This window comes from Sphingopyxis panaciterrae (assembly GCF_011762125.1).
GTDB classification, from domain to species: Bacteria; Pseudomonadota; Alphaproteobacteria; order Sphingomonadales; family Sphingomonadaceae; genus Sphingopyxis; species Sphingopyxis panaciterrae.
In genome coordinates, this window is the sequence record NZ_JAASQN010000001.1 from 742,974 (window position 1) to 967,852 (window position 224,879).

At 65.8% G+C, this 224,879-nt stretch carries 215 protein-coding genes, 4 tRNA genes, 1 other RNA gene and 1 pseudogene (2 of these 221 cut by a window edge); 118 read left to right on the top strand and 103 right to left on the bottom strand.

What is annotated here, in order from left to right; translation table 11 throughout:
* From FHR22_RS03225 to FHR22_RS03245, 5 genes are all read right to left on the bottom strand, one after another.
* A protein-coding gene (locus tag FHR22_RS03225) for a restriction endonuclease subunit S (RefSeq protein WP_166938873.1) crosses the window boundary here: on the bottom strand, positions 1–659 show its 5' portion. Its footprint begins 556 nt before the window's first position; 659 of the gene's 1,215 nt are visible here — the first part of the coding sequence; the start codon lies at positions 657–659; its stop codon lies beyond the left edge, outside the window.
* On the bottom strand, positions 656–2,227 hold the full coding sequence (locus FHR22_RS03230) for a type I restriction-modification system subunit M (RefSeq protein WP_166938876.1): 1,572 nt from the start codon (positions 2,225–2,227) through the stop codon (positions 656–658). Before FHR22_RS03230 ends, FHR22_RS03225 begins: the two co-directional genes overlap by 4 nt.
* Before the next feature lie 194 nt (positions 2,228–2,421).
* A complete protein-coding gene (locus FHR22_RS03235; RefSeq protein WP_208417468.1) occupies positions 2,422–3,186 on the bottom strand; it encodes an ImmA/IrrE family metallo-endopeptidase in 765 nt (254 codons plus the stop codon).
* The gene (locus tag FHR22_RS03240) at positions 3,183–3,548 is read right to left on the bottom strand and encodes a hypothetical protein (RefSeq protein ID WP_166938878.1); all 366 of its coding nucleotides are present in this window, start codon (positions 3,546–3,548) and stop codon (positions 3,183–3,185) included. Before FHR22_RS03240 ends, FHR22_RS03235 begins: the two co-directional genes overlap by 4 nt.
* 62 nt (positions 3,549–3,610) lie before the next feature.
* On the bottom strand, positions 3,611–4,177 hold the full coding sequence (locus FHR22_RS03245) for a sigma-70 RNA polymerase sigma factor region 4 domain-containing protein (RefSeq protein WP_166938880.1): 567 nt from the start codon (positions 4,175–4,177) through the stop codon (positions 3,611–3,613).
* A 187-nt stretch (positions 4,178–4,364) separates the two neighbouring features.
* Between FHR22_RS03245 and FHR22_RS03250 the strand changes: the two genes are divergently transcribed.
* Entirely contained in the window at positions 4,365–4,589 is a 225-nt protein-coding gene (locus tag FHR22_RS03250; protein WP_166938883.1) for a DUF2188 domain-containing protein, read from the top strand.
* A 64-nt stretch (positions 4,590–4,653) separates the two neighbouring features.
* Positions 4,654–5,319, top strand: coding sequence for a hypothetical protein (locus FHR22_RS03255; protein WP_166938885.1), 666 nt, complete (start codon positions 4,654–4,656; stop codon positions 5,317–5,319).
* 113 nt (positions 5,320–5,432) lie between these two features.
* Here the strand turns inward: FHR22_RS03255 and FHR22_RS03260 are convergent.
* The 6 genes from FHR22_RS03260 to FHR22_RS03285 all read right to left on the bottom strand — a co-directional run bounded on the left by FHR22_RS03260 (position 5,433) and on the right by FHR22_RS03285 (position 11,152).
* Positions 5,433–5,508: transfer RNA gene (locus tag FHR22_RS03260), tRNA-Lys, on the bottom strand.
* A 123-nt stretch (positions 5,509–5,631) separates the two neighbouring features.
* A complete protein-coding gene (rodA, locus tag FHR22_RS03265) occupies positions 5,632–6,738 on the bottom strand; it encodes a rod shape-determining protein RodA (RefSeq protein ID WP_166938887.1) in 1,107 nt (368 codons plus the stop codon).
* A complete protein-coding gene (gene mrdA / locus FHR22_RS03270; RefSeq protein WP_166938890.1) occupies positions 6,735–8,660 on the bottom strand; it encodes a penicillin-binding protein 2 in 1,926 nt (641 codons plus the stop codon). Before mrdA ends, rodA begins: the two co-directional genes overlap by 4 nt.
* 10 nt (positions 8,661–8,670) lie before the next feature.
* Positions 8,671–9,192 (bottom strand): rod shape-determining protein MreD, encoded by a 522-nt coding sequence (locus FHR22_RS03275; RefSeq protein ID WP_166938892.1) that lies wholly within the window; start codon positions 9,190–9,192, stop codon positions 8,671–8,673.
* Positions 9,189–10,088, bottom strand: coding sequence for a rod shape-determining protein MreC (mreC, locus tag FHR22_RS03280; RefSeq protein WP_166938895.1), 900 nt, complete (start codon positions 10,086–10,088; stop codon positions 9,189–9,191). Before mreC ends, FHR22_RS03275 begins: the two co-directional genes overlap by 4 nt.
* 17 nt (positions 10,089–10,105) lie before the next feature.
* Positions 10,106–11,152, bottom strand: coding sequence for a rod shape-determining protein (locus tag FHR22_RS03285; RefSeq protein WP_166938898.1), 1,047 nt, complete (start codon positions 11,150–11,152; stop codon positions 10,106–10,108).
* A gap of 198 nt (positions 11,153–11,350) precedes the next feature.
* On the opposite strand from FHR22_RS03285, the gene mutL reads away from it, so the two are divergent.
* Positions 11,351–13,171 carry a DNA mismatch repair endonuclease MutL gene (gene mutL / locus FHR22_RS03290; protein WP_166938900.1) on the top strand — a complete coding sequence of 607 codons (1,821 nt, stop codon included), beginning with the start codon at positions 11,351–11,353 and terminating at the stop codon, positions 13,169–13,171.
* Positions 13,172–13,324: 153 nt separating this feature from the next.
* Complete coding sequence (locus tag FHR22_RS03295) at positions 13,325–13,837, top strand: YajG family lipoprotein (protein ID WP_166938902.1); 513 nt, start codon at positions 13,325–13,327, stop codon at positions 13,835–13,837.
* A gap of 22 nt (positions 13,838–13,859) precedes the next feature.
* Here the strand turns inward: FHR22_RS03295 and FHR22_RS03300 are convergent, their stop codons facing one another.
* From FHR22_RS03300 to FHR22_RS03315, 4 genes are all read right to left on the bottom strand, one after another.
* The gene (locus FHR22_RS03300) at positions 13,860–15,428 is read right to left on the bottom strand and encodes an alkaline phosphatase D family protein (RefSeq protein ID WP_166938905.1); all 1,569 of its coding nucleotides are present in this window, start codon (positions 15,426–15,428) and stop codon (positions 13,860–13,862) included.
* A 72-nt stretch (positions 15,429–15,500) separates the two neighbouring features.
* Complete coding sequence (locus tag FHR22_RS22495) at positions 15,501–16,550, bottom strand: copper resistance protein B (RefSeq protein ID WP_279588391.1); 1,050 nt, start codon at positions 16,548–16,550, stop codon at positions 15,501–15,503.
* Positions 16,547–18,226 carry a copper resistance system multicopper oxidase gene (locus tag FHR22_RS03310; RefSeq protein WP_166940710.1) on the bottom strand — a complete coding sequence of 560 codons (1,680 nt, stop codon included), beginning with the start codon at positions 18,224–18,226 and terminating at the stop codon, positions 16,547–16,549. The genes FHR22_RS22495 and FHR22_RS03310 overlap by 4 nt, the downstream gene beginning before the upstream one ends.
* Positions 18,227–18,228: 2 nt before the next feature.
* Positions 18,229–18,966 carry a glutaredoxin family protein gene (locus FHR22_RS03315; protein WP_166938907.1) on the bottom strand — a complete coding sequence of 246 codons (738 nt, stop codon included), beginning with the start codon at positions 18,964–18,966 and terminating at the stop codon, positions 18,229–18,231.
* Between the two features lie 41 nt (positions 18,967–19,007).
* Here FHR22_RS03315 and FHR22_RS03320 point away from each other — a divergent pair, with 41 nt between their 5' ends.
* Positions 19,008–19,409 (top strand): MerR family transcriptional regulator, encoded by a 402-nt coding sequence (locus FHR22_RS03320; RefSeq protein WP_166938909.1) that lies wholly within the window; start codon positions 19,008–19,010, stop codon positions 19,407–19,409.
* Between the two features lie 278 nt (positions 19,410–19,687).
* On the opposite strand, the gene ychF is transcribed toward FHR22_RS03320, so the two are convergent.
* The gene (ychF, locus tag FHR22_RS03325; protein WP_166938912.1) at positions 19,688–20,785 is read right to left on the bottom strand and encodes a redox-regulated ATPase YchF; all 1,098 of its coding nucleotides are present in this window, start codon (positions 20,783–20,785) and stop codon (positions 19,688–19,690) included.
* Between the two features lie 131 nt (positions 20,786–20,916).
* Between ychF and FHR22_RS03330 the strand changes: the two genes are divergently transcribed.
* Positions 20,917–21,582 (top strand): CAP domain-containing protein, encoded by a 666-nt coding sequence (locus tag FHR22_RS03330; protein ID WP_166938914.1) that lies wholly within the window; start codon positions 20,917–20,919, stop codon positions 21,580–21,582.
* Positions 21,583–21,637: 55 nt separating this feature from the next.
* Here the strand turns inward: FHR22_RS03330 and FHR22_RS03335 are convergent, their stop codons facing one another.
* The 9 genes from FHR22_RS03335 to FHR22_RS03375 form a co-directional block, all read right to left on the bottom strand.
* The gene (locus FHR22_RS03335; protein ID WP_166938916.1) at positions 21,638–23,512 is read right to left on the bottom strand and encodes a PhoX family protein; all 1,875 of its coding nucleotides are present in this window, start codon (positions 23,510–23,512) and stop codon (positions 21,638–21,640) included.
* A 164-nt stretch (positions 23,513–23,676) separates the two neighbouring features.
* Positions 23,677–24,087 carry a GNAT family acetyltransferase gene (locus tag FHR22_RS03340; RefSeq protein ID WP_166938919.1) on the bottom strand — a complete coding sequence of 137 codons (411 nt, stop codon included), beginning with the start codon at positions 24,085–24,087 and terminating at the stop codon, positions 23,677–23,679.
* Positions 24,084–24,653, bottom strand: coding sequence for an aminoacyl-tRNA hydrolase (pth, locus tag FHR22_RS03345; RefSeq protein WP_166938921.1), 570 nt, complete (start codon positions 24,651–24,653; stop codon positions 24,084–24,086). Before pth ends, FHR22_RS03340 begins: the two co-directional genes overlap by 4 nt.
* 148 nt (positions 24,654–24,801) lie before the next feature.
* A complete protein-coding gene (locus FHR22_RS03350; protein WP_166938923.1) occupies positions 24,802–25,437 on the bottom strand; it encodes a 50S ribosomal protein L25/general stress protein Ctc in 636 nt (211 codons plus the stop codon).
* A gap of 328 nt (positions 25,438–25,765) precedes the next feature.
* The gene (locus tag FHR22_RS03355) at positions 25,766–26,665 is read right to left on the bottom strand and encodes a TraB/GumN family protein (RefSeq protein WP_243853440.1); all 900 of its coding nucleotides are present in this window, start codon (positions 26,663–26,665) and stop codon (positions 25,766–25,768) included.
* Entirely contained in the window at positions 26,662–27,618 is a 957-nt protein-coding gene (locus tag FHR22_RS03360; RefSeq protein WP_166938926.1) for a TraB/GumN family protein, read from the bottom strand. The genes FHR22_RS03355 and FHR22_RS03360 overlap by 4 nt, the downstream gene beginning before the upstream one ends.
* A gap of 64 nt (positions 27,619–27,682) precedes the next feature.
* Complete coding sequence (locus tag FHR22_RS03365; protein ID WP_166938928.1) at positions 27,683–28,306, bottom strand: hypothetical protein; 624 nt, start codon at positions 28,304–28,306, stop codon at positions 27,683–27,685.
* Positions 28,296–28,511, bottom strand: a complete 216-nt coding sequence (locus FHR22_RS03370; protein ID WP_166938930.1) for a helix-turn-helix transcriptional regulator — start codon at positions 28,509–28,511, stop codon at positions 28,296–28,298. Before FHR22_RS03370 ends, FHR22_RS03365 begins: the two co-directional genes overlap by 11 nt.
* Positions 28,512–28,731: 220 nt before the next feature.
* Positions 28,732–29,043 (bottom strand): UrcA family protein, encoded by a 312-nt coding sequence (locus FHR22_RS03375; protein WP_166938933.1) that lies wholly within the window; start codon positions 29,041–29,043, stop codon positions 28,732–28,734.
* A 274-nt stretch (positions 29,044–29,317) separates the two neighbouring features.
* Here FHR22_RS03375 and FHR22_RS03380 point away from each other — a divergent pair, with 274 nt between their 5' ends.
* The 6 genes from FHR22_RS03380 to FHR22_RS03405 all read left to right on the top strand — a co-directional run bounded on the left by FHR22_RS03380 (position 29,318) and on the right by FHR22_RS03405 (position 36,549).
* The gene (locus FHR22_RS03380) at positions 29,318–30,199 is read left to right on the top strand and encodes a glycine--tRNA ligase subunit alpha (RefSeq protein ID WP_166940714.1); all 882 of its coding nucleotides are present in this window, start codon (positions 29,318–29,320) and stop codon (positions 30,197–30,199) included.
* Positions 30,200–30,279: 80 nt separating this feature from the next.
* A complete protein-coding gene (glyS, locus tag FHR22_RS03385) occupies positions 30,280–32,448 on the top strand; it encodes a glycine--tRNA ligase subunit beta (RefSeq protein WP_243853545.1) in 2,169 nt (722 codons plus the stop codon).
* A 104-nt stretch (positions 32,449–32,552) separates the two neighbouring features.
* Positions 32,553–35,213, top strand: coding sequence for a pyruvate, phosphate dikinase (gene ppdK / locus FHR22_RS03390; RefSeq protein ID WP_166938937.1), 2,661 nt, complete (start codon positions 32,553–32,555; stop codon positions 35,211–35,213).
* Positions 35,214–35,323: 110 nt separating this feature from the next.
* Positions 35,324–35,899 carry a DUF1214 domain-containing protein gene (locus tag FHR22_RS03395; RefSeq protein ID WP_166938940.1) on the top strand — a complete coding sequence of 192 codons (576 nt, stop codon included), beginning with the start codon at positions 35,324–35,326 and terminating at the stop codon, positions 35,897–35,899.
* 1 nt (position 35,900) lies between these two features.
* Positions 35,901–36,428 (top strand): DUF1254 domain-containing protein, encoded by a 528-nt coding sequence (locus FHR22_RS03400; protein WP_166938942.1) that lies wholly within the window; start codon positions 35,901–35,903, stop codon positions 36,426–36,428.
* A 44-nt stretch (positions 36,429–36,472) separates the two neighbouring features.
* A tRNA-Arg gene (locus tag FHR22_RS03405) sits at positions 36,473–36,549 on the top strand.
* A gap of 110 nt (positions 36,550–36,659) precedes the next feature.
* On the opposite strand, the gene FHR22_RS03410 is transcribed toward FHR22_RS03405, so the two are convergent.
* From FHR22_RS03410 to FHR22_RS03425, 4 genes are read right to left on the bottom strand one after another with little or no spacing between them, the layout of a single operon-like run.
* Positions 36,660–38,465 carry a diguanylate cyclase gene (locus tag FHR22_RS03410; RefSeq protein WP_166938945.1) on the bottom strand — a complete coding sequence of 602 codons (1,806 nt, stop codon included), beginning with the start codon at positions 38,463–38,465 and terminating at the stop codon, positions 36,660–36,662.
* Positions 38,466–38,518: 53 nt separating this feature from the next.
* Positions 38,519–38,740, bottom strand: a complete 222-nt coding sequence (locus FHR22_RS03415) for a hypothetical protein (RefSeq protein WP_166938947.1) — start codon at positions 38,738–38,740, stop codon at positions 38,519–38,521.
* Between the two features lie 48 nt (positions 38,741–38,788).
* Positions 38,789–39,301: an RNA polymerase sigma factor gene (locus tag FHR22_RS03420; RefSeq protein WP_166938950.1), complete on the bottom strand. Its 513-nt coding sequence runs from the start codon at positions 39,299–39,301 to the stop codon at positions 38,789–38,791.
* A gap of 1 nt (position 39,302) precedes the next feature.
* The gene (locus tag FHR22_RS03425) at positions 39,303–39,959 is read right to left on the bottom strand and encodes a M23 family metallopeptidase (RefSeq protein WP_166938952.1); all 657 of its coding nucleotides are present in this window, start codon (positions 39,957–39,959) and stop codon (positions 39,303–39,305) included.
* A 140-nt stretch (positions 39,960–40,099) separates the two neighbouring features.
* On the opposite strand from FHR22_RS03425, the gene FHR22_RS03430 reads away from it, so the two are divergent.
* The 9 genes from FHR22_RS03430 to FHR22_RS03470 are packed head-to-tail and all read left to right on the top strand — an operon-like array spanning position 40,100 to position 50,279.
* Positions 40,100–40,912 (top strand): aldolase/citrate lyase family protein, encoded by an 813-nt coding sequence (locus FHR22_RS03430; protein ID WP_243853441.1) that lies wholly within the window; start codon positions 40,100–40,102, stop codon positions 40,910–40,912.
* 3 nt (positions 40,913–40,915) lie between these two features.
* The gene (locus tag FHR22_RS03435; protein WP_243853442.1) at positions 40,916–41,743 is read left to right on the top strand and encodes an inositol monophosphatase family protein; all 828 of its coding nucleotides are present in this window, start codon (positions 40,916–40,918) and stop codon (positions 41,741–41,743) included.
* The gene (locus tag FHR22_RS03440) at positions 41,743–43,623 is read left to right on the top strand and encodes a polysaccharide biosynthesis/export family protein (RefSeq protein WP_166938954.1); all 1,881 of its coding nucleotides are present in this window, start codon (positions 41,743–41,745) and stop codon (positions 43,621–43,623) included. Before FHR22_RS03435 ends, FHR22_RS03440 begins: the two co-directional genes overlap by 1 nt.
* Positions 43,620–44,747: a capsule biosynthesis protein gene (locus tag FHR22_RS03445; protein WP_166938956.1), complete on the top strand. Its 1,128-nt coding sequence runs from the start codon at positions 43,620–43,622 to the stop codon at positions 44,745–44,747. The genes FHR22_RS03440 and FHR22_RS03445 overlap by 4 nt, the downstream gene beginning before the upstream one ends.
* Positions 44,744–45,727: a glycosyltransferase family 2 protein gene (locus FHR22_RS03450; RefSeq protein WP_166938958.1), complete on the top strand. Its 984-nt coding sequence runs from the start codon at positions 44,744–44,746 to the stop codon at positions 45,725–45,727. The genes FHR22_RS03445 and FHR22_RS03450 overlap by 4 nt, the downstream gene beginning before the upstream one ends.
* Positions 45,724–47,043: a hypothetical protein gene (locus tag FHR22_RS03455; protein WP_166938960.1), complete on the top strand. Its 1,320-nt coding sequence runs from the start codon at positions 45,724–45,726 to the stop codon at positions 47,041–47,043. Before FHR22_RS03450 ends, FHR22_RS03455 begins: the two co-directional genes overlap by 4 nt.
* Positions 47,040–48,053, top strand: a complete 1,014-nt coding sequence (locus FHR22_RS03460; protein ID WP_166938962.1) for an NAD-dependent epimerase/dehydratase family protein — start codon at positions 47,040–47,042, stop codon at positions 48,051–48,053. Before FHR22_RS03455 ends, FHR22_RS03460 begins: the two co-directional genes overlap by 4 nt.
* Complete coding sequence (locus tag FHR22_RS03465; protein WP_243853444.1) at positions 48,050–49,873, top strand: thiamine pyrophosphate-binding protein; 1,824 nt, start codon at positions 48,050–48,052, stop codon at positions 49,871–49,873. The genes FHR22_RS03460 and FHR22_RS03465 overlap by 4 nt, the downstream gene beginning before the upstream one ends.
* Positions 49,874–49,877: 4 nt before the next feature.
* Complete coding sequence (locus tag FHR22_RS03470) at positions 49,878–50,279, top strand: GtrA family protein (RefSeq protein WP_243853446.1); 402 nt, start codon at positions 49,878–49,880, stop codon at positions 50,277–50,279.
* A 257-nt stretch (positions 50,280–50,536) separates the two neighbouring features.
* Here FHR22_RS03470 and rfbG read toward each other — a convergent pair whose 3' ends face one another.
* Positions 50,537–51,610: a CDP-glucose 4,6-dehydratase gene (rfbG, locus tag FHR22_RS03475; protein ID WP_166938967.1), complete on the bottom strand. Its 1,074-nt coding sequence runs from the start codon at positions 51,608–51,610 to the stop codon at positions 50,537–50,539.
* Positions 51,595–52,368, bottom strand: coding sequence for a glucose-1-phosphate cytidylyltransferase (gene rfbF / locus FHR22_RS03480; protein WP_166938969.1), 774 nt, complete (start codon positions 52,366–52,368; stop codon positions 51,595–51,597). The genes rfbG and rfbF overlap by 16 nt, the downstream gene beginning before the upstream one ends.
* 28 nt (positions 52,369–52,396) lie before the next feature.
* Between rfbF and FHR22_RS03485 the strand changes: the two genes are divergently transcribed.
* A complete protein-coding gene (locus FHR22_RS03485) occupies positions 52,397–54,052 on the top strand; it encodes an ArnT family glycosyltransferase (RefSeq protein WP_166938972.1) in 1,656 nt (551 codons plus the stop codon).
* On the opposite strand, the gene FHR22_RS03490 is transcribed toward FHR22_RS03485, so the two are convergent.
* From FHR22_RS03490 to hutI, 5 genes are read right to left on the bottom strand one after another with little or no spacing between them, the layout of a single operon-like run.
* A complete protein-coding gene (locus FHR22_RS03490) occupies positions 54,032–54,583 on the bottom strand; it encodes a HutD family protein (protein ID WP_166938974.1) in 552 nt (183 codons plus the stop codon). The genes FHR22_RS03485 and FHR22_RS03490 overlap by 21 nt on opposite strands.
* Positions 54,580–56,265 carry a urocanate hydratase gene (gene hutU / locus FHR22_RS03495; protein ID WP_166938976.1) on the bottom strand — a complete coding sequence of 562 codons (1,686 nt, stop codon included), beginning with the start codon at positions 56,263–56,265 and terminating at the stop codon, positions 54,580–54,582. Before hutU ends, FHR22_RS03490 begins: the two co-directional genes overlap by 4 nt.
* The gene (hutG, locus tag FHR22_RS03500; RefSeq protein WP_166938979.1) at positions 56,262–57,065 is read right to left on the bottom strand and encodes an N-formylglutamate deformylase; all 804 of its coding nucleotides are present in this window, start codon (positions 57,063–57,065) and stop codon (positions 56,262–56,264) included. The genes hutU and hutG overlap by 4 nt, the downstream gene beginning before the upstream one ends.
* Positions 57,065–58,594: a histidine ammonia-lyase gene (hutH, locus tag FHR22_RS03505; RefSeq protein WP_208417469.1), complete on the bottom strand. Its 1,530-nt coding sequence runs from the start codon at positions 58,592–58,594 to the stop codon at positions 57,065–57,067. Before hutH ends, hutG begins: the two co-directional genes overlap by 1 nt.
* Positions 58,591–59,790 carry an imidazolonepropionase gene (gene hutI, locus FHR22_RS03510; protein ID WP_166938981.1) on the bottom strand — a complete coding sequence of 400 codons (1,200 nt, stop codon included), beginning with the start codon at positions 59,788–59,790 and terminating at the stop codon, positions 58,591–58,593. The genes hutH and hutI overlap by 4 nt, the downstream gene beginning before the upstream one ends.
* Before the next feature lie 366 nt (positions 59,791–60,156).
* Here hutI and FHR22_RS03515 point away from each other — a divergent pair, with 366 nt between their 5' ends.
* Both FHR22_RS03515 and hutC read left to right on the top strand, forming a co-directional pair.
* Positions 60,157–61,536: a formimidoylglutamate deiminase gene (locus tag FHR22_RS03515; protein ID WP_166938984.1), complete on the top strand. Its 1,380-nt coding sequence runs from the start codon at positions 60,157–60,159 to the stop codon at positions 61,534–61,536.
* A complete protein-coding gene (hutC, locus tag FHR22_RS03520) occupies positions 61,533–62,243 on the top strand; it encodes a histidine utilization repressor (protein ID WP_166938986.1) in 711 nt (236 codons plus the stop codon). The genes FHR22_RS03515 and hutC overlap by 4 nt, the downstream gene beginning before the upstream one ends.
* 128 nt (positions 62,244–62,371) lie before the next feature.
* Here the strand turns inward: hutC and FHR22_RS03525 are convergent, their stop codons facing one another.
* The 8 genes from FHR22_RS03525 to FHR22_RS03560 all read right to left on the bottom strand — a co-directional run bounded on the left by FHR22_RS03525 (position 62,372) and on the right by FHR22_RS03560 (position 70,699).
* Positions 62,372–63,157, bottom strand: coding sequence for a formate dehydrogenase accessory sulfurtransferase FdhD (locus FHR22_RS03525; RefSeq protein WP_208417470.1), 786 nt, complete (start codon positions 63,155–63,157; stop codon positions 62,372–62,374).
* A complete protein-coding gene (locus FHR22_RS03530) occupies positions 63,154–63,396 on the bottom strand; it encodes a formate dehydrogenase subunit delta (protein ID WP_166938988.1) in 243 nt (80 codons plus the stop codon). Before FHR22_RS03530 ends, FHR22_RS03525 begins: the two co-directional genes overlap by 4 nt.
* Positions 63,396–66,257 carry a formate dehydrogenase subunit alpha gene (gene fdhF, locus FHR22_RS03535; RefSeq protein ID WP_166938991.1) on the bottom strand — a complete coding sequence of 954 codons (2,862 nt, stop codon included), beginning with the start codon at positions 66,255–66,257 and terminating at the stop codon, positions 63,396–63,398. Before fdhF ends, FHR22_RS03530 begins: the two co-directional genes overlap by 1 nt.
* Positions 66,258–66,261: 4 nt before the next feature.
* Complete coding sequence (locus FHR22_RS03540; RefSeq protein ID WP_166938993.1) at positions 66,262–67,836, bottom strand: formate dehydrogenase beta subunit; 1,575 nt, start codon at positions 67,834–67,836, stop codon at positions 66,262–66,264.
* The gene (locus FHR22_RS03545) at positions 67,833–68,300 is read right to left on the bottom strand and encodes a formate dehydrogenase subunit gamma (protein ID WP_166938995.1); all 468 of its coding nucleotides are present in this window, start codon (positions 68,298–68,300) and stop codon (positions 67,833–67,835) included. The genes FHR22_RS03540 and FHR22_RS03545 overlap by 4 nt, the downstream gene beginning before the upstream one ends.
* A 174-nt stretch (positions 68,301–68,474) precedes the next feature.
* The gene (locus FHR22_RS03550; protein ID WP_166938998.1) at positions 68,475–69,377 is read right to left on the bottom strand and encodes a LysR family transcriptional regulator; all 903 of its coding nucleotides are present in this window, start codon (positions 69,375–69,377) and stop codon (positions 68,475–68,477) included.
* Between the two features lie 18 nt (positions 69,378–69,395).
* The gene (locus FHR22_RS03555; protein ID WP_166939000.1) at positions 69,396–69,647 is read right to left on the bottom strand and encodes a hypothetical protein; all 252 of its coding nucleotides are present in this window, start codon (positions 69,645–69,647) and stop codon (positions 69,396–69,398) included.
* Positions 69,647–70,699 carry a Glu/Leu/Phe/Val dehydrogenase family protein gene (locus tag FHR22_RS03560; protein WP_166939003.1) on the bottom strand — a complete coding sequence of 351 codons (1,053 nt, stop codon included), beginning with the start codon at positions 70,697–70,699 and terminating at the stop codon, positions 69,647–69,649. The genes FHR22_RS03555 and FHR22_RS03560 overlap by 1 nt, the downstream gene beginning before the upstream one ends.
* 125 nt (positions 70,700–70,824) lie before the next feature.
* Between FHR22_RS03560 and FHR22_RS03565 the strand changes: the two genes are divergently transcribed.
* On the top strand, positions 70,825–71,289 hold the full coding sequence (locus FHR22_RS03565; RefSeq protein WP_166940726.1) for an Lrp/AsnC family transcriptional regulator: 465 nt from the start codon (positions 70,825–70,827) through the stop codon (positions 71,287–71,289).
* Here the strand turns inward: FHR22_RS03565 and FHR22_RS03570 are convergent.
* Complete coding sequence (locus tag FHR22_RS03570; RefSeq protein ID WP_166939005.1) at positions 71,286–72,746, bottom strand: mannitol dehydrogenase family protein; 1,461 nt, start codon at positions 72,744–72,746, stop codon at positions 71,286–71,288. The two genes, FHR22_RS03565 and FHR22_RS03570, sit on opposite strands and share 4 nt — an antisense overlap.
* A gap of 151 nt (positions 72,747–72,897) precedes the next feature.
* Between FHR22_RS03570 and FHR22_RS03575 the strand changes: the two genes are divergently transcribed.
* The 8 genes from FHR22_RS03575 to leuC all read left to right on the top strand — a co-directional run bounded on the left by FHR22_RS03575 (position 72,898) and on the right by leuC (position 83,475).
* Positions 72,898–73,794: an ROK family protein gene (locus FHR22_RS03575; RefSeq protein WP_166939007.1), complete on the top strand. Its 897-nt coding sequence runs from the start codon at positions 72,898–72,900 to the stop codon at positions 73,792–73,794.
* Between the two features lie 87 nt (positions 73,795–73,881).
* Positions 73,882–75,372, top strand: coding sequence for a carboxylesterase/lipase family protein (locus FHR22_RS03580; protein WP_166939010.1), 1,491 nt, complete (start codon positions 73,882–73,884; stop codon positions 75,370–75,372).
* 189 nt (positions 75,373–75,561) lie between these two features.
* Positions 75,562–77,733, top strand: coding sequence for a TonB-dependent receptor (locus FHR22_RS03585; protein WP_166939013.1), 2,172 nt, complete (start codon positions 75,562–75,564; stop codon positions 77,731–77,733).
* 14 nt (positions 77,734–77,747) lie between these two features.
* Positions 77,748–79,139 (top strand): FAD-binding oxidoreductase, encoded by a 1,392-nt coding sequence (locus FHR22_RS03590; protein WP_425057413.1) that lies wholly within the window; start codon positions 77,748–77,750, stop codon positions 79,137–79,139.
* Positions 79,139–80,461, top strand: coding sequence for an MFS transporter (locus FHR22_RS03595; RefSeq protein WP_243853550.1), 1,323 nt, complete (start codon positions 79,139–79,141; stop codon positions 80,459–80,461). Before FHR22_RS03590 ends, FHR22_RS03595 begins: the two co-directional genes overlap by 1 nt.
* 55 nt (positions 80,462–80,516) lie before the next feature.
* On the top strand, positions 80,517–81,272 hold the full coding sequence (locus FHR22_RS03600) for a helix-turn-helix domain-containing protein (RefSeq protein WP_208417471.1): 756 nt from the start codon (positions 80,517–80,519) through the stop codon (positions 81,270–81,272).
* Positions 81,269–81,982, top strand: a complete 714-nt coding sequence (locus FHR22_RS03605) for a FadR/GntR family transcriptional regulator (protein ID WP_166939017.1) — start codon at positions 81,269–81,271, stop codon at positions 81,980–81,982. Before FHR22_RS03600 ends, FHR22_RS03605 begins: the two co-directional genes overlap by 4 nt.
* Before the next feature lie 68 nt (positions 81,983–82,050).
* Complete coding sequence (gene leuC, locus FHR22_RS03610; protein ID WP_166939019.1) at positions 82,051–83,475, top strand: 3-isopropylmalate dehydratase large subunit; 1,425 nt, start codon at positions 82,051–82,053, stop codon at positions 83,473–83,475.
* 115 nt (positions 83,476–83,590) lie between these two features.
* Here the strand turns inward: leuC and leuD are convergent, their stop codons facing one another.
* Positions 83,591–84,196, bottom strand: a complete 606-nt coding sequence (gene leuD / locus FHR22_RS03615; RefSeq protein ID WP_166939021.1) for a 3-isopropylmalate dehydratase small subunit — start codon at positions 84,194–84,196, stop codon at positions 83,591–83,593.
* Positions 84,197–84,387: 191 nt separating this feature from the next.
* On the opposite strand from leuD, the gene FHR22_RS03620 reads away from it, so the two are divergent.
* From FHR22_RS03620 to mreB, 8 genes are all read left to right on the top strand, one after another.
* Entirely contained in the window at positions 84,388–84,894 is a 507-nt protein-coding gene (locus FHR22_RS03620; protein ID WP_166939023.1) for a MarR family winged helix-turn-helix transcriptional regulator, read from the top strand.
* 276 nt (positions 84,895–85,170) lie between these two features.
* Positions 85,171–85,548: a BlaI/MecI/CopY family transcriptional regulator gene (locus FHR22_RS03625; RefSeq protein ID WP_166939026.1), complete on the top strand. Its 378-nt coding sequence runs from the start codon at positions 85,171–85,173 to the stop codon at positions 85,546–85,548.
* Positions 85,548–87,311 (top strand): M56 family metallopeptidase, encoded by a 1,764-nt coding sequence (locus FHR22_RS03630; protein WP_166939029.1) that lies wholly within the window; start codon positions 85,548–85,550, stop codon positions 87,309–87,311. The genes FHR22_RS03625 and FHR22_RS03630 overlap by 1 nt, the downstream gene beginning before the upstream one ends.
* A gap of 102 nt (positions 87,312–87,413) precedes the next feature.
* Positions 87,414–88,166, top strand: coding sequence for a hypothetical protein (locus tag FHR22_RS03635; RefSeq protein ID WP_166939032.1), 753 nt, complete (start codon positions 87,414–87,416; stop codon positions 88,164–88,166).
* Positions 88,163–90,265, top strand: a complete 2,103-nt coding sequence (locus FHR22_RS03640) for a TonB-dependent receptor plug domain-containing protein (RefSeq protein ID WP_166939034.1) — start codon at positions 88,163–88,165, stop codon at positions 90,263–90,265. The genes FHR22_RS03635 and FHR22_RS03640 overlap by 4 nt, the downstream gene beginning before the upstream one ends.
* A gap of 17 nt (positions 90,266–90,282) precedes the next feature.
* Complete coding sequence (locus FHR22_RS03645) at positions 90,283–90,687, top strand: reverse transcriptase-like protein (RefSeq protein WP_166939037.1); 405 nt, start codon at positions 90,283–90,285, stop codon at positions 90,685–90,687.
* 66 nt (positions 90,688–90,753) lie between these two features.
* On the top strand, positions 90,754–91,227 hold the full coding sequence (locus FHR22_RS03650; protein WP_166939039.1) for a hypothetical protein: 474 nt from the start codon (positions 90,754–90,756) through the stop codon (positions 91,225–91,227).
* A 221-nt stretch (positions 91,228–91,448) separates the two neighbouring features.
* Positions 91,449–92,489, top strand: coding sequence for a rod shape-determining protein (gene mreB / locus FHR22_RS03655; RefSeq protein WP_166939041.1), 1,041 nt, complete (start codon positions 91,449–91,451; stop codon positions 92,487–92,489).
* Positions 92,490–92,498: 9 nt separating this feature from the next.
* Here the strand turns inward: mreB and FHR22_RS03660 are convergent, their stop codons facing one another.
* The 3 genes from FHR22_RS03660 to FHR22_RS03670 are packed head-to-tail and all read right to left on the bottom strand — an operon-like array spanning position 92,499 to position 94,782.
* Positions 92,499–93,524, bottom strand: a complete 1,026-nt coding sequence (locus FHR22_RS03660) for an adenosine deaminase (protein WP_166939044.1) — start codon at positions 93,522–93,524, stop codon at positions 92,499–92,501.
* Positions 93,517–94,107, bottom strand: a complete 591-nt coding sequence (locus FHR22_RS03665) for a phosphoribosyltransferase (RefSeq protein ID WP_166939046.1) — start codon at positions 94,105–94,107, stop codon at positions 93,517–93,519. The genes FHR22_RS03660 and FHR22_RS03665 overlap by 8 nt, the downstream gene beginning before the upstream one ends.
* Positions 94,108–94,116: 9 nt before the next feature.
* Positions 94,117–94,782 (bottom strand): TetR/AcrR family transcriptional regulator, encoded by a 666-nt coding sequence (locus FHR22_RS03670; protein WP_166939048.1) that lies wholly within the window; start codon positions 94,780–94,782, stop codon positions 94,117–94,119.
* An 82-nt stretch (positions 94,783–94,864) separates the two neighbouring features.
* On the opposite strand from FHR22_RS03670, the gene FHR22_RS03675 reads away from it, so the two are divergent.
* Both FHR22_RS03675 and FHR22_RS03680 read left to right on the top strand, forming a co-directional pair.
* A complete protein-coding gene (locus FHR22_RS03675; RefSeq protein ID WP_166939051.1) occupies positions 94,865–95,605 on the top strand; it encodes an SDR family NAD(P)-dependent oxidoreductase in 741 nt (246 codons plus the stop codon).
* A gap of 199 nt (positions 95,606–95,804) precedes the next feature.
* Positions 95,805–96,380: an NADPH-dependent FMN reductase gene (locus FHR22_RS03680; RefSeq protein ID WP_166939053.1), complete on the top strand. Its 576-nt coding sequence runs from the start codon at positions 95,805–95,807 to the stop codon at positions 96,378–96,380.
* Here FHR22_RS03680 and FHR22_RS03685 read toward each other — a convergent pair.
* The gene (locus FHR22_RS03685) at positions 96,377–96,811 is read right to left on the bottom strand and encodes a MarR family winged helix-turn-helix transcriptional regulator (protein WP_166939055.1); all 435 of its coding nucleotides are present in this window, start codon (positions 96,809–96,811) and stop codon (positions 96,377–96,379) included. The genes FHR22_RS03680 and FHR22_RS03685 overlap by 4 nt on opposite strands.
* A gap of 132 nt (positions 96,812–96,943) precedes the next feature.
* On the opposite strand from FHR22_RS03685, the gene FHR22_RS03690 reads away from it, so the two are divergent.
* From FHR22_RS03690 to FHR22_RS03715, 6 genes are all read left to right on the top strand, one after another.
* Complete coding sequence (locus tag FHR22_RS03690; protein WP_243853448.1) at positions 96,944–98,599, top strand: long-chain-fatty-acid--CoA ligase; 1,656 nt, start codon at positions 96,944–96,946, stop codon at positions 98,597–98,599.
* Positions 98,600–98,678: 79 nt separating this feature from the next.
* Positions 98,679–99,809 carry an alpha/beta hydrolase gene (locus tag FHR22_RS03695; RefSeq protein WP_243853450.1) on the top strand — a complete coding sequence of 377 codons (1,131 nt, stop codon included), beginning with the start codon at positions 98,679–98,681 and terminating at the stop codon, positions 99,807–99,809.
* Positions 99,810–100,793 carry a phosphotransferase gene (locus FHR22_RS03700; RefSeq protein ID WP_166939058.1) on the top strand — a complete coding sequence of 328 codons (984 nt, stop codon included), beginning with the start codon at positions 99,810–99,812 and terminating at the stop codon, positions 100,791–100,793.
* Entirely contained in the window at positions 100,790–102,088 is a 1,299-nt protein-coding gene (gene eno / locus FHR22_RS03705) for a phosphopyruvate hydratase (protein ID WP_166939060.1), read from the top strand. Before FHR22_RS03700 ends, eno begins: the two co-directional genes overlap by 4 nt.
* Positions 102,085–103,005 (top strand): NAD(P)-dependent oxidoreductase, encoded by a 921-nt coding sequence (locus FHR22_RS03710; RefSeq protein ID WP_166939062.1) that lies wholly within the window; start codon positions 102,085–102,087, stop codon positions 103,003–103,005. The genes eno and FHR22_RS03710 overlap by 4 nt, the downstream gene beginning before the upstream one ends.
* On the top strand, positions 103,005–103,697 hold the full coding sequence (locus FHR22_RS03715; protein ID WP_166939064.1) for an alpha/beta fold hydrolase: 693 nt from the start codon (positions 103,005–103,007) through the stop codon (positions 103,695–103,697). Before FHR22_RS03710 ends, FHR22_RS03715 begins: the two co-directional genes overlap by 1 nt.
* 153 nt (positions 103,698–103,850) lie before the next feature.
* Here FHR22_RS03715 and FHR22_RS03720 read toward each other — a convergent pair whose 3' ends face one another.
* Positions 103,851–104,903, bottom strand: a complete 1,053-nt coding sequence (locus tag FHR22_RS03720) for a 5-methyltetrahydropteroyltriglutamate--homocysteine methyltransferase (RefSeq protein ID WP_166939067.1) — start codon at positions 104,901–104,903, stop codon at positions 103,851–103,853.
* 87 nt (positions 104,904–104,990) lie between these two features.
* Here FHR22_RS03720 and FHR22_RS03725 point away from each other — a divergent pair, with 87 nt between their 5' ends.
* Positions 104,991–106,556: a long-chain-fatty-acid--CoA ligase gene (locus FHR22_RS03725; RefSeq protein ID WP_166939069.1), complete on the top strand. Its 1,566-nt coding sequence runs from the start codon at positions 104,991–104,993 to the stop codon at positions 106,554–106,556.
* A gap of 291 nt (positions 106,557–106,847) precedes the next feature.
* On the opposite strand, the gene FHR22_RS03730 is transcribed toward FHR22_RS03725, so the two are convergent.
* Genes FHR22_RS03730 through FHR22_RS03760 form a run of 7 tightly spaced genes read right to left on the bottom strand, consistent with a single transcriptional unit; the run spans position 106,848 to position 112,296 of the window.
* Positions 106,848–107,441: a VOC family protein gene (locus FHR22_RS03730; RefSeq protein ID WP_166939071.1), complete on the bottom strand. Its 594-nt coding sequence runs from the start codon at positions 107,439–107,441 to the stop codon at positions 106,848–106,850.
* Between the two features lie 15 nt (positions 107,442–107,456).
* Entirely contained in the window at positions 107,457–108,071 is a 615-nt protein-coding gene (locus FHR22_RS03735; RefSeq protein WP_166939074.1) for a glutathione S-transferase family protein, read from the bottom strand.
* Positions 108,072–108,114: 43 nt separating this feature from the next.
* Entirely contained in the window at positions 108,115–109,056 is a 942-nt protein-coding gene (locus tag FHR22_RS03740) for an SMP-30/gluconolactonase/LRE family protein (RefSeq protein ID WP_166939076.1), read from the bottom strand.
* On the bottom strand, positions 109,053–109,700 hold the full coding sequence (locus FHR22_RS03745; RefSeq protein ID WP_166939079.1) for a carboxymuconolactone decarboxylase family protein: 648 nt from the start codon (positions 109,698–109,700) through the stop codon (positions 109,053–109,055). Before FHR22_RS03745 ends, FHR22_RS03740 begins: the two co-directional genes overlap by 4 nt.
* Before the next feature lie 10 nt (positions 109,701–109,710).
* Positions 109,711–110,106 (bottom strand): nuclear transport factor 2 family protein, encoded by a 396-nt coding sequence (locus tag FHR22_RS03750; RefSeq protein WP_166939081.1) that lies wholly within the window; start codon positions 110,104–110,106, stop codon positions 109,711–109,713.
* The gene (locus tag FHR22_RS03755; protein ID WP_166939083.1) at positions 110,090–111,004 is read right to left on the bottom strand and encodes an SDR family NAD(P)-dependent oxidoreductase; all 915 of its coding nucleotides are present in this window, start codon (positions 111,002–111,004) and stop codon (positions 110,090–110,092) included. The genes FHR22_RS03750 and FHR22_RS03755 overlap by 17 nt, the downstream gene beginning before the upstream one ends.
* Entirely contained in the window at positions 111,001–112,296 is a 1,296-nt protein-coding gene (locus FHR22_RS03760) for a spinster family MFS transporter (RefSeq protein WP_166939085.1), read from the bottom strand. Before FHR22_RS03760 ends, FHR22_RS03755 begins: the two co-directional genes overlap by 4 nt.
* Positions 112,297–112,404: 108 nt before the next feature.
* Between FHR22_RS03760 and FHR22_RS03765 the strand changes: the two genes are divergently transcribed.
* Positions 112,405–113,172, top strand: a complete 768-nt coding sequence (locus tag FHR22_RS03765; RefSeq protein ID WP_166939088.1) for an SDR family NAD(P)-dependent oxidoreductase — start codon at positions 112,405–112,407, stop codon at positions 113,170–113,172.
* A gap of 100 nt (positions 113,173–113,272) precedes the next feature.
* Here FHR22_RS03765 and FHR22_RS03770 read toward each other — a convergent pair whose 3' ends face one another.
* Together FHR22_RS03770 and FHR22_RS03775 are read right to left on the bottom strand one after the other, a co-directional pair.
* Positions 113,273–113,983, bottom strand: a complete 711-nt coding sequence (locus FHR22_RS03770) for a glutathione S-transferase N-terminal domain-containing protein (protein WP_166939090.1) — start codon at positions 113,981–113,983, stop codon at positions 113,273–113,275.
* 85 nt (positions 113,984–114,068) lie between these two features.
* A complete protein-coding gene (locus FHR22_RS03775) occupies positions 114,069–116,375 on the bottom strand; it encodes a TonB-dependent receptor (RefSeq protein ID WP_166939092.1) in 2,307 nt (768 codons plus the stop codon).
* Positions 116,376–116,500: 125 nt separating this feature from the next.
* On the opposite strand from FHR22_RS03775, the gene FHR22_RS03780 reads away from it, so the two are divergent.
* Positions 116,501–117,007: a DUF3237 domain-containing protein gene (locus FHR22_RS03780; RefSeq protein WP_166939094.1), complete on the top strand. Its 507-nt coding sequence runs from the start codon at positions 116,501–116,503 to the stop codon at positions 117,005–117,007.
* A gap of 1 nt (position 117,008) precedes the next feature.
* Positions 117,009–117,734 (top strand): glutathione binding-like protein, encoded by a 726-nt coding sequence (locus FHR22_RS03785; protein ID WP_166939097.1) that lies wholly within the window; start codon positions 117,009–117,011, stop codon positions 117,732–117,734.
* 325 nt (positions 117,735–118,059) lie between these two features.
* Here the strand turns inward: FHR22_RS03785 and FHR22_RS03790 are convergent, their stop codons facing one another.
* Both FHR22_RS03790 and FHR22_RS03795 read right to left on the bottom strand, forming a co-directional pair.
* On the bottom strand, positions 118,060–118,764 hold the full coding sequence (locus tag FHR22_RS03790) for a glutathione S-transferase family protein (RefSeq protein ID WP_166939099.1): 705 nt from the start codon (positions 118,762–118,764) through the stop codon (positions 118,060–118,062).
* On the bottom strand, positions 118,761–119,927 hold the full coding sequence (locus FHR22_RS03795; protein ID WP_166939102.1) for a CaiB/BaiF CoA transferase family protein: 1,167 nt from the start codon (positions 119,925–119,927) through the stop codon (positions 118,761–118,763). The genes FHR22_RS03790 and FHR22_RS03795 overlap by 4 nt, the downstream gene beginning before the upstream one ends.
* Positions 119,928–120,063: 136 nt before the next feature.
* Between FHR22_RS03795 and FHR22_RS03800 the strand changes: the two genes are divergently transcribed.
* Entirely contained in the window at positions 120,064–120,969 is a 906-nt protein-coding gene (locus tag FHR22_RS03800; RefSeq protein ID WP_166939104.1) for a hydroxymethylglutaryl-CoA lyase, read from the top strand.
* A gap of 9 nt (positions 120,970–120,978) precedes the next feature.
* Here FHR22_RS03800 and mobA read toward each other — a convergent pair whose 3' ends face one another.
* A complete protein-coding gene (gene mobA, locus FHR22_RS03805) occupies positions 120,979–121,527 on the bottom strand; it encodes a molybdenum cofactor guanylyltransferase (protein ID WP_166939107.1) in 549 nt (182 codons plus the stop codon).
* Positions 121,528–121,580: 53 nt separating this feature from the next.
* The gene (locus tag FHR22_RS03810; protein ID WP_166939110.1) at positions 121,581–123,005 is read right to left on the bottom strand and encodes an aldehyde dehydrogenase family protein; all 1,425 of its coding nucleotides are present in this window, start codon (positions 123,003–123,005) and stop codon (positions 121,581–121,583) included.
* A 102-nt stretch (positions 123,006–123,107) separates the two neighbouring features.
* Here FHR22_RS03810 and FHR22_RS03815 point away from each other — a divergent pair, with 102 nt between their 5' ends.
* The 3 genes from FHR22_RS03815 to FHR22_RS03825 are packed head-to-tail and all read left to right on the top strand — an operon-like array spanning position 123,108 to position 127,266.
* Complete coding sequence (locus tag FHR22_RS03815) at positions 123,108–125,456, top strand: enoyl-CoA hydratase-related protein (protein WP_166939112.1); 2,349 nt, start codon at positions 123,108–123,110, stop codon at positions 125,454–125,456.
* On the top strand, positions 125,453–126,649 hold the full coding sequence (locus FHR22_RS03820) for a CaiB/BaiF CoA transferase family protein (RefSeq protein ID WP_166939114.1): 1,197 nt from the start codon (positions 125,453–125,455) through the stop codon (positions 126,647–126,649). Before FHR22_RS03815 ends, FHR22_RS03820 begins: the two co-directional genes overlap by 4 nt.
* Positions 126,646–127,266, top strand: coding sequence for a TetR family transcriptional regulator (locus FHR22_RS03825; protein ID WP_166939117.1), 621 nt, complete (start codon positions 126,646–126,648; stop codon positions 127,264–127,266). The genes FHR22_RS03820 and FHR22_RS03825 overlap by 4 nt, the downstream gene beginning before the upstream one ends.
* Here the strand turns inward: FHR22_RS03825 and FHR22_RS03830 are convergent, their stop codons facing one another.
* The gene (locus FHR22_RS03830) at positions 127,267–128,055 is read right to left on the bottom strand and encodes an SDR family NAD(P)-dependent oxidoreductase (RefSeq protein WP_166939119.1); all 789 of its coding nucleotides are present in this window, start codon (positions 128,053–128,055) and stop codon (positions 127,267–127,269) included. It lies immediately after the preceding gene.
* A gap of 13 nt (positions 128,056–128,068) precedes the next feature.
* The gene (locus FHR22_RS03835) at positions 128,069–129,811 is read right to left on the bottom strand and encodes an N-acyl-D-amino-acid deacylase family protein (RefSeq protein WP_166939121.1); all 1,743 of its coding nucleotides are present in this window, start codon (positions 129,809–129,811) and stop codon (positions 128,069–128,071) included.
* An 88-nt stretch (positions 129,812–129,899) separates the two neighbouring features.
* Between FHR22_RS03835 and FHR22_RS03840 the strand changes: the two genes are divergently transcribed.
* A complete protein-coding gene (locus tag FHR22_RS03840; protein ID WP_166939124.1) occupies positions 129,900–130,505 on the top strand; it encodes a TetR/AcrR family transcriptional regulator in 606 nt (201 codons plus the stop codon).
* A gap of 162 nt (positions 130,506–130,667) precedes the next feature.
* Here the strand turns inward: FHR22_RS03840 and FHR22_RS03845 are convergent, their stop codons facing one another.
* Positions 130,668–132,824, bottom strand: a complete 2,157-nt coding sequence (locus FHR22_RS03845; RefSeq protein WP_166939126.1) for a molybdopterin-containing oxidoreductase family protein — start codon at positions 132,822–132,824, stop codon at positions 130,668–130,670.
* A 188-nt stretch (positions 132,825–133,012) separates the two neighbouring features.
* Between FHR22_RS03845 and FHR22_RS03850 the strand changes: the two genes are divergently transcribed.
* Genes FHR22_RS03850 through FHR22_RS03860 form a run of 3 tightly spaced genes read left to right on the top strand, consistent with a single transcriptional unit; the run spans position 133,013 to position 136,963 of the window.
* Positions 133,013–135,334 carry a TonB-dependent receptor gene (locus FHR22_RS03850; RefSeq protein WP_166939128.1) on the top strand — a complete coding sequence of 774 codons (2,322 nt, stop codon included), beginning with the start codon at positions 133,013–133,015 and terminating at the stop codon, positions 135,332–135,334.
* Positions 135,334–136,584, top strand: coding sequence for a cytochrome P450 (locus FHR22_RS03855; protein WP_166939131.1), 1,251 nt, complete (start codon positions 135,334–135,336; stop codon positions 136,582–136,584). The genes FHR22_RS03850 and FHR22_RS03855 overlap by 1 nt, the downstream gene beginning before the upstream one ends.
* Before the next feature lie 10 nt (positions 136,585–136,594).
* The gene (locus tag FHR22_RS03860; RefSeq protein WP_166939133.1) at positions 136,595–136,963 is read left to right on the top strand and encodes an EthD domain-containing protein; all 369 of its coding nucleotides are present in this window, start codon (positions 136,595–136,597) and stop codon (positions 136,961–136,963) included.
* A gap of 4 nt (positions 136,964–136,967) precedes the next feature.
* Here the strand turns inward: FHR22_RS03860 and FHR22_RS03865 are convergent, their stop codons facing one another.
* The 4 genes from FHR22_RS03865 to FHR22_RS03880 all read right to left on the bottom strand — a co-directional run bounded on the left by FHR22_RS03865 (position 136,968) and on the right by FHR22_RS03880 (position 141,456).
* Positions 136,968–137,972 (bottom strand): DUF7065 domain-containing protein, encoded by a 1,005-nt coding sequence (locus tag FHR22_RS03865; protein WP_166939135.1) that lies wholly within the window; start codon positions 137,970–137,972, stop codon positions 136,968–136,970.
* On the bottom strand, positions 137,969–139,093 hold the full coding sequence (locus tag FHR22_RS03870) for a phosphotransferase family protein (RefSeq protein WP_166939138.1): 1,125 nt from the start codon (positions 139,091–139,093) through the stop codon (positions 137,969–137,971). Before FHR22_RS03870 ends, FHR22_RS03865 begins: the two co-directional genes overlap by 4 nt.
* Positions 139,094–139,175: 82 nt before the next feature.
* Positions 139,176–140,414, bottom strand: a complete 1,239-nt coding sequence (locus tag FHR22_RS03875; RefSeq protein ID WP_166937678.1) for an MFS transporter — start codon at positions 140,412–140,414, stop codon at positions 139,176–139,178.
* Positions 140,415–140,424: 10 nt separating this feature from the next.
* Positions 140,425–141,456 carry an AraC family transcriptional regulator gene (locus FHR22_RS03880; protein ID WP_166939140.1) on the bottom strand — a complete coding sequence of 344 codons (1,032 nt, stop codon included), beginning with the start codon at positions 141,454–141,456 and terminating at the stop codon, positions 140,425–140,427.
* A 95-nt stretch (positions 141,457–141,551) separates the two neighbouring features.
* Here FHR22_RS03880 and FHR22_RS03885 point away from each other — a divergent pair, with 95 nt between their 5' ends.
* Genes FHR22_RS03885 through FHR22_RS03895 form a run of 3 tightly spaced genes read left to right on the top strand, consistent with a single transcriptional unit; the run spans position 141,552 to position 144,193 of the window.
* Entirely contained in the window at positions 141,552–143,057 is a 1,506-nt protein-coding gene (locus tag FHR22_RS03885) for a 4-hydroxyphenylacetate 3-hydroxylase family protein (RefSeq protein WP_166939143.1), read from the top strand.
* A 27-nt stretch (positions 143,058–143,084) separates the two neighbouring features.
* Positions 143,085–143,762, top strand: a complete 678-nt coding sequence (locus FHR22_RS03890; RefSeq protein WP_166939145.1) for an alpha/beta fold hydrolase — start codon at positions 143,085–143,087, stop codon at positions 143,760–143,762.
* Positions 143,759–144,193, top strand: coding sequence for a thioesterase family protein (locus FHR22_RS03895; RefSeq protein ID WP_166939148.1), 435 nt, complete (start codon positions 143,759–143,761; stop codon positions 144,191–144,193). Before FHR22_RS03890 ends, FHR22_RS03895 begins: the two co-directional genes overlap by 4 nt.
* Here FHR22_RS03895 and FHR22_RS03900 read toward each other — a convergent pair.
* The 7 genes from FHR22_RS03900 to FHR22_RS03930 all read right to left on the bottom strand — a co-directional run bounded on the left by FHR22_RS03900 (position 144,190) and on the right by FHR22_RS03930 (position 151,926).
* A complete protein-coding gene (locus FHR22_RS03900) occupies positions 144,190–144,942 on the bottom strand; it encodes an RES family NAD+ phosphorylase (protein ID WP_166939150.1) in 753 nt (250 codons plus the stop codon). The two genes, FHR22_RS03895 and FHR22_RS03900, sit on opposite strands and share 4 nt — an antisense overlap.
* Positions 144,914–145,288 (bottom strand): MbcA/ParS/Xre antitoxin family protein, encoded by a 375-nt coding sequence (locus FHR22_RS03905; protein ID WP_166939152.1) that lies wholly within the window; start codon positions 145,286–145,288, stop codon positions 144,914–144,916. The genes FHR22_RS03900 and FHR22_RS03905 overlap by 29 nt, the downstream gene beginning before the upstream one ends.
* A gap of 72 nt (positions 145,289–145,360) precedes the next feature.
* Positions 145,361–146,530: an acetyl-CoA C-acyltransferase gene (locus FHR22_RS03910; protein WP_166939154.1), complete on the bottom strand. Its 1,170-nt coding sequence runs from the start codon at positions 146,528–146,530 to the stop codon at positions 145,361–145,363.
* Between the two features lie 4 nt (positions 146,531–146,534).
* Complete coding sequence (locus FHR22_RS03915) at positions 146,535–147,764, bottom strand: acetyl-CoA acetyltransferase (RefSeq protein ID WP_166939155.1); 1,230 nt, start codon at positions 147,762–147,764, stop codon at positions 146,535–146,537.
* A gap of 1 nt (position 147,765) precedes the next feature.
* On the bottom strand, positions 147,766–149,457 hold the full coding sequence (locus FHR22_RS03920) for a class I adenylate-forming enzyme family protein (protein ID WP_166939156.1): 1,692 nt from the start codon (positions 149,455–149,457) through the stop codon (positions 147,766–147,768).
* Position 149,458: 1 nt separating this feature from the next.
* On the bottom strand, positions 149,459–150,955 hold the full coding sequence (locus FHR22_RS03925; protein ID WP_166939157.1) for a carotenoid oxygenase family protein: 1,497 nt from the start codon (positions 150,953–150,955) through the stop codon (positions 149,459–149,461).
* Positions 150,952–151,926, bottom strand: a complete 975-nt coding sequence (locus FHR22_RS03930) for an NAD(P)H-dependent flavin oxidoreductase (RefSeq protein WP_166939158.1) — start codon at positions 151,924–151,926, stop codon at positions 150,952–150,954. The genes FHR22_RS03925 and FHR22_RS03930 overlap by 4 nt, the downstream gene beginning before the upstream one ends.
* 110 nt (positions 151,927–152,036) lie before the next feature.
* Here FHR22_RS03930 and FHR22_RS03935 point away from each other — a divergent pair, with 110 nt between their 5' ends.
* The 5 genes from FHR22_RS03935 (at position 152,037) to FHR22_RS03955 (ending at position 158,723) form a co-directional block, all read left to right on the top strand.
* On the top strand, positions 152,037–154,325 hold the full coding sequence (locus FHR22_RS03935; protein ID WP_243853452.1) for a TonB-dependent receptor: 2,289 nt from the start codon (positions 152,037–152,039) through the stop codon (positions 154,323–154,325).
* Between the two features lie 107 nt (positions 154,326–154,432).
* Entirely contained in the window at positions 154,433–155,380 is a 948-nt protein-coding gene (locus FHR22_RS03940; protein WP_166939159.1) for a winged helix-turn-helix transcriptional regulator, read from the top strand.
* Positions 155,381–155,511: 131 nt separating this feature from the next.
* Entirely contained in the window at positions 155,512–156,969 is a 1,458-nt protein-coding gene (gene guaB, locus FHR22_RS03945; RefSeq protein WP_166939160.1) for an IMP dehydrogenase, read from the top strand.
* Positions 156,970–156,978: 9 nt separating this feature from the next.
* A complete protein-coding gene (locus FHR22_RS03950) occupies positions 156,979–158,166 on the top strand; it encodes an RsmB/NOP family class I SAM-dependent RNA methyltransferase (RefSeq protein WP_166939162.1) in 1,188 nt (395 codons plus the stop codon).
* A 32-nt stretch (positions 158,167–158,198) separates the two neighbouring features.
* Complete coding sequence (locus FHR22_RS03955) at positions 158,199–158,723, top strand: tetratricopeptide repeat protein (RefSeq protein WP_166939164.1); 525 nt, start codon at positions 158,199–158,201, stop codon at positions 158,721–158,723.
* A gap of 233 nt (positions 158,724–158,956) precedes the next feature.
* Here FHR22_RS03955 and mtgA read toward each other — a convergent pair whose 3' ends face one another.
* From mtgA to FHR22_RS03970, 3 genes are all read right to left on the bottom strand, one after another.
* Positions 158,957–159,664, bottom strand: a complete 708-nt coding sequence (gene mtgA / locus FHR22_RS03960) for a monofunctional biosynthetic peptidoglycan transglycosylase (RefSeq protein ID WP_166939167.1) — start codon at positions 159,662–159,664, stop codon at positions 158,957–158,959.
* 93 nt (positions 159,665–159,757) lie between these two features.
* A complete protein-coding gene (rpoH, locus tag FHR22_RS03965) occupies positions 159,758–160,660 on the bottom strand; it encodes an RNA polymerase sigma factor RpoH (protein WP_166939169.1) in 903 nt (300 codons plus the stop codon).
* An 80-nt stretch (positions 160,661–160,740) separates the two neighbouring features.
* Complete coding sequence (locus tag FHR22_RS03970) at positions 160,741–161,697, bottom strand: RluA family pseudouridine synthase (protein WP_166939172.1); 957 nt, start codon at positions 161,695–161,697, stop codon at positions 160,741–160,743.
* A gap of 154 nt (positions 161,698–161,851) precedes the next feature.
* On the opposite strand from FHR22_RS03970, the gene FHR22_RS03975 reads away from it, so the two are divergent.
* The 10 genes from FHR22_RS03975 to FHR22_RS04020 all read left to right on the top strand — a co-directional run bounded on the left by FHR22_RS03975 (position 161,852) and on the right by FHR22_RS04020 (position 170,271).
* A complete protein-coding gene (locus FHR22_RS03975) occupies positions 161,852–162,505 on the top strand; it encodes a histidine phosphotransferase family protein (RefSeq protein WP_166939174.1) in 654 nt (217 codons plus the stop codon).
* Between the two features lie 276 nt (positions 162,506–162,781).
* On the top strand, positions 162,782–163,237 hold the full coding sequence (locus tag FHR22_RS03980) for a hypothetical protein (RefSeq protein ID WP_166939177.1): 456 nt from the start codon (positions 162,782–162,784) through the stop codon (positions 163,235–163,237).
* 309 nt (positions 163,238–163,546) lie between these two features.
* Positions 163,547–165,922: a chemotaxis protein CheA gene (locus FHR22_RS03985; RefSeq protein ID WP_166939179.1), complete on the top strand. Its 2,376-nt coding sequence runs from the start codon at positions 163,547–163,549 to the stop codon at positions 165,920–165,922.
* The gene (locus tag FHR22_RS03990) at positions 165,919–166,356 is read left to right on the top strand and encodes a chemotaxis protein CheW (protein WP_166939181.1); all 438 of its coding nucleotides are present in this window, start codon (positions 165,919–165,921) and stop codon (positions 166,354–166,356) included. Before FHR22_RS03985 ends, FHR22_RS03990 begins: the two co-directional genes overlap by 4 nt.
* Before the next feature lie 91 nt (positions 166,357–166,447).
* Positions 166,448–166,819, top strand: a complete 372-nt coding sequence (locus FHR22_RS03995) for a response regulator (RefSeq protein WP_166940738.1) — start codon at positions 166,448–166,450, stop codon at positions 166,817–166,819.
* 12 nt (positions 166,820–166,831) lie between these two features.
* Positions 166,832–167,944 (top strand): chemotaxis-specific protein-glutamate methyltransferase CheB, encoded by a 1,113-nt coding sequence (gene cheB, locus FHR22_RS04000; RefSeq protein WP_166939184.1) that lies wholly within the window; start codon positions 166,832–166,834, stop codon positions 167,942–167,944.
* A complete protein-coding gene (locus FHR22_RS04005) occupies positions 167,941–168,801 on the top strand; it encodes a CheR family methyltransferase (RefSeq protein ID WP_243853453.1) in 861 nt (286 codons plus the stop codon). Before cheB ends, FHR22_RS04005 begins: the two co-directional genes overlap by 4 nt.
* A 78-nt stretch (positions 168,802–168,879) precedes the next feature.
* Positions 168,880–169,569, top strand: a complete 690-nt coding sequence (locus FHR22_RS04010; protein ID WP_166939186.1) for an N-acetylmuramoyl-L-alanine amidase — start codon at positions 168,880–168,882, stop codon at positions 169,567–169,569.
* Between the two features lie 77 nt (positions 169,570–169,646).
* Positions 169,647–170,041: RNase P RNA component class A (rnpB, locus tag FHR22_RS04015), an RNA gene on the top strand.
* 74 nt (positions 170,042–170,115) lie between these two features.
* The gene (locus FHR22_RS04020) at positions 170,116–170,271 is read left to right on the top strand and encodes a hypothetical protein (protein ID WP_156344038.1); all 156 of its coding nucleotides are present in this window, start codon (positions 170,116–170,118) and stop codon (positions 170,269–170,271) included.
* Between the two features lie 143 nt (positions 170,272–170,414).
* Here FHR22_RS04020 and FHR22_RS04025 read toward each other — a convergent pair whose 3' ends face one another.
* The 3 genes from FHR22_RS04025 to FHR22_RS04035 form a co-directional block, all read right to left on the bottom strand.
* Positions 170,415–171,068 (bottom strand): hypothetical protein, encoded by a 654-nt coding sequence (locus tag FHR22_RS04025; RefSeq protein WP_166939188.1) that lies wholly within the window; start codon positions 171,066–171,068, stop codon positions 170,415–170,417.
* A gap of 312 nt (positions 171,069–171,380) precedes the next feature.
* Complete coding sequence (gene greB / locus FHR22_RS04030; protein WP_166939191.1) at positions 171,381–171,869, bottom strand: transcription elongation factor GreB; 489 nt, start codon at positions 171,867–171,869, stop codon at positions 171,381–171,383.
* Positions 171,870–171,877: 8 nt separating this feature from the next.
* On the bottom strand, positions 171,878–173,908 hold the full coding sequence (locus FHR22_RS04035; protein ID WP_166939193.1) for a lytic transglycosylase domain-containing protein: 2,031 nt from the start codon (positions 173,906–173,908) through the stop codon (positions 171,878–171,880).
* 101 nt (positions 173,909–174,009) lie between these two features.
* Between FHR22_RS04035 and dapA the strand changes: the two genes are divergently transcribed.
* The 13 genes from dapA to FHR22_RS04100 all read left to right on the top strand — a co-directional run bounded on the left by dapA (position 174,010) and on the right by FHR22_RS04100 (position 188,580).
* Entirely contained in the window at positions 174,010–174,885 is an 876-nt protein-coding gene (gene dapA / locus FHR22_RS04040) for a 4-hydroxy-tetrahydrodipicolinate synthase (protein WP_166939195.1), read from the top strand.
* Positions 174,886–174,893: 8 nt separating this feature from the next.
* Entirely contained in the window at positions 174,894–175,379 is a 486-nt protein-coding gene (gene smpB, locus FHR22_RS04045; protein WP_039575066.1) for an SsrA-binding protein SmpB, read from the top strand.
* Positions 175,376–176,017 (top strand): DUF2062 domain-containing protein, encoded by a 642-nt coding sequence (locus FHR22_RS04050; protein WP_243853455.1) that lies wholly within the window; start codon positions 175,376–175,378, stop codon positions 176,015–176,017. Before smpB ends, FHR22_RS04050 begins: the two co-directional genes overlap by 4 nt.
* Positions 176,018–176,113: 96 nt before the next feature.
* Positions 176,114–178,174, top strand: a complete 2,061-nt coding sequence (locus tag FHR22_RS04055; RefSeq protein WP_208417474.1) for a M13 family metallopeptidase — start codon at positions 176,114–176,116, stop codon at positions 178,172–178,174.
* A gap of 89 nt (positions 178,175–178,263) precedes the next feature.
* Complete coding sequence (locus tag FHR22_RS04060; protein WP_166939197.1) at positions 178,264–180,648, top strand: hybrid sensor histidine kinase/response regulator; 2,385 nt, start codon at positions 178,264–178,266, stop codon at positions 180,646–180,648.
* Positions 180,638–180,991, top strand: a complete 354-nt coding sequence (locus tag FHR22_RS04065; RefSeq protein WP_166939199.1) for a response regulator — start codon at positions 180,638–180,640, stop codon at positions 180,989–180,991. The genes FHR22_RS04060 and FHR22_RS04065 overlap by 11 nt, the downstream gene beginning before the upstream one ends.
* 121 nt (positions 180,992–181,112) lie before the next feature.
* On the top strand, positions 181,113–182,192 hold the full coding sequence (gene recA / locus FHR22_RS04070; RefSeq protein ID WP_166939201.1) for a recombinase RecA: 1,080 nt from the start codon (positions 181,113–181,115) through the stop codon (positions 182,190–182,192).
* Between the two features lie 238 nt (positions 182,193–182,430).
* A complete protein-coding gene (gene speB / locus FHR22_RS04075; protein WP_166939204.1) occupies positions 182,431–183,246 on the top strand; it encodes an agmatinase in 816 nt (271 codons plus the stop codon).
* 18 nt (positions 183,247–183,264) lie between these two features.
* Positions 183,265–183,915, top strand: a complete 651-nt coding sequence (locus tag FHR22_RS04080) for a glutathione S-transferase family protein (RefSeq protein WP_166939206.1) — start codon at positions 183,265–183,267, stop codon at positions 183,913–183,915.
* Entirely contained in the window at positions 183,905–184,504 is a 600-nt protein-coding gene (locus tag FHR22_RS04085) for a DUF4019 domain-containing protein (protein WP_166939209.1), read from the top strand. Before FHR22_RS04080 ends, FHR22_RS04085 begins: the two co-directional genes overlap by 11 nt.
* 114 nt (positions 184,505–184,618) lie before the next feature.
* Positions 184,619–185,359, top strand: coding sequence for a hypothetical protein (locus tag FHR22_RS04090; protein ID WP_166939211.1), 741 nt, complete (start codon positions 184,619–184,621; stop codon positions 185,357–185,359).
* A gap of 72 nt (positions 185,360–185,431) precedes the next feature.
* A complete protein-coding gene (gene alaS, locus FHR22_RS04095; RefSeq protein WP_166939213.1) occupies positions 185,432–188,092 on the top strand; it encodes an alanine--tRNA ligase in 2,661 nt (886 codons plus the stop codon).
* An 11-nt stretch (positions 188,093–188,103) separates the two neighbouring features.
* On the top strand, positions 188,104–188,580 hold the full coding sequence (locus FHR22_RS04100) for an SRPBCC family protein (RefSeq protein ID WP_166939216.1): 477 nt from the start codon (positions 188,104–188,106) through the stop codon (positions 188,578–188,580).
* Between the two features lie 80 nt (positions 188,581–188,660).
* On the opposite strand, the gene FHR22_RS04105 is transcribed toward FHR22_RS04100, so the two are convergent.
* The gene (locus tag FHR22_RS04105) at positions 188,661–189,074 is read right to left on the bottom strand and encodes a holin family protein (protein WP_166939217.1); all 414 of its coding nucleotides are present in this window, start codon (positions 189,072–189,074) and stop codon (positions 188,661–188,663) included.
* Between the two features lie 68 nt (positions 189,075–189,142).
* Complete coding sequence (locus tag FHR22_RS04110) at positions 189,143–189,712, bottom strand: glycoside hydrolase family 108 protein (protein WP_166939218.1); 570 nt, start codon at positions 189,710–189,712, stop codon at positions 189,143–189,145.
* Between the two features lie 72 nt (positions 189,713–189,784).
* Here FHR22_RS04110 and FHR22_RS04115 point away from each other — a divergent pair, with 72 nt between their 5' ends.
* Positions 189,785–190,762: an NADPH:quinone oxidoreductase family protein gene (locus FHR22_RS04115; RefSeq protein ID WP_166939220.1), complete on the top strand. Its 978-nt coding sequence runs from the start codon at positions 189,785–189,787 to the stop codon at positions 190,760–190,762.
* Between the two features lie 98 nt (positions 190,763–190,860).
* The gene (locus FHR22_RS04120; RefSeq protein ID WP_166939222.1) at positions 190,861–191,184 is read left to right on the top strand and encodes an EF-hand domain-containing protein; all 324 of its coding nucleotides are present in this window, start codon (positions 190,861–190,863) and stop codon (positions 191,182–191,184) included.
* Here FHR22_RS04120 and FHR22_RS04125 read toward each other — a convergent pair.
* From FHR22_RS04125 to FHR22_RS04135, 3 genes are all read right to left on the bottom strand, one after another.
* On the bottom strand, positions 191,181–191,957 hold the full coding sequence (locus FHR22_RS04125; RefSeq protein ID WP_243853456.1) for a TSUP family transporter: 777 nt from the start codon (positions 191,955–191,957) through the stop codon (positions 191,181–191,183). The genes FHR22_RS04120 and FHR22_RS04125 overlap by 4 nt on opposite strands.
* 39 nt (positions 191,958–191,996) lie before the next feature.
* Positions 191,997–192,740, bottom strand: coding sequence for a sulfite exporter TauE/SafE family protein (locus tag FHR22_RS04130; protein ID WP_166939224.1), 744 nt, complete (start codon positions 192,738–192,740; stop codon positions 191,997–191,999).
* A gap of 70 nt (positions 192,741–192,810) precedes the next feature.
* Positions 192,811–192,887, bottom strand: a tRNA-Pro gene (locus FHR22_RS04135).
* Positions 192,888–193,160: 273 nt separating this feature from the next.
* On the opposite strand from FHR22_RS04135, the gene yajC reads away from it, so the two are divergent.
* Genes yajC through secF form a run of 3 tightly spaced genes read left to right on the top strand, consistent with a single transcriptional unit; the run spans position 193,161 to position 196,150 of the window.
* Positions 193,161–193,490, top strand: coding sequence for a preprotein translocase subunit YajC (gene yajC / locus FHR22_RS04140; protein ID WP_166939227.1), 330 nt, complete (start codon positions 193,161–193,163; stop codon positions 193,488–193,490).
* Between the two features lie 52 nt (positions 193,491–193,542).
* Entirely contained in the window at positions 193,543–195,156 is a 1,614-nt protein-coding gene (gene secD, locus FHR22_RS04145; RefSeq protein ID WP_166939229.1) for a protein translocase subunit SecD, read from the top strand.
* Positions 195,157–195,169: 13 nt separating this feature from the next.
* A complete protein-coding gene (gene secF / locus FHR22_RS04150) occupies positions 195,170–196,150 on the top strand; it encodes a protein translocase subunit SecF (RefSeq protein WP_166939231.1) in 981 nt (326 codons plus the stop codon).
* A 76-nt stretch (positions 196,151–196,226) separates the two neighbouring features.
* On the opposite strand, the gene FHR22_RS04155 is transcribed toward secF, so the two are convergent.
* Together FHR22_RS04155 and FHR22_RS04160 are read right to left on the bottom strand one after the other, a co-directional pair.
* A complete protein-coding gene (locus FHR22_RS04155) occupies positions 196,227–197,393 on the bottom strand; it encodes a glycosyltransferase (protein WP_166939233.1) in 1,167 nt (388 codons plus the stop codon).
* A gap of 195 nt (positions 197,394–197,588) precedes the next feature.
* Positions 197,589–198,149, bottom strand: a complete 561-nt coding sequence (locus FHR22_RS04160) for a helix-turn-helix domain-containing protein (RefSeq protein ID WP_166939235.1) — start codon at positions 198,147–198,149, stop codon at positions 197,589–197,591.
* Between the two features lie 87 nt (positions 198,150–198,236).
* On the opposite strand from FHR22_RS04160, the gene FHR22_RS04165 reads away from it, so the two are divergent.
* Positions 198,237–198,719, top strand: a complete 483-nt coding sequence (locus tag FHR22_RS04165; protein ID WP_425057414.1) for a DUF6456 domain-containing protein — start codon at positions 198,237–198,239, stop codon at positions 198,717–198,719.
* Between the two features lie 354 nt (positions 198,720–199,073).
* Here the strand turns inward: FHR22_RS04165 and FHR22_RS04170 are convergent, their stop codons facing one another.
* Entirely contained in the window at positions 199,074–200,849 is a 1,776-nt protein-coding gene (locus tag FHR22_RS04170) for an ABC-F family ATP-binding cassette domain-containing protein (protein ID WP_166939237.1), read from the bottom strand.
* Between the two features lie 134 nt (positions 200,850–200,983).
* Between FHR22_RS04170 and FHR22_RS04175 the strand changes: the two genes are divergently transcribed.
* Positions 200,984–201,730: an SIMPL domain-containing protein gene (locus FHR22_RS04175; protein WP_208417475.1), complete on the top strand. Its 747-nt coding sequence runs from the start codon at positions 200,984–200,986 to the stop codon at positions 201,728–201,730.
* 184 nt (positions 201,731–201,914) lie between these two features.
* Here FHR22_RS04175 and FHR22_RS04180 read toward each other — a convergent pair whose 3' ends face one another.
* The gene (locus tag FHR22_RS04180; RefSeq protein ID WP_243853458.1) at positions 201,915–202,595 is read right to left on the bottom strand and encodes a prolyl hydroxylase family protein; all 681 of its coding nucleotides are present in this window, start codon (positions 202,593–202,595) and stop codon (positions 201,915–201,917) included.
* Between the two features lie 114 nt (positions 202,596–202,709).
* Here FHR22_RS04180 and FHR22_RS04185 point away from each other — a divergent pair.
* The 13 genes from FHR22_RS04185 to FHR22_RS04245 all read left to right on the top strand — a co-directional run bounded on the left by FHR22_RS04185 (position 202,710) and on the right by FHR22_RS04245 (position 213,259).
* Positions 202,710–202,786, top strand: a tRNA-His gene (locus tag FHR22_RS04185).
* A gap of 97 nt (positions 202,787–202,883) precedes the next feature.
* Positions 202,884–203,948, top strand: coding sequence for a Glu/Leu/Phe/Val family dehydrogenase (locus FHR22_RS04190; RefSeq protein ID WP_166939240.1), 1,065 nt, complete (start codon positions 202,884–202,886; stop codon positions 203,946–203,948).
* Positions 203,949–204,079: 131 nt separating this feature from the next.
* On the top strand, positions 204,080–204,433 hold the full coding sequence (locus FHR22_RS04195; protein WP_166939242.1) for a YbaN family protein: 354 nt from the start codon (positions 204,080–204,082) through the stop codon (positions 204,431–204,433).
* Between the two features lie 361 nt (positions 204,434–204,794).
* Entirely contained in the window at positions 204,795–205,529 is a 735-nt protein-coding gene (ccmC, locus tag FHR22_RS04200; protein WP_166939244.1) for a heme ABC transporter permease CcmC, read from the top strand.
* 3 nt (positions 205,530–205,532) lie between these two features.
* Positions 205,533–205,718, top strand: coding sequence for a hypothetical protein (locus tag FHR22_RS04205; protein WP_166939247.1), 186 nt, complete (start codon positions 205,533–205,535; stop codon positions 205,716–205,718).
* Complete coding sequence (gene ccmE, locus FHR22_RS04210; protein ID WP_166939249.1) at positions 205,715–206,152, top strand: cytochrome c maturation protein CcmE; 438 nt, start codon at positions 205,715–205,717, stop codon at positions 206,150–206,152. Before FHR22_RS04205 ends, ccmE begins: the two co-directional genes overlap by 4 nt.
* Complete coding sequence (locus FHR22_RS04215; protein ID WP_166939252.1) at positions 206,149–208,119, top strand: heme lyase CcmF/NrfE family subunit; 1,971 nt, start codon at positions 206,149–206,151, stop codon at positions 208,117–208,119. The genes ccmE and FHR22_RS04215 overlap by 4 nt, the downstream gene beginning before the upstream one ends.
* Positions 208,116–208,646, top strand: a complete 531-nt coding sequence (locus FHR22_RS04220) for a DsbE family thiol:disulfide interchange protein (protein WP_166939254.1) — start codon at positions 208,116–208,118, stop codon at positions 208,644–208,646. The genes FHR22_RS04215 and FHR22_RS04220 overlap by 4 nt, the downstream gene beginning before the upstream one ends.
* Positions 208,647–208,747: 101 nt before the next feature.
* Complete coding sequence (locus tag FHR22_RS04225) at positions 208,748–209,200, top strand: cytochrome c-type biogenesis protein (RefSeq protein ID WP_166939256.1); 453 nt, start codon at positions 208,748–208,750, stop codon at positions 209,198–209,200.
* Positions 209,197–209,847: a tetratricopeptide repeat protein gene (locus FHR22_RS04230; RefSeq protein WP_166939259.1), complete on the top strand. Its 651-nt coding sequence runs from the start codon at positions 209,197–209,199 to the stop codon at positions 209,845–209,847. The genes FHR22_RS04225 and FHR22_RS04230 overlap by 4 nt, the downstream gene beginning before the upstream one ends.
* Before the next feature lie 43 nt (positions 209,848–209,890).
* Positions 209,891–211,852, top strand: a complete 1,962-nt coding sequence (locus FHR22_RS04235) for a potassium transporter Kup (RefSeq protein WP_166939261.1) — start codon at positions 209,891–209,893, stop codon at positions 211,850–211,852.
* Between the two features lie 178 nt (positions 211,853–212,030).
* Positions 212,031–212,783 carry a hypothetical protein gene (locus FHR22_RS04240; protein WP_166939263.1) on the top strand — a complete coding sequence of 251 codons (753 nt, stop codon included), beginning with the start codon at positions 212,031–212,033 and terminating at the stop codon, positions 212,781–212,783.
* Positions 212,780–213,259 (top strand): AHH domain-containing protein, encoded by a 480-nt coding sequence (locus FHR22_RS04245; protein ID WP_166939265.1) that lies wholly within the window; start codon positions 212,780–212,782, stop codon positions 213,257–213,259. Before FHR22_RS04240 ends, FHR22_RS04245 begins: the two co-directional genes overlap by 4 nt.
* Positions 213,260–213,333: 74 nt before the next feature.
* Here FHR22_RS04245 and FHR22_RS04250 read toward each other — a convergent pair whose 3' ends face one another.
* On the bottom strand, positions 213,334–213,825 hold the full coding sequence (locus FHR22_RS04250) for a hypothetical protein (RefSeq protein WP_166939268.1): 492 nt from the start codon (positions 213,823–213,825) through the stop codon (positions 213,334–213,336).
* A gap of 54 nt (positions 213,826–213,879) precedes the next feature.
* The gene (locus tag FHR22_RS04255; RefSeq protein WP_166939270.1) at positions 213,880–214,707 is read right to left on the bottom strand and encodes an alpha/beta fold hydrolase; all 828 of its coding nucleotides are present in this window, start codon (positions 214,705–214,707) and stop codon (positions 213,880–213,882) included.
* Positions 214,708–214,843: 136 nt separating this feature from the next.
* Here FHR22_RS04255 and FHR22_RS04260 point away from each other — a divergent pair, with 136 nt between their 5' ends.
* The 5 genes and pseudogenes from FHR22_RS04260 (at position 214,844) to FHR22_RS04280 (ending at position 219,642) form a co-directional block, all read left to right on the top strand.
* A complete protein-coding gene (locus FHR22_RS04260; RefSeq protein WP_208417476.1) occupies positions 214,844–215,857 on the top strand; it encodes a GlxA family transcriptional regulator in 1,014 nt (337 codons plus the stop codon).
* A gap of 91 nt (positions 215,858–215,948) precedes the next feature.
* Positions 215,949–216,308: pseudogene (locus FHR22_RS04265) on the top strand (YciI family protein); the annotation flags it as partial.
* A gap of 75 nt (positions 216,309–216,383) precedes the next feature.
* The gene (locus tag FHR22_RS04270; RefSeq protein WP_243853459.1) at positions 216,384–217,709 is read left to right on the top strand and encodes an RNA polymerase sigma factor; all 1,326 of its coding nucleotides are present in this window, start codon (positions 216,384–216,386) and stop codon (positions 217,707–217,709) included.
* Positions 217,706–218,374 (top strand): DUF6445 family protein, encoded by a 669-nt coding sequence (locus tag FHR22_RS04275; RefSeq protein ID WP_166939278.1) that lies wholly within the window; start codon positions 217,706–217,708, stop codon positions 218,372–218,374. Before FHR22_RS04270 ends, FHR22_RS04275 begins: the two co-directional genes overlap by 4 nt.
* Positions 218,375–218,529: 155 nt before the next feature.
* A complete protein-coding gene (locus FHR22_RS04280) occupies positions 218,530–219,642 on the top strand; it encodes a choice-of-anchor A family protein (protein ID WP_166939280.1) in 1,113 nt (370 codons plus the stop codon).
* Between the two features lie 15 nt (positions 219,643–219,657).
* Here the strand turns inward: FHR22_RS04280 and FHR22_RS04285 are convergent, their stop codons facing one another.
* The 6 genes from FHR22_RS04285 to FHR22_RS04310 all read right to left on the bottom strand — a co-directional run bounded on the left by FHR22_RS04285 (position 219,658) and on the right by FHR22_RS04310 (position 222,802).
* On the bottom strand, positions 219,658–219,858 hold the full coding sequence (locus tag FHR22_RS04285; RefSeq protein ID WP_166939283.1) for a hypothetical protein: 201 nt from the start codon (positions 219,856–219,858) through the stop codon (positions 219,658–219,660).
* A 39-nt stretch (positions 219,859–219,897) separates the two neighbouring features.
* Positions 219,898–220,119, bottom strand: coding sequence for a hypothetical protein (locus tag FHR22_RS04290; RefSeq protein ID WP_341786545.1), 222 nt, complete (start codon positions 220,117–220,119; stop codon positions 219,898–219,900).
* Between the two features lie 8 nt (positions 220,120–220,127).
* Positions 220,128–220,415 carry an antitoxin Xre/MbcA/ParS toxin-binding domain-containing protein gene (locus tag FHR22_RS04295; protein WP_166939287.1) on the bottom strand — a complete coding sequence of 96 codons (288 nt, stop codon included), beginning with the start codon at positions 220,413–220,415 and terminating at the stop codon, positions 220,128–220,130.
* Positions 220,416–220,581: 166 nt separating this feature from the next.
* Positions 220,582–221,097, bottom strand: coding sequence for a hypothetical protein (locus tag FHR22_RS04300; RefSeq protein ID WP_166939289.1), 516 nt, complete (start codon positions 221,095–221,097; stop codon positions 220,582–220,584).
* A 127-nt stretch (positions 221,098–221,224) separates the two neighbouring features.
* The gene (locus tag FHR22_RS04305) at positions 221,225–221,764 is read right to left on the bottom strand and encodes a GNAT family N-acetyltransferase (protein WP_166939291.1); all 540 of its coding nucleotides are present in this window, start codon (positions 221,762–221,764) and stop codon (positions 221,225–221,227) included.
* Positions 221,765–221,839: 75 nt separating this feature from the next.
* Complete coding sequence (locus FHR22_RS04310; RefSeq protein ID WP_166939293.1) at positions 221,840–222,802, bottom strand: SDR family NAD(P)-dependent oxidoreductase; 963 nt, start codon at positions 222,800–222,802, stop codon at positions 221,840–221,842.
* 97 nt (positions 222,803–222,899) lie between these two features.
* On the opposite strand from FHR22_RS04310, the gene FHR22_RS04315 reads away from it, so the two are divergent.
* The gene (locus tag FHR22_RS04315) at positions 222,900–223,880 is read left to right on the top strand and encodes an AraC family transcriptional regulator (RefSeq protein ID WP_243853461.1); all 981 of its coding nucleotides are present in this window, start codon (positions 222,900–222,902) and stop codon (positions 223,878–223,880) included.
* Positions 223,881–224,021: 141 nt separating this feature from the next.
* Here FHR22_RS04315 and FHR22_RS04320 read toward each other — a convergent pair whose 3' ends face one another.
* Together FHR22_RS04320 and leuA are read right to left on the bottom strand one after the other, a co-directional pair.
* Positions 224,022–224,552: a DUF4189 domain-containing protein gene (locus FHR22_RS04320; protein WP_166939295.1), complete on the bottom strand. Its 531-nt coding sequence runs from the start codon at positions 224,550–224,552 to the stop codon at positions 224,022–224,024.
* Positions 224,553–224,710: 158 nt separating this feature from the next.
* On the bottom strand, positions 224,711–224,879 hold the 3' portion of the coding sequence (gene leuA, locus FHR22_RS04325; protein ID WP_166939298.1) for a 2-isopropylmalate synthase. 1,496 nt of this gene lie beyond the right edge of the window; only the last 169 of its 1,665 coding nucleotides appear in the window; the start codon falls outside the window, past its right edge; the stop codon is at positions 224,711–224,713.

Below are 224,879 nucleotides of genomic sequence, written 5' to 3' on the forward strand. Positions count from 1 at the left end.
TCAGGAAAGGCGGTTCCATCGTCGCGTTTGAAGCGGAGGGTCTGGGCAAAGATACGCTGCATGAGGCCCTTTTTATACCGTTCCAGCGCAACCCGCCGCCGCCGTAGCAAGTCGATCCGTGCATCTACCGCACTTAGAAACGCCGCGATCTTTCGTTGCTCGGCGAGATCGGGCGCAACGCAAACCGAAACGGCGTCGAGCGATTCTTGCCCGATATTATAACGGATGCTGCCACCGCTTCGACTGGTCATGTCCTTTCGGACCGGTGCAGTCTTCAGCAATGCGTCGAAATAATAAGGGTCTATTGCCTGTTTCGGGTGTCCACGGATTACAAAGCCGCCAAAAGTGGCGGGTTGTTGATCGATATAGATGTTGGATTGCCCAACCTCTTCGCGCGTTTCCGAACTGCGCTGAAAAAGGACGTCACCGTAAACGACTTTGTTCTTTGCGAACTCGTTGTCCGATATCTCGACCGATCCGATTATGGCGTCGTGCGTGATAGGTGTATCGGCGATCACGTCCATCACGTTGATAAACTTCCGTCCGCTCCCATACATCGATTTGTCAGCGTTGACGCCGTTTTTGAACGTAAAAAAATCGCCAAGCCGAGCGATTTTCCAGTCGCCGACAAACTCAGGAAAACGCAGCTTCGGAGTCACGAGGGCAGTTCCAGCCCAAGTTCGGCGCAATAGGTCGCAAATTTAGCATCCACATCTGTCAGCTCGACATCGACTGACTTTAACTCAGCAAGAACGGCTTCTAGGTCAATTTCATCTTCTACATGAAACGTATCAACATAACGTGGGATATTGAGGTTATAGTCGTTTGCAGAGATTTCGTTCATTGGCGCAACGTGACTGTAACGGTCCTCACCTGTCCGCGCGCGATAGGTCTCAACGATCTTTGCGATATCCTCGTCTCGTAGAATGTTCTGGTTCTTCACCTTTTCAAAATGCTCGCTGCCGCTTGCGTCGATGAACAGAATGTCGTCGGGATTTTCGCGGCACTTCTTGAATACCAGCACACAGGTCGGAATGCTGGTGCCGTAGAAGATGTTGGCGGGCAGGCCGATCACTGCATCGAGATAATTTCGCTCGGCGATCAGGATTTTGCGGATTTCGCCCTCCGCCCCTCCACGAAACAGCGCGCCATGCGGCAGGATGACGGCCATTGTACCATTGTCCGCCAGATGGTGGATCATATGCAGCACAAAAGCGAAATCGGCCTTCGACGACGGGGCAAGGCGACCATAGGTGCTAAACCGGTCGTCAGTCGAAAAATGTGGATTCGCGCTCCAGTTTGCACTGAATGGCGGGTTGGCGACGACTGCCTCGAATTTCCCATCATGCTGCGGGCGTTCTAGCGTGTCCTCCTGCTTCAAATCGAATTTGCGGTAATGCACACCGTGCAGAATCATGTTCATCCGCGCGAGGTTGTAGGTCGTGCGGTTGAGTTCCTGCCCGAAGAACCCGCCAACTTGCCGCATGCCGACTTCGCGCGCGACGCGAAGCAATAGCGATCCCGAACCGCATGTCGGATCGTAAACGCTTTGGAGGCGCGTCTTTCCGATCGTCACGATTCGCGCAAGGATCGTCGAGACCTGTTGCGGGGTATAAAATTCGCCCGCTTTCTTGCCCGCGCCGCTGGCAAATTTGCCGATCAGATATTCATAGGCGTCGCCCAGCAAATCGCTGTCTGCATCGTGCAGGTGGAAATCGAGCCGGTTGAGGTGGGTGAGGATTTTGGCAACGAGATCGTTGCGGTCGCTGACTTGCCGCCCGAGCTTGGTCGAGTTGAGGTCCATATCCTCGAACAGGTGGTTGAAATCCTCCTCGCTCGCGCTGCCCATCGTCGATTTCTGGATATTCTCCAGAATGCGGGCCAGGTCGTCGAGGATGAAGTTGTTGCCTTTGCGGCTCCCACGATCGGCGATCGACGCAAACAGCTCCGACGGCTTCAGAAAATAGCCCAGCTCATCAATCGCCTCAGACCTGACGGCTTCAAGAACCTCGTCACCTTCGGGGGTGCCTTCTTGGATGTCCGCAAAGCGGATATCGTCCGGTTCTAGAATGCCATCCGCATAGAGATTTATCCGCTCCGAAAGGTACTTATAGAAAATGAACCCCAGAATGTAGTCGCGGAATTCGTCGGCATCCATCTTGCCGCGCAGGTCGTTCGCAATCCCCCAAAGCGCTTTCTCCAGTTCCCTCTTTTGCGCTTCCGTCATCCGACCGTGATTCCCCGTTGCATCGATCGCCTTCCTAGAACGAGACGGGAACTGATGCACCGATTTTGTGACGGTCACGGCGCTGAGGCAACGGGGGCGGGCCGTTCAGATATGAATCGGTTTGGAAGCGCCGGGCGGGGAGGGACCGTTCAGCCACCACAGGACGAGTTCAGGCAATTAACCTGTGGGGGGCTTCATTCCAGCATTCGGGCATCAGTTAGAGTGAGCAGGGCCAGCACGTCGTTACCGAAGGCCTTGACGCACTCCTCTCGCAATTCAAACCGATCTGCATTCCACCGATCGAACCAAGCGTCTGCGCCAATGATGGTTGGCACTGCCCTCTCTATCCCCCCAAACAGGATGTCCATGGCGGCGGACTCAGGGTCCAAGTCGTTTTTTGGAAACCAATGGTCCGGTACGGCGCGATTGCGGCGAAACCAGCGTCGGCCGTTTGGGCCATGGCAAACGATGACACAGGGCCAAGGGCTGAGGTCGATAAAGCGGAGCGCGGTCGCCAATCGACTTGTAGAGAAGGTGGTCGCCAAGGCGTCGATTGCCTCGAATGTCGGCTTCGGAAATTGAGCGGAAAGAGGCCGAAAGAGGTATGCTGGCATGAGGAGGTCTGCTGCATAGTTATCAGCTTGGCGCTCGATCGACGCGCCAGCCTGCCCGGGGGTTCCAATTTCGCTCGCTCGGCAAATCGACGATCGGCCGCGGTGATGTTGCCAATGCCCGAGTTCGTGCGCGATCGAAAAGCGACGACGGCGCGGGTCTCCGTCGTCTTTCACCGTGATAATCGCACGATCCTTGAACCCTATTATCCGCGCTTCGCAGCTCTCTAGTGCGTCGTATCGAACCTTTGCGCCCAAAGCCCAGGCGATCGCCTCTATGTCTATTTCTTCCGGGTTAGTGACACCGAAAGACTGCAAAACATGCTCGGCTACACTCAGTCCTCTCAAATCGGATTCCCGTCCTCATCGATAGCTCCTAACTCTCTCAAGTCGGCCAAGATCGAATCCATCTCCTGCTCAGTGATTCCGTCGCCGTTTCGAGCTGCCATGGTCAGCCGACTTTTCAGTTTGGCATCGTCATTCGCGAAGCGCGCCAAGACAGCCGCCCGATCTCTCAATGGAAGCCGATGAATATTGGTCCGGGCCGACATGGCAGAGCGATCGATTTCGGCGCGCGCTGCAACAAGGCGCGTCTTTCCGCTCTGCGCCGTGGCGACCGCAACCATAGCGCGAAGTCGCACAGCTTCTTTTTGCGGGTCCAATCCCTCCGCCTCGATCTCCGCCAGCAACTCGGTGTCCGAGAGTCTCATCACGTCCGCAACGAGTTCGTCCGCTAAGCGATCAAGGCACGGACCTGTGCGATCCGACCCGCTCACGAAACCCAACCGTTCGGGAATGCGGCATTTATTTTACGACGCATACGCCGCCGAATGGTCGCATAGGCCGTGATGTCGAGATCGTTCATGACCATGATTTCCTCCTTCGACAATTCTTCTAAATCCGCCCACAGAAACAAGGTCGCCTGCTCGTCGTCGGCAAATAATACCTCCAGCGCATCGCGCCGCGCCGCTGCATCTTCCTTTGCCAAGGCCGTTTGCTCGGCGTGCGGCTCCGGCGTAGCTGGCTCGTAATATGCCTGTCCGCTATCAGTGGCCGTATGCATTGAGACCAATTCGGGCAAAAGGCTTGCTTTCTGCTTGCTCGCCCACGCACGGCTACGCATCACACCCACCAAAAACGGCATGATCGCCATTTCGCGCGGGCAGTTCCGGTTGCCTTCAATGGTTTGGCAGATGGCTTCGCTGAGCAGGTCGCTCGCGTCGCAACCTGCGGTCAATGCATAAATACGGCCTGCCCTCTCCAGCCTGAGAAGGTCAGCCGATGTTAGGCCTTCGATCGCCTGCCGCGCTTCCGCGAGATCAAGTGTCGGTCCGTTCACGTAGCTCCGCCGTGGCTTCCATTGAGTAGGCTAGCTTAGAACGCCGCTCAGACATTCGAACAATAATTATTTTCGATGTCCGAGGATGTTGGAAATCCTAGCCTACCCCGATGAGCGTCAATGAAGACGATCGGGAGCGGTGTCGCAAGCCGTCTTACCCTCTATTGCGAGAAAGGAGGAAATGATCATGGCAGGCAAGAACCAACATGTTGTCCCGCACGCAGATGGGTGGGCAGTCCGTGGCGCAGGCAATACCCGCGCGACTTCGGTCTTCGACACCCAGCGCGCGGCAATCGATGCGGCGCGCGGCATTGCGCAAAACCAGCATAGCGAGCTGCTAATCCATGGCCGCAATGGCCAAATTCGCGAGCGCGATAGCTTTGGTGGGGATCCTTTCCCTCCCCGAGGCTAAGTGAGCTGGGCCGCATCTTAGGGTGCGGCCCTTCTTCTATGATCGTATGTATTCGGAGAATGAGATGGCCTTGAATCGCATTCACCTGCGCAAGCTCTTGAAAATCCTTTTCTCGGAGCCGAACGCCCGCCGTTCCGCACTTCGCTCCGACATCCGTGAAGAGATCGCGCGTGAAGCGGGGCAGGATGAAGGCGGAGGCGATTTCTACGCTCCTTTCTGGGCTGACGCCAAGAGCCACGTTTTCGGGACAGCCGATTTACACACTATGGTCGATGACCGTGTGGGAGCGAACGGGCGGCGTGCAAACCTCTACCCCCAATTGCGCGCTGGATTCTTGACCTGGTGGAATGAACGGCGGCGTTGGACCAACGAACCGTTCCGTCTGGGGCGCTCGCTGAAAGCGCATTTTCCCTTTCCCGGCTTAGACGCCACGGTGAAGGTTGATAACGTTTTGACCGTGCGAGATGGGCTAGATGTCGAACACGTCGTCTATCCCTACTTTGCACCCGAGCCAGTTCTTTCAGAGAGCGCGGCACGTCTCGGGTTATGGCTTCTGTCTCGCGCATTGCCGACCGTTCCAGTCGAGGAAATTCGCATCCTTGATGTTATCAGAGGACGGACATTTTCGGTCGATCGGCATTCGCTCCTTGGCAGCGAGGAGCATGAATTCCACCAAAGATACGCGGCTGCGCTGGATGAACGCGCTATCCTCAGGCGCGAATACCCTTGAGCTTGCTGAGCAGTCCGCCGGTTTGCAGCGTCGTAACGCTAATTTGCTCTGATACCCCAGTGGGACCCCGCGCCGGATCACCGTCGCTGTCTTACCTCTAAGTCATTGAAAAATGGTGGACGCACTTGGGCTCGAACCAAGGACCCGCTGATTAAGAGTCAGCTGCTCTACCAACTGAGCTATGCGTCCACATGCCGTTTTCCGGCCAGCCTGGCAGCATCGAGAGAGCCTCTTTGCTGCGAAGCGAGCGGCCCGCTATCATGGCGTTGCGGGGATGGCAATGCCTTGGGCATGTTTTTCGAAAGTTTTTTGTCAGTGGAAGCGGCGGGTGCCCGTTTTGCTGTCGTTGTCGATCGCCAATATGATGCCGACGCACGTCATGATCGTCAGCATCGACGACCCGCCATAGGAAAACAGCGGCAGCGGAATGCCGACCACCGGCGCCATACCCATCACCATCGACAGATTGATCGCGATGTAGAAGAAGATCGTCATCGTCAGCCCCGCGGCGGTGAGCTGGCCGAAGCGCGTCCGGGCGCGCAGCGCGACGCGCGTCGACCAGCGCAGCAGCAGGAAAAAGCCGAGGAGCAGCGCCAGCCCGCCGATCAGCCCCCATTCCTCCGCCATCGTCGCGAAGATGAAGTCGGTGTGGCCTTCGGGCAGGTAATCGAGATGGCTTTGCGACCCGTTGAGGAAGCCCTTGCCGCCGATGCCGCCCGATCCGATCGCGATCTTCGACTGGCTGATATGGTATCCGGCGCCGAGCGGGTCGCTTTCGGGGTCGAGGAAGATCAGGATGCGCTTTTGCTGATAATCGTGCAGCATCGAGAAGATGACGGGCAGGGCCGCGGCACCCGCGAGCGCGGCGCTGCCGAACCACCAGAAGGGCAGGCCCGCGATGAACATCACGACCACGCCGCTGGCGCAGATCGCCAGCGCGGTGCCAAGGTCGGGCTGCAGCATGACGAGCGCCGCGGGCAGCCCGATCATGACCAGCGCCGGCCACAGTGCGGTCCAGCCGCGCGTTTCCCCGGGAGGAAGCTGGGTATAGAAGCGCGCGAGCGCGAGCACGATCGCGACCTTCATCAGTTCCGAGGGCTGGAGGTTCATGAAGCCGAGGTTGAGCCATCGCTGGCTGCCTCCGCCGACGAAACCGAGCAGTTCGACCGCGACGAGCAGGATCAGCACACCGATATAGCCCAGATAGGCGAAATCCTCGAAAATCCGCATCGGGAAGCGCCCGATGACGAGCGCGACGCTCAGGAAGACGAGGAAGCGGACGCCCTGATTGAGCGCCCATGGCGAGAAGTTGCCGCCCGCCGCCGAATAGAGGACGAGCAGCCCGAAACCGGTGATCGCCGACAGCAGCGCCATCAGCTTCCACGGGAAGCGCTGGATCGCGGGCGGGACGGGAATCATGGGGCGGGCTCCGGCGGGTCGGGCTTGGTTGTGGCGCCCGCTTTCCACGCGGCATAGTCGCGGTCCATGCGGTCCTTGATCGTGCCGCCCCAGCCGGCCTCGAAACCTTCCAGCGCTGCCATCGCCTTTTCGCGGTCGAACAGGAAGGTCATGAAGTCCTTGGCCACCGGCGCCGCCGCGCGCGATCCGCCCATGCCATGCTCGATCACCACCGCGGTCGCATAGCGCGGGTTGTCGACCGGGGCGAAGCCGATGAACAGGCCATGGTCGCGGAATTTCCACGTACCGCCCTTGCCGTTGCCCGTGCCGAGCCCGCGGACCTGCGCGGTGCCGGTCTTGCCCGCCATGGTGATGCCGTCGAGCGGCAGGCGGCTGCGCCCGGCGGTGCCGCCGGGGCCGTTGACGACCAGGTCCATCCCGTGGCGCGCAGTGGCGAGCGCTTCGGCCGAGAAGGGCAGCGGCTCATTCTTGAATTCGCGGTTGATCAGGCGGGGATAGAGGCGGCGCCCCGACGCGATCCGCGCCGCCATCACTGCGAGCTGGAGCGGGTTCACGCTGACATAGCCTTGGCCGATGACGGCATTGAGCGAGTCGGAAGCCGACCATTTCTGGTCGTATTTCCTGAGCTTCCACGCGCTGTCGGGAATGGTGCCGTAACGCTGGCTGCTGCCCGCGAGCTGGAATTCCTCGCCCAGCCCCATCAAACGCGCGGTCGGCGCGATCGCATCATAGCCCAGCCGGTCCGCGAGCCAGTAGAAATAGCTGTTGCAGCTTTTCATGATCGCCGACGGCATGTCGAGGCTGCCGTGCGTGCCGAGGCAGCGGAAGAAGCGGTTGCCGAGGCGATAGCCGCCGATGCAGGTATGGCGCTCGCTGGGGTCGACGCCATGTTCGATCGCGGCGATCGCGGCCATCGGCTTCAGCGTCGATCCGGGCGGATACAGGCCGCGCGTTGCCTTGTTGATCAGCGGCTGGTGATCGTCGGCGCGCAGCCAGCTATATTCGCTGTTGCTGATCCCGTCCGAAAAGCTGTTGGGATCGAAACTGGGCATCGAGCAGAAGGCGAGGATGTCGCCGTTCTGGCAATCGATGACGATCGCCGCGCCCGATTCGCGCCCCATGCGCCGCGCGACATATTCCTGCAGGTCGGCGTCGATCGTCAGATGGACGGTCTTGCCCTGCTGGTCGGCCTGGGTGCTGAGTTCGCGCACCACCTTGCCGCGCGCGGTGACCTCGACCCGCTTGGCGCCGGGCTTGCCGCGCAACATCGGCTGGAAATATTTCTCGAGCCCGTCCTTGCCGATCTTGAACCCCGGCGTGATGTAGAGCGGGTCCCTGACCTTCTCATATTCCTCGGCGTTGGGAGCGCCGACATAGCCGATCAGGTGGCCGACCGCGGCGCCGGTCGGGTAATTGCGCGCAAAGCCGCGCTGCGGCGCCATGCCCGGCAGGTCGGGCAGGCGGACGAGCACCGATGAATATTCGGCCTCGGTCATGTCCTCGGCTACCGCGACCGGCTGGAATCCCGATGCGGCCTTGAGGTCGCGTTCGATGCGCTCCATCGTGTCGCCGTCGAGCCGCAGCAGCGTCTTCAATTGCCCCAGCACCAGCTCCTTGTTGTGCAGCCGGTCGGGAATGATGTCGATGCGCAAGGACACGCGATTGTTCGCGAGCGCCTTGCCGTTGCGGTCGACGATCCAGCCGCGCCGCGGCGGCACCAGCGTCAGATTGACGCGGTTGCTTTCGGATTCAAGCACATAGCGGTCGTTGTCGATGACCGAGATATAGGCCATGCGCGCCGCGAGCGCGGTGCCGACCGCGACCTGCGCGCCGCCGACGACGAGCGCGCGGCGGGTGAAGGTGATCCCCCTCCATGCCTCGGTGATCGGGGGACTCTTGCGCGGGTTCTTGCGGCGGAACATCGTTATGCGTTTATCTGCGTTTCAGGCGGAAATTGTCAAACTTGCCGGTGAGGCGAAGGAACAGCGGGACGAGCAGGGCGGAGATGATGATCTGCGGCACGACGAGCCCCAGCACATGGCCGTGCGCGGCATGCGGGTGGGCGATCAGCGCCGCGAGCGCCTGGATGATCGCGACAAGCAGCGCTGCGATCGCCCAATCGTGGAAAAAGCCGCGCCAATAGATGCGCTGCGACGAATAAGCGATCGCGATGCTCGCCAGCGTCCACAGCCCGACCGCGGTGCCGATCGGCGCGCCGCTGAACAGATCGTCCCACAGGCCGAGCGGCAGCCCGACCCACACCGGCCACATTTCGGTGCGCAAAAGCTGCCAGCACAGGAAAAACAGCAGTCCGAGCGGTGGCAGCACCGGCGAATTGGCGATCAGCGGCAGCGTCAGCGGCAGCGCCGATGCGACCATCACGGTCGCGACCGGCACCACCCGCATCCGCCACAGCGACGCGGGTTCGCCGAGGCGAGGACCCTTCCGGTTCATGGCGTCCCGGCAGGCGGGGCGGTTGGGGCAGGGATAGCCTGCGCCTCGATATTGTCTGGCGTATAGGGGCGCAGCACCGACACCGCGTCGACCTTGCCGGGGTCGGCCAGCGGGCGTGCCAGCGCGCCGTCGTCCTGCCGCCGCACCACGATCGCGACCGGGATGTTCGGCGGATAGAGGCCGCCGGTGCCCGAGGTGACGAGGATATCGCCGGGCTTGAACGGGTTGTTGGCGATGTTGAGCGTCCGGATATCGAGGTCGCCATTGCCACGGCCGTTGGCGAGCGCGGGCAGGCCGTCGCTGGCGCGGCGTACCGGCACGATATTGTCGACGTCGGTGAGCAGCAGCACCTGCGAAACCGAGGGGCCGGAGGAGAGCACGCGGCCGATCAGCCCGTCGGCGCCGCGCACCGGCTGCCCCGCCATGACGCCGAGGTTGCGGCCGAGGCTGAGCAGCGCGAGCCGCTTGCTGCTCGTCGAGGTCGAGGTGAGGAGGTAGCCGTTGGCGAGCGCGCTTTTGTCGGTTTCCTGCAACTTCAGCAGCGCCTTCAGCTGGCGATTCTCTTCCTGCAGCGAACTCGTTGCGACGAGCTTGCGGCGCGTTTCGGTCAATTCCTTGCGCAGCCGCCGGTTTTGCGATCCGGCGCTGACATAGGCGCCGACGCTGTCGTCGATACCCGAAATCGACCCCGTCACCGATCGTGTCACGCGCGCGACGGGCGCGGTGATTTCCTGGCTCGCTACACGCAATTGGGCGAAGCCGACGGGATCAACGACCGACAGGATCGCCAGCAACAGCCCTGCCACCGCCCCGGTCACCGCAATGACATAGGCCGCGAACAGGCTGTACTGGGCCTTTCGGGATTGCCCCGGACGATGATGTGCCGGGCGAGCCATGGTGCAGCGTTATCCGATCAGGCTTGCTGGAGCACGCCGCGAAAGGCGGGGTCTTCCATCGCGCGGCCGGTGCCGATCGCGACGCAGGTCAGCGGATCCTCGGCGACCGTGACGGGCAGGCCGGTCGCGTCGCGCAGCAGTTCGTCGAGTTCGGCGATCAGAGCGCCGCCACCGGTCAGGACGATGCCCTGGTCGACGATGTCGGCGGCCAGTTCGGGGGCGGTGTTCTCAAGTGCGATCCGCACCCCCTCGACGATCGTGCCGATCGGTTCGGACAGGGCTTCGGCGATCTGCGCCTGGTTGATCGAGATTTCCTTGGGCACGCCGTTGACGAGGTCGCGGCCCTTGATGTGGATCGTCATCCCGACGCCGTCGGCCGGAATGCGGGCGATCCCGAAATCCTTCTTGATCCGTTCGGCAGTCGCTTCGCCGATCAGCAGATTATGGTGTCGGCGGACATAAGAGACGATCGCTTCGTCCATCTTGTCGCCGCCCGCGCGGACCGAGGTGGTGTAAGCGAGGCCGCGGAGCGAGAGCACCGCGACTTCGGTGGTGCCACCGCCGATGTCGACGACCATCGAGCCGATCGGTTCGGTCACGGGCATGTCGGCGCCGATCGCGGCCGCCATCGGTTCCTCGATCAGCCACACTTCGCTGGCGCCGGCGTTCGATGCGGCGTCGCGGATCGCGCGGCGTTCGACGCTGGTCGAGCCTGAGGGGACACAGATCACGATTTCGGGGCTGCGGAATGCGTTGGGCTTGCCGCCGTGGACCTTGGTGATGAAGTGCTTGATCATCTGTTCGGCGACGTCGATGTCGGCGATGACGCCGTCGCGCAGCGGACGGATCGCCTCGATGCTGTCGGGGGTCTTGCCCATCATCAGCTTCGCGTCATCGCCGACCGCCTTGACCCGCTTGATTCCGTTCAACGTCTCGACCGCGACGACCGAGGGTTCGTTCAGCACGATGCCCTTGCCGCGCACATAGACCACCGTGTTCGCGGTGCCGAGGTCGATCGCCATGTCTTGGGAATTGAATTTGAACCAGCGGGAAAAGAAGGACATCGATTACTGCTTCCTGTCATCGACAGCGCGGCGTTCGAACGGGCCGCACCACCGTCGTCAAAATTGCGCGTTCCCGTGCCGACTGCAGGACCAAATCTGGGGGAGATTCCGGCTCGGCCGAGGTCGGCTGGCTGGACAGGAAGATCAGGCTGTGCGGGTGGGTCGCGATTTGCGTTCGACTGCGCTAGGAGAGGCCCCATGTCAATACGTCGCCTGCCGGAAAAGCTCGTAAATCGGATCGCAGCCGGTGAAGTGGTCGAAAGACCCGCCGCAGCGCTCAAGGAACTGGTTGAAAACGCCATCGATGCCGGGGCGACTCGTATTTCGGTGCGAATCGTCGAAGGCGGAATTCTTCGGCTCGAGGTCGAGGATGACGGCTGCGGGATGACCGCCGCCGACATGGCGCTCGCGCTCGAACGGCACGCGACGTCGAAGCTGCCGACCGACGCGATCGAGGATGTCACGACGATGGGGTTTCGCGGCGAGGCGCTGCCGTCGATCGCCAGCGTCGCCAGGCTGACGCTCGAAAGCCGGGTGGCGGGCGGCGATGGCTGGAAACGCGTTGTCGATAATGGCACCGGGGCTGCCGAAGGACCGGCGGCGCTGGCAAAGGGCACGCGCGTCGTCGTCGAGGATCTGTTCGCGCGCGTTCCCGCGCGGCGCAAATTCCTGCGCAGCGGCCGCAGCGAATATGCCGCCTGCCTCGATGCGGTCCGGCGGCTGGCGATGGCGCGCCCCGATGTGGGTTTCACCGTCGAGCATGACGGGCGCCGCGTGCTCGATGTGCAGGGAGGGCAGGACCGGGTTACGCGCGTCGCCGCGCTGACCCAGCGCGAACTGGCCGCGAACAGCATCGGCGTCGATCTCGATCGCGGCGAGGTGCATATGGGCGGCGTGATCAGCCTGCCGACCTACAATCGCGGCATCGCCGATCATCAATATCTGTTCGTCAACGGCCGCCCGGTGAAGGACCGGCTGCTCGTCGGGGCCTTGCGCGGCGCCTATGCCGACCTGCTTGCGCGTGATCGCCATCCCGTCGTCGCGCTGTTCCTCGACGTGCCGACGAGCGAGGTCGACGTGAATGTCCATCCCGCAAAGACCGAAGTGCGCTTTCGCGATCCGCAGCTCATTCGCGGGATGATCGTCGGCGGCCTCCGCCGCGCGCTCGACGAACATGGCTTCCGCAGTGTCCAGCGTCCCGCCGAAGCGGCCGTCGCGGCATGGCAACAAGAACCGGTCGCGCCAGCGCCGGCGCCGACACTGTTCGCGGCGCATCTGCCCTATCCACACGCGCCGGCGACGCACCTGTTTGGCGCCGATGGCGATGCGGCGACGCAAGCGTTGCTGCGCGATCGGGTCATTGATTTTGCGCCCTCGCCCGACGCCTTGCCGATGGGCCGCGCTGAGACGGCGACCGCGCCGGTGCCGCAACTTGAAGCCCATCCGCTCGGCATCGCGCGCGGCCAGATCGCGCGCACCTATATCGTTGCCGAGGCCGAGGACGGCCTCGTCATCGTCGACCAGCATGCGGCACACGAGCGGCTGGTGCTCGAACAACTCCGCCGCGGCATGGGCGGGCAGGCAGTTCCCTCGCAGGGCCTGCTGCTTCCCGAAATCGTCGAACTCGACGAGCCCGCGTGCGACCGGATCGAGGCCGCGACGGCTGAACTTGCGGCGCTGGGGGTCGAGATCGAACGCTTCGGTCCCGCCGCGGTCATGGTGCGCGCCACCCCGGCGATGCTCGGCACGGTCGATTGCCATAAGCTCGTCACCGACATCGCCGACGACCTTGCGGGCTATGACGCCGCGCTCGGCCTCAACGAGAAACTCGAACTCGTCGCGGCGACGATGGCGTGCCACGGTTCGGTGCGCGCCGGGCGCACGCTGAATGTCGCCGAGATGAACGCGCTGCTGCGCCAGATGGAAGTCACCCCGCATTCGGGCCAGTGCAATCACGGCCGTCCGACCTGGGTGAAACTGGCGATGGACGATGTGGAGAAATTGTTCGGGCGGAAGTGACCGGCGGCTATGGGGATGGCAACTCGCAGCCGAAAATCGTCTCTCCTGATGGTATTGCGCGTCTTAACCTCGATCGTTAGTAGGCTCAGCGTCGTCGGGAACGAACGGGCGCCCCCTTGCTCGCAAGTCCGCCGGCCAAAGGAGAAAATGTCGATGAAATCCCCTCTTGCGGCGCCGCTTTGCGCCTTGTTTCTGCTCGCCGGCTGTTCGGGCGAACCCCAGTCGGAAGCCAAGACTCCCCCCGCCAAAACCGCAACCGCCGAGAAGAAACTGCCCGACACCGGCGGTGACGCGCCGATCGAACTGAACGCGATCGGCAAGGGCGAACTGCTGGCGCTCAAGGGCGAACTGGGCTGCAGCTTCACCGTCAAGGGCCAGGACGGCGCGGCGCTCGTCGCCAAGGCCGATGTCGGTGCCGACGCCCTGACCGAGGGTGCGGTGAAGATCGGCGATCGCGTTCAGCGTGTCGCCGGATCGGGCGGCTTCGCTGCGCTCGAAAAGGGAATGGCGCTGTCGGGCCCCGGCCTGAAGCTGGCCGTCGAGCGGACCTCGGAAACGTCGAAGAAGACGGGCAACGAGCAGACCGCCTATCCCGCGAAGCTGCTGGCCAGCCGCACCTTTGGCGGCGAGCAGAGCTTCGACGGCGAATGGATCTGCGGCGCCTGAGTGCCCGGGCCTCGCGCCGGGATCACGCCATCGTGATTCCGGCGCGGCCGTTTTCGACCACCCCCGTCGCGCGTTTTGACAATATGTTCACCGGCGTCGTCACCTTGTCGACGACCATGAAATGCGTCTGCCACGCCTCGCGGCCGACCTCGCACACCATATAACCGCGCTGGTCGTTCGCGAATTTGAGTTCGGGATTGAGCTTCAGCCATTCGTCGGTGCCGTTGCGCTGGTCGCTGCCGTCGCCGCCGCTCGAGATCGAGGTGCCGACGAATTCGGCGCCGACGACCTTGTCCTGCCGGATCAGGTCGCCGCAGAAATTCTGATGCTCGTCGCCGGTCAGCACGACGACATTCCTGAGGCCGCCCATGCGTGCCAGCATGCGGTCGCGCGGCGCTTCATAGCCCGCCCAGCTGTCGAGGTTCAGGATCTTCTCGGGCTCGTCGGGTTTGCGGCGGCGGTCGAGCGACATCATCGTCACCTGCTGCGCCAGCGTGTTCCATGTCGCGCCGCCTGCGCCCAGATTGCGGTTCAGCCACTCTTCCTGCGCCTTGCCCAGCACCTGCGCATTCTTGTCGTAAACCCCGGGACAGGCCGGCTTGAAACCGTCTTGGCACGGCTGATCGTCGCGATACTGGCGCGTATCGAGCAACTGCATCGACATCAGGTCGCCGTAGCGAAGCTCGCGGTTCAGCGCGACCATTCCCCCGCGCGGCAGCATCGACCGGCGCACCGGCATATGCTCGTACCACGCCTGCATCGCCGCCTGCTTCTTCAGCATGAAGACCTCGGGCGGCGGCGCGTCGGGATCGTTGGTATCGAGGCCGAGTTTCCAGTTGTCGATATCCGAAACCCAGTCGTTGCGGATTTCATGATCGTCGAAACTCGACAGGAATGCGTGAACCGACCGCGCCGCCTGCTGGTCGATGTCGAGCAACGTCTGGGCATAGGCATTGCGAAAATCGCTCAGGTCAATCAGCGCGCGCTGCGCATAGCGGCGGACCGGACGGATCGGCAGGCCGTCGTCATAGAGATAGTCCTGCTGATATTCATAGATGAAGTCGCCATAATGATAGACGAAGGCGAGTTCTTCGCGCGCCAGATGGCGATAGGCGCCATAGAAGCCGGATTCATAATGCTGGCACCCGGCGACGCCGAATTTGAGCGCGTCGACCTTGGCGCCGGGCATGGGCAGGGTTCGCGCGCGGCCGCGCAGGCTGCGCTCGCCGCCGGCGGTGAAGCGGTAATAATAGGGGCGGTCGGCCTGCAATCCGGCCACCTCGACATGGACGCTGTGGCCAAGTTCGGGGCGCGCGAGTTCGGTGCCTTTCGCGACGACGTCGCGAAAGCCGGTGTCGCTCGCGACCTCCCAGTCGACGGGGATCGAGGCGAGCGGCATGCCGCCATGCGGTGCCATCGGTTCGGGGGCGAGCCGCGTCCAGATGACGAAACCGTCGCTCGCCGGATCGCCCGCCGCAACGCCGAGGCTGAACGGGAAATCGCGAAAAATCCCGCCCTCGGCGCGCAGGATCGCCGGCGCGGCAAGGCCCGCGGCGGTCGCTCCGGCCAGGAAATGACGGCGGTTATACATAAATGGCTCCGTGCGCGAATCGATGACGTATCGATAGACGAGCCGCAAGTTACACTAATGCGTCCCGCCGCATCAGAACCAGAACCGCACCCCAGCGACAAAGGCCGGCCGTGACGCGCCGTCGCTTGTTGCGCGCGCCAGCCGTGCCGTCTTCCCCAGCTTGCGGTCCCAGACGAAGCCCACATAAGGCGCGAATTCGCGGGCGATTTCATAACGTAACCGCACGCCAAGCTCGACGCTCGAAACGCCGCTGCCGATGCCGCGTTCGGCGACGTCCTGAAACGCCGCTTCGACCTCGGCCATAGGCTGCACGATCAGCCACTGGGTGATGCGCTGGTCATAGCTGGCTTCGAGGCGCGCGGTGACGTCGCCTTTGGCCGACAGGAACAGCGCGCCCTCGACGTCGAACCAATAGGGCGCGAGGCCTTCGAAACCGATGACGGCATGCGTCGGCGATGCGCCCGGTCCGATGTCCTGCCTTACCCCGGCCTGCACGTCGAAATAGGGGCCGATCGCATGGCTCCACAGCGCCTGCACCTCGGCCTCGTCCAGTGAACCGCCGAAATCGCCTTCGCCTTCGGATTTGACTGCCAGCTTGTCGATATCGCCGCCGAAGCGCGCCTCGGCATCCCAGGCATAGCTGTCGCGGCCTTTGCCGATCCGCGCCTCGGCCATGTCGACCATGACCTGCGAGATCGCGCTGCCCCCATGTTCGGCATAGAGCCGCGCGCGCGCAGCCGCCATCGCGTCGGCGCCGAAGATCGCATCTGCGGCGCCGACGCGCGGCGCGGGCGGGGGAGGGGTGTTGCCCGCGCCGGGGGTGGGGGGGGTGGTGTCAGGGAGGGTGCAATGGCCCATCGCGGCATGCTCGGGCGCGCAGGCGGGCGGAGGCGGTGCTTTGGGTGCCGGCATCTCGCAATGCCCCATTGCGGCGTGTTCGGGTGAACAGGAGGGAGCGGGCGACGGTGGCGGCGCGGGCGGTGCGGGCGGCGCCTTCGCCTCGGGCATCGTGCAATGGCCCATCGCCGCATGCTCGGGCGAGCAGGCAGGCGCGGGTTCGGGCGCCGGCATCTCATGACCCTGATGCTGCGCGGTCACGAGGAGGAGCGCGAGCAGGCTCATGCCGCCTCTCCCGCCGGCCGCACCGTCACCACCTGCATCATCCCGGCGTGCATATGATAGAGGAGATGGCAGTGAAACGCCCAGTCGCCCGGCGCGTCGGCGGTCAGGTCGAACGTCGCCTTGCCGCCCGGCTGGACATTCACCGTATGCTTGCGCGGCGCATGGTCGCCCTTGCCGGTGACGAGCTCGAAGAAATGGCCGTGCAGATGGATGGGGTGCGTCATCATCGTGTCGTTGACCAATGTCACGCGCACGCGCTCGCCCTCCGTGAAGGGGATCGGTGCCTTGACCTCGTTCATCTTCACCCCGTCGAACGCCCACATATAACGTTCCATATTGCCGGTAAGGTGGATCTGCAGCTGCCGCGACGGCGTGCGCGTGTCGGGATTGCGGTCGAGCGCGACGAGGTCTTGATAGGATAGCACGTCGGGCTCGCCCTCCAGCCCTTGCCCCGGGTCGCCGGTGCGGTCGACGGGCATCGGCGATATGCTCTGGACGGTCGGCGTATCCTTGACCGTCGGCGCGGCGCGCATGTCGCGCATGCTATGCTTCATGGTCTCGCCGCCATGGCCCATCGCGCCATGATCCATGCCGCCCATCCCCATATCCTGCATCGTCGCAAGCGGGCGCGGGCGGAGCGGCGGAACCGCGGCTGTCATCCCGGCGCGCGGCGCCAGCGTCGCTCGCGCCAACCCCGACCGATCCGAACTTTCTGCGATCAGCGAATAGGCCTCGTCGCTGGGCGTGACGACGACGTCGTAGGTTTCGGCGACCGCGATCTGGAATTCACCGACGCGCACCGGCCGTACGTTCAGTCCGTCGGCCTGCACTACCTCCATCGTCAGCCCGGGGATGCGGACGTTGAAGGTCGTCATTGCCGATGCGTTGATGATGCGCAGCCGCACCCGTTCGCCGGCCCGGAACAGTCCGGTCCAATTGTCCGCAGGCCCCAGGCCGTTGATCAAATAGGTATAGGTCGATCCCGTGACGTCGCTGATATCGGTCGGGTCCATCCGCATCGCACCCCACGCCACCCGGTCTTTCAGCGCCTGGTCCTCGCCCGCGAGCAGCCCCGCCAGCGTCTGCTTGTTATAGTTGAAATAGCCGCCCATCTGCTTGAGCTTCTTGAAAATGACATGCGGATGAAGCGCGCTGTGGTCGGACAGCAGGATCACATGTTCGCGGTCATAGGCGACCGGATCGGCATCCGCGGGGTCGATGATCAGCGGGCCGTAATGCCCCATCTGCTCCTGCAATCCCGAATGGCTGTGATACCAATAGGTCCCCGACTGCCGCACCGGAAATTCATAGGTAAAGCTCTTGCCCGGCGCGATGCCGGGAAAGCTGATCCCCGGCACGCCGTCCATATGGAAGGGCAGGATCAGGCCGTGCCAGTGGATCGAACTATCCTCGCCCTGCAGCGCGTTGGCGACATGAATACGCGCCTTTGTCCCTTCCTTCAGCCGCACCAACGGGCCGGGGATGGTGCCGTTGATGCCGATCGCATGGCTCGTCTTGCCGTCCACGGTCAGCATTTGGTGCGCGATCTTCAGGTGAATGTCGGCGCCGCTGACGGTCGGCAGTCCCGGCGAAATCGGCTGCGCCCACGCGGGAAGCCATGGCACGAGCGCCGCCGCGCCGCCTGCGGTCAGCAGCGATCGCCGGTCGATCATCATGCTCACATCACCCTCCACAGCATCCACAGCGCCATCGCCACCATCATCACATTTTCGGTCAGCGATACGAAACCCAGCGGCACCTTGCTGCTGCCGCCGACGCAGGCGCATTTGATGTCGCGCTTGTCGATATAGACCGCCTTGAACACCGACACCGCGCCGATGCCGCCGATGAACAGCGCAACCGGGATCGACAGCCAGGGCAGCGCGTGCGCGGTCATCAGCACGCCGGCAAGCCCCTCGGCAAAGGGATAGATGCTCGCATAGGGCACCCAGCGCCGCGCGAGCAGGTCGTAATTGAGGAACATCGTCGCGAACTTGTCGACGTCCTGCAGCTTGAGCAGCGCGAGCACGACCATGCTGAACGAAATGAACCATTCGGCGGCACGCAGGGTGAAAACATTCCCCTCGACCGCGAAGCCGGCGGCGAGCGCCATCAATGCCGTCATCGCGAACAGCGCGATCACCGGCGTATAGCTCGTCGCATCGGGGTCGGCGACCTTCAGCCCGAAATGGCGGCGCAAATCGTCATGGCCGCCGATGCGAACGCCGTCGATGAAGGTCTGCGGCGTCGTCTTGACGCCATGCTCGGCCTTGAAGGCGTCGGTCTGTTCGCGGGTGGTCAGCCAGCGGTCGTCGACCGTGAAGCCCCGGCTTTCGAGCAAATGCTTCGATTTGAGCCCATAGGGGCAAGTGTGGCCGGGCATGACCATGCGATGGAGTATTGCCTGTTTCGTCATGCACCCCATATAGCTTCCGTACCATGGTACGGAGTCAAGCGATGCAATTCACCATCGGAAAATTGGCGCAGGCGGGGGCGGTCGGGGTCGAAACCATACGCTATTACCAGCGCCGCGGCCTGCTCGAAACGCCCGCGCGCAGCGGCGGCGACCGTTGGGGCGGCGGTATCCGCCGCTATGGCGCTGACGATCTCCGCCGGTTGAAGTTCATCCGCTCGGCGCAGGCGGCCGGTTTCACGCTCGACGAGGTTTCCGAACTGCTGGCGCTGGAAGCCAGCGATGACCGGGTCCAGGTACGCAGCCTCGCGCGCCAGCGGATCGACATGCTTGACGTGAAGATTGCCCAAATGACCGAAACCCGCGCCGCCCTCGCGCGCCTCGCCGACCAGTGCGCGGCGAGCGACAAGGGGCCATGCCCGATCTTGGCGGCATTCGAGCCGTGATGATTTGGAAACCGGCGCGGGAAGGGCCGGTTGCGGCCGGGAGTTGCCGTCCCGTCCATCGTCACCCCGGACTTGATCCGGGGTCCCGCTTGACCTCGAAAGCCGCCGGCGCCCAAAAAAAGCGGGATCCCGGGTCAAGTCCGGGGTGACGAAGCTGTAGAAAGCGATGCCCGCTCCCCACACCAATGCCGGCAATCGACCGGGGCTCGTGATCCGCTCGCCCTTGGTGCTCCTCGTCGCCACGCTCCTCGCGATGACGAAGTTGAATCGGGCGCCCGTCAGCTATGCAGGAAATGCATCACGTCGCCGTCGTGGACGATATAGGCCTTGCCTTCGGCGCGCAGCTTGCCGGCTTCGCGCGCCCGCGCTTCACCGCCCAGCGCGACATAATCGTCATAGGCGATCGTTTCGGCGCGGATGAAGCCCTTCTGGAAATCGCTGTGGATTTCGCCCGCCGCCTCGGGCGCGGTGGCGCCGGTGTGGACGGTCCACGCGCGCGCTTCCTGCGGACCGACGGTGAAGAAGGTGATCAGGTGGAGCAGTTCGTATCCGGCGCGGATGACGCGCGCGAGACCGGTTTCGGTCAGGCCCATTTCCGACAGGAATTCCATCCGGTCGGCCATGTCCATCGTGACGAGCTCGCTTTCGATCGCGGCCGAAACGACGACCGCCTGCGCGCCCTCGGCCGCCGCCTTGGCAAAGACTTTTTCCGAAAAGGCGTTGCCGGTCGCGGCGCTGCCCTCGTCGACGTTGCATACATAAAGCACGGGCTTCGACGTCAGCAGCTGCGCGGTGCGCAGCACCCGGGCCTCTTCCTCGTCCCGGGGCTGGGTCAGCCGCGCAGGCTTGCCTTCGCGCAGCAGGTCGAGCGTCTGGCCGAGCACCGAGGCGGCGATCTTCGCTTCCTTGTCACCCTGCGCCGCCTTCTTGGCAAAGGCGGGAACGCGCTTCTCGAGGCTTTCGAGGTCGGACAGCAGCAGCTCGGTTTCGACCGTTTCGGCGTCGGCGACCGGATCGACCTTGTTCTCGACATGCTGGATGTCGTCATCCTCGAAACAGCGCAGGACATGAACGATCGCGTCGACCTCGCGGATGTTGCCGAGGAACTGGTTGCCCAGCCCTTCGCCCTTCGACGCGCCGCGCACCAGCCCGGCGATATCGACGAAGGCGAGCTGCGTCGCGATGATCTTCTTGCTGCTGGCGATCGCCGCGAGCTTTTCCAGCCGCGCGTCGGGCACCGCGACATTGCCGATATTCGGCTCGATCGTGCAGAAAGGATAATTCGCCGCCTGCGCTGCCGCGGTTTCGGTCAGCGCGTTGAACAGGGTGGACTTGCCGACGTTGGGCAGGCCGACGATGCCGCATTTGAAACCCATAAAAACTCCGTAGATCGGCATGACGCCGCTGTTGCAGCGCCCCTAGCGCCAAGTCGGGCGCGATGCCAGCTTTTGCCGCGCGTTCGATTATGGTTGCGGCAAATTCAGCCTTGGCCTTTATCGCCGTTACGATGATGAAATCCACCCGATGGGCGGCCGCTGCCTTGCTGCTGGCGCTTGGCGCGGCCGGCGCCGCCGCTGCGCCCACCCGTTTCGAAGCGGGCGTCCTGGCCGAACTCAACCGCTTTCGCGGCGATCCTGCGGCCTATGCCGCCGTCCTTCGCGCCTATCGCCCTCGCTTCGAGGGCAAGCGGCTGATCGCCGAGGAAGGCGACGAGATCGATATATTGACGAATGAGGGCGTCGCGGCGGTCGATGAAGCGATCCGCGACCTGCGCTACCGAAAACCATTGCCGCGTCTTGCGCAAAGCGATTTGCTGGCGCGCGCCGCCGCCGACCATGTCGCCGACCAGTCGCGTTCGGGCGCCGTCGGCCATGATACCAAGGGGCGCGGCCCCGGTGAACGGATGAAGTCGCGCGGCGGCGGGCCCTATGTCAACGAGGTGATCACCTATGGCCACCACAGTCCGGCGGGGGTGATCCAGCAATTGCTGATCGACGACGGCGTGCCCGATCGCGGCCATCGCCACAGCCTGCTCCGCCCGGGGCATCGCTATGCGGGCGTCGCCTGTGGCCGCCACCCGGTGCACCGGACGATGTGCGTGATATTGATGTCGCAGACGCCCGACGGCTCGCCACCGCCGCCGAAGCGGGCGACGGTGAAGCGCGATCGATAAACGAAAGGGGCCGGCCTCGCGCTGCGAAGCCGGCCCCTTCCTTGACGCCGGAGCTTCAGTTGCCGACCGGCTGGGCGTCGGTGCGGCGGACGACGATGGTCGACGAACGCGGTTTCTCGCCCGCGACCGGCCAATTGCCCTCGGGATGCTGGATGTTGATGAAGAAGGTCGTGAGGTCGGGGGTGTAAGCGATACCCGTGATCTCGCAGCCCGTCGGGCCGACCAGGAAGCGCTTCGACTTCTTTGTCGTCTGGTCGAGGTAGAACATCGCATTATGCCCGAACACATCCTCGATCGTCTTGCCGTCGACGCCCGAATTGCCCGGAATGCTGTGATCGGTCTGCACCCACAGGCGGCCCTGCGGATCGATCCGGATGCCGTCGGGGCTGGAGAAGGTGTCGCCGTCGATATTGCCGACCAGGTTCGACCCGCCCGCCGACAGCGACGGATCGCCGGCAGTCAGGAAGATTTCCCATGCAAATTTGGTCGCCAGCGGCGAATCGCCTTCCTCGCGGAACTTGATGATGTGGCCGTGCAGGTTGGTGACCCGCGGGTTCGCCGCGTCGGTGACCTTGCGGCCGCTGTTGTTGGTCAGCGTGACGAAGATCGCCTTGTTGTCGGGCGCGACGGTCAGCCATTCGGGGCGGTCCATCACGGTGCCGCCCGCGACGCGAGCCGCCGCCTGGCAGTTGATCAGCACGTCGGCCTGGCTGTTGAAGTCGACCGTCGCCGGGGTCGGCGGGGTCGTGTTCTGGCTGACGTTGCCGGGGTCCGAGGCGCCCGCGGTCAGGCCGTTCTCGCCGACGACCAGCGCGCGCCATTCGCCCGACCCGTCGCCGTTGAAGCGCGCGACATAGAGCGTGCCATAATCGAGCAGGTCGGTGTTCGCGGCGCGGTTCGACGGGCTGAACGCGCGATCGGGAACGAATTTATAGATGCAGCCGGGGGTCGAATCATCGCCCATGTAGAATGCGACGCGATTGTCGCCGCTCGCCAGATGCGCGACATTTTCGTGGCTGAAACGGCCCATCGCGGTGCGCTTGGTCGGCGGCGCGAGTTCGCGCACCGGATCGATTTCGACCACCCAGCCATAGTTGCGCGCGGGCTGCGTCGGGTCGAGGTAATTGTTGGTCGTCTCTTCGCAGGTGAGATAGGTGCCCCAGGGCGTCCGGCCGCTCGAGCAATTGTTGAGCATGCCCTTGATCGTACCCGAAAGCAGGCCCGCCGCGGGCCCCCCGGCGCGATAGCTGCTGTTGCCGGTATAGCGCTTGTTATAGGTCGATCCCGACTTGACCGCCCATTTGCCGTCGCCGCCCTTGGCGATTTCGACGACGCTGATGCCGACGGCGGACAGCGCGAGCGCCTTCTGGTCCGCCGAGGCGGTGGCGGCGTTATAAGCTCCGTCGAAAAGGATGTTATAGTCGGCGACCTCATGGTTGATCGCCAGCAGGCCGCCGGTGTTCGGATCGACACCCGACAGCGTGAAATATTCCATGCCGTCGTGGTTGCCGCCGGCCCATTTCTCGGCGACCGCCGGGGTCGGATAGCTGCCCGAATAGGCGGTGCCGCTCTCGACCGAATCGCCTGCCTTCAGCAGAACGTCGACGGTATAGCCGGCGGGGACGGTGACCTTGTCGTCCTCATTCGCCGCAACCGACGCGAAGTTGATCGCATAGCTCGGGGCGGGCGTGGGGGTCGGCGTCGGAGTGGGCGTCGGAGTCGGGGTGGGCGTCGGCGTCGGCGTCTTGTCATCGTCGCTGCAGGCGGCGAGTGCTGCGGCGGGGAGCACCGACAGGCCGAACAAACCGTTTTTGAGAATCGAGCGGCGCGACGGATTTTCTGCGATCAGCACTTCAAGGCTGTTCGGCCCGTTCAGATCGTCGGTTTCGCGGCGATAGGGCGCGCGCGCGGCATCGGTGATATAGGACATGCAGTACCCCTGTTTTTCGGTTGGGTCCCGGGACCGGATTGTTCCGGCGGGTGTCCCCCGATTGCAGAGAGAGGTGTCAGCAGCATGGCTTCAACATGTCAGAACATGTTGAATTACATGACAGATTTTTTACAGTCCGGGCACCGAGGCGCGCCGCGCTGCGATCAGGCAAGCCACCGCGCATAGACGCGCACATCCTGCCGTTCCCAGCCGAGATGCGTATAGAGCCCCGCGGCGGCATTGCCTTCGCGAAGCATCAGTTCGACCTTCGGGCACCCGCGCTCGCGCAGCCAGTCGCACGCGGCGTCGAGCAATCGCCGCGAAACCCCGCGCCCGCGCTGGTCGGGCAGAACGCCGAGATAATAGATCCAGCCGCGATGCCCGTCGAAACCCGCCATCGCGGTTCCGGCGATCCGCGCGCCGTCTTCCGCCAACAGGATCGTCGCCGCCTCATGATCCAGGGCGCGCTGAAAATCGGCGCATGGATCGTTCCACGGGCGGGTGAGTTCGCACGCCGACCAGACCGCGACCACCGCATCGCGATCTGCCGCGGCTGCGGGGCGGATCGCGATCATCCCTGCAGGCGCAGCGCGAGGTCGCTTGCGAACCGCACATCGTCGCCCTGGGCGAGCCACGGCGCTTCGGCGGCGATCGCGCCGAGCAGGTCGATCAGCGGTTCCATCTCGCTCTTGTGATAATTGCCGAGCACATGGCCGGTCACGCGGTCCTTGTGCCCCGGGTGGCCGATACCGATGCGGACGCGGCGAAAATCTTCGCCGACATGGCTCATCATGCTGCGGATGCCGTTGTGGCCCGCCGCGCCGCCGCCGCGCTTGACCTTCACCTGCATCGGGATCAGGTCGAGTTCGTCGTAAAAGACGGTGACGTCCTCTGCCGTCAATTTATAGAAATCGAGCGCGGCGCGCACGCTGCGGCCGCTTTCGTTCATGAAGGTGCCGGGTTTCAGCAGCAGGATGCGCTGCGATCCGATACGTCCTTCCTGGATCCAGCCCTGGAATTTCTTCGCGGGCGCAGGAAAACCATGGACATCGGCGATGACATCGGCGGCCATGAAACCGACATTGTGGCGGTGCATCGCATATTGGGGCCCGGGATTGCCGAGGCCGACCCAAAGCTGCATCGTCTTCCCCTCCACTTCAGGGGAGGGGCAGCGAGACTTGCGAGCTTGCTCGCTAGTCGCAGCGGGGTGGGGCCATCACCCCTGCGCTGCCCCGCAAAACCCCACCCCAACCCCTCCCCTGAAGGGGAGGGGCCAAGATGGTTTAAGATCAGGCTTCTTCGCCGCCTTCGGCAGCTTCGCCGCCATCGACCGTCGTGTCGCCTTCGCTCGACTTGAGCGCCGACGGCGCAACGATCGTTGCGATGGTGAAGTCGCGGTCGGTGATCGCGCTTTCGCTGCCCTTGGGCAGGGTGACGGCGCTGATGTGGATCGAATCGCCGACGTCAAAACCGGTGACATCGATCTGGATGTCGTCGGGCATCTTGTCCGCGTCGCAGATCAGTTCCAGCTCGTGGCGAACGATGTTCAGCACGCCGCCGCGCTTCAGGCCCGGCGAGGCTTCTTCGTTGATGAACACGACCGGCACCGCGACCGTGACCTTGGCATCCTTGCTGATGCGCAGGAAGTCGGCGTGGATCGGACGATCCTTGACCGGGTGAAAAGCGACGTCCTTCGGCAGGGTCCGCACCTGCTTGCCATCGACTTCGATCATCACGATCGAATTCATGAAGTGACCCGTCATCAGCTGCTTCATCAGCAGCTTTTCTTCGACGTGGATCATCAGGGGTTCTTCTTTGCCGCCATAGACAACGGCGGGGACGCGGCCATTACGACGCAGGTCACGCGAGGCTCCCTTGCCTCCGCGTTCGCGCGTCTCGGCCGACAGCACCAGCTGGTCGCTCATCATTTTTCTCCGAGAAACAGTTACACAGTTCCGCCACGCCTCCAGGGATGACCATGGCCGGAAGCGGGCGCGCATAGCGGGGAAGGGGCAATATTGCAAGCGTTGGGGCCGGCGGCGGCATTGCCGACCCTGGAATTGTCGGCTTTCGCCCCGAAGTTGTCATTGCAAATATTGTCATCCCGGCGAAGGCCGGGATCTCTCCTTTTCGGATTCACGCACCGGATCGGATTCACGCATCGGCGAGATCCCGGCCTCCGCCGGGATGACGGCTATGGGTGGGTCGGGAATGTAACTCAAAATCGACAAGGACACCCCCGCCGAACCCAACTCACTGCACCCGCGTCACCTTGACCCCCTCGGCTTCCAGCATCGCCGGCACGCCGTCGGTCCCGACCAGATGCCCCGCACCGACCGCCATCAGCACCGTCCCGGGGCGCTCCATGCGCTGTTTCACCCATGCGCTCCACTGCCGGTTGCGATCGGTCAGGATCGCCTTGCGCGCGGCAGGAACGGCGTCGACGTCTTCGTTGATCACCTGTTCGAGCGCCGAGACATCGCCGCGGGCCCATGAGGCGACGAGCGCCTTGACGTCCCGAACCGACCGTCCCGTGTCCTCGACCGCGCGGGTCAGCAGCGCCCGCTGCGTTTCCGGGTCGAGCGTTTCGAACAGCGTCAATTGCATTTTTGCGGTTTCGAGGCCGTCGATCGGCTTGGCGGCCGCCGCGAATTTGGCGGTCAGTTCCGATTCGACGCCTTCGGACGGGTCGAGTTCGGCATTGCGCGTGACGCGCTGGCCCATCAGCACCATCACGGCCCAGTCATCGAGCGCGTCGCCGCCGAAGTTGTCACCGGTCGCCTCGAGCGCGCGATATTGTGCCAATGCATCCGCCGTCAGCCGCTTCTCCATCGCCATCGGTTCGGTGCGCGGCGCGAGCGTCTGGAAGACCCCGCCCGCCGCCGCCAGTTCGCGCGGCGACAATTCCATCACCAGTTCATCGGCGGCGTCGATCGCGCGTGCGACCTTGCCATGGGCCCAGTCGGTCCCTGCGGGCAGGGCGTGCATCGTGCCGAGGATATAGATATGCGTGTCGCTATCCTCGACCAGCCACATCGCCGGCCGCGCCTGCGCGCGCGGTTCGGGGGCGGCGCAACCGGCGAGCAGGAACGGCAGCAGGGCAGCCGCAAGACCGCGCGCCCGCGCCCGTGACCGGACGGGCTCCGGCTTCAATATTTTATCCGTTCGGCGGTCAGTCCGCGTTCCTTCAGATAATCCTGCACGCTATGCTCGCCTGCAAGGTGGCCCGCGCCGACCGCAACGAACACCGTGCCCGGCTGCGCCATCCGCGCCTGCAAGGCTTCGGCCCAGCGCGCGTTGCGATCGAACAGCAGGACCTTGGCGAGTTCGGGGGTTGCGGCCATGCTTTCGTTCATCGCGGCGGCGAGCGCTTCGGTATCGCCTTTGCCCCACAGCACGACCGTCTTGTCGAGCGTCGGGCCCAGCTTGTCGATATCCTTGACCACCGAATTGAGGAAGGCGAGCTGCTGTTCTTCGGGCAGACCGTCGAAAAAGCCCAATTGCTCCTCGATCGTCTCAAGCCCCGAAATCGGCTTTCCGGCGGTCTTGGCGGACGCCGTCAGCAACTTTTCGGCACCCTGCTCGGGATCATAGCCGAGCTTGGCGAGCGGCAGGATCGACAGCGTCATAGCCGCGAACCAGGGCTCGAAGGCGTCGAACTGCGCCGGCGCGATGCCAAGGCCGGTCAGTGCGGCCTGATAGGCCTTGAGCTCGTCGGGGCTGAGCCGCGACGACAAGGTCTTGCCGCTCTGGTCGATCGCAAGCGGGATCATCTTCTGCGCCATCGCGGCCTGGTCGTCGGGCAATATGATTTCGAGCATCAACTGGTCCGACTTGTCGAAGGCCTGGCGAACCGCTTCGTCGAACCAGCTGAGACCCGGCTTCAGCACATGCACCGTGCCGAACAGATAGATGGTCGTATCGTCGTCCTTCACCACCCACAGCGCCGGATCGGCGTCGGTCGCCGCCTTTGGGGCCGGCGCGGCGGCCGGTTCGGCAGCCGTCGCCATATTGTGGCCCGGCGCCATCGCGCATTGGGCAAAGGGGATCGCGGCGCAGGTGACCGCGAGCTTCTTGAACCAGCGCTTCTTGAACCAGATCTTCATGGAGAATTGCCTTTCGATTTCGGCTCTTATGGCCGGAGCGTTGAGGAGAGGGAACCCCGATCGTTCAGCGAAATTTCAGCCACAGATAGACGACCAGATTGACGAGGAACGCCAGCAGGAAAAGGAGCATGGCGTCGATCGGCGGCGCCAGTCCGGCGCGATGCAGGACCCACCAGGCGGGAATCGGGATGATGAAGACATAATAGCTTGCCAGTCCCGCGCGCAGATAGGCTTGCCGCTCATGATCGTCGATCACCCGCTCATAGAGCGGGATGAGGATCGTGAGCCCCAGCACCCACAATGCGGCGAGGATGACGGCGGCGGTGGGCGACAATGCGCCGCTGAGAATCGCATTGATCGAAAGGTCGTCGGTGCCGCTTCGCGCCACGATCACCGACAGCGCGCCGATCAGGACGGCGGCGAACAGGCAGCCCCAGTAAAGCCGTTTGCGCCGCGACCAGCCGCTCCAGAAGTTGCCGACCCGCCGCAGATAGAACAGCATCGCGGCGCCGCCGCCGAGTAGCACCGCGCCGCTGACGACCGGCGTCGGCGGTGCGTTGCCACCTGCCTCGCGCATGGCATCGAGATAGCCGGCGGCGACCCCCATCAGGAATATCGTCGCGAAGATGATCAGGATCGGCCAGACGATGCTCGGTCGCTGGCGCTTTTCGGCGGGGTCAGTTGTCATCGCTGCTTCCTTCGAAACCATCATCGAAAATCTCCTCGATCGGCATTGCGAACAATCGTGCCAGTTTGAACGCCAGCGGCAGCGAGGGGTCATATTTCCCCGTTTCGATGGCGTTCACCGCCTGCCGCGATACGTCGAGCCGGTCGGCCAGTTCGGCCTGGCTCCAGTTCCGCATCGCGCGCAGCACTTTCAACTTGTTGTTCATTCGGTGCCTCGCCAGCCTTTGCATCCGGACGGAGATGAATGTCGGGAGCCTCCCCGCATCATCAAAATCGGGCCGAGTGCAACGGAAAGTTTCGCGTGCATCCTGTCGGGCGGCAAGAGGCTGGAGCACACGCTGTGAGCGCGCCGCTCCAGCTCAAGTCGCGGGCCGTTACCGGGGAGTGCCGGCCCTGACGAAACCGCGAAACGCTCCATGCGGCAACTTATCGCGCGGCGATCCGCATGCCGCGATCGGCTGCGGCGACCGCCCGGTCGGCCTGCGGCTTCGCGCTGGCGTGCGCCGCGGCGATGCATTCGGTCTGCAACGCCAGTTCGGTCGTGCCGCGCAGGTCGCTGCGGCACAGGCGGCGCGCGGCGCGCTCCACCCGCGCCTCGAGCGTCTCGCGATCGCGCGCGACGGCCAGATTCAGGTCATCGATACGAACGATCTGGCTGATACCGTCGTCGGCCGGCGCCGCGAACGCCGGGGCGCTATATGCCAGCGAAACGGCGATTATCGTTGTGCGGATGATCATGGGACTATCTCCTCTCCGAAGGGTGTCGGTCATGTCGACATGACTTTATGTAAAGTATCCATGACAATATGTCGTGATTCGCTGACTATGTCAACAACACCTTACATTTGCCCCCGCGATGACGCGCTGCGTGGCACTTTCGCCAACTTCCGCACGCCACCCGCCCTTGACCCTGCGCCCCTGCTGCGCCAAGGGCGGCGTCAATTGTTGCACCTGCGAAAGAAGGCGGACAGTGGCCGACGCGGCGGAAAAGGAATCTCTGAGCTTTCAGGACATGATCCTGACGCTGCACGCCTATTGGGCGGCTCGCGGCTGCGCGATTCTCCAGCCCTATGACATGCGCGTGGGGGCAGGGACCTTCCATCCCGCAACGACGCTGCGCAGCCTCGGTCCCGAGCCGTGGAATGTCGCCTATGTCCAGCCGAGCCGCCGGCCGACCGACGGCCGCTATGGCGAGAATCCGAACCGGCTCCAGCATTATTACCAGTATCAGGTCATCCTGAAGCCATCGCCCGCCGACCTGCAGGATCAATATCTGGGCAGCCTCGCCGCGATCGGCATCGACCCGCTGCTCCACGATATCCGCTTCGTCGAGGACGACTGGGAATCGCCGACGCTCGGTGCGTGGGGGCTGGGCTGGGAAGTCTGGTGCGACGGCATGGAAGTCACCCAGTTCACCTATTTCCAGCAGATGGGCGGCTACGACTGCAAGCCCGTCGCGGGTGAACTTACCTACGGGCTCGAACGCCTCGCGATGTATATCCAGAACGTCGACAATGTGTACGATCTGCGCTTTTCCGACGCAGTCGGCGATGTTGCCGCAGTCAGCTACGGCGACGTCTTCCTCGAAAACGAACGCCAATTCTCGAAATGGAATTTCGAGGTCGCCGACACCGACGCATTGTTTGCGGGCTTCAAGGCCGCCGAGGCCGAGTGCCAGCGCGCGATCGCCGCGAACGTGCCCTTGGCCGCCTATGACCAGGCGATCGAGGCAAGCCACCTGTTCAACCTGCTCCAGGCGCGCGGCGTGATCAGCGTCCAGGAACGCGCCAATTACATGGGGCGCGTCCGCGACCTCGCGAAGGGCAGCTGCAAGGCATGGATCGACAGCCAGTCCGAACGCTGGACCGAAAAATATCCGGGGTGGACGCTGTGAGCGACCGGTTTGTTTCCGGCGCGGCCAACAAAGGCGCCGACTTCCTTCTCGAACTGCGCAGCGAGGAAATCCCGGCGCGAATGCAGGCCGGTGCGCGCGCCGAACTCGAAAAGCTGTTCCGTGCGCAACTGAGCGCCGCTGGCCTTGAAGCGGGCGATCTCACCATCTGGTCGACCCCGCGCCGCCTTGCGCTGGTCGCCAGGGGTTTGCCCGAAGCGACGGCGGCCGTGAGCGAAGAACTGAAAGGCCCGCGCAGCAGCGCGCCGCCGCAGGCACTCGAAGGTTTCCTGCGCAAGACGGGCTTGACGCAGGACCAGCTCGAAGACCGCGACGGCGTGTATTTCGCGGTGATCGACAAGCCCGGCCGCGCGACTGCCGAGGTGCTGGCCGAGGCGATCCCGGCGATCGTCCGCGGCTTTTCGTGGCCCAAGTCGATGCGCTGGGGCAAGGATAGCGCGAGCAGCGAAAGCCTGCGCTGGGTCCGCCCGCTGTCGGGCATCGTCGCGATCTTCGGCGAGGAGTTGATTCAGTGTGAAGTTAGCGGGATTTCTGCGGGCTATGCGACGCGCGGTCACCGCTTCCATTGCCCCGGCGAGATCACGATCGGTTCGGCCGCCGACTATGCCGAAAAGCTGCGCGCCTGCCATGTCATCGTCGATCATGAGGAGCGCCAGTCGATCATCCGCGACGGCGCTGCCAAGGCTGCCGCCGATGCCGGCCTGGCGCTCGTCGCGGATGAGGGGCTGGCGATCGAGAATGCCGGCCTCACCGAATGGCCGGTGCCGCTGCTCGGCCGCTTCGACGAGGCGTTTCTGGAAGTGCCGCCCGAGGTCATTCAGTTGACGGCGCGCGTGAACCAGAAATATTTCGTCGTGAACGGTGCCGACGGCAAGCTCGCCAACGGCTTCGTCTGTACCGCGAATATCGACGCGGTCGACGGCGGCGCGGAGATCGTCGCGGGCAACCGCAAGGTGCTGGCGGCGCGGCTTTCGGATGCACGCTTCTTCTGGGAAAAGGACCAGAAGAGGACGCTGGCGCAGCACGCCGAAAAGCTTGCGAACATCACCTTCCACGAAAAGCTGGGCACCGTCGCCGACAAGGTCGAGCGGGTGGCAAAGCTCGCGCGGTGGCTGGTCGAGGAAAATATCGTCACAGTCCAACCTCGTCATTCCCGCGAAGGCGAGAATCCCGCTTCAACGCCGTCAAGCGGGACCCCCGCCTTCGCGGGGGTGGCGAAAGAGGAATTGGCCGACCAAGCCGAACTCGCCGCGCGGTTGGCAAAGGCCGACCTCGTCACCGAAATGGTCGGCGAATTCCCCGAATTGCAGGGCCTGATGGGCGGCTATTACGCCCGCGCCGAAGGCTTGCCCGATGCAGTCGCCGACGCGATCCGCGATCATTACAAGCCGGTCGGGCAGGGCGATGATGTGCCCACGGCGCCGGTGACGGTGGCTGTGGCGCTGGCGGATAAGCTGGATACGATCATCGGCTTTTATTATTGGGGCGAAATGCCTACGGGATCGAAAGATCCCTACGCTCTTCGGCGAGCTGCAATAGGGATTTTGCGAACCGTATTGGATAATTCGATCCGGCTTCGGTTGCAGCCGGCATTTCATGGCGGATTTCAGCTGGTCCATGAGGCGATGCGGAAGCTTCCCCCAAGAGACGTGGAGCTGGGTTTCATGGGAAATGCTGCGGCCGGCGCGGTCCTATTGGTCATCGACCGCCTCAAGGTCCAGCAACGCGAAGCCGGCGTTCGCCACGACTTGATCGATGCCGTGTTCGCGCTTGGCGGCGAGGACGATCTCGTCCGCCTGCTCGCCCGCGTGAAGGCGCTGCAGGCGTTCATGGCGACCGAGGACGGAACCAACTTGCTCGCCGGCTACAAGCGCGCGGCGAATATTCTGAAACAGGCGGATATAGCCGTCGCCCCCGCGAAGGCGGGGGCCGCTGGGAATAGTGCGCCGAACACAACGGCCCCCGCCTTTGCGGGGGCGACCGATGTGGATCGGACGCTGCTCGCCGCGCTCGACGCCGCTGAACCTGCCGCGACCACCGCGGTCGCCGAAGAGCGCTTCACCGATGCGATGGCCGCGCTCGCGTCGCTCCGCGCGCCGATCGACGCCTTTTTCGACGGCGTGATGGTCAACGACCCCGACGACGCCATCCGCACCTATCGGCTTGGCCTTCTGGGCCGATTTACCGGCGCGGTGCATGGCGTCGCCGATTTCTCGAAGATCGAGGGCTGACGCTACGGCAGCTTTGCAGCGAACGAAGTAAAACTGAATCGACCACAAGCCTTCTCCACACTATTTCCCCGCCAACCTCCTCCCCGGGGCAGCAGGAGCATATGATGACGACGATGGTGCATTTGTTCGGCGGCGCGGCCACCACGGCCGAGCGCTCGAAAGAATTGCTGGGCGGCAAGGGTTCGAACCTTGCCGAAATGGCTTCGATCGGCCTGCCGGTCCCCCCGGGCTTTACAATCACCACCGACGTCTGCACCGCTTATTACACCAATGGCGAGCAATTCCCGGCTGGCCTCGTCGAGGAAGTCGCCGCCGGCATCGCGCATATCGAGGGCATCACGGGTAAGACATTCGGTGACGCCGCCGACCCGCTGCTCGTCTCGGTCCGCTCGGGCGCCCGCGTTTCGATGCCCGGGATGATGGACACCGTCCTCAACCTCGGGCTCAACGACCGCACGGTCGTTGGCCTGTCCGACGCGTCGGGCGACCCGCGCTTCGCATGGGACAGCTATCGCCGCTTCGTGCAGATGTACGCCGACGTCGTCATGGGGCTCGACCATGCCGAGTTCGAGGAAGCGTTGGAAGTCGCCAAGGAAGACAAGGGCTTCTATCTCGACACCGAAATGTCGGCTGAAGACTGGCAGGCGCTGGTCAAGGAGTATCAGGCGATCGTCGAGCGCGAGACCGGCGCGCCCTTCCCGCAGGAACCGAACGACCAGCTATGGGGCGCGGTCGGCGCCGTGTTCGCGAGCTGGGAAAGCGACCGCGCAAAAGTCTATCGCCGCCTGAACTCGATTCCCGCCGAATGGGGCACCGCGGTCAATATTCAGGCGATGGTGTTCGGCAATATGGGCGACACTTCGGCGACCGGCGTTGCCTTCACGCGCGACCCCGCGACCGGCGAGCGCGCTTGGTACGGCGAATGGCTGATCAACGCGCAGGGCGAAGATGTCGTCGCGGGCATCCGCACGCCGCAATATCTTACCAAGGTCGCACGCGAGAAGGCGGGCGCCAAGCCGGCGTCGATGGAAGAGGCGATGCCCGAGACCTTCACCGAGCTTGGCGGCGTCTTCGACACGCTCGAAACCCACTATCGCGACATGCAGGACATCGAGTTCACCGTCGAACGCGGGACGCTGTGGATGCTCCAGACGCGCTCGGGCAAGCGCACCGCCAAGGCGGCGCTCAAGATCGCGGTCGACATGGCGGCCGAGGGGCTGATTTCCGAAGAGGAAGCGGTGCAGCGCGTTGATCCCGGCGCGCTCGACCAGCTGCTCCACCCGACGCTCGATCCCAAGGCGCCGCGTGATGTGCTGACCAAGGGGCTCCCGGCGAGCCCCGGCGCCGCGTCGGGCAAGATCATGTTCGACGCCGACAGTGCCGAGAAGGCTGCGGCGATGGGCGAGGCGGTGATCCTCGTCCGCGTCGAAACCTCGCCCGAGGACATTCACGGCATGCACGCGGCAAAGGGCATCCTGACCGCACGCGGCGGCATGACCTCGCACGCCGCCGTCGTTGCGCGCGGCATGGGCCGCCCCTGCGTCTCGGGCGCCGGCGGGCTGGCGATCGACGGCAATGCTCGCGTGCTGCGCGTTGGCGGACGTGAACTGCGCGAAGGCGACATCCTGACCCTCGACGGTTCGACCGGCGAAGTGATGGCGGGCGAGGTTCCGACCCTGCTCCCCGAACTCGTCGGCGATTTCGGCGTGTTGATGAGCTGGGCCGACAAGGTGCGCCGCATGAAGGTGCGCACCAACGCGGAAACGCCGCAGGATGCCCAGGTCGCGCGCGATTTCGGCGCCGAGGGCATCGGGCTTTGCCGCACCGAGCATATGTTCTTCGACGCCGCGCGGATCACCGCAGTGCGCGAGATGATCCTCGCCGACAGCGAAGACGGCCGCCGCGCCGCGCTCGCCAAGCTGCTCCCGGAACAGCGCGGCGACTTTGCCGCGATCTTCGGGGTGATGGCGGGGCTGCCGGTCACGATCCGTCTGCTCGATCCGCCGCTGCACGAATTCCTGCCGACGCGCGAAGAGGATTTCGCTGATGTCGCCGCCGCTGCGGGCGTCGGGATCGAAGCCCTGAAGGCGCGCGCGAACGAACTGCATGAATTCAACCCGATGCTTGGCCACCGTGGCTGTCGTTTGGGCGTCACCTATCCCGAAATCTACGAGATGCAGGCGCGCGCGATCTTCGAAGCGGCGTGCGACGTCGCTGCCGAAACAGGCGCCGCACCGATCCCCGAGGTAATGATTCCTTTGGTCGCGACCCGCCGCGAATTCGACCTGATGAAGGCGGTCGTGGACAGTCAGGCCAAGGCGGTGTTCGCCGAAAAGGGCCGCGAGATTGCCTATCTCGTCGGCACGATGATCGAACTGCCGCGCGCCGCGCTGATGGCGGGTGAGATCGCGGCCAGCGCCGAATTCTTCAGCTTCGGCACCAATGATTTGACGCAGACGACGATCGGCATCAGCCGCGACGACGCCGGCCGCTTCCTGACGCAATATGTCGATAAGGGCATCTTCCTGACCGACCCGTTCGTCAGCCTCGACGTCGAGGGCGTGGGGCAGCTGATCGAGATTGCCGTGGATCGCGGTCGCAGCGCACGCGCGGGCATCAAGCTCGGCATCTGCGGCGAGCATGGCGGCGACGCGCCGAGCATCCATTTCTGCGAAAAGAGCGGTCTCGACTATGTCAGCGCCTCGCCCTACCGTGTGCCGATTGCACGTCTGGCGGCAGCGCAGGCGGCGTTGAAGGCGAAATAGCGCGTCCGCCCCCGCGCGCACAGGCGGGGCCGCTATCAGCTCTGCTCATCCGTCGCTGCCCCAAACGACAGCGGCCCTGCCCGCGCGGGGGCGACGGAAGGGGATGGGGCATGAAGAGCTGGCACCGCTATGCGATCATGTTGGTGGGCGGACTGGCGGTGGGGCTCGGCGCGGCGTGGGCGCTCACGGGTGGCGGAATGCGCGATGGCGGGGTCGAGAACGGTCCTTGGTCGACATCACTTGGTTACGGAACCAAGGCAACTGACGCTCTCACGCGCGCCGCCGTTGCGCGGGGAGGGTTGCTCGCGCTTCCCGCGAAGGAAACGATCTACTGGTCGGCAAAGACCGACGCGGCTGGCGCAAAGCTCGACGGCGATTGCCGCTATAGTTTGTCAGGCACTTCGCTTGATGCACGCTGGTGGAGCGTGACCATCTATGATGAGGCAGGCTACCTCGTCGCTAACCCGGCGAACATCTGGTCGGTCAATGGCGCGAACGTCGCGCTCGACGCGAAAGGCGCGTGGCGCGTTACCATTTCGCCGGAGAAACCCAAGCAGGGCGCCTGGCTTCCGGGAACGAAGGGACAGCCGTTTCACCTGACATTACGCATGTATAATCCGGGCGAAGCCTTCCGCGCCGATCCTGCAAGGGCGGCGCTGCCGCATATCGTGAAGGAGGGTTGCTGAGATGCGCCGCTGGCCCGGTCCGCTCCTCTTCGGTATCGTCGTTGCGGCCGCTACCGGCTATGCCGCGATCGCATATATCCCCTACGGCTTGATGAAGGTTGTGATCGAGCGGCTGGGGCAGGGCGGTGTCAACACCATGTCTTACGGCAATCTGGCGAATCCCGACCGTCAGCCGGTCGTCAGACCGAGTCCCGATCTCGCTTATTCGAGTTGCCCTTACGACCTGTCCGCCGGACCGGTCGCGATCGATGTGACGCCGGTCCCGGGGCGTTACAGCTCGCTCAGCATCTTCGATGCCAAGACCGACGTGATTTTCGTGCGCAACGATGTCGAGGCGGGCGGCAAGCCCTTTCGAATCATCGTCGCGCGGGACGGGCAGGCGGTTCCGGCAGGTGCCGAAACCGTGCGCACGAGCCATGATCGCGGGATCGCGCTGATCCGGCTTTTGCTGAAAGACCCGGCGGAAATCGGTGCGCTCGAGGCGCTGCGCCGCCAGTCGCGCTGCACTGCGGTCACAAAGCTGAAATAGGGGGTTGCGCCCCCGCGCTGTGCCCCTTAAAGGCGCCTCTCCACGCACCCGTAGCTCAGCTGGATAGAGCATCAGACTACGAATCTGAGGGTCGGGCGTTCGAATCGCTCCGGGTGCACCATTCCTCTTGCGGCTTCGGCAAGACCCCCGATATCGTTCGATTTTTACGCCTGTTCGTGCCTCCCGCTTGCGGGAGGGGAGAAGAACGGCGGCCACTGGCCGGCTTCGCACCTAACCCCCCGCCGAGTTCCGCAGCTTCGCCATTTCGATGCGGTCGCGGCCCAGCGTCTTGGCGCGCAGCAGGGCGGCGTCGGCGGTGCGGACGAGGCGGTCGTAGGCGCAATGGTCGGGCGCCACCGCAATCCCGACCGAAACCGTGACGGGCTCGAGGTCGTTGCCGCCGTGGCCGAGCTGAAGCGCCGATATCCGCGTTCGGATGTCCTCGGCGCGTTCCTCTGCCTGGACCGGCGACAGGGTGGGAAGCAGGATCAGGAATTCCTCGCCGCCATAGCGGAAGGCCAGCCCCGCCTCGCGCGTCACATTGGCGAGGACCAGTCCGACGGCGCGGAGGACGGTGTCGCCGGATTCGTGGCCGTGATTGTCGTTAAAGCGTTTGAAATGATCGACGTCGATCATCAGGCAGCCGAGCGGTTCGCCCAGGCGTTCGGCCTGGGAAATCTGGGTTTCGAGCACGTCGCCGAGCTGGCGGCGGTTGGCGAGGCCGGTGAGCGAGTCGGCCATCGCCATTTCGCGCAATGTGTCGCGAAGTTGCAGATTGGCGATCGCCAGACCGATATTTTCGGCAAGCATGTCGAAATAGATGAGCTGCGCCGCCGCCGGCGTGTCGCCGCCCACCGGCATTTCGAAATAGAGGAGGCCCAGTGTTTCGCGCTGCGCGGTGAGCGGCAGGCAAAGCGTGTCGACCGGATGGTCCGGGTTCCAGTCGATATGGTCGCAGGGCACGTCGACATTGCCGCCCGCCGGCCGATGGCGCAGGCCGCGGCGCAGCGCCCAGCAGGAGAGAGCGGAGAATTGCGCGCTCGACCGCACGGGACCCAGCCAGCCGCATGCTTCGACCACCAGATTGCGCTGCCGGTCGAGCAGGTAGAGGCGCCCGGGCATGTCGGGCACGATTTCGGGAACGAAGCGCTGGACGACTTCCTTGAGGTCATGGAGCGTGTCGCAGCCCTGCATCCGCTGCGTCATCCGCGACAGCAGGTCGCGCATCGTCCGGTCGGCGTCGCGTTCGGTTTCGAGCCGCTGCCGTTCGAGGCCGTTCTCGCGGAAGATGCGGATCGCCTGCGCCATGTCGCCAATCTCGTCGATATGGCTGATCTCGGGCGGCTCGGCGGCGAAATCCTGGACCGCGAGCCGGTTGACGACGTCGCTGAGCTTGACGACGGGGTGGAGCACGCGTTGCTTGAAGACGAAATAGAGCACGAACAGGACGAGCAGCGCGGTCAGCGCCAGCACGACTTCGGAAATGCGTTTCCACACGCGCGAAATATCGGTCGCGTCGCGGACCTGCGTTTCGATGCGGGTGTCGAGGCGATCCTGGAAGCGCTGAACCTCGAGTTCGGCGCGGTCGAGCTGGCGTTCATATTCGGCGCCGAACAGGATTTGCCGCGCGACGGCGGAATTTCCGCTTTCCTGCGCGGTTAGCGCCGATTGCTGTTCGTCGTGCAGGGTGTCGGCGAGCGTGACGGCTTTCTTCAGCGCGTCGAGTTCGCCGGCGGTGGCCCCGGCGTCGCCGATGTGCCGGATGCGATCTTCGACCGTTTCGAGCGCCGCGAATTCGCTGCGATAGGCGGCGAGATAGGTCGGATCGCCGGTGTTGACGAACTGCCGCGCCCGGTCGCTGAGGGCGTAGATATCGGTGCCGAGTTCGGCGGTTTCCTGATCGAGCAGGTAACGCTGTTCGACCGCAGAGCGTTCGCGGTCCTGGGCGTTCGACGCCAATATCATCGTCGTGCTCGACACGATGGTCAGCACGACGGTGGCTCCATAGGCCCAGTTGGTGATTGTCGCCAAGCGCATGATAGCGTCCTAACTAGCCAATCGTTGGAGCAAGGTTAACCCCGGCCGGATCGTCAATTCCGACGGCGGCGCGGATCCTTTTCCTCCCGGGTTTCCCCCGCAAGGATTTCCGCCGCCCATTGGTCTGCATCCGATGCGGCTTCATAGGCGGCGAGATGCGCGGGACTGGTTTCCAGCCACCGCGTCAGGCCGTCCCAATCGTCGAAGGACGGATCGGCGACGCGCATCGCCCACAGCCGGGCGGCTTCGGAGAATATCGATGGATGCGTCGTCATGCCCTTTCCCTCTTAACGGGATTCTATGGCATGACGAAATCCCGGCGCCTATTCCGTATGCAATTTTATCCTGAGCTCGGCGAGCGTCCGATAGGCTTTTTGTAGATCCTTTTCGACCGAGCTCAGGCTCATGCCGAGTTCGCTCGCGATATCGGCCTGCCCGACGCCGTCGAGGCGGTAGCGGCGAAAGACATGATCGACCCGCGATCCGAGGGCGGCGAGCGCGGCCTGCACCTGCTGAAGCTGTTCGCGCGCGATGAAGACGCGTTCGCCGACGGGCTCGTCTTCGGGGCTGCTGCCAAGGCCATGCCAGTCATGCTGCCGCTTTTCGCGGCTGATCCGGGCACGTCTCAAGTCGCGCATGTGATTTTCGGCGGCGCGGAAGAGATAGGACACCGGATCGGCGACCGGGCGTTCAGGGGCAACGGCGATCTTCTGCCACAAATCATGCAGGACATCTTCCGCCTCGTCCCCCGCGCCGCGGGCCGCAAGGAAGCGGAGGAGGCGGCCGCGTTCAGCGAGCAGCGTCGCGTGGAGGGCGCCGGATCCGGGGGTTTCCATCCTAGGGAGTGCCTTCCACGGGATCGGCGGGCGCGCGTCGCCGCGCGAAGTCCGATATATGGGGTGCGGTGTCCGCGATCGTCATCGGCCGGGCTGAACGCGGCGGCGGCGCGCCGCCGAGGAGCGGAAAGGGATCGGTCGCGCGACCGTTCACGCGCACCTCGAAATGCAGATGGCTGCCCGTCGAGCGGCCGGTCGACCCCATCAGCGCGATCTCCTGCTGCGGGGCGACCGGATCGCCGGCGCGGACGAGCAGGCGCGACAGATGGGCGTAACGGGTGCGCAGCCCGCTGCCATGATCGATCTCGACCATCCGGCCATAGCTGCCCGCCGCACCGGCAAAGGCGACGAAGCCCCCGCCCGATGCAAAGACGGGGGTGCCCAGTGGGCCGGGGATGTCGAGTCCATAATGCATGCGGCCACCGCCATGGAGGGGATCGGCGCGATAGCCATAGCCCGACGACAGACGCGGCATGACGGCAGGCACCGGGCTCTGCTGCGGCGGGGCGATGACGGGCTGGGGGGCTGGCGCCGACCAGTCGGTCATGCGCTGGCGAAAGGCGGTGCTGTCGCCGCCGGGCAGGGTGGTCTGCGCCGCCACCGGACCGGCGCCGGCACACAGCGCGAGGAGCGGATAGAGGGCGGGGCGTACAGGCATGCGCCCATAAGACGGAGCCCTTGGCACGCGCCCTTGGTACGGTGTGCAAAAAAATCATCACCGATAAATCCTTACGGAAACCGGCGCCTTCCTCCGTCTCTCCCCATAGCACGAGCCTTTTGCTTCGAAGGAGACGGATGATGAATTCCACCGAACGCCGCATGCTGGACATGCTCAAAAAAGGGCGCGACCATTATGGCGTGGTCGCGGTGAAGGCTGAGTTCGAGGCCGAGGGCACGCGCCCCGATGAACTGCTGCGCCTGCTCGAACTGACGTGGCGCGCCGACCTGAAATTCGCGCTCAAGATCGGCGGCTGCGAGGCGGTGTCGGACCTGCACGCGGCGAAGCTGTACGGTGCCGATTATATCATCGCACCGATGGTCGAGACGCCTTACGCGCTGTCCAAATTCATCGACGCGAGCGGCAAGGTCTATGGCGCCGAGCAGAGTGGCACGCGCATGCTGTTCAACCTCGAAACCGAAACGACGCTCGCCAATCTGGACGCGATGTTGCCGCTCGCCGCGGGCGAGGTCGACGGGATCGTCTTCGGCCGCGTCGATTTCACCCTGTCGCGGGGATTGCCGCGCGGCGCGATCAACGACCGCGCGATCACCGACGCGGTGCTGCGCGTTGCGGAGGCCTGCGCCGCCAAGGATCTGGAACTGGTCGTCGGCGGATCGGTCGCGGTCGAGGCGGCAGCGGCGCTGCGCGAAATCCGTGGCGTGCGGCTCGACCGGTTCGAGACGCGCAAGGTGATCTTCGACGGCGCGGCGGTGGAGGGGGAGGGTTTCGAGGCGGGGATAGCCAATGCTGTGGCCTTTGAGCTCGACTGGCTGAAAAACAAGCGCGATTATTATGCCCGCATCGCCGACGAGGATCTGGCGCGTATCCGGATGATCGAGGAGCGCAGCGGGGCCGCGAAGCGCAGCCATCTGGCGCGGGTGGCCGCCTGATCCATGACGCTGGGCGAGCAGGTTTCCCTTTTGATGCGCGACGTCGCGGCGAGCGTGGTGATGCCACGCTTCCGCGCGCTCGTCCCCGGGCAGATCGCGGAAAAAAGTCCCGGCGAAGTCGTGACGGTCGCCGATCGTGAAGCCGAAGCGCGGCTTCACGACCGCCTCGCCGCGCTCGGGCTCGGTGCGCGCATCGTCGGCGAGGAAGCGGCGGAGCAGGATCCCATGCTGCTCGAAGGGATCGGCAAGGGGCTGGTGTGGCTGATCGATCCGCTCGACGGCACCGCCAATTTCGCTGCCGGACGCGCCCCCTTTGGCATGATGATCGCGCTGGTCGACGGCGGCGAACCGCTCGAAAGCTGGATCCTCGATCCGCAGAGTGGCCGGCTTTGTCATGCGCGGCGCGGCGCGGGGGCAAGCTGCGACGGCAAGCCGGTGACCGCGCGCCGCAGCCACCGTTCGCCGCCGCGCGCGGCGCTCGGATCGCATTTCCTGCCGCCCGAACGGCGCGCGCAGTTGCACGATTTTGCCGCGCCCGGGCTCGACATCACACCGGTGCCGCGCTGCGCCGCCGAAAGCTATGTCCGCCTGGTGCTGGGGCAGGACGATATCGCGCTGTTCCAGCGCATCTTGCCGTGGGACCATGCGGCGGGCGCGCTGTTCCTGACCGAGGCGGGCGGGAAGATTACCCATTGGGATGGCACGCCGTATCGCATCGGCGGCCGCGGCCGGGGCGTGCTTGCCGCGGCGAATGCCGAGCTTTGGCAGACCGCGGCGGAACTGGTTCTTCACCCGGCGGCGGGCCTCACCGACGATAAGGATGATTTTTGATGGGTAAGGGCTGGAAGCTGCTGGCGGCGAGCTGGCTGGCGCTATCGCTCTGCGCGATGCCGTCCGCGGCGCAGCTGGTGTCGCCGGTCGAGCCCGGCGCGGCGCAGGCCGGCGGCGCGGGCGCACGCGCGGCGGAGCAGATCGCGATACCGTCCGTCGACCTGCCGCAGATCACGCCGGTCATGCTCGACGGCGATGCGCCGCCGCCGGCCGACAAATCGAGCGACAGGCCAGGCAGCGGCGATATCCGGCCAAAGCCAGCCGCTGCTGCCCTGCCACGGCCGAGCGAGTTTGAAACCTATGTCTCGACGCTGGCGGGCAAGCCGCTGCGCCGTTTCGGGAGCGAATTGCTGCTGCCCGCGGCGCGTGATTTCACCGCGCCGCCGACGACGGCGATCCCGCCCGATTACCGGATCAATCCGGGCGACGAACTGCTGCTCGGTATCACCGGGTCGGTACAGGCGTCGGGGCTGCGCCTCGTCGTCGATAGCGAGGGGCGCATCTTCGTGCCGCGCGTTGGCGCGATCGCGGTCGGCGGGGTGCGTTATGGCGACCTGCACGGCCTGATCGAACGGCAGGTGGCGCGCCAGTATCGCGGTTTCAACCTGGAGGTCGCGATCGGGCGCCAGCACGGCATTACCGTCTATGTCACCGGTTTTGCGGCGCGGCCCGGATCGTACACGGCGAGCAGCCTGTCGACCCTGGTCAACGCGGTGCTCGCGGCGGGCGGCCCGGCGGCAGGCGGCAGTTTTCGTTCGATCCAGCTACGCCGCGGTGGCCAGCTCGTTTCGGATTTCGACCTCTATGACCTGTTGCTGAAGGGCGACAAGCGCGGCGATGCAGCGCTTCAGAATGGCGATGTCATCTATATCTCTCCGGCCGGGGAGGAAGTTGCGGTGATCGGCAGCGTCAACCGCGAGGCGATCTTCGAACTGGCGCCCGACGAAACGCTGACCGATGCGATCCTTTATGCAGGCGGTGTCAACAGCGTCGCCGACAACAGCCGATTGATGGTGCTGAACGGCATGGGCGGGGGCGAGCCCGGCTGGCGCGAAGTGGCGGCGGCCGAAGCGGGGACGCGCAAGGCGCGGCGCGGCGACGTCGTGCGGGTGTTGTCGCAGGTCGGCATCGCACGGCCGCTACGCCAGCAGCCGGTGCTGGTCACGCTGAGCGGCGAAGTCGCGCACCCGGGCCAATATTATGTCCAGCCCGGAACCCGGATGGCCGATGTGCTGACCGAGGCGGGCGGGCTGACGGCGGAGGCCTTTCCCTATGCCAGCGTGATCACGCGCGAAAGCGTCAAGCATCAGCAAAGATTGAGTTACGATCGCGCGATCGACGATGTCGAACTGCTGCTCGCGTCGCAGCCGGTGACGTCGGTCAACCGCGCCCAGCTGGTCCAGCCGGGCAATCTGGCGCTGATCAAGAATATCGTCGACCAGCTTCGCCGCCGCGAGCCCGACGGGCGGTTGATTTTCGACCTGGCGGTCGATGCCACGTCGCTGCCCGGCGACCTGATCCTCGAGAATAATGACGTCGTGCATATTCCGGCGCGGCCGGTGACGGTCGGCGTGTTCGGCGCGGTGCCGAGCCCGGCCTCTTTTGCCTATCGCGACGGTGCGACGGTCGGCGACTTCGTCCAATCGGCGGGCGGGGTGCAGAAGATCGGCGACAAGAAGGAGATTTTCGTGGTCCGCGCCAACGGCACGGTGCTGGCGGATGGCAAGCGCGCGCTGCGCGCGCCCGCACTGCCCGGCGATCTGGTCTATGTGCCGATCGACGCCAATCGCGGCGAATTCTGGGCACGGCTGCGCGACATCACCGGCACCTTGTTCGGGGGACTGGTCGGCGCCGCGTCGATCAAGTCGATCCTCGAATGAGCCGGGACGGTAAGCTGCGGCAGCATATGGCCGATTTCGTCCGCAATGCCCGGATGCGGCGCCGCGTCTATGCGCTCGCCGCGCTGCTCCTCGCGCTGCTGACGGTGTTTCCGCAACCCTATGTCGCGCGCGCCAAGGTGTTGCCGCAGGACAATAGCAGCATCGGGCTGGGGTCGACGCTGAATGCGCTCGGCGGCCAGCTTCAGGGCTTTGCCGCGCTGTTCGGCGGCGCGAAGCAGCAGGTCGACATGTATCTGGCGATCAGCCGCAGCAGCGAAGTCACCGACGCGGTGATCCGCAAGCTCAAGCTGGTCGGTCCGGACGGCTATGCGTCGGCGACCAGCGCGCGCGTCGCGCTGGCGAAAAAGGCCGATGTCCATTCGCTGACCGGCGGCATCATCGAGGTCGAGGTGCGCACGCACGGCGCTGCGGAGGCCGAGGCGCTGGCCCGCGCCTATGTCGACGCGATCGGCGACCGCATCGTCGCGCTCGGCAAGGACCGGGTCGAGCGCAAGCGCGCGATCGTGTCGCAGCGCTTCCGGGAAGCCGCCGGCCGCGTCGCGACGAGCGAAAAGGCGCTCAATGATTTCCGCCGCCAGAACCGCCTCGCCGAACCGCAGGCCGAACTGGGGGCGGCGCTGTCGGTGCGCGCCGGGCTGGAGGCGCGGTTGCAGGCGAAGCAGGTCGAGTTGCAGACGCTGCAGAAATTCCAGGGGCCGGAAAATCCGCAGCTGGTCGCGGTGCAGACCGAAGTGGCGTCGCTACGCGCGCAGATCGGGCGCAGCGCGCAGGCCGACGTCGGGCCCGCCGGGCCGAATGTCGCCGGTCTGGGCGAAGTGTCGGGCGAATATCTCGACCGCTACCGCGACTATCGCTTCGCGCAGGCGCTGTACGAGGTGTATGCGCGCTCGTCCGAAGAGGTCGCGGTCGAAACGCTGGCGGGCGAGACGGCGGCGAATGTGCAGGTGCTGGAGGCGCCGCGGCTCGACGCCGACCGCAAATATAATATCGCGGCGGCGGCGCTGCTGGCGCTGGTCATCCTCGCGGCGCTGTTCACCGAAATCTATGCCCCGGCGACCGGGATCCGGCTGTTCGCGGCGCGGGGCGGGGACGCGGGGGCATGAGTGCGGCCGCCGATCGCCCCGAACTGTCGGTCGTCATTCCCTGCTTCAACGAGGCGCAGAATGTCGCGGCGATCTGTGCCGCGGTGACCGAAGCGGCGGAAGGGCACGCGGATAGCCATGAGATCATCCTGATCGACAATGGCTCGACCGACGGCACGCGCAGCATCATGCGCAACCTGTGTCTTGGTGATCCGCGGATCCGCGCGATCTTCAACAACCGCAACTATGGCCAGATGCGTTCGCCGACCTATGGCCTGTATCAGGCCGAGGGGCTGGCGGTGATCGGCATGGGCGCCGATTTTCAGGATCCGCCCGCGCTGATCGGTGAATTGCTGCGCAAATGGCGCGGCGGGGCACAGGTCGTGCTGGGGCAGCGGCGATCGGAGCGGGCGTCACTGCCGCTGCGCATCGTGCGCCACCTCGGTTACGCCTTTTTGCGGCGTTACGGCGATTATCCGGTGATCCCGGGGGCGACGGGGTTCGGCCTGTTCGATCGCGAGGTGATCGATACGCTCGCCGCGTGGAACGAGCCCGAGCCTTTTTTTCGCGGCATGGTGGTCGAAAGCGGCTTCCGCATCGCGCTCGTTCCCTTCGACCGTCCCGCGCGTGCGGCGGGGGAGAGCAAGAACGGCTTTGCGGCGCTGGCGTCCTTTGCCTTGTCGGCGCTGGCGGGGTCGGCGAAATCCTTGCTGCGCCTGCCGCTGTTCCTGGCGCTTTATACCGGGGGGCTGGCGTTCCTCTTGCTGCTCGCGGCGCCGGTGGCGCTTTTCCTCGACGGTCCCATCTGGTGGCTGCTCGGCTTTGGGTTCGGTTTCGCGCTGTTCGCCATTCTGCTGCTGTTCCTTGGGCTGATCGGCGAGCAGTTGCGGATGCTCGCCGAGCGCAGCCGGAACGTGCCGCTGGTGATCGAGGAAGAACGGATCAATTTTCCCGCGGGCCGAGCGCGCCCGGCGGCGCGTACGCTCATCCGCCGCCCATGACAGCTTTGCCGACAACCACGCCGCGTGCGCGCCTGCTGCCGCTCGCGGTCGAGGCGCTGCTCGCGCTCGGCGTGCTCGCCAGCCTTGGCTGGACGCTGCATTTCTTCCTTGAATATGGTTATCTGCCGCAGCCGTTCGTGTTCGACACCAACGACACCTATATGGACTGGTTCAACACCGCCTATTGGGCGAACAACCGCGGCGCCTATGACGTGTGGCGGAGCATCTACCCGCCGCTGTCGTTTGTTTTCCTCGACGCGACGAGCCTGCCGGGCTGCTATCTTCAGTCGCCCTTCTGGGCCCGCGATTGCGACTGGCTGGCGCGGGCGACGATCCATGGCTTTTATCTGATCGACGTGGCGCTGGCGTGGGTCTGTTTTCGCCGGCTCGACCGCCGCACCGCGCCGATGCGCACGATTGCGGTCGCGCTGGGCCTGCCGATGCTGTTCACGATCGAGCGCGGCAACCTGATCCTCGTCGCCTTCGCTTTTTTCATGGTCGCGCATGGCCCGGTCACCGCATCGAAGCCGTGGCGCTGGTTCGCGGCGGCGGTGACGATCAATTTCAAGCCCTATCTCGTCCTCCCGATGCTCGCGCATGCGGTGAAACGCGACTGGCGCCCGCTCGAAATCGCGGGGATCGCGACCGCCGCGCTTTATCTGGTCACGCTGGCGCTCGTCGGGTCGGGGACACCGGGGGAACTGGTGTCGAACACCGCCAACTGGGTCGTGTTCCAGGGCGCGCAGGTGTGGAACGAGGTCAATTATTCAACGAGTTACGCACCGTTCATGATGTTCCGTACGCTCGACATCCCGCTGTTGCAGTTCGTGCCGTCGCGGCTGGTCGAAACGATCGAATTCACCGTACCGATCGTCATCCGCTCGACGCAGCTAATGGCGCTGGCGGCGTTGGCCGCCGCTTGGCTTCAGCCGCGCGCATTGCCGCTTCACCGCATTTCGGCGATCCTGCTCGGTGCCTATCTCGTCACCCAGTCGCCCGGCGGTTACACGCAATTGTTCCTGCTGTTCCTCGTGCTGATGGAGCGCTGGCAGGGGGCGGGGCCGATCGCCGCGATCACCGCCGCCTATCTGCTCTGCCTCATCGGCGACTGGCCGCTGGCGACGGTGCTCGACGTGGCGAGCAACAGCTGGCTCGGCGAGCGGACGGTGACCGCGAGCTTCGGGCTGACCGCGGGGCATTTCATCCGGCCGGGGCTGGTGGCGTTGATCGTCTGGGCGCTGTCGCTCGACAGCATCGCCAGGGTCGTGCGGGCGCATCGGGACCAGCGTCCTTCGCTGGGGCTGGTGGCGGCATGATCCTCGATGAAGATCTTGCCGCGATCGATCGCCGGCTTGCGACGCATTGGCCGGAACTGGCTGGCGCGCGCATCTTCATGACCGGCGGCACCGGCTTTATCGGGCGCTGGATGCTCGAGGCGCTGGCGCGATCGGGGAGCGATGCCGAGGTCGTGGTGCTGAGCCGCGATCCCGCTGCCTTCGCGGTGCGGGCGCCGCATCTGGCGCAGCGTTTTCAGCTGGTTGCGGGCGATATTTCAGACTTTGTCGCGCCGCCGGGGCGGTACACGCATGTGATCCACGCCGCGACCGATGCGAGCGCGGCGCTTAACGCGGACGATCCGCGCCGGATGTTCGACACGATCGTCGCGGGCACGCGCCGCGCGCTCGATCTCGCGGTGGAACGCCAAGCGGGGCGGTTCCTGTTCCTGAGTTCGGGGGCGGTGTACGGTGCGCAGCCGTGGGAGCTGTCGCATGTCGGCGAGGACTGGCATGGCGGGCCCGACCCGCGCGATCCCAAATCGGCCTATGGCGAGGGCAAGCGGGCGGCCGAATTGCTGGGCGCGATTTACGGCAAGCAGTTCGGGCTCGACGTGGTGACGGCGCGCATCTTCGCGCTGCTCGGCCCGCTGCTGTCGCTCGACATCCATTTTGCCGCGGGCAATTTCATCCGCGACGCGATGGCGGGGCGGACGATCCGGATCGAGAGCGCGGGCACGGCGGTGCGCTCCTATCTTTACGCCGCCGACCTGACCGCGTGGCTGTGGCTGATGCTGCTGCGCGCGCCGCGCGGGGCGACCTGGAACATGGGGTCGGAGGAAGCGGTCTCGATCGCTGACCTCGCGCACCGCATCGCCGCGGTGCTCGGCGGGCCGGGGGTCGAGATACTCGGGCGCGCCGACGTCGGGTGGAACCCCGGCCGCTATGTTCCCTCGACCGCACAAATCCGCGGCGCGCTGGGGGTCACGCCGACGGTGGATCTCGACGAAGCGATCCGCCGCACCGCAAGTTTTCATGGATGGAAAAAATGAGCCAGATCAAACTTTCCGACTGGGTCGCCCAGACCCTTGCCGACCAGGGCATCGCCGATGTGTTCATGCTGACCGGCGGGGGGGCGATGCACCTCAACCATTCGCTCGGCATGCATCCGGCGCTGACGACGACCTTCACCCATCACGAGCAGGCGCTCGCGATGGCGGCAGAGGCCTATTACCGGCTGACCAATCGGCTGGCGGTGGTCAACGTCACCTCGGGGCCCGGGGGCACCAACGCGATTACCGGCGTTTATGGCGGTTTTGTCGATTCGATCGGCATGCTGGTGATTTCGGGGCAGGTGAAGACCGAGACGACGGTGCGCCACACCGCGCTGCCGCTGCGCCAATATGGCGATCAGGAACTCGATATCGAGGAACTGGTGCGCCCGATCACCAAATATGCGGCGATGGTCACCGACCCGCGCTCGATTCGCTATCATCTGGAAAAGGCGCTCTACCTGGCTACCAGCGGGCGGCCGGGGCCGGTATGGCTCGACATTCCGCTCGACGTCCAGGCGGCGAAGATCGATCCGGCGGACCTGCTGCCGGGGTTTGACCCGGCCGAGCTCGACGAGCCGTGGAAGCGGGAGGATCTGGCCGAGGTTGCGGCCGACATCCTCGCGCGCATCGCCAGCGCCGAGCGGCCGGTGGTCTTCGCGGGTAGCGGCGTCCGGCTCAGCGGCGCGCATGCGGGGTTCCTGACGCTGATCGAGCGGCTTGGCATCCCCGTGGTCACCGGCTGGAACGCGCATGATGCGTTATGGACCGATCACCCGCTCAATTGCGGCAAGCCGGGCACCGTCGGCGACCGCGGCGGCAATATGGTGACGCAGAGCGCCGACCTGCTGCTGATCCTCGGCAGCCGGCTCAACATCCGGCAGGTCAGCTATAATTGGCAGAGCTTTGCGCGCGGCGCGTACAAGATCTGGGTCGATATCGATCCGGTCGAACTGGCGAAGCCCAATGTCGTTCCCGACATGCCGGTGACCGCCGACCTGGCCGAGCTGATCCCGGCGTTGCTGCGCCAGCCCTATGCCGGCGCGACCGACGGCCATCGTGAATGGCTGGCATGGTCGCGCGAGCGGGTGCGGCGCTTTCCGGCCGTCCTCCCCGAATATCGCGACCATGACCAGCTGGTGCATCCCTATGTCGCGATGGACGAACTGTTCGCGCAGCTGGGCGACGAGGATGTCGTCGTCACCGGCAATGGCAGTGCGTGTGTCGTCGGTTTTCAGGCCGCACATCTGCGGCCGGGACAGCGCCTCTGGACCAATTCGGGCTGCGCGACGATGGGGTATGACCTGCCCGCCGCAATCGGCGTGTGCACGGCGACGAAGGGCAAGCGGCGCGTGATCGCGATCGCCGGTGACGGCAGCATCATGATGAACCTGCAGGAGATGCAGACGATCGCGGGGTATCGCCTGCCGGTGAAGGTCATTTTGATCAACAACAGCGGCTATGTCTCGATCTTCCAGACCCAGCGCAATTTCTTCAACGGCGCCGAAGTCGGCGGCGGTCCGAAGAGCAATGTCACTTTTCCCGATTTCGGCAAGATCGCGGCGGCGTTCGGCTTTGCCTACGCCCGCACCGACACGCATGCGGGGCTTGCCGACGCGATTGCCGCGACGCTGGCGGCCGATGGCCCGGCGCTGTGCGAGATCGTCGTCGACGAGCATGTCCCGTTCGCGCCCAAGCTGGGCGCGAAACAGCATCCCGACGGGCGGATCACTTCGCCGGCGCTCGAGGATCTGTCGCCCTTTCTGCCGCGCGAGATACTGGCGGAAAATATGCGCATCGCGCTGATGGACGAGGATTGAGGCGATGATGGGCCGGGTCGTCCCGCTGAACCGGCCGCTGCGTTTTCTGATCGCGGGCGGATTGAACACGGCGTTCGGGCTGGCCTTTTATCCGCTGCTGCTCTGGTCGCTGCCGTGGTTCCGGACACATTATATGATCGGGCTGGGGGTCGCGCAGGCGGTGTGCCTGTGCTTTGCCTTTACGACATACAAGCTTGGGGTGTTCCGCACGCGGGGTTCCATCCTGCGGGAGTTTGCCGCTTTCGCCAGTTTCTACCTGTTCAACTATGCCGCCAACTGGGCCGCGCTGCCACTGCTGGTCGAGCTGGGCGGGGTGTCGCCGATTATCGCGCAGCTGGGTTTTACGGTGGTTTTGGTGGCCGGGAGCTGGTTCTGGCACAATCGGGTGACGTTTCGGGAAGGCTAGGGTGGGGTGTTTGTGGGCCAAAACGTCGGCGTTGGGGTGGGGAGCGGGACATATAGCCCTCTCCCCTTCAGGGGAGAGGGTTGGGAGAGGGGGACGTGGCCAAACCCCTCTCAACTCCGGCTAGCCAGCAAGCTGGCAAGCCTGCGTATCTCTCCCCTAAAGGGGAGAGAGTAATCCGTGGAACGGCAACTACCGGCCGATAGCGGCCATTTGAAGCATGAGCGCACTCACGCCGCCGCCACGCGCACGGGCAAGCCTCATCCAGATCGCGCGCCGTACCGCGCGATCTGGTCGATCGTCACCGCGCGCGCGTTCGAACCGGCGGCGACCGCGCGATGCCAGTCGCTGATCCATTCGAGCGCGCTATCGAGCGGCAGGACGGGGCGCCAGCCGAGTGCGGTGCGGGCTTTCGAACTGTCGAGGCGCAGCAAGCTGGCCTCGTGCGGCCGCGGTCCGGTGTCGGGCCGCACCGCTTCGCAGTCGCCCCACGCCGCTTGCAGCCGCTCGACGATCCACGATACCGGCCGGGCATCCTCGTCGGACGGGCCGAAGTTCCAGCCGTCTGCAAAGGCGCGCTCGCCCGCGAACAGGCGTTCGGCGAGGAGCAGATAGCCGTGCAGGGCTTCGAGGACATGTTGCCATGGGCGCACCGATCCGGGCGAGCGGATCAGCGGCGCGGTGCCCGACGCCAGCGCGCGGATCAGGTCGGGGACCAGCCGGTCGTCGGCCCAGTCGCCGCCGCCGATCACATTGCCGGCGCGCGCCGAGGCGAGCAGCGGGCCTTCGCCGCTGAAAAAGCTGTTTCGCCATGCCGAAACCACCAGTTCGGCGCAGCCCTTGCTGCTGCTGTACGGATCATGGCCGCCCATCGCGTCGCTTTCGCGATAGGGCCAGATCCATTCGCGGTTTTCATAGCATTTGTCGCTGGTGATACAGACGATCGCCTGGACACCCGGCACCCGCCGCGCCGCGTCGAGCAGGTGGACCGTGCCCATGACGTTGGTGGCGTAGGTTTCGACCGGTTCGCGGTACGAGAGGCGGACGAGCGGCTGCGCCGCGAGATGGAAGATGACCTCGGGCCGGCAGGTCTCGACCGTGCGGTGGAGCGCCGCGGCGTCGCGCACATCGCCCTCGACATGGGTGAGGAGGCCATCGATGCCGGCCGCGGTGAACAGGCTGGGATCGGTCGGCGGGGGCAGGGCGAAGCCGGTGACCTTGGCGCCGAGCGCGTGCAGCCACAGGCTGAGCCAGCTGCCCTTGAAACCGGTGTGGCCGGTCACCAGCACGCGGCGTCCGGCCCAGATGTCGCGGCCGCTCACCAACGCTTCCACGGCGCCGCATCCTTGTTCCACAGGTCTTCGAGATATTGCTTGTCGCGCAGCGTATCCATCGGCTGCCAGAAACCTTCGTGGCGGTAGCCGACGAGTTCGCCGCCGCGGGCCAGACGTTCGAGCGGCCCGCTTTCCCAGACGGTGTCGGGGCCGTCGACGAGATCGAGGACCGACGGGTCGGCGACGAAAAAGCCGCCGTTGATCTGGCCGCCATCGCCCATCGGTTTTTCGCAGAAATCGGTGACGCGGTCGCCGTCGAAGGCGAGGGCGCCGAAGCGTCCCGGCGGCGTGACCGAGGTGACCGTCGCGCGCAGGCCGTGCGCGCGGTGGAAATCGACCAGTTCGGCGATGTCGATGTCGGCGACGCCATCGCCATAGGTAAAGCAAAAGGGCTCGCCGGGGTCGAGATAGGGACGGATCGCGGCGAGCCGGCCGCCGGTCATCGTCGCGGGGCCGGTTTCGACCAGCGTGATCCGCCACGGTTCGCTGCGCGCATGGTGGACTTCCATGCCGTTGCCGTTCCGCAAATCGATCGTGACGTCGGAGGTGTGCAGGAAATAATTGGCAAAAAATTCCTTGATCAAATAGCCCTTGTAACCAAGGCAGATCACGAAGTCGTTGAATCCGCTGGCGGAATATATCTTCATGATATGCCAGAGGATCGGCATGCCGCCGATTTCGACCATTGGTTTCGGCTTGATCGCGGTTTCTTCGCCCAATCGGCTGCCAAGGCCGCCTGCCAGGATTACGGTTTGCATCGTCGCTCCACGTCTAGGGTTCAACACCATGACGGACCCGATGCCCGAAGCCCGCAAATCGCCCTGGAGGCCCCTCGTCGGGCCGGCGCTGCTATGCCTCATCCTGATCGTCGCCGCGGTGCTGCGGATCGACGGCGTCGGGTTCGGCCTGCCGGCATTGAACGATGCCGACGAGCCCCTGTTCATGGCGAACGCCGTCGAGATGCTGTCCGGGCCGACGTTGAACCCCGGATGGTTCGGCCATCCGGGTACGATCACTTTCTATTCGCTGATGCTGGTGATCGCGCTGGTGGGGGGCATCGGTGTGGCCACCGGCCGTTTTGCCGACATCGATGCCTTTGTGGCCGCAGTTTACGCCGACCCCGGGATCATCTTCCTGCCCGCGCGGTTGCTGATGGTCGCGTTCGGCGTCGCCTGCGTGTGGATGACCTGGCGGCTCGGCAGGCGGCTGGGCGGGACGCGCGTCGGGCTTGCCGCTGCGGCGATCCTGGCGGTCAATGCGGTGCATATCGAATATTCGCAGATCATCCGCACCGATATGCAGGCGAGCCTGTTCATGCTGCTGTGCGCCCAGTCGGCGCTGATGATCGCGCAGGACGGGCGCCGCCGCGACTTCCTGCTGGCGGGACTGTTCACCGGGCTTGCCTGCGCAACGAAATGGCCCGCGGCGGTGATCGGCGTGACCGTGATCGGCGCCGGCCTCTACCAGTGGCGTCTTGGCTCGACGAAGCTGCGCGAACTGGCGCTGTTCGGCCTGACCGCCGTCGCCACCTTGTTCGTCGTTTCACCCTTCCTGCTGATCGATCACGCGACCGTGCTGCAGAATCTGTCGGGCGAAGCGCGGCCGTTGCACCCCGGCGCGACGGGGGGCGGGCTCTTTGCCAATCTTGGTTGGTATGTCGGGGGACCGCTGCTCGCCTCGCTGGGGTTTGGCGGGATTGTGCTTTCGGGGGTCGGCATGATCTGGGGGGCGGGGGACAGGCGACGCTGGGCGTTCGTGATCCTGCCTTTTTGCCTGACTTTCCTGCTCGTCATCGCGGCGCAGTCGCTGCGTTGGGAGCGATGGCTCGTTCCGTTGCTGCCTTTCGCCGCGCTCGCCGCCGCGCGCGCCTTGGGCGGGCTGGCCGACCTGTTGCCGGCGCGGCGGGCGCAATTCGCGTTTCCCGCGATCCTCCTCCTCCTGATCATACCCATGGCCGGAACCGCGCGGATCGAGGCGGCCGAGCGGCGGCACGACACGCGCCAGATCGCCTCGGCCTGGCTGCGCGAGCACGCGCCGCCGGGAAGCCGGATATTGATCGAGCATCCGGCCTTCGACCTGCTCGGCGAACCATGGCGGCTGCTGTTCCCGATGGGGTCGGCGGGCTGCGTCGACGTTCACGACCTGCTGGCCGGACGCGTCAGCCAGTCGGATGTCGAACGCCGGCGGCACGGCGGGGCGATCGTCGATGTGGGGCATATCGACATGGCGCGGCTGGAAAGTTGCCGCGCCGATTTCGCCGTGGTGACCAATCATCTGCGCTATCGCGGCGACGCTGCGCATTATGGGGCGGAATTGCAGCGCTACGACCGGTTGCTGGCGGGCGGGACGCTGCGTTTGATCGCGCGCGCCGAACGCGGGCGGAGTGCGGGACCCGAGGTTCAGGTCTTCGACTTGCGGCCCTTAAAGGGTGTTGCAGAATAGCGCGGCGATGACGGATGCGGCGGCGGTTGCATCGCCGGCTCCCAATAACAGGGCGTCGTGCGGCGCCAGATCGAAGCGCTCGCCGCCCAGGCAAACCGCGGTCTGTTCGGTCGCGAGCAGCAACATATGGTCGGCGCTGGCCCGAATTTGCGTGCCATGTTCGACCTGCGTCCGGACGAGACCGCGCCGCGCCATGATGTTCAGAACCGTGCAGGCGCCGCCGACCGGTGCGCCCGTCACCGCTGCTTCGCCCGGAAAGGCGAACGCGGGATCGCCGGGCTGAAGGCGCCGCGCGCTATCCCGGTCGATCGTCAGCGACAGCGCGCCGGCGAGCGGCAGCAGCAGGCGGTCGACGCCGGGAAAGGCCGAGAAGGGCCCCGCCGTGTCGATCGTCGCGATGCTGGCGCGCCAGACGAAGTCGCCATCGCCCGCGCCCGGGGGGAAGACGGCGACGTCGCGGGTCACGCCGCCGCCGTTTCGCCATGGACGGGCGATGCGTTCGGCCGCCGGCAGATGCTGAACAGCCGTCACCCCAGGATGCCGGGCAGGTCCAGTTGCTTGGCGCGCGCATGGTCGAGCGCGATGTCATAGCCTGCGTCGGCGTGGCGCATGACGCCGGTGGCGGGGTCGTTCCACAGCACGCGTTCGAGGCGCGCGGCGGCTTCGGGGGTGCCGTCGGCGACGATGACCATGCCGCTGTGCTGCGAAAAGCCCATGCCGACGCCGCCGCCATGGTGCAGCGACACCCAGGTCGCGCCGCTCGCGGTGTTGAGGAGGGCGTTGAGCAGCGGCCAGTCGCTGACCGCATCGCTGCCGTCGCGCATCGCTTCGGTCTCGCGGTTCGGCGAGGCGACCGAGCCCGAATCGAGATGGTCGCGGCCGATGACGACGGGGGCCTTGAGTTCGCCCTTCGCCACCATTTCGTTGAAGGCGAGGCCGAGCCGGTGGCGGTCGCCGAGTCCGACCCAGCAGATGCGCGCGGGCAGGCCCTGAAAATGGATGCGCTCTCGCGCCATGTCGAGCCAGCGGTGGAGATGGGCGTTGTCGGGCAGCAGTTCCTTCACCTTGGCGTCGGTCTTGAAAATATCCTCGGGATCGCCCGACAGCGCGGCCCAGCGGAACGGTCCGACGCCGCGGCAGAACAGCGGGCGGATATAGGCGGGGACGAAGCCGGGGAAGTCGAAGGCATTTTCGACGCCTTCGTCCTTGGCGACCTGGCGGATGTTGTTGCCATAGTCGGTCGTCGGGACGCCCGCGGCCTGGAAGTCGAGCATCGCGCGGACGTGCGTCGCCATCGACGCCTTGGCCGCCCTGGCGACCGCCTGCGGGTCGCTTTCGCGCTTGGCGAACCATTCGGCGACGCTCCAGCCTGCGGGGAGGTAGCCGTTCACCGGGTCGTGGGCGCTCGTCTGGTCGGTGAGGAGGTCGGGGCGGATGCCGCGGCGGTAGAGTTCGGGGAGGATTTCGGCGGCGTTGCCGAGCAGGCCGACCGAGACGGGTTTCCCGTCGGCATGGCCTTGTTCGATGATCGCCATCGCTTCCTCGATCGTCGCCGCCGAGGCGTCGAGATAGCCGGTGCGCAGGCGCATATCGATACGGCTCGGCTGGCATTCGATCGCGAGGCACGAAGCGCCCGCCATCACCGCGGCGAGCGGCTGCGCGCCGCCCATGCCGCCGAGGCCGGCGGTGAGCAGCCATTTGCCCGACAGATCGCCGCCATAATGCTGGCGGCCCATCTCGACGAAGGTTTCGTAGGTGCCCTGCACGATGCCCTGGGTGCCGATGTAGATCCACGAACCGGCGGTCATCTGGCCGTACATGGCAAGCCCGCGCTTATCGAGTTCGTTGAAATGGTCCCAGTTCGCCCAATGCGGCACGAGGTTGCTGTTCGCGATCAGCACGCGCGGCGCGTCGGCGTGGGTACGGAACACGCCGACGGGCTTGCCCGACTGGACGAGCAGCGTTTCATCCGCTTCGAGGCGCTTCAGCGTTTCGACGATCTTGTCATAGCTTTCCCAGTCGCGCGCGGCGCGGCCGATGCCGCCATAGACGACGAGTTCCTCGGGCCGCTCGGCGACGTCGGGGTGGAGGTTGTTCATCAGCATGCGCAGCGGTGCTTCGGTGAGCCAGCTTTTCGCGTTGAGTTCGGTGCCGGTCGGCGCCTTGACGATGCGGCTGTTGTCGAGTCTCGGATTGATGGGGCGGGTGGTCATTTTTGTCCTTTCGCAAAATCGAGGGTCGCGGCGATCACCTGCCGCAGCACGGGGAGGATCGCGGGATCGGGATCGAGGGGGGAGGGCCAGTTGGCCTCTGCCGGTTCAGCAGGCTCGGCCATGTAGCCGCGCTGCGCGAGTTCCATCTGGATGGCGTGGATGCCCTCGTCCGGGCGGCCGTAGTGGCGCGTCGTCCAGCCGCCCTTGAAGCGGCCGTTGACGACGTGGCTGCGGCCGCTGGCGGCGCAGATTGCCGCAACAGCCGCTTCAAGCACTTCGTCGCACGTCGTCCCGTCGTTGGAGCCGATATTGAACTGCGGCAATTCTCCGTCGAACAGGCGCGGGACGTGGCTGCGGATCGAATGGGCGTCGTAGAGGACGACGCGGCCGTGGTGCGCGCGCAGGCGGGCGAGTTCGGCGGCTAGCGCGTCGTGATAGGGGCGATGATAGAGGTGAAGCCGCTGCATGATCTCCGCCTCGTCGGGCTCGCCGAAACGGTAGAGCGGTTCGCCGTCGAAGGTGGTGGTCGGGCAAAGCTCGGTCGTCGCCTGTCCGGGATAGAGCGAAGCGCCCGACGGGTCGCGGTTCATGTCGATCACCGCGCGCGAGATATCGGTCGCCACGGTCGTTGCGCCCATCGCGCGCACGAAGGCGTAAAGATCGGCGATCCACCAGTCGGTGTCGAGCCGCGCCTGCCAGGGCGAGACGAACTGGTCATCAAGGCCGGCAAGACCGGTGCCGCCATGCGGGAAGGCGACGACGAGCGGGGCGTCGCCGCGATCGACGCGCAGCCAGTCCATCAGGCGACGCCGGGCAGCGGGGCGCCCACGGCTTCGATCAGCGCGCCGCCGCGGACGAGGCGGTTCGCCGCCTCCATGTCGGGGTGGAAATGCCGGTCATGGTCGAGCGTCGGGACGTCGGCGCGTAGCCGCGCACGGGCGCGTTCGAGTGTTTCCGACGAAGCGAGTCCGCTGTGGAAGTCGCAGCCCTGCGCCGCCGCGAGCAGTTCGATGCCGATGACCGCGGTCGCATTCGCCGCCATGTCGAGCAGGCGCCGCGCCCCATGCGCCGCCATCGACACATGATCTTCCTGATTGGCCGAGGTCGGGATCGAATCGACGCTGGCGGGATAGGCGCGCTGCTTGTTTTCGCTGACCAGCGCCGCGGCGGTGACCTGCGGGATCATGAAGCCCGAATTGAGCCCCGGCTGCGGCGTCAGGAAAGCGGGGAGGCCCGACAGCGCGGGGTCGACGAGCATCGCGACACGGCGTTCGGCGATCGAGCCGATCTCGCAGATCGCGAGCGCGATCATGTCGGCGGCAAAGGCGACGGGTTCGGCGTGGAAATTGCCGCCGGAGAGCGCTTCGTCGGTGTCAGGGAAGATCAGCGGATTGTCCGAAACACCGTTCGCCTCGATCTCCAGCGTCGTTCCCGCCTGGCGCAATATGTCGAGCGCGGCGCCCATCACCTGCGGCTGGCAGCGCAGACAATAAGGGTCTTGCACCCGCGCGTCGTTTTCGAGATGGCTGGCGCGGATCGGCGACCCGGCCATCAGGCCGCGCAGCGCCGCCGCGACCTCGATCTGGCCGCGATGGCGGCGCAGGTCGTGGATGCGCGGATCGAAGGGCGTGTCCGAACCCTTGGCGGCTTCGGTCGACAGCGCGCCGGTGACCAGTGCCGAACGGAACAGCAACTCGGTCTCGAACAGCCCGGCGAGCGCGTTGGCGGCTGAAAATTGCGTGCCGTTGAGCAGCGCGAGCCCTTCCTTGGCGGCGAGGGTGATCGGCGTGAGTCCGGCGCGGGCGAGCGCATCGGCGGCGGGCAAGCGTTCGTCGCCCGTGAAAATCTCGCCCATGCCGATCATCGTCACCGCCATATGCGACAAGGGCGCCAGGTCGCCGCTGGCCCCGACCGATCCCTGGGCGGGGATGACCGGGGTCAGGCCGTGGACGAGCATCGCTTCGAGCAAGGCGACGGTTTCGGGGCGGACGCCCGAGGCGCCCTGCGCAAGGCTGGCGAGTTTCAGCGCCATCATCAGCCGGATGACCGGCACCGGCGACGGATCGCCGACCCCCGCCGCGTGGCTGAGCACGATATTCCGTTGCAGCGCCGCGAGATCGGCGTCGTCGATGCGGACGCTCGCGAGCTTTCCGAAGCCGGTGTTGATGCCATAGACCGGCTCGCCATGCGCGAGGATGCGGCCGACCGCCGCCGCGCTTTCGGCGATGCGCGGGGCGGATGCGGGGTCGAGCCGGACCGCGGCGCCGCGATAGATGGCGCGCCAGTCGGCAAGCTTCACGGTGCCGGGAACAAGCAAGATGTCGGTCATTGACCACTCCAGATACGGGCATGGAGCGGGTTCAGCCCCATGCGATAGACGAGTTCGGCGGGATGTTCGATGTCCCAGATGGCGAGGTCGCAGCGCTTGCCGGCTTCGAGCGTGCCGATCTGGCCCTCCAGCCCGAGCGCGCGCGCGGCGTTGCGCGTGACCCCCGCGAGGCATTCGGCGACGGTCAGGCGGAACAAAGTCGCGCCCATGTTCATCACGAGCAGCAGCGAGGTGAGCGGCGAGGTGCCGGGATTGCAATCGGTCGCGAGCGCGATCGGCACGCCAGCCGCGCGCAACGCGTCGATCGGCGGCAGCTTCGTCTCGCGCATGAAATAATAGGCGCCGGGGAGCAATGTCGCGACGGTATTCGACGCCGCCATCGCGGCAACGCCCGCTTCGTCGAGATATTCGAGATGATCGGCCGACAGCGCGCCATATCGCGCCGCGAGCGCCGCGCCATGCTGGTTCGACAATTGTTCGGCGTGCAGCTTGACCGGCAGGCCGGCGCGCTTTGCGGCGTCGAAGACATTCTGCGTCTGCTCGGCGGTGAAGCCGATGCCTTCGCAAAAGGCGTCGACCGCGTCGGCGAGGCCAAGCCGGGCGATTTCGGGCAGCATGGTATCGGCGACGACCGCGATATAGGCGTCGGCATCACCGGCATATTCGGGCGGCAGTGCGTGCGCGCCGAGGAAGGTCGCCGCGATGCCGACCGGGCGTTCTTCGCCAAGCCGCCGTGCGGCGCGGAGCATGCGAAGCTCGCTGTCGAGATCGAGGCCATAGCCCGATTTGACTTCGACCGTCGTCGCGCCTTCGGCGATCAGCGCATCAAGGCGAGGGAGGGCCGATGCGACGAGCTCGTCCTCGCTCGCCGCGCGCGTCGCGCGCATCGTCGACACGATGCCGCCGCCGGCACGCGCGATGTCTTCATAGGAGGCGCCGTCGAGGCGCATTTCGAATTCGCGGGCGCGGTCGCCGGCATGGATCAGGTGGGTGTGGCAGTCGATCAGGCCCGGGGTAATCCAGCGGCCGGCGCAGGCGATGGTTTCGCGGGGGTCGAACGCCGGGGCGCCGGCTGCGGGGCCGGCATAGGCGATGATGCCGCCAGCGGCCGCGACGAGCCCGCGTTCGACGATGCCCAGACCGTCGCCGGTCATCGTCGCCAGTCTGGCCTCTCTCCACAAGGTGTCGCAGCGCATGCTCGTCGCCTTTTATCTGTTCCGAAAGCATGCCGCGAACGAACTGCCCGTATCGGACGAAGCCGAGGCTCCATCGGCCAAAGGGGGGGGGGGGGAGGCCGCGGTGCAACTCGACTTCGCCCGACGCAGATGGATCACGTGGGTCCATCTGCAATCGCCATGCCGGTCGCAATGATTTGCACGATATGGATAGTAATGTATAGACATAATTTGAGGTGCTGGTGATGCGGTTTGGAAATCGGGAGCGATTTTTGTTTTTTCGTCACCCCGGACTTGACCCGGGGCCCCCCTAAACGACGGTGAAATCTCCCGATAAGAACGACGTCGCCACCTTTCAAATTTGTACGGCATATGGAGAAACGGCCTATGGCAACGCTGCATCGGACGGGTGATCGCGTCCTCTTCTTCGACCGGGCGATGCTGGCGTCGGGCTGGGCCCGCGACGTCCGGCTGACGATCCGGTCGGGGATTATCGCCGCGATCGAAACCGGTGCGGCGCCGCGGCCCGACGACGACCGGCACGGCTGCGCGCTGCCGGGCATGGCCAATCTGCATAGCCACGCGTTCCAGCGCGGCATGGCGGGGCTGGCCGAGCGGCGCGGACCGTCGGACGACAGCTTCTGGACGTGGCGCGAGGTGATGTATCGCTTTGTCGGCCGCATGACGCCCGAAGACCTGCACGCGATCGCGGCGCTTGCTTATCTGGAGATGCTCGAAGGCGGCTTTACGCGCGTCGGCGAGTTTCATTATCTTCATCATGATATCGGCGGGGCAGCCTTTGGCGACCCGGCCGAAATGAGCTCCGCGATCGTCGCGGCCGCGCAGGAGAGCGGGATCGCGCTGACGCTGTTGCCGGTGCTCTATTCGCATTCGGGTTTCGGCGCGCAGCCGCCGCAAGCCGCGCAATTGCGCTTCGTCATGGACAGCGATCGTTATGCGCGGCTGATCGAGGCAGCGGACAAGGTGGCCGTCGCGCTGCCCGACGCCGTCGTCGGGATCGCCCCGCACAGCCTGCGCGCGGTGTCGGCCGAACAGCTCGATGCGCTGGCGGAGCTGGGCGCCGGCCGCCCGGTGCATATCCATATCGCCGAACAGGTGAAGGAGGTCGCCGATTGCGTCGCCTGGAGCGGGCAGCGACCGGTCGAATGGCTGCTCGACCACGCGGCCGTCGACAAGCGCTGGTGCCTCGTCCATGCGACGCATATGACCCCCGATGAAACAGAAAGACTGGCGAAGAGCGGCGCGGTCGCCGGGCTTTGTCCGATTACCGAAGCCAATCTGGGCGACGGCCTGTTTCCGGCCGAAGCCTTTGTGGCGGCGGGCGGGCGTTTCGGGGTGGGGAGCGATTCGAACGTGCTGATCGATGCGAGCGAAGAGCTTCGCCTGCTCGAATATGGCCAGCGGCTGCTGCATCGCGGCCGCAACATGCTGGCCGGCGGCGAAGGGCGGTCGACGGGGGCCGACATTTATGCGGCGGCAGTCGACGGCGGCGCGGCGGCGCTTGGCGCCGCGGGCGGGCTGCGCATCGGGGCGGCCGCGGATATCGTCGGGCTCGACCTTGGCCATCCCTCGCTTGCCGGAAAGGCCGATGATGCGCTGCTCGATGCCTATATCTTCGCAGCGGGTCGCAGCGCGATCGATGATGTCTGGCGCCGCGGCGAGCGGCTGGTGAGCGGCGGGCGGCATCGGGACCGCGCCGGGATCGTGCGCCGTTATATCGCGGCACTCGGCAGGCTGGCGGCGTGAAGCAGCCGCTCCACGACCGCATCCGTTCGGATTATGAAGCGCGCATCCTGTCGGGTGCGCTGCTCCCCGGCGCGCGGTTGCCGACCGAGCTGGAATTGATGCGCGACTATGCTTGTTCGCGGATGACCGTGAACAAGGCGCTGTCGGCGCTGACCGCGGCGGGGCTGATCGACCGGCGCAAGCGCGCGGGGACGTTCGTCGCCCGGCCGCGGGTGCATTCGATGGTGCTCGATGTCCCCGATCTGGAGCAGGAAGTCGCCCAGCGCGGGCAGCGCTATCGTTACGACCTGTTGCGGCGGGAGGTCCGGATGCCCGATCCCGGCACCGCCGAAGAGACATTATTGGCGGGCGCCGGTCCGTTGCTGGTTCTCGACGGCGTGCATCATGCCGACGATGTGCCGCTGGCCAGCGAGCAGCGGTTGATCAGCCTGTCGGCGGTGCCCGAGACCGAGGGCGTCGATTTTGCGGGCGCGTCGCCCGGCGCGTGGCTGCTCAAGCATGTGCCGTGGACGCAGGCCGAAACGCGCATCGCGGCGGTCGGTGCCGACCGGGCGGTTGCGGCGGGGCTTAACCTGCTGCCTGGATCGCCCTGTCTGCTGATCGAGCGGCGGACGTGGCGCGGCGATGACGGGATCACGCTGGTACGGCAGCATTTCGTCGGATCGGCTTATGACCTGATCGCGACCTTCGGACCGGCGAAGGGTTAGGTCGGCAGCGGACTTTTCTTTTCCATCGTCATCCCCGCGGAGGCGGGGATCCCGCTTGGCGGTCGCGGAAGAAAAAGCGGGATTCCCGCCTTCGCGGGAATGACGAGATAGGAAGTTTGCAGGCGCGCTCAGCGCGGGAGCGCGAGCATCGCGTCGGATCGGGCGAGCACGCGCAATTCCAGCCCGGCATCGGCCGCGCGCTCGACGGCGAGGCGGGTGGGCGCCGAAATCGTCACCAGCAGCGGGCAATCGGCGAGCACCGCCTTTTCGACGAGCTCGAACGAGCAGCGCGAGGAGAGCAGGGCAAAGCCGCCGTCCCACGTCGCATCGGCGCGCCGCATCGCGCCGATCAGCTTGTCGAAGGCGTTGTGGCGCCCGACATCCTCGCGCACCAGCTTGATCGCGCCGTCCGCATCGGCCCAGGCGGCGGCGTGGACGGCGCCGGTGCGGCGGTTGAGCGCCTGATGCGCCGCGAGGTCTGCGAGGGCGCGGAACACGGCCGCCTCATTTGCTGAACAAACCGCGGTGACGCGCGGTAGCGGGCGGATCGCCTGTTCGAGATTCTCGATCCCGCACAGCCCGCACGACGAATCGGTCGCGCGGTGGCGGACGCGGTCGAGCAGCGCCGCGGTCCGCTCGGCAGGGAGGTTGGCGCGCGCGACGATGCCGCGGTCAGTCTGGTGAAGCGCCACCTCGACCGCCACGTCGCCGGGCGATTGCAGGCGTTCGGCGATCAGGAAGCCGGCGACCAGATCGGCGATATCGGCGGGAGTCGCCATCAGCACCGCATAGCCGATGCCGTTGAATTCGAGCGCGATCGGGACTTCTTCGGCCAATTCGCGCGCGATGGCGCTTTCGCCGCCGTCGGGGGTCAGGCGCCGGAACGCCTGTTCGGTCACCGCGGGGTCGCTCAAGCGGCGGCAATCCGCTCGATTGCGGCGGCGGCGATCGGCGACAGGGCACCGGGGCGATCCAGGGCGAGCTGGACGATACGCTGGCGCATCAAGGGATCCCAGAACTGGCGAATATGGTCGGCCGTCATCTCGACCGCCCGCGCGTCGCCCTCGGCTTCCAGATTGCGGGCGATCTGGTTCGCCATATGGACCAGCCGGTCGGCGGTCGACATGACGTCGCTATCGTGCGCGCCGGCCATTATTCGGCAGCCTCGACGGTCATGATGCGGCGGCTCTGGCGGGCCTGTTCGGCATAATCTTCCTGCCAGTCGGATGGGCCGTTGGAGAGGCCGACCTGGACCGCCGTCACCTTATATTCGGGGCAATTGGTCGCCCAGTCCGAGTAATCGGTGGTGATGACGTTGGCCTGCGTGTCGGGGTGGTGGAAGGTGGTGTAGACGACCCCGGGCGCGACGCGTTCGGTGATCAGCGCGCGCAGCGTCGTTTCGCCGGCGCGGCTCTTCAGGCTGACCCAGTCACCCTCCTTGATCCCGCGATTCTCGGCATCGAGCGGATGGATTTCCAGCCGGTCCTCGGGATGCCAGGCGGTGTTGGCAGTGCGCCGTGTCTGCGCGCCGACGTTATAATGACTGAGGATGCGGCCGGTGGTGAGCAGAAGCGGGAAGCGCGGCCCGGTCTTTTCGTCGGTCGGGACATAATCGGTGACGACGAACTTGCCCTTGCCGCGCACGAAACCGTCGATGTGCATCGTCGGCGTGCCGTCGGGCGCGGCGTCGTTCGCGGGCCATTGCAGCGAGCCTTCGGCCTCCAGCCGGTCGTAATGGACGCCGGCGAAGGTGGGGGTGAGCGCCGCGATCTCGTCCATGATCTGCGACGGGTGCGTATAATTCCAGCCGAGACCCATCGCGTTGGCGACGAGCTGGACGACCTCCCAGTCGCCATAGCCGTTCAGCGGCGCCATCACCTTGCGCACCATCTGAATGCGGCGTTCGGCGTTGGTGAAGGTGCCGTCCTTTTCGAGGAAGGTCGATCCGGGCAGGAAGACATGCGCGTAATTGGCGGTTTCGTTGAGGAACAGGTCCTGCACGACGACGCATTCCATCGCGGCGAGGCCCGCGGCGACGTGGTGTGTATTGGGGTCGGACTGGAGGATATCCTCGCCCTGGATGAACAGCCCCTTGAAGCTGCCGTCGGTCGCGGCGTCGAGCATGTTGGGGATGCGGAGGCCGGGTTCGCTGTCGAGGGTGACGCCCCACGCCGCCTCGAACGTCTCGCGCACCGCGGCGTCGGAGACGTGGCGGTAGCCCGAAAATTCGTGCGGGAAGCTGCCCATGTCGCACGCGCCCTGGACATTGTTCTGACCGCGCAGCGGGTTCACGCCGACACCCTCGCGCCCGATATTGCCCGTCGCCATCGCAAGGTTGGCGATTGCCATCACGGTCGATGAGCCCTGGCTGTGCTCGGTGACGCCGAGGCCATAATAGATCGCGGCGTTGCCGCCGGTGGCATAGAGGCGCGCGGCGGCGCGCAGGTCGGCGGCACGGACGCCGGTCAGCGGTTCGATCGCTTCGGGCGAGCGGCTCGCTTCCGATACGAAATCGGCCCAGTCCTGAAATTCGTCCCAGTCGCAGCGGGTGCGGATGAAAGCCTCGTCGTAGAGCTTTTCGGTCGCCACGACATGCGCCATCGCGGTCAGCAGCGCGACGTTGGTGCCGGGACGCAGCGGGAGATGATGTTCGGCGGCGATGTGCGGCGATTTCACCAGATCGATGCGGCGCGGGTCGATCACGATCAGCTTCGCGCCCGCTTTACCGTTTTTTGGCCGTAGCCGCTGCTTCATCCGGCTGCCGAAGACCGGGTGCGCATCGGTCGGATTGGCGCCGATGACGAGGATGACGTCGGCCTGTTCGACGCTGTCGAAATCCTGCGTTCCCGCCGATGTGCCGAAGGTCGTCTTCAGCCCATATCCGGTCGGCGAGTGGCAGACGCGGGCGCAGGTATCGACATTATTGTTGCCAAAGCCCTGGCGGATCAGTTTCTGGACGAGGAAGGTTTCCTCGTTGGTGCAGCGTGACGAGGTGATGCCGCCGACGGCTAGGCGGCCATATTTGTCCTGAATGCGGCGGAATTCGCTTGCCGTATGGGCGATCGCTTCGTCCCAACTCACCTCGCGCCACGGTTCGCTGACGCTGGCGCGGATCATCGGACTCAGGATGCGTTCCTGATGCTGGGCATAGCCCCAGGCGAAGCGGCCCTTGACGCAGCTATGGCCGCGGTTCGCCTTGCCGTCCTTCCACGGCACCATGCGCACCAGTTCCTGCCCGCGCATTTCGGCACGGAAGGTGCAGCCGACGCCACAATATGCGCAAGTGGTGACGACGGCGCGGTCGGGGGTGCCGGTTTCGACCACCTTCTTCTCGATCAGGCTCGCGGTCGGGCACGCCTGCACGCAGGCGCCGCACGAGACGCAATCGGAGGCGAGGAAGCTGTCGTTCTGCGATGCGGCGATCTTCGAGTTGAATCCCATGCCCTCGATCGTCAGCGCGAACGTACCCTGCACCTCGTCGCAGGCGCGCACGCAGCGCGAGCAGACGATGCATTTCGACGGATCGAAATCGAAATAGGGGTTCGACTGATCCTTCGGCTGCCCCATGTTGGTCGCGCCGTCATAGCCGTAGCGCACGTCGCGCAGGCCAACGGCGCCGGCCTGATCCTGAAGCTCGCAATCGCCGTTCGCGGCGCAGGTCAGGCAGTCGAGCGGATGGTCGGAGATATAAAGCTCCATCACCCCGCGGCGAAGCTGTTTCAGCCGCTCGGTCTGGGTGCGCACGACCATGCCCTCGGCGACCGGGGTGGTGCACGAGGCGGGGTATCCCGCGCGCCCTTCGACCTCGACGAGGCAGAGGCGGCACGAGCCGAAGCTTTCGACATTGTCGGTCGCGCACAGCTTGGGGATCGACCCGCCGCTGAGCGAGGCGGCGCGCATGATCGACGTGCCTTCGGGCAGCGTGACCTGCTCGCCGTCGATCGTCAGCGTGACGTTGCGGCCGGTCACCAGCGCGGGCGGGGTGCCGTGGTCGGTTTCGCGGGTGAAACCCATGTTCTTACTCCGCTGCTTCAAGGGCCGGCGCGGGGGCGCCGAAATCTTCGGGGAAATGATCGAGCGCGCTCAACACCGGATAGGGGGTGAACCCGCCGAGCGCGCAAAGCGAGCCATATTTCATCGTGTCGCACAGGTCGCGGAGCAGCGTGGTTTGCGCGCCGAGGCTGACGTCGATGCGGTCGGGCGCGCGCGAATAGAGCGCCTTGCCCAGTGTTCCTTCCTGCGTGGCGGTGCGGGCCGGCTCGGTCTCGCGCGCCGCGATGATGCGGTCGACGATCTCGACCCCGCGCGTCGAGCCGATCCGGCACGGCGTGCATTTGCCGCAGCTTTCGGCCGCGCAGAATTCCATCGCAAAGCGCGCCATATGCGCCATGTCGACGCGGTCGTCGAAGATAGTGATCCCGGCATGGCCGATCAGCCCGCCGGCTTGGGTGAAGGCTTCATAATCGAACGGCAGGTCGAACATCGATGGCGGGAAATAGGCGCCGAGCGGCCCGCCGACCTGCGCCGCGCGTACCGGGCGGCCGCTGGCGGTGCCGCCGCCGATGTCGTTCACCAGTTCGCCGAGGGTGATGCCGAAGCCGACCTCGAACAAGCCGCCGTGCTTTACATTGCCCGCGAGTTGCACTGGCATCGTGCCGCGCGAGCGGCCGAAGCCGACATTGGCATAAGCGTCGGCGCCCTCGGACAGGATGAAGGGGACGGCGGCGAGGCTCAGCACATTGTTGATCACCGTCGGCTTGCCGAACAGGCCGGCGAGCGCGGGGAGCGGCGGCTTGGCGCGCACCTGGCCACGCTTGCCCTCGATGCTGTCGAGCAGCGCGGTTTCCTCGCCGCAGACATAGGCGCCGGCCCCGGCGCGCACTTCGAGGGTGAAGGGGGCGATGCGGCCTGCCGACAGGGCGATGGCGTCGCGCATCGTATCAATCGCGAACGGATATTCGCTGCGGATATAGATATAGCCGTGGCTGGCGCCGACGGCGTGCGCGGCGATCGCCATGCCCTCGATCAGGCAATAGGGATCGCCCTCCATCAGCATGCGGTCAGCGAAGGTGCCGCTGTCGCCTTCATCGGCGTTGCAGACGATATATTTGGGGCTATTCGGCGCATCGAGCACCGTCTGCCATTTGATCCCGGTCGGGAATCCGGCGCCGCCGCGGCCGCGCAGCCCGCTCGCCTTGACGGCGTCGACGACCGCCTGCGGTTCGGCGGCGCGTGCGATGTCGAGGCCGATCCAGCCGCCGTGCGCGGCATAGTCGGCGAGGCTCAGCGGATCGACGATACCGCAGCGGGCGAAGGTGAAGCGCTGCTGCTTCGCGAAGAAGGGCAGGGCGGCGATGTCGCCGAGCCGGTTCGGATGGCTGCCGTCGAGGATGGCGGCGACGTCGGCGGGCGTTGCCGGGCCATAGCCGATGCGGCCTTCTGCGGTTTCGATCTCGACCAGCGGTTCGATGCTGAACAGCCCGCGCGATCCGGTGCGCACGACCTCGCAGCCCGCGTCGGCAAAGGCGCGCGCGACATCGTCGGCGCCGAGCGCGACCGACGCCATGTCGCGGCTGATGAAGACGCGCGTCATGCCGCGACCTCGGCGGCGATGCGGTCGAGCGCCGCCGTATCGATCCGCGCCATCGGGCGTCCGTCGACCAGCGCATTGGGGCCGATCGCGCAGAGGCCGAGGCAATAGACGGGTTCGAGCGTGACCTGGCCGTCCCGGCGCGTCTCGCCCATCGCGACGCCGAGCCGTTCGGCGGCGGCGGCCTCCATCGCGGCGCCGCCGCGCGACTGGCAGCTTTCGGCGCGGCACAATTTGACGATATGGCGCCCCGCGGGCTGGCGGCGATAATCGTGGTAGAAGGTCAGCACGCCATGGACGTCGGCGCGGCTGAGGTTCAGCGCCGCGGCGATGGCCGGGACGAGCGTGTCATCGATATATCCTATCTCGTCCTGCACCGCGTGCAGCAGCGGCAGCAGCCGGTCGCGTCCGCTGCCTTCGCGGCGGACCCAGCCGTCGATGAGCAGCTTCGCTTCGTCCAATCCCATGTACGCCATCCTTTTCCGGCAAAGTCAGTGGCGTAGAGGCGTGCGCAGGTCAAATCGATCTGCGCCATGTTTGATAGATATTTTCTATCATATATGGTACGGCCCTATTTCATCGTCACCCCGGATCAAGTCCGGGGTGACGAAGAGCAGGGAAGCGGGTTCGGCCAAGAGCCTTTATGAAAGCCGATATCCCTGCGGCAGCCGCAATTCGCGCGCGACCGCAAGCACGCTCTGCGCAAGCGGGCTCATCGGGGTGCGATCGGAAACGATGACGCCGATCCGGTTCGCTTCGCCGGTTTCGGGCAGCGGCGTGATCCGCGCCCAGTCGAGGCCCTGCAACAGCAGCGCGTGATTGTCGGGCATGATCGAACAGAGATGGCCCTGGCGGACGATCGCGAGGAGCGCGATATAGCTGTCGGCGGTGACGATCGGCCGCAGCGCGAGGCCGAGCGCGGCAAGGCGCGCGTCGAGGATGCGGCGGTTCTGCATCCCCTGATGCAGCAGGCATAGCGGCAGGGTCGCAAGATCGTGCCAGCCGGGCCGGTCGGGGACGGCGATGCCGTCCTTCGCGCTCACCAGCCGGCTGCGTTCGCTGTAGAGCGGGACGGCGAGGGCATGGGCGGGCGGCTCGAAATCGAGATAGGTGATCCCGGCGTCGAGTTCGAAGGCGGCAAGTTCGCGCTCGATCTGGCGCGAGGTGAGCGCGCGGACCTGGACGTTGAGGCCGGGGAAGCGCGCGCGGATCGCCTCGACCAGAAAGCCGGTTGCGGGCATCGACGCCGGGATCGCGCCGAGCCTCAGTTCACCCTTCAAGGGGCCATGCGCGGTCCCCGCGACCTGTTCGAGCGCGTCGGCGGCGGCGACGAGCTGCCGCGCCCAAGGCAGGATCGCCTCGCCCTCGGTCGTCAGCCCGGCATATTTGCGGTCGCGGACGATGAGCCGTTTGCCGAGCTGCCCCTCGAGCGTCGCGATGCCCGCCGAAAGCGTCGGCTGCGACACATTGCAACTCGCCGCGGCGCGACCGAAATGCCGTTCGCGGTGGAGCGCGAGGAAATATTCGACGAGGCGGGTCTGCATCGGCGGCTTTTGCCCCCGTCAGGCCGCCGCGACAAGCCTCTCGTGCCGGTAGACGCGCACCGCGAGCACGGTGAAGCCCTCGCGCAGCTTGGCGGCGCAGCATTCGGCCTGATGGCGGTCCATCGTGTCGACGGCGATCTCGATCCGCATGCGGTCACCGTCGACCTGCGCCTTCATCAGCGCGGGGACGATCGAGCGCTGGGCAAAAAAACCGGCGATCCGCGGCAGGACCTGCGGGTCGACGACGGCATCGATTCCGAAATGCCACATCAGGCGGCCACCCGCTGGCCGCCGGCGATGACCTGTTCGGCCATTTCGTCGGCGACGGCGGCGGGCGAGCGGCCTTCGCGCGCCGCGCGTTCAAGGATCGCCGCGACACGCGGGCCGATCTGGGCGACGCGCCGGGCGACATGCGCCTCGTCCTCGCCGAGATATTCGGCCGAAACGTTGATGATGCCGCCGGCGTTGACGACATAGTCGGGAGCGTAGGTGATGCCGCGCTCGACGAGCAGGGCAGCGACGTCGGGCGTCGCGAGCTGGTTGTTGGCGCCGCCGCACACGAGCTTCGCCTTCAGCCGCGCGACGCTGTGCGGGGTCAGCGCCCCGCCGAGGGCGCAGGGGGCGAAGATGTCGGCGTCGACTTCCGCAATCTCTTCGACATCGACGACCCTGGCGCCGAGGATATGCTGCAACCGGTCGCGGCGCGCGGGGCTGGGGTCGGCGATCACGAGATGCGCGCCGGCATCGGCGAGGCGGCGGCAAAGGTCGGCGCCGACATTGCCGGTGCCCTGCACCGCGACGGTGAGGCCATCAAGGTCGCGATCGAGTGCGAAACGGGCAGCGGCGCGCATCGAATCGAAGACACCCTTGGCGGTCCAGGGCGACGGATCGCCGCCGGCAAGACCTTCGAGCGGCTTCAGGCCGGCGACGTGGCGCGACACGGTTGCGACCTCGTGCATGTCGTCGACCGTCGTGCCGACGTCCTCGGCGGTGATGTAGGCGCCGCCGAGACTCTCGACCGCACGGCCGAAGGCGCGGAACAGCGCGGCGCGGTCGAACGGGCCGTCGGGCTTCCGCAGCACCGCCTTGGCACCGCCGAGGGGCAGGCCGGCGAGGGCGTTCTTGTAGCTCATCCCCTCGGCGAGGCGTAGCGCATCGGCGAGCGCTGCATCGACGTCGGGATAGGTCCAGAAACGGCACCCGCCCGCGCCGGGGCCAAGCGCGGTCGAATGAATCGCGATCACTCCGTCGAGACCAGCCTCGGCGTCGTAGAGGCGAATGCACTCCATCGGCGGGTTCAGGCGGCTGGGACGGGTAACCATGGCGTTTCTCCTTTGGGCAGGAGCAGGCTTATCGCCGCAAAGGCGAGAAAAAACTTGATCGCTTTTATGGTGTTGGTGAGGATTATGGGATAATATGATCGGTGAATTACAATTATGAGGATGAAATGACCGAACTGGATCCCTTTGAGATAAAGATCATCCGCGAATTGCAGCGCGACGCGAGTCAGACGACGGCCGAGATTGCCGAGCGGGTCGGCCTGTCGACGTCGCCCTGCTGGCGGCGGATCGACCGGCTGGAGCGCGAGGGGGTGATCCGCAAGAAGGTCGCGGTGATCGACCGGCGCAAGGTGGGGCTGAACGCGCATATCTTTGCGCAGGTGAAGCTGAACGCCCACGGGCGCGCAAACCTCGACGAATTCGGCGAGGCGATCCGTTCCTTTCCCGAGGTGCTCGACGCCTATGTGCTGATGGGCACGACCGATTTCATGCTGCGCATCGTTGCCAAGGATATCGATGCCTATGAGCGCTTTTTCTTCGATCAGCTCAGCAAGCTTTCGGGGGTGCAGGAAATCAATTCGACGGTGGCGCTGTCGGAAATCAAGTCGACCAACGAATTGCCGATCGGCTAAATCCGTGCGGCCAGCGCACCGAGTGTGCCGTGCGCGTCCATGGCCGCGAGCCAGCGGCTGACGCCGTCCTGCAAGCCCGGATGGCCGGCGAGATCGCCGAACAGCGGGCGGATCGAAAGCACTGCGGCCGGATCGCTTTCCGCCAGCGGACGAAGGACGTCAGCCATCGGATGACGGATCGCGATCGGCTGGCCCCGGTCGTCGCGGCCGCGCAGGCGGCGAATCCACGCCGCGAGCGCGAATTCGAGCAGGGGGGAGGCGAGGCCTTCGCCGATCCGGTCGCGCAGCGGATCGAGCAGATAGTTGAGCGGTGCGTCGGCGTTCACCCGCGCGGTGGTGTCGCGAAGATTGGGGTTGGCGAAGCGGTGCACGAGGTCATTCTGATAGGCGGCCAGGTCGATGCCCGGCGGCGGGCGCACCGTCGGCCCGGTCTCGCGGTCCATGAGCGCGGTCATATAGGCGCTGAGCCGTTCGTCGCGCATCGCTTCGTCGATCAGTGCATGGCTGGCGAGTTCGCCGGGGGCGGCGATCGCAAGGTGGCTCGCGTTCAGCAGACGGAGCTTCATCTGTTCGAAGGGGGTGACGTCGGCGGCAAATTCGACCCCGACCTCTTCCCACGCCGGCCGCCCCGACGGGAAGCGATCCTCGATCACCCATTGCCGGAAGCGTTCGGAAAAGACGGGGCAGGCGTCGGACAGGCCGAAGCGGGTTTCGAGCCATGCGAGGTCGTCCGGGCGGGTGACGGGGGTGATGCGGTCGACCATCGTATTGGGAACGCTGGCCCGGTCCTCGACCCAGCGGGCGAGCGCAGCGTCCTGCGCCTTGGCGAGGTCGAGCAGGGCGCGGCGCAGTACGTCGCCATTATGCTGGATATTGTCGCAGCTCAGGACGGTGAAGGGCGCCTGTCCGGCATCGCGGCGGCGGCGCAGGCCGTCTAAAATGATGCCGATCGCGCTCCGCGGTGCGGCGGGTTCGGCGAGGTCGTGGCGGATCAGCGGGTGGTCGAAGTTCAGCCGCTTGCTGCCGCTGTCGAGGCAATAGCCGGCTTCGGTCACCGTCAGGCTGACGATCCGCGTCGCCGGATCGTCGATCGCCGCGCGCATTGCCGCGCGCTGGGATGGAGCGAAGATTGCCTGGACGACCGATCCGATAATCGTCGCGCCGTCGGCTTCCGCGTCGCGTTCGACGAGCGTGTAGAGATGGTCCTGCGCCGCCAATGCTTCGCCGAGCGGCGCGTCGGCGGGCATCAGGCCGACGCCGGCAATGCCCCAGGCGAGGGCGTCGGCCCGCTTTTCCATCAGGTCATGCGTGTAGCGCGCCATATGCGCACGGTGGAAGCCGCCCATGCCGAGATGGACGATACCGCGGCGCAGCGCTGTACGGTCGAAATGCGGCCGGGCCACGGTGGGAGGAATATGGCCGAGATTTTTCCGGCTGGGCCTGACGGGCGTGGGCATCGCATCTTCTTTCGCTGCCGGGAATAGCCTGTCTTTCTACACGCTGCGCGGCGACATGCGCGGGGTCTGCGGGTCCGGCACAGCGAAATTGCCGCGCGGCATCGTGCAATGCGCCTTTCCCTCCGCCGATCCGCTGCTAAGAAACGCGGCGATGAGCATCACCATATCTGGCCGCCGCCTGGCGGGCGTCGAACTGGGCGGGACCAAGGCGATCGTCGTGGTCGCCGACGGCCTCGACATCGTCGAGCGCGTGACGATCCCGACCACGACGCCGGACGAGACGTTGGGCCGCGCGATCGACGTGCTGGCCAAGTGGCAGTTCGATGCGATCGGCATCGGCAGCTTCGGACCGGTGCGGGTCAATCCGGGCGCCGCCGATTTCGGCACGATCCTCGATACGCCGAAGCCGGGCTGGCGCGGCGCGAAGGTGCTTGCGCCCTTTGCCGAGCGCTTCGACTGCCCGGTCGCGCTCGACACCGACGTCAATGCGGCGGGCATGGCCGAAGCCGCGGTCGGCGCGGGGCGCGGTTGCCGGACGGTCGTCTATCTGACGGTCGGCACCGGCGTCGGCGCCGGCATCGTCGTCGATGGCCGGCCGGTGACGGGGCGATTGCACCCCGAACTCGGCCATCTGAGCCTGCGCCGTGCCGCCGGCGACGGCTTTGCCGGTTCCTGCCCCTTTCACCGCGATTGCATCGAAGGGCTGATCAGCGGGCCGGCGCTCGCGGCGCGATTTGGCGGAAATCCGGTGGATGTCGATCGTGCCGACACCAGATGGGACATGGTGGCGCAGGATTTCGCCGAGCTGTTCGCGATGCTGATGTTCACCCTGTCCCCCGAACGGATCGTCATCGGCGGCAGCGTCGCGCTAGGCCAACCCGATGTCATGGCGCGCGCGACTGTCGCAGCGGCGGACCGCTTGACCGGCTATATCCCCGATTATGACGCGGCCGCACTGAAGCAGATCGTCGTTCCCCCGGCACTGGGGCACGACGCCGGGCCGCTCGGGACGATCTTCCTGGCCGAAAGCGCCTTGCAATCGCGCTGACCGGGCGCCGGTCCGGGCACAGTTTTTCCGCCTGAGGGCACAGCCCTGGCGATGTCGCCGGACGCCATGCTGCGCTAGTCATCGATCATGGCCAACGAGACTCCTTTTACACCGAACGTCATCGTCGATGGCGGCGCCGTTCGCGGCATCGCCGCTGACGGTATCGCCCGCTTCCTCGGCATAGCCTATGCCGCGCCGCCGCAGCGGTTCGCGCTGCCCCGGCAGCCCGACGCCTGGGAAGGCGTCCGCGATGCGGTCGAGCCCGGCCCCGCCGCCCCGCACCGCGTCGGCGCATTTCCGATGATCGACCCGACCCCGCTGATCGGCCACGGATCCGACGGCGGCGATGGCGATTATCTGCGGCTCAACATCTGGGCGCCGCAGGATGCCGAGGATGCGCCGGTGATGGTTTTCATCCACGGCGGCGGTTTCGTCGTCGGCAGCAAGGATGCCCCGGTTCACGACGGATCGGCCTTCGCGCGGTCGGGGATCGTCTGCGTCGCGATCAATTACCGGTTGGGGATCGACGGTTTTCTGCCGGTGCCGGGGGCGCCGACCAATTTGGGGCTGCGCGACATGATCTTCGCGCTGGAGTGGGTGCAGCGGAATATCGCCGGGTTCGGCGGCAATGCGGGCAATGTCACGCTGTTCGGCGAAAGCGCGGGGGCGATGGCGATTGCCGACCTTGTTATTTCGCCTTTGACCGAAGGACTGTTCCGCCGCGCGATCATCCAGAGCGGGCATGGCGCGATGGTGCGCGAGATTGCGGTGGCGCAGCGGCTGGTGCGGAAACTGGCGAAGTTGCTGGGCGTTGCGCCCGATCTGGACGGGTTTCGCAGCGTTTCCGATGAGATGGCGATGGATGCGATCGAGAAGGTAGCCAAGCCGACGGCGCGGCTCGATTTGCGCGGCGCGGACGGGATCGAGCCGGTGTTCGGGATCAGCCGCTTCATTCCGGTCTATGGCGACGATGTGCTGCCCGAAAAGCCGATCGATGCGCTGCGCAAGGGGGCGGGGCGCAACGTCGAGATATTGATCGGCAGCAATGCCGAGGAGATGAACCTCTATTTCGTGCCCAGCGGAGTGCGGCGCAAGATCGGCGGGCTGCTCGCGCGCTGGCTGCTCGGCAAGTCGCTGCCGCAGCCGGGCAAGGCGCTGCGCGCCTATGGCTTCAGGCAGAAGGGCGTGCGGCCAGGCGAGGCGATGACGCGCGCGATGACCGACCTCGTCTTTCGCTGGCCGGCGCGCCAATATGCCGAAGCGCATCAGGGCAAGACATGGATGTACGAGTTCGACTGGCGATCGCCTGCGTGCGGCGGCGAACTGGGGGCGTGTCACGGCATCGAGATGCCGTTCGTGTTCGACACGCTGGCCTGTGCGACCGGCCCGCGGGGGCTGGCGGGCGAGGCGCCGCCGCAGCTGCTGGCCGACCGGGTCCACGGCATCTGGGCGGGGTTCGCGCGCGACGGGGCATTGCCGTGGCCGCAGTTCGGATCGTTCCGGCAGGTGTTCCAACTCGCGCGCGGGCAGGCGGTGCATGAAAAGGTGATGCCCGCGGCGGCGTTTTTGCCGGAATAGGATCGGGATCTATCGTTTCCGTCATTTCTGCCTTGGCGGGAACGACGAGAGCAGAATGAAGAATGGAGGCTTGGCCGAGCGCGGCAAAGCGCCTCTGCGGATCGGCATAGTTCAGAACCTTTCATATAGGTTGAAAAGCTGTCAGATAGGTATCGGAAGCGGCGAGGACCGCACCTGAGGGGATGCCTGATGACCAAGTTTCGATTTGCCGCCGTTTCGACCGCCGTGCTGGCGAGCCTGCTCGCCGTGCCGACGCTTGCACAGGACCTGCCCGCCGATACCGCCGCGAGCGACGACGGCGAGATGATCGTCGTTACCGCGCGCAAGCGCGACGAGACGCTGAACGATGTGCCGATCGCGGTCACCGCGATCACCGGCGACACGCTGGTCGCGCGCGGGTTCAATTCGGTGCGCGAGGCGGCGGTGCTGTCGCCCGGCCTGAACATCAACAGCGACGGCACCGGCCGTGCCTTCGTGTCGATCCGCGGCGTCGGCGTGACGCTGGTACAGTCGGTCCAGCCCGGCGTCGGCCTGTTCATCGACGGTGTTTACCAGCCGAACACCGCTTACCTCAACAATCCGCTGACCGACGTCGAACGCATCGAAGTGCTGCGCGGGCCACAGGGCACGCTGTACGGCAAGAATACGATGGGCGGCGCGATCAACGTCATCACGCGCCAGCCGGGCAATGATTTCGAAGTGCGCGCGAACGCAAGCTATGCCGGTCCCGACGATGCCTGGATGGTGTCGGGTTCGGTATCGGGGCCGATCGTCACCGACAAGGTTGCGCTGCGCGTCGCGGCGGCGCATCGCCAGCAGGACGGGTTTCTGACCAACACGGTCATCGGCGGCAACGCCAATCCGCTCAACACCGACTCGATCAACGCCACGCTGCGCGTCACGCCGTCGGACGGCTTCGCGCTGACGATCAAGGGCTATTACGACAGTGTCAACGGCGTGAACGTCCCCTATTCGCGAGTCAGCGGGCCGCGCGATTATCGCCGCGACGTGCAGTTCAACACGCTCAACGAAGTGCGGTTCAAATATCGCGGCGTCAACGCCCGCGCCGAGGCCGACCTGGGTGGCGGATCGAAGCTGAGCGTCATCGGCGCCTATGACATGCGCAACGGCTTTACGCCCGACGGCGAGGGCGATTTCGGCCCCGACAATATGGTGCGGACGATCGCGCGCGACAGCCTGCGCACGCTGACGCTCGAATCGCGGCTCGACAGCGACTGGTCGGATCAGTTTTCGACGCTGTTCGGCGTTTTCTACAGCAACGAGATGACGCGCGCGCGCAGCCAGGATACGATCAACCTGATCCACCCGTTGCTCGGTCCGGTGAATATCGTGCGCAACACGACCGCGAAGAATATCGGCGAAACCTATGCCGCCTTCGGCACGGTCTTCTGGAAACCGAGCCTCGACTGGGAAGTGTCGCTGGGCCTGCGTTATGATCATGAGGATCGCACCTCGCGCGGCACGGTGGATTCGGTCACGACCTCGATCCTCGGCGTCATGCCGGCGAGCAGCCGGACCGATGCGGCGCTGAAATCGAGCGAGTGGCAGCCGAAGCTGAGCATCACGCGCAAATGGACGCCCGAGCTGATGACCTATGTCTCGGTCGCGCGGGGTTATCGCGGCGGCGGGTTCAACGCCCCGACCGCGCCTGCGGCGGTGCGGACGTACAAGGGCGATTCGGCGTGGACGTACGAAGGCGGGATCAAATATGCGGCCCCGGCGGTCAGCCTGTCGGGCACCGTCTTCTACAGCGATTACAAGGATTATATCGGCCTCAACTCGATCGCCCCGGCGGTGGGCGGCGGGTTGGTCACCGTCGATCTCAACACCGGCGATGTCGAAAGCTATGGTGTCGAGCTGGAAGCGATGGTGCGCCCCGTTTCGAACTGGACGCTGCGCAGCGGCCTGACGTGGATGCACGCGCGCATCACCGACGACAGCGCCTATCGGTCGGTGACCGGGATGACGCTGTCGTCCGACCGGCTGACCTTCCAGCCCGACTGGACCGCCAGCTTTTCGAGCGATTACCGGATCGAGACCGGCGGCGACAGCGACGTGACCCTGAGCGCCGGGCTGGTCGGCAAGGGCAAGCGGCTTGCCGCGACGCTCAATCCGGCGACGCCGACCTTCCTCGATAGCTATTGGCTGACCAATGCGTCGGTAGCCTATCGCACCGGGCCGGTCGAGGTGGCGCTGTTTGCGAACAACATCTTCGACACCGAATATTTCGAAAGCTATATCGAGAAGACGACGCTGGCGCTCGCCGGGCTGCCCGCCTCCGACCTCGGCATCACGGGCGACCGGCGCCGCTATGGCGTCCGCGCCAGCCTGAAGTTCTGACCATGGCGGGGACGGTGTCATCGGGGGAGCGCAAACCGCTCCCCGCCAGCCTGGTGGAGGCGCTGGAGGAGCGGTTCGGCGACCGTTTCCAGCGGGGCGAAGCGGTGCTCGGGCAGCATGGGGCCAGCGAAACCCATTTCGCAACGATGCTGCCCGACGCCGTCGTCTTTGCGCATTCGACCGAGGAGGTCGTTGCGCTGGTCCGGCTTTGCGGCGCCGCCGACATTCCGATCGTGCCGTTCGGCGCGGGCACCTCGATCGAGGGCAATGCGGCGCCGGTCCATGGCGGCATCTCGCTCGACATGAGCCGGATGGACGCGGTGCTGGCGGTCCATGCCGAGGATTTCGACTGCGTCGTCCAGCCGGGGGTGCGGCGCGAGGAACTCAATCAGCATCTGCGCGACCAGGGGCTGTTCTTCCCGATTGATCCCGGCGCCAATGCGACGATCGGCGGCATGGCGTCGACGCGCGCGTCGGGGACCAATGCCGTGCGGTATGGCACGATGAAGGATGCGGTGCTGAGCCTCGAGGTGGTGACGCCGCAGGGCGAGGTGATCCGCACTGCGCGGCGGGCGCGCAAGTCGGCGGCGGGCTATGACCTGACCCGGCTGTATGTCGGATCCGAAGGCACGCTGGGCATTATCACCGAGGTCACATTGCGGCTGCATCCGGTGCCCGACACGATTTCAGCGGCGGTATGCAGCTTCGAGACGCTGGGCGGCGCGGTCGATACGGTGGTGCAGTCGATCCAGTGCGCGGTGCCGCTGGCGCGCGTCGAAATCCTCGATACGAAGCAGATGATTGCGGTCAACCGCTGGTCGAAGCTTGATTATCCCGAGGCGCCGACGCTGTTTTTCGAATTCCACGGCAGCGCGGCCTATGTCGCCGAGCAGGTCGAGACGGTGAAAATGCTCGCCGAAGCCCATGGCGGCAGCGCGTTCAGCTGGTCGAACCGGCCGGAGGAGCGCTCGAAGCTGTGGCGCGCGCGGCACGAGGCCTATTATGCCGCGGTCAACATGCGCGCCGGCGCGATCGGCTGGGCGACCGACGTCTGCGTGCCGATGAGCCGGCTGGCCGAATGCATCGCCGAGACGCACGCCGACCTGGAGGGCGCGAGCGTCCCGGCGACGATCCTGGGGCATGTCGGCGACGGAAATTTCCATGTCATCTTTTCGATCGACCCCGACGCATCGGCGGAAATGGAGGAGGTCGAGGCGCTGAACGCGAAACTGGTCGAGCGCGCGCTGGCGATGGACGGCACCTGTACGGGCGAGCATGGTATCGGGCTGGGCAAGCAGGACTGGCTGGTCGCCGAACTGGGCGGCGCGGTCGAGCAGATGCGGCGGATCAAGCGCGCGTTCGATCCGCAGAATTTGCTCAACCCCGGCAAGATTTTCACATTGTGATGGCGACGCTGGCCGAAAGACCGAGCGGCGAGGTGCGGCGGCTGACCGCGTCCGCGACGATGGTCCCCTTGCTGCTGCTGGCGCTGGTGACGACGATGGGTTTCACCGCGCTCGGCAGCTTCGGGACGATCCAGGAAAGCGCGAAGGCCGAACTGGGGCTGGGCGACGATGCGCTGGCGCTGATCCAGGGGCTTGGCGCCGCAGTGCCGATGGTGCTGTTTTCGGTGCCGATCGGTGTCCTCGTCGATCGCCGCAACCGGGTGCGGTTGACGATCGGGCTGGCGCTCTTGTGGACGCTCGGCACGCTGCTGACCGCTTTTGCGCCGAGCGCCGGGCTGCTGACGGCGGCGCGGATGCTGGTCGGGATCGGCTCGACCGGATCGCTGACCGCCGCGCTGTCGCTGTGCGCCGATTTCTGCGCGCCCGAGCAACGCGGGCGCGCGATGCTGATCGTCAATCTGGGCAAGGCACTGGGGGTCGCGCTCGGCTTTGCGCTGACCGGCTGGCTGTTCGGCCTGCTGCCAGGGATCGGCGGGCCTTCGTGGTTCGCGGACCTTGCGCCATGGCGCAGCGCGCATGTGGTGCTCGCGGCAATCAGCGCGCTGTGCCTGCTGCCGCTGTTGATGCTGCGCGAGCCCGAACGCCGCGAGGTCGAAGCGGGCCCCGATGCGCCGTTTCGCATCGTCGCCGCCGAATTATGGGCGCGGCGCGCGTTTCTGGGGCCGCTGTTCGCGGGGCAGGTCGCGGTAGTGATGGCCGATGTCGCGGCGACGGTGTGGGTCGCCCCGGTGTTGTCGCGCGACTTCGGGTTGCAGCCGCAGGAGTTCGCCGGCTGGGTCGGCGCACTGATGTTCGGCACCGGGGTGGCGGGCGCGGTGCTCGGCGGAATTTCGGCCGATATGGGGCAGAAGAGCCGTCGGCGCGGCGGGCTGCTTCTGGGCGCGGTCATCGCGGCAGGGGTGGGGATTCCCGCCGCGATGTTCCCGTTGATGCCGGGGGTCATCGGCTTCGCCGTGGCGCTGGGCATGCTGTCGCTGTGCGGCGCGGTGACGGGGCTGGTCGTGTCGGTCGCGCTGACCGTGTTCATTCCGAACGAATTGCGCGGGCTGTGCATCGGCGCCTTCATCGCGGTCGCCGGGCTGATCGGTTTCGGCCTTGCGCCGTGGCTCGTCACGCAGGTTAGCGCGCTGATGGGCAGCGAGGCGATGCTGGCCGAGGCACTGGCGCTGGTCGGGGTGACGGTAAGCGCGCTGTCCTTTTTCGCCTTCCTGCTCGCCATGCGCCGCGCACCTGTCGCGGTCGCTGTAGAACCTGTCATATAGGTATTGCCAAAGCTGTCAGATAGGTCTAGGAGCGAGATCCGGGAGACAGGCAATCATGGCGATCAAGCATCCGGTCATCGTTTCGCATGAAATGACCAGTTTCGTGGGGCGGGGGGCATGCGACCGCCGCCTGCTGCCACCCGACGCGCTCCTGCTCGGATTCCACGATATCGGCGAACCGGTGGTAAGCGTGCTGGGCGCTCGCGACCTCGACGGCGACGCCGGCGACCATCTGCTGGTGTTCGCGGTGTCGCGCGCGGCGTGCCGCCGGTTGTTCAAGGCGGTCCCCGCCGCGGATGCGCGCTGGTATCTGCCGTCGGACCTGCGCGCGCTGGGCCAGTCGATCGTCGCGCCCGACAGCGACGGCGCTGCCGCCGACACGCTGCGGCTGGCGCGCAGCATCGAATTGCTCTGCCAGTTCTTCGCCGCGCTCGATGAAGGGCGGCTGGTCGCGGTCGAGGGTGTCACCGGTCTGGGCGAGAGCGATATCGCGCGGATCGCCGCGGCGCGGCGCATGGTCGACGAACGCTGGCCCGAGAAACTGACGCTCGACGATATCGCGCGAAGCTGCGGCATCAATCGCGACAAGCTCACGCGCGGCTTTCGCGAAATCTATCAATGCACGGTCGCCGAGGCGCTGAGCGAGCGGCGGCTGAAGCAGGCGCAGCAGATGCTCGCGGCGAGCGACCTGCCGGTGGGCAGCATCGGCTATCGCTGCGGCTATCTCAACAACGCCAGCTTCACGCGCGCCTTTTCGCGGCGCTTCGGTATGGCGCCGACCGAGATGCGCAGGGTGGGGATTGCGGCATGAGCGAAGCGATGCAGATCGTCGACAACGGGCGCGGTTCGCTGGTCGAACGGGCGATGGATTTCGTGCGCGACCATATTCGCGAGCGCGACCTGAAGGTCGGCGACACATTGCCCGGCGAGGGCAGTTTTGCCGCCGAGATGGGGGTGAGCCGCCCGGTGATGCGCGAGGCGTTCGGCGCGCTTGCGGCGCTGCGGCTTGTCGATGTCGGCAACGGGCGGCGCCCGCGCGTGGGCGCGATCGACGGATCGGTGATGGCAGCGTCGATGGGGCATGCGGTCAACACCGCGCAGGTGAGTCTGGCCGATGTGTGGGAGGTGCGGCGGACGCTGGAGCTGCGTACCGCCGAACTGGCGGCGGCGAACCGCAGCGACGAACAGGCGCGCGCGATCCTGGCGGCGGCGCACGGGCTGGCAATCCAGGACGATGAGGCCGCGCGGACTGCGGCTGATACCGCGTTTCACCAGACGATCGCGGCGGCGAGCGGCAATCCGCTCTTCTACCAGATCGTGCGCTCGTTCGAGGAGTTGATGGAGCTGGCTGTCCCGCGCGCCTGGCAGGGTCGGACGACCAGCGCGGAGCGCGAGGAAACGCTGGCGCTGCACCGCGAGGTCGCCGAGGCGATCGCGGCGCGCGAACCGGCGCGGGCGCGGATCGCGATGGAGCGCCATTTCGCCAATTCGATCGGCGAGCTGCTCAAGAGCGGCGGATAGACGCTTGCCCTATATCCTGTTCCCGGGTTATAAGTTAGAATACTAAGTAATTTCGGGCAAGGGACGATATGCGGGGCAAGGCGGCGGCGCGCACGCTCTACGACAAGATATGGGACGCGCATGTCGTCGCCGAGGATGAGGGCGAGACATTGCTCTACATCGACCTGCACCTGCTCCACGAAGTGACGTCGCCGCAGGCGTTTGCGGGACTCGCCGAGGCGGGCCGGGCGGTGCGCCGTCCCGAGCGGGTGCTGGCGCTGTCCGACCATAATGTGCCGACCGAGGGGCAGGCGGCGGGGCCGGCGGGGGTCGCCGACGACGAGGCGCGGGCGCAGCTCGAAGCGCTCGTCGCCAACACCGCGCGCGCGGGAATCGAGAATTTTCCGATGGGTGATCCGCGCGGCGGCATCGTTCATGTCGTCGGCCCCGAACAGGGGCGGTCGCAGCCGGGGATGACGATCGTCTGCGGCGACAGCCACACCTCGACCCACGGTGCGTTCGGCGCGCTCGCGTTCGGGATCGGGACGAGCGAGGTCGAGCATGTGCTGGCGACGCAGACGATCCGCCAGCGCCGCTCGCGCAACATGCGCGTAACCGTCGACGGGGCACTGGCGCCGCATGTCCATGCCAAGGATCTGGCGCTGCACCTGCTCGGCGCGATCGGGGTCGATGGGGCGGCGGGGCATGTCATCGAATATGCGGGCGCAGCGGTGCGTGCGCTGTCGATGGAGGGGCGGATGACGCTGTGCAACCTCAGCATCGAAATGGGTGCGCGCGCAGGGCTGGTCGCACCCGACACGGTGACCCTTGCCTATCTCGCAGGGCGGCCCGCGGCGCCGAAGGACGCGGCGTGGGACGCGGCGATGGCGCGCTGGCGGACGCTGGCGAGCGACGCGGGGGCGGTGTTCGATCGCGAGGTGCGGATCGATGCGCGCGATGTGCGGCCGATGGTGAGCTGGGGCACGAACCCGGCGCAGGTCGTCGCGGTCGACGGCCATGTCCCCGATGCGGCGGCGCTGGACGGCGTTGAAGCGCGCGCGGCGGCGACACGCGCGCTCGCCTATATGGACCTTGCTCCCGGCGCGCCGATCGCCGGAACGCGGCTCGATCGCGTCTTCATCGGAAGCTGCACCAACAGCCGGATCGAGGATTTGCGGGTCGTCGCCGAGATCGTTCGCGGCCGCCGTGTCGCGCCGCATGTCCGCGCGCTGGTCGTGCCGGGATCGGGGCTGGTCAAGCGGCAGGCCGAGGCCGAGGGGATCGACCTTGTGCTGCGCGCGGCGGGGTTCGACTGGCGCGAGCCCGGCTGTTCGATGTGCGTCGGGATGAACGCCGACCGGTTGCTGCCCGGCGAGCGCTGCGCCGCGACGTCGAACCGCAATTTCGAAAATCGCCAGGGGCGCGGCGGGCGGACGCATCTGATGAGCCCGGCGCTGGCGGCGGCCAGCGCAATCGCGGGGGCGATTGCGGCGCCAGAAACGCTGGCGAATTAGAGCATGATGATTTTACTCCGCCTCGTCATTGCGAGGAGCGAAGCGACGCGGCAATCCAGAGCATGCGTAAACCGCTCTGGATTGCTTCGCTCCGCTCGCAATGACGAGATGGGGATTAGGGTATAGTCATCAGACTCTCGATCGCCGCCTCGAAGCGCGCAATCGCGTCGGCATGGCGCAGCGTGCGCGTGATGTCGTCGAGCCCTTCCATCAGGATATGGCGATCGTCGGTATCGACATCGAACGCGATCGTTTCGCCCGACGCGAGGCGGATCCGCTGCGCCGCGAGATCGACCTCGATCGCGGCGTGTTGGGCCAGCGCGATCTCGCGGCGCAGATGGTCGCACAGCGTTTCGGACAGTCGGATGAGCAGCAGGCCGTTCTTGCGGGCATTGCCCGAGAAAATGTCGCCGAAGCTGGGGGCGATCACGCAGCGGATGCCGAAGTCGGTCAGCGCCCATACCGCATGTTCGCGCGACGAGCCGCAGCCGAAATTGCGGTCGGCGACCAGAATCCGCGCGTCGCGGCAGGCGGGCCGGTTGAGGACGAACGACGCGCGCTCGCGGTCCGCGTCATCGAAGCGCAATTCCTGGAACAGATGCCGGCCGAGCCCGGTGCGCGTCAGCGCCTTCATATAGCGCGCGGGAATGATCATGTCGGTATCGACGTTGGCGAGCGGCAACGGCGCCGCGACGCCCTTGACGCGGACAAATTTCTCCACGGGATTCTCCAATAACTTAGATTACTAAGTAATTGGTCATGGCGCTCTTGTCCAATATTTTCGGGGGGTTGCGACAACGGTGTCCGCCAAAATGGTGATGAACAAGGTTGCCGCACGAATCTTCGTGTTCTAAGGTTAAGCGATAGGCGGACGTCCGCCCGATTTCAGGGGCCACGGCAGGGGGCATTGTTTTGGCCAAGAATTCAGAAGTTTATCGGAATCCGGCCGAATATTACACCGATCCGGAAAACAGCATCGGCTATCTGGCGCGGGTTGTCTTCCGGTCCTTTTCGCGGCTGCTGGAGCGCCGCACGCTGACGCACGACGTCTCGGCCGGCCAGTGGCGCTTCCTGCGCCAGTTGTGGCGCGAGGACGGGATTACCCAGCGCGAACTGTCCGAACGCGTCGGCATGCGCGAACCGACGACGGTCGTCGCGCTGAAGGGGCTGGAAAAGGCCGGGCTGATCACGCGCAAGAAGACCGAAGACGATCGCCGCAAGACCTTCATCCACCTGACGCCGCATGCGAAGAAACTCGAACTCGTCCTCGCGCCGATGAACGCCGAGATTCACGAGATCGCGACCAAGGGGCTGAGCGACGCGGAGGTCGAGATGCTGCAAGGGCTGATGCGCCGGGTGATCGACAACCTTGCCGATGAAACGCGCAAGCTGGCGGTGCTGTCCGACGTCAAGGCCTGATCTTTCGCTTTCGCGCGGGGCAACGACGTCTTCTGACGGCCGGAAGCTGACATTGCCCTCCTCGTCACCCCGGATTTGATCCGGGGTCCATGACTTCGGCGCCGCATTGGATCCCGGATCGAGTCCGGGATGACGAAGTGAGGGTGAGCGAACGGCAGCTCCCCACCCCGGCACCGCCATCGCACGCGCGCTCTGTATTAGCGCAACAAAACTCCTTGCCATGCATGCGCTACAAATGTAGCTAGGCTACAAATGTAGCGCATGAGGTGATTCGCCATGTTGTCCAGCCTGCCGCCACGCGAACGCGAGATCGTCGATATTCTCTATGCGAGGGGCGCATCGACGGTGTCCGAAATCGGCGATGCGCTGCCCGATCCGCTATCGGGATCGGCGATCCGCGCGATGCTGAAGCGGCTCGAGGCCAAGGGTTTCGTCGCGCGCGAACAGTCGGAGCGCGGCTTCGTCTATGCGCCGAGCGTGCCCGAGAAGGCGGCGAGCAAGTCGGCGCTTTCGCAGGTCGTGCGCGTCTTTTTCAACGGGTCGGCGACGAGCGCCGCCGCGGCGCTGCTCGGCATGCAGGACGATATGAGCGCGTCCGAACTCGACGAACTGGAAAAATTGATCGCCGATGCGCGCGAAGGGAGGGCCCAGTGATGGCCGGCCCGATCACCGCCGCCGCCCTGATCGGGCTGGCGTGGAAGTCGGTGCTGGTCGCCGGGCTGACCTTGGCGCTGCTGCGCCTCGTCGGCTCGCGATCGGCGGGCGAACGCTCGCTGGTCGCGCATGCCGGGCTTGCCGCGTTGCTCGCGCTGCCGGTCGCGACGCTTCTGCTGCCGCAGTGGCAGCCGCTGCCGGCGCGCTGGTCGATCGAAGAAACCGCTCCCGCACCTTCGGCGGACGCGGCAAAGGCAATGGGGGGATCGGCGGCCGATCCGGTCTCCGCCGCGGCGCCAGTCCCTGTCGCGGCGGAAAAGGCCGGATCGCCGCCGGTCACATGGCGGGCGCTGGCCGATCTGGCGCCCTGGATATATGCGCTGCCGCTGGCGCTGCTCGCCGGCCTGATGGGAATCGCCGTCGTGCGGCTGTTCGCGATGCGCGGGCGCGCCGACGTGCTCGTCGAATCCTCGTGGCTCTCGGCGCTGGCCGAGGCGCAGCGGCGGATGGGCTTCAAACATGGCACCGCGCTGCTGGTCAGCGACGAATTGCGGTCGCCGATCAGCTGGGGCGTGCTGCGCCCGACGATCGTGCTGAGCCCGAAGGCGGTCGCGGCGGTGGGCGAGGCCGAAGCGATTATCGCGCACGAACTGGCGCATGTCGCGCGGCTCGACTGGGCGAAATTGCTCGCCGCGCGGCTGGCCTGCGCGGTCTTCTGGTTCAATCCCCTGGTGTGGATGCTGGCGCGCGAAAGCCATCAACTGCGCGAGGAGGCGGCCGATGATGCGGTGCTGATGGCCGATATCGACGGCCCCGATTATGCGACGCTGCTGGTCGGTGCGGCGCGCCACGACAATAAGGCGACGCTGATCGCGGCGCACGGCGTTGCCCCGGCGCGGGGCAGCCTGAAACGCCGGATCACGCGCGTCCTCGACGGCAGTCTGAAGCGCGGGCCGGCGAGCGCGAGCTGGATCCTGATGAGCCTGGTCGTGCTCGCGGGTATCACCGCGCCGCTCGCCGCCTTTTCGGCGACGGCGAAGCCCGCGGCGGCAAAGGATGTCCACGCCTCTGCCGCCGCCGCCGCTGCCACCACGGTTGCGGCAACGCAGCCCGCCGCAGCCGTGCCGGGTGCCGCTGGAACTGCAAATGGTCCGGCGCCCGCTGCGGCGGTGCCCGACGGGGGGCTGCCGGATGGGGCGCTGTCGACCGAGCAACTGGTTGGAATGCGGGCGGCCGGCGTCACCCCCGACGATGTCCGGCGCATGCGCGACAGCACAGGCCGGGTCGATGTCGAGGATGTCATCGCGGCGAAAGCGAGCGGCGTCGATGCGGCCTATGTCGGCCAGATGCGCGGCGTGTTCCCGGACGCCGACGTCGGCGAGCTGGTCGGCGCGCGCGCGGTGGGGATCGATGCCCCCTATGCGCGCGAGATGCGGTCGCTGTTCCCGCGCGTCGAGCTGGACGAGCTGGTGTCGATGCGGGCGCTGGGCGTCGATGGCAAATATGTCCGCGAGATGCGACGGGCCGGATATCCGCTGACGACGACCGACGACGCGATCGAGATGCGCGCGGTCGGTTATGCCCGGCCGCCGCGCTCGCCAAGTCCGCCGCGTCCGCCGCGCGCCAGCGGTATGATGGAGGCTCGCGGCGCCGACGGCAGCATGGCACGGATCGGACCGGGCGGCGCCATGGAAGCGCGCAGCGCTGATGGCAGGGTCGCCCGCATCGGGATGCCCGAGACGCCCGAGACGTCCGAAGACTGACGCCCGGCCGCTAGGCCACACCAGACTCCATTAACCCTTGTTTGAACGTCGCTGCGGCGGCGAGCGATGATGCTCGCCCGGCGCATGTGAGGGAGAAATGCCATGAAAATTTCGTTTCTTGCCGCCGGCGCCGCGCTGCTGACTATTTTTGCCTGTTCGGTTCCGAGCACCGCCGCCGATCCGTTGATGCTCGGCGGTATCGCATGGCAAGCGACGCCCGCGGCGGGGCGCACGACGGACGGCGGCAAGCCGCATCTGCGTGTCAGCCATAGCTCGTCGAGCAGCGACCTGTCGTTCGACCGCGGCCGCCCCGAACTGGCTGGGGTGCAGGCGGCACTGCGCGGCGGGGCGGGGCCGGTCTCGTTCACGGTGGTGCACGAGGCGGGGACGCTCGCGTGCACGGGCACGTTGAAGCGCGCCTTCGACGGCGGGGGCCGTTGCCGTTTCACCTCCGATCCGCGTTTCGAGGCCGAGCTCGGGACGCGCGGGCTGGCGCCCGGGCGGCGGTCCGACCTGCTGGCGATGCTGCTGGTCGATGCGACGGTCGAACTTGCCGACGGGCTGGCGCGCGAGGGGGTGAAGGCGAAGGACAACGGCGACCTGATCGCGGCGGCGGCGCTCGAGGTGACCCCCGCCTATGTCCACGACCTTACATCGTCGGCGCTCATCCTCACCGACCTTGGCGATGCGATTGCGTGCAAGGCGCTTGGCGTCGATGGCGCCTATGTCCGCGGCTTGGCGGTGACGGGATATACCAGGCTCAAGGCCGACGATGTGGTCAGCATGAAGGCGCTGGGAGTGTCGCCGGACTATGCGCAGGCGATGAACCGCGCAGCGAAAGGGAAGGGGCGGTGATCCGTCCGGTCAGTCTGGCGGCCGTAGCCGCTGTGCTTTGCAGCGCGCCCGCGCTGGCGCAGGATGCGCCCGCACCGGGCGATACGCCGCCGCCGGCATCCGCCGAGGCGTCCGCGGGCGAAGGGCGCCGCGCGGCGCGGCAGGTCTATAGCCCGGCGGATTTCGCACGTTATGCGCCGAAGAACGCCTATGACATGCTGCGCGAGGTTCCGGGTTTCGCGATCCGCGACAATGAGGATCTGCGCGGGCTGGGGATCGCGACGGGCAATGTGCTGTTCAACGGCAGACGGCCGTCGAACAAGGGCGACGATATGTATAGCCAGCTGTCGCGCATCCCCGCGGGCAATGTCGAGCGGATCGAGATTGTCGATGGCGCGACGCTGGATATTCCCGGACTGTCAGGGCAGGTCACGAACATCGTCTATCACGCCGATGCCTTTTCCGGGCAATTTTCGTGGAAGCCCGAGTTTCGCGCGCATTACACCGATCCGCTGTTCACGCGCGGCGATATTTCGGTGCGCGGGCGGACGGGTGGGATCGAATATGAGGTTGCGCTCAACAATGACGACAGCGCGCGCAGCGGCGCGGGCGGGCCGACGCTGATCATGGATGGCGCCGGCCGCATCGTCGAAGAACGGTCCGACATCTGGAACACGCATTACGACACGCCAAAGCTGTCGGGACGGGTGACCTGGACCGGTACGGGTGGCAGCATCCTGAATCTGGGTGGCCATTATCAGCGCAAATATGACCGCTATTATGAGGACGGGCTGCGCGTGTCGCCGGGGCAGCCCGACCGGCTGCGCACCGTGCGCGACATGGCCGATAGCTGGAATTATGAACTGGGCGGCGATTATCAGTTCGGCCTTGGACCCGGCAAGCTCAAGCTGATCGGCCTTCGCCGGTTCAGCCGCGAGCCTTACAGCCAGGAAATCGTCACGACGCCGGTCGACGGGTCGCCGCGGGCGGGCGAGCGTTTCGCGCAGACCGGCAGGCTGGGCGAGACGATCGCGCGCGGCGAATATCAGTGGAAGATGTTCGGCGGCGACTGGCAACTGTCGGGCGAGGCCGCGTTCAACACGCTGGACAATGTCGCGTCGATCGCGGTGCTGGGTCCGGCCGGCGTCTTCGTCGACCAGCCCTTTGCGGGCGGCATCGGCGGGGTGAGCGAAGACCGGTACGAGGGGCTGCTCAGCTTCGGGCGCAAGCTGACGGACAAATTGTCGATCCAGCTGGTCGCCGGCGCCGAGCATTCGACGATCAACCAGACCGGGATGGCCGGGCAGACGCGCAGCTTCTTCCGGCCCAAGGGATCGCTGGCGCTCGCCTGGGCGCCGTCGGCCGATTTCGATGTGTCGCTGAAGGTGCGGCGGCGCGTCTTGCAACTGTCCTTTTATGACTTTCTGGCGCGCGCCTTTTTGAACGACGACAACCAGAATGAGGTCAACAACGACCTCAGGCCCCAGCAGGACTGGAGTTACGAGGCCGAGATCAACAAGAAGCTGGGCGCATGGGGATCGACCAAGCTGAACCTGATCTACCGCGACGTCGAGGACAAGGTCGATGTAATCCCGGTCGGCGCCGATGGCGAGGCGGTCGGCAATATCGCGAAGGCGCGCGCCTGGGCGATCGACTGGACATCGACGATCAATTTCGATCCGGCGGGGCTGAAGGGGGTCAAGCTGGACACGCGCGTCATGCATCAGAAATCGTCGCTCCGCGATCCGTTCACCGGCGAAACAAGGTCCTATTCGGGGTGGACCGATACCGTCGTCGAACTGCGCCTTCGCCACGATGTCGCCGGTACCGACTGGGCGTGGGGCGTGAATGCCGACTATGCGCATTATCAGCCGAATTATCGCCGCAATCAGACCGACAAGGTCTGGGAAGGCCCGATTTTCGCCGACGTGTTTGTCGAGCACAAGAATGTGATGGGGCTGACGGTTCGCGCGACGGTTGCGAATATCCTTGATGCGCGGTCAAGACGCGACCGCGTCGTGTACACCGGGGTTCGCGGCCAGGGTCCGGTCGATTTCATCGAACAGCGCGACCGGCTGATCGGTCCGGTGTTCGCCTTTTCCGTGCGCGGAAAATTCTAGCGGGCTATGGCGTGTCGATGACGAGCCGCCGGCGCAAAATCTATTTCGATGGCGGATGCCGGCCCAATCCGGGGACGATGGAGATTGCCGTCGTGGCGGGCGGCGTCGCCTATATCGACCGCGATGCCGGGCAAGGGAGCAGCATGGACGCCGAATGGCTCGCGCTGATCGCGGCGTTGCGGCTGGCGCGCGAGCGCGGGCTGGCCGACTTTGTCCTGCTCGGCGATGCGGCGGCGGTGGTGGCGCAGGCCAATGGCACAGTGCGCGCGCGTGGCGGCGCGGCTGCGCATCTGGCGGTCTTTCGGGCGCTGGCGGGCGACGGACCGGCGCCGCGTGTGCGGCATATCAAACGCACCCAGAATCTGGCCGGGATCGCGCTGACGCGGGCGTTGGTGGAGGGGAAATCGCGCATCGGGTCATGATCATGATGATGACTTGTTAAGCGCTGCTCGCTAGGAGCCCGGTCCTCACAACGGAAGACCAGCACGTTGAAGCAGACCTATCCCTTACCCGTCCACCATAGCTGGCCGGTTTACGAGCGCGAGCGCTTTTTCGAACTCGGCCAATTGCACGGGTGCGACACGCTGGACCCAATCCCGGACATCGTCGATGTCGCGGCGACAGGGCAGCGGAGGCTGACCCGTCTGGGCCATTGGGACTGCGATCTGTCCGACAACAGCCTGACCTGGTCGGACGAGGTCTATGATATTTTCGGTATCAGGCGCGGTGCCGCGGTGACCCGCGATGAAAGCGTGGCGCTGTATGGCGAAGAGTCGCGGGCGGCGATGGAGAAATTGCGCGCCTATGCGATCCGGCATCGGCGCGGCTTCACCCTCGACGTTGAAATCAAGCCTGCGCAGGCGGCCCGGCGGTGGATGCGGTTGATCGCGGCGCCGGTTTGTCGCGATGACCAGGTGGTCCGGCTGCACGGGCTGAAGTTCATCGTTCCGGACCGCGATTGAGCGCAGGAGCGGCGGTGCGACCCGGCATTTCGGACGGTAAAACGTGCATGAATAGCGCCATTTGGAGTGTTTTGCTCGTCCGATCCTGAGAAACCACCGGTCTGCACCTGCGGTGGTTGACGGCCCCCGGCCGTGGCCACAAGCGGAAGGTCACAGGTGTCGCGCGCTGACTTTGCGCACGCACCCGATTCTTTCCCCATAGCCAAAGGCCCCCGCCCCCCATGAAATTCTTCAATCGGTTCGCATCGGCCGCGCATGACATGGCCATCGACCTGGGAACCGTGAACACCGTGGTTTATGCCCGCGACAAGGGCATCGTGCTGAACGAGCCGTCGGTCGTCGCGCTGGAGACGCGCGACGGCGTGCGGCGGGTCAAGGTCGTCGGCAACGAAGCCAAGCTGATGATGGGCAAGACGCCGAGCAATATCCAGGCGATCCGCCCGCTGCGCGATGGCGTGATCGCCGACATCGACGTCGCCGAACAGATGATCAAGCATTTCATCGACAAGGCGAAGGGCGGATCGGGCCCGCTGCGCCAGCGCAGCAATGTCGTGATCTGCGTGCCGTCGGGATCGACGATGGTCGAGCGCCGCGCGATCCGCGATGCCGCCACCAACGCCGGTGCGGTTTCGGTGCAGCTGATCGAGGAATCGCTGGCAGCGGCAATCGGTGCCGGGCTGCAGGTCACGGCGCCGATGGGGGCGATGGTCGTCGACATCGGCGGCGGTACGACCGAGGTCGCGATCCTGTCGCTCGGCGGCATCGCCTACAGCAATTCGGTGCGCGTCGGCGGCGACAAGATGGACGACATGATTTCCTCCTATATCCGCCGCAAGCATAATCTGATGATCGGCGAAATGACCGCCGAGCGCGTCAAGCTGGCGATCGGATGCGCGACCCCGCCTGACGGCGAGGGCATCGTCATGGGGGTCAAGGGGCGCGACCTGGTGAACGGCCGGCCGTCCGAAGTCCGGGTTACCGAAGCCGAGGTCGCCGATGCGCTGACCGAACCCGTCGGGCAGATCGTCGCCGCGGTGCGCGCGGCGCTCGAGCAGACGCCGCCCGAATTGTCGGCCGACATCATCGACCATGGCATCACGCTGACCGGCGGCGGCGCGTTGCTGCGGCGGATGGACATCGCGATCGCGCAGGCGACCGGGCTGCACGTCCGGGTCGCCGACGATGCGCTGATCTGCGTCGCGATGGGGGCAGGGCTGGCGTTCGAGGACCGCGCCTATCACGGCGTGCTGCTGGCCGCCTGAGCGGCGCCGTCAGGCGTAGGCGTCGATCGCGGCGAGGTGTCTCACCTTGTCGGCTTCGCCGAGGAACGAGCCGGTGAAGCTGTTGCGCGCGAGGGTGACGAGTTCGGCGCGCGAGAGGTCGAGCGCGTCGGCGACCGCGCGGTAATTGGCGTTCACATAGCCGCCGAAATAGCTGGGGTCGTCCGAATTGATCGTGGCGATGAGCCCGGCGTCCAGCATGGTGCGGAGCGGATGCGCGGCGAGGTCATCGACGACGCAGAGCTTGAGGTTCGAGAGCGGGCAGACGGTCAGGCACATGGCTTCGCCGGCAAGGCGCGCGACGAGCGCGGGGTCTTCGAGGCTGCGGTTGCCATGGTCGATGCGGTCGACCTTGAGCAGGTCGAGCGCTTCATGGACATAGGCGGGCGGGCCTTCTTCGCCGGCATGCGCGACGATCTTGAGACCCAGCGCGCGGGCGCGGGCGAAGACGCGTTCGAACTTGGCGGGCGGGTGGCCGACTTCGGACGAATCGAGCCCGACGCCGTCGATGCGCCCGAGATAGGGCAGCGCCGCGTCGAGCGTCGCTTCGGCATCGGCTTCGCTGAGGTGGCGGAGGAAGCACATGATGAGCTTCGAACTGATGCCATAACGCGCGGATGCATCATCGAGCGCGCGGGTGATGCCACGGATCACCGTTTCGAACGCGATGCCACGTTCGGTGTGGCCCTGCGGGTCGAAGAAGATTTCGACGTGGCGGACATTATCGGCGCTGGCGCGCGCGCAATAGGCGATGGTCAGATCATGGAAATCCTGTTCGGTGTGGAGGACGCCCATGCCCTGATAATAGATGTCGAGGAAATCCTGGAGGTTCGAGAAGGCGTAGGCGGCGCGCACCTCTTCGACCGAAGCAAAGGGGATCGCGACATGGTTGCGCCGGGCGAGGGTGAACATCAGCTCGGGTTCGAGCGAGCCTTCGATGTGAAGATGCAGTTCGGCCTTGGGCAGGCCGGCGATGAAGGCGGCGCGGTCTTCGGATGATGTGAAAGCGTCAGGCATCGCCCCGTCCCCCTTTGTCCTGTCCCTCTTCGCGCAGGATGATCGCCGCCTCGGGCTTGTGGCGGCGGATTTCGTCGATCGTCAGCCCGTCGATCTCGTGCGGGAAGATCAGCCACCGGTCGGTTTCGTGGACGAAGAAGTCGGGGCGAAGATCGGTGACGTTGCGGCGGGGCTTGAACCAGACGGTCGCGATGCGGATATCGCGCGGCATATTGTGGCGGCATCGCGCCCGGAGTTCGGCGATGAAAGCGCGGATGCTGCGGCCGCTGTCGAAGACGTCGTCGATGATGAGCAAGCGGTCGTCGGGACCGAGCGTGTCGATCAGATAGCCGAGCGCGAAGACCCTGATCTGCGGATCCTGGCGGTCGATGCCCTGATAGGATGAGGTGCGGATCGCGATGTGGTCGCAGGGGTGGCCGTGATAGTCGAGCAGTTCCTGCACCGCGATCCCGACCGGGGCACCGCCGCGCCAGATGCCGACGAGATGGGTCGGTTTGAAGCCGCTGTCCACCACCTGCATGCCGAGGCGGAGCGAGTCGGCGAGCAGCTCGTTCGCGCTGATGAAGATTTTTGCATTGCTCATGGCGCAGGATTAATCGTCGGTGCCGATACCCGCAAGGCGCGCATCCCATCCCAGCATCGCGACCTTCGCCACCGCCTCGAGATCGGCGCGGCTCGCGCCGTCGCGGGCGGGAATCGACATGCCGGTCTGGACCGTCTGCACAAAGCGGGCGAGCGCGTGAATATCGGTCCCGGCCGGCAATTCGCCATCGGCGACAGCCCGGTTGAGGCGAAGCTTCAATCGTTCGAGCGTCACGGCGCGCCCCGAACGTCCGAGTTCGCGCAGGCCGCCATGATCGTCGCCGCCCACGGTCGATAGCGCCACCATGCAGCCGCGCGGCATGTCGGCGAGGCAGCCGGTCAGCGCCGCCGCCGAATCCATCAGGAGCGAGCGGACCGCTTCGCGCGCCGTCGCGGCTGCAAAAAAGCCCGACCAGACGAAATGCTCGTTGGTTTCGCCATAATGGCGCAGCGCCTCGGCGTAGAGCGCTTCTTTCGAGCCGAAGGCGGCATAGAGGCTGGGCGCGCCAATCCCCATCGCATCGGTGAGGTCGGCGATCGAGGTCGCCTCGAAGCCCTTGGCCCAGAACAGCCGCGTCGCCTGGTCGAGCGCGGCGTCGCGGTCGAACGCGCGCGGCCGGCCGCGTCCGCGAGGCGCGGTTTCAGCGGTTTTCGAAGGCGAGTCCGATTTCTGCATCGGTCACTATATAAATCCATTGACAGCCGTTTGCAACGTTCCTACCTATTTATGTATCGAACGTTACATAAAGGAGAAGATCATGACCGAATTGACTGGAAAGCGCGCACTGGTGACTGGCGCGTCGCGCGGTATTGGCGCCGCGATCGCCCTGGCGCTGGCGGAAAAGGGCGCCGATGTCGCCATTACCTATGAGCGATCGGCCGATCGCGCGGCCGAGGTGATAAAAGCGATCGAGACGAAGGGGCGGCGCGGCGTCGCGATCCAGGCCGACAGCGCCGATCCGGCCGCGATCAAACGCTCGGTCGACGAGGCGGCGGCGGCGCTCGGCGGCCTCGATATCCTCGTCAACAATGCGGGGATCGCGATCCAGAGCCCGATCGCCGAGATCAGCGCCGCCGACATCGATGCGCTGCTGGGCGTCAATGTGCGCGGGCCCATCCTGACGTCGCAGGCGGCGATCGCGCACCTCGGTGCGGGTGGCCGCATCATAACAATCGGTTCGGTCGGCGCCGAACGCATCGTCGGCGATACCGGCACGGTCTATTATGCGACCAAATCGGCGCTCCACGCCTTCAACAAGGGGCTCGCGCGCGAACTCGGGCCGCGCGACATCACCGTGAACCTGGTCCAGCCGGGTTCGACGAACACCGACATGAACCCGGCGAACGGCGAATTTGCCGACTTCCAGCGCGCGCTGATCCCGCTCGGCCGCTATGGCGAGCCCGAGGATGTCGCCGCCGCCGTGGCTTTTCTGGCGAGCCCGGCGGCGCGGCAGATTAGCGGAACCATCCTGACGGTAGACGGCGGCGCGAACACCTGACGTCGCCCGCGGGCCGGGGGTCGGAGCGCTATGCTCTGAAGACCCGGCCTTTGCCGGGGAGCACAGCAGGAGGCCATGGCCGCTCCCCACCCTAAAACCGCCATCCGAATTCCTGCGCCGCGATCGATCATCACAAAAGGCAGTTGCCCGTCCGCCGGACAATAGGTTAGTATACTAATTATTTTGTCCGGGAGGGAAAATGACCAGCATAACAGTCGTCGTCGGCAGCACGCGTGAGGGATCGTTCAACGCCATGCTGGGCGCGCTCGCTGCCGCGAGCCTTGAAGCGCAGGGTGCGAGCGTGACGCGGGTCGACCTGGCGGAGTTTGACCTGCCGCTCTATTCGGCGGCGCGCGAGGCCGGCGATTTCCCGCCCGATGCGCAGCGGCTGAAGGATATTTTCGCGGCGCAGGACGGGCTGCTGTTCGTGTCGCCCGAATATAATGGCTCGCTGCCCCCGCTGCTGAAGAATGCCATCGACTGGGCGTCGCGCCCGACGGGGGGTGAGGGGCTGGTCGCGCTGAGCGCCTATCGCGGCAAGGCGGCGGCGGTCATGTCGGCGTCGATCAGCCCGTTCGGCGGGCTGCGCGGGCTGATGCACCTGCGCCAGATCCTGTCGACGATCCAGATGCTGGTGATTCCCGAACAAGTGGTGGTACCGAACGCGCACGCAGCATTCGAGGCGGACGGCAGCCTGAAAGATGCGCTCCCCGCATCGCTGGTCGAAATGACGGCCGGGCGGCTGATCGCGGTCGCGAAGGCGCTTGCCGCCTAGACTTTGCGTTCGATGCTGTCGCCCCAATCGGCTTCGAGCGTCGCGAGCAGCGCGTCGAACCGGTCGTGGCCCAGTCGCTCGGCGAGCTGATCGGAGAGCGCGTCCATCGCGCGCTGCGCATCCTGGCGCATCCTGGCGCCGGTGGCGGTCAGCGACACGATCATGTGGCGCCGGTCGCCGGGATCGGGAGCGAGCTCGACGATGCCGAGCTGGACCATCTGGCCGATCGTGCTGTGGATCGCCTGGCGCGATACGCCAAGGTTGCGGGCGATGTCGGAGGGGCGCACGATACCGCTGACGATATTGGTCATCACCATCGATTGCGGCCGGCTGACATCGGGCCAGCCGCGGTCGTGCAGCCGCGCCTGCAGGCCCTCATCGAGCCAGCAGAAGCGTTGGAACAGCGCGATGATAAGCTGATTGGTGCGCATGCGATGCTGAAAATATCCCCTGTCGCCGGCGGTGTGCCGGCCCCGCGACGCTAGAGGGGCGAGCCGGACGAAGCAAGGCAGAGCGGCGTTGCAAAAGCAAAATGCTTAGTATACTATGCTTTTAACGAAGGAATGAGGGAGAGTCGCGCCGACATGGACGGGCTGATGCAGAATGTGCCGCTGACGGTCGATCGGATCATCGATCATGCGGCGAACTGGCATGGCGGCCGCGAGGTGGTGTCGCGCGATGCCGAGGGGCATGTCACCCGGTCGACCTATGCCGATATCCATGCCGACGCGAAACGCGTGTCGAATGCGCTCGCCGCCGCAGGGGTCAAGGCGGGCGATCGCGTCGCGACGATGGGCTGGAACAGCGCGCGGCATCTGGCGGCCTGGTACGGTGCGGCGGGGATGGGCGCGGTGCTCCACACGCTCAACCCGCGGCTGTTCCTCGAACAGATCGCCTATATAGCGAACCACGCCGGCGACCGGCTGCTGATCGCCGATCCGGCGACCGCCGATCTGGTCGAAGAGTTGCTGCCGCAGGTGCCGACGATCGAGAAGGTGATCTTCTTCTGCGACGCCGCGTCGATGCCGCGGACGCGCTTTGCGGCGGTCGCTTTCGACGACTGGATCGCGGACCAGCCCGCCGAATATGGCTGGGGCGGGTTCGACGAAAATGCGGCGTGCGGGCTTTGCTATACATCGGGGACGACCGGAAATCCGAAGGGTGTGCTCTATTCGCACCGGTCGAACTATATCCATGCGCTGATGACGTTGCAGCGCGACGCGCTGGCGCTGTCGGCGCGCGATACCGTGCTGCTGGTCGTACCGATGTATCATGCCAATGCCTGGGGCGTTGTCTATTCGGCGCCTGCGGTCGGCGCGAAACTGGTGCTGCCGGGGCAGCGGATGGACGGCGAATCCATCTACAGGCTGATCGAGGAGGAGGGCGTCACCTATTCGGCCGCGGTGCCGACAGTGTGGCAGATGCTGCTCACCTATATGCAGGAAAACGCGAAGCGTTTCACGACGTTGCAGCGGGTGACGATCGGCGGATCGGCGTGCCCTGAATCGATCATCCGCACCTTCCGCGATGGTTATGGCGTCGACGTCATCCAGGGCTGGGGGATGACCGAAACCTCGCCGCTCGGTACGGTGTCGGTGCCCAATGCCTCGGTCGCGGCAGAGGGCGACGACGCGCAGATGGCGTATAAGCTGAAGCAGGGGCGGCTGCTCTGCGGGCTGGAGATGAAGCTGGTCGACGATGCGGGTGCCCGCCTGCCGCACGACGGCAAGACGCCCGGGCGGCTGATGGTCAAGGGGCCGACGATCGCGCGCGGCTATTATGGCGGCGAAGGCGGCGATGTGCTCGATGAAGAGGGGTTTTTCGACACCGGCGACGTCAGCACGATCGACGGCGAAGGCTATATGCAGATCACCGACCGCGCCAAGGATGTCGTGAAATCGGGGGGCGAATGGATCAGCTCGATCGAGATCGAGAATATTGCGATGGGACATGATGCGGTCGCCAACGCCGCCGTCGTCGGCATCGCGCATCCCAAATGGGACGAGCGGCCGATCCTGCTGTGCCAGCTCAAGGACGGCGCGAATGCCTGCGCCGACGATCTGAAGGCGTATCTCGACGGCAAGATCGCCAAATGGTGGATGCCCGACGATGTGCTGTTCGTCGGTGAAATCCCGCTCGGCCCGACGGGCAAGATCGACAAGAAGGCGATCCGGGCAGGGCTCGACGGATATAGGCTGCCGTTCGAAGTCACGCGTTAGGATGTTCCCCACGCTCGTCATCCCGGATCAAGTCCGCGATGACGATGACGATGATAAGATACGACAATCAGGAGAGACGATGATGGACCCCAACGGGATCGAAGGACTGGACGCGCAATTCATCGGGCTGGTATCGCCCACCGCGCCGCGCATTCAGGCGGGCGGCCACCCGTGCCAGGGGATTTACTGGACCGAGGCAGGCAAGCGCCCGAAGGTCGCGATCATCGCGACGCACTATAACGTCGATTTTTCCGAACATTATATCGCGCCCTATTTTGCGCGGCAGGGTTTTGGCTTTCTCGGCTGGAACACGCGCTATCGCGGGGTCGAGGACCAGTTCCTGCTTGAGCATGCCATCCTCGACATCGGGGTCGGCATGAAATGGCTGAAGGAAAAGGCCGGGGTCGAACAGATCGTCATCCTTGGCAATTCGGGGGGCGGATCGCTGATGGGTGCCTATCAGGCCGAGGCGATCGCCCCGACCCTGACCGACCGGCTGCCTTCGATCGGGCAGGATGCGCTGGCATCGCTGATCAAGGGCGACCTTTATATCAGTTTCAACGCGCATCAAGGGCGCCCCGAAGTGCTGACCGACTGGATGGACGCGTCGGTGATCGACGAGAATGATCCGGTGGCGACCGACCCCGCGCTCGATCCGTTCAACCCCGACAATGGTCCGCCCTATTCGGAGGCGTTCATCGCAAAATATCGCGCCGCGCAGCGCGCCCGCAATCAGCGGATCACCGACTGGGCGAAGGCCGAACTGACGCGCCTGAACGATGCGGGCATCCCCGATCGCATCTTTCCGATGTTCCGTTGCTGGGGCGATATCCGCTGCGTCGATCCGGCGATCGACCCGTCGGACCGCAAGCCGAACTGGTGCTATCGCGGCGACCCCGCCGTCGCGAACCGGACGCCGAGCATCGGGCGCGCCAATACGATCAAGACGTGGCTCAACATGTGGAGCCTCGAAACCTCGCCGTGCCAGGGGCAGCCGCATCTCGCCAAGCATGACACGCCCGCGCTGGTCGTGCAGGGGACGGCCGATACCGGTGTTTTCCCGAGCGACGCGCGCAAGATCTTCGATTTTCTCGGCTCGACCGACAAGAGGCTCGAATTGATCCCCGGGGCGCATTATTTCGAGGATTCGATTGCCGAGCGTCAGACGGCCGCCGATCTGGTCGGCGGGTGGATCCGGGAGAAATTATAAGTGGATGAGGCGGACGCCGATATCATTGCGGACCTGCGCGGCGCCGGCTTGGTCGGGGCGGGCGACATCGCCCTCGAACCGCTGACCGGCGGCGTGTCGTGCGACGTGTGGAAGGTGGAGACGGCGGACGGCCCGATCGTCGTCAAGCGGCCGCTGCCGCAGCTGCGCGTCGCGGCCGAATGGCTGGCGCCGGTCGAGCGCGGGGTCAGCGAAGTGCGCTGGCTGCGCCGCGCGCGCGGCGTCGATGCCCGCATCGCGCCCGAGGTGCTCGCCGAGCTGGCGACGGGGCATGCCTTTGCGATGCGTTTCCTGCCGGGCTGTCCGGTGTGGAAGGACGAGTTGATGGCGGGGCGCGTCGATGGCGATTTTGCCGCAGCGGTCGGGCGCGGGATCGCGGCGGTGCATGCAGCGACGGCGCACAGCGATGCCGATCGCGACGCCTTTCCGAACGACGAGATGTTTCGCGCGCTGCGCGTCGACCCTTTCCTGCTCTATGTCGCCGACCATGATATCGAGCTGGCGCCGGTCCTGCGCGCGCTCGCAGACGATCTGTCGTCGCGCAAGATTGCGCTGGTCCATGGCGACGTCAGCCCGAAGAATATCCTCGTCAGCGCCGACGGACCCGTGTTCCTCGATGCCGAATGCGCGGTGTATGGCGACCCGGCGTTTGATCTCGCCTTTTGCACGACGCATTTGCTGCTGAAGGCGGTGTGGTCTGGGGACGCGCGGCTGAACGACGCGGCGGCGTTGCTGGTCGACGCCTACAGAAGCGGGATCGACTGGGAAGAACCCGATGGCCTGCTGCTGCGCGTCGGGAAGCTCACTGCCGCGTTGCTCCTCGCGCGGGTCGAGGGCAAGTCGCCCGCGCCCTATCTGACCGACCCCGAACATCAGCGCATCGTGCGCGAACAGGCGCGGGCGTTGATCGTCGCGGCGCAACCGATCGAGGCGCTCGTCGCCAACTGGAAAAGGACTTCTGCATGACTGCGCCTATCGCCTCCGTCACCGGCCGCCAGCTCTGGGATTCGCGCGGGCGGCCCACGGTCGAGGCCGAGGTCGTGCTGGAATCGGGCGCGACCGGCCGCGCCATCGCGCCGGCAGGGGCGTCGCGCGGCGCGCATGAAGCGATCGACCTGCGCGATGGGGGCGAGGCGTTCGGCGGGTTCGGCGTCAATGGCGCGATTGCGGGGATCGGTGCCGAGATCGCCAGGGCGATCGCGGGCATGGACGCGGGCGATCAGGTCGCGGTCGATGCGGCGCTCTGCGCGCTCGACGGCACGCCGAACAAGGCGCGGCTCGGCGCGAATGCGGTCGTCGCGGTATCGATGGCGGTGCTCCACGCCGCCGCCGCCGACGCGCGCGAGCCGCTGTGGCGTTATCTGGCCGGGGGCCGCAAGGTGCGCATCCCGCTGCCCGAGATCCAGATTTTCGGCGGTGGCGCGCATGCCGGGCGGCGGACCGATGTGCAGGATTTCATGATCATGTGCCCCCAGGCGGGCAGCTTTCGCCGCGCGCTCGAAATCACCGACGATGTCTATCGCGCCGCAGGGAAATTGATGGAAGCGAAGGGGCCTTTGTCGGGGGTCGCCGACGAGGGCGGCTGGTGGCCCAATTTCGCGTCGAACGAGGATGCGCTCGATACGCTGACCAGGGCGATCGAGGCGAGCGGGCACCGTGCGGGCGAGGAGGTTTTCATCTCGCTCGATATCGCGGCGAACGAACTCGGCGATGCCGATGGTTACAATCTCGCGCTCGACGACGGGCGCTTGTCGGGCGAGGAAATGGCTGCGCGGATCGTCGAATGGGCGGGGCGCTATCCGATATTGTCGATCGAGGATCCGGGGGGGCAGGACGACTGGGCGACGATGGCGGCGGTGACCGCGGCGATCGGCGAGCGGGTGCAGATCATCGGCGATGATGTGCTGGTCACCAACGCCGCACGGGTCGAGCGCGCGGGCGAAGCGGCGGTGTGCAACGCGGCGCTGATCAAGGTCAACCAGGTCGGCACGGTGACCGAAGCCAAGGCGGCGCTCGATGCCGCCGTCGCGCGCGGCTGGGGCGCGATCGTGTCGGCGCGTTCGGGCGAGAGCGAGGACGTCACGATCGCGCATCTCGCCACGGGATGGAATGCCGGGCAATTGAAGGTCGGCAGCTTCACGCGATCCGAACGCATGGCAAAGTGGAACGAGATGCTGCGGATCGAGGAAGCGATGGGCGGCGATGCCGAGTTCGCGGGCTTTTCGGCCTTTGCCGGATCGATCGGGCGGGTGGCGGCATGATCGTCCTGCACGCCCGGCCGAGCCCGGGATTTCGCGAGGCGGTCGATGCGATTTTCGGTCCCGGCGTCGTCGTGCATGTCGACGAGGCGGCGCCGCTCGATGAGGTCGCGCCCGACATCACCGCGCTGCTCCATGTGCTGACGCCGGTCACGCCGGAATTCATCGCGTCGGCGCCGAAGCTCAAACTGATCCAGAAGCTGGGCGTCGGGGTCAATACGATCGCGCTCGATGCCGCCCGCGACCACGGCGTCGCGGTGTGCAACATGCCCGGCACGAACAGCCAGGCGGTCGCCGAAATGGCCCTGTCGCTGATGATGGCGGTGCTTCGCCGCACCTGCTTCTTCGATGCCCGGACGCGCGGCGGCGAGGGGTGGACCGCCGATCCGTCCGAGCTCGACAGCGTCGGCGAAGTGGGCGGGCGCACGGTCGGGCTAGTCGGCTTCGGCAATTCGGCTGGGCTGCTCGCGCCGGTGCTCGCGGCGCTGGGGGCGAAGGTCGTCTATACGGCGCGCAGCGCGCGCGACGTGCCCTATGAATATTGGCCGCTCGACCGGCTGGTGGCGGAAAGCGACATCGTGTCGCTGCATATGCCGCTGACCGACGAGACGCGCGCGAGCATCGACCCGCTGGCGATGAAGAAGGGCGCGGTGCTGGTGAACACGGCGCGCGGCGAGCTGGTGGACGAGGCGCGGCTGATCGAGGCGCTGCGTTCGGGGCATCTGCGCGGAGCGGGGCTGGACGTGTTCGCCGAGGAACCGCTGCCGCGCGGCAATCCGCTGCCTGGCTTGCCCAATGCGGTGCTGGCGCCGCATATCGCGTGGCTGACGCCGGAGACGCTGGTGCGCAGCCTGACGGTGGCGCACGAAAATTGCCGGCGCCTCGCCGCGGCCGAACCGCTTCTTCATCAGGTGGTCTAATGACGCTTCCCATCATTCTCATCACCGGCCAGCTTCTGACCGACGCCGTGTGGCAGCCGTTGCTCGATGTCTGGCCCGGTCGCGAGGTCACCGTCGCTGACAATCGCAGCGACGACACGATCGAAGGCTTTGCGCAGCGCTTGCTCGACAATGCCCCGCCGAAGTTCGCACTGATCGCGCACGCGATGGGCGGCTTTGTCGCGTTCGAAGTCATGCGCCGCGCGCCCGAACGCGTCGCAAAGCTGGCGCTGATTTCGACGCTCGCCTCGGCCGATGGCCCGGCGCAGACGGCGCGGCGGCAGGGCTATATCGACCTGGTGGAGAGCGGTAATTTCGATCGGGTCGTCGAAGAGCGCATCCCGATCCTGTTTCCCGAGGAAAAGCGGGGCGACGCGCGGCTGCTTGGCATCGCGCGGCAGATGGCGGCGGATACCGGTGCCGAGACCTTCCTCGCCCAGCAACGCGCGATCATGGCGCGGATCGACAGCCGGCCGCGGCTGGGCGAAATAGCGGTGCCGACGTTGCTGATCTGGGGCGAGCAGGACGGCATCACCAGCCGCGCGCATCATGATGAGATTGCGGAGGCGATCGCGGGAGCGCGGTTGGAGGTGATCGCGGGGGCAGGGCATTTGCCGACGGTCGAGGCGCCGGAAGAGGTGGCGGCTTTGCTGACGGCGTTTATCGACCGATAGCCCGTCATTCCCGCGAAAGCCGGAATCCAGCTTATTCCCTCTTCGTGCCTTTGCGCCTTTGCGTGAGATTTTTCTGATTTCACGCAAAGGCGCGAAGGCGCAAAGAAAAGGAAGAAAGAAGCTTGGATCCCCGCTTTAGCGGGGATGACAATATTATTTGAGCTCCGCCCGCACCAGCGCCGCGCCGTCGACCATCGCCTTCAGCTTCGCCTGGCTATGCTCGCGGCTGTGATATTTCATCCCGCAATCGGGCGCGATCCACAGCCGCTCGGCGTCGACGTAACGCAGCGCCTCGCGGATGCGCTCCGCGACGACCTCGGGGGTTTCGACCTCGGGGATCGACAGGTCGAGGACGCCGTACATGATCGTCTTGGTCGGCAGTTCGGCGAGGATCGCGGGGTCGAGTCCGGGCTGCGCGGCCTCGACCGAGATGACGTCGATCGCCGATGCTTCGAGTTCGGCGAGGAAATCATAGGCCTTGGGCTTGGGCCCCGTCGCGCCCGCGCCGTGATGCACCATCGCATAGCCGAAACAGATATGGAGCGCGGTCGTGCCGCCGACCCCGTCGAGCGCGCGGTTGATTGCCTCGATGGCGTAGCTGTTCGCTTCGGCGGCGCGCGCTTGCAGATAGGGTTCGTCGAGCTGGACGACATCGACGCCCGCCGCGAACAGATCCTTCACCTCGGCATTGACCGCGTCGGCATAATCCATCGCCAGCGACCGTGCGTCAGGATAATAGCCGTTCTCGGCCTGCTGGGTCATCGTGAACGGGCCGGGCAGCGTGAGCTTGACCGGCTTGGCCGAATGGCGGCGCAGGAAAGCCGCGTCCTGCGCTTCGATCGGCGCGATGCGGCGGATCGGGCCGGAGACGAGCGGCACCGGATTGGCGTTGCCCGTCCGGTCGACCGCACTGCCATGCTTTTCGGTATCGATGCCCGACAAGGCGGTCGCGAGGCGGTTCGAATAGCTTTCGCGCCGCATCTCGCCGTCGCCGACGATGTCGATGCCCAGCTCCTCCTGATCGCGGATCGCCATCAAGGTCGCGGCTTCCTGCGCGTCGGCGAGCCAGGGGCCGGGAACGCGCCACAGCGTCTCGGCGCGGACACGCGGGGGCAGGCTGGCCTTCAGCCGCTCGCGGTCGATCAGCCAATCAGGCTGGGGGTAGCTTCCGACGATCGTTGTCGGCAGGATGGGGTGGTCGAACAAGGCCGGTCCTCTCGATTTTCTGGCTGGTCAGTATTTACTTAGTATTCTATCTAATTCAAGCGAAACAGGACCGAGAGGGAGAGGAAAATGATCGATCTGGATGCCATCCAGACATTGGCCGACATACCGGCGGCGCAGGCGCGGGTGCGCGGGCAAGCGACCGCGGTGAAGTTCGGCGACCGCGAGACGAGTTTCGCCGAGCTCGACGCGCGCGCAAACCGGGTCGCGAACGCGCTGATCGCGGCGGGCGTGGCGCCCGGCGACCGCGTCTCGGCGCTGAGCAAGAACCACGACGGCTGGTATCCGCTGTTCTTTGGCACCGCGCGGGCACGCGCCTGCTTCGCGCCGATCAACTGCCGCCTGGCGCCGGGCGAGATCGGCTTCATCCTGGGCGATGCGGGGCCGAAACTGCTCTTCGTCGGCGAGGATTTCTTCGACTGCGCGCTCACCGCGATCGAGGGGCTGGCATCGCCGCCGCGGCTGATCGCGCTCTATGGCGGCCATCCGGCGTTCGAACCGTTCGAGGCGTGGCTGGGGAACGCGGCGGATACACCGCCCGCCGCGCGGCCCGCACTCGCTGACGATGTGCTCCAGCTCTATACGAGCGGGACGACCGGGCTGCCCAAGGGCGTCGTGCTGACCAACCGCAATTATCGCACCTTCCTCGAAGCGGCGACCGAGGTCGACGGCTTTGCCTATGGTGAGGACGAGACGGTGATGATCGTCATGCCCCTGTTCCATGTCGCGGGGACGAACGTCAGCTTCTCGGGGCTTGCACAGGGCGGACGGCTGGTGCTGGTCAAGGATTTCACCGCGCCCGATGCGGTGCGCATGATGCGCGTGGAAAATGTCGCGCACGCCTTTCTGGCGCCGGCGATGATCCAGATGATGCTGCTCCAGCCCGATGCGGACGCGGGTGCTTATCCGGGGCTCAAGTCGATCGCTTATGGCGCGTCGCCGATCGCCGAGGATGTGCTTCGCCGCGCGCGGGCGACCTTCGGCTGCGACTTCGTGCAATTCTACGGGATGACCGAGTCCGCGGGCGGCGGCTCCTATCTGTCGCCTGCTGCGCATGATTTACCGGGCAAGCTCACCTCGTGCGGCAAGCCGTGGCCGGGTGCCGCGATGGCGATCCTCGACGGCGAAGGCAGGGAAGTTGGCGACGGCGAGATCGGCGAGATCGCGATCCGCGGCGGCATCGTGATGAAGGAATATTGGAACCGCGCCGCGGCGACCGAAGAAACGCTGGCGGGCGGCTGGCTCCACACCGGCGACGTCGGCTACCGCGACGCCGACGGCTTTTATTATGTCCACGACCGGATCAAGGACATGATCGTGTCGGGGGGCGAGAATGTCTATCCGGCCGAAGTCGAAAGCGCGATCATGGGCTGCCCCGGCGTCGCCGATGTCGCGGTGATCGGGGTCCCCGACGACAAATGGGGCGAGGCGGTGATGGCGCTGGTGGTGGCGTCGGCCGACCTCAGGCCCGAAGCCGCCGATGTCATTGCCTGGGCGCGGGCGCGGATCGCGACGTACAAGGCGCCGAAGCAGGTCGATTATATCGACGCCTTGCCGCGCAATCCGTCGGGCAAGGTGCTGCGCCGCGAACTGCGCGCGCCCTATTGGGAAGGGCGGGATCGGGCGGTGGGGTGATGGGGAGGGCGGCTTTGGGGGTGGGCGAGCGGATGTTCGCACGCCGACTAAAAACCTCGCCCCCGCGAAGGCGGGGGGCGCGGTCGGCCTAGCGTAAGGTTGCCAGCGGCCAGTTAAGGGTTGGACATGCCCCGCATGTCCAAGGATTGTCCGGGGGACAATCCGACCCTTCACTCCTGCGCGGGGGCGACGGTTATTTGGCTAGTGTCGGCTTCCGGCCGAAACCTCATTTCCACAAAAAAGGCCCGGCGGGATAACCGCCGGGCCATGAGTTCTTCCCAGTAGAAATGCTTATTCCGCCGGCACCGGGGTGCGGCCGGTGATGAAGCCATCGACCTTGGTGCCGTCGGCGCGCACCGGATCGTGCGCGACGTCGCTGTCGTCGAACACCCTGGTCCACGCCGCGAATTCGAGGCAGACGCCGTCGGGGTCGAAGAAATAGACCGAGCGGACATAGACGTCGTCGTTCATTTCGGGCGACGACTGGGTCGGGGAATTGTCGTGGTTGAGGATCGGGGTGACCTCGACCCCCTTGTCGATCAGCCGCTGATAATATTCATCGAATTTTTCGGCGCGGACGTTGATCGCGATATGGTTCATCGATCCGTGCGCCGACACGAAGCTGCCGCGCGTCGGCAGCGCGGCGGGGGCCGAAATGCCGGGAACCGCCTCGGGCGCGTTCGGGAACCAGAAAAAGGCGATGCTGTCGCCATTGCCGACGTCGAAGAAGAAATGCTGGCCGCGCCCGCCGGGCAGGTCGAGCGTCTTCAGGAGCGGCATGCCGAGGATGTCGCGGTAGAATTCGACCGTCTTCGCCATATCCTTGCACACGAGCGCGAGGTGATTGACCCCGCAGAATTCGAACTCCTTGTTGGTTGCAGCCATGATCCGTCTCCTGTCTTAATTGGTGGCGCTGGGGCGGCGCTTCATCCGCTCGTACCAGCCGTGAACGTGGGGGTTGGCAAGATCGACCGGCTGGCCGACCGTCACGCCGAAATCGAGGAAGGCGAAGAGCATGAGGTCGGCGAGGCTCAGCCGGTCGCCGGCGATATAGTCGCGGCCCGCGATCAGCGGGTCGAGCCAGGCGATCCCGTCCTGCGCGACCGCCTTCAGCCCCGCCGCGGCTTCGGGCAGGCAGCGCATGCGCGGTTCGAACAGCGGCAGACCCTCGGCATAGCGGAAGCCGTTGGTCAGCGGTTCGCAGATCTTGATGTCGACGCGGCGCGTCCACATGCGCGTGTTCGCGCGTTCCTCCGCCGTCGAGCCGATCAGCGGCGTTTCGGGAAAAAGCTCTTCGAGATATTCGCAGATCGCGGTGATTTCGGTGAGGATGCTGCCGTCGTCGCGTTCGAGCGCGGGGGTCTGTCCCGCGGGGTTCACATCGACATTGTAGGGCGCGCGCCGGTTCTCGCCGCCACGCAGGTCGATCATGACCTCGGGAATATCGATACCCTTTTCGGCCATGAACATCGTCACGACGCGCGGGTTGGGACCGATGCTGTTATAATATTTCATCCTATCCTCTCACGTTCATGCTTATCACTCCGAGGCCAATCTGTCAATTAAGTTGACGATTATGCAAGGCGAGGCCCGGGCGCGGCCAGCGGACACGGTAAAGCGTGCCCGTCGTCGACGCGGTGATCCAGGCGTCGCGGCGGTCGGCGCCGCCGAAGGCGATATTGGTGATGCCGATGTCGGGCAGCGGCACGAATTCGGATCCGCCGCCGTCGGGGTCGAAAATCGTGATCCCGCCCTCGACCATCGTGCCGACGCAGATGCGCCCGCTTTCCTCGACCGCGAGGCTGTCGAGCAGGCGGAAGGCGGGCGGGGTGCCGACGAAGCGGCCGGGCGCCCACGGCGGCGGCGGCGCCAACTCGCCCGGCGCGACGACGTCCATCGCCCAGACGCGCGCGGTCATCGTCTCGCTGGCATAGAGCGTCTTGCCGTCGGGCGACAGGCCGATGCCGTTGGGCCCCATCATCTCGGCGCGCTGGCGGGTGATCTTCGACCCGTCGGCGGCGGCGTAATAGATCGCGCCGTGGTCGCGGCCGCTCGCGCGGAGCTGGCCGTGATCGGTGAACCAGAAGCCGCCGCCATTCTCTTGGCTCGCGTCGAAAACGATGTCGTTCGGCCCCTTGAGCCGCTCGCCCTCGAAGCTGTCATAGAGCGTCTTCACCGCACCCGTCGTCAGGTCGACGCGCTGGATCGACCCGCAAGCTTTGGCATTCGCGGCATGGCCGGGGAAAAGCAGGCCGCCGGCCTCGATCCACTCAAAGCCGCCGTTGTTGCAGACATAGGCGGCGCCGTCGGGGCCGATCGCGAGCCCGTTCGGCCCGCCGCCGGGTTCGGCGACGACCGACAGCGTTCCATCGGGCGCGACGCGGGTCAGCGTGCCGCGCGCGATCTCGACGAGCAGCGCCGATCCGTCGGCCATCGGGACCGGGCCTTCGGGGAAGCGAAGGCCGGTCGCGACGACTTCGGGGGCGCCGTAGCCGGTCATTCGGCTTTCGGACGCGGCGCGCTGAGGAAGTCGGCGGCGCTGAAGCCTTCGGGCGCCGCGACCTCGACGATCGGATCCTCGCGGGCGTCAAACTCCATGCGCAGCGCGCGGGTGATCACGGCGTGCATGTCGTAGAGGCAGGTGATGTAGGTGAATTCGAAAATCTGCTCATCGTCCCAGAAGGTCCGCAGTTTTTCGAATATCTCGAGCGGGACGCGCCCGCCCGCCTGGGCGAGGCAGTCGGCATAGGCGAGCACCGCGCGTTCCTGTTCGTTATAGCAATCGGCGACGGTCCAATAGGCGATCGCCGCGATCTTTTCCTCGCTGACGCCGAGGCCGCGCAGCGATTTGCAATGCTGCGAAAAGACGAACTGGCTGCCCTTGACCCAGCCGGCGCGCGTCTGGCCGAGTTCGCGCAGCACGGGATCGATCTTGCGCGCCGGGTGGCGATAGACCGCGAAGCCGTCGACCGCGTGCTTGAAGATGTCGGGGGCCAGCGCGAAGACCGTCCACCAGTCGCCGGGCGTGCCGGTCGCGGTGCCGGGTTCGGCGACGGGGTCGCGGTCGCCGAACAGGCGGTTGTAATAAGCGGTGACGGTCTCGTCGGTGACTTCCGAACGGGGCACCTGGCGCAGGATCGGCATATCGGACTCCTCAGGCGTTGGCGAATTTGCGGAATTCAGCGACGTGCGCGCTGTCGAAATATTCGTCGAGCCGGGTGATCTTGCCGTCCACGACCTTGCAGACGATCGCGCACGGCAGGCGGACTTCGCCATCGTCGTGGACGCGCTTGCCCTTTAAAACATGCTGCTGGACGAAGCCGCCGGGAAAGGCGGTGAGGCGGCGGTCGGCATATTCGCGGTCCTTGATCCGCGCGACCATGCCGGTCAGCGTCTGCGCGGTCTGCGCCGGGGTGACGATCAGCTCGTCGGTGTTGTGCCAGATCTCGGCATCGGGGGTGAAGCTGCCCTGCATCGTTTCGATGTCGCCCGCCTCGATCGCATCGAAGAAGCGCTGCGCCATTGCGCGGATGTCATTCTCTTCGGCCATGTCTCTCTCCTATGTTTTTTGCGCCGAACATGCGGCCGCCGTTGGCCGCGATCAGCCCGTCGATATCGTCGCCTTTATACCCCGGATCGGCCGAGGGGCCGAACGACGACAGCATGTCCTGCGTCACCAGCTCGGCCATCGCCTTCCATTCGGGGTGGGTGAAGATCCAGTAATCGCCGGCCTCGATCGCCTCGACGACGCGCGCGCCGATCTTGTCGGGTGACATGCCGCCCGCGAGGACGCCCTGCATCGCCTGGCTGGTTGCCGCCGCCTTGCCGGTTTCGACCTCGACCGGGCGCAGGTCGCGCGTCGTCTCGACGATCCGCGTCGCCGACATGCCGGGCATCAGCACCGAGATGTCGACGCAGGTTCCGGCCAGTTCGCCCCGCAGCGCCATCGCGATGCCGAGCGTCGCATATTTGGAACTGATATAGGCGACCGAGATCGGCGGCGGCACGATCGCGACCATCGAGCTGGTGATGACGAGATGGCTCGGCTCGCCCGATGCCTTCATCTCGCCGAGGAAGGTGCGGCAGGCGTAAAGATGCGCGTGGGCGTTGACCGCATAGTTCCAGCGCCAGACGTCGGTGTCATATTGTTCGAACGGACCCGAGCCGCCGCCGACCCCGGCATTGCTGAACAGGATCCGCACGGCGCCGAATTCGCGCGCCGTGGTGCCCGCTTCGGCCCAGCTTTCCTCGCTGGTCACGTCGAGCTGGAGGCCGAGTGCGTGCGCGCCTTCGCCGCGCAGGGTTGCGGCGGCCGCTTCGGCGCCGGCGGCGTCGATGTCGGCGAGGATCACCGCCGCGCCCTTGGCGGCGAGCGCCCGGGCGGTGGCGAAGCCGAGCCCGCTCGCGCCGCCGGTGATGAAGGCGGTCTTGCCCGCAACGTCGGTCATTCGGCGAAATCCTTTTCGAGGTGGCGCGTCATGCGATATTGCGCGATCCCCGCGGCGGCGGCGAAGGGCATCAGCGCCATCAGCGCCCAGCGCAGGCTGTCGACGCCATAGTCGGGTTTGAGCGCGTCGCTGACGATCCCGGCGAACAGCGGGCCGAGGCCCAGGCCGACGATGTTGAACATCAGCATCAGCACCGCGGCGGCGGTGGCACGGCTGCGCGGCGGGGTGAGGTTTTGCACCAGCGCGAGCGCGGGGGCGACATAGGCGGTGCAGGCCGCCATCGGGATCAGCATCAGCACGAGCGACAGCTGCCATGTGTCGACGAGCAAAGCGGCGATGAAGGTCGGGATCAGCACCGCGGTTGCGAGCGCGGGGATCGTGCCATAGGCGCGGGCGGAGGTTTTGGCGCGGTGGCTGACGAGCCAGCCGCCGCCGAGGATGCCGATGCCGAAGGTGATGCCCGCGGCTGGCCCGAAATAGGTCGCCATCGCGTCGAGCGGCATTCTTTGCGTGCGCATCAGGAAGGCGGGAATCCAGTTGAGCATGCCATAGCTGGTGAAGGCGGCGAGGCCGCTGCCGATCATCACCATGCGCAGCGACGGGCGGCGCCAGAACATCGCGAGGCTTTGGCTGAAGGGCAGGGCTTCGTCGGCGGGCTTATGCGTGTCCATCGCGCCGCGCGCCGGTTCGCGAACGAGCCAGATGAGCAGCGGCGCGACGAGGATGCCGACGAGGCCGATGACGACGAAGGCGCCCCGCCAGCCGATGTTCGCGGCCGCCCAGGCGCCGAAGGTCGCGCCGACGAAGACCCCGAACGGGCCGTTGCAGGTAAACAGCCCGATCGCGAGCGGGCGCTGTGCGGGCGGATAATAGTCGGCGATGACCGACAGCGAGGGCGCGGTGCCGCCCGCTTCGCCCGCACCGACGCCAAAGCGCATCAGGGCGAGCTGCCAGAAGTTGCCGACCATGCCGCAGGCGGCGGTAAAGCCGCTCCACACGACGCAGGCGATGCCGATCAGCCTGATGCGGTTCCAGCGGTCGGCGAGCATCGCGACGGGGACGCCCATCGCGGCATAGAAGAGCGCGAAGGCGAGGCCGGTAAGCAGCCCGAACTGCGTGTCGCTGAAATCCATTTCGGCGCGAATCGGTTCGACGAGCACCGACAGCAATTGGCGGTCGACGAAGTTGATCGTGCCGACCACGAACAGCATCGCCAGCGCGACGTTGCGGCGCATCGCATGACCGCTGCCGGACGCTGCGGCACCGGCACCCAGGGTGGTGGCCTCGGTCATAACTCTCCTTGTAAACGCACGAGTCTGCTCGGTCGAAAAATACTTAGGTATTTAAGTTTATCTGTCAACGTGCTTTACGGTAGCGGCAAGACCGACGGGAGAGAAGATATGGATATCAACGGCAAGACGGCGATATTGACCGGGTCGGCGGGCGGCATCGGCCGCGCGACGGCGGTGGTGCTGGCGGCACGCGGCGCGGCGCAGATCGCGCTGGTCGACGTCAATGAAGCGGGGCTGGCCGAAACGGCGCGGCTGGTCGAAGCGGCGGGTGCGCGCGCGAGCGTGCACCGGCTCGACCTGTCCGACATCCCGGCGACCGAGGCGTGGTTTCGCGCGCATGGCGACGTCGATATCCTTCATAACAATGCCGGGGTCGTGTCGGGGCTGCCGCAATTTCCCGACGTCGATGCCGCGCGCATCCGCCGGATCATCGACGTCAATGTGACTTCGCTGGTCGCGGCAACGCAGATCGTGGTGCAGGCGATGCGGAAGCGCGGCGGCGGGGTGATCATCAACACCGTCTCGACCGTCGCGCTGGGCACCGGTTTCTACGATGCCATGTATGCGACGACCAAGGCAGCGGTGATGATGTTCACGCGCTGCTGCGCGCCGCTGAAGGAGGAATGCAACGTCCGCGTCGCCGGCATGTTGCCCGGGCTGGTCGACACGCCGATCCTCGACACGACGGGGGCGGGCGGCAAATCCGAATGGATGAAGATGGTGCTCGCGAACAATGAAGCCTGTTTGCCCGAAGATATCGCGGGCGGGGTGATGGCGCTGATCGAGGATGACAGCCTTGCGGGCGGCGACTGGGTCGCGGTGCGGCGGCTGGACGGCAAGGTGGAATATCAGTGGGGGCGGGCGCATACGGTGTAGCCCCAAACTTCGTCATTGCGAGGAGCGAAGCGACGCGGCAATCCAGAGTGTGCGTCAGCCGCTCTGGATTGCTTCGCTTCGCTCGCAATGACGAGATTGACTAACGCACCGGCGCTTCCAGCATATTCTTCCCGAACAGGTTCGACCATTGCTCTTCGGTCAGCACCGGCCGCGCGCTCGACAGGTTGGCGGCGTTCTTGACGTCGGTGCCCGCGATCACCGCGGGACGCTCGGCGATGCGCGCAAACCAGTCGGCGACCGCCGGATAATCGTCGAGCGTCAGGCCGATGGCGCGGATCGCGCGCGTCCAGGGCCAGCATGCGATGTCGGCGATCGAATATTCCTCGGCCAGATATTCGGCCTCGCCCAGCCGCCCGTTCAGGACGTGGAGCAGCCGCAGCGTTTCGTTGCGATAGCGCTCGACCGGATAGGTCTGGCCTTCGGGCGCATAGCGGATGAAATGATGCGCCTGACCCTGCATCGGGCCGAAGCTCGCCATCTGCCACATCAGCCATTGCTGGGCTTGCGACCGCCGGCGCGGGTTTTCGGGAAGCAACCGCCCGCTCTTCTCGGCGAGGTAGAGCAGGATCGCGCCGCTCTCGAACACCGGAAGCGGCGCTCCGCCGCCGACCGGATCATGGTCGACGATCGCGGGCAAGCGGCCGTTCGGGTTGATCCGCCGATATTCGGGGGTCAGATGATCGCCCTCGAGCATGTTCATCGCGAGCAGCTGGTGCGGCAGCCCCGTCTCCTCGAGCATGATCGAGACCTTGTGGCCGTTCGGCGTGGGCGTGAAATAGACCTCGATCATCGAAAGGGCACCGCGTGATGGCGGGTTAGGGCCGCCGCCGCTTCCTTCCGAAGGAGGATGCGGGCGGCGGCCGGCCCCCGGGACATCAGAATTTGAACCCGGCTTCGACCGAAATGTTGCGCGTCGGTTCGAGGTAGAGGATCGCGCGCGGCACCGGGGTGATCGGCGACGGCAGGTTGAACGCGCTGCCGATCGTCTTTTCGTTCGTCAGGTTCTTGCCGACGAGCGCGACGTGCCAGCCGTCGTCCTGATCGGCGAGCTGGACGCGCAGGTCGAGCTTCACATAGCCGCCCTGGACGCCGAAGATCGGGCTCTGATTGTCCGAATTGAAATATTTCGAACGGCCCGACGCGACGCCGGTGATGTCGATCTTCATCGCGTCGGACATGTCGACGCGCGCGTGGGCGGTGACGCTGCCGGTCCATTTCGACGAATAGGCGACCGGGAAACCGGCGAGGTTGTTCGTCGCCGGGGTGCAGGTCACCGGCTGCGACGCGAGACACGCCGCGCCCGGATAATCGTCATATTTGATGTCCGAATAGGCACCCGATGCGCTGATATCGAAATTGGGGAAGGGGAAAATGCTGAGCGACCCCTCGACCCCCTTCGACGTTGCCGCCGCGGCGTTGCCGGTCAGATAGCTCGAGGTTGCGGGCTGATAGACCGAAACCTGCAGGTCCTTGAACTTCGTCTTGTAGACCGAGACGTTGGCGACGACCTTGCCGTCGGCCAGTGTCGACTTGATCCCCGCCTCGAAATTCTCCGACCGTTCGGGCTCGAAGGTGAAGGTGCTGTCGACGGTACCGAGGGTGTTGGACACGAACCCGCCCGATTTAGAACCCCGGCCCCAGGTGCCGTAGATCATGATGCGCGGGGCGATGTCATATTGCAGCGTGACCGACGGGTCGACATTGCCTTCGCTGATCGAGCCGTCGGCGTTGGTGATCGGGCGCAGCGGGAAAGGTTGTCCGTTGAGGCCGTTCGAAGCCGACGCGAGCGTGGTGCGGAAGCTGCCATCCTTCTTCGTATGCGAATAGCGCAGGCTGCCGATCGCGCGGAAGGCATCGCTGATGTTGAGCGTGCCCTGTCCGAACACCGACCAGCTTTCGGCCTTCTGGCGGAAAATGCTGTCGATGCGGGCGAGATACGGACCGTCGAAGATCGGGATGCGCGGATCGGCCGGGGTCGCGCCGGGGATGGAAAGGAACAGGTTGGGGATGTTGAAGCCCTGATATTGTTCGAGCGTGTAATCGGACTTGTCGTAATAGGCGCCGGCGATGAATTCGAACGTCTCGCCGACGGGCGACAGGATGCGGACTTCCTGCGAGAATTGGTCGAAGCGTTCGGGGAAGGCGTTGTAGACCGAGTTGGCGGTGTGGGCGCCGCCGCTGTTCGGAATCATCTGGTCGAAGCCATTGACGATCTTCGACTTGAACCAGCTGTAGCCGGTGACCGAGGTCAGCGTGAAATCGCCAAGCGCAAGATTGCCGACGCCCGAGAGCATCACCGATTCATTGCGATTGCCCTCGCGCCCGAGCGCCGAGCGTTCGAGGTAGCGCGTGTCCTGCGGATCCTGGCCGCTGGTCAACGGGCTCGACACGGTGATGCCGCCGACGATGTCGCGGTTTCCGTACTCGGCCTTCAGCGTATAGTCGAAGCTGCTCGACGGTTCCCATTTGACCGTCAGGCGCGCGAGCTGGGATTTGATTTCGGGGTCGTCGTGGTTGGTCGCGAGATTGCGGATATAACCGTCCTGCTTGACGATCTTGTACGCGAGGCGCGCCGAGAGCGTGCTGCTGAGCGGCCCCGAGATATAGCCCGAAACGTCGAAGCCCTTCTGGTCGAAGTTATAGAGCGCGGTGAAGGCGCCCTCCGCCTGGCTGGTCGGACCGGCCGACACGACGCTGACCGCGCCCGCTGCGGTGTTCTTGCCGAACAGCGCGCCCTGCGGGCCGCGAAGCACCTCGACGCGTTCGAGATCGAAGAAGGGCGCCTGCGCCTGGCGGCTGCGGCCGGCGTAGATGCCGTCGACATAGAGCGACACCGACTGGTCGAAAGCGAAGTTCGCCGGCGGCGAGCCGAAGCCGCGGATATAGATGACGTCGTTGCCCGCGGTCGACTGCACGAACACGTTCGGGGTGTAGTTCATCACCGCCTTGATGTCGCTCGTGTTGAATTCGGCGAGTTTGGCGCCGCTCACGACTTCCATCGAGATCGGCACGTCCTGCAGGCTCTGCTCGCGCTTTTGCGCGGTGACGATGATTTCGTTGGTGTTGCTGTCGTCGGCTTCGGCGGCGGGTGCGCCGCTGGCCTGCGCCATCGCCGGCGCGGCAAATGCCGTCATCGCGACGGTCGCGACACCCGACAGCAGAAACTGGTTGAACGCCTTCATGCTAACCCTCCCTTAAAGTCCTGTCGACGGTGCCCCGGATATGCGTCCGATCCGTCAATCTGATTGACCCTTAGTATACTAATGGTTTTATGCTTGTCCATAGCTTTGCAAAGAGGATTCGCAAGATGAACGACGAAAATGGGAAAGCCGGTTCCGCCGCACTTACGAGCAGCCATCTGTGCACGGTGGAGTTCGAGGTCGGCGGCGGCATCATCGGCATGGGGGTGTCGCCGTTCGGCGATCACCGGATGGGCTATATCAGCGGCGGGCGCTTTTTCGGACCGCGAATCAACGGCATCGTCCTGCCTGGCGGCGGCAACTGGTCGCGCAGCGGACGGCTGGGCGAGGATGCTTCGGTCGGGACCTTCGATGCCCGCGCGGTGTGGCAGACCGATGATGGCGAGCTGATCTATCTCTCCTACACCGGGCGCAACGTCATTCCAGACGATGTCCGTGCCGCCTTTGCCGACCCGGCCGCGCCCCATGTCGATCCGTCGCGATATTATCTGCGAATCGCGCCGGTGTTCGAAACCGCGAGCAAGACCTATGGCTGGCTGAACGGCCTGCTCGCGGTCGGGGTTGGCGAGCGCACCGATTTCGGTGTCCGCCATGTGATCCACGAGATTCGCTGAGATGATCGACCTTCATTATTCGGCGACCCCGAACGGGCAGAAGATCGCGATCATGTTGGAAGAGATCGGCGCGGCGTATCGGGTCCTGCCCTATGACATCTTCAACGGCGACCAGCTCACCGCCGCGTTCGGGCGCATCAACCCGAACCACAAGCTGCCCGCGATCGTCGATCAGGATCCGGCGGGGGGCGGCGATCCGGTTGCCGTCTTCGAATCGGGGGCGATCCTGCAATATCTGGCCGAGAAGAGCGGGTGTTTCCTGCCCGCGTCGGGCGCGGCGCGCGCGGCGACGCTGTCGTGGTTGGCCTGGCAGGTCGCGGGACTGGGGCCGATGGGCGGGCAGGCAAGTCATTTCCTGCGCTATGCGCCCGCGGGGCAGGATTATGCCGTCGAACGCTACACGAAGGAATTGCAACGCTTGCTCACCATACTCGAACGGCGGCTGGAGAAGAGCGCCTATGTCGCGGGCGACGATTATACGATCGCCGACATGGCGATCTGGCCCGGGCGGGCGTCGGCGTTCGTCATGGGGATGGGGCTGGATGAATGGCCCGCGATCCACGGCTGGTTCGAACGCATCCGCGCGCGCCCGGCGGTGGCGCGGGCGATGGCGCGCGAGGATTTGAAGGCATCCGCGAAATATGTGGGGCGGCATCAGACGCTCGACGAGAAAGAATGGTCGAACATGTTCGGCGATGCGAACCAGGCGGCGGTAAAGGGGGATTGAGGGAGGCGGGTTTCGGCTGTTAGTTGCCCTATCCATCACCGTCACCCCGGACTTGATCCGGGGCCCCGCTTGACCTCGAAAACTGCTGGTGCCCCAAAAAAGCGGGATCCCGGGTCAAGCCCGGGACGACGAGGGAGAGAGCGAAAGCGGCCGATTGCGGAGGTTCTCCTCCCCTCCTTTTTAGGGAGGGGCTGGGGGGTGGGTAGCCGCCGAAGGCGGCGCGCTTCCTCTTGCTCGCTGCGCTCGCGACCCACCCCTAACCCCTCCCTAAAAGGGAGGGGAATGTCTCAAATCCACCCCGATGCCGTCGTTCGCCGCTTCCGCTTCACCGCTGCGCGTGCTGGCGATCGCCCCACAGGATCGCGCGATGTTCGTCGGTGAAGCCGGTGAGCCCGCCCTCGATCGTTTCGGCGCGCGCGGTGCCGGCCTTCATGCCTTCGGCGACCGCTGGGCGAGCGAGCATTGCGGCGCCCCAGCGCTCGACGTTCGGAAAGCGCCCCGCCTTGTCGATGAACTGGCGGCGCAGATAGGGCAGGGTCGCCATATCGGCGATGCTATAATCGTCGCCCGCCAGCCACTCGGCTTCGCCCAGCCGATGGTCGAGGACCATCATCAGCCGGTCAACCTCGCGGCCGTATCGGGTGATCGCATAGTCGTGCCGATCCTTGGCATAATGGGTAAAATGCGCCTCCTGCCCGAACATCGGACCGACCCCCGAGACCTGGAACATCAGCCATTGCCAGCAGATCGCGCGCTTCACCGGGTCGCTCGGCAGGAAACGCCCGGTCTTTTCGGCGAGGTAGAGTAGGATCGCGCCGGTTTCCCACAGGACGAAGCCGGGACCGTGCGGGCCTTCGTCATCGACGATTACGGGCGTCTTGTTGTTCGGGTTGAGCGCGAGAAATTCGGGGGTGAGTTGATCGCCCGCGAGGATGTCGACGGGTTCGAGCCGCCATGCGAGTTCCATTTCGAGCAGCGCGATCGCGATCTTGCGCGCGTTGGGGGTCGGGCCGCCATAGAGGGTGATCATGCGGATTTTCCTTCGTGGCCGAGCCAGCGATGGAGGACATCGGCGCTGTCCTGCCCGACGGTCAGCGGGGCGGGGCGGCGGATGCTGCCCGGCGTTGCCGACAGCTTGGGGAACACACCCTGCATCCTGATCTCGCCGAACTCGTCGTCCGCGACCGTCACCAATGCCTCGCGCGCCGCGAAATGCGGGTCGGCCAGCATATCCTCGGCATCGAAGACGCGGCCCGCGGGAACGCCCGCCGCGACCATCTTCGCTTCCAGTTCGGCGATCGTCATCGTCGCGGTCCATTCGCCGATCAGCGCGTCGAGCTCCTCCTGCCGCACGCCGCGCGCGCGATGCGTCGCATAGCGCTCGTCGCTCGCCAGTTCGGGCCGGCCCATTGCCGCGGCGAGCCGCGCGAAGACGCCGTCCTGATTGGCGCCGATCAGATATTCGCCGTCGCGGCACGGATAGACGTTCGACGGCGCGATCGCGGGGAGGGTCGATCCGGTGCGGCGGCGCTTGGTGCCGCTCGCCGAATAATCCGACACGGTCGATTCCATCACCTGCAGCACCGCCTCGTAAAGCGCCGAATCGACAATCTGGCCTTCGCCGGTCTTGCTGCGGTGATGGAGCGCGGCGAGCGCGCCCATGCAGCCATAGGTCGCGGCGAGGGTGTCGCCGATCGACACGCCCATGCGTGCCGGCGGCAGGTCGGGATAGCCGACGATGCCGCGCCAGCCGCCCATCGCCTCGCCGATGCCGCCAAAACCCGCGCGCGCTGAATAAGGGCCGGTCTGGCCATAACCCGACACGCGGACGACGATCAGCCCGGGGTTGCTCTTGCGCAGCTCGATGGGGTCGAGGTTCCATTTTTCGAGCGTGCCGGGACGGAAATTCTCGATCAATATGTCGGCCTTTGCGATCAGCTCGCGCGCCAGCGCCTGACCCTCTTCGCCGCGCAGGTCGACCGCGACCGAATATTTGTTGCGCGCGATGACGCGCCACCAGCTTGGGCGGTCGCCCTGGCCCCAATTGCGCATCTGGTCGCCGGTGCCGGGCGGTTCGAGCTTGACGATCTCTGCCCCCATGTCGCCGAGCAGCTGGCCGCAGAAGGGGCCAGCGATGAGCTGCCCCATCTCGACCACCCTGATGCCGTCCAGCGCTCCCCCGTTTTTCGTCATTCCGTTCCTTTCGGCGCCCAAGCCGGTCTATGAAGCATGTCGGCGGCTTTTGGCATCACTCTTGTGGTCATCATATACTTAGAATGCTATGTAATTTTCAACCTGCAAAATGACTCGAATGGAGACGGGGCGCGAAATGGCGGAAAAGCACAGGGTTGAGATGGTCGAGGTTGGGCCGCGCGACGGGTTGCAGAATGAAGCGTTGGTGGTTCCGACCGCCGATAAGGCCGAACTGATCCGCCGCGCGATCGATTTTGGCGCGCGCCGGATCGAGGTGACGAGTTTCGTCAATCCGAAGAAGGTGCCGCACCTCGCCGATGCCGAGGAACTGGTGGCGATGCTGCCCGAGCGGGGCGACGTGACCTATATCGGGCTGGTGCTCAACCGCCGCGGGGCCGAGCGCGCGCTGGCGACGGGGCGCATCGACGAACTCGGCGCGGTGTGCGTGACGAGCGATAGCTTCGGCATCCGTAATCAGGGACAGAGTGCGGACGAATCGCTCGCCGCGGCGATGGAAATCGTCGGACTGGCAAGGGCGGCAGGGCGGAGCGGCCAGATCACGATCGCCACCGCTTTCGGCTGTCCGTTCGAGGGCGAGGTCGCGGTCGCCCGCGTCGTCGAGATGGCGAAGCGCGCCTGTGATGCGCAGCCGCGCGAGATCGCGCTTGCCGACACGATCGGTGTCGGGGTGCCGTCGCAGGTCGCCGAGATGGTGGGGCGCGTGCGCGAAGCGGTCGATGGCCTGCCGGTGCGGGTGCATTTCCACAATACGCGCGGCACCGGGCTGGCCAATGTATGGGCGGCGGTCGCCGAGGGCGCGGCGACGGTCGACGCATCGCTCGGCGGGCTCGGCGGCTGTCCTTTTGCACCCGGAGCGGCGGGCAATGTGGCGACCGAGGATGTCGTCTATATGCTCGAACGCAGCGGCATCGCGACGGGGATCGACCTGCCGGCTGCGGTGGAGGCCGCACACTGGTTCACCGGCGTGATGGGGCGTCCGCTGCCGGCGATGGTCAGCAGGGCGCCCGCCTTTCCGGGCTGATCGCCCGCGTCAGCGCCCGGAGAGCCGCTCCAGATCCTCGACGCTGTTGATGTTGGCTATATCGTCGCCGTCGATCGCGGCCGCGCCCTGCGCATCGGCCCAGGCGCGCACCGAGCGCCGGCCGCCGCCAGCCAAATGCTCCGCAAGCTTTTCGGCCTGATCGGCCGGCCAAAGGCCAATGACGGGGCAGGCGGCGAGATAAGCGCTGTCCGGGCTTTTGCATAGCTGCGCGAGCTGGTCGGGTGCAACGTCAGGCGTGTCGCACGGCAAGGAGAGCAGATGGGTATAACCCGCCGCCTTTGCCGCGGCCATCGCGCCCGCGATACCGCCGAGCGGGCCCATGCCCGGCTCGGGCCGGTCAGCCACCGAAACGAAAGGCGGATAGTCGCGCCCCGAAACGAAGACCGTCCCGACAAGCGGCTGCAAGGCGGCGATCGACCAGTCGATCAGCTTGCGGTCGCCGTAGCGTTGTTCGGCCTTGTCGCGCCCGAAGCGTTGCGAGCGGCCGCCGGCGAGCACGACCCCGGCGATCCGTCGCTGTTCGATGTTACCGCCCATACGCGCGCTTCTCCGTCGATCCGCACGGAGCCTTTGTCCGTCGCCGGGCGAGTCTACCCCGCCGACTGCGGAATATACAGGCTTTGCGGCGCCATATATTCGAGCATGCCTTCCAGCCCGTTTTCGATCCCGAACCCGCTTTGCTTGTGACCCGCAAACGGCGTGTCGGGGCGGAGGACGAGATTCTGGTTGATCCAGACGGTCCCGGTTTCGAGCTGGCGCGCGATCGCCACCGCCTGATCGACGTCCTTCGACCACACTGCACCGGCAAGCCCATATTCGCTGGCATTGGCACGGTCGATCACCTCTTCGACGGTGCTGAACTTCATCATCGGCAGCACGGGGCCGAAGGCTTCTTCCTGTACCACCGCCGATTGCTCAGGCGGGTTGTCGACGATCGTGACGGGGATGAAATAGCCGCCGCCCGCCGGGCCCGCCGGCCCTTCGATCAGCGTCAGCCCTTCGGCCTTCGCGTCCTCGATCAGGCTGGTGACACGGTCATATTGGCGCCGGTTCTGCAGCGGGCCGAGCACGGTACCCTGTTCGCTGCCGTCGCCGAGCTTGACCGCCTGCGCGATCCCTGCGAGCCGGTCGCGGAGGCCATCATAGATGCTTTCATGGACGTAGAGCCGCTTGGTCGCGACGCAGATCTGCGCGCTGTTGAAGAAGGCGCCGAAGAAGATTTTCTGCGCGACATCGTCGAGGTCGACATCGGGCATGACGATCGCGGCATCATTGCCGCCGAGTTCGAGCGTCAGGCGCTTCAGATCCTTTGACGCACTTTCCATCACGCGCTTGCCGGTCGCGGTCGATCCGGTGAACGAGATTTTGGCGAAGCCCGGATGCGCGGTCATCTTTGGCCCGAGCGCGTCGCTGCCGGTGATGATGTTGAGCACGCCGGCCGGGAAAACATCTTTCAGCAGTTCGCCGATCTTCAGCATGCAGAGCGGCGTGTAGGGCGAGGGCTTGAGCACGATCGTGTTGCCAGCGGCGAGCGCGGGCGCGATTTTCCAGAAAGACAGGTTGACCGGGAAATTCCACGGCGAGATCGCGCAGACGACGCCGAGCGGCACATAATGCGTCTCGACCCGCTGGCCGTCGCCCTTGTCGATCACGTCGACCGGCGGGGTCATTTCGGCATAAGCATGCAGCCAGGCGACCGCGATATCGATTTCGGATTTCGCCGCTTCGGTCGGGCGCCCCTGTTCGCGGGTGAAGAGGCGCGCCAGCTGCTCGCGATGGTCGTTCAATATATCGGCCGCCTTGTGCAGGTATGCCTGCCGGTCGGCAATCGGGGTGCCCCGCCACCCCTTGAAGGCGCGGCGCCCGGCGTCAACCGCGGCGGCGAGCTGGGCGTCGGTGCAGTCGGGGGCGGTGGCAAAGGCGGCGCCCGTCGCGGGATTGACCACGTCAAGACGCTCATGGCTGTCCACCAGCGCGCCGTCGATCAGCATGCGATAGTCGGTTTCGAAGTTCATGAGGGGCCTCTCCTATGTCGTTGGTTGACTCATCTTAAATGAGCATTTAACTGATGATTAAACGATCATTTAAAAGGCGTCAAGGTGAGAGAGGATTGGAGCATGGCGGAGATGGACCCGCACACCCCGATTTTGGTCGGCGTCGGCCAGGTCGTGCGGCACTGGGATAGCAAGGATGCCGCTGACGCGCCGAGCCCGCTCAGCCTGCAGGTCGCGGCGGCGCGGCGGGCGCTCGCCGACAGCGCGGCGGCGGGGCCGCTCGCGGCGCTGGTCGACCGCGTCGTCGTCGTCCGCTCGAACCTCGATTCGGTCGCGGGCACCAAGCATCCGTTCGGGCGCTGCGCCAATCCGCCAGCGACGCTTGCCGCCGAGCTTGGCATGGCATCGGCACGCTGCATCTATTCGGTGGTCGGCGGCGACCAGCCGCAGGCGCTGGTGAACGAGGCGGCCGAGGCGATCTTTGCGGGCGAGGCGGCGGCGGTGCTGATCGCGGGGGCCGAAGCGACCGCAACGATGAAGCAGGCGCTGAAGGCGCGGATCCAGCTTGACTGGTCGCACAGCGCTGAGGGCGCGCAGGAGGATCGCGGGCTGGGGCCGATATTGTTGTCGGACTATGAAATCGCCAACGGCCTCGGCGCGCCGACGCAGACCTATCCGGCGTTCGAACAGGCGCTCCGCGCGCGTCTCGGGCTCGATCCGGCAGCGCATGCGGATATGATGGCCGAGCTGTGGGCGGGGTTTTCGGCGGTCGCTGCGACCAACCCTTATGCGCAATTCCCCGCAGCGCGGTCGCGTGATTTCCTGAAGACGCCGGGCGATGCCAATTACCGTGTCGCCGATCCCTATCTGAAATGGCATGTCGCGCAGGATGCGGTGAACCAGGGCGCGGCGGTCGTGCTGACCTCGGTCGGCGCCGCAAAGCGCGCGGGTGTCGATCCCGCGAAATATGTCTATCTGCACGGCTATGCGGCGTTCAAGGACCGGCTGGTCAGTGAGCGGGCGGATTTGTCGCGGTCGCGCGCGATCGAGGCGGCGCTGCAGGGCGCGCTCGACATGGCGGGCAAGACCGCCGCAGCGATCGACCAGTTCGACCTCTACAGCTGCTTTCCCTGCGCGGTGCTGCTCGCGGCCCAGGCGCTGGGGGTCGACTGGCGCCGGACGCCGTGCACGGTGACGGGTGGGCTGCCCTTTTTCGGCGGCGCCGGGAATGGTTATTCGATGCACGCGATCGCGACGATGGCCGAAAGGCTGCGCGCATCGCCGGGCGAATATGGGCTGGTCCTCGCCAATGGCGGCTTCCTGTCGAAAGAGGCGGTCGGGATTTATTCGACCGAACCGGTTTCGGGCTGGAAGCCGCGCGCCGATGACGCAGCGCAGGCGGAGATCGACGAGGCGGCGGCGCCGGTGCTACTCGCCGAGAGTAGCGAGGCGGTGATCGATAGCTACACGGTCACGTGGAAGAAGGGGCAGCCGTCGCGTGGCTATGTGATCGCCTCGAACGACAAGGGACGCATCCTGGCACGCGTCCGGACCGGGCATCGTGCGACCTTGCAAAGCCTGCACGACGGCGATGCGATCGGGAAGACCGTGCGCATCGCCCATGAAAAGGGCGTCAATTTCCTCGAAGCGGGCAGCCGGCTTTGCGAGCCTGCTGCGAAGGGCAGGCTGGGCGAGCGGCGCTTTGACGATGTGATCGTCCGCCGCGACGGGCATATACTCGAAGTCACGCTCAATCGCCCCGATGCGATGAACGCCCTCCACAGCGCGGTGCATTTTCAGCTGCACGAGATTTGGGACGATTTCGAACGCGATCCCGATCTGTGGGTCGGTATCGTCACCGGCGCGGGCGAGCGGGCCTTTTGCAGTGGCAACGACCTGAAGGTCACCGCGAAGGGCGGCGACATGGCGATCCCGCCGTCGGGTTTCGCGGGGTTCTGTGCGCGGTTCGACCGCACCAAGCCGGTGATCGCCGCGGTCAACGGCGTCGCGATGGGCGGCGGGCTGGAAATCGTCCTCGCGTGCGATCTTGCGGTGGCCGAGGACAAGGCGCGGTTCGCGCTGCCCGAGGTCAAGGTCGGGCTCTACGCCGCGGCGGGCGGGGTGCAGCGGTTGACGCGGCAGATCGGGCGCAAGGCGGCGATGGAACTGATCCTGACCGGGCGGCATTTCGACGCGGCCGAGGCGGTGGCGCTGGGCGTCATCAATCAACGCTGCGACGATGGCGGAGCGATGGCTGCGGCGCGGGTGCTGGCGGCGACATTGCTCGAAAATTCACCCTCGGCGATCCGCGCCTCGAAGGAAGCGCTCAACCGGCTGGAGGAGCTGGAGTCGCTCGAAGAGGCGCTGGCGGCCAACAGCCGCATCTTTGGCCGGCTGATGCGGACCAAGGATTTCCGTGAGGGCGTCACCGCCTTTGCCGAGAAACGCAAACCCGAATGGAGTGGAGCATGATCGCAGCCGCTGATGGCAAGCCGATGCTGGAGGGCGTGAAGGTCGTCGACCTGACCAGTGTCGTCTTCGGGCCCTATTGCACGCACATCCTCGCCGAACTCGGTGCGGAGGTGATCAAGGTCGAAACCCCGCACGGCGGCGACGCCTTTCGCTGGTCGGGCAAGGCAGGGGCGACGCCCGGCATGGCGCCCGCCTTCATGGCGATCAACCGCGGCAAGCAATCGGTCGCGCTCGACCTGAAGCAACCCGAAGATCTGGCTTGCATGATGACGCTGCTCGCCGATGCCGACGTGTTCGTGCTCAATGTGCGCGGCAAGGCGGTCGAGCGGCTCGGGCTCGACTATGATGCGGTGAAGGCGATCAATCCCGGGATCATCTATGCGCATTGCGTCGGTTTCGGGCAGGATGGACCGTACGCCGATCTTCAGGCCTATGACGATGTCATCCAGGCGGCGTCGGGGACCGCGACCCTGCTGCCGCGCGTCGACGGCAATCCGCGCGCACGCTACCTGCCGTCGCTGATCGCCGACAAGGTCGCGGGGCTGCACGGCGCCTATGGCGTGCTCGCCGCGATCATCCACAAGCTGCGGACGGGCGAGGGGCAAAGGCTGGAGGTGCCGATGTTCGAGGCCTTCACCCACTTCATGCTTGTCGAGCATCTCGGCGGGCTGACCTTCGACCCGCCCAACGCGCCGGTCGGCTATTTCCGCCAGATCGACCCCGACCGGCAGCCGTTCCCGACCTCCGACGGCTATGTCAGCATCGTGCCTTACACCGACGAGGCGTGGCCGCGTGTGTTTGGTCTGCTCGGCCAGCCCGAAATCCTGGATGGCGAACGCTTTGCGACGCGCAAGGCGCGGGCGGCGAACCTGGCGCTGCTTTACCGGGAAATGGCGCGCCTGACCGTGGGTTTCACCACCGCCGAACTGGTCGCGAAATGCCATGCGGCGCAGATTCCGGCGCAGGCGGTGCGCGATATCGGCGACATCATGGACGACCCGCATCTGGCCGCGACGGGATTCTTTTCGCGGCAGGAGCATGCCAGCGAGGGCGGCTATTTCGCGATGGAGCATCCGGTGCGCTTCGCAACCGCGCTCGATTCGGCTAAGCGTCCGGCGCCGCTGCTCGGCGAGCAATCCGAGCGGATTCGCGGCGAAGCGGGCGGCGGGGCAGGGAAAACGGGGAAGCCATGACCGAGACGTCCGCTCCGGCGCCAACGACGCCGCGCCGCATCATCGACGCGGCGCGGGCGCTGATGACCGAACAAGAGCTGCTCGAGGTTTCGATCGCCGAAATCTCGCAGCGCGCGGGGACCAACGTGGCGCTGGTCAGCTATCACTTCGGCAACCGCGAAGGGCTGATGGTCGCGATCGCGGAGGATGATGCCGAACGCGCGACCGCCAATCTCGACCGCCTGCTGGCCGCCGACATCACCCCGACCGCGAAGATCGCGGCGCATATCAAGGGGCTGATCGAGGCCTATTATGCGCGCCCCTATCTGCATCGCCTGCTCCAGAAGCTGCTGCGCGAAGGATCGTCCGAAGCGTCGGGCAAGGTCGGCACGACCTTCGTCCAGCCAGTCGCGGCGGCGCGGCGGACGATTATTGCCGATGGCGTGGCGCGCGGCGAGTTTCGCGAGGATGTCGACGCGGGGCTGGTCGGCTTCGCGATCGACGGCGCCTGTGCGCATATTTTCTCGTCGGTCGAATCGCGGCGCGTCATCCTGGGCGACGGCGCGCTCGACCGGCCGCTGGTCGAGCGTTACGTCCGGACGGTGTCCGACCTGATCCTCGGCGGCATGACGCGCTGATCAGCCCGCCACCGCCGCCTGCGGATTGAAGCCGAGCGTTGCCGAATAGCCGCCATCGACCCCGATCGACTGGCCGCAGACGAACGAGGCGGCGTCGGACAGCAGCCAGACGATCGCCGCCGCGCTTTCCGCGGGTTGGCCGAAACGGCCGATCGGATGCATGGCGGCGGCAGCGTGATAGGCATCCGCATTGCCCTGCAGCACGCGGTCGAGCATCGGCGTTTCGGTGCCCGCAGGCGCGATCATGTTGATACGGATACCGCGCCCGGCATTTTCCACCGCCGCCGATCGGGTGAGCGCCCAGACGGCATGCTTCGATGCGGCGTAGATGCCTTGTCCGACGAGCCCGGTGAACGATCCGACCGAGCCGACGTTGACGATCGCACCGTGGCCGCCCGCCGCCATTGCTTGGATTTCGGCGCGCATCGCGAAGAACAGTCCACGCGCGTTGACGTCCATGATGTCAGCATAATCGTCGTCGCTGGCGTCGTGGACCGCCGACATACGCCCTTCGACCCCGGCGTTGTTCACCGCGCCGTCGATCCGCCCGAACGCCGTGACGCCTTCGGCGATGAAGGCGTCGACGCTGGCCGCGGTGCGGACGTCGACGCCGAGCGCCAGCGTCGCGGGCGCGCCCGCCGCACCGGCTTCATCGGCCACCGCCTGTGCCTGCGCGACCTTTCGCGCGCCGACGATCACCGTGGCGCCTGCGGCGCCGCATGCGATCGCGGTGGCGCGGCCGATGCCCGTCGAGCCGCCGACGATGGCGACGATCCTGTCGTTCAGCATGGGGCCGGCCCGTTCAGGCGGCTTGTGCGACCGGAGCGCGCGCCGGTGCCTCGCCCAGATAGACCCCGGGCGTTGCGCCGGTCGGGCGATCGGCCTCGAACGTCTGTTCACCGTTGACGAAGATGTGGCGATAGCCGCCGGCGCGCGCCTTGCGGCGCCAGTCGCCGCCGGGCTGGTCGTGGACGACCTCGAACCGGTCCTGGTCGAAATACAGCTCGTCCAGGTCGTAGATCAGGATGTCGGCCGCCATGCCTTCGAGCAGCGCGCCGCGATCCTTGATGCTCATCGCGCGCGCCGGCTGGTACGACAGGCGATAGTGCATCTCCTCGAGCGACATCAGCATATTGTCGCGGACGAGCCACAGCATCAGGTCGGTCGTCCACTGGCCGCCGCTGAAATTCTTGGTATGCGCGCCGCCATCGGATGCGCCCGCAAGGACGTGCGTGTGGGTGAGCAGGTCGGCGACCTTCAGCGGGTCGATCGCGATGCCCGGCGTCTTGAGTTCGATGCGCAGGTCGCTTTCGAGCGCGGTGTCGATGAAGGCGTCGACCTCGGTCTTGCCCTCGGCCGCCGCGATCTGGCCGAGCGTGCGGCCGACATAGCCCTTGGGATCGTTCGACCCCGGGCCGACACCGATCACCGTATAGTCGGCAAGCCCGCCTGCTGTCGCCTCGAACATCACCGGATCATAGCTTTCGTTGAAGCGCTGGCGGAAGTTCGGGTCGAGCAGCTTGGCGCGCTTTTCCCCGGCGGTCTTGCAGAAGGTCAGTTCGCGATAGACGTCGAGCGCGTCGAGCGAACAGCCCGGCGAGTTGAACAGCTCGGTCTCGTTCCACGCGCGGCAGATCACCGTCGCGGCGTACATTTCGACGCCGTCCTGCGCATTCATGCGGTCGAGCCACTCCATGCTCTGGCGGTGCAGGTCGGGGGTATATTCGCTGACCGAAAAGACATTGTGCAGGATCGGGCGGCCCGTCGCCTTGGCCAGCCCCTCGCTGATCGTGCGGTCGCCGACCGGCCCGATCTGCGAGATCACCTGGATCATCCCTTCCTGCCGTTCCTTCAGCGCTGATGCGATCGCATAGGCATCGTCCTTGTGCATGATGTCGGTCGGCATCGGCGACCCATCGACATCGACATGGTTGTTCTCATGCCCCATGAAGCTCATCGAGATGCCGCAGGCGCCGGCATCCATCGCCTCGTGGATCAGCGCCTTCATCGCGTCGATCTCGGCCGCGGTCGGGCGGCGATGCTTCGCTTCCTCGCCCATCACATAGAACATCACCGCGTTGATCGGCAGGAACATGGTGAGATTCACGGCCTTCGGGGTGCGCCGCATCGCGTCGACCAGTTCGGGGAAGCTTTCCCACGACCAGGGGAGGGCGGTTTGCATCTGGATCGCCGGAATCTGTTCGGTGGTTTCCATCATCAGCATCGCGCGGTCGCGATCCTTCACATGGACGGGGGCGAAACCGAAGCCGCAATTGCCGGTGACGACGGTGGTGATGCCATTCTCGCCCGCGTTCGAGCAGCCGGGATCCCAGAAGATCTGCGCGTCATAATGGGTGTGCGTGTCGATATGGCCGGGCGCGACGATCATTCCCGCTGCGTCGATCAGCCTCGCGCTTCCGGGATCGGCGATATGTCCGATTTGGACGATCTTGCCGTCCTTCACCCCGATATCCGAGCGGAATCGCGGAAAGCGCGTTCCGTCGATCACGGTGCCGTTCTTGATGACGAGATCGAATCCGTACATGACAACTCTCCCAATCGAATATATCGATGAGAAGAATGCGACAAATTTTAGTTTTCGTCAAATTTCTATATTTTCTGCGGGCGGATTGATGGACAACAACCTTGAAACAGACGTCGCGCGCCGGACGCAGGCGCGCATTCTCGACGCCGCGAATCAGGTGATCGCGAAGGTCGGCTACGCCAGGCTGCGCATGGATGCGGTGGCGCGCGGATCGGGGATCACGCGCCAGACGATCTATAATTATTTCCCGAACAAGGCGCAGCTCGCGGTCGCGGTGCTGCTGCGCGAAGGGTCGGCGGTCAACGACCGCGCGAAACAAAGCCTGCCGGGCGACCTGCAGGGGGTCGAACTGCTGTCGGCCGCGATCCTCGCGCTCGTCGACGCCGCGCGCGCGACGCCGATTTTCGAAGGCATGTTCGAGGAAGGGTCGGTCGGCTACGTCAACGAGCTTGCCGAGCATCAGCAGGTGATCGCGCATATGATGCACGATTACTGGGCGCCGGTGATCGACCGCCTCGCAGCGACGGGGCAGGTGCGCGCCGACGTGCCGCCGGACCGGCTCGAATGGTGGCTGAGCTTCGTCTACCGCTCTTTGCTGTCGCGGCCGGCGGAGGACCTCGACGACCGCGCGGCGATGGACCGGCTGGTGCGCGAGTTTATCGCGCCGAGTGTGATGGTCGATAGGGGCAGCTAACGGCCGGAAGCTGCCGTCCCGTCCATCGTCACCCCGGACTTGATCCGGGGTCCCGCTTGACCTCGAAAACCGTCGGCGCCCTAAAAAAAGCGGGATCCCGGGTCAAGCCCGGGATGACGAAGCTGTAGAAAGCGATGTCCGCTCCCCACCCCAAACATCCCGTCAACCCGCCCCAACCGCCTCCACCGACACCGGAATCCCGTCGATAAAGGTCGTCCCCGACACCAGCTCGACCGCCTCGGGACCCAGCCCCAACAGGACGTTGATGTTCGCGCCGGGCAGCGTGTTGGCGTGCCGCCAGCCGCCATTGTGCCCCCAGCCGTGCGGGTAGCAGGCGGCGCCCTCGACGACGTCGTCGGTCACTTCGACCCGCACCTCGACCGCACCATGCGCGTTCGACACGCGTGCCTGTCCGCCGTCGGCCAGCCCGTGCCTTGCTGCATCGGCGGGGTGGACGAGCAGCGCGGGTTCCTGCGAGCGCGCGAGTTTTTCGGGATTGTGCATCCAGCTGTTCATCGACTTCAATTTCCGCTGGCTGAACAGCTTGAGCGTCGGCGCGACGCTCCCCACTGGCTGATGCACTGCGAAGCGCGCGAACTCGTCGGCGAGGATCGGGTGCCAGAGCCTGATCCTGCCGTCCCCGGTCGCGATGTGCGGCGCCCAGTCATCATAGGTCAGCGGCATGTCGAGCATCGTCCCGTGCGGCATGTCGGCGAGTTTGGCAAAGGTCAGCGCGTCGGCGCCGCGGGCCTTGCCGAACGGGCCGTGGCGCAGCCCCAGCTCGACGAGCGTCAGCGGGGTGATCGCCATGCCCTGCCGTTCGAGCCAGCGCAGCCCCGGGGTCGGTGCGATCGAGCCCAGCCCTATGCGGCGGACGAGGTCGTCGAAAATGCCTTTCTCGTCGCGCGCCTCGCCCATCGTCGGTACCGCGGCGCGCGCGTACTGGATATAGGGGCGGACCATGTGCGACAGGCCGATCAGCGGGATGTCGTCCTTTTCGAGGAAGGTCGCCGCGGGCAGGATATAGTCGGCAAAGCGGTTGCTCTCGGTCACATACAGGTCGATCGAGAAGAGCAGGTCGAGCGAGGCGAGTGCCTGTTCCAGCCGCTCGCCGCCCGGCGCCGACAGCACCGGATTGCCCGCGACGATCATCATCGCGCGCACCTGGCCTTCGCCGGGTTCCAATATATCGTCGGGTAGCGCCGCGGCGGGCATCAGCCCGGCGACGACGGGCAGGTTGCCGATCCGCGTGCGATGTTCGCCATAGCCCGACAAGGGTTCGCCGCCGCCCGCGAGCGGGAAGGCGCCGAAGGTCGATCCGCCGACCTTGCCGAACTTGCCGCCCGCAATGTTGATCGCGTCGAGCAGCATGTTGGCGATTGTTGAAAATTGCCCGCGGCAGAGGCCGACGCGGCCGTACATCGCGGCGCGCGGCGCGGCGGCGAAATCGCGCGCGAGCGTCTCGATCGTTTCGCGCGCCAGCCCCGTCGCAGCGGCGGCCGCGTCGAGATCGACCGCGCGGACGGCGGTCTTGAGATTGTCCCAGCCGGTGCAATGGCGCGTCAGGAAATCCTCGTCGACCGCTTGCGAATCGATCATCACCTTCAGCATCGCGGCGTGGAGCCACGCGTCGGCATCGGGCTGGACCGCGAGATGCTCGTAACGCTTCGCGGTCTCGGTCCGGCGCGGGTCGATAACGATCACGCGGCCGCGCGCGGCGATCGCGTCAAGGTCGTGGCGCATCCGCGGTGCGGTCAGCAATCCGCCGTGCGACACCAAAGGGTTGGCGCCGGTGATGATCAGGAAATCGCAGTTGGGCAGGTCGGGGATCGCGTTGCGAAAGGCGACGCCGTAAAGGATCCAGCTCGCAAGATGGCGCGATGTGCTGTCCTGCGATCCAGCAGCATAGAATTTCGTGCTGCCGATCCGCTGGAGGAACCACTGGCTCGACATGAAGGTGTCGGTCGAAAAGGCGCCGGGGTTGCCGAAATAGGTCGCGACCGCCTCGGGCCCATGCGTAGCGATGATCGCGCTCAGCCGCGCCGCGATATCGTCCAGCGCTTCGTCCCACGACACTTCGGTGAATTCGCCGGGACCTCCCGTGCGTTTCAGCGGGCGCAGCACGCGGTCGGGGTCGTTGGCGATGTCTACGATCGCCGCGCCCTTGACGCAGATATGTCCCTGCGTGTGCGGATTGTCGCGGTCGGGCGACAGCTTCACCGGCCTGCCGGCCTCGACGGTGACGATGGTGCCGCAAAAGGCTTCGCACAAGCGGCAAAAGCTCGTTTGCTCCTCGCGAGTCGGTGCGTCGGGGGACATGTTTTCAAGCTCCTTCCCGGGTCATATTCGGCGCAAGGCGGCGATTTAAACACATATTTAAATGCCGCTTGACAGATTAAAATACGACGAATATCTATTTTTGTCGTACCGAGCTATGCGCCACTTGCGCCATGCTAGGCAAGCAGAAAGACGGGGTGAAAAACCCTGCATTCTGAGGGAGAGGGACCATGGGTAAGACATTTCTTCTGGGTAGCGCGGCGATGTTCGCGATGACGGGTTCGCCGGTGTGGGCGCAGGCGGCGGCCGATGCCGCGCCGCAGGGTGCCGATGCACCGCAGGCCGGTGGGCTCGACGACATCGTCGTCACCGCGCAGCGCCGGTCCGAAAATCTCCAGAAGGTGCCCGTCGTCGTTACCGCGGTCGCGCCCGAGGTGCTCGAAGCGCGCAACGTCTCGACCCTTCAGGACCTGCCCAAGCTGACCCCGGCGCTGACCGTCCAGAACCAGGCGAGCAACGTCACGCCCTTCATCCGCGGCGTCGGCTCGACCGTCACCGGCGCGGGGCAGGCGGCGAGCGTCGCGACGTACGTCGACGGCGTCTATATCTCGACACTGACCAGCGCGGCGTTCGACCTCGACAATGTCGAGCAGGTGCAGGTGCTCGAAGGGCCGCAGGGCGCGCTCTATGGCCGCAACGCGACCGGCGGCGCGATCGTCGTGACGACGAAGACGCCGAAACCGGGCGATCCGATCTCGGGCCGCTTTCGCGCCGAATATGGCAATTACGACAATCGCGGCGCCTCGGCGATCATTTCGGGCGGGCTCGGCGACATGTTCGCCTTCTCGGTCAATGGTTCGATCCGCAAGCGCGACGGTTATATCAAGAACCTCAACCCCGCCGGGGCGGGCGCGACCAACGACGATTTCTACGATCGCGATTCCAGATCGATCGGCGGCGTGCTGGTGTTCGAACCGTCGAGCCAGTTCAACCTTGTCCTGCGCGCCTCGCATTTCGAATCCGACGACCGGTCGGGGCAGGGGTTCCAGGCGGTCGGGCTCGATATCGACGTCGGCGGCACCGGGCTCAACGGGTCGCAGCTCTATTATGCCGGGCTGCTGCAAAGCTTCGGCGTATCGCCCGGCGATGCCGCGGCGGCGGCGGCGGGCCTGCGCTTCAGTCCGAAGCACGGCACGACCTATGATAATGAAGCGAACGGTTCGACGCGCGGTCTGCTGCGCCCGGGCCCGGCCGGATCGTTCGTCCAGCTCAACACCGAAACCTATTCGGCCAAGGCGACGCTCAGCCTCGATACTGTCGAGATCAGCTCGCTAACCGCTTATCAAACAGCGGAATCGCTGTCGGCCACCGAAGTGCTCTTCGCCGATCCGACCAGTTATCCGGCCGGCTTCCAGGGCGGATCGGTGGGCTTCACCGGCGATTTCCCGTCGCGCACCTGGCAGCAGGAATTCCAGATCGCGTCGGTCGGATCGCCGGTGCAGTGGATCGCGGGCGCGGTCTATCTCGACGCCGCGGGCGACGTGTTCCTCACCGGCGACCTGCCGCCGCTGTCGGCGCTCACCGCCGACAACCGCTGGCAGAACAAGTCGCTCGCAGGCTTCGGCCAGATCACCGTGCCGCTGACCGACAGGTTCAGCATCACCGCGGGCGGGCGCTACACCGACGAGAAATATACCAGCAACGACCGCATCTCGCTCGCCGATCCGCGCAACGTCTTCGGCACCCCGAACCAGGGGCGGCAGCAATTGAAGGGGTCGAAGTTCACCTATACGGCGCGCGCGCAGTACGACAGCGGTGATATCCTGCTCTATGCAGGCATATCGACGGGGTTCAAGGGCGCGACGCTGTCGAACACCAACCTGCTCAGCCCCGGCGTGACGCCCGAGACGATCACCTCGTACGAAGCCGGCGCGAAGATCCGGCTGTCGTCGGACGCGCGGCTGAACCTCAGCGCCTTCCACTATGATTACGGCAATATCCATATCGCCTACACCGACTCGGCCAGCGGTTCGAACATCCTCGTCAACGGCACCGGGGCGAAGATCGACGGGGTGCAATATGACGCGCAGTGGCGCGCGGCGCCGTGGCTGACCTTGCGGTCGAACGGGCTGTTGCTCGACAGCAGCTACAACCGCGACGTCCAGTCGGCGGGTGGTGCCGGGGTGCTGCTGATCAAGGGCAACCGGCTGGCGGGGGCGCCGAAATTCGCGATCTCGCTCGGCGCCGATATCGTCCAGCCGGTCGGTGCGGGCGAGATCAAGCTGTCGGTCGATGCCTCGCACAACGCGGGCTATTATTTCGACGCCGAAAACCTGACCGGCACCGGCGGCGCGAATGCCGATGATTTCCAACTCGTCGATCTCAGCCTGACCTACACCGCGCCGGGCGAGCGCTGGCTGGTGTCGTTGTTCGGCGCGAACATCACCGACGCCAAATATTATGACAGCGGGCTGCCGATCAGCGGGCTGGTGCGCAACGCACGCGCGGCGCCGCCGGCGACCTATGGTATCCGCATCGGGTATAATTTCTGATGGCCACGCTTGCCTCCGCCCCGGTCGATGACGCGATCGTCGCCCCGGCGACCTATGCCGACCCGGCGGCCTATGATGCGCTGTTCACGCGGTTGCGCGCCGAGGACCCGGTCCACTGGACCGAGCCCGATGGCTATCGCCCCTTCTGGTCGGTGACGAAATTCGCCGATATCCAGGAGGTCGAGCGAAACGCCGCGCAATATCTGAACGCCCCACGCATGCTGCTGCGCCCCATCGCGGTCGAAGAACAAGTGCGCAAACTGACCGGCGGCAGCGCGCTGATGCTGCGCGATATCGTCCATATGGACGGGCGCGACCATATGGCGCACCGCAAGCTGACGCAGGCGTGGTTCATGCCCGCGCGGCTGAAGGCATTGGAGGATGACCTGCGCGCGCTGGCCCGCGAGTTCGTCGGGCGGATGGCGGCCGCGGGGCCGTCGTGCGAATTCGTCGACGATGTCGCGGTCTGGTATCCGCTGCGGGTCATCATGCGCATCCTGGGGGTGCCGGTCGAGGACGAGGCGAAGATGCTGGTCCTGACGCGCGACATCTTCGGGCCCGACGATCCCGATATCCGCAAGGGACCGAAACCCGACCTCGCGTCGACGATCAAGGGCTTCACCGACTATTTCGGCGCGCTGACCGAGGCGCGGCGGCGCGATCCGTCGGACGACATTGCGACCCTGCTGTCGGCGGCCGAAGTCGATGGGGAGCCGATCGGCACCCTCGAACTCATGTCCTATTACATCATCATCGCGACCGCCGGGCACGACACGACCAGCTCGACGATTGCGGGCGGGCTGCTGGCGCTGATCCAGAATCCCGCTGAAATGAAGAAGCTGCGCGCCGATCCTGCTATCCTGTCGAGCGGGGTCGATGAAATGGCGCGCTGGGTCTCGCCGGTGAAGCATTTCTTCCGCACCGCGGCGAGCGATTGCGAGCTGCGCGGGCGCAAGATCCGCGAAGGCGACAGCCTGATGATGTGTTACCCGTCGGCGAACCGCGACGAGGAGGTCTATGCCGACCCGTTCCGTTTCGACCTGTCGCGGCCGCCGAACAAGCATCTGGGCTTCGGCTACGGCCCGCACCTCTGCCTCGGCCAGCATCTCGCGAAGATGGAAATCCGCATCTTTTTCGAGGAATTGCTGGAGCGCATCGACGATATCGAACTCGATGGCGATCCGGCGTGGATCGCGTCGAATTTCGTCAGTGGGCTGAAGCGGCTGCCGATCCGCTACAAGACGCGCTAGGGTCGCTCGTATGATCCGGATGCTCTTCTGCCTGCGGCGTTTGCCGACGCTCAGCCTCGACGAATTTCAATCCTATTGGCGCGATACCCACGCGCCGCTCGTCGCGCGGCATGCGCCGGTGATTCGCCTCGCTCTCTATCGCCAGCACCACCGGCTCGACGACGCAACGCTCAGCGCGCTGCTCAAAGGGCGGATGACCGACGATGCGTTCGATGGCGTAGCCGAACTCGGATGGGCGAGCGCCGCCGATCTGACCGCGGGCGGCGGCACGCCCGAAGTCCGCGCCGCGAACCGCGAACTGTTCGAGGACGAGCAGCGCTTTATCGACCTGTCGCGCTCGCCGATCTTCTTCGCTGAAAGCTACGACGTCATCGGCTAGCCGGTCAGTCGGCCTCCTGAAACGCCCGCGTCCGGTACAGCCCGTTCGCGGGCGACGTCCCGAACAGCAAGGGCGGGGCGCCGGTGCCGCCGCGAGCGTTGAACATCGTGCTGAGGTGGACGCCGCCGGTGCGGCCGTTCCAGTGGCCGACCGCCGGCATGCCGACCTCCAGATAGCGCCCGCCCATGCCGAGCAGGACGTTCCCGAGCCCCTCGACCTCGATCATGTGCGTGCCGAGCGATCCCGCATCGAAAGTCACCCGCGCATCCTGCATCGTCATCCCGTCGAGCGTGACGCCGAAGCGCGCGTCGCGCGTCAGCGGGCGCTCGATGACGCCACCGGCGATCACGAAGCCGGTACGGTTGCGCTTGCCGGTCAGCGTGACCGACTCGCTCATGCTGAAGATGAGGTCGGGGCCGAACGATCCGACGAGCCAGAAGAAGGTCGCGAGCGCGGCGTCGGGGTCGTCGTGCTTGCGCACCCCCCAGCTATGGTCGCGGTGGCCGAAGCCGTCGATGGTCCAGCGCTGGTCGCCGATGCGCATCGTCCCGCGCACGCGCCCCGCAACCTCGGTATGCATCGCGGCGAATTTCTCGCGAAAGCCTCCCGTCAGCCCCGACAGCGCCCAGGCGTCGTAATGCGGATGGATATTTTCGACATGAAGATCGAGTTCGCAATCGACATCCGACGCGGTCCAGCGATTGGTCGCATCGTCGAAGGTCGCGGTCAGGAAGCCGTCGATCGCGAAACCGTTCGCGAACCGGTCGCCTTCGCGCATCGGCACGTCGAGCCGCGAGCGGTTGTAGCCGGTCCCCGGCGCGACAACGCCGAAGGTGCAGTTGCCGATGCCGCGGTTCGGATGATGGCCGATGCGGATGAAGCCGCCGAGCCCCTGTCCGATGTCCTGGAAGCAGAGGACGACGCTTTCCTGCCAATGATCGTCGGCCTCGGGCGGGTGCGGCCATTCGTCCGCGACGGGCAGGACGATGATATCTTCGGGGGCGATCATGTCGCGATCCCCGGAACCAGCGCGGCGAGCCGCTGGCGGGTTGCGGCCCAATAGCTTCGCTCGACATCCTCCAGTTCGGGGGGCAGGCGGCTCATCCCCATCGAAGCGAAGACCGCGAGGCGCCATTCGCCAAGGACATGCGCGAAGTCCCAGTCATCGAGCTTGCCGCGCGCTTCGCAGTACGCGGCGATCATCTCGTCGGCGGTGGGGATGCCGTCGACCGGCGGCGCCAGCAGCGCGAAATGCGCGATTCCCGCGATCTGATAAGCAAGATCCGCCTCGCCGACACCGGGGTGCGACAGTTCCCAGTCGAGCAGCGCGATCACGCGGCCGTCTTCGCCATACATGAAGTTCGATATGTTCGCGTCGCCGTGCGCGAGTTCGGGCACGCGGTGGCGCGGCGCATGGTCGGTGAGCCAGCGGCCGACGGTTTCGAGCGTGCCGCGGATATCGCGATAGAATTCGGCCTTGGCGCCGGCATCGGCGGGCGGGATGGTGCGGCGCAGCTCAAGCAGGTTCCACGCGATCTCGCGGTCAAGATAATCGCCGCTGCCGCCGCGCCGGGCGAAATAGTCGTCGGCAAGACCCTCGGGCGAGGTTGCATGGACGAGTGCGAGCGTACGTGCGGCTGCGAGCAGCATCGCGTGCCGCGCCGCGGCATCGACCGCCATATAGGGGCCCTCGTTGAATGGCATCGTGCTCGGCGCGATCGCCTCTATCCGCTCCATGAACAGCCCCGGCTTGCCGTTCACCGCGCCGTCGGCATCGAGCCACAGCGCGTTGGGGACGGGCAGGCCGCGCGCATGGAGCGCCTGCATGATCGTGAACTGGGGGCTCAGCGAATATTGGCTGAAAAAGGCGCCGCCGAGGTCGTAGCGGAACACCAGCCGCCGCGTCGATTTCCGGCCGTCGGTGTCGAGGTCGACATCGAACAGCACGGTCCCGCTCGACGCGCCCGCCGACCGGCGTCCCTTGTCGATCCGCAGCGCCTCGACCGTGCCGCCGATGTCGGGGCGCGCGGCGACGAAGGCGCGCAGCCGCTCGGCGAGATCGTCGTCATCGCCGCTCTGGGTCGCGCCCGTGATGGCACGGCTTGCCTGCAGCGCGCTGCTGTCGGACATGAAATTCTCCTCCTCGCACTCTCTCCCGGTGCAAAAAAGAAATGCGACGAAAAGATATTTTTGTCAAATTATCGATAGTATCTCAAGGAAGCACACGCCCCTCGTCGCGCGCCGGCATCGGGGCGACGATGCGCAGGACGATCGCGGCGATTGCGAGCCACGCGCCCGAGATCAGGATCGCGGTCGGCAGCGAGGTCAGGTCGGCGACCAGCCCCATGATGTAAGCGCCGAGCGCGAGTGCGCCGAAGGTGACCGCCTGATAGATCGACAGGCAGCGGCCGAGGATATCCTCGGGCGAGCGGATCTGCATCGCGACGTTGAGCGTCGTGAAGGTCGTCACCCAAGCCCCGCCCGCCACGAATGCCGCCGCGATCACCACGTACAGATTCTGCGTCAGCGCGACCGGCACCATTGCCGCGGCGAAGGCGATCGCCGCGACGCCGAGCACGCGATCGCTGCCCCAGCGCCGCCGCGCGTTTCCGATCCACAGCGCGCAAAAGATCGACCCGATGCCGAACGCGCCGAGGCACAGGCCGAAGGTCAGCTCGGTACCGTGGAGCCGGTCGCGGACGAGCGAGGGCAGCAAGGCCTGGAACCCCGCAGCGCCAAGCCCGAAGGCGAAGCCGCGCATCAGTACCCGGCGCACCGGGCTTGACGCGGCGCAGAAGCGGATGCCGATCATGATCGCCGACAGCATCGGCGTGCGCGTGGGTGGCGTAATTTCGGGGTGCCAGCGCAAGAGGACGATGATCAGCGCGACATAGCTGATCGCGTTGAGCGCGAAGGCGGCGGTCGGGCCGGTGAGCGAGATCAGCAGCCCGCCGAGCGCGGGGCCGACGCTGCGTGCGAGGTTGAAGGCGATGGTGTTGAGCGCGATCGCCTGGGGCAAATCGGCGTGACCCACCTGCAATCGCACCGACGCCTGCCACGCGGGCGAATTGAGCGCGGTGCCGCAGCCGACCGCGAGGGTGAAGGTCAGCAGCGCCATCGGGGTGAGCGCCCCGGCCCAGGTCGTGGCCGTCAGCAGCGCCGACGCGATCAGCATGAAGCCCTGCGCCGCGAGCATAACCGCACGGCGGTCGAAATTATCGGCGATCGCGCCCGCGAAGACGCCGAGCAGCAGGATCGGCACGGTCGCGCTCGCTTGCACCGCGGCGATGAAAAGATGCGAGCTGGTCAGCTCGGTCATCAGCCAAGCGGCACCGACCGACTGGATCATCGACCCCATGTTCGAGGCAAGGTTGGCGATCCAGATGGCGCGAAAGGCAGGGAAACGGAAGGGGGCCAGCGATGCTGGCAGGGGACGCTTTGCCGGACTCACCTCATGGCGACTAGACCCGCCCGCGCGGCTCGGCAAGGGGCGTCCGGTGCGATCTGCCCATTGACCGCCACGCCGATGGCGACTGCCCCGTCCATTGCCGGAACGCGCGGGTGAAGGACCGGGCCTCGGCATAGCCCAGCGCTTCGGCGATCGCCTCGACCGTGGCATTGCTTGCGGTGAGCAGCCGCGTCGCGCGGTCGCGCCGGACATTCTCGCGCAACATCGCGAGGCTGCTGCCTTCGGCGCGGAGGCGGCGGCGGAGGATGTGCGGCGACAGGCGTGTTTCGGCGGCGAGCTCTTCGAGTGTCAGGTCGGGGCTGCGCGTGAGCAACTGGCGCACCTGCCGTGCCGCGCTGGTGTCGCTCGCGGGGATCGTCATGATATCGAGCGGCGCCGCGGCGAGCATCGCGTCGAGTTCGGACCGGGTGCGCCGGATCGGCGCGTGGAGGACATGCGCATCGATCATGATCCGCCGCGCCGCCCCGTTGAAGCGGCGGCGGCACGGAAAGAGATATTTGAATTCCTCGAAATAGGGGCCGGGCCGCGGATAATCGAATTCGGCGGACAGCAGGGAGATCGTCTCGCCCGCCAGCCAGCAGGCGAGGCGGTGCCAGATGATCATCCAGAATTCGCTGAAATAATGATCGGGATCGCGGTCCGGTTCGGCGAAGCGCACCGTAACGACCAATCCGGCCAGGGTCGTGTCGATGTCGGTCGCGATTCCGGCGTCCAGCAGATTGTAGAAGCGCGCCGCGCGCCGCAGCCCGTCGGCGACATCGCTGCCCTCGAGCGCCAACTCGCACGCGAAGGCGAAGCTGCCCGGCGCGGCGCGGCGGGCGGTATAGCCCATATATTCGTCGTCGAGGCTGTTCCAGATATTGCGGACGAGCAGCGCCATCGCATCGATCCCGCCGCGCCAGCCGGGCCGCGCGAAGTCGGCGGGGTCGAGTCCGGTGCTTGCCACCAGTTCCGCGAGCGGCCGGCCCCGACGCTCGGCCCCCTTGGTGCAGACGTTGAAATAATAGCGATCGATCGTGGCCATGGCCTGCGCATTATGGTGAGTTTTTATCGCCTGTCATGACCTGTTTTGCTTCTCGCCCGCGTTTAGTCTCGCCGCAAAACAACGGGAGACTGCACATGACCGAAACCACCACCCGCCCCCGCGAGGAGAGCGCCGCCGACCGCTGGGCGCGCTTCGCGTCGATCCGCACCGGCGATGATTATGTCGAATCGCTGCGAAACCGCGGCGTCGAGGTCTGGCTGTTCGGCGAGCGCGTCGACGAGCCCGTCGATCATCCGATCATCCGACCGTCGATCAACGCACTCAAGATGACCTACGATCTCGCGACAGAGGACCCGGAACTGGCCACCGCGCACAGCGACCTGATCGACGCGCCGGTCAACCGCTTCCTCCACATCGTCGGCTCGCCGCACGATCTGGTGATGAAGAACCGGATGCAGCGCCGCATGGGACAGCTCACCGGTACTTGCTTCCAGCGCTGCGCCGGGCTCGACACGATCAGCGTGCTCCACTCGATCACCTTCGACATCGATGCCAAGCACGGCACCGCGTATCACCAGCGCTATCTTGACTTCATGCGCCATGCGCAGCGCGCGAACATCATCCTTGGCGCCGGGATGACCGATCCGAAGGGCGACCGCTCGAAGCGCCCGCACGAACAGGCCGACCCCGACATGTTCCTGCATGTGACGAAACGGACCGATGCGGGGGTCTATGTCACCGGCGCCAAGGCGCATATGACCGGCGGGCTCAATTCGCACTGGATCTGCGTCATGCCCACGATGAACATGGGCGAAGCCGACCGCGATTTCGCAATCGTCGGCATGGTGCCCGGCGACGCCGCGGGGATCACCTATATCTATGGCCGCCAGTCGTGCGACACGCGCGCGATGGAACCGGGCAACATCGACCAGGGCAATGCGCGCTTCGGCGGGCAGGAAGTGCTCGTCGTCTTCGACGATGTCTTCGTGCCCTACGAGCATGTGCTGATGGACGGCGAATATGAGTTCGCGCAGGACATGGTCGCGCGCTTCACCGCCTATCACCGTGCGTCGTACGTCTGCAAGACCGGGCTCGGCGATGTGATGGTCGGCGCCGCGGCGCAGGTCGCCGACTATAATGGTGCCGAGGCGGCGAGCCATATCAAGGACAAGCTGGTCGAGATGACGCACCTCAACGAGACGATCTATTCATCGGCGATCGCGTCGAGCCACGAGGCGAAGCAATTGCCGTCGGGTATCTTCATGAACGACGCGATGCTCGCCAATGTCTGCAAGCATAATGTGACGCGCTTCCCCTACGAGATTTCGCGGCTGGCGCAGGATCTGGCGGGCGGGATCATGGTGACGATGCCGTCGGACGCCGATTTCAAGCATGAGAAAGTGGGCCCGATCCTCGAGAAATATATGAAGGGCAAGCACAATGTCCCCGTCGAGTTCCGCCAGCGCATCCTGCGCCTGATCGAGAATATGACGCTGGGGCGCAACGCGGTCGGCTATCTGACCGAGTCGCTCCACGGCGCGGGGTCACCGCAGGCGCAGCGCATCCAGATATTGCGCGGCATGGAGGTCGAGCGGAAGAAGACATATGCGCGCGACCTTGCGGGAATCGGCGAGGAATAGCAGCGTCGCCGCGAGAGGAGAGGGCGGATGGCTGCACCGGTGATCGCGATCTGCGGCATCGCGACCGACGAGGCGAGTTGGCGGGACATGCCGGTCGATCGCATCTTTTTGCCCGCCGGCGATACGATCGACGCGATGGCCGATGCGATTGCAGCCGAATTGCCCGGTCGTTTCGCGCTCTGCGGCCATTCGATGGGCGGCTATGTCGCGCTCGCAATCGCGGCGCGGATGCCGGAGCGGCTGGCAGGCTTCGCCTTGCTGAGCAGCGCCTGCACCGCCGATGGCGACGAGGCGAAGGCGGGACGCCACGCGGCAATAGACCAGGCGCGCTCTGACTTTGCCGTCCTCGCCGAACGGCTCGCCCGCGCGATGCTGTCGCGAAGCAGCCGTGCCGATCCGGTGCTGCTCGCCGACACGCACGCGATGCTGCTGCGCTGCGGCGCCGAGCGCTTCGCCCGGCAGCAGGCGGCGGCGATGACGCGTGTCGACCGGTGCGGCCTGCTGGCGACGCTGGCGGTGCCGGCGCTGGTCCTGGCGGGCGAGGACGACGGCATCGTCGCGCCCGGCCGGTCGCGCGAGATGGCGGCGGCGCTGCCCGACGCCGTGCTGCATATGATCCCCGGCTGCGGCCATGTTCCGCAGCGCGAGGCGTCCGGGGCTAGTGCCGCGGCGATTGCCGCATGGCGCGAAAGGATGACGTCGTGAAACCCGAACCATATCGCCTGAACGCTGCGACCTATCCGCGCCACAAGACGGTGCCGATCCGCTTTGCCGACGTTGACATGTTCCGCCACCTCAACAATGTCGCAACCGGGCAATTTTATGAAGAGGCGCGTTTCGAACTGCTCGCCGAGGCACGCGAACTGGTGGCGAAGGAGGATCGCGGCGCGCTCGTCATCGCGAGTGTCAACACCAGCTTCCTTGGGCAGGCGCGCTATCCGGGGACGATCGACGTCGGGACGGGGATATTGCGCGTCGGCGAGCGTTCGCTGGTGATCGCGCAGGGCCTGTTCGTCGGCGGCAAATGCATCGGCGTCGCCGACAGCGTCATCGTATCGACCGGTCCGGAAGGCGCGGTGCCGATCGCCGATCCGGTCCGCCTGTTCTTTTCGTCGCTGGTGATCGCCGCCGATTAGCTGGGCGGCTGGAGTCCGAACTCTTCGAAGGTGAAGCTGTGGCGCGCGTTCGAGGGCAGCGCCGCGAGCGCGGTCATCGTGCCGTTCTCCAGCCGGAAATGCCAGGTCTGCTCGATCTTCGGCGCGCGCGCGGCAAAGGCGGCGGGATCGAGAAGCGCGATATTGGCGCGGTGCTGGGGGTCGCGCACCGAGGCATAGCGGATCGCTTGCGCTTCGATCGAACGCGCGTCGGCGGCGAAGGCCTGGCACGCCGCATAATCGCCCGGGTGCATCCACAGGGCCTGGTCGGCCGCGAAGGGCGCGGCGGTCAGGTCGAGCCCGCGATCGAGCGTGACGGGCACCGAAATCGCCGAATGCTCGACGACGGTGCATGGCGGCTGAAACCCGGGCGAGCGCGAGAAGAAGAGCAGCCGCCAATAAGCGGTTTCGGCGACTGCGGTCGCGGCATGCTCGGCGGCATAGAAGATACCCGGCCGCTCGCCCGCCCTGCGGAAGCGCGAAGGCTTTTGATATCCATAGCGAAAAGGGGTCGCGAGCAGATAGTGCAGGCCGCGCGCCGCAGGCGGCAGCGGCGGCTTGACCTCCTCCACAAGCTGTTCGAGCAGCGCCTGATCGTCGGCGTGCGCCGTCAGCCGGTTGGTCGAGATGCGGTGCTGCGCCTCGACCAGCCGCCAGAGCTTCGCCTGATAGGGACGGAAATCGCGAACCGCGGGAACGATGTCAGACCTGCGCGCGATAATCGTCGACATAGTCGGTCACGTCGCCGAGCCCGCGGATCGAGCGCACAAGGTCGATCGGCCGGCCGCCAAGGTCGAGATTGGCGGTTTTGAGCCACGAAACCGACGCGGTGTCGTCGCTGCCCATCAGTGCGTCGAGGCTGCGAAACAGGCGCACCAGATATTGGCCGAGTTCGAATTCCTTGCCCGACCGGTCGAGCTGGACGCTGCCCGCGCGGAGGCGCGATATGGTTGCGGCCGAAAGCCCAAGAATGGCACCGAGTTGTTCGTTGGTCAGCCGCCAGCAGGCGGCGACGCGCACGACCGCTTCGGAAAGGATCCGGCTCTCATCGGCCTGCCGGGCGAACTGCGTTGCCATATTCGCTCCCTTGAACAAATTCATAATATATCATTCATAGGAACTGATCGGTCATTTTGCAAGGGCAGGCTTTCAGTGCGCCGCGCCGTCCATCCTCTCGACAACCATGGCCGCACCGACCCCCATCGCACCCGTCAGCACGACAAGGCCGTAACGGCCGCCCGAGGCGTCGAGGGCGTCGAGCAAGGTCGATGTCAGGATCGCCCCGCTCGCGCCCATCGGGTGGCCCTTGGCCAGATGGCCGCCGCTGACGTTCACGCGGGCGGGATCGGGCGATCGGTCGCGCAGGAATTTTGCGATGGTAACCGCGAAGGCTTCCATGAATTCGATCCGATCCATGTCGGCGAGGGTCATTCCGGCGCGCGCCAGCACCTTGTCCATCGCCGCAAAACCGGCGGTCAGCGACGCCGCCGGATCGCCGCCGCTTTCGGCAAAGGCGACGACGCGCGCACGCGGTGCTGGGCCAAGCCCTTCAGCGCCGACGAGTGCGAGGCCCGCGCCGTCGCAGATCGGCGGCGCGTGGGCGATGCCGTGGCGCGGCTTGAAGCGTCTCCCTTCGAGCGCGCTGGTATATTCCGCCTGCAATGCACCGAAGACCGGCGGCGCGGCGGCGAGGGTTTCGGCGGTCGTTTGCGGGCGGATGCATTCTTCGCCCGCGAGCGATCCGGTCGCGATGCGTGAATGCTGGAGCAACGGGTCGCGCTCGGTCGCCGCTGCCTTCTGCTGCGAGACGAGGGTGACGGCGTCGAGCTCGGCGCGCGTGATATTCTCCACGGCGGCAAGGCGGTCGGCGCCGAGAACCGGCGGTACGAAGCGCGCGCGCGGCGGCAGTTCGGCGTTGGAATAGAAAGCGGCCTGGTCGCCCAGGAAGGGCGTTTGGCTCATCGATTCGACCCCGCCGGCCAGCGCCGAGGCGATTTCACCGCTTGCAACCTTTGCGACCGCCTGGCCGATCGCCGACAGGCCAGAGGCGCAATAATTGTTGATGCTGTGCGCCGCGGTGGCGTCGGGCAGGCCGGTGTGAAGCTTTGCCAGCATCGCGATATGCCCGCCCTGGGCGCCGCTTTGGGTGACGCAGCCGAGGATCAGCGCCTCGGGACTGCGCGCGGCATCGCCGCATCGCGCCGCGAGTGCCGCAGACTGCTGGCGCACCAGTTCCTGCGGGGTCAGCGCGGCAAGCCCGCCGTCGGCGCGTGCCTTGCCGCGCGGCGTCCGCACCGCATCGTAAAGATAGACGTTCAAAAGCTCAGACGCCGACGACGAAGCTGACCGCGGTCGTGGCGCTGCCGCCGACGTTGAAGGTCGCGAAATTCTGCGCGTCTTCGACCTGATAGTCGCCGGCGTTGCCGGTCACTTGCCGCCAGCTGTCGAGCAGCATGCGGACGCCGGTCGCGCCGACGGGGTGACCGAGGCCGATCAGCCCGCCCGACGGATTGACCGGCAGCTTGCCGCCGAGGGCAATCGTGCCGTCCTCGACCGCGCGCCAGCTTTCGCCGGGTTCGGTGATGCCGAAATGATCGATCGCCATATATTCGGTGATCGAGAAGCAGTCGTGCACTTCCACTCCGTCGCACGCATAAATGTCGGGCATTTCGGCACGGCGCAATGCATCCATCATCGCCTTGCGCACGCTCGGGAAAACATAGGGATTCCCCTTACTTTCCTGTACCTTGGTCGAATAGAGCAGGGGTGCTGTCGCATGGCCCCACCCCTTGATCCGCGGAATGGTGTCGATCGAAATGCCCCGACGCTGCGCGTAACCTTCGGCAACTTCCGCCGAAGCCAGAAATATCGCCGCCGCGCCGTCGGTGACTTGCCCGCAATCGGACTTGCGCAAGGAGCCCTCGATCAGCGGATTGACGTCGTCATTCTCGCCGAGATGCTCATCGGTGACTGCCCAGCCGCGCGTCTGCGAGTTGGGATTCTTCTTGGCATTGGCAAAATTATTCGCCGAAATCCCGCGCAGATGCGCGCGGTCGAGCCCGAAGCGCTCCTCATATTCCTTGGCGACCTGCGCGAACATGTACGGCCAGAGATAACGCGCGTCCTGCGCCTCGCGCCCGGCCCAGGCAGCGGCGCCGAGATATTCGGCGGCGCGCTGGCCGGGGACGTTGCGCATCAGCTCGATGCCGAGCACGAGCGCGAGGCCATAACGCCCGGCCTCGATCTCGGCCGCCGCGGCAAGGATCGCGATGCTGCCCGACGCGCAGGCGGCCTCGTGCCGCGACGCCGGGATGCCGGCAAGGTCGGGATGGACATGGCCGAAGAAGCCGCCGAGCTGGCCTTGGCCCGCGAACAATTCGCCGACGAAATTGCCGACGTGCGCGGTCTCGACTTCTTTAGGCTCGATCCCCGTCGCCACGAACGCCGCTTCGGCGACGTCGCGGAACAGTTCGAACAGCCCGCCGCCCTCGCGTTCGAGGTTGCGCGCAAAATCGCTCTGCGCGCCGCCGAGGATGAAGACGTCTTTCGCCATGTCAGGCTTCCTTTTCGAGAGTGGCGAGCGCCATTTCGCGCACTTCGCTGCGCATCACCTTGCCCGTGACGTTGCGCGGCAAGGCGTCGAAGCGGAACAGGCGTTCGGGCAGTTTAAAGACCGCAAGGTCGTGGCCGCGCAGATAGCCGGCAACCTCGCCGACCCCGATGTCGTCGGCACCGCGCGGGACATAAGCGAGGCCGATGCGCTCGCCCATCACCGGGTCGGGGAGCGAAAAGACGCACGCCTCGGCGAGCAAGGGATGCCCACCCAAAAGCTGGTCGATCTCTTCGGGAGAGATATTGACCCCGCCGCGGATGATCAGGTCCTTGCAGCGCCCGACAAAGCGGTAGAAATCGCCACCCTCGGCGATCTCGAACAGGTCGCCGGTGCGGAACCAGCCGTCGTCGGTGAAGGCTTCGGCGGTGCGCTCGGGGGCGTTATGATAGCCCTCGAACAAGGTCGGCCCGCGGATCTGCAATTCGCCCGACACGCCGTCTTCCTCGATCGGATCGCCGCCGCCGGGCGGGACGAGGCGGCTTTCGATATTGGGCGCGCGGCCTTCGCCATAGGGGCGCTGATAGGTGCCGCGGCGCGGGAACAGGCTGGCGCGTTTGTCGGGATCGGGCATGACGCCCTCGCCGGTGATGAAGCTCATCCCCTCGTTCGAGCCGAAGACGTTGACGATGATGATGCCGAGTTTTTCCTGGAACCCGCGCACCATCGCAGGTGCGAGTGGTGCGGAGCCAGAGGCAATGACGCGCAGGCTGGAGAGGTCGACCGAGGCGAGCAGCGCCTCGTTCTGGAGCAGCATGTTGAGCACCGCGGGCGGCGCGATCGTCAGGCTAGGGCGCTCGGTCGCGATCTGCTTCAAGTAGATGCCGGGATCGAAGGGATGGTGCAGCACCATCGTCCCCGCGCTGGTCAGCCAGCACATGGTGATCCCGCCGATGCTCGCCATGTTGATGAGCGGGAAGGGGTTGAGCAGGACGTCGCCCGGCCCGACCTTCATCGCCTCATATCCCGCGCCCGCGACCGCGATCCAGTGGTTGTGGCTGCGCGGCACGCCCTTCGGCACGCCGGTGGTGCCCGAGGTCCAGCAGATGGTGAAGATATCGTCGGCGTCGACCGGATTTGCCGCGACATGCGCCGCGAGCGCTTTTTCGTCGCCGTTTGCGGTCGAGAGGTCGAGGGCGCCAACAGGAGCATCGGGGCCGAAGGTCATCAACTGGATGCCGTCGAGCAACGGCGCCGCGACGCCGACATGGTCGCAGCCCTTCACCTGTGTCGCGCAGACGAACGCCTTGGGCGCGATCACGCCGATCATGCCCTTCAGCTCATGGCTGCGATATTGCACCGCCGCCGGGCTGATGATCGCGCCGATCTTCGCCGCCGCGAAATAGAGCGCGACGAATTCGCTGATGTTCGGAAGCTGGACGAGCAGCACGTCGTCCTTGCCGATCCCGGCGCTGATCAGTGCCCCCGCGAGCCGGTCGATCTCGGTGGCCAGTTCGGCGTAATTCAGCCGCTGCGGTTCGCCGAAAGCGAACTCGCCGCGGTTCGGCGCATCGACCAGCGCGAGCCGTTCGGGATGCGCCGCCGCATTGGCGACGAACAGGTCAGCGAAGGTCTTGTCGCCCCACCAGCCGCTTGTCCGGTGCCGCTGCCTCTTCTCCTCTCCGGCGACGATCATCTCAGGCGGCCAGCACGCTGTTTTCGCCCATGCCGATATCGTCGCCGCTCGCCCACACGGTGTGCGTGCCCGAACAGATGCGTTCGGGCAGAATGATCCGGCACACCGGCCCTGCGGCGATATTCTTCGCGTCGATCAGCACGCATTCGGAACGGTCGGTTTCGAGGTCGGCGATAAAGGAGACGAGATAGCCGTCGTCCTCGTCCTTCGCATCGATACGCGGCGCGAACGGGGCTTCGCTGCCGAACCGGCCGGGGCCGAACTCGTAGCTCTCGCTCGTCCGCGCGTTCAGGTCGTGCTTCACGAGGCCGCGGAACAGGAACCAGCCGGGCTCGGGGATCGCGCTATAGGCGTAGCGATAGGGCTTGCCCGCATAGCGATGGTTGAACATGCCGAATTCGAGGTCGCGATCGTCGAGCCTTTGCTCCTTGGTCTCGCCGGTCTTGAGGTTGAAGCGCCAGCGGTGGAGGCGCGGCTTGAGCAATCCCTGGTCGAGATAGGCCATCATCCGCTCGAGCCCCTCGGGCGCGTCCGGATAGGATTTCGGCATCGGCTCTTCCTGATAATAGCCGTCGAGGATGATCTCGTCGCCTTCCTCCCACGCGTTCAGCCAGTGCAGCGTGTAGGTCGGTTCGGCCTCGAACCAGCGGATATCCTCTGGTTGACCGTGGCGCGGGATGATCGCGAAGCGCGTCTTCTCGTCGGGATGGAACTGGACGACATGCAGGTTGCGTTCGAGAAGCCCCTCGTTCCAATAGAGCGGCATGTCGTTGAGAATCGTGTAATTCTTGGTGAACGCCATGTCGTGCGGCAGGCGCGGTCCGGCGAGCGGCACGGGGATATAATGCTTGAGCCTGTTGTCGGCGCCGACGACGCCATAATGCATGTAGGGGGCGTGCTTCGAATAGTTGAAGAACATCAGCTCGCCGGTCGCGAGATCGACCTTGCAATGCGCTGAAATGCCGTCGAGCGGCACCCAGCTTTCGGTGCCATATTGTTCGAGCGTGAAGGGGTCGAGACGATAGGCTTCGCCGCATTGGTAGAAGGTCGAAATGATCCTGCCCGCATGGATCGCGACGTCGGTCGAGCTTGAATCCTTGAGCCACTCTTGCGCCCCCCAGCCGTGGCGCGTCGATTTATGCGGCGGCTCCATCAACCCCGCCCACAACGAACGCCCGGCTTCCTTCTCGGCCTCGAACCCCTTGGTGCGCACGAAACGGCTGCGATAGCTGGCGCGGCCGTCCTTGAAGCTGATCGCATGGATGAAACCGTCGCCGTCGAACGGGTGATAGCGGCCGATCGGCTCGTGAATCTGGTTCTCGCCGGTCCGCACGTAAACCCCGTCGATGTCGGTCGGGATCGTTCCGGTCACCTCGGTATCGCCATTGGCGAAGATCGCGTTCCACTCGTTGTACGTCGGGCGCCACGCGTCCTTCATATAGGGGTGGTTGTTTGGCTGGATCGTGGCCGTGATTGTCTCGACGAGTTCGGCGGTCATGCGGGGACTCCTTGGGCTGCTGCAAAGCGCGGCCTTGCGGCAGCGGCATCATATTCCTTCACGAGGTGGTCGACGATAGCCGCGACGGGTTCCACTGCGCGGACGGCACCGACGCCTTGGCCGGCGGACCAGACATTCTTCCACGCCTTGGCATCGTCCTGCGCGTCCGAGAAGTTGGGGCGTTTGTCCTCCGGCATGTTGACGGGGTCGTATCCCGCAGCGATCAGGCTGGATTTCAGCCAGTTGGCGGTCACGCCGGTGATGCCTTTCGACGGCACAATATCCTCGGCGCCCGCGGCCACGACCATATCCTTGTAACCCGGCACCGCCATGCTCTCGGCACAGGCGATCAGCGAGGTCCCGAGATAGGCGAAGTCGGCACCCAATATTTCAGCAGCGCGCACCGCATGGCCGGTCGAGATCGCGCCGCCGAGCACCAGCGGCCCGCCCCAGAATTGCCGCACCTCCTCGACGAAGGCGAAGCCTGCGGTCGCGCCGGTATGCCCGCCCGCGCCCGCGGCGACGAGCACGAGGCCGTCGACCCCGGCCGCCGCGGCCTTGCGCGCGAAACCGACCGAATTGACATCGGCGAAGACGAGCCCGCCATAGCTGTGGATTTCCTCGACCACGCGTGCCGGGCTGCCGAGCGCGGTGATCACCAGCGGTACCTTGTGGCGGACGACGCAGGCGAGGTCCTCCGCAAGGCGGCTGTTCGACGGATGGACGACGAGATTGACCGCCCACGCCGCCGCTTCGGGATCGTTCGACAGCGCGGCGTCGATTCGGCCTATCCAGTCTTCAAGGTCTGCCGACGTGCGCGCATTGGGAGCGGGGAAGCTGCCGATCACACCTGATCGCGACGCGGCGATCACCATCTCGGGACCCGACACAAGGAACATCGGCGCGGCGATCGCGGGCAGCCGCAAATTGCGCGTTAGCGCAGGTGGAAGGCCGTTTTTCGGCACTGTCATGCTCTCCCGAATTATCTTACTTGCATAGTGATACTTAAAGACGATAAGAGTCGCAAGGCCAGAATGACATCGCGGGAGCCAACCCGACGATGGTGGGAGGGAGAGAGAAGATGAAGAAGCGTTTTGCCGTGCTGGTCGCCGCGTCGGCGCTCGCGAGCCCCGGGATCGCCTTTGCGCAGGATACCGCGCCCGCCGAAGAGCGCGGCGGGCTTGAGGAAATCATCGTCACCGCGCAGAAGCGCGCCGAGGGATTGTCCGACGTGCCGATCTCGATCTCGGCGATCAGCGGCAAGCAGGTCGAGAATTACGGCCAGACCAACCTTGAACAGATCAGCTCGTCGGTCCCGAACCTGAAGATCACTCAGACCGCGATCGCCAACCGCATCGCGATCCGCGGCATCGCATCGGGCGACAACAAGGGCTTTGAACAGTCGGTCGCGATGTTCGTCGACGGCGTCTATTACGGCCGCGACCAGCTGTCGCGCCTGCCGCTGATCGACATGGAGAGGGTCGAGGTGCTGCGCGGGCCGCAGCCGACCCTGTTCGGCAAGAATGCGATTGCCGGCGCGGTCAACATCACCACCCGCAGCCCGACCGACGAGTTCGAGGGCATGGTCAGCGGCCTCTATGAGTTCAACCACAAGGAATTCCAGCTCACCGGCGTGCTGTCGGGACCGCTGACCGAAGGCGTCGAGGCGCGTGTCGTCGGCTATTATCGTAAGATGGACGGCTATTTCTACAATACCAAGCTCGACCGCGATGAGCCGAACGTCGATGAAAAATATTTCCGCGGCAAGCTGGAATTCGACCGCGGCGGGCCGTTCGCCGCCGAGCTGAAGCTGGAATATGCCGATTTCGAAACGAAGGGGCAGCCCCGCGACGTGTTCGGCGCGGTCGGCAATTACAACGCGGTCTTCCAGGGGCCGTTCTTCGTCGACACCACCCCCGATTATGTTCGCGCCGATAATGGTTATGAAAGCCGCAACAAGGTGTTCGGCGCCACGCTCAACGCCGATCTCGAAATCGGCGAGCATACGCTGACCTCGATCTCGTCGCTGCTCGATTACAAGACGCGCGAGGTCGTCGATGTCGATTTCTCGGGCATCAGCTTCCTCGACGGCACCAATTTGCGCGAGGATTATCGCCAGTACTCGCAGGAGTTGCGGTTGACTTCACCCGGCGGCGAGACCTTCAACTATATTGCCGGCGTCTATTACCAGCATGCGAAGCTCGACGTGCAGGATTTCACGCTGTTCAATTCGACCTTCCTGGCGCTGGGGCCGCCGTTCAATGCAATCGGCGATACACGCAACGACCGCGACTATGCCCAGAAGTCGGACCTGATTTCGGGCTTCGCGCAGGGCGAGCTGGCGCTCAGCGACCGGTTCCGCATCACTGCGGGCGCGCGTTTCAACCATGAAAAGAAGAGCGGCAGCCGCACGCTGGCGATCGTTCAGGGGCCGCTCAATAGCTTCAACCCGCTGCTCGTCGCGGCGACTTTCCGCGCGCTCAACATCGAGGCGCACAGCGTCTCGGGCAAGATCAGCGAAGACAGCTTCAACCCGATGGTCAATGTGCAGTATGACGCCACTGATGATCTGATGCTCTACGGCTCCTATGCCAGGGGCACCAAGGCGGGCGGCTTCGACATCCGTTCGAACTCGCTGCCGGGATCGACGACCGTCGCCAAGCCCGGCGCGTTCGAATTCGAGGACGAGAGCGCTGACAATTTCGAGGCAGGACTGAAATACAAGGGGCGTAATATCGCCTTCAACCTGTCGCTGTACCGGACGAAGTATAAGGATTTGCAGGTCAATATCTTTGACGGCACGCTGAACTTCAACGTGCGCAACGCTGCGGGGGCACGGACGCAGGGGGTCGAAGCCGACTTCCGCGCGGCGGTTGCCGACGGGCTGACGATCAGCGGTGCGGTCGCCTATCTCGACTTCAAATTCACCAATTTCACCGACGGCCAATGCTATTATCTGCAGGTCCCGGGGCCGGGCGGCTTCTGCGACTATTCGGGCAAGCGCAATGCGCTCAGCCCCAAATGGTCGGGCAACCTCAATGTCGATTATACGACGCCGGTGACGAGCGACATGAAGGTCGCGTTCAACATCAACGCCGACTTCTCCTCCTCCTATATTGCGTCGGCGAACCTCGACCCGCGCACGCATCAGGACGGTTATGCGAAGCTCGGCGCGCGGCTGGCGCTGGCAGAGGTCGACGATCGCTGGGAAGTCGCGGTCATCGGCCGCAACCTGACCAATCAGCGGATATTGCAGACGGCCAGTTCGATGCCGCTGGCGACGACGATCACCCGCAATGCCGGCAATGCCTATAACGGCATCGTCGACCGGCCGCGGACGATCGCAGTGCAGTTGACCGGGCGGTTCTGATGCGCTGGGGGAGGGCGGTTCGCCGCCGCCCTCCCGCCATGGGTACCGGCCTTGCCGCCGCACCGCCCTTGGTCTAGGGGCGGCACCGACTGAAGGATGGCCATGGCTTGAAACACGAACGCACCATCAGGGCCTGCTCGATCTGGCGCGCGCTCGATGTCGTTGGCGACGTTCCCGTGCTGCTGATCATGGAGCAGGCGTTTCTCGGCACGCACAGCTTCGACGAATTCGTGGCGCGCACGGGGCTCGCGCGCTCGGTCGTCAACGGCCGGCTCAAGAAGCTGGTCGACGAGGATTGCCTGGCCAAGGTCGCCAAGAAGGGCGGCCGCGGCTATCATTATTTCCTGACCCAAAAGGGTCGCGATCAGTTTCCCAACGCGCTGATGATGCTGCGCTGGCAGCATAAATGGGAAGCCGCGAGCCGCGATTTTCGCGTCCAGCTTCATCATGCGACGTGCGGGCACGCGAGCGAACCGGTGCCCGTATGCGAGCATTGCCGGGCTGAAATCGACCCGCGCGACGTCGGGTGGCGCGAAGGGCCGGGGCTGGTGCAGGTGACCCCGGCCTATGAACGCCGCCGCTTCTGCGGCGAAGTCGGCGCGCGCCGCCCCGGCGGGCGCCCGCTCGTCGACACGATGATCGAGCTGTTCGGCGATCGCTGGGCGACGCTCGTCGTCCGCGCGATGTTCACGCGCATCAACCGCTTCGACGATATTCAGCGCGACACGCTGATGGCGACGAACATCCTGACTGGCCGGCTAGACCGGCTCGTCCGACAGGGCATATTGCGAACGGTGCCCTATTCTGCGCACGTCGATCGGGTCGAATATAGGCTGACCGAAAAGGGCCGCGATCTCTATCCGGTGATCCTGGCGCTGCTCCAGTGGGGCGACCGCTGGTTTTCCGACGAACGCGGACCGCCGGTGCTGTTGACGCACAGCCGGTGCGGGCACGACCTCCATATGGTTGCGGCGTGCAGCCATTGCGGCGACGAGCTGACCTTGTCGAACAGCAGTTTCACCGTCGAAGAAGCGGCAACGGACGAAACGCCTTAGGCCGACGAAATAATCGTTCGTCCCCCACTGGCGCGCGCGCGCCCGACTGGTTACATGGGCCGCCACCGAACGAATCGCGTGTGTCGCCCCGAAGCGCGGGGCAGGCGCCGCCCGCACCAGAAAGTGGCTCCATGGAAATCATCACCGGTCTGACCTTCGACGATGTGCTGCTGGTGCCCGGTGCATCGGATATCCTGCCCTCGGACGCCAATCTGTCGACCCAGCTGACCGGCGAGATCAGCCTCAACATCCCGATCCTGTCGTCGGCGATGGATACGGTGACCGAAGCCGACATGGCGATCCTGATGGCGCAGATCGGCGGGCTGGGCGTGCTGCACCGCAATCTGACGATCGAGGAGCAGGCGGCCGCCGTCCGCCAGGTCAAGCGCTTCGAAAGCGGGATGATCGTCAACCCGATTACCATCACCCCCGACGCGCCGCTATCCTATGCGATCGCACTGATGGACCAGCACAAGATTTCGGGCATTCCCGTCGTCGAAACGGGTGGCAAGCTGGTCGGCATATTGACCCACCGCGATGTCCGTTTCGCCGACAATCCCGGCCAGCCGGTGCGCGAACTGATGACCGCTGACAATCTCGCGACCGTCCGCCCCGGGGTTGGGCAGGATGAGGCGCGCAAGCTGCTGCATCAGCGCCGCATCGAAAAGCTGCTTGTCGTTGATGACGACTATCGCTGCATCGGCCTGATCACGGTCAAGGACATGGAAAAAGCGGTCAATTTCCCCGACGCGACCAAGGACGCGAGCGGCCGGCTGCGGGTCGCGGCGGCGACCAATACGGGCGATAGCGGGGTCGAACGCGCCGAGGCATTGCTCGACGCCGAATGTGACCTGATCGTCGTCGACACCGCTCACGGCCACAGCAAGATGGTCGGGCAGACGGTCGAGAAGATCAAGAAGCTGTCGAACCGCGTCCAGATCCTCGCGGGCAATGTCGCGACCGGCGATGCGACCAAGGCGCTGATCGACGCCGGTGCCGACGGGGTGAAGGTCGGGATCGGCCCGGGATCGATCTGCACGACGCGCGTTGTTGCAGGCGTCGGCGTGCCGCAGCTTACCGCGATCCTCGACAGCGTCGAACAGGCGGCCAAGCTCGGCGTTCCGGTCATCGCCGATGGCGGCCTGCGCACCTCGGGCGACATCGCCAAGGCGCTCGCGGCGGGCGCGTCGTGCGTCATGGTCGGCTCGCTGCTCGCGGGTACCGCCGAGGCGCCGGGCGAAACCTTCCTGTTCCAGGGCCGTACCTATAAAAGCTATCGCGGCATGGGCAGCGTCGGCGCGATGGCGCGCGGCTCGGCCGACCGCTATTTCCAGCAGGACATCAAGGACCAGATGAAGCTGGTTCCCGAAGGCATCGAGGGGCAGGTGCCGTTCAAGGGCCCGGCGAAAGATGTGATTCACCAGCTCGTCGGCGGCGTGAAGGCGGCGATGGGTTATACCGGCAGCCGCACCCTCAAGGACTTGCGCGAACGCGCGAAATTCGTGCGCATTACCAATGCGGGGCTGCGTGAAAGTCATGTCCACGACGTCGCGATCACGCGTGAGGCGCCGAACTATCCGGTCGGCTGAGGCGGGCCGATGACGCCTGCCGCACGCATTCAGGCGGCGATCGAGATCCTCGACGCCATTGCCGCCGCCGCGCGTGACGGCGGACCACCCGCCGACGCGATCTTTGCCGACGCGATGCGTTCGCGCCGTTATGCGGGGTCGAAGGATCGCCGCGCGATCCGCGGCCATGTCTATGACGCGATTCGCCTGGTGCGGTCGGCTCCGGCGTCGGGCCGTGCGGCGATGCTGGCGCTGGTCGATGCCGATCCGGGCCTCGCTTCGCTGTTCGACGGGTCGGGTTATGGACCCGCGCCGATTGCGCCGGACGAGGCGCGCGCCGAAACCGGGTTGGCGGCGGACGCGCTGGTCGCATTGTTCGACCCGCTGGTGGAAGGCGAGGGCGAAGCGATGCTCGCCCGCGCGCCGCTCGACCTGCGCGCCAATCGGCTCAAGGCGGCGCGCGACGATCTGGCCGTGCTGTTTCCCCAAGGTAAGGCGATCGCCGGGCTGGCGGATGGTTGGCGGCTGCCGCCCGAAACCGCGGCGGTGCAGGATCCGGCCTATCTGGACGGGCAATATGAGGTTCAGGACGCGGCGAGCCAATATGCCTCGCTGGCGCTCGCCGCGGCCGCGGATCTGCCGATCGTCGATCTTTGCGCCGGCGCGGGGGGCAAGACGCTCGCCATCGCGTCGGCGACCGGCGACGGTGCCGACATATTGGCGTGCGATACGAACCGCGCGCGGCTTCAGCAATTGCCGCCGCGCGCAGCCCGCGCTGGCGCGGTGCGCATCGAAACGCGGCTGCTCAATCCGGGCCAGGAAGCCGAGATGCTCGCTGACTGGCACGGCCGCGCGGCTCGGGTCTTCGTCGATGCGCCCTGTTCGGGCAGCGGTACTTGGCGGCGTAGCCCCGAACTGCGCTGGCGCCTTACGCCGGCGCGGCTCGACCGCCATCTTGCCGACCAGCGGAAACTGATCGACCTTGGAGCCGGTCTGGTGGCGCCGGGCGGCAAACTCCTCTATGCGGTCTGCTCGATCATCGAGCGCGAGGGGCGGGCACAGGTGGACGATTTTCTGAACCGGCATAGCGGCTGGACTGCCGATAGCGGTTATCTGCCCGAGGGTGTCGGCCGCGCGGCGGGTGGCGGATATCTGCTGACTCCGGGGCACGACCAATGCGATGGCTTTTTTCTCGCGCGGCTGACGGCGCCATGTTAGCATCGCCGGCAATGAAGCGATGGGAGAATGCAATGCGCGTTGGTTTCCTGGCCGTGGCCGCCGGTCTTGTCCTCGCCAGCCTGCCGACGGCGTCCGACGCGCAGCGCGCCGACAACGACATTCTCCCGCGCTCGACCGCGCTGCAGGAGGAAGGTGTCAAGGCGCAGGGCGCCGGCGACCTCGATCGCGCGATCGACTATTATGAATCGGCGCTTGCGGCCGACCCGCGCAACCGTTCGGCGATCATCGCCCTGGCGCAGGTCGCGCGGGCGCAAGGCCTGCCGGGCAAGGCGATCGGGCTGTACCGCGAGGCGCAACTGCTCGAACCCAATGACATCGTCGCCCTGACCGGCGAAGGCGAAGCACTCGCCGACAAGGGCGCGCTCGAGCTTGCCCGCGCAAAGCTGGCCGACGCGCAGCGCATCTGCGCGAGCAAATGCCCGCAGGTCGCGGCGCTGGAAAAGGCGATTTTGGCGAGCGATTCCAAGCGTGTGGTTGCGGCGGAAACGCTGGTGCCGAAGCCGGTCGTCGCAACGGTGACGACCAGCCAGAACTGATGCTGATGCCGTCGCTGGAAAGGCGCTGGCGAAGCAGAATATGGCGGTGACGGTCGGCCCGAGGCGGACCTTTTCTTGCCCCGTCGCCCCGGACTTGATCCGGGGTCCATGACTTCGGCGCTGCAGTGGGTCCCGGATCAGGTCCGGGATGACAAATTTTGGGACGCAGCGCCCACTCCACCGCAACCGACATCTGCGCTTGAACGGCGACCGCGCGCCGCACAGCGTCCGCCCTATTTATAGATGCACGCGTCCAGCCCGTCGCGCTTCACCACCCCGATGCGGGCACGGATCGTGTTGCCGTAACGCCGGGTGAAGCCCGATGGGCTGACCGCTTCGCGCTTCTTGGGCAGCGGCAGGATCGCGGCGATGCGTCCGGCCTCGGCGGGAGTGAGCTTGCCCGCGCCGTGCCGGAAATAGCGTTGCGCCCCGGCCTCGACGCCATAGGTGCCGATTCCGGTCTCGGCGACGTTCAGGTAAACCTCCATGATCCTACGTTTGCCCCAGATCTTTTCGATCAGGAAGGTGAACCACACTTCGGGCACCTTACGGATATAGCGGGTCCAGCCCGTACCCTGCCAAAGGAAGACGTTTTTCGCGGTCTGCTGGCTGATCGTCGACCCGCCGCGCAGGCGTTTGCCCTTGGCGTTGCGCTCGATCGCCTGTTCGATCGCGTCGCGATCGAAGCCGTCATGGCTGCAAAATTTGCCGTCCTCGGCAGCGATCGCCGCGGCGACCATGTTGCGGTCGATGCGGGACAGGCCGGTCCAGTCCTTGGTGATGCCGCTGCTGTCCGCAAGCATGGTGAAGGTCACCGGCGGCGGTACGACGGCATAGATCAGCACCCAGACCACCGAGGCGATGATGAACCACAGCAGCCATTTGAGCGGCCGCAGATACCAGGGGAGCTTGCGTTGCTTCGCGCGGGAATGGGTTGCCATGAGGGCTAACTAACCGCTCCCCGGCATGAGGCAAGCGGGGTTCATCCATAATCACCGCCCCGGATCGAATCCGGAGCGGGGAAGAGGAGAAACTCAGGCGCCGACCAGCCGCCGGTCGCCGGCCAGTTTCAGCATCGCCTTTTGCAGCTTTTCGAAGGCGCGCACCTCGATCTGGCGGACGCGTTCGCGGCTGACGTCATAGACCTGGCTCAGATCCTCGAGCGTCTTCGGATCATCGGTCAGGCGGCGTTCGGTCAGGATGTGGCGTTCGCGTTCGTTGAGTGTTTCGAGCGCTTCGCTGAGCAGCGCGTGGCGCACGTCGCGTTCCTGCGCCTCGGCGACACGTTCGTCCTGCAGCGGGCCTTCGTCGCCGAGCAGATCCTGCCACTGGCTGTCGCCATCCTCGCCCATCGGAACGTTCAGCGACGTGTCGCCGCCCATTGCCATGCGGCGGTTCATACTGGTGACCTCTTCCTCGGTCACGCCGAGGTCGGTCGCGATCTTGGTGAGATGTTCGGGCGTCAGGTCGCCGTCCTCGAACGCCTCTAGGTTGTTCTTCATCCGGCGCAGGTTGAAGAACAGCTTCTTCTGCGCCGCGGTGGTGCCCATTTTCACGAGGCTCCACGAGCGGAGGATGAATTCCTGGATCGAGGCGCGGATCCACCACATCGCATAGGTGGCGAGGCGGAAACCGCGTTCGGGGTCGAACTTCTTCACGCCCTGCATCAGGCCGATATTGCCTTCGCTGATCAACTCGCTGACCGGCAGGCCATAACCGCGATAGCCCATCGCGATCTTCGCGACGAGACGAAGATGCGATGTCACGAGCTGCGCCGCGGCCTCGCTGTCACCATGCTCCTGAAAACGCCGGGCAAGCATATATTCCTGCTCGGGCGTCAGCAGCGGAAATTTCCGGATTTCGGCCAGGTAGCGGTTCAGGCTCGCCTCACCGCCGAGCGCGGGCACCGTGGCCGGAACGTTGCTTTTATTAGCCATTGGTAGCGTCTTCCCTAATTTTCAGAGGAGAAATATGCCGCGGTTGGGTCCGGCGGTCGAGATAGATTTTTATTCGAAACCTAAACGCGCAGTGCATCGATCAGTTCCCGCATATCCGCAGGGATTTCGCTGTCGAGCGCGATCCTGTTACCGGTCACCGGATGAATAAAACCCAAACGGGCCGCGTGCAATGCCTGCCGCACGAAATTCTGCGCTTTCAAGACCTCCGACAACGGTTTTCTGACGCGGCCGTAGACTGGATCTCCGACCAGCGGATGCCCGATATGCATCATATGGACACGCACCTGATGCGTGCGCCCGGTTTCGAGCCGGCATTCGACCAACGTCGCATTGTTCAGCGGCTCGACCGTCCGGTAATGGGTTATCGCATGCTTGCCGCGGTCTTCAGCGACCACCGCCATCTTCTTGCGGTTCGTGCTCGAACGGCCGAGTGCTGCATCGACCGTGCCGCTTGCGGGCATCGGGCGCCCCGTGGCGAGTGCCAGATAGCGGCGGTCGATGCTGTGCGCGGCAAATTGTTTCGCCAGCCCCTCATGCGCCTTGTCGTGCTTGGCGGCGACGATCAGCCCGCTGGTATCCTTGTCGATGCGGTGGACGATCCCCGGCCGCGCGACCCCGCCGATGCCCGAAAGCTGGCCCGCGCAGTGATGGAGCAACGCATTGACCATCGTCCCGTCGAGGTTGCCGGCGGCCGGATGGACGACCATCCCCGCGGGCTTGTCGACGACAATCAGATGCTCGTCCTCATAAGCGATGACGAGGTCCATGTCTTGCGCGACATTATGTGCCGGCGCGGCGGGAGGAATTCGTACCTTGATCGTCGCGGGCGCGGCGGCCTTCGCCGACGGATCCCAGAGGATTGTGCCGCCGGAATCGGCAACGCGACCGCCCTTGATCAGGCTCTTCAAACGTTCGCGCGAAAGATTGGGGAGGGCTTCGGCCAGCGCCCGGTCGAGCCGCAATCCGGCTGCGCTGTCATCCAGCGCGACGGTCAATATGTCGTCTTCCCCCGGCATTGAACGCGATATGGGTTCCTGGCATAGAATTTCAAGAACGGAGCCTTCGCCGGGATGACGAGAACGATGGTGCTTGCCCTTATGCCTGCCGCTGCCCTAGGAGCAGGATCACGCCGGAAACTGCCGGATACTGCGCTGGGGAGCCACTTTATTCATGTCCGACGATCGCGTCGATTTCGCATCCATGCTGGCCTCGCGCCTGTGTCATGACCTGCTGAGCCCGGTAGGCGCCTTCGCGAACGGGCTGGAACTGCTCGCCGACGAAAAAGACCCCGAAATGCGCGCGCGCTGTTTCGAGTTGCTCGAACAGAGCGCGCGGACATCGGCAGCGAAACTGAAGTTCTTCCGCCTCGCCTTCGGCTCCGCAGGGGGCTTTGGCGAAGCGGTGCCGCCGGACGAAGCAAAGGCGGCGATCGAGGGAATCATGGCCGAACGGCCGATCACGCTGAACTGGATGATCGGCGAGGAGTCTTTGCCGAAGCCCGCGGTGAAGATCATCCTCAACCTCGCACTGATCCTCGTCGATGCGCTGGTGCGCGGCGGACGGCTCGACATCGGCTGCGAACGACAGGGTGCGGCCCCCGACGGGGCGATCGAGATTGCCTTGCATGTCGAGGCCGAGCGCATCTTCCTGGACGCCGATGTCGAACGCATCCTGGCCGAGGGCGAAACAACCGGCGCCATGACGTCACGCACCGCGCCCGCGATCCTCGTTCAGGCGGTGGCAGCGCAAAATGCCGGGACAGTCATGCTCGCCCGCGAAACGCCGACCTCGCTCCTCGTCGGTGCGGTGCTCAAGGGGCGTTAGAGTCTGTCGCGGAGAGATTGAAATCGGCCCCCGCACAGCGGTTGCCGTGGGAAACCCGCGGCGCGCCGCTCCTTGCCGGCGGGCTTCCCACGGCAATCACGACGCCTCAATCTCTCCGGGACAGACTCTAGGTCCTTCTGTCCCAAGGCTGTCTGCGATTTGGGCCGCGCCCATGTGAGACAGGTCATAGCGCCGGTTCGGGGCGCCTCGTATCGGCAATGGCGAGTTGAAGGCCCGCCGATCATCCGGCCGGGCGCGAGATAGGGAGAGGCGCGCATGGCCGACGGTTTCCGTCCGAACGGTTCGAACAGAGCCTATCGACGTCTTGGTGCGAGTCTGGCCGTCGCTGCGATTTTTGGAGCCACGTCGATGGCGGGCGCCGTGGTGCCGCAATCGCCGAGCCTCGAGCGTGAGAGCCGCGAACGGCTGGACCGTGAGCTGGACGGTGCAGGAATAGGCGAGGTAGCGCGGTCGGCGGTCATGGTGACGCTGTTCGGCGCACTGGGTGCAGAGCCCACCGACGGGCAATATCGTTACCGCGAACCCTATCCCCAGCTTCCCGACGTCGATGCCGTCGCGCGGCCGGTTCGCCCCAATTGCACCGCCGTCGCGCTGACCGTGATGCCAAAGGCCGAACGCGCCGGCGTGGTGATCGTGAACGGACTTTATTGCATCGCCGATCGTGAAAAATATGTGTGGCAGATCCATTCGCTGAAGGTGGGGCGGGATTAATGCCCGCACGGGATGGATGGATGTCGGCTTTGGGGTGGGGAGCGGACATATAGCCCTCTCCCCTTCAGGGGAGAGGGTTGGGAGAGGGGGACGTGGCCAAACCCCTCTCAACTCCGGCTAGCCAGCAAGCTGGCAAGCCTGCGTATCTCTCCCCTAAAGGGGAGAGAATAATCCGTGGAACGGCAACTACCGGCCTAAACCCGTCATTCCTGTAGCGGGCCCGTCAGCGATATAATCGCGAAGCAAAACCGTCCATTAACCATTGTCGGTCATGGTCGCGCTTCGAATTTGGGGCGCACCGGTACCGTCATGGACGATCTGCTGAACGACTTTTTGGCCGAAACGGCGGAAATTCTCGCGGAAGCCGGCGGGGCCATCGTCGCGTGGGAAGCGGATCCGGCTGACCGCGACCGTCTCGACGCGATTTTTCGTCTCGTTCACACGATCAAGGGCAGTTCAGGTTTTCTGTCGCTGCCGCGGGTCACGGCGCTGTCGCACGCGGCCGAAGGGGCGCTTGATCAGGTGCGACGCGGTCATCGGGCGGCCGACGCAGCGCTTGTGACCGCGGTGCTCGCCATCATCGACCGGCTATCGGGCGTGTGTGCCGCGCTCGGCACCACCGGCGTCGAACCGGCGGGCGACGACGCTTATGTCATCGATGCGCTGGCCGAGACCGGGGACATACCGCACGCGCCCGTCGAGGTCGCCGGGGTGCCGCTGCGCCGCGAAGATGACCTGACCGCCGAGTTGCAGAACTGGCGATCGATCCGCGTGCCGCTGCCCCTGCTCGACAGCGTGATGACCGGGGTCACCGATATCGTCCTGGCCCGCAATGAATTCGCCCGGATGCTGCGCGAATCGGGGGCCGATGCGTCGCTGATCGCATCCTTCGACCGCCTGTCGGATTCGATCGCGGGCATGCGCCAGTCGGTCAGCCAGATGCGGATGCAGCGCATCGACAAATTGTTCGCGCCGTTGCCGCGCATCGTGCGCGACCTGGCGCAGGGTCTCGGCAAGAAAATCCGGTTCGATACCAGCGGCGGCGAGGTCGAACTCGATCGCGAAATGATGGAGAATATCCGCGACCCGCTGATCCATATCGTCCGCAACGCGATCGACCATGGCATCGAACCGCTCGACGAACGCGTCGCGGCGGGCAAGGGTGTCACCGCGACGATCTCGGTCGCGGCGCGCCAGTCGGGCAACCAGATCGAAATCGCGATTCGCGACGATGGCAGGGGCCTGTCGGCCGACGCGCTGGTTGCCAAGGCGATTGCCGCCCGCATCGTGACCGCAGGCGAAGCGCGCGCCATGGCACAGAAGGACAAAATTGCGCTCATCTTCCGGCCCGGCTTTTCGACCGCATCAGAGATTACGGCGATTTCGGGCCGCGGGGTGGGCATGGATATCGTCAAATCGAACCTCGAAAAGATCGGCGGCGTCGTCGATGTGCGCAACGAAGAGGGACGCGGGCTGACGATCATCTTGCGCGTGCCGATGACTCTGACGATCATTTCGGGCCTGATGGTGCGCGCCGCAGGGCAATATTTCGCCATTCCGCGCGGGGCGGTCCGCGAAATCATGCTGGAAACGAGCGACACCGTCCGCATCGATCGCGTCGGCGGCGGCGAACTTGCCACGGTGCGCGGCGACCAATTGCCGTTGTTGCGGCTCGAGGATGTGCTTGGCTGTACGAGCGACGACCAGGACGACGTCGACGACCGCGCGCTGGTCGTGATCCGGCCGGGGCAGGGGCAAAGCTATGCGCTCAGCGTTGCGGCGATCCACGATCATGAGGAACTGGTGATCAAGCCCGCAGCGCCGATGATCATGGCGACGGGGCTTTATGCCGGGACGACCTTGCCCGACAACGGCCGCCCGGTGCTGCTGCTCGACGTGCAGGGGCTGCTTGCCGCGTCGGGTATCGATGCCTCCGAAGCCGCGCGCAACGCCGATGCGGCGGATGAAGCCGCGGCCTCGCGCAATGCGACCCAGTTGCTGCTCTTTCGCGATACGAATGGGCGGACGCGCGGGGTTCCGCTTTCGGTCATCGAACGCGTCGAAGAAGTGCCGGCGGATGCGTTGTTCGAGGCTGCAGGCCGCGTCCAGGTCCGGATCGGCAGCGATATTTTCGCGGTCCATGCCGCACAGCGGCCCGACGTCGATGGCGCAGTCAAGCTGCTGCGCCTTTACGACGGACGCGCCGCGCTTTGTTATCCGATCGCCGCGGTAATCGACATCGTCCGCTTGCCCGATGCGATCCAGCCGGCGGCGGCGCCGGGACTGGTCGCCGGAGTTGTCCTGATCGGCGGCGATCCGGTCGAACTGATCGATCCTTTCTGGCTGATGGCGCAATATGGCGGCGGCGAAGCTCCGATGCTGCGCCAGCCGCTTTGCCGCCTGGCCGACGATCGCGACGGGTGGGGCCGTCATTTTCTGGCGCCGATCCTGCGCACCGCGGGCTACCGCGTCGTATCGGGCGATGACGCCGACGAAGCGGCCGACGTGCTGCTCTGTCTATCCGATGGGGACGGTCCCTGTGCTCATGCCGATGCCGACGCGCCGGTCATCCGCCTGCGAGCATCGATCGCGGCGGCCGGGCCTGACGACAAGACTGTCTATCGTTACGATCGGGCCGCGCTGCTCGATGCGCTGCGCCTGTGTGTCGGGGGAGGCCGCGCATGATGGACAAACTCTATCTGGTCGCGCGCATTGCCGATACGCGGGTCGCGCTGCGCAGCCATGCGATCCATTCGGTGGTGACCGTCGGCACGCCGGTCCGGGTGCCCGCCGCGCCGCCGCATGTCGCGGGGCTTTTCGCGCTGCGCAGCCGCGTCTTCACGCTGATCGACCCGCATGTCGTCGTCGGGCTGCCGCCCGTGCCGGTCATCCCCGGACAACGGGCGATCGTCGTCGATGTCGCCGACCATGGCTATGCGCTGCTCGCCGACGAGGTTGAGGATGTCTGCTTCATCGATGCGCCCGAGGCGCGGATCGTGAGCAGATTGCTACCGGGCTGGGCGCGCGTCGCCGATGCGGTCATCGAACATCAGGGGGCATCATTGCTCGTCGTTGATCCGTCGCATTTCGTCACGTTGCCGGCCCAGGCGGCGGCGTGATTCATCGGGTTATTAACCGGGCTGTTAACGGGCTGGACACCCCTTCGCCATAACGTGGCGGATATCCCCGGGGGGTCGGAGATTGTTTATGTTGAAATCCTGTCTGGTCGTCGACGATAGCAAGGTGATCCGCAAGGTCGCCCGTCACATACTGGAAAGCATGTCCTTTGCCGTCAACGAGGCGGCCGACGGGCAGGAGGCGCTGACCTTCTGCCGCGCGCATCGTCCCGATGTCATCCTGCTCGACTGGAACATGCCGGTGATGAGCGGGATGGAATTCCTGGGGGCGTTCAACGATCTGGATTATGGCCGCGAAGAACGGCCGCGGGTGGTATTCTGCACCACCGAAAACAGCATCGACCACATCCGCGCCGCGATCGAGGCGGGCGCTGACGAATATGTGATGAAGCCGTTCGACCGCGAAACGCTGGAAGGAAAGTTGCAACTCGTCGGCGTGGCCTAGGAGAATCCTGGCATGGCGACATCGCAGCGCCTTTTTCCCGATAATCCCCAGGGCGCCGGTGTGCCGGCAACCCGGTCGGTGCGTGTGATGCTCGTCGACGACAGCCTGGTCGTCCGCAGCATCCTCGAACGCATCGTCGACCAGCATCCGGGGCTGAAGATCTGCGCGTCGGTCGCCTCCGCGCAAGACGCGCTCGCCTTTCTTTCCTGCGAGCCGGTCGACGTCGTGATCCTCGACATCGAAATGCCTGGAATGAACGGTATCGATGCCCTGCCGCACATCATCGAGCGGGCCGAGAATGCGCGCGTCCTCATCCTGTCGTCGAACTGCGTCGAAGGCGGACCCGCCGCGATCGAGGCGCTGGCCCTCGGCGCGAGCGATACGCTCGCCAAGCCCGGCCGCGGCAGTTTTTCGGGGCGCTTTGCCGAAGTGCTCACCGAACGCATCCTGTCGCTCGGCCAGCAGCCGACGCCTGCGGCGACGCGCGCGGCACAGCGCGCGGCGCCGCCGCCAGCCCCGGTCGCGATCGACTCCGCGCAGCCGATCGAATGCATCGCGGTGGCCGCATCGACAGGCGGCATCCCGGCTTTCGCGAGTTTTCTGGCCAATCTCGACCCACGCATCACCGCGCCGATCCTGCTGACCCAGCATTTGCCCGACGCCTTCATGGAGTTTTACGCCAAGCAGATCGCAACAATGACGACACGCCGCGTCCAGGTCGCGGCGGGGGGCATGGCGGTCGAGCGCGGGCATATCTATCTGGCGCCGGGCGACGCGCATCTGATGCTTGCGACCCATGGCCAGCGCCGCGAAATCCTGCTCGACCGGCGCCAGACCGACAACGGCTGCTGCCCGTCCGCCGATCCGATGCTCGAAGCGGTCGCCGAAACCTATGGCAAGGGCGCGGTGGCGGTGATCCTCAGCGGCATGGGGCGCGACGGCGCGAACGGCGCCCAGAGACTGAAGGCGGCGGGCGGCACGGTCTTCGCGCAGGCGCCCGAAAGCTGCGTCATCTGGGGGATGCCGGGCGCGGTCGCCAAGGCGGGGATCGCGGCGGCGACGCTCAATCCCGACGCCATTGCGCTGATGCTCGGCAGCTTTCTTGCGGGGCGCGGCAAACCATGATGGGCGGTGGCGGCGCCAGCGAATCGGCGTATCGCGTGCTGATGGGCGTACTCGAATCGCGGACCGGGCAGACGCTGTCGCCGAACCGCATCTGGCGCATCGAAATGTCACTGAAGCCGGTGATGCAGCGCCATGGCGTCGCCGATCTCGACGCACTGGTCGGAGCGCTGGTGACCTCGAACAGCCGGCAGTTGCTCGACGACACAGTCGATGCGATGCTCAACAACGAGACCTATTTCTATCGCGAACATAGTGTCTTCGATGACATTTCTTCGACCGCACTCGAACATTTGCGCAAGTTGAATGCGGCGTGTCGCCGCATTACCATCTGGCATTGCGGCGTATCGACGGGGCAGGAAGCCTATTCCATTGCGATGCTGCTCGCCGAACAGGATGCGAAATGGGCAGGCTGGCAAGTCGATATCGTCGGCACGGACGTCAGCATCCATGCGATTTCGCGCGCGCGCATCGGGCTTTACAGCCAGTTCGAAATCCAGCGCGGGCTCCCGGTGCAGCGCATGGTCCGCTGGTTCGACCAGACCGATGGCGGCTGGCTCGCCAAGGCCGATATTCGCCGCCGCATCGATTTTTCGGTGCAGAATATGCTGACCGACCGGCCGCCGCTGGCGAGCCCGGCCGATCTGATTTTCTGCCGCAATCTCCTGCTCTATTTCTCGCTGCCGATGCGGCAGAAGGCGTTTGCGAAGCTGCGTGCGATGGCGGCGCCGCAAAGCTTCCTCGTGCTCGGGGCAGGGGAAACGGTGCTGGGGCAGACCGACCAGTTCGTCGCCAGCCCGCGGCTGCGCGGCCTCTATGAGCCCGCCGATCAGCAGGCGCGCTGCGCCACCGCTGCCTGAGGCCCGTAGCTGAGCTTGCAATTTGTCCGCCGCTGGCGCAATCGGGACCGAGCAGGCTGAGGACGGGCAACGATACGAATGAGCGACTTCATCGAACGCTGGTCCCCCAATTTCGACGATCGCGCGCTGCCCGTATCCATGATCGTGCTCCATTATACCGGCATGAAGACCGGGGCCGAAGCCCTTGATAGACTTGCCGATCCCGAAGCGAAGGTGTCGGCCCATTATGTCGTCAGCGAGGATGGCCAGATCACCCACATGGTGCCCGAGGACAAGCGCGCATGGCATGCGGGCAAGTCGCACTGGCGCGGGATCAGCGACATTAATTCGGCAAGTGTCGGGATCGAGATCGTCAATCCCGGCCACGAATGGGGTTATGTGCCCTTTCCCGATCCGCAGGTCGCCTCGGTCGTGCGGCTTGTCCACCTGATCAAGGACCGTCATTCGGTCACGCGCGGCAATGTCGTCGGCCATTCGGACATCGCACCGCGGCGCAAGCAAGACCCGGGTGAACTGTTCCCGTGGGACGAACTGGCGCGCCGCCGCCTCGCTCTGCCGCGCCCGACCAAGAAGCTGACCGACCCCTTATGGACCGACGCGGGCTTCCTGCTCGCGCTCGAACGCTTCGGCTATGATGTGACCGATGGGTTTGCGGCGACGGTGGCATTTCAGCGCCGCTTCCGCCCTGAGCTGATCGACGGGACGATCGACGGCGAGTGCCGCGCGATCCTGCTGGCGCTGTTGCTTCCGCAGCCCGAGGGCAATTAATCCCTGCCGCCGCCGCCGCGCAGGCGGGGGCGACGAATCCTCGCTAATCTCCGCAAACATTGCTATACTCCCACTCGCCAGAGGGTCGGGCGATCGCCGCTTCGCGCAAGCGAGGGGGAGGAAAGTCCGGGCTCCACGGAAATCACGGTGCCGGATAACGTCCGGCGGGTCCGCTTTCGGGCGGATTCAGGGAAAGTGCCACAGAGAGAAGACCGCCAAAGGCTTCGGCCCGGCGAAAGGTGAAAGGGTGCGGTAAGAGCGCACCGCGCGGACGGTAACGGACGCGGCATGGCAAACCCCACCGGGAGCAAGGTCGAATAGGGATGGCACGGAAGCAATTCCAGGGTCGGTTCCGGCCCCGCCGTCCGGGTTGACTGCTTGAGCGTTCGGGTAACCGTCCGTCTAGAGGAATGATCGCCTATCCCCCGTCAAAAGGGGTGGACAGAACCCGGCTTACAGACCCTCTGGCATTTCTCTCCCATCACGCGCGCGGGAACCGCGTGCAACCGGCCCGCGTTCGTATGGGACCAGAAAGGGAGACGAACCATGAAAGTCGTCGAGGATCATGTCGAAGTCACCGAGACCGAAGCGAGCAGCGGGGTCAAGGGGCACAATGTACGCTATGTGCTCGCCATCTCGCTGATCGCGGCGATCGTCGTGCTGTCGCTGGTTTGGATCGTCCCCGCGCTGCTGCAGCCCTGACCCCCGGATCATCTTCCGGCCCTTCGACTGCCTTGCAGGCGCTCAGGATAAACTTCAGCCTTTGGCTGAAGGCCGGAAGCCCGGCGTGGCTTTTGAAACGGTGATCGAGATCCCGGCCTTCGCCGGGATGATGAAAGTCAAGGCTATTTGGCCTTGGTAAAGGCGACGAGCTGTTCCTCGGGATCGGGCGTGTCCGCCATATAGACCGGTTTGGACGGCCGTTTGAAGCGGGTGACGAACGCATCGTCATAGCTCGCGTCCTCACCCTCGCCGGAGAGTTTCAGCGTCTTGGTCTCGACGTCGCCGGTGAGGAGATTCCAGCTCATCTCATTGCCGTCGTGCGCATAGGTGCGGCTGTAAACCGTCGCATCGAGCCCGATCAGCCGCATCTTCGGCTGCACCTTGTCGGCGCGGTAGCGATAGGTGGCCGACAGTGCGGTGGTGCCGCCGGTCAGATCCTTGACTGTCAGCACGCCCTTTGCGATCGACAATTCGGCGGCGCCCAGCGCGTCGGGTGCCAGCTTGAAGTCGCCGCCCGGCTGATGCCCGATGTCGACTTCGCCGCGATAGCTCAGCACGACATAGAGGTGGCGTTCGTCGGGGCTCGCGACCACGAACACCGTATCGGTATCGCCATCGCCGTTGAGGTCTCCATCGGCGCGGCCTTCGATTTCCTCACCGAGTTCGAGCTGATCGAGCAGGAACTGGTCGGTAACCGCCGACAGCGGCGGGCGCACCGGTGCGGCATGGGCCGTAGTTTGCAACAATATTGCGGCCAGAAACATCATTTTTCGCATTGCCGCGTTCTCCCCCGATCGGGCATCAGATTATCAGCTGTTACCCGATCGTCCAGCCATTGCCGGTGATGGCGGGCACAATATGGCGCGGCATAGATTCGGCTTTGGGGTGGGGAGCGGGCGTCGCTTTCTACAGCTTCGTCATCCGCGGAGGAGACCCGTGGCTCTTCCGCCTTGACCCGGAATCCCGCTTTTTTGAAGGTAGCGCAGGTTTCGACGTCCAGCGGGACCCCGGATCAAGTCCGGGGTGACGATGATGGAGATGGAACTAACGGCCGAAAGCTGCCCTACGCCGATGGCAGCCGCACGATGTCAATTTTCGGGATAATCTACCCCCATCACTTCCCATTCCTTCGGCCCGGCCGGAAGCTGCACGGTCCTGAGGTCGCCGACCGCCGCGCCGCGCAGGGCGCGGGCGAGGGGGCTGTTCCAACCGATCCGCCCGTCACCGGCCTCGGCCTCATCATCGCCGACCAGCGTGACGGTGCGGCGCGCGTCGTCGTCATCGGCGAGTTCGACGGTGGCGCCGAACCAAATGCGGCTCTGGTCGGGTTGCTGCGCGGGGTCGACGATGCGCGCTGCCTTCATCCGCCGGGCGAGGAAGGAAAGCCGCCGGTCGATCTCGCGCAGCCGCTTGCGGCCATAAATATAGTCGCCATTCTCGCTGCGGTCGCCATTGCCCGCCGCCCAGCTGATCGTTTCGACCAGCTTGGGGCGTTCGATCCCGAACAGCGCCTCATATTCGGCGCGCAGCGCCGCGAAGCCCGCAGGGCTGATGACATTGGTCTTTTCCCCCGCCACGGTGCGGCTTAACCCGGCGTGCGTTTGCCGAGGTAGAAGCTGAGCGGCGCATTGGGCAACGACCGGTTTCCGTCGCGAAGCGTGTCGTAGACGACGGCGTTTTCGAGCACGCGCTGTACATAGTTGCGCGTTTCGAAGATCGGGATCGCCTCGATCCAATCCACCATCTCGATCCCGCCGCCGCGCGGATCGCCGTTGGCGCGCAGCCATTTGTTCACATTGCCGGGCCCGGCGTTATACGCTGCGACCGCGAGCGGATAGCTGCCGCCGAAATAGCTCAGCATCTGCTGGAAATAGGTCGATCCGAGCATCATGTTGTAGTTGGTGTCGGTGGTCAGCGACCCGGCATCGTAGCTTAGCCCCAGCTTTCCTGCGACCTCGCGTGCCGTGCCCGGCATCAGCTGCATCATCCCGCGCGCGCCGGCGTGGCTGATCGCCTGCCGGTCGAACTGGCTTTCCTGCCGGGTGATCGCGTGGATGAAGGTCCAATTGCCTTCATGCCCCGCAGGCACGCGGACGGTCGGGAAACCCGACACCTCGACGGCATCGAGGCTGTTCGCCTGCGCGCTGCGGCCGATCATGACGCCAAGGTCAGGGCGGCCGATCGCCGAGGCAAGCTGTCCGGCGAGGACATGGTCGGCGGGGGAGGTGGCTTTCTGCGCGAGGGCGCGCAGGAACAATGATTGCTCGCGCCACGCGCCGATTTCGCCAAGCGCGCGCGCGGCGCGGACGAGGCGGTCGTCGTCGAACGCGCGTTTTTCGTCGCCGCTGACCTGGATTGACGGCACCGGGGCGGGTCTGGGCTGCGCCCGGTTCAGCCGTTCGAGCGAGAGCTGGCCGTAAAACTGGTCATAATGCTGCGCGGCGTCGGCGAAATGCGCGTTGGCGGTTGCAGGGTCGCCTGCTGCGAGCGCGGCGCGCCCCGCCCAGTAAAAACCCTTGGTCCGCGTCTGCGCCGAGCGCGCGGCTTCGCCATAATTGCGGAACAGCCGCACCGCTTCCGCAGGGCGGCCGAGGTTCTTGAACGCAAGTTGCCCGGCAAGCCAGGCGAGCGAGGTATAATCGTCGCGGATGCCGAGCGGGGTTTCGCGGATCACCGTGCCCGGTGGAAGTGCGTCGTCGAGCTGCCGCGCGATATTATAGGCGGTCTGCTTGTCTCCCGCGGCATCGGCAGCCCGTGCGTTGGTGAGCAGGGTTTCGAGCCATTCCTCGGCATCGGCCGGCGCGCTAGCCAGCGAGCGCGGCGCGGCGAGCAGCGCGCGGGCCTCGCCGACGCGGTTCGCCTTGCGCAGCCAGGTCGCCTTGTCGGTGATATAACCCGCGTCGGTGCGCGTCAGCGACGGATTGGCGCCCTCGACCGCCATCGCCTGCATCGCCGCGTCGACCGCGCCGCTGCGCATTGCCAGGCGCGCCGAAAAGACGCTGCGCCGCTCAGGCGAGGTATAGGCAAGCTGGCGGCCCGCCGCCGATGTGGCGCCGAGCCACAACAGGCGGTCCATCCGCGCATCGTGGTCGGCGGGAGTCAGCGCGCCGGGGAAGAAGCTCAGCACCCGGCTCGTTTCATAATCGTCGAGCGTCCCGCTCGTCCACGCGCGACGGACCGCGGCGTTGGCCTCGTCGCGGCGCCCGGTGGCGTTGAGCGCGAGCGCCATGCGCAGGTTGCCGCTCGCGGTCTGCGGCGGGTAGGCGGCGAAATAGGCGAGCGTGCGCGCAGGGTCGAAGCTGTCGAGCGCGATCGCCTTTTCGGCGCGGCCACGCATCTTGTCGGCGTCGGGCCAGCCCTTGTTCGCCATCAGGAAGCGCGAAAGCTGGTCGAAGGAGGCGCCGGTGTTCGCCGTCAGCCGCCGCCATTCCATCACCGCGTCGCCGACCGAACTGCTCGACGGCGGCGGCCCCGATGCCGAGGCGAGCCCCATCTGGGCGCGGTACCAGGCCATTTGTTCGGGGGTCAGTTCGCTGGCCGTGGCAGCGGTAGGAATGAGAAGAGCCGCGGCGAGCGCGAGGCGGGAAATATGGGACAGCGAAATCATGGACGCCATATTAATGCCAAACTCCTTGCGGGGCGCTGAATAGGCGTCCATTAGGCGGCGCGCCTGAGATTCCTATCGGTCGCGGGCCGGTTTTTGTAAAGGAGCGGAGCATGTTTTCGGGTTCGATTCCCGCCTTGGTGACGCCATTTCGCGACGGAGCGTTCGACGCGCCGGCCTTCAAACGGCTGGTCGAATGGCAGATCGACGAGGGAACGAGCGCGCTGGTGCCGTGCGGCACGACCGGCGAAAGCCCGACGCTGGGCTTCGAGGAACATTATCGCGTCATCGACTGCTGCATCGAAGCGGCGGCGGGCCGTGTTCCGGTGATCGCCGGCTGCGGATCGAACGATACCGCGACCGCGATCCGCCACATGCGCCATGCACAGGCGGCGGGCGCGGCGGCGGCGCTGGTCGTCGCACCCTATTACAACCGGCCGACGCAGGACGGCATGCTCGCGCATTTCAAGGCGCTCGCCGATGCGTGCGACCTGCCGATCGTCGTCTATAATGTTCCCGGCCGCACCGTCGCCGACATCAGCGCCGAGACGATGTGCAAGCTTGCCGAAATGCCGTCGGTTGTCGCGATCAAGGATGCGAGCGGCGATCTGGCGCGCGTGACGATGCATCGTGCGGGTGCGGGCGTGGATTTCTGCCAGCTCAGCGGCAATGACGATCTGTGGCTGCCGCATGCGGTGATGGGCGGCGCCGGCTGCATCTCGGTCACCGCCAACGTCGCGCCGCGCCTGTGCGCCGACTTCGCGGCCGCCTGCGCCGCGGATGACTGGGCGAAAGCGCTGCAATTGCACGACCGGTTGTTCGACCTGCACAAGGCGATGTTCTCCGATGCGTCGCCCGGGCCCGCCAAATATGCGCTGTCGCGCGTCCACGACTGGTTTTCGCCCGAAGTGCGCCTACCTATCATCCCGGCGTCCGACGCATCGCGGAAAGCCGTCGATGCCGCACTGTCCGCGGCGGGAGTTCTCTAGGTTTCGAAATGGCCCGTCCCCAGTCCGCCGCAGAATTCGACAAGAAGAAGGTCGTCGCCGAGAACCGGCGCGCGCGCTTCGACTTTGCCATCGAACAGGTGTTCGAGGCGGGGATCGCGTTGCAGGGCACCGAGGTCAAATCGCTGCGCTTCGGTGAGGGCACGATCGCCGAAAGCTATGCCGAGGTGAAGGGCAACGAGGTGTGGCTGATCAACAGCAACATCCCCGAATTCAGCCATGGCAACCGCCACAATCACGAACCCAAGCGTCCGCGCAAGCTGTTGCTCAGCGGCCGCGAAATCAACAAGATGTACGCCGGCGTCGCGCGGCAGGGCATGACGCTCGTCCCGCTTTCGGTCTATTTCAACAGCCGCGGCCGCGCCAAGGTCGAACTTGCCCTCGCCAAGGGCAAGAAGGCGCATGACAAGCGGGAGTCGATCAAGGAACGCGACTGGAAGCGCGACAAGCAAAGACTGATGAAAGACCGCGGATGAGCGAGATGAAAAAGATCAAATCGCGCCGCGTCCAATCTGAAACCGGCCTGATGAACTGGATCCGGCGCAATTCGCCGAACCGCGAGGAATTGCTGGAAAGCCGCTTTATCAAGCCGTTCGCGCACCGCGTCGCGCACAGCCATTTGTGGCGCTTTACCCGTACGTCGGTGCGTCGCGGGACCGCGCTGGGGCTGTTCGTCGGCATTTTTTTCCTGATTCCCGGCGTGCAGATATTGGGCGTCGCGCTGCTGGCGCTGCCGTTTCGCGCGAATATCCCGATCGGGGCCGCGATGACCTTCCTGTCCAACCCGGTCACCACCCCGCTGATCCTCGCGGCATCGGTGTGGCTGGGCAGCGCGCTGTTCGGCATGCACACCAATGTGTCGAACCTCTACATCCTTTACGACGAGGGGGCCTCGCTCGTCGAATGGTGGCATTGGTTCACCGCCAACGCGGGGACCGCGTTGCTTGGCGGCCTGGCCGGGCTGTTCGTCATTTCGGTGGTTTCGGCGATCGTCGGTTATATTCTCGCCTCGGTGATCTGGGACAGCTGGATTCGCCTGCGCTGGCGGCAAAAGATTCGCCGTGCGCGCGACAAACGACTTGAGCCATCGACGAGCGACACGCCCCCCGGTTGAACCGCCGCAGCGCAGGGGTATAGCAGGTCTATCGCTAAATATCGTCCCGCACCCGCGGGCCGATCCTCTGCTCTGTCTTGAAATCCGGGGAATGCTATGACCTCTCTCAATTCGTCTTCGCGCCTGATGGCGACTGCCGCGCTGGGCGCGTTTCTGCTCGGCGCGTTGCCGGCGATGGCGCAGGAAACCACCGCCACCGCACCCGCCGCCCAAACTGCTGCCAAGCCTGAAATCGGCGATTTCGGTTTTGACACGACAGGCATGGACAAGAGCGTCCAGCCGGGCGACGATTTCTATGCCTTTGCCAACGGCACCTGGGCGAAGAATACCCAGATCCCGGCCGACAAATCGAACTATGGCATGTTCACCGCGCTTGGCGACCTGTCGCAAAAGCGGACCCAGGAAATCCTCGAAGCGGCAAAGGGCGACCCGAACAGCATGATCGGCCGCGCCTACGCCTCCTATCTCGATTCCGCGGCGGTCGAGGCCAAGGGGCTCGCGCCGATCCAGCCGTGGTTGAACAAGATCCGCAGCGTCGACAAGGCGGGGCTCGCCGCGCTGCTTGCCGAAGCCGACCGCAGCGGTGTCTCGCACTTCTTCGGCGGCTATGTCGGCCAGGACGACAAGAACCCCGACGTCTATATCTATTCGATGGGGCAGGGCGGCATCGGCATGCCCGACCGCGATTTCTACCTGAAGGACGGCGAGCGCAATGCGAAGCTGCAGGCGGCCTATGTCAAGCATCTCGAAAATGTCCTGACGCTGGCAGGCGAAAAGGATGCCGCGGCGCGGGCACAGGCGATCTATGCGTTCGAAAAGCAGATCGCGACGGTCCATTGGGACAAGAATGACAGCAGCGATGCGGTCAAGGTCTATAACAAGATGACGATTGGCCAACTCGCGCAGAGTGCGCCGGGCTTCGACTGGACGACCTTCATCCGCGGCGTCGGGGTCAAGGAAAACGCGTTGCTGGTTGCGCAGCCGAGCGCCTTCACCGGCGAGGCGAAGCTGCTCGCCGACGCGCCGATCGGCGTCATCCGCGACATATTGATCGTCCGCAGCCTCGACGGTTTCTCGGACGTCCTGCCCGATGCGGTCGCGCAGGAAGCCTTCGCCTTCTACGGCACCGCGCTGTCGGGCACGCCTCAGATGCAGGAGCGCTGGAAGCGCGCCGTCGATTTCACCACCGGCAATCTGGGCGAGGCGGTCGGCCAGGATTATGTCGCCAAATATTTTCCGCCCGAAACCAAGGCGGCGATGGACGGCCTCGTCAAGAATGTCCTCGCGGCGCTCGACACGCGCATCGGCAACCTGACGTGGATGCAGCCCGCAACCAAGGTGAAGGCGAAAAAGAAGCTCGCCAATTTTACCACCAAGATCGGCTATCCCGACCGCTGGAAGGATTATGGCAAGCTGGAGATCAAGGCCGACGACCTGTTCGGCAATTCGCTGCGTTCGAACCAGTTCGCGCATGACGACAATATCGGCCGCCTCGGCGGCCCGATCCGGCGCTGGGAGTGGGGGATGACCCCGATGGAGGTCAACGCCTACGCAAATTTCGGTATGAACGAGATCGTTTTCCCGGCCGCGATCCTTCAGCCGCCTTTCTTCGATCCGAAGGCCGACGCGGCGATCAACTATGGCGGCATCGGTGCGGTCATCGGCCACGAAATCAGCCATCATTTCGACGATCAGGGCGCGAAATATGACGAGACCGGCAAGCTCGCCGACTGGTGGACCCCCGCCGACGTCGCGGCGTTCGAAGCCGCGGGCAAGGCACTCGTCGCGCAATATGACGCCTATGAAGTGCTGCCCGGCGAAAAGCTGGACGGCACTTTCACGCTGGGTGAGAATATCGGCGACCTCGCCGGCCTGACGATCGCCTACGATGCCTATAAAAAGTCGCTGGGCGGCAAGGAGGCGCCGGTGTTGGGCGGCCTGACCGGCGACCAGCGCTTCTTCCTCGGTTGGGCGCAGGTGTGGCGGCGCAACTATCGCGAACAGAATCTGTCGCAGCGGATCACCACCGATCCCCATTCGCCGTCGATTCAGCGGTCTTGGGTCTCGCGCAACCTTGACCCTTGGTATAAGGCCTATAACGTCAAGGAAGGCCAGAAGCTGTATCTGGCGCCGAAAGACCGCGTCCGCATCTGGTAACGCGCCAATAGGAAAGACTGTCATTGACCGCGCAAAGCCTGCCTGCCGCTGAGGAAGATTTCAGCAGGGGGGCGGGCCCCGGGGGATCGATGCTGGCCCCGCCGACGCTGTCGCGTACCGACTATGCGGCGCTCGGCGGGCTGGGGCTGTTGTCGGTCGCCTTGCTGTTCTGGGCGACGCGCGACGGCATATTGACTGCCGGTTTCTTGGCTGGCCTTGCGATGGCCGCAGGCGGCGTGCTTCTTGCCCGGCGGCTTTTTCCTGCCGCCATGGCAGGTGAAGCAGCGTTGCCCGACTGGACGATGCTGCGGCAGGCGGTCAATCACGACGATGTCGCGGTGGCGGTGACCGACCGGGGCGGCCGGCTCGTCTGCGCCAACGACCTGTTCGCCACCTGGTTCGGCGGCTTCATCACGCCGCCGGGGCTGCCGCTCGATGGGCGCGGCCCCGAACTGCTCAAAAATGCCGGACGCGCTGCGTGGCGCGACGGCGAGGGCCGCGTCGACGACCTCGCGGTCGGGCCGCTGCAATTGCGCGCGCAGGTGGCGCGTACGGGGCAGGCCGAGGATTATCTCGTATGGCGCTTTTCGGCTCTCGAACGGCTCGACCTCGCATCCGAAATTGTCCGCCATCTCGACGGGCCGGCGGGGCGGACGCTGGGACAGGCCGGGGTGATGACCGCGCTCGTCAGTGCCGAGGGGCGGCTTCGCGTCGCGAACCAGGCCTTCCTGCTCCGCGCATTGGGCGAAGGGGATGCTTCCCACTATGCCGGGCGCGACGTCGCGCCGATGCTGCGGCTCGACGACGGCGGCTCGCTTTATTTCGCGCGCGAGGGTGATCGCGCGACGCCCGTGCGCATGCTCCAGATCCCGCTCGCACCCGCCGACAATCATACACCGATGCTGCTCGCGATGCTCGACGAGGAAATGGGGCCGACCGATCGCGGCACCGCACAAAGCTATGTCGAAACCTTGCTGTCGCTGTTGCCGTTCGGGCTGGCGATGGTCGATCGCGATGGGCGCTTCCTCTATATGAACCGCGCGTTCGGGCGCGCGGCGGGGCTCGCCGACGGCCGGACGCCGCGCTACCCCGGCGACCTGGTGGTGGGCGAAGACAAGGGGCCGCTCGCCGACATGATCCGCCGTCACAGCAGCGGGCAGCAGGTCGGCGGCGACCTGTCGATCCGGCTTGCTGGGCAGAGCGACGAGCCGGTGTCGATGCGCGTCGTCGGGGTGCGCGGACTCGGCGAGGCGGCGGTGCTGCTCAGCCTCAAGGATTCGAGCGAGGAGTCGCGGCTGAAGCGCCAGGTTGCGCAGGCGTCGAAAATGCAGGCGGTGGGCCAGCTTGCGGGCGGTGTCGCGCATGATTTCAACAACATCCTGACCGCGGTGCTCGGCGCCTGCGACCTCATGCTGATGCGCCACACGCCGGGCGACAGCGATTATGACGATATCCAGCAGATTCGCAGCAACGCCAACCGTGCCGCCAGCCTGACGCGGCAGCTGCTCGCCTTTTCGCGGCAGCAGACGTTGCGGCCGCAGATCTTGCAGCTGCCCGACGTGATTTCGGAAGTATCGCACCTGCTCAAGCGGCTGATCGGCGATACGGTGACGCTGTCGGTGCATCACGGACGCGGGCTCGGTGCGGTGCGCGCCGACCCGGGACAGCTCGAACAGGTGATCATCAACCTCGCGGTCAACGCACGCGACGCGATGGCTGGCGGCGGCACGCTGACGATCGAAACCTATCCGATCTCGTCGGCCGAGGCGCGGCAGATGGGCAGCGAGATCATGCCGCCCGCCGACTATAGCGCGCTCAAGGTCAGCGACACCGGCACCGGCATCTCTGCCGATGTGCTCCCCAAGATTTTCGAACCCTTTTTCACGACCAAGGATGTCGGCAAAGGGACCGGGCTTGGCCTGTCGACGGTCTATGGCATCATCAAGCAGTCGGCGGGTTTCATCTTCGCCGACAGCAAGCCGGGGCAGGGGACCAGCTTCACCATCTATCTGCCCGTCCATCGCGCCGACGGCGAGGTGCCGGTAGTCGCGGCGCCGCCGCCCAAGCCGAAGAAGAGCCAATGGGGAACGGGAACGATCCTGCTCGTCGAGGACGAGGATATGGTCCGCGCGGTCGCCGAGCGCGCGCTGGTGCGGGCGGGCTATACCGTCGTCACCGCATCGCAGGGCGAGGAAGGGCTCGAGCGTTTCGGGCAGATGGACAAGATCGACCTGATCGTCAGCGACGTCGTGATGCCGACGATGGACGGGCCCGCGATGGCCCGTGCCATGCGCGCGAAACGTCCCACGCTGCCGATATTGTTCATGTCGGGCTATGCCGAGGAACAATTGCGCCAGTCGATCGATATTGATGACGTGGCCTTTCTTCCCAAACCTTTCTCGGTCGCGCAGTTGACCGAAGCCGTGTCGGCGGCGCTCGACGAGGCGGCGCATCGGGTGTCCGATGCTGGATAATCGGCGTATCCTGCTCGTCGAGGACGATGTGCTGATCGGCATGATGCTCGTCGACATGTTCGACGCGCTCGGCTTTCCCGAGCCGGCGCAGGCGACCTCGAATCAGGAGGCGCTGGCGATCATCGGGGCCGAGCCGGTCGCGGGGGCGCTTGTCGACATCAACCTCGGTGATGAAAAAGGCTGGCCGGTCGCCGACGCGCTCGCTGCACATGGCATCCCCTTCGCCTTTACCACTGGCGGCGGCGATGTCATTCCGCCGGCGCATGCGCATCGCAAGCTGGTGACCAAGCCGTTCAGGATCAGCGAGATAGAAACAGTGCTGAACGGATTCTTCCCCGGATAACCGCCGATTCTGGCACCTCATTTTTCTTTTGTTCCCTACTTGTTCCAAAGGAACAAATGTGGCACACAGGTTCGGCGTTGCGGTGGCCTTGCCGTCGCTTTAGAGCAGGAAAGGGACGGTCATGGCCGGACAATTGTCACTCGTCGAATCGGGGAAATCAGTGAACGGAACGGACAGGCAGAAGGCGCTCGACGCCGCGCTCGCGCAAATCGATCGCGCATTCGGCAAAGGCTCGGTAATGAAACTGGGCTCGAAGGAAGCAATGCAGGTCGAGGCGATCTCGACCGGGTCGCTTGGCCTCGATATCGCGCTTGGAGTCGGTGGCCTGCCGCGTGGGCGCGTTATCGAAATCTATGGTCCCGAAAGCTCGGGCAAGACCACCCTGGCGCTGCACACGCTGGCGGAAGCACAGAAGACCGGCGGCACCGTCGCCTTCGTCGATGCCGAACATGCGCTCGACCCCGTCTATGCCCGCAAGCTCGGCGTCAATATCGACGAACTGATCGTATCGCAGCCCGACACGGGTGAGCAGGCGCTCGAAATCGTCGACACGCTCGTGCGCTCGAACGCGATCGACGTGCTCGTCGTCGACTCGGTTGCCGCGCTCGTCCCGCGCGCCGAAATCGAAGGCGAGATGGGCGACAGCCATGTCGGCCTGCAGGCGCGCCTGATGTCGCAGTCGCTGCGCAAGCTCACCGGTTCGATCAGCCGTTCGCGCTGCATGGTGATCTTCATCAACCAGCTGCGCATGAAGATCGGCGTGATGTACGGCAACCCCGAAACGACGACCGGCGGCAACGCGCTCAAATTCTACGCCTCGGTCCGCCTCGACATCCGCCGCACCGGCCAGATCAAGAATGGCGACGAGATCGTCGGCAACACCACCCGCGTAAAGGTGGTGAAGAACAAGGTCGCGCCGCCGTTCAAGCAGGTCGAATTCGACATCATGTACGGGCAGGGGATTTCGAAGATCGGCGAGATCCTCGACCTGGGCGTCAAGGCCGGCATTGTCGAGAAATCGGGTGCCTGGTTCAGCTATGATTCGATCCGCATCGGCCAGGGCCGCGAGAATTCGAAAACCTTCCTCAAGGACAATCCGGAGCTGATGGATCGACTCGAAACCGCGATCCGCGGCCGGACCGAGGCGGTGGCCGAGGAAATGATGGCGGGCCCCGACGACGAGGGTGACGACGAAAATTGATGCGTTTCCGTCCGGTTCGCCTGTGCGGACCGGATGGCGAACGGCGGCGGGCCACCAGCCCCTTGCCCCTGCTCTCTCCCCGCAGGTGGGCCCGCCCGCCATCGATAGGGATCGGCCTCCTAAGTGTCTGTTTTGTTGATAGTCAGGTGACAAGTTTGACAAGTTAAGGGCAGATGCGCCGGCCGTTGGTTCCGATCGTTGTTCTTGCGCGGTCTCCATCAACAGCTACAAGCGGCGGATGCCCGCGATCCGCCTTTTCGGCCTGCCCACCGACATCAACAGCAGCTTCGAACGCGGTGCGGCGGCTGGTCCTGCGGCGATCCGCGCCGCGCTACGCAGCGACCGCGGCAATCTGGCGAGCGAACTCGGACCCGAGATCGGCGTCGATATCGCCTTTGCCGATGACGGCGACCTGCCGCTCGGCGAAGACACGCCGCGTGACGATGCCGCGATCCGCCGCCATGTCGCGATATTGCACGAAGATGGTGAAATCCCGCTTGCGCTTGGCGGCGACCATGCGGTGACCTTTCCGCTGGTCGAGGCGGCGGCTCATTGCTTCGGGCCGCTGAACATCCTTCATTTCGACGCGCATCCCGATCTCTATGACGATTTCGGCGGCAATCCGCGCAGCCATGCCTCGCCCTTCGCCCGTATCTGCGAGGCGGGCCACGCCGCGCGGCTGGTGCAGGTGGGCATTCGCACCTTGAATCGCCATTGCCGCGAGCAGGCCGTGCGTTTCGGGGTCGAAATCGTCCCGATGACGGACTTCACGGCCGATCGGGTGCCGGTATTGGCCGGTCCACTCTACATCTCGATCGACCTCGACGGGCTCGATCCCTCGGCGGCGCCGGGCGTGGCACACCCCGAACCTGGCGGCCTGACGGTGCGCGAAATGCTGGCGGTGCTGCACAAGCAGACCGCGCCGATCATTGGTGCCGACATCGTCGAGCATCATCCCGGCCGCGACATCGGCGGCGTCACGGCCATCGCCGGTGCCAAGCTGGTGCGCGAACTTGCGGCGCTGATCGACCGCAACGGCACCTATCGACCCTGATCTGCAAAGGAGAGCGCCATGAGCCTGATCGTCCACCATCTGAACAACAGCCGCTCGCAGCGCATCCTGTGGCTGCTTGAGGAGATCGGCGCGCCGTACGAGATCAAATTTTACGACCGTGACCAGACAACCAACCTCGCGCCGCCCGAACTGCTGGCGGTGCATCCGCTCGGCAAATCGCCCCTGATCGAGGAGCTCGACGATTCCGCCGCCGACGGAAGGGGCCGCGTGATCATCGAATCGGGGGCGATCACCGAATATCTTTGCGAGCGCCATGGCGGCGCTCATCTGGTCCCCGAGCGCGGAAGTGACGATCATGTCAGCCACCTCGAATGGCTGCATTTCGCCGAAGGGTCGGCGATGACGCCCATCCTGCTGCGCATCTACACTGCGCGGCTCGGCGAGGCGGCGGCACCGCTCGAACCGCGGATCGCGCAGCAACTCGACGCGCATTTCGCCTTCATGGAAAGCCGCGTCGGCGACAATGGCCATTTCATCGGCGACAGCCTGTCGGCGGCCGATATCATGCTGAGCTTCCCCGCCGAGATCGCGGTGATGCAGGGCGTGGCGCCGCGCTATCCCAAACTGGCGGCGTTCGTGAACGCGTGCCATGTCCGCCCCGCATGGCAGCGGGCGCGCGAAAAGGGCGGCGCCTATTATGGCTATTGATTGCCCGGCATACGGCCGCTTCCTGCTGGTAGCGGCCGTCCTGCTTGTCGGTGCGCCGGTCGCGTTTGCCGCACCGCCGGCGCTTGCTCCCGAAGTCGAGCGCGAGATCATCGTCCCCGAAGGCGTCACCTTCAAACCGTCGCCGGGCGATGAGGAAGGGGCGATCGACCGGTTCGCGACCTATACGATGGCGCTGGCGAAACGCGATTATGAGGCCGCCTATGCAATGCTGCGCCTGTCGTATCAGGCATCGAACCCGCGGCTCGAATGGGAAATGAACCTGCGCAAGCGCCCGGGGCTGTGGGCCGACGGAATGATCCGCATCCTGCGTCTTAGCTGGTATGCCGATCCGGCCGGGCAGCCGCCCGGTCTGTACGCGGCATTCGATTTCCGCGGCGATCGCAAGGATGGCACGATGGATTGCGGCTATGTCAGCGTCCATCGCAGCGCGCCGGGGTCCGACTGGGCCGTGGTGCGCACCGATACGTCCGAGGTGCCGGCCGCGATGATGGAAGACGGCGTCCCCAAGGCCGACGTGCTGCGCCAATTGCCCTGCTATCTGGGGAAGGGCATCGCCACGGATTTCTGACCTGCCGAAATAAATTTGGGTTGCATCGCGGCGCTTCGGTTCGCACGATAGGTCGAGCCGACGCGCTGCCCGGATTTGACCGCCGGCGCCGAGGATGCCGGGGGGTATTGCGCCATGTCGATGATGTTTCTTGCCGCGCTGCTGGCGGCCGCGCAGCCCGTACCCGAGATTCGGATCGAGGTGGTTCCGGGGCGTGGCTATGCCGCCAAGGTCGCGAGGATCGATCCCGATCAATATGACCCGGTGATCAAGCGCATCCAGGCGATCGCCAGCGAGCGCTGTGGCCGGCAAAGCGTACGCTTCGGCCGCTTTTATTTCGACAATATGATCGACCCGTCGCGCGGCGTCACGATCCTCGAGAAATTCCACCAGGGCTTTTCCTGTTTTGACCCCGCGACCGACCCCTACAAGCCGGTTGCCGCCGACTGGAAAGCGAGCGCAGCGGAAACCGCGGCGGTAAACCGCTTCGTCACGCGCTTTTTCGACAATCTCGACGCGGGCAATGCGAAGATTCTGGTGTCGATGATGGATCCGATGCTGGAGACGACCGAGGCGGAGATGAAGACGTTCAGCGACGAGGCCAAGCGTTACCAGATGGGCGACGGCGAGTTTAGCCCGAAATTGGAAGACTGGCTCAACAATCCGCCCGATGCCGCCTACCCGGGGGCCTATGCCTTTTTCAGCGTCATCGACAATCATCCCGGCATCGCCGGAACCTGCGGCGGCGTGCTGGTGCAACGGGTGCGCGACGGCGAATATCGTATGTCTCAATATGATGTTCGCTACCTGTCGCAGACGCTGGTCGACGATGAGGGCATGAGCGACGCCGAGCTTGAGCGCCTGTGCCAGCGATGACGCGCGCCGCCCGGCGCACGCAGCATGCGCATGATGCTTGAGAAACGCGCGTTCCCGCACTAGATCGCGGGCATGACATCGACCAATGACATTCGCCGCTCGTTCCTCGACTATTTCGCCGGGGCAGGCCACCATATCGAACCGTCGGCGCCGCTGGTGCCATACAACGACCCGACGCTGATGTTCGTCAACGCGGGCATGGTGCCGTTCAAGAATGTCTTCACCGGTCTGGAATCGCGGCCCTATAAGACCGCGGTGTCGGCGCAGAAATGCGTGCGGGCGGGCGGCAAGCACAACGACCTCGACAATGTCGGCTTCACCGCGCGGCACCATACGTTCTTTGAAATGATGGGGAATTTCTCCTTCGGTGATTATTTCAAGGATGAGGCGATCCACCATGCGTGGACGCTGATCACCAAGACCTGGGGGCTGAGCCCCGAGAAGCTGACCGCGACCGTCTATCACACCGACGACGAGGCGTTCGACCTGTGGAAGAAGATCGCCGGCTTGCCCGAAGAGCGCATCATCCGCATCGCGACGAACGACAATTTCTGGTCGATGGGCGATACCGGACCGTGCGGGCCGTGCAGCGAAATCTTCTATGACCATGGCGACCATATCTGGGGCGGCCCGCCGGGATCGCCGGAAGAGGATGGCGACCGCTTCGTCGAAATCTGGAACCTCGTGTTCATGCAATATGACCAGCGCGGGCCGGGCGATCGCATCGACCTGCCGCGGCCGAGCATCGACACCGGCATGGGGCTGGAGCGCGTCGCGGCGGTGTTGCAGGGCGTTCCCGACAATTACGATACCGACACGTTCAAGGCGCTGATCGCGGCGTCGGTCGACCTTACCGGGGTCCAGGCCGACGAAGCGCACAAGGCGAGCCACCGGGTGATCGCCGATCATTTGCGTGCGTCGAGCTTTCTGATCGCCGACGGCGTGCTGCCGTCGAACGAGGGCCGCGGTTATGTGCTGCGCCGGATCATGCGTCGCGCGATGCGCCACGCGCACCTGCTTGGCGCCAAGGATCCGCTGATGTACCGGCTGCTGCCGTCGCTGACCGCCGAGATGGGCGCCGCCTATCCCGAGCTGATCCGTGCCCAGCCGCTGATCGCCGAGACGCTGGAGCGCGAGGAAACGAAGTTCCGCCAGACGCTCGACAAAGGGCTGCGGCTGCTCGACGAAGCGACCGTCGGCATGGGCGAAGGCGCGACGCTCGCGGGCGACGTCGCGTTCAAGCTCTACGACACCTATGGCTTCCCCTATGACCTGACCGAGGATGCGCTGCGTCTGCAGGGCATCACTGTCGATCGTGGCGGCTTCGATACCGCGATGGCGCAGCAGAAAGCGGCGGCGCGCGCGGCGTGGAAGGGGAGCGGGCAGAAGGCGTCGGAGGAAATCTGGTTCGACCTGGCCGAGACGAACGGGAGCACCGAATTCACCGGCTATGGGGCGACGACGGGCGAGGGCACGGTGATCGCGCTGGTCAAGGACGGCGTGCAGGTAAGTGAGGCGAAGGCGGGCGACGAACTGGTCGTGCTGACCAACCAGACGCCCTTCTATGGCGAAAGCGGCGGCCAGATGGGCGACGCGGGAACGATCGCGACGCTGGAAGGCGCGAAAGCGTCGGTCAGCGACACCGGCAAACCGCTCGGCCGCCTGCACGCGCATCATGCCAAGCTGGAGGCGGGAAGCCTGAAGGTCGGCGACGCGGTGCAACTGACCGTCGATGCCGCGCGGCGCGACCGCATTCGCGCCAATCATAGCGCGACCCACTTGCTGCACGCGGCGCTGCGTAACCGGCTGGGCGGACATGTGACGCAGAAGGGCAGCCTGGTCGCCGAGGATCGTTTCCGCTTCGACTTCTCGCACCCCAAGGCGCTGAGCGCCGAGGAAATCGCCGACGTCGAGGCGGAGGTGAATGCGCAGATCCGCGGCAATGAGGCGGTGACGACGCGGCTGATGACCCCCGACGATGCCGTCGCGGCGGGCGCGCTGGCGCTGTTCGGCGAGAAATATGGCGACGAGGTGCGCGTGCTGAGCATGGGCAAGGCCGACGAGCGCAACTATTCTGTCGAGCTGTGCGGCGGCACGCATGTGCGCGCGCTTGGCGATATCGCCTTGTTCAAGATCATCAGCGAAAGCGCAGTGTCGTCGGGCGTGCGGCGTATCGAGGCGCTGACAGGCGACGCGGCGCGCCAGTGGCTGAATGGCCGCGACGAGGCGTTGAAGGCCGCGGCTGCGGCGCTCAAGACCTCGCCCGATGAGGTGCCGGCGCGCGTCGCGGCGCTCGCCGAACAGCTCAAGAAGGTCGAGCGCGAGCTGGCCGACGCCAAGAAGGCGATCGCGCTTGGCGGGGCTGGGGGCGGCGGAAGCGGCGGCGCGGCGGCAGGGCCGGCCGTCGAGCAGGTCGGCGATGTCGCCTTTCTGGCGCAGGTCGTCGAAGGGCTTGATCCCAAGGAGCTGCGCGGCACGGTCGACGGGCTGAAGAAGCAGGTCGGTAGTGGTGTCGCGATGCTTGTCGCGGTCAACGACGGGCGCGCTTCGGTTGCGGTCGGGGTGACCGACGACAAGATGGCCAGCCTCAGCGCGGTCGACCTCGTCAAGGCGGCGGTCGCGGCGCTTGGCGGGCAGGGCGGCGGCGGGCGGCCCGACATGGCGCAGGGCGGTGGCCCCGACGGCGGCGCGGCGAATGACGCGGTCGCTGCGGTCAAAGCCGCGCTCGCCTGAAGTCGACGAGCTTGAAACCGACCAAGAAGACGCGGCGCACCGACCATGCCGAACGGCTGATCTCGGCGCCGCTGGTCGATGTGTTCGCGGCTTTCACCAGTGCCGACAAGCTGGCGCGCTGGTTGCCGCCCGAGGGAGCGACCGGCGAATTCGAGCATGTCGACCTGCGCGCGGGCGGCGGCTTTCTGATGCGGCTGACCTTCGATGACGCCGATGTCGAGACCAAGAGCGATGACGATAGCGACGTCGTCGAGGTCTATATTCCGACGCTCGACGACGGGCGGCTGATCGTCTGGGAAGTCGAATTCGAGTCCGACGATCCGCGCTTTTCGGGGACGATGGCGATGCACTGGTATCTGTCGCGGCAGGGCGGCGGCACGCTGGTGACGATCGATGCGCATCACGTGCCGCCGGGCATTTCGGCGAAGGATCATGTGGAAGGGCTGAACAGCTCGCTGGCGAATTTGGGGGCGGTTGTGGAAGAATAACCGTCGCCCCTGCGAAGGCAGGGGCCGCCGGCAGCCTTGCGCCACGCTGACAGCGGCCCCTGCCTTCGCAGGGGCGACGTTTATGCCTCGAGCCCCTTGGCTTTCCCCCACGCCCGCGCCGCCGTGTACCCCAGATACCCCGTCCCGAAGAGCGCGTAGAGCGGTTCGGGGATGCCCGCGAGATAGGCGTTCATGCCCTCGGCGATCGCCTTGGCGATTTCGGGGCGCGCGGCGGCGATCAGGCCCATCGGGATCGCCCAGAGCAGGAGTGCGTACATCACATAGAGAAAGCTCGGCCGCGCGCGGCTGGCCCAGGGGTCGGCGCTGCCCGCCTCGGCGACGATTGCGGTCATGCGGGTCTTGATCGCCTCCATTTCCTGGCTGCCCTCCATTTTGAGGAGCTCGAGCTTGGCGCGGTCGCGGGCTTCGGGGTCGGGGATGATCTTGTCGATCAGCTTGGCGATCGGGCCGATCAGGCCTTCGATAATGCTCATTTCAATGTCTCCTGTTGGTCGGAAGGTCACAAAGGTCACGCTACATCCCCCTCTCCTGGGGGGGGGGATCAGGCGTCGCCAATGCGATTGGCGAGCCAGCCGTAGAGGAAGGCCTCCTGGCTGGGGCGGCGTTCGGCGAGCGCGATGTAGCGTTCGCCCTGCAGCGCCTCCATCGCGCGAAGGAGGACGGTTTCGCCGCCCTTGCCGCGCGCTTTCAGGAAGGCATCGAGCGCCGCCAAGGTGCGCGGACCGACGTCGCGGTCGACCGCGATGTCGGGATAATCGCGTGCGGCGCGATTGAGCGCGTTGAGCGCGCGCTGGAGGAAACCCGCGGCGGTGCCGGTGCCCATGTTGACGCCGGTGTCGAACAGTTCGGCGGCAATCTTCGGCGCGCGGAGTGCCACCTTGTCGAAGCCGGGACGCAGCCAATAGAGGCGGCGATAGATCGACGCGGCGTCGGCGCGCGGCAGGTCGCGCATGGCGCCGGCATAGCCCTGCGCGCGCGCGACCGCTTCGGTGATCCCCCAGCAGGTCGGACCGCCGCGATCGGCGGGGTGGTTTACATATCGGCCTTCGCGGTCGATGACGGCGTCAATCAACGTGTCGACGTCGGAGGTCGACGGGTCGGGTCTTGGCATGATTCGCTCCTTTGGTTTGTCATTGCAGATAAAACGAACCATATTGGGATATTGTAGGAAAGGATTTTCGCCATGCGGGCGTTGCGGGTGAGCGAATTGCTGCCGGATCATGCGGGCGCCGCGCTGGCCGACCTGCCGGTTCCCGAACCCGCGGCGGGCGAAGTGCGCGTGCGGGTGCGCGCGGCGGCGGTGAATTTTCCCGACTTGCTGATGACGCGCGGCGGATATCAGTTGAAGCCCGATCTTCCCTTCGTATCGGGAATGGAATTCGCGGGCGAGGTCGATGCGGTGGGGGCGGGCGCCGGAGACTGGCGCGTCGGCGACGCGGTGGTCGGCGGCAACCGGTTCGGGGCGATGGCCGAATATTGCGTGGCCCCGGCGGGTGTGCTGCGCGCGAAGCCCGGGGCGCTGGATTGGGACGCCGCCGCCGCCTATCCGGTCGCCTACCTCACCGCCTATGTCGCGCTGGTCCGCTGCGCGCGGGTCGAGCCGGGCGAATGGGTGCTGGTGCACGGTGCGGCGGGCGGGGTCGGGCTGGCGACGGTCGATCTGGCGAAAGCATTGGGCGCGCGGGTGATTGCGGTGACGAGCAGCGCGGCGAAGCGGGCGGCGATCGAGCGGCTCTATGCGCCCGATGCGGTGATCGATGCCGCGCCGGGGTTTCGTGAGACGGTGAAGGCACGGACGGGCGGGAAGGGGGCCGATGTGATCTTCGACCCCGTCGGCGGTGATGTCTTCGACGAATCGACGCGCTGCATCGCCTTTGGCGGCCGGCTGCTGGTGATCGGTTTCGCGTCGGGGCGCATCCCCGAGGTGTCGGTGAACATGCCGCTGATCAAGGGCTTTTCGGTCGTCGGGGTGCGCGCGGGCGAATATGGCCGCCGCTTCCCCGCGCGCGGTGCCGAGAATGTCGCGGCGATCGACGCGCTCGCCGCCGAGGGACGAATCCGCCCGCATGTCCATGCGTCGCTCGACCTCGCTGACTGGCGCGAAGGCTTTGCGATGCTCGAACGGCGCGAGGTCGTGGGCAAGGTCGTGCTGAAACCGTGACGAGCCGAAGCCGCTGCCATGGTTTTGCGACATGCAAGCTGCCATGTCCGCACCGGGGCGTCCCGGCGAAGGTGCCGAGCAAGACAAAAGGACATGATATGAAGAAATGGACGATGATCGCAGCAAGTTTCGGGCTGGCGATTCCCGCGATGGCGGCCGCCCAGCCGCCGCACGATGATGGGCGTATGTTCGCGATGATCGACACCAATGGCGACGGCAAGCTCGACAAGGCCGAAATCACCAAGATGGCGGAAATGCGCGCCCAGCAGCAAGGCGATCCGAAACTGGCAGCGCCGGAAAAGATTGATGCCTTCATCAAATATCTTGATGGCAACGGCGATGGCGTGGTCGACAAGGCCGAACTGGAAGCGAAGCAAAAGGCGCGTGCGGAACCGCCGCCGCCGGCCGAAGATCAGCCCTAAAAAAGCGTCCAGAGCGGATTGGCGGGGTCGGCGAGCAGCTTGGCGGTCAGGGCGAAGGACATGACGACGAGCAGCGGCCGCACCCCGCGTCCGCCGAAGCGGATCGCGAGGCGGGCGCCGAGCTGGTTGCCCGCCACATTGGCGGCGGCCATCGACAGGCCGAGCAGCCAGAGGACATGGCCGCCGACGATCATCGCGAGCAGCCCGGCGACATTGGTCGCAAGGTTGAGGAACTTCGTATTCCCGATCGCGCGGACGAGGCCGAGCCCGCCGAGCGCGACGAGCGTCAGCGTCATGAAGGATCCCGTGCCCGGGCCGAAGAAGCCGTCGTAGAAACCGAGCGCCGCGACGATCAGGGTCAGCCCGAACGGGCCGGCGCGCGCGTGGCGATCGACGCTGCTCATCGGCGGCGCGAGCAGGAAATACAGGCCCATCGCGATCAGCAGCAGCGGGACGAGCGCGGCGAGGAAATCGGCGCGGACATATTGCACCGCGGTGGCGCCGAGCACCGAGCCGGCAAAAGCGCCCGCCGCGGGCCATGCGAAGCGGCGGAGATCGACGTGGCCCGCGCGCCAGAAGGTCAGGAAGGCCGAACCGGTGCCGATCGTGCTTTGCAGCTTGTTCGTTGCCAGCGCCGAAACCGGCGGCACGCCCGCAGCCATCAGCGCGGGAATGGTGAGGAGACCGCCGCCGCCCGCCATGGCGTCGACCGTCCCGGCGAGAAAGGCGACGCCGATGAGCAAGGCGAAGAGTTCGGGGGCGAATTGCATCATGCAGGCGCTCCTAGGTTCGATCGCGCCGCATGGCCATGCTCAGCTGACGGCGAGGTGGATGGCTTGGAACAGGAAGGTCGTGCCGATGATCGTCATTAGCCAGCGGCGGCTGGCGCGGAAATGCGCGTCGCTGATGCGGTCAAGAATGACGCCGCCGACCATGATTCCCGCCATTGACGCGGTAATGGCGAGCGCGGTGGCCGGCAGCGGGATCGCGGCGCGTCCCGCCGCGCCGAGCAGCACGCCGCCGTAGAAGATGATCTTCGAGGCGTGTCCCATCGCCTGCATGACGGCCTTGGTCGCGACGATCTGGTGCCGGCCGAGGCGGGTGTTGATGAACAGCATGTCGGTTACCGGACCCGAGACCCCGGCGACGAGCGCAATCCCGGTCGAGACGAAGCCGCCGCCGAGCGCGTGCCAGCGGTTGGCGGCGTCGAGCGGCAGCCAGCGTTCGGGCAGCCAGACGAGGATCGGCATCAGACCGAGGCCGAGGAAGACGCAGAATTTCGTCGGCGCGAAGACGATGAGCGAGAAGAAGCCGACTGCGGCCGCGGCGCCGAGCGCGAACCAGAGCAGCACGGGCCAGGCGATATGCGTCCGGTGGAGCAACGCGCGCCAGGCGTTCGAGGCGAACTGGATCGTGCCGTGGAGCGCCAGCGCGGTCGATACGGGGAGTATCCAGGCGAGCACGCCCATGAAGACGAGGCCGCCCGCCATGCCGAAGACGCCCGAAAGGATCGAGGTGAGGAAGGCGGCGATCACGATCAGCACGCCTGCCTGCATCGTTCGCTCGCTTTCCGGAAGGGCTTTCGACAGGCCGCCCTCGAAGACCGCACAGGTTGCGGTGGAAAATTGGTCGGGACGAGAGGATTCGAACCTCCGACCCCCACACCCCCAGTGTGATGCGCTACCAGGCTGCGCTACGTCCCGACCGGCCCGATTGGGCAGGCGAGGCCCCTAGCGCGGGTTGGCGGATGATGCAAGGCTCTCCTGAGCAAAGTCGAAGCGGAGGCCCTGCATTGGCGGTGCGTTTGTATAGCGCCCTTGATCGGGCGCGCCGCCTCCCCATTTCAGCCGCGCTTGCCAAGGGGGATGGTTGCAGCACGGTTGCGCGTCCGGCCCCTGCGTGATAGGCGCCGCGCCATATTTGCGTAGCCGTTTCCGGGGGAAGCGGCGATGCTGCAAACAGAAAGACTTTCGTTCATGTCGACCAATTTGCTTCTGACCCAGGCGGCCGGATCGGGCGGCGGGGCTGCCGGTTTCCTGATGCTGGTGCCCTATCTCCTCATCTTCGCCGTTTTCTGGTTCTTCCTGATCCGTCCGCAACAGGTGCGCGCAAAGGAACATCGCACCAAGGTGGCGGCGGTGAAGCCGCGCGACCAGATCGTGACCGGCGGCGGCATCGTCGGCAAGGTGACGCGCGTCGACGATGATTTCGTCGATGTCGAAATCGCCCAGGGCGTGAAGATCAAGGTCGTGAAATCGACCCTTGCCGACGTTCTCCAGCCCGGCGGCAAGCCCGCCAACGACTGACGCGGCGCGGTCCGCTTTTGCGGGCCCGCCCAGCCCAACCGGATCCCTCCTTATGCTCGATTTCCCGCGCTGGAAGACCATCGGTATCAGCATCATCCTGCTGCTCGGTATCCTCTTTTCCATTCCCAGCTTCCTGCCGCAAAAAACCTTCGACAGCCTGCCCGGCATCGCGCAGACGAAGGTCAACCTGGGGCTCGACCTGGCCGGCGGCAGCCATTTGCTGCTCGAGGCCGACCTGGCCGACCTGCGCAAGACGCAGCTTGCGAACATGGAAAAGACGGTGCGCACCGCGATGCGCGGCGAGCGCGGGCCCGATGACGATATCGCGATCGGCGAACTGCGCGTGCAGGGCAACCAGATCAGCTTCCTCGTCCGCGACCAGACGCAGCTCGACGATGCGCGCGACCGGCTGTTCAACGAAACGCAGGGCGCGGGGCTCAGCGGCCAGCGCGACTGGCGCATCGATGTCGTCGACACGACGCGAATCGTCCTGACCCCGACCGGCGCGGGGCAGACGCAGGCGGTCGCGCACGCGATGGACACGGCGCGCGACATCATCGACCGCCGCGTCAACGCGCTCGGCACGCGCGAACCGACGATCATCCGCCAGGGTACGGACCGCATCGTCGTCCAGGTGCCCGGGCTGCAGGATCCAGCCGCCCTGAAGGAATTGATCGGCAAGACCGCGCGGCTCGAATTCCGCATGGTCGATGCCAATGCCGACCCGAATGAAGCGGCCGCCGGGCGCGTCCCGGTGGGCAGCGAGATCGTGCCTTATGCCGAAGGCGAGGGCAGCGGTGCCCGTTTCGAAGTCCTGCGCCGCCAGGTGATGATCAGCGGCGAACAGCTGATCGACGCCCGGCAAAGCTATGAGCAGCAATCGAACCAGCCGGTCGTGTCGATCCGTTTCGATTCGGGCGGGTCGAACACCTTCGCCAAGGTGACGGCACAGAGCGTCGGCCAGCGTTTCGCGATGGTCCTCGACGGCAAGGTGCTGTCGGCGCCGTCGATCAACGAACCGATCCTGGGCGGCAGCGCGCAGATTTCGGGGAGCTTCAGCGTCGCGAGCGCCAACGCGCTGGCGATTTCGCTGCGTTCGGGCGCACTGCCGGTGAAGATGGCGGTCGTCGAGGAACGCACCGTGACCCCCGAGCTCGGCGCCGATTCGATCCGCAAGGGCGCGATCGCGGGCATCATCGCGACCGTTTCGGTGCTGACGCTGATGCTCGTCGTTTATGGCCGCTTCGGCGTCTATGCGTGCGTCGGGCTGGTGTTCAACGTGTTCCTGATCATCGCGACCATGGCGGCGTTCAACGCGACATTGACCCTGCCGGGCATCGCGGGCTTCGTGCTGACGATCGGCGCCGCGGTCGACGCGAACGTGCTGATCAACGAGCGAATACGCGAGGAATTGCATCGCGGACGCAAGGTGTTCCAGGCGGTCGAGCTGGGCTATTCGGAGGCGAGCCGCGCGATTTTCGACGCGAACGTCACCAACGTCATCGCCGCATCGCTGATGTTCTGGTTCGGGTCGGGCCCGATCAAGGGCTTCGCCGTGGTGCTGACCATCGGTATCGTCACCAGCGTCTTCACCGCCGTGACCGTCACGCGCATGTTCGTCGCCCACTGGCTGCGGACCAAGCGTCCGACGTCGATCAACATTTGAGGAAGGCGATATCATGCGCTTGCTGAAACTCGTCCCCGACCACACCAATATCGACTTTCTGCGCTGGCGGAAATTCGCCTCGTTCATGAGCTTTTTCCTCGTCGCCGTGTCGATCACGCTCGTCGCGGTAAAGGGGCTGAACTTCGGCGTCGACTTCGTCGGCGGCCAGTCGGTGCGCGTCGAATTCACCCAGGAAATGCCGCCGATCGACGAGATTCGCGAAAAGGTCGGTCATATCGGCCTTGGCGAAGCGACGATCCAGCAATTCGGATCGGACAAGGCGGTATCGATCCGCACCGCACTGCCCGAGGGCGACAAGACGGTCGCCGAACGTGCGGGGCAGCAGCTCGTCTCCGGCATCAAGAAGGCGTTCCCGACCGCGAAGACTGGGTCGGTCGAAACCGTGTCGGGGAAGGTGTCCGAAGAGCTGATCCGAACGGGGGCGCTGAGCCTGGGGCTCGCGATCATCGGTATTTCGATTTATATCTGGATACGCTTTGAATGGCAGTTCGGCGTCGGCGCGCTCGGCCGCCTTTTCCACGAGGTGTCGTTGACCTTCGGGCTGTTCGCGGTGACGCAGATGCAGTTCGACCTCAACAGCGTCGCAGCGCTGCTGACGATCGTCGGCTATTCGCTCAACGACACCATCGTCGTTTATGACCGTATTCGCGAGAATCTGAAAAAATATCGCAAGATGGAGATCATCCCGCTCCTGAACCTCAGCATCAACGAGACGCTGTCGCGCACGGTGATGACCACCGTCGCGATGGTGCTGGCGCTTGGCATGTTGCTGATTTTCGGCCCCGACGTGATTTTCGGCTTCACCGCAGCGATGCTGTTCGGCGTGTTTATCGGCGGCTATTCGTCGGTGCTGATGTCGACGCCGGTGCTTGTGTGGCTGAAGGTCGGTCCGGGCAGCTTCGTGCCGCGCACCAGCGCCGGGATCGAGGGCGGCGAGCGCATCGAACGCAAGGACGACGGCGCGGTCGTTTAAGCCGGCGTGCTTCGGAAAACGGATGGCGCCGGCCCGCTTCGTGTGGGCCGGCGTCGTCGTATCCGGGGTCCGAACCCTATGAACCGGCGAGCCGGCGCAGATGTTCGGCGAGTTCGCGGCCGTTGCGGTCCCAGTCGAAGCGGCCGCCGAGGCTGGCCGCGACATTGGCTGGTGCGGGCGGCTTGTCGAGGATATCGCGCACCGCTGCGGCAATCGGCCCGGGCGAACGATCGACGATCCGTCCCGCTACCGGTGATGTCACCAGCTCGCCCGCGCCGCCCGCATCGCTGATGACGATCGGCGTGCCGCAGGCGAGCGCTTCGACCCAGGCGTTGGCGAGACCTTCGCTGGCTGACGGCATGACGACGGCGTCGGCGGCGCGGTAAAGTTGCGGCAGGTCGGCGTTCGCCACCGGACCCATGAAATGGACGCGCGATGCAACACCCAGTTTCTGGGCCAGCGCGCGGTAGCGGCCGTCTTCCTCGCCCGCGCCGGCGAGCCAGTAATGCACGCCGGGAAGCGCGGGTAGCGCCTCGATCACCAGCGCTTGCCCCTTGCGCGCGATCAGCGCGCCGACGGTGAGGATCGCGGGTTCGGTCCCCATGCCGAGTGCGGCGCGCGCGGCGGCGCGGTCGCCGGGATGGAAGCGCGCGCTGTCGATGCCGGTGTAATGGAGCGCGATCTTGCCGGGGTCGATACCGATCGCGGCCATATCGCGCCGCATCGCGTCGGACACCGCGAGCAGCCCCGCGGCGCGGCTGGCGGCGGCCAGGAGCTGCGGTGCCGTCGCGGGATCATGGCCGAAATGGCTGATGTCGGCGCCGCGTGCCTTGGCCGAAAAGGGCAGGCCGAGCGCGTCCGCGACGCGCATCGCGGCGGGGCCGTCGGGATAGAAGAATTGCGCGTCGACGACGTCGAAAACACCCGCGCGCGCGATCGGCAGGACCGCGCGGGCGATCGCGGCGGGATTGAAGCGGGCGCCGACGCGAGGGAGAAGGCGAAAGCGCGGGCGGTGGACGGGCAGGCCGTGCCACTTTTCCTGGCGCGGCAGATTGCGGAGCGCGCGGTAGCGCGGGTGAAGCGACAGCGGGAAGGGGGGCAGGCCCACCGGAGCGGCGATGGTGAGTTCGATGCCCGGTTGTGCCGCGAGCGCGCGGAGGCTCTTTTCGACGAACAGCCCGAAATTGGGACGCGCGGCGTCGGGGAAGAGTGTGGCGATGGAGAGGATGCGGAGGGGGGGCATGCCGGCGTTTCTACTTGTCCGTCGCGATGACAAGTCGAGTGGCGGATATGTAAGCGAACGGCAGATTTCGGCCGATTGCGGATATGGCCATTTTCGTCACCCCGGACTTGATCCGGGGTCCATGACAACGTCCATCGCCTGGATCCCGGATCAAGTCCGGGATGACGAAGGTGGGGGGAGGCAATTTCGCCATTTCTAAAGGCTGCGCAGCAGTCGCACGGCCACCGCCGCCCATGGCGGATTGGTGACGACCTGTTGCCGCTGGCCGGTCCCGAGCGGCAGCAGATGGAGCTTTTCGCCATCGACGTTGAGCAGCCGCGCGAAGAAGAAGCGGCCGGCGGGGCGGGGAACGAGCAGGTCGCGGTTGAGCGCGCTCCCCCAGTCGGCTTCGATGCGGCGGCACCAGATTTCGTCACCCGCCCGATAATCGCCGATCGACGAGATGACGCGGACGGCGACCATATCCTCACCGGGCCGCGCGGTCAGCGCCTGTTCGACGCGCGTCGGTGCCTGTGCGCCTTCGGCGCCGAGCAGCGCCGTGATCGTGAGCTGGGTGTCTTGCGGCAGTTGGACGAGTTCGGCGGCATCGACGCCAAGCGCCGCGGCAATGCGGTTCATCCAGCCGAGCGACAGCGTGCGCGTACCCGTTTCGAGGCGGCCGATCGTCTGCGCGGTGGTCGGCGGGTCGCAACGCTGCCCGACTTCTTCGAGCGTCAGGCCCTTGGCGCGGCGGACGGAGCGGATGCTGTTGATCATCGCAAATCCCTCAAATAACCAAATCGGTTTCTTCTTTCCTACAAAATATCCCGATGTCAAGCCTGGTGTATAGCAAGGGAGAATCGCATGACCGCACGCCGCCTCGAAACCCGCCTCCACCCCGACGACCGGATCGACCCCGAGAAAACGCGGCCGCAGGTGATGCGGCATGTGACGGTCAATGTTGCGGAGAGTCCGATTGCGTGGCTGGCATCGCGCGGGCATCTGAGCGAGGCGCAATTGCGGGCGGGCGAGCGGCTGCGCGCCGATTATGAGCGCGCGGGGCTGGCGGCGCGAGTGACGATGCGCTGGGACGCCGCGCCGCCGGGAAAGAGCCGCGGCGGCGCGCGCGCATCCGATGCGTCGCTGGCGCGGATCGACGCGCAACGGCGCTTTCACGGCGCGCTCGATGCCGCCGGGCCGGGGCTGGCCGATATCTGCTGGCGCGTCATCTGTGCGGGCGAGGGGATCGGGGGCGCCGAGAAGGGGCTGGGGTGGCCCGCGCGGTCGGGCAAGCTGGTGCTGGGGCTGGCGCTCGACCGGCTGGCGCGGTTTTACGGGACGGGGTGAGGGGGTGGGTGTGGCTAAAACCAGACATATCTATCATCGTTACCCTCGAACGAGACGCGTGGCTCGTTCGACTTAATCCGGGGTCCATGACTTCAGCGCCGCAGTGGATCCCGGATCAAGTCCGGGATGACGAAGAGGGTAGGAAGCGGCCGGAAGTGGACAGTAATCCTCCCTGCGGCGCAGCCGTGGGGAGGGGGACCGTCGCCGCAGGCGATGGTGGAGGGGCGGCGAGATCGCGCCATTGCCCCTCCGTCAGCCCTCCGGGCTGCCACCTCCCCATCGCTGCGCGACAGGGAGGATTGAATGACCCAAACATCCGCTTCCCACCCCAAAGCAGTCTCTCCAAGGCTGTGCTTATCCCAGCCCCTCAACCTCTTCGGCCAGCGCCAGCCAGCGATTCTCGGCCGTAGCCTTCTCCTCGCGCAGCGTATCAAGCTTTGCCGTCAGCGCCGTAAATCGCCCATGGTCGCGCGTGAAAAGGCTGCCGTCGGACAGTTCGACCTCGATTCCCGCCATTTCCGTTTCGATCTCGTCGATCCGGCCGGGAAGCAGGTCGTAGTCGCGCTGGTCCTTGTAGCTCAGCTTCTTGCGCGCGGTCGGCGGGGGTGGGGGGGCGGCCGTCGTCGCCTTGGTCTTTGCCGTGTTCGGCTTCACCCGCTTGGCTTCCCAGTCGGCATAGCCGCCGGCGACGATATCGACCTTGCCCGACCCGTCGAGGCCGAGCGTGACGGTGACGGTGCGGTCGAGGAAGTCGCGGTCGTGGCTGACGAGCAGCACGGTGCCGGCATAGTCGGCGATGACTTCCTGGAGCAGGTCGAGCGTTTCGAGGTCGAGGTCGTTGGTCGGTTCGTCGAGGACGAGCAGGTTCGATTCGCGGGCAAATTCGCGCGCGAGGAGGAGGCGCGAGCGTTCGCCGCCCGACAGCGCGCCGACGCTGGCCTCCATGACGCCGGGATCGAACAGGAATTCCTTGAGATAGCCCTGGATATGTTTTTTGACGCCGCGCACTTCGACCCAGTCGCCGCCGTCGGCGAGGATGTCGCGGACGGTCTTGTCGGGCGAGAGCAGGCTGCGCTGCTGGTCGATGACGATGCCGTCGAGCGTCGGGGCGAGGGTGATCGTGCCGCTGTCGGGCCGGATTTCGCCGGTCAGCAGCTTGAGCAGGGTCGACTTGCCCGCGCCGTTGGCGCCGACGATGCCGATGCGGTCGCCGCGCTGGACGCGGAAATCGAGGCCCTTGATGATGATGCGGTCGCCGAAGCTTTTCGAGACGCCCTCGGCGACGATCACCGATTTCGAGCGGACATCGTCGTTGGCGAGGCCGAGCTTGGCGACCCCCGGACCGCCGATCATCGCGGCGCGGGTGGCGCGCATTTCCTTGAGTTTCTCGAGCCGTCCCTGATTGCGCTTGCGCCGCGCGGTGACGCCGCGTTCGAGCCAATGCGCCTCGAGCCGCAGTTTCGAATCAAGGCGCTGCGCGGCGCGCGCTTCCTCGGCGGCGACGGCGTCGCTCCACTCCTCGAAACCGCCGAAGCCGATTTCCTTGCGACGGATGCTGCCGCGGTCGAGCCACAAGGTCTGGCGCGTCAGGCGGGTGAGGAAGGTGCGGTCGTGGCTGATCGCGACGAAGGCGCCGGTGTAGCGCGCGAGCCAGCTTTCGAGCCAGTCGATCGCGGCGAGGTCGAGATGGTTGGTCGGCTCGTCGAGCAGCAGCACGTCGGGGTTCTGCGCCAAAGCCCTCGCGAGCGCGGCGCGGCGGCGCTCGCCGCCCGATGCGCTCGCGGCGGTGCGCGACATGTCGATGCCGAGCTGGTCGGCGATCGCGGCGACTTCATATTCCTCCGGTGCATTCGGCGCGGCGACGGCAAAATCCATCAAGGTCGCGAACGGCCGGAAATCGGGTTCCTGTTCGAGCATCACGACATGCGTGCCGGGGACGATGACCCGCTTGCCCTTGTCGGCGTCGATCTGGCCGGCGAGCAATTTGAGCAAGGTCGTCTTGCCCGCGCCGTTGCGCCCGATCAGCGCGAGGCGGTCGCGTTCGCCGACATAGATGTCGAGATCCTGGAACAGCCAGCCGCTGCCTTGGACGAGGCCAAGGCCTTCATAAGATAAAATCGGTGCAGCCATGATGAACGGCGCGCTACCGACACGTTCAGCATCATGCAAGCGCGCTCAGCACAAAGGCCGGAACGGGTCCGCGCCGTCTGCGTTACGGGGCGGAGATTTGGAACCACCGGAACCCCGGTTCACAGGAGAATGAAATGACGAAACAAATGTTTGCCTTCATGGCAACCGGACTGGCGCTGATGGCGGCGACGCCTGCGCTGGCGCAGCAGGGAGGTTCGACGGTGACGGCAGCAACGACCCAGGGGCCGATCCTGACCTTTTCGGTCAGCGAAGAAGTGCGCTCGCGTCCCGACCAGGCGACCGTCGGTGCCGGCGTAACGACGACCGCGCCGACCGCGGTCGAAGCGATGCGCCAGAACGCCGCGGCGATGGACAAGCTGATCGCCGCCGCCAAGGCGCGCGGGATCAAGGCCGAGGATATCCAGACGAGCGGCATCAACCTGTCGCCGCAATATGACTATAACAACCGCACCGATGGCCAGCCGCCGCGTTTCCTGGGTTATCAGGTGTCGAACAGCGTCCGCGCGACGACGCCCAAGATCGACGACATCGGCCCGCTGCTCGACGCACTGGTCGCTGCGGGCGGCACCAATGTCGACGGACCGTGGTTCGGCATGAAGGATCCCGACGCGCAGCTCGTCGGGGCGCGCGGCACCGCGATCAAGGCGGCCGAAGCCAAGGCGCAGGATTATGCGCGGCTTGCCGGTTTCCGCGGCGTCGAGCTGGTCTCGATCAGCGAGGGCGGCAGCTTTGGACCGCAGCCGCCGATGCCGATGGCACGGATGGCGATGGACGCCGGTTCGGCGAAGGCGACCCCGGTCGAGCCGGGTCAGGTCGCGAATTCGCTGACTCTGAACTTCCAGTACCGGCTGGTGAAATAGTCCCTTTCATGCCGTTCGTCCTGAGGAGCCCCCTTCGACTGCCTGCCTGCGGCAGTCGCTCAGGACAGGATTGAGCTTGTCGAAATGGCGTCTCGAAGGACTTGGCGTCACGCTTGGCCCTTCGAGACGGGTCTTTCGACTTCGCTCAGCCCCTCCTCAGGGCGAACGGTTTTTGTTGCATGGGCTACCCCAGCTCCCCATCCGCCCACGGCCACGGCCGTTCGCGGAACCATTTGGTGATGATATATTTGCGCCCCTTGCGCACCTTCATCCCATGGTGGAGCGTGTCGGCGTTCGCGGTGCCGTCGGCGTGGACATTGTTCCACGCCAGCAGCTTGCCCGTTTCGGGCTGGTGCATCTTGCCGGTCGCAAGGAAGCGCGTCGCGCCGCCCGCTTCGGGTTCGTTGAGGTAGATCATCAGCGTCCAGCTGCGCTGGCCCGGAACCGCGCAATAGGTTTCCCAGTCGCTGCCATGCGGGTCGAAATAATCGGTGTGCGCCTTGAATTCCTGTCCGACGTCGTAGCGCTGACCCTGCATCGGCTCGCCATAGGCGAGCGGGATGCCGGTGAGGTCGTGGAGGCGGTGATTGACCGCGATCACCAGCGGATCGCGGTGGTCGAGGTCGCAGGTCGTGCTGGTGCGGAAGGCGTCGTCGCCATTCGGGTCGGCGATCGTCGAGGGACGCACGTCGCGGTCGATCTGCGCGATCAGCGCGGCGCAGGTTTCGGCGTCGAGAAAGCGCGAAAGCATGAACTGCGCGAGCTTCGGCGTCGGCGCGCGGCGGATGCCCGGGACGGCAGCGAGCCGCTGCGCGGTGCGGTCGGCGCCCGAGGTCGCCATGTCGACATGTTCCTGTCCAGCCATGGCGCGCTTTTTAGCAGGGAAGCGCGTGCGAACAATGCTTGACGAGCGGGGGGATGCGCGCCTATTCGCCGCGCGCTGTCGAGGGTGCTTCGTGCGCCGCTCTTCGCTTATGTGGCGACCATAGCTCAGTTGGTTAGAGCGCCGGTTTGTGGTACCGGAGGTCGCGGGTTCGAGCCCCGTTGGTCGCCCCATTTTCTCTATCTCCAGCCATAGAAGCTTTTGGGGTGACTCGCAGCGCCTGTTTGATTATTACGTCGCCACGTAATTTTTTAACATGAGGATGAGACCATGTCCGCTGTCTGGGATTTCGCCGATTTCGACGATCATGAGCATGTCCACATGTTCCGCGACCGCCACAGCGGGCTGACGGCGGTTATCGCGGTTCATTCGACCCACCTCGGCCCCGGCGCGGGCGGCGTCCGTTACTGGCATTATCCGCAGCGCGCCGCAGCGATCACCGACGCGTTGCGCCTGTCGCGCGGCATGAGCTACAAAAATGCAATGGCGGGTCTGCCGATGGGCGGCGGCAAGGGCGTGATCCTGGCCGACGAACAGGGTGCGAAAACCCCCGAACTGCTTGCGGCGTTCGGGCGCGCGGTCGAGTCGCTGGGCGGCGCTTATGTGACCGCCGAGGATGTCGGGATCACCGATGCCGACATGGTCCAGATTTCGAAGCATACCAAGCATGTCAGCGGGCTTCCTGTTGCGAGCGGCGAAGCCGGCGGCGACCCCGGCCCGCTGACTGCGCTCGGCGTCTATCTGGGTATCAAGGCGGCGATTCGCGAGGGGCTGAACAGCGACAGCGCGAAGGATGTGCGGATCGCGATCCAGGGCGTCGGCAGCGTCGGCGGTGGCGTCGCGCGCCGGTTGGCGGCCGAGGGCGCCAAGCTGACCCTCGCCGACGTCAATCTGGCGCGCGCCAAGGCGCTGGCCGAGGAACTGGGCGCCGATCTCGCCGATTCGGCGGCGATCATGGAGGTCGAGGCCGATGTGCTGAGCCCCAATGCCTTGGGCGCGATCCTGACCGAGGCGAGCATCGAGAAACTGCGCGTGCCGATCGTCGCGGGCGGGGCGAACAATCAACTCGCGACCGCTCTGGATGGGCAACGCATCCATGATCGCGGCATCGTCTATGCACCCGACTATGTGATCAACGCGGGCGGCATCATCAACGTCGCGCTCGAATATCTGGGCCAAACCAAGGGACAGGGGGGCAGCCGCGAGGAAGTCGAGAGCCGTATCGAGCAGATCCCCGGCCGGCTGGCCGAAATCTGGGCCGAGAGCAAGGCGAGCGGGACGCCGGCATCGGCAGTCGCGGACCGGATGGCGCAGAAGCTGATCGGGCGGGGTTGATCCTGTTACGTCGCCTCCGCGAAGGCGGGGGCCGCTATCGGGGTCATGTAAGGTGGCCAGCGGCCCCCGCCTTCGCGGGGGCGACGCTAAGTAGGCTGGCGTGAGTTCCAAATTCCGCTAAGTCGCTCTCGATGAAGCGGCATTTCTATCTGGTGAGCGGCTGGCTGTCGCTCGCGCTTGGCGCGGTCGGCGCGGTCTTGCCATTGCTGCCGACGGTGCCGTTCGTGATCCTCGCGGCTTTCTGTTTCGCGCGTTCGTCGCCGCGGCTGGAGGCGTGGCTGGTCGAACATCCGACCTTTGGTCCGCATATCGTCGCGTGGCGCGAGAAGGGCGCGATCAGCCGCAAGGGCAAGATCGCGGCGATGCTGGCCTTTGCTTTCAGCATCGTCCTCGCGGCGATTTTTTCGCCATGGCCGTGGGTGATGGCGCCGGTTGCCGCGGCGGCGGTGACCGGAAGCTGGATATGGACGCGGCCGGAGGGGTGACGCCGTCTTCGGCTGCTACCCACCCCCAGCCCCTCCCTAAAAGGGAGGGGAGAAGAACGTCCGCAACCGGCCGATTCTTGCCGTTTCCTCCGCTCCTCGTCATCCCGGGCTTGACCCGGGATCCCGCTTTTTTGGGTGCGCCAACAGTTTTCGAAGTCAAGCGGGACCCCGGGTCAAGTCCGGGGTGACGAGAAGGGTAATGGCGGCAATCGGCCGTTTCCCGTCTTTCCTTATCCGGGACACGAACAGGCATCGGGCAAAGCCTTGACGCTGCCTCTTGCACCGGCGACAAAAGCGCCGCCGGGTCGCGCCGGGCAAATTGCTGGACCGTCAAGCCCGGCTCCCCTAAGGACGCGAACCGATGCACGCCTATGCGAATCCGACCCGTTTTCTGGCGATTGCCAAGCCGCTGACGCCATGGCTGCTCGGCGTCGGGCTGTTGCTGTTGCTTGCCGGGGCGTGGGCGGGGCTGACGCAGGTGCCAGGCGATTACAAGCAGGGCGAGACCGCACGTATCCTGTACGTCCATGTCCCGTCGGCGTGGCTCGGCATGGGCGGCTGGACGTCGCTGGCGATCGCCGGGCTGGTCCAGCTTGTCTGGCGCCATCCGCTGGCGGGGATCGCGGCGCGCGCGATCGCGGTGCCGGGGATGCTGTTTACCGCGCTGTGCCTTGCCACCGGATCGATCTGGGGCAAGCCGACCTGGGGAACCTGGTGGGAATGGGACGGGCGGATGACCTCGATGCTGGTCCTGCTGTTTCTCTATGCGGGCTTCATCGCGCTGACGAGCGGCGACGAGGGGCAAAGACAGGGCGGGACGCTGTCGCGCGGCGCGGCCATCTATGCGCTGGTCGGCGCGATCAACATCCCGATCATCAACCGCAGCGTCGTGTGGTGGAACAGCCTGCACCAGGGGCCGAGCATCACGCTGCGCGGATCGAGCATCGACGGCGCGCTATTATGGCCTTTGGGCTTGACCGTGCTGGGTTTTTCGCTGCTATTCGGCGCCATCGTGCTGATGCGGATGCGGCGGATCATCGCCGACAACCGCGTCGCGGCGCGGTTGCGGCGGCTGGCCGACGACGAGGGGGCGTGACGCGTGACGGGGGTGATCAGCGGGGGTGGCCAATGGGCCTATGTCGCGGCGGCTTACGCGCTGACCGCGCTGCTGACCGGCGGCGTGCTGTGGTATAGTTGGCGGGCGATGGCGAAGGCCGAGAAACGCAGCGACGCGCTGCGCGCCGATAGTCGGCGCGGCGGGGCGCCGCGCGGGAACCGCAAATGAAGGCAAAGCATCAGCGACTGATCCTGGCGCTGGTCGCGCTGGCCGGCGTCGGCGGCGCGGGCGTGCTCGCGGCGAGCGCGCTGCGCGACGAGGCCGCCTATTTCCGGACGCCTGTCGAAGTGAGTGCGGGCAAGGCCGAGGTCGGCGAAGCGATGCGGCTGGGCGGCATGGTCGCCAAGGGCAGCATCGTGCGGCAGGCTGATGGCCTGACGATCCGTTTCGTCGCGACCGACGGCAAGGCGTCTGTCCCGGTCGAATATAAGGGCATCGTGCCCGACCTGTTCGGCGAGGAATCGGGCATGGTCGCCGACGGGCGGATGCGCGCCGACGGGACTTTCGTCGCCGACCGCATCCTCGCCAAGCATGACGAGCGCTATATGCCGCCGCAGATGGGCGAGATGCCCAAGGATATGAAGGCGGCGCCCAAAGCATGATCGCCGAACTCGGCCTGGCCCTGCTGTGGATCGCGGCGGCGCTGGCGTGCCTGTCGCTGGTCGCGGGGGCGCTGTTCCTGCGCGGCGGGCCGAAGGACCTCGCTACCCTCGTGCGGCCGGCGAGTGTTGCGCAGGGCGTGCTGACCACGGCCGCCTTTGCTTTGCTGATTGCGCTGTTCGTTCGTTCCGACATGTCGGTCGAACTGGTCGCGCGCAACAGCAACAGCCTGAAGCCGATGCTGTTCAAGGTGGCGGGGGCGTGGGGCAATCATGAAGGGTCGATGCTGCTGTGGCTGACGATCCTGGGAATTTCGGGCGCGCTGGTGGCGATCTTCGAGCGGCGGCTGCGTGAGGACACGCTGGTTGCGACGTTGGCGGCGCAGGCGGCGCTGAGCCTTGGTTTCTTTGCCTTCCTGCTCTTTTCGTCGAACCCGTTCAAGCGGCTGCCGGTGGCGCCGCCCGACGGGCAGGGGCTCAACCCGCTGCTGCAGGACCCGGGCTTGGCTTTCCATCCGCCGACGCTTTACGTCGGTTATGTCGGGCTGTCGGTCGCGTTCAGCTTTGCGGTAGGCGCGCTGATCACGCGCGAGATCGGCCCCGCCTTTGCCCGCGCGATGCGGCCGTGGGTGCTGGGGAGCTGGATTTTCCTGACGCTCGGCATCACCGCGGGCAGTTACTGGGCCTATTATGAACTCGGCTGGGGCGGCTGGTGGTTCTGGGATCCGGTCGAGAATGTGTCGCTCGTGCCGTGGCTGGCGGGGGCGGCGCTGCTCCATTCGGTCGCGGTGACGGCGACGCGCAACGCGCTGCGGGCGTGGACGGTGATGCTGGCGGTGATCGGCTTTTCGATGTCGATGGTCGGTACCTTCATCGTGCGGTCGGGGCTGCTGACCAGCGTCCACAGCTTTGCGGTCGATCCCGAGCGCGGCACTTTCCTGCTTGTCCTGATGGCAATCTATATCGGCGGGGCGCTGTCCCTGTTCGCGCTGCGCGCCGGGAGCGTCGCCGAGGGGAAGAAATTCGCACTGCTGAGCCGCGAGGGATCGCTGGTGATCAACAATCTGTTGCTGACGACGATCCTTGCGCTCGTGCTGCTCGGCACGCTCTACCCGATCGTCGCCGAGGCGATGGGCGAGAAGATTTCGGTCGGGCCGCCCTATTACAATCGTGTTGCCGGGCCGCTGGCGCTGATCCTGTGCCTCGTCATGGTCGCGGGGCCTTTGCTTGCATGGCGCAAGGATGACGGGAAAAAGCTGTGGTCGCGCCTGCCGCTGGCGATCTTTGCGGGGGCGGCGGTGCTGTTCGGGCTGATCCTGTTCGGCGGCAAGGTCGGCCTATTGCCGCTGCTCGGCATGACGGTGGCGGGGGTCGTTGCGGTCGCGAGCCTTGCGCCGCTGTGGGGCCGTAACCTTCGCCGTACGCCGCTGCCGACATGGGGCATGGTGATCGCGCATTTCGGCGTCGCCATATGCCTGGCGGGGATGGGGGCCGAAAGTGCGTTCATCAAGGAACGGCTGGTCGCCGCGGCGCCGGGCGAGGTGGTCAAGGTCGCTGATTTCGCGGTGAAGTTCGTCGGCGTGAAGCCCGTTGCCGGGCCGAACTATACCGCGATCGAGGGGACGCTGATCGCCGCGACCCCATCGGGGCAGTCCTTCACGCTGCGCCCCGAAGCGCGCACCTTCCCGGGCCTGATGGGCACCGCGCCGACCGAAACCAACGAGGCGGCGCTACTGACGCGGCCCGGCGGGCAATTGTACGTTGTGCTTGGCCAGCCGGTGCCGAGCGAGGATGGCAGCGCCGACCGGTATCAGCTGCGCCTGTGGTGGAAGCCGCTGGTGTGGTGGATCTGGCTGGGCGGCGCGCTGATCGCGGTCGGCGCCGCGCTGTCGATGCTGGGGCGGGCGCAACTGCTCGCGATCTGGCGTGCGCGCCGGGCGCGCAAGGCTGAGGAACGTTTCGCACCATGAAGAACCGCTGGGTCCTGTTCGTGCCGCTGGCGATCATGGGATTGCTGTTCGGTGCCTTCATCTATCGGCTGACCGTGCCCGCCGAGACGCTGATCCGCTCGCAATGGATCGACAAGCCGATGCCCTTGTTCGACCTGCCGCCGGCCACGGCGGGAGTCGAAGGGTTGAAGAGCAGCCAGCTTGCCGATGGCCGGCCGCGGCTGGTCAATGTATTCGCCAGCTGGTGCATCCCGTGCCGCGCTGAAGCGCCGCAGCTCGAGGCGCTGAAGGCGGCGGGGGTGCCGATCGATGGTATCGCGATCCGCGACCGGCCCGACGATGTCGCGGCCTTCCTGAACGAGGTCGGCAATCCCTTCGACCGCATCGGGTCGGACATGCAGAGCAGCGTCCAGATCGCATTGGGATCGTCAGGGGTGCCCGAAACCTTCCTGATCGACGGCAAGGGCATCATCCGCGAGCAGATCCAGGGCGTGATCCTTGCCGATCAGGTGCCCGGGATCGTGGCGAAGCTGGAGGCGATGAAGTGAGGGAGCGGTTCACGCGTTGCGGTGCCCCTGCGCAGGCAGGGGCCCATCTCCTGCTGAAACGTTCGGGAGCGGCCGTTCGTTTAATAACATATGGGCCGGAGATGGGCCCCTGCCTGCGCAGGGGCACGTGGGTTTTTGGGCTCGCGGTCCTGCTTTCAGGTCTTTGCCTGCCCGCCACCGCCCAAGACCGCCTGCCGCCTGCGCCCTATGCCTATCAGCAGCTCAAGGATCCCGCCGAGGAAGCGAAGGCCAAGGCGCTGATGGAGGAACTCCGCTGCCTTGTCTGCCAGGGGCAGTCGATTGCCGACAGCGACGCCCCGCTCGCAGGCGACATGCGCCACGAGGTGCGGAGCAAGATCGCCGCGGGCGAAAGTCCCGCCGCGATCAAGACATGGCTCGTCGCGCGCTATGGCAATTGGGTGAGCTATGACCCGCCGTTCGACGGCGCAACCGCGTTGTTGTGGTTCGGGCCCTTGCTTTTCCTCGCGGTCGGCGGCTGGCTCGCCTTCGGCCGCTTTCGCCGCGGCGAAAGCGAAGAGGGGAGCGAGGGATGATCTGGCTCTGGGTCATGCTCGCCGCCGCGCTGACGATCGGAGGCATCCTCTGGCTCGGCAAGCTGCCCGCGGCGGTGCGGCCGCTGGCGGGGGCGGCGGTCATGCTCGGGCTGACGGGCTATGCGCTGCAGGGCAATCCGTCGCTGCCGGGCAAGCCGGTTGTGACGGCGTCGGAGCCCGAGGGCTTCGGCGAGGCGATCACCGACCCGCGGCAGGGCATGTCCGAACGCTTCGGCCCGGCGGCGCAATGGCTCGGCCTGTCGGATGGCTTCGCGCGCACCGGCAAGACCGAACTCGCGGCCAAGACGCTTGAAAAGGGGCTGGAGAAATATCCCGACAATGTCGACCTGTGGGTCGCGCTCGGCAACGCGCTCGCGGCGCATAGCGGCGGCACGATGTCGCCCGCCGCGGCGCTGGCGTTCGACGAGGCGGCGCGGCGCGACCCGTCGCATCCGGCGCCGCCCTTCTTTGCCGGGCTCGCGCTCGCGCAGGGCGGCGATCTCAAGGGCGCCGAGGCGGTATGGAGCGAGCTTCTCGCGCGCAGCCCCGCCGATGCGCCATGGCGCCCCGACCTCGAGATGCGGCTGGCGCAGCTGCGGCAGGCATTGGGGCCGCAGGTTCCGGCCGATGCGCCGGCGGGTCCTTAATTGGAACCTGTTCCATCCGCGCAAGCTCGTCTAAAGGCGCGCGATGACTGCTGAGTCGCGACCGGCGGCAGGCGGCGCCGAAGGCGCTGCTCCGGCTGCCACAGACACGGGCCATCACGGCCACGGGCACCATGGCGACGGCAAGCTGAAGCTGGCCGTCGGCGCGGTCGGCGTCGTGTTCGGCGATATCGGCACCAGCCCGCTCTACGCGTTTCGCGAGACCTTTGCCGGACATCATTCGATCGATGCCGACAAGTTGCACATCTATGGCGTGCTGAGCCTTGTCTTCTGGTCGATGATGCTCGTCGTCACCTTCAAATATGTGCTGACGATCATGAAGGCCGACAACAAGGGCGAGGGAGGCAGCCTGGCGTTGCTGGCGCTGATCAGCCGCTCGTCGGGCGAAAAACGCTGGACCTGGCCGATCATCCTGCTCGGCGTGTTCGCGACCGCGCTTTTTTACGGCGACAGCATGATTACGCCGGCGATGTCGGTGCTCTCGGCGACCGAGGGGCTCAGCTATATCAACAAGGGCTTCGATCCCTATATCGTGCCGATCGCGCTGGCGATCCTGATCGCCCTGTTCGCGATCCAGTCGCGCGGGACGGCGAAGGTCGGGATGCTCTTTGGCCCGATCATGCTCTGCTATTTCCTGATGCTCGCGGTGCTGGGGGTGATGCATATCGTCGACCATCCGTCGATCATCCTCGCGACGCTCAATCCGGTGAACGCCCTTTATTTCTTCTACGTCGACGGCTTTACCGCCTTCATCGCGCTCGGCGCGGTCGTGCTCGCGGTGACGGGGGCGGAGGCGCTCTATGCCGACATGGGGCATTTCGGGCGCAAGCCGATCGGGCTGAGCTGGCTCTGTTTCGTACTGCCCGCCCTGATGCTCAACTATATGGGGCAGGGCGCGATGGTGCTGGAAGCCGAGATGGGCTCGCGGCTGGGGCTGATCCAGGATCCGTTCTTCCTGATGATGCCCGACGCGTGGCGCGTGCCGATCGTCATCCTGGCGCTGTTCGCGACGATCATCGCGAGCCAGGCGGTGATTTCGGGCGCCTTCTCGCTGACCCAGCAGGCGATCCAGCTCGGCTTCATTCCGCGCCTGCGCGTCGAGCACACCAGCGCCTCGGCGGCGGGGCAGATCTATATTCCGATGGTCAACTGGGGCCTGATGGTGATGGTGATCCTGCTCGTCCTGTTCTTCGGATCGTCGAGCAATCTCGCCGCAGCCTATGGCATCGCGGTGACCGGTGCGATGTTCATCGATACCTGCCTGATGAGCGTCGTGCTGTTCAGCCTGTGGCGCTGGCCGGCGTGGAAGGCGGTCCCGGTCCTTGCGGTCTTTTTCATCGTCGACATCGCCTATTTCGGCGCGAACCTGATCAAGGTGCCCGATGGCGGCTGGGTGCCGCTGGCGATCGGCCTCATCATCTTCACCATGCTGACGACCTGGTCGCGCGGCCGCAAGCTGATGCAGAAGGAAATGGCCGAGGGCGCGATGCCGATCCCGGTGTTCGTGAAATCGGCGGCGAACAGCGCGACGCGGGTGCCCGGCACCGCCGTGTTCATGACATCGTCGGCCGACGGCGTGCCGCACGCGCTGCTTCACAACCTCAAGCACAACAAGGTGCTGCACCAGCGCATCATCCTGCTGACGATCAAGATCGCCGACGTGCCTTTCGTGCGTGAGGAGAATCACTGCGCGCTCGACGATCTGGGGCAGGGATTCCACCGCCTGATCCTGAACTACGGCTTCATGCAGCCGGTCGATGTGCCCGAGGCGCTGAAGCGCGTGACCGGGTGCGGCGCCGAGTTCAAGATGATCGAGACCAGCTTTTTCCTGTCGCGCCAGACGTTGATCGCAGCGAGCAAGCCGGGCATGCCGATCTGGCGCGAAAAGCTGTTCGCGTGGATGCTGCGCAATTCGGAAAGTGCGATGGAATATTTCCGCCTGCCCACCAACCGCGTCGTCGAACTGGGAAGCCAGGTCGCGATCTGACGCCGCACCGCGCAGACCATTCCGGAACGGACGCAATAAGCGTTTGAACATTGCGAGAAGTCTTGCAATGCAAGCGGAAATCCTTCGAAGGTCGATCCGAACCATGGGTGCCGGCAACAGCGATGCGTCCATCTTTCCGGTTCCCCCGGAACCCTTTGCCCTGATCCTTGGCCCGTCGATGCACATTCGTTCCGACGAGGAACTGGAGACGGCGATCCGCCATATGGGGTTGCGCCCCGAACGCGCGCGTAGCGACGATTCCGAAATCATGGCACAGATCGCGTCGCCGCTGCTGCGCCTGCGTTTCGGGCGGGTGTCGGTCCTGGCCGGGCGGGCGGCCGGCCGCGCGCTCGATCTGGTCGACCCGGCCCATCCGGCGACGAGCCTGCTCGCGGCGAGCCTGCCGGCGGGGTGGCGCGGGGATGGCCAATGCTGGATATTCATTCCCGACGATGACGGCGCGTGCGCGCGCGAACAGCCGACGCGGAGGCGCGAATTCTTCAAGATGATGGTGCTGCTGATCGACCTGTTCGACGCAAGCCACTTTTTCTGGTCGCCGGCGCGGCTGTGGTCCGACGCGCCGCAGTTTCGGGCATCGATTGCCGAGATGCTGACCAGCGGCATGCCGCCGGTCCTGCATCTGGTCGCGTTCCGGCGGCATGAGGCGGAGGGGGCGGCCTATGTCGGGACGCGCGGGCTGGAGCTCTTTGCCGGACAGGAACTCGAAGGCCGGATTCCCGAGGGGTGGACGGTGGGGGATATGGTCAAGCGGCTGGCCCGGCTGTCGCTCGACATGATGCTCAACGGCCCGATCCGGGAAGCCCGGCGCATCCGCGGCCTCGATGCCGGCGAATGGGTGTATCTGTCGCCACCGCCGGCTGGCGAAGGAGGGCGGGCGCATATTCGCGTCGAGTTCGGCGGCGATCGTTGACGCCGCGAGGAAGCTGGCACGGCGCGCCGCCGCCCTGTACCGGTTTCCAGCGTCATCATCTGATCCCGATCGCATTGTTGCGGCGGAGCCAGATGGCCGCGATGTTCGACCAGTTGCAGCGCGAGGATTTTGCGCTTCAGAATTTCGCATGCAATGGGTTGATACTGCCGGCGAGCGAGCCCGCCGCGCTCCGCCTGGGTCACGCGCTGCATCGCGGGCCGCATCATGGTTACAGCGATGTCATCGCCGCGCGGGTCGAACGGATCCGCGTTCACTTCGCGCTGCAGGCGCCGGTGGACCCAGGCACTGCGCGGCGCACCGCAATGATGCGGCTGCGTTTGCTTCAGGATGTCATGCGGCGGGCGCTCACCGATCGCCACCGCGCAGGCTTCTGGCTCAATCGGCGCGATCCGATGCGGCTGTTCGCCGACCGGCCCTATCTCGACGATGCGATCGACCGGCTGTTTGGGGGATAGATGCGAGGGTTGGTTTCGGGGTGCACAAAGGAAGGGCAGCCACCGGCCAAAACCGGCAATTGTGCGATGGACCATCAGGCGGCGAGGCGGCGGCTTGCCTTGAAGGCGGCGTAGCCGAACCATAGCGTCCCGGCGAGCAGCGCGCCTTGCGCCGCGACGAACGGCCCTTCGGTTCCGGTGGGGGCCAGCGCGTGGAGGGCCGGGACCTTGAGGAACGACTGCACCACCAGCACGAACAGGTTGAGGTAGAGCGCGAGCGTGGCGGTGATCGCATAGACCGGTGCCGCGCGGCCATGGAGTTTGCGGCCATAATAGGCGGCGAAGGCGATGATGAGGATCAAGGTCGAGAGGATGCCGACGCCGAGCGCGGGGGTGAAGGCGAGGATCGGGAACAGAAAACCGGACAGGCTGGTGAGGAGCGTCGTCCAGAGGAAGATGCCGGTGGTGCGGGGGAGAAGGCGTTCCCGCGCAAAGGCGGGCAGCGCGATGAGGCCCGCCCCGATGGCGATCAGGCTGATCGCGACATGGAGCGCGGTGAACTGCGATATGGTGAGGCCGAGGATCATTGTCTTTGCTCCCTGCTGCGGGCGGCGCCAAGCGCACCGCCGCCCGCCGGTTGATCAGTTGTGGATGAAGTCGAGGAGGTCGGCGTTGAAGCGGTCCTGTTCGGTGACGGTGAGGCCGTGGGCGCCGCCTTCATACACCTTGAGCACCGCCTGCTTGACGATCTGGACGGTCGAGAGCGCCGCGGCGCCGATCGGCACGATCTGGTCGTCGTCGCCGTGGAGGACGAGCGTCGGCTTGTCGAACCTCTTCAGGTCTTCGTGGAAGTCGCTTTCCGAAAAGGCGCGGATGCTGTCGAGCAGGCCCTTGAGGCCGCCGTTCATGCCCTGCCGCACGAACTCGTCGCGCACCGCTTCGCTGACCGCCGCGCCGTCGCGGTTGTAGCCGTAGAATGGCAGGGTCAGGTCCTTGAAGAATTGCGGCCGGTTGTCGAAGGTGCCCTTGCGGATGCCGTCGAAGACGTCGATCGGCAGGCCGTTCGGATTGGCTTCGGTCTTGAGCATCAGCGGGGGAACCGCGCCGATCAGCGCGACCCTGGCGACGCGGCCGGTGCCGTGGCGGCCGATGTAGCGGGTGACTTCGCCGCCGCCGGTCGAATGACCGACCAGGATGACGTCCTTGAGGCCGAGCTGTTCGATCAGTTCGGCGAGGTCGTCGGCGTACTGGTCCATGTTGTTGCCCGCCCAGACCTGATCCGAACGGCCATGGCTGCGGCGGTCGTGGGCGATGGTGCGGAAGCCCTTGTTCGCGAAGAAGACCATCTGCGCGTCCCAGGCGTCGGCGCTGAGCGGCCAGCCGTGCGAAAAGACGATCGGCTGTCCGTCCTTCGGACCCCAGTCCTTGAAGAAGATGCTGGTGCCGTCGCGGGTGGTGATCGTGGTCATGTCGTGGTTCCTTTCGTCGCGCTTTGCGTATGGGGCGGGGTATCCGTCCCGGTGAAGCAACAGATAAGCGGGCGCGGGCTTGATCGGGATTGGCGGATACGACAATATGCGGGCCGATTCCGACAAAGGAGCCGATATGCCCAAGTTGCAGGTGCCCGACGCGACCCATGTGCCGCTCGTCGAGGTCGGGATGATGACCTATCCCGATTGCCAGATGGGCATGGTGCACGGCATTACCGACCTGTTCGACGTCGCGGGGCGGTTCGCGGTCGATCACGGCCGCCGGCCGATCCGCGCCAGCCATTGGCGGCTGGAAGAGGGCGGGGGCTTCAGGCGCCGGTACGACAGCCACCCCGATGAGCCGGCAGGCAATTCGCCCGCGGTGCTGATCGCGCCGGGAAGCCTGCACAAGCTGCTCGAGCCGGGCGAGGTCGAGCCCTATGCCCGCTGGCTGCTCGACCGGCACGCGCATGGCGCAGTGCTGGCGTCGAATTGCGGCGGGGCCTTTGCGCTTGCGGCAACCGGGCTGCTCGCGGGACGACCGGCGACGACGCACTGGTATTTTGCCGATGAATTCCGCGCACGGTTCCCCGACGTGCGGCTGGAAGCCGACCGGATGGTGGTCGATGACGGTGACATCGTTACCGCGGGCGGGCTGATGGCGTGGACTGACCTGGGGCTGCGCATCGTCGAGCGCTTGCTCGGGCCGTCGGTGATGATCGAAACCGCGCGCTTCCTGTTGATCGACCCATCGGGCCGCGAGCAGAAGAATTACGCGAGCTTCGCGCCGAAACTGACGCATGGCGACGAGCCGATCCTGAAGGTGCAGCATTGGCTGCAGGCGAAGGAAGGGCGCGTGAACGGCGTCGCCGACATGGCGCGCGAGGCGGGGATGGAGGAGCGTACGTTCCAGCGCCGCTTCAAGGCGGCGACGGCGATGACGCCGGTTGAATATGTCCAGCATCTGCGCGTCGGCAAGGCGCGCGAATTGCTTGAATTCACGCGGCGCACGGTCGACCAGATCGCGTGGAGTGTTGGTTACGAGGATGCAGCGGCGTTCCGCAAGCTGTTCCACCGCACCACCGGCCTGTCGCCGAACGAATATCGGCAGCGCTTTGCGGTGCCGCAGCCGCTGGCCGACGTGGCCTGAAAAAATATTTGCGCCCTGTGTCGATTTGGCGACGGCTCGTTCGTCGTCTTGATACGAGGCCGTTGTTGGCCGGATGAAAAGGAGACGGACGATGCGTGTGATGGTTTTCGTAAAAGCGACCGAGGATAGCGAAAAGGGCCTGCCGCCGACCGAGGACATGACTGCGATGTTCGAGGCGATGGGCAAGTTCAACGAGGAACTGGTCGCGGCCGGCGTGATGGTCGACGGCGATGGGCTGAAGCCGTCGTCGGCGGGGAAAAGGATTGCGTTCGACGGCCCGAGCCGTGCGGTGATCGACGGGCCGTTCGCCGAGACGCGCGAACTTGTCGCGGGCTATTGGGTGTGGGAGGTCAAGGATATGGACGAAGCGGTCGCGTGGGCGAAGCGCTGTCCGAACCCGATGCCGGGACCGAGCGAGCTTGAAATTCGCCCCTTCTATGAAATGGCCGATTTCGGTGACGCGATGACCCCCGAACTCGCCGAGCGCGAGCAGAAGCTGCGCGAAAAGCTCGGCGGCGAATAAGCGATGTCCGCCGCCATGCTTGCCTCGCGGACGATCTTCGCGGACAAGGCGGGCATGGCGGCGGATGAGACCCACCGCGCGATCGAGGCGGTATTCCGGATCGAGCGCGCCAGGCTGATTGCCGGCCTGGCGCGTGTCGTTCGCGATGTCGACCGCGCGGAGGAACTGGCGCAGGATGCGCTGATCGTCGCGCTGGCCGAATGGCCGGTGCGCGGGGTTCCGGGCAACCCCGGCGCCTGGCTGATGGCGGCGGCGAAACGGCGCGCCATCGACGGCATAAGGCACGACGCGATGCGGACACGCAAGCATGCCGAAATCGCCCGCGAACTGGACGGAGAGAGCGATATGAGCGCAGAGGCCCTCGAGGCAGCGCTTGACGATCCGCTGGGCGACGAACTGCTCGGACTGATTTTCGCCGCCTGCCATCCCGTGATTTCGCCCGAAGCGCGCGCTGCCCTGACGCTAAGACTCGTCGGCGGGCTGACCGCCCTGGAAATCGCGCGCGCCTTCCTGTCGAACGAGGCGGCGATCGCGGCGCGGATCACCCGGGCGAAAAAGGCGATTGCGACGGCCGGGGTCGCGTTCGAGGTGCCGCGCGGCGCCGAACTCGCAGGCCGGCTCGGATCGGTGCTCGAGGTTGTCTATCTGATCTTCAACGAAGGCTATGCGGCGACCGCCGGGCCATCGCTCGTCCGCCCGCCGCTGTGCGCCGAAGCGCAGCGGCTGGGCCGCATCCTTGCGGGATTGATGCCGGAGGAACCCGAAGTGCTTGGTCTGCTCGCGCTGATGGAAATTCAGGCGTCGCGGCTTGCCGCGCGCGCCGGCCCGGACGGCCGCTTTGTGCCGCTGACCGAACAGAAGCGCGCGCGCTGGGACCAGTTGCTGATCCGCCGCGGCTTGAATTTGCTGGCGCGGGTTGAGGCGTTGGGCGGTGCCGACGGGCCTTATGCACTGCAAGCGGCCCTCGCGGCGTGCCACGCGCGGGCGCGCACCGCCGCAGACACCGACTGGACGCAGATCGCCGGACTTTACGATCGGCTGGGGCAGGTGATGCCGTCGCCGGTGGTCGAACTCAACCGGGCGGTCGCGCACAGCATGGCCTTCGGTCCCGAAGCGGGATTGCGGCTGGTCGACGCGATCGCCGATGCGGCGGCGCTGCGCAACTATGCACCGCTCCCCGCCGCACGCGGCGACTTCCTGCTGCGCGCCGGGCGCTATGCGGAGGCGAAGGCGCAGTTCGAAGCGGCGGCCGGGCTTTCGGCGAATGAACGCGAGCGCGATTTCCTGCTTGCCCGCGCCGCGGTGTGTGCGGGATCATCCGGAGGATGAAGGCCGCGTTCGAGACGATCGGCGACGAGGCGCAGCCGCTCGTCATCCTCGATGACTTCGCGGCCGGTGTTGACGTGTTGCGCAAGCATGCGATGACCGCGACGTTCGAACCCGCGCTCAACCATTATCCGGGAGTTCGTGCCGGCCTGCCATCCGGATATCTGACCGACCAGTTGCCGCTGATCGCCGCCGCGGCGCGGCAAGCTTTCGGCCGCGCCGGGCCGGTCCGTGTGATCGACGCGAGCTTTTCGATCGTATCGACCCCCGTCGACGCGCTGAGCATCGCCCAGCGCCTGCCGCATGTCGATGCGTTCACGCCCGACCGGATCGCATTGATCCACTATCTTTTCCCGGAAGGCGGCGACGGAACGGCCTTTTTCCGCCATCGCGCGACTGGGTTCGAGACGATCGACGAAGGCCGCCGTGAGCTGTTTTTCCGGCACCTCGAAACCGAATTGCGTTATGCGGGACCGCCGCCCGCCGCCTATGTCGCGGGCGATACGCCCCTGTTCGAATGCACGCGCAGCGTCGCGGGGCGCTATAATCGCGCCCTGCTGTATCGCAGCGGCAACCTGCATAGCGGTGCGATCGCGGCGGACGCGATCCTGTCGCCCGATCCCGCCGAAGGGCGGCTGACGATCACCGGCTTCTTTTCGATCGGCTGACCCAACGCCGCACCGCCAAATCGCCACACCCCGTCGCCTCGAAAAAGCCGCTGTTCCAGAATAGGACAACGGCTCGTCGCAGTCCGGTGTATGGTCGGCGGTAAAGCGCTTAAGGGCGCGGCGATTCTTTCCTTTGATTTATGGATATGATTTCCATGGCATTTTCTTTCCGTCCCCTGCTTCCCGCCGCGCTCTTCGCGACTGCGATCGCGGTTCCCGTGCTGGCGCAGAGCAACCAGATCAGCGGGATCGACGCGCTGCGCGAATGGAACCTCGTCGTTCTTGGCGACCTCAACAGCTCGTCGGAGGTCGAGGGGCGCACGTTCGTCGGCGGCAATCTGGCGGGTAATTCGTCCAACTATGGCATCCGCGCCACGACGTCGGCGAATGGCCAGCCCGGGCTGACCGTCGTCGGCAATGTGACCGGCGGGCACAAGAACCTCAATAACGGGTCGGGTGCGATCGTCGGCGGCAATGTGTCGAGCGGCTTCAACCTCAACGGTCCGAACCAGACCGTGAAGGTCGGCGGGACAATCAGCAACACCAACATCAACCAGAATATCGTCCAGTCGAACCTCGGCGCCAGCAACCCGGCGTTCGTCGTCAACCTGCAGCAGGACAAGACGCGGCTGACGGGAAGCCTGAACAGCCTGTCGTACGAAATGGGGACGCTGAAGACGAACAGCCAGCTGACGATCCAGGGCAACCGCGGCACCTTCACCGCGCAGCCCGATGCCAAGGGCATGGCGGTGTTCAACATCAGCGCCGCCGACCTCGACAAGATCGGCGAGATCCAGTTCAACCTGAACGGCGCCGACACCGCGATCGTCAACGTCAGCGGCCGGACGATCAACCTCAACGACAATTTCCTCGGCGGCACCAACAACCTCGGCGAGCATGTCATCTGGAATTTCCCCGAGGCCGAGAGCCTGAAGCTGTCGACGGCATGGGGCGGATCGGTGCTCGCGCCGCTCGCCGATGCCGAGACGCGCAATTACATCCAGGGGTCGGCGGTGTTCGGCAATCTGACGCAGAATGGCGAAATGCATATCGGCACCTTTACCGGCGGTTACAGCCCGCCGGGTGGCAGCACCTCGTCGAGTGGCGGGGCCACATCGAGCGGCGGCACGTCATCGGGCGGTTCGAGTTCGGGCGGCGCGGTGCCGGTTCCCGAGCCCGGCATGTTCGGGCTGTTCGCGCTGGGCGTCGGCGGGCTGCTCTATATGCGCCGCCGCCGGGCGAAGCAGGACGGCGAGGGCGAGGGCTGACCCTGTTCCGCCGGGTCAGCGCCGCGGCAGCTTGCGAGCGCGCGCCGGCGGCGCGACAAAATAGGCCGTCATTCCGCGCCGGGCGCGATAATCGTCGATGCGCCGCGCATAATGATCGGGCAGGTCGAAATTGGCGAGATGCGTGCCTTCGCGGCGCGCGCGATCGACCGTCATGACCGCCATCTGATGGTGATAGAATAGCTGATTCATATCCATGACGGTCTCCTTGTGATGGCTGGGATGTCGCGCGGGGCCTTAATAGCCGTCCTTCGCGCCGGGCGGGCGGTAGAAGCGGTGGCGGGTAACCGCGCCGTCGATCAAATGGCCGCGAAGCCGAAGACGCATTTCATCGGCGCCGATGCCGGTGGTGCAGACGAGGCGGGTCCCGCCCGATGGCAGCGGTTCGACCACGCTGATGCCGACGCCTTGTGAAAGGCAGAGGCGCCGCACCTCGCTTTCGGGGAGCGCGAGGTTCATGGCGCGGCTCATTCGAAGCCGGGACCCCGCGCCGAAGCGCGGATGGCATTGGCAACCTGTTCATATCCTTCGGCGCTCGCGGTCGCGACGGCAAGCGGCCGGCCGCCGAGCGCGGGATTCTCGGTGTTGAGAAACGCGATTGCGGGATCGCGCCCACCCATCGTCAGAAAGGCAAGCTGGCTGATATCGCCCTGCCGCCGCGCGTCGTCGCGGGCGAGGGGCGCGCGCTTCTGGCGAAAAAAGCTATTTGATCGCGCTTTTGCGGGGGTGACGGGCGAAACTGCCTGTTCGGTCATGCGGCGCTCCTCTTTGGTAAGCGGGAGCGCACATGTCTCTCAGCCGCGACGGCCTACTGAAACCTGTGCCGCGATAAACCATATATGGGGGGCCCGGGGCGAATTATAAGGCGTGGCCGCAGATTTCGGAACGAAGCTTCGGTCGACGGCCATCCACCCCCGCCCTTTACAAAGCGGCGATGAGCGTGGCGCCGGTCGCGGCGACGATGGCGATCAGCAGCGCGGCTTTCGGGCCGTAGGTTGCGATCATCCCGGGCGGCGAGGGGGCGCCAAAGGGCGGATCGTCGTTCAGCTCCATCCGGTCGATGCGCGCCGGTGCGGGGCGGGCGATGGGCGAAGCGATACCGGGGCCGCTGATCCCGCTGGCCAAGACCAGCTTTTCAAACGCGACCGCCATCTTTTCGCGGGCCAGATATTCCTCCATCGCTCCGCGGGCCGGGTCGGGGTCGGCGGGTTCGGGCAGCGCTGCGACCTTGCGTTCGATTTCGCCGTCGAGGGCGTGGAGGCGATCGATCGCCTCGATGATGCGTCGCCGGTCGCCGCTTTCCATCGCGAGTTCGAGGCGGGTGAGCGACAGCATGCCGGCGCGGCAATATTGCAATCCCCAGAACAGCCCCATTGCCGGGGAATCGGCCAGCGCGGCCGGGCGGCCGCCGCCGGGCGGGGGCGTCAATGCGTTCACGATCTTCTCCTGCGCCAACCCTTGCCGCAGGGCCTAAAGGCAAAGTGCCGCCGGGCGAAACCGCGATCCGGTCAGGCGTGAGCAAGGCGCGGCGGATGGGGAGAAGGAGCGGCCCAGGGTCCTGACCCTAGTTGTCCTCCAGCACCTTGCCCATGCGGATAATCGGCACTGCGACGCCGTTTGCGCCCGGCGTGTCGACGTGCTCGATCGGGGAATAGCCGCAGGCGCGGTAGAGCGGTTCGCCCGACAGCGTCGCCATCATTTCGGCGCGCGCGAAGCCGGCGTCCCGCGCCGCCTGTTCGCACAGCGCCATGATCAGGCGGCCGACGCCTTTGCGGACGTGCGCGGGGTGGGTGTACATCGCCCGGATGCGCGCGGCGTCGGTGGCGGGGTCGAGCAGCGCGGGGTCGCGAAGACTGGTGCTGTGGTCGCCGCCATAGAGCGTCGCGCGGCGCGACCAGCCGCCGCAGCCGGCGATTTCGCCATCGTCCTCGATGATGAAATAGCTGCCGTCGGCGATCAATTGGGTGTCGAGCCCCATCACCGCGCGGCTTGCGGCGATCTGGCCTTCGTCGAGGAAGCCTTTCTGCAGTTCGGCGATGGCAAGCGCCATCACGTCGCGCAGCGAGTCGAGATCGTCGGTGGTGGCGAGGCGGTGAGTCAGCATGACACGGCTATAAGCCGCACGGCGAGCGAGCGGCAAGTGCTGCCGCTCGCCCGTCCGTTCGCTTCGGTGGAGGCGTCAGAAACGCTCGCCGACCATCTCCTCGCTCTTCGCCCACAGCGCCTTGGCGTTGTCGGGGTCGAGCGCATAGGCGCGGACGCCCGCGCGCAACCCTTCGTCCTCGGCGAGTTCGGCGACGTGGCAATCCTCAAGATAGCGTCCGCCGATCACGGCCGGATCGGCGACCGCCGCGGCCCAGACCGAGGTTGCGGCGCCCTGCGGGATCGATTTGAATTCAAAGGTTTCGCCGCCCGCCGCCTTCGCGCTTTCGTTGATCTGTGCGACGAGCGCTTCGAGTGCGCCGGCATCGAGGTGGCGGGCGAGTTCGGTGTGGATGCCGCCCGGATGCAGCGCCGCGGCGCGGACGCCGCGATCCCGGTGGCGCCGGTCGAATTCGACGGCGAAGAGGATATTCGCGGTCTTCGACCGGCCATAGGCGGCCCAGGGATCATAATCGCCATTGTCGAAGTTCGGGTCGGCGAGGTTCACGTCCGAAAAACGGTGCCCCGACGACGCGAGGCTGACGAGGCGGCCGCCGTCCCTGATCAGCGAAGCGATACGGTTGACGAAGGTAAAGTGGCCCAAGTGATTGGTGCCGAACTGCGTTTCGAAGCCGTCTGCGGTCTTGCCGAAGGGGGCGGCCATCACGCCGGCGTTGGTGATCACGACGTCGAACGGGCGGCTGTCGGCGACGAGCTTGTCGGCGGCGGTGCGGACGCTGGCCAGCGACGCGAGGTCGAGCGCGATGAGTTCGAAGCTGCCGCCGCTGGCCTTCGCGGCGTCGCGCACGTCGGCGGTCGCGCCTTCGGCCTTGGTCAGGTCGCGCGCCGCGCCGACGACATCGGCACCATGGGCGACGAGGGCGCGGGCGGTTTCGACGCCGAGCCCGGCCGAGACGCCGGTGACGAGGAAGCGTTTGCCCGAAAGGTCGACGCCGGCCAGCACGTCGTCGGTGGTCGATTTGGCATTAAACTGGGTCATGATGGACTCCTTGAGAGGCAGAGCGGGGAGGGGATGCCCTGACCCGGCCAAGATAGGCGCGCGGTCTGCCCTGGCGCTGCCCGATCATGGCAGCTGCTTGCCCAATCCTATCAATGCGGCGCCGCCCGCGCGCGCGTGTCTTGCGCGCGGGCGCGCGGCGTCCGATGTTGCGATCATGCAGGACAGGCTCGACTCGATATGCGCGCAGGTGCTGCGCCACGCGGTTTCTCCCTATTATGAGACGCCGGTGCCGCGGCTGGTCGTCGCGACGCAATGCGCCCCGACGAGCGGGGTCGCGACCGTTTACGAGCCCGTCACCTGCCTGATCCTGCAAGGAACGAAGCAGGTGGTGATCGGCGACCAGATGCTGCGATACGATGCGTCGAGCTATTTCGTCGCCTCGCTCGACCTGCCCGCGGTCGGCCGGGTGGTCGAGGCGACCCCCGACAAACCCTATGTCGCGGCGGCACTGCGTCTCGACCGGACGGTGCTCGCCGACCTGATCGCGAGCATGGACCCGGCGGCGATCGGCCATGCGCCGGGCGAACTCGCGGGTTTCGCGGTCGCGTTGGTGACCGAGGAACTGGTCGAGGCTTGGGCCGGGCTGCTCGGGCTGCTCGACCGGCCGGGCGACGTCGCGATGCTGGCGCCGATGCGCGAGCGCGAGATCCTCTATCGCCTGCTGCAGGGGCCGCTTGGCGGGCAGCTGTGCGCGATCGCGCAGGAAGACAGCCGCCTGTCGCGGGTGCGCCGTGCGATCCTGTGGATGCACGAACATTATGAGGAGATGCTGCGCACGGCGGCGCTGGCCGAGATTGCGGGGATGAGCATTGCGTCCTTCCATCGGCATTTCAAAGCGGCGACCGCGATGAGCCCGCTGCAATTCCAGAAGACGCTGCGCCTGCACGCGGCGCGGCGGCTGCTGGCGAGCGGCAGCGAGGCGAGCCGCGCGGCTTATTCGGTCGGCTATGAGAGCGCATCGCAGTTCAGCCGCGAATATGCCCGGGCGTTCGGGATGCCCCCGTCGCGCGACGCCGAACGGCTGCGCGGCATGGTGCAGGTGGGGGCGGGGGTTTAGCATCCCCTTCGTCGCCCAATGGCGATGCCGTGTGTCCCGGCGGCCCGGTCGGTCGGCGGGAGGTGGCCGCCAAGGCGATGATCGTCATCATGCCTTGGCGGCCGGGGGGAGGCGCTGCGTCCGTTCGCCCGGTGCCTGCGCCTATCGAACCCGCTGCGGCTTGGCACATTCGGTGAACTTGATCTCGCAATCCGACCCGCCGCGTTCGGTGCAGGCCTGCAGCGCTGCCTCGGTGGCGCGGGGAAGGGTGATGTCCGAATAATAATGCCGGCTCCAGCTTCCATCCGGGTGCCTGCCCTGCGAAACTGCGGCGCACTGATTGGTAAAGACGAATTCGACCTTGCAACTGGTGCCACCCTTTGACTGGCAATGGGCGATCGCGGCCTTTTTTGCCTTGCCCCGGCTCGACATCGCGCCCGCCATACCGATCTTGAAGACCGTCTCGTCGAAAGCGAAGGCACCCCAGCGCGGTTCCCACTCCATTCCCGATGAGGAATTGCCGCCCGTGCTACCGTCGCCGTCACCGGTGTGCGGGATGCATTCGACGCCCGGCGTGCCCGCGGCGTTCGGAATGAAGCCGGGCGGACAGGCGTAGGCGGTCGTTGGCGGGAAATAGATCGCACAGGCAACAGCAAGCAGCATCGCCGGTGTCCATCGCGCCAGGTTTTGCATCCGTTTTCCCCGATCAGCCTTGTTGGGCCGCCAGTATCGTCCGAATGGGGCGATATGGGAAATAACGTAAAAACAATGTGTTGATTGAGGGTTTGGGCGCTAGCACGGCCGGGGACTGTCCGGTAACGGACAGCCCCGTCGCGATTCATGGCGCCCGTTCATGCGCCGTTGGCAGCACTCAGGATCGCCCGTACGCTCGCCGTCGCCACGTCGGTATCGAGCCCGCAGCCGAACAGGCTCTTCCCGTCCGCCGTGCGGCATTCGACATAGGCCGCGGCCTGCACATTGCTGCCTTGGCCGATCGCGTGCTCGCTGTAATCGACGATG

Bases quoted from the DNA above. Each gene is read 5' to 3' on its own strand.
- FHR22_RS03230 (WP_166938876.1), bottom strand. From the start codon at position 2,227: ATGACGGAAGCGCAAAAGAGGGAACTGGAGAAAGCGCTTTGGGGGATT.
- FHR22_RS03240 (WP_166938878.1), bottom strand. From the start codon at position 3,548: ATGAGACTCTCGGACACCGAGTTGCTGGCGGAGATCGAGGCGGAGGGA.
- FHR22_RS03250 (WP_166938883.1), top strand. From the start codon at position 4,365: ATGGCAGGCAAGAACCAACATGTTGTCCCGCACGCAGATGGGTGGGCA.
- FHR22_RS03255 (WP_166938885.1), top strand. From the start codon at position 4,654: ATGGCCTTGAATCGCATTCACCTGCGCAAGCTCTTGAAAATCCTTTTC.
- rodA (WP_166938887.1), bottom strand. From the start codon at position 6,738: ATGATTCCCGTCCCGCCCGCGATCCAGCGCTTCCCGTGGAAGCTGATG.
- mrdA (WP_166938890.1), bottom strand. From the start codon at position 8,660: ATGTTCCGCCGCAAGAACCCGCGCAAGAGTCCCCCGATCACCGAGGCA.
- FHR22_RS03275 (WP_166938892.1), bottom strand. From the start codon at position 9,192: ATGAACCGGAAGGGTCCTCGCCTCGGCGAACCCGCGTCGCTGTGGCGG.
- mreC (WP_166938895.1), bottom strand. From the start codon at position 10,088: ATGGCTCGCCCGGCACATCATCGTCCGGGGCAATCCCGAAAGGCCCAG.
- FHR22_RS03285 (WP_166938898.1), bottom strand. From the start codon at position 11,152: ATGTCCTTCTTTTCCCGCTGGTTCAAATTCAATTCCCAAGACATGGCG.
- mutL (WP_166938900.1), top strand. From the start codon at position 11,351: ATGTCAATACGTCGCCTGCCGGAAAAGCTCGTAAATCGGATCGCAGCC.
- FHR22_RS03295 (WP_166938902.1), top strand. From the start codon at position 13,325: ATGAAATCCCCTCTTGCGGCGCCGCTTTGCGCCTTGTTTCTGCTCGCC.
- FHR22_RS03300 (WP_166938905.1), bottom strand. From the start codon at position 15,428: ATGTATAACCGCCGTCATTTCCTGGCCGGAGCGACCGCCGCGGGCCTT.
- FHR22_RS22495 (WP_279588391.1), bottom strand. From the start codon at position 16,550: ATGAGCCTGCTCGCGCTCCTCCTCGTGACCGCGCAGCATCAGGGTCAT.
- FHR22_RS03310 (WP_166940710.1), bottom strand. From the start codon at position 18,226: ATGATGATCGACCGGCGATCGCTGCTGACCGCAGGCGGCGCGGCGGCG.
- FHR22_RS03315 (WP_166938907.1), bottom strand. From the start codon at position 18,966: ATGACGAAACAGGCAATACTCCATCGCATGGTCATGCCCGGCCACACT.
- FHR22_RS03320 (WP_166938909.1), top strand. From the start codon at position 19,008: ATGCAATTCACCATCGGAAAATTGGCGCAGGCGGGGGCGGTCGGGGTC.
- ychF (WP_166938912.1), bottom strand. From the start codon at position 20,785: ATGGGTTTCAAATGCGGCATCGTCGGCCTGCCCAACGTCGGCAAGTCC.
- FHR22_RS03330 (WP_166938914.1), top strand. From the start codon at position 20,917: ATGATGAAATCCACCCGATGGGCGGCCGCTGCCTTGCTGCTGGCGCTT.
- FHR22_RS03335 (WP_166938916.1), bottom strand. From the start codon at position 23,512: ATGTCCTATATCACCGATGCCGCGCGCGCGCCCTATCGCCGCGAAACC.
- FHR22_RS03340 (WP_166938919.1), bottom strand. From the start codon at position 24,087: ATGATCGCGATCCGCCCCGCAGCCGCGGCAGATCGCGATGCGGTGGTC.
- pth (WP_166938921.1), bottom strand. From the start codon at position 24,653: ATGCAGCTTTGGGTCGGCCTCGGCAATCCCGGGCCCCAATATGCGATG.
- FHR22_RS03350 (WP_166938923.1), bottom strand. From the start codon at position 25,437: ATGAGCGACCAGCTGGTGCTGTCGGCCGAGACGCGCGAACGCGGAGGC.
- FHR22_RS03360 (WP_166938926.1), bottom strand. From the start codon at position 27,618: ATGAAGATCTGGTTCAAGAAGCGCTGGTTCAAGAAGCTCGCGGTCACC.
- FHR22_RS03365 (WP_166938928.1), bottom strand. From the start codon at position 28,306: ATGACAACTGACCCCGCCGAAAAGCGCCAGCGACCGAGCATCGTCTGG.
- FHR22_RS03370 (WP_166938930.1), bottom strand. From the start codon at position 28,511: ATGAACAACAAGTTGAAAGTGCTGCGCGCGATGCGGAACTGGAGCCAG.
- FHR22_RS03375 (WP_166938933.1), bottom strand. From the start codon at position 29,043: ATGATCATCCGCACAACGATAATCGCCGTTTCGCTGGCATATAGCGCC.
- FHR22_RS03380 (WP_166940714.1), top strand. From the start codon at position 29,318: ATGATCCTGACGCTGCACGCCTATTGGGCGGCTCGCGGCTGCGCGATT.
- glyS (WP_243853545.1), top strand. From the start codon at position 30,280: ATGCAGGCCGGTGCGCGCGCCGAACTCGAAAAGCTGTTCCGTGCGCAA.
- ppdK (WP_166938937.1), top strand. From the start codon at position 32,553: ATGACGACGATGGTGCATTTGTTCGGCGGCGCGGCCACCACGGCCGAG.
- FHR22_RS03395 (WP_166938940.1), top strand. From the start codon at position 35,324: ATGAAGAGCTGGCACCGCTATGCGATCATGTTGGTGGGCGGACTGGCG.
- FHR22_RS03400 (WP_166938942.1), top strand. From the start codon at position 35,901: ATGCGCCGCTGGCCCGGTCCGCTCCTCTTCGGTATCGTCGTTGCGGCC.
- FHR22_RS03410 (WP_166938945.1), bottom strand. From the start codon at position 38,465: ATGCGCTTGGCGACAATCACCAACTGGGCCTATGGAGCCACCGTCGTG.
- FHR22_RS03415 (WP_166938947.1), bottom strand. From the start codon at position 38,740: ATGACGACGCATCCATCGATATTCTCCGAAGCCGCCCGGCTGTGGGCG.
- FHR22_RS03420 (WP_166938950.1), bottom strand. From the start codon at position 39,301: ATGGAAACCCCCGGATCCGGCGCCCTCCACGCGACGCTGCTCGCTGAA.
- FHR22_RS03425 (WP_166938952.1), bottom strand. From the start codon at position 39,959: ATGCCTGTACGCCCCGCCCTCTATCCGCTCCTCGCGCTGTGTGCCGGC.
- FHR22_RS03430 (WP_243853441.1), top strand. From the start codon at position 40,100: ATGAATTCCACCGAACGCCGCATGCTGGACATGCTCAAAAAAGGGCGC.
- FHR22_RS03435 (WP_243853442.1), top strand. From the start codon at position 40,916: ATGACGCTGGGCGAGCAGGTTTCCCTTTTGATGCGCGACGTCGCGGCG.
- FHR22_RS03440 (WP_166938954.1), top strand. From the start codon at position 41,743: ATGGGTAAGGGCTGGAAGCTGCTGGCGGCGAGCTGGCTGGCGCTATCG.
- FHR22_RS03445 (WP_166938956.1), top strand. From the start codon at position 43,620: ATGAGCCGGGACGGTAAGCTGCGGCAGCATATGGCCGATTTCGTCCGC.
- FHR22_RS03450 (WP_166938958.1), top strand. From the start codon at position 44,744: ATGAGTGCGGCCGCCGATCGCCCCGAACTGTCGGTCGTCATTCCCTGC.
- FHR22_RS03455 (WP_166938960.1), top strand. From the start codon at position 45,724: ATGACAGCTTTGCCGACAACCACGCCGCGTGCGCGCCTGCTGCCGCTC.
- FHR22_RS03460 (WP_166938962.1), top strand. From the start codon at position 47,040: ATGATCCTCGATGAAGATCTTGCCGCGATCGATCGCCGGCTTGCGACG.
- FHR22_RS03465 (WP_243853444.1), top strand. From the start codon at position 48,050: ATGAGCCAGATCAAACTTTCCGACTGGGTCGCCCAGACCCTTGCCGAC.
- FHR22_RS03470 (WP_243853446.1), top strand. From the start codon at position 49,878: ATGATGGGCCGGGTCGTCCCGCTGAACCGGCCGCTGCGTTTTCTGATC.
- rfbF (WP_166938969.1), bottom strand. From the start codon at position 52,368: ATGCAAACCGTAATCCTGGCAGGCGGCCTTGGCAGCCGATTGGGCGAA.
- FHR22_RS03485 (WP_166938972.1), top strand. From the start codon at position 52,397: ATGACGGACCCGATGCCCGAAGCCCGCAAATCGCCCTGGAGGCCCCTC.
- hutU (WP_166938976.1), bottom strand. From the start codon at position 56,265: ATGACCACCCGCCCCATCAATCCGAGACTCGACAACAGCCGCATCGTC.
- hutG (WP_166938979.1), bottom strand. From the start codon at position 57,065: ATGGACTGGCTGCGCGTCGATCGCGGCGACGCCCCGCTCGTCGTCGCC.
- hutH (WP_208417469.1), bottom strand. From the start codon at position 58,594: ATGACCGACATCTTGCTTGTTCCCGGCACCGTGAAGCTTGCCGACTGG.
- hutI (WP_166938981.1), bottom strand. From the start codon at position 59,790: ATGCGCTGCGACACCTTGTGGAGAGAGGCCAGACTGGCGACGATGACC.
- FHR22_RS03515 (WP_166938984.1), top strand. From the start codon at position 60,157: ATGGCAACGCTGCATCGGACGGGTGATCGCGTCCTCTTCTTCGACCGG.
- FHR22_RS03530 (WP_166938988.1), bottom strand. From the start codon at position 63,396: ATGGCCGGCGCGCACGATAGCGACGTCATGTCGACCGCCGACCGGCTG.
- fdhF (WP_166938991.1), bottom strand. From the start codon at position 66,257: ATGGGTTTCACCCGCGAAACCGACCACGGCACCCCGCCCGCGCTGGTG.
- FHR22_RS03540 (WP_166938993.1), bottom strand. From the start codon at position 67,836: ATGACGCGCGTCTTCATCAGCCGCGACATGGCGTCGGTCGCGCTCGGC.
- FHR22_RS03545 (WP_166938995.1), bottom strand. From the start codon at position 68,300: ATGGGATTGGACGAAGCGAAGCTGCTCATCGACGGCTGGGTCCGCCGC.
- FHR22_RS03550 (WP_166938998.1), bottom strand. From the start codon at position 69,377: ATGCAGACCCGCCTCGTCGAATATTTCCTCGCGCTCCACCGCGAACGG.
- FHR22_RS03555 (WP_166939000.1), bottom strand. From the start codon at position 69,647: ATGTGGCATTTCGGAATCGATGCCGTCGTCGACCCGCAGGTCCTGCCG.
- FHR22_RS03560 (WP_166939003.1), bottom strand. From the start codon at position 70,699: ATGGTTACCCGTCCCAGCCGCCTGAACCCGCCGATGGAGTGCATTCGC.
- FHR22_RS03565 (WP_166940726.1), top strand. From the start codon at position 70,825: ATGACCGAACTGGATCCCTTTGAGATAAAGATCATCCGCGAATTGCAG.
- FHR22_RS03570 (WP_166939005.1), bottom strand. From the start codon at position 72,746: ATGCCCACGCCCGTCAGGCCCAGCCGGAAAAATCTCGGCCATATTCCT.
- FHR22_RS03575 (WP_166939007.1), top strand. From the start codon at position 72,898: ATGAGCATCACCATATCTGGCCGCCGCCTGGCGGGCGTCGAACTGGGC.
- FHR22_RS03580 (WP_166939010.1), top strand. From the start codon at position 73,882: ATGGCCAACGAGACTCCTTTTACACCGAACGTCATCGTCGATGGCGGC.
- FHR22_RS03585 (WP_166939013.1), top strand. From the start codon at position 75,562: ATGACCAAGTTTCGATTTGCCGCCGTTTCGACCGCCGTGCTGGCGAGC.
- FHR22_RS03595 (WP_243853550.1), top strand. From the start codon at position 79,139: ATGGCGACGCTGGCCGAAAGACCGAGCGGCGAGGTGCGGCGGCTGACC.
- FHR22_RS03600 (WP_208417471.1), top strand. From the start codon at position 80,517: ATGGCGATCAAGCATCCGGTCATCGTTTCGCATGAAATGACCAGTTTC.
- FHR22_RS03605 (WP_166939017.1), top strand. From the start codon at position 81,269: ATGAGCGAAGCGATGCAGATCGTCGACAACGGGCGCGGTTCGCTGGTC.
- leuC (WP_166939019.1), top strand. From the start codon at position 82,051: ATGCGGGGCAAGGCGGCGGCGCGCACGCTCTACGACAAGATATGGGAC.
- FHR22_RS03625 (WP_166939026.1), top strand. From the start codon at position 85,171: ATGTTGTCCAGCCTGCCGCCACGCGAACGCGAGATCGTCGATATTCTC.
- FHR22_RS03630 (WP_166939029.1), top strand. From the start codon at position 85,548: ATGGCCGGCCCGATCACCGCCGCCGCCCTGATCGGGCTGGCGTGGAAG.
- FHR22_RS03635 (WP_166939032.1), top strand. From the start codon at position 87,414: ATGAAAATTTCGTTTCTTGCCGCCGGCGCCGCGCTGCTGACTATTTTT.
- FHR22_RS03645 (WP_166939037.1), top strand. From the start codon at position 90,283: ATGACGAGCCGCCGGCGCAAAATCTATTTCGATGGCGGATGCCGGCCC.
- mreB (WP_166939041.1), top strand. From the start codon at position 91,449: ATGAAATTCTTCAATCGGTTCGCATCGGCCGCGCATGACATGGCCATC.
- FHR22_RS03660 (WP_166939044.1), bottom strand. From the start codon at position 93,524: ATGCCTGACGCTTTCACATCATCCGAAGACCGCGCCGCCTTCATCGCC.
- FHR22_RS03665 (WP_166939046.1), bottom strand. From the start codon at position 94,107: ATGAGCAATGCAAAAATCTTCATCAGCGCGAACGAGCTGCTCGCCGAC.
- FHR22_RS03670 (WP_166939048.1), bottom strand. From the start codon at position 94,782: ATGCAGAAATCGGACTCGCCTTCGAAAACCGCTGAAACCGCGCCTCGC.
- FHR22_RS03675 (WP_166939051.1), top strand. From the start codon at position 94,865: ATGACCGAATTGACTGGAAAGCGCGCACTGGTGACTGGCGCGTCGCGC.
- FHR22_RS03680 (WP_166939053.1), top strand. From the start codon at position 95,805: ATGACCAGCATAACAGTCGTCGTCGGCAGCACGCGTGAGGGATCGTTC.
- FHR22_RS03685 (WP_166939055.1), bottom strand. From the start codon at position 96,811: ATGCGCACCAATCAGCTTATCATCGCGCTGTTCCAACGCTTCTGCTGG.
- FHR22_RS03690 (WP_243853448.1), top strand. From the start codon at position 96,944: ATGAGGGAGAGTCGCGCCGACATGGACGGGCTGATGCAGAATGTGCCG.
- FHR22_RS03695 (WP_243853450.1), top strand. From the start codon at position 98,679: ATGATGGACCCCAACGGGATCGAAGGACTGGACGCGCAATTCATCGGG.
- eno (WP_166939060.1), top strand. From the start codon at position 100,790: ATGACTGCGCCTATCGCCTCCGTCACCGGCCGCCAGCTCTGGGATTCG.
- FHR22_RS03710 (WP_166939062.1), top strand. From the start codon at position 102,085: ATGATCGTCCTGCACGCCCGGCCGAGCCCGGGATTTCGCGAGGCGGTC.
- FHR22_RS03715 (WP_166939064.1), top strand. From the start codon at position 103,005: ATGACGCTTCCCATCATTCTCATCACCGGCCAGCTTCTGACCGACGCC.
- FHR22_RS03725 (WP_166939069.1), top strand. From the start codon at position 104,991: ATGATCGATCTGGATGCCATCCAGACATTGGCCGACATACCGGCGGCG.
- FHR22_RS03730 (WP_166939071.1), bottom strand. From the start codon at position 107,441: ATGGCTGCAACCAACAAGGAGTTCGAATTCTGCGGGGTCAATCACCTC.
- FHR22_RS03735 (WP_166939074.1), bottom strand. From the start codon at position 108,071: ATGAAATATTATAACAGCATCGGTCCCAACCCGCGCGTCGTGACGATG.
- FHR22_RS03740 (WP_166939076.1), bottom strand. From the start codon at position 109,056: ATGACCGGCTACGGCGCCCCCGAAGTCGTCGCGACCGGCCTTCGCTTC.
- FHR22_RS03745 (WP_166939079.1), bottom strand. From the start codon at position 109,700: ATGCCGATCCTGCGCCAGGTGCCCCGTTCGGAAGTCACCGACGAGACC.
- FHR22_RS03750 (WP_166939081.1), bottom strand. From the start codon at position 110,106: ATGGCCGAAGAGAATGACATCCGCGCAATGGCGCAGCGCTTCTTCGAT.
- FHR22_RS03755 (WP_166939083.1), bottom strand. From the start codon at position 111,004: ATGACCGACGTTGCGGGCAAGACCGCCTTCATCACCGGCGGCGCGAGC.
- FHR22_RS03760 (WP_166939085.1), bottom strand. From the start codon at position 112,296: ATGACCGAGGCCACCACCCTGGGTGCCGGTGCCGCAGCGTCCGGCAGC.
- FHR22_RS03765 (WP_166939088.1), top strand. From the start codon at position 112,405: ATGGATATCAACGGCAAGACGGCGATATTGACCGGGTCGGCGGGCGGC.
- FHR22_RS03770 (WP_166939090.1), bottom strand. From the start codon at position 113,983: ATGATCGAGGTCTATTTCACGCCCACGCCGAACGGCCACAAGGTCTCG.
- FHR22_RS03775 (WP_166939092.1), bottom strand. From the start codon at position 116,375: ATGAAGGCGTTCAACCAGTTTCTGCTGTCGGGTGTCGCGACCGTCGCG.
- FHR22_RS03780 (WP_166939094.1), top strand. From the start codon at position 116,501: ATGAACGACGAAAATGGGAAAGCCGGTTCCGCCGCACTTACGAGCAGC.
- FHR22_RS03785 (WP_166939097.1), top strand. From the start codon at position 117,009: ATGATCGACCTTCATTATTCGGCGACCCCGAACGGGCAGAAGATCGCG.
- FHR22_RS03790 (WP_166939099.1), bottom strand. From the start codon at position 118,764: ATGATCACCCTCTATGGCGGCCCGACCCCCAACGCGCGCAAGATCGCG.
- FHR22_RS03795 (WP_166939102.1), bottom strand. From the start codon at position 119,927: ATGACGAAAAACGGGGGAGCGCTGGACGGCATCAGGGTGGTCGAGATG.
- FHR22_RS03800 (WP_166939104.1), top strand. From the start codon at position 120,064: ATGGCGGAAAAGCACAGGGTTGAGATGGTCGAGGTTGGGCCGCGCGAC.
- mobA (WP_166939107.1), bottom strand. From the start codon at position 121,527: ATGGGCGGTAACATCGAACAGCGACGGATCGCCGGGGTCGTGCTCGCC.
- FHR22_RS03810 (WP_166939110.1), bottom strand. From the start codon at position 123,005: ATGAACTTCGAAACCGACTATCGCATGCTGATCGACGGCGCGCTGGTG.
- FHR22_RS03815 (WP_166939112.1), top strand. From the start codon at position 123,108: ATGGCGGAGATGGACCCGCACACCCCGATTTTGGTCGGCGTCGGCCAG.
- FHR22_RS03820 (WP_166939114.1), top strand. From the start codon at position 125,453: ATGATCGCAGCCGCTGATGGCAAGCCGATGCTGGAGGGCGTGAAGGTC.
- FHR22_RS03825 (WP_166939117.1), top strand. From the start codon at position 126,646: ATGACCGAGACGTCCGCTCCGGCGCCAACGACGCCGCGCCGCATCATC.
- FHR22_RS03830 (WP_166939119.1), bottom strand. From the start codon at position 128,055: ATGCTGAACGACAGGATCGTCGCCATCGTCGGCGGCTCGACGGGCATC.
- FHR22_RS03835 (WP_166939121.1), bottom strand. From the start codon at position 129,811: ATGTACGGATTCGATCTCGTCATCAAGAACGGCACCGTGATCGACGGA.
- FHR22_RS03840 (WP_166939124.1), top strand. From the start codon at position 129,900: ATGGACAACAACCTTGAAACAGACGTCGCGCGCCGGACGCAGGCGCGC.
- FHR22_RS03845 (WP_166939126.1), bottom strand. From the start codon at position 132,824: ATGTCCCCCGACGCACCGACTCGCGAGGAGCAAACGAGCTTTTGCCGC.
- FHR22_RS03850 (WP_166939128.1), top strand. From the start codon at position 133,013: ATGGGTAAGACATTTCTTCTGGGTAGCGCGGCGATGTTCGCGATGACG.
- FHR22_RS03855 (WP_166939131.1), top strand. From the start codon at position 135,334: ATGGCCACGCTTGCCTCCGCCCCGGTCGATGACGCGATCGTCGCCCCG.
- FHR22_RS03860 (WP_166939133.1), top strand. From the start codon at position 136,595: ATGATCCGGATGCTCTTCTGCCTGCGGCGTTTGCCGACGCTCAGCCTC.
- FHR22_RS03865 (WP_166939135.1), bottom strand. From the start codon at position 137,972: ATGATCGCCCCCGAAGATATCATCGTCCTGCCCGTCGCGGACGAATGG.
- FHR22_RS03870 (WP_166939138.1), bottom strand. From the start codon at position 139,093: ATGTCCGACAGCAGCGCGCTGCAGGCAAGCCGTGCCATCACGGGCGCG.
- FHR22_RS03880 (WP_166939140.1), bottom strand. From the start codon at position 141,456: ATGGCCACGATCGATCGCTATTATTTCAACGTCTGCACCAAGGGGGCC.
- FHR22_RS03885 (WP_166939143.1), top strand. From the start codon at position 141,552: ATGACCGAAACCACCACCCGCCCCCGCGAGGAGAGCGCCGCCGACCGC.
- FHR22_RS03890 (WP_166939145.1), top strand. From the start codon at position 143,085: ATGGCTGCACCGGTGATCGCGATCTGCGGCATCGCGACCGACGAGGCG.
- FHR22_RS03900 (WP_166939150.1), bottom strand. From the start codon at position 144,942: ATGTCGACGATTATCGCGCGCAGGTCTGACATCGTTCCCGCGGTTCGC.
- FHR22_RS03905 (WP_166939152.1), bottom strand. From the start codon at position 145,288: ATGGCAACGCAGTTCGCCCGGCAGGCCGATGAGAGCCGGATCCTTTCC.
- FHR22_RS03915 (WP_166939155.1), bottom strand. From the start codon at position 147,764: ATGGCGAAAGACGTCTTCATCCTCGGCGGCGCGCAGAGCGATTTTGCG.
- FHR22_RS03920 (WP_166939156.1), bottom strand. From the start codon at position 149,457: ATGATCGTCGCCGGAGAGGAGAAGAGGCAGCGGCACCGGACAAGCGGC.
- FHR22_RS03925 (WP_166939157.1), bottom strand. From the start codon at position 150,955: ATGACCGCCGAACTCGTCGAGACAATCACGGCCACGATCCAGCCAAAC.
- FHR22_RS03930 (WP_166939158.1), bottom strand. From the start codon at position 151,926: ATGACAGTGCCGAAAAACGGCCTTCCACCTGCGCTAACGCGCAATTTG.
- FHR22_RS03935 (WP_243853452.1), top strand. From the start codon at position 152,037: ATGAAGAAGCGTTTTGCCGTGCTGGTCGCCGCGTCGGCGCTCGCGAGC.
- guaB (WP_166939160.1), top strand. From the start codon at position 155,512: ATGGAAATCATCACCGGTCTGACCTTCGACGATGTGCTGCTGGTGCCC.
- FHR22_RS03950 (WP_166939162.1), top strand. From the start codon at position 156,979: ATGACGCCTGCCGCACGCATTCAGGCGGCGATCGAGATCCTCGACGCC.
- FHR22_RS03955 (WP_166939164.1), top strand. From the start codon at position 158,199: ATGCGCGTTGGTTTCCTGGCCGTGGCCGCCGGTCTTGTCCTCGCCAGC.
- mtgA (WP_166939167.1), bottom strand. From the start codon at position 159,664: ATGGCAACCCATTCCCGCGCGAAGCAACGCAAGCTCCCCTGGTATCTG.
- rpoH (WP_166939169.1), bottom strand. From the start codon at position 160,660: ATGGCTAATAAAAGCAACGTTCCGGCCACGGTGCCCGCGCTCGGCGGT.
- FHR22_RS03970 (WP_166939172.1), bottom strand. From the start codon at position 161,697: ATGCCGGGGGAAGACGACATATTGACCGTCGCGCTGGATGACAGCGCA.
- FHR22_RS03975 (WP_166939174.1), top strand. From the start codon at position 161,852: ATGTCCGACGATCGCGTCGATTTCGCATCCATGCTGGCCTCGCGCCTG.
- FHR22_RS03980 (WP_166939177.1), top strand. From the start codon at position 162,782: ATGGCCGACGGTTTCCGTCCGAACGGTTCGAACAGAGCCTATCGACGT.
- FHR22_RS03985 (WP_166939179.1), top strand. From the start codon at position 163,547: ATGGACGATCTGCTGAACGACTTTTTGGCCGAAACGGCGGAAATTCTC.
- FHR22_RS03990 (WP_166939181.1), top strand. From the start codon at position 165,919: ATGATGGACAAACTCTATCTGGTCGCGCGCATTGCCGATACGCGGGTC.
- cheB (WP_166939184.1), top strand. From the start codon at position 166,832: ATGGCGACATCGCAGCGCCTTTTTCCCGATAATCCCCAGGGCGCCGGT.
- FHR22_RS04005 (WP_243853453.1), top strand. From the start codon at position 167,941: ATGATGGGCGGTGGCGGCGCCAGCGAATCGGCGTATCGCGTGCTGATG.
- FHR22_RS04010 (WP_166939186.1), top strand. From the start codon at position 168,880: ATGAGCGACTTCATCGAACGCTGGTCCCCCAATTTCGACGATCGCGCG.
- FHR22_RS04020 (WP_156344038.1), top strand. From the start codon at position 170,116: ATGAAAGTCGTCGAGGATCATGTCGAAGTCACCGAGACCGAAGCGAGC.
- FHR22_RS04025 (WP_166939188.1), bottom strand. From the start codon at position 171,068: ATGCGAAAAATGATGTTTCTGGCCGCAATATTGTTGCAAACTACGGCC.
- FHR22_RS04035 (WP_166939193.1), bottom strand. From the start codon at position 173,908: ATGGCGTCCATGATTTCGCTGTCCCATATTTCCCGCCTCGCGCTCGCC.
- dapA (WP_166939195.1), top strand. From the start codon at position 174,010: ATGTTTTCGGGTTCGATTCCCGCCTTGGTGACGCCATTTCGCGACGGA.
- smpB (WP_039575066.1), top strand. From the start codon at position 174,894: ATGGCCCGTCCCCAGTCCGCCGCAGAATTCGACAAGAAGAAGGTCGTC.
- FHR22_RS04050 (WP_243853455.1), top strand. From the start codon at position 175,376: ATGAGCGAGATGAAAAAGATCAAATCGCGCCGCGTCCAATCTGAAACC.
- FHR22_RS04055 (WP_208417474.1), top strand. From the start codon at position 176,114: ATGACCTCTCTCAATTCGTCTTCGCGCCTGATGGCGACTGCCGCGCTG.
- FHR22_RS04060 (WP_166939197.1), top strand. From the start codon at position 178,264: ATGCTGGCCCCGCCGACGCTGTCGCGTACCGACTATGCGGCGCTCGGC.
- FHR22_RS04065 (WP_166939199.1), top strand. From the start codon at position 180,638: ATGCTGGATAATCGGCGTATCCTGCTCGTCGAGGACGATGTGCTGATC.
- recA (WP_166939201.1), top strand. From the start codon at position 181,113: ATGGCCGGACAATTGTCACTCGTCGAATCGGGGAAATCAGTGAACGGA.
- speB (WP_166939204.1), top strand. From the start codon at position 182,431: ATGCCCGCGATCCGCCTTTTCGGCCTGCCCACCGACATCAACAGCAGC.
- FHR22_RS04080 (WP_166939206.1), top strand. From the start codon at position 183,265: ATGAGCCTGATCGTCCACCATCTGAACAACAGCCGCTCGCAGCGCATC.
- FHR22_RS04085 (WP_166939209.1), top strand. From the start codon at position 183,905: ATGGCTATTGATTGCCCGGCATACGGCCGCTTCCTGCTGGTAGCGGCC.
- FHR22_RS04090 (WP_166939211.1), top strand. From the start codon at position 184,619: ATGTCGATGATGTTTCTTGCCGCGCTGCTGGCGGCCGCGCAGCCCGTA.
- alaS (WP_166939213.1), top strand. From the start codon at position 185,432: ATGACATCGACCAATGACATTCGCCGCTCGTTCCTCGACTATTTCGCC.
- FHR22_RS04105 (WP_166939217.1), bottom strand. From the start codon at position 189,074: ATGAGCATTATCGAAGGCCTGATCGGCCCGATCGCCAAGCTGATCGAC.
- FHR22_RS04110 (WP_166939218.1), bottom strand. From the start codon at position 189,712: ATGCCAAGACCCGACCCGTCGACCTCCGACGTCGACACGTTGATTGAC.
- FHR22_RS04115 (WP_166939220.1), top strand. From the start codon at position 189,785: ATGCGGGCGTTGCGGGTGAGCGAATTGCTGCCGGATCATGCGGGCGCC.
- FHR22_RS04120 (WP_166939222.1), top strand. From the start codon at position 190,861: ATGAAGAAATGGACGATGATCGCAGCAAGTTTCGGGCTGGCGATTCCC.
- FHR22_RS04125 (WP_243853456.1), bottom strand. From the start codon at position 191,957: ATGATGCAATTCGCCCCCGAACTCTTCGCCTTGCTCATCGGCGTCGCC.
- FHR22_RS04130 (WP_166939224.1), bottom strand. From the start codon at position 192,740: ATGCAGGCAGGCGTGCTGATCGTGATCGCCGCCTTCCTCACCTCGATC.
- yajC (WP_166939227.1), top strand. From the start codon at position 193,161: ATGTCGACCAATTTGCTTCTGACCCAGGCGGCCGGATCGGGCGGCGGG.
- secD (WP_166939229.1), top strand. From the start codon at position 193,543: ATGCTCGATTTCCCGCGCTGGAAGACCATCGGTATCAGCATCATCCTG.
- secF (WP_166939231.1), top strand. From the start codon at position 195,170: ATGCGCTTGCTGAAACTCGTCCCCGACCACACCAATATCGACTTTCTG.
- FHR22_RS04155 (WP_166939233.1), bottom strand. From the start codon at position 197,393: ATGCCCCCCCTCCGCATCCTCTCCATCGCCACACTCTTCCCCGACGCC.
- FHR22_RS04160 (WP_166939235.1), bottom strand. From the start codon at position 198,149: ATGATCAACAGCATCCGCTCCGTCCGCCGCGCCAAGGGCCTGACGCTC.
- FHR22_RS04165 (WP_425057414.1), top strand. From the start codon at position 198,237: ATGACCGCACGCCGCCTCGAAACCCGCCTCCACCCCGACGACCGGATC.
- FHR22_RS04170 (WP_166939237.1), bottom strand. From the start codon at position 200,849: ATGGCTGCACCGATTTTATCTTATGAAGGCCTTGGCCTCGTCCAAGGC.
- FHR22_RS04175 (WP_208417475.1), top strand. From the start codon at position 200,984: ATGACGAAACAAATGTTTGCCTTCATGGCAACCGGACTGGCGCTGATG.
- FHR22_RS04180 (WP_243853458.1), bottom strand. From the start codon at position 202,595: ATGGCTGGACAGGAACATGTCGACATGGCGACCTCGGGCGCCGACCGC.
- FHR22_RS04190 (WP_166939240.1), top strand. From the start codon at position 202,884: ATGTCCGCTGTCTGGGATTTCGCCGATTTCGACGATCATGAGCATGTC.
- FHR22_RS04195 (WP_166939242.1), top strand. From the start codon at position 204,080: ATGAAGCGGCATTTCTATCTGGTGAGCGGCTGGCTGTCGCTCGCGCTT.
- ccmC (WP_166939244.1), top strand. From the start codon at position 204,795: ATGCACGCCTATGCGAATCCGACCCGTTTTCTGGCGATTGCCAAGCCG.
- ccmE (WP_166939249.1), top strand. From the start codon at position 205,715: ATGAAGGCAAAGCATCAGCGACTGATCCTGGCGCTGGTCGCGCTGGCC.
- FHR22_RS04215 (WP_166939252.1), top strand. From the start codon at position 206,149: ATGATCGCCGAACTCGGCCTGGCCCTGCTGTGGATCGCGGCGGCGCTG.
- FHR22_RS04220 (WP_166939254.1), top strand. From the start codon at position 208,116: ATGAAGAACCGCTGGGTCCTGTTCGTGCCGCTGGCGATCATGGGATTG.
- FHR22_RS04225 (WP_166939256.1), top strand. From the start codon at position 208,748: ATGGGCCCCTGCCTGCGCAGGGGCACGTGGGTTTTTGGGCTCGCGGTC.
- FHR22_RS04230 (WP_166939259.1), top strand. From the start codon at position 209,197: ATGATCTGGCTCTGGGTCATGCTCGCCGCCGCGCTGACGATCGGAGGC.
- FHR22_RS04235 (WP_166939261.1), top strand. From the start codon at position 209,891: ATGACTGCTGAGTCGCGACCGGCGGCAGGCGGCGCCGAAGGCGCTGCT.
- FHR22_RS04240 (WP_166939263.1), top strand. From the start codon at position 212,031: ATGCACATTCGTTCCGACGAGGAACTGGAGACGGCGATCCGCCATATG.
- FHR22_RS04250 (WP_166939268.1), bottom strand. From the start codon at position 213,825: ATGATCCTCGGCCTCACCATATCGCAGTTCACCGCGCTCCATGTCGCG.
- FHR22_RS04255 (WP_166939270.1), bottom strand. From the start codon at position 214,707: ATGACCACGATCACCACCCGCGACGGCACCAGCATCTTCTTCAAGGAC.
- FHR22_RS04260 (WP_208417476.1), top strand. From the start codon at position 214,844: ATGCCCAAGTTGCAGGTGCCCGACGCGACCCATGTGCCGCTCGTCGAG.
- FHR22_RS04270 (WP_243853459.1), top strand. From the start codon at position 216,384: ATGTCCGCCGCCATGCTTGCCTCGCGGACGATCTTCGCGGACAAGGCG.
- FHR22_RS04275 (WP_166939278.1), top strand. From the start codon at position 217,706: ATGAAGGCCGCGTTCGAGACGATCGGCGACGAGGCGCAGCCGCTCGTC.
- FHR22_RS04280 (WP_166939280.1), top strand. From the start codon at position 218,530: ATGGCATTTTCTTTCCGTCCCCTGCTTCCCGCCGCGCTCTTCGCGACT.
- FHR22_RS04285 (WP_166939283.1), bottom strand. From the start codon at position 219,858: ATGGATATGAATCAGCTATTCTATCACCATCAGATGGCGGTCATGACG.
- FHR22_RS04290 (WP_341786545.1), bottom strand. From the start codon at position 220,119: ATGAACCTCGCGCTCCCCGAAAGCGAGGTGCGGCGCCTCTGCCTTTCA.
- FHR22_RS04295 (WP_166939287.1), bottom strand. From the start codon at position 220,415: ATGACCGAACAGGCAGTTTCGCCCGTCACCCCCGCAAAAGCGCGATCA.
- FHR22_RS04305 (WP_166939291.1), bottom strand. From the start codon at position 221,764: ATGCTGACTCACCGCCTCGCCACCACCGACGATCTCGACTCGCTGCGC.
- FHR22_RS04310 (WP_166939293.1), bottom strand. From the start codon at position 222,802: ATGACCCAGTTTAATGCCAAATCGACCACCGACGACGTGCTGGCCGGC.
- FHR22_RS04320 (WP_166939295.1), bottom strand. From the start codon at position 224,552: ATGCAAAACCTGGCGCGATGGACACCGGCGATGCTGCTTGCTGTTGCC.